Raw genomic sequence first — 198,585 nt, forward strand, 5'->3', positions numbered from 1 at the left:
CCTTCGCCAATGGCCGCTACTCGCTCTCCGACAACCGGGTTCTGCGCCGGGCGATGACCTATGCCCGCGCCTTCGACGCCGTGGTCTCGCTGGAGCCGCGCGACCGCTATCTCAGCGAAACCGGCGTGATGAACGAGGGGCTCTTCGCCAGTTGGCTCGGCCTTTCCGGCATTCCGCGCGAGGCCGAGATCATTCCGCTCGAGCGCGATCTGAGGCTCGCCGCGCTCACCGGCGCGCGCTACCACGCCGCTCTGATCTCGGTGCCCGAATCGGTCGAGGCCATTCGCGTCGCCCGCGAACGCGGGGCTTTCGTCTCCAGCGGCATCTCGATCAACAATCTGACGCTGAATGAAAACGACATCGGCGAATACCGCACCTTCTTCAAACTGACGCCGCCGCTGCGCCACGAGGAGGACCGGTTGCAGATGGTCGAGGCTCTGAAGAACGGGCTGATCGACATCATCGTCTCCTCACATGATCCGCAGGATGTCGACACCAAGCGCCTGCCGTTTTCCGACGCCGAGGACGGCGCGATCGGGCTTGAGACCATGCTGTCCGCCGCGCTCCGCCTGCATCATTCGGGTGAGGTGCCGCTGATGCGGCTGATCGACGCGATGTCGACCCGGCCGGCAAAGGTGTTCGATCTGGATGCCGGTACGCTTCAACCCGGCGCACGGGGCGATATCACGCTGATCGACCCGGAAGAGCCGTGGATCGTAACGCCGGACCGACTGGTCTCGCTTTCGAAGAACACCACGTTCGAGAATGCCCGCTTCTCCGGCCGCGCCGTCAGGACCTATGTCGCCGGAAAATGCGTCTACCAGGCCAGCTAGGAGAGGATAAGCATCGTGGGGGAATTATTCGCTTTCGACCTGACGCCCGTTGACGCACTGATCGTGATCGCGGTCGGCTATCTTCTTGGGTCCCTGCCCTTCGGCTATCTCATCACCCGCATGGCAGGCCTCGGCGACATCCGCAAGATGGGCTCCGGCAATATCGGCGCGACCAATGTTCTGCGCACCGGCAAACGGCATCTGGCCGCCCTCACTTTGCTCCTCGACGCGCTGAAGGCGACCTTCGCCGTCATCATCTGCGCCAGACTCTACGGAACGGATGCCGGACTTATCGCCGGCGCGGCGGCCTTTATCGGCCACCTCTTCCCGGTCTGGCTCGGCTTCAAGGGCGGCAAGGGGGTGGCGACCTATATCGGCGTGCTGCTCGGCATCGCTCCCGCCGCCGTCCTGATCTTCGCCTTCGTCTGGCTGCTGGTCGCCCGGTTGTCGCGCTATTCCTCGCTGTCGGCGCTTGTCGCCACACTTGTCATGCCGGTTGCTTTGTGGATAATGGATCAACCGCAGGCTTCATTGGTCATGGCCGTCCTCACCATTATTTCCTGGTGGCGGCACAAGGCCAATATCGAACGCCTGATCTCGGGCAAGGAAAGCAGGATCGGAGACAAGGGGTGACGGACAGTCTGGCTTCTCAAGGCGGCGCTTCGGCGCCGCGCCATAAAAGGGAAGCCGCCCGTTGAGCCGATCCGGCATTTCGCTCTCCGAGAGCCAGCGTATCGCCTGGCTCAGACTGATCAGAAGCGACAATGTCGGCCCGGCGACCTTTCGCGAACTCATCAATCATTGCGGCAGCGCCGAAAAAGCGCTCGACATGCTGCCGGAACTGGCAAAACGCGGCGGCGCTATGAAGCGGATCCGCGTTGCCAGCATTGCCGATGCCGAACGCGAGATGGAGGTGGCGGCCCGCCATGACGGTCGCTTCGTCGCCATCGGCGAGCCCGACTATCCGCCAGCCCTGCGCGCGATCGACGGCGCGCCGCCGCTTCTGGCCATGTGCGGCAGCGGCGAGACAGCGACCCGGCCGACGCTCGGCATTGTCGGCGCGCGCAACGCCTCGGTCGCCGGCGCAAAATTCGCGGCCATGGTCGCCGGCGCGGCGGCGGGCGCGGGCTACACGGTGGCTTCCGGCCTTGCCCGCGGCATCGATGCCGCAGCCCACCACGCCAGCCTGAAGCACGGCACGCTTGCCGCCCTTGCCGGCGGCCTTGACCGGATCTATCCGCCGGAAAATGCCGATCTCTACCGCAGGATCTGCACGGAAGGCGGCGTTGCCATCTCCGAGATGCCCTATGGCTGGGAGCCGCGCGCGCGAGACTTTCCCCGGCGCAACAGGCTGATTGCAGGTTCCGCGCTTGCCGTCGTGGTCGTCGAGGCGGCCATGCGCTCCGGCTCGCTGATCACCGCACGGCTGGCCAACGAGGCGGGGCGACTGGTGCTTGCCGTTCCCGGCTCGCCGCTCGACCCCCGCGCCCAGGGCAGCAACGGCCTGATCAAGCAGGGTGCCATGATCGTCTGCTCGCCGGAGGATGTTCTGGAGGCGCTTGCGCCGCTGTCAAATCTTGAGTTGCCGTTTTCTGGCGATGCCGGAGAGGAACCCGAACCGGAGGGCGAAGCGCCGGTCGAACCCGCCGAGGATGATCGCCTGCGCGTTGCCGAAGCGCTGGGGCCGAGTCCATGCGAGATCGACGATCTGATCCGGTTTACCGGCGTGAATGCGGCGACCGTCCAGTTGATCCTTCTGGAACTCGATCTCGCCGGCCGGCTGGCGCGGCATCCGGGCGGACGAATCTCGCTCACGTGATCGACTGTTCATTTTCGATCACATAGGTATGCTATTATCTACCCTGCGTTGAAACTAAATTACTGGTTTCTATCGGTCACGAAACTTCGTTATCAGCTGCGACTGCACTTCCCCCGCCTCGAGATAGGCCATGTCGATCAGGTAGCAGAGGATTTCCGTCCCCTCCTTGTCCGAAAGCCGGCGAAGCTGACCAAGTATTTGCCTGATATAGATAATCTCATCCTCCGTCAGTCTTCTATCATTATCGTTTCCGGATATATTCGCTGGCATTTAAACACCTATAAGCCTTGCAGTGCAGTCGCTTCGCCGTGACCTAGTCCCGTTCTGAACAATACCTCTCCAGAAACGGATTGCAATTGCTAAAGGTATTCTCCCTTGGTTGTCCTCGGTTGTAATTGTCTAAAATTCCTTCACGGGCCTTGACCGAAACACAAACCCTGTCCATTTCGACAGTCAAAAGCAGCCGGCACAAAGGTCGGGTTTGCACTGCCCCCCGTTTTCAGGGTAAAGGCAGAGCCGATCGAGCCTGCGAGAACGCGTGCGACGACAGGCCGTGGACTTCGAACACGCCTTCCCGCATCAGCGCCATCCCGGCACACGCTGACGGAAAATGCCGAGCGCGCAACCGCTTGCGGCCTTCCATACTGCGCTTGAAAGATCGGCAGAGGCCGCCAGGCTTCCCCGGTCGGTTGACCGCGCCGGGGAGGCAGCCGAAGATGCGCGCGAGAAGGCACAGACAGAATTGAGACGGAAGACATGGACGTAGTCGTTGTAGAGTCCCCCGCCAAGGCGAAGACCATCAACAAATATCTGGGCAAGGACTACAAGGTTCTGGCGTCTTTCGGCCATGTGCGTGACCTGCCGCCGAAGGATGGCTCGGTGCTGCCGGACGAGGACTTCGCCATGTCCTGGAAAGTCGACGCGGCCTCGGCCAAGCGGGTGAAGGACATCGCCGACGCGGTCAAGGACGCCGACGGCCTCATCCTCGCAACCGACCCGGACAGGGAAGGCGAAGCGATCTCCTGGCATGTGCTCGACCTGTTGAAAAAGAAGAAGGTGCTGAAGGACAAGCCGGTCAGGCGTGTCGTTTTCAACGCGATTACCAAGAAAGCCGTGCTCGACGCCATGGCCAATCCGCGCGACATCGACGAAGCGCTGGTGAACGCCTACCTGGCCCGCCGCGCGCTCGATTATCTCGTTGGCTTCAACCTGTCGCCGGTGCTCTGGCGCAAGCTGCCGGGCGCCCGCTCCGCCGGCCGCGTTCAATCGGTTGCGCTGCGCCTCGTTTGCGACCGCGAAAGCGAGATCGAGCGCTTCATCCCGGAAGAATACTGGAACATCGTCGCCGACCTGAAGACCGTGCGCGGCGACGCGTTCGAGGCACGGCTGGTGCAGGCCGACGGCAAGCGCGTCCAGAAGAACTCGATCAAGGACGGTGAGCATGCCGGCCGGATCAGGGAACTGCTCGAAGGCGCGACCTATTCGGTCGCAAGCGTCGAGGCAAAGCCGGTGCGCCGCAACCCCGGCCCGCCCTTTACCACCTCGACCCTGCAGCAAGCAGCCTCGTCACGCCTCAGCTTTTCTGCCTCGCGCACTATGCAGGTGGCGCAGCGACTTTATGAAGGCGTTGATGTGGGCGGCGAAACCGCCGGCCTTATTACCTATATGCGTACCGACGGCGTTTCCATGGCGCCCGAAGCCATCACCGGCGCGCGCGATGCGATCGGCGATCAGTTCGGCCAGCGCTACCTGCCGGAAAGCCCCCGGCATTATTCGGTGAAGGCCAAGAATGCACAGGAAGCGCACGAGGCCATCCGCCCGACCGACTTTACCCGCACGCCGCAATCGGTGAAAAAATTCCTCGATGCCGACCAGTTCCGCCTTTACGACCTGATCTGGAAGCGCGGCATTGCCAGCCAAATGGCCTCCGCCGAGATGGAACGCACCACGGCCGAGATTACCGCGACCAATGGCGGCGAGACCGCAGGTCTGCGCGCCGTCGGGACGGTGGTGAAGTTCGACGGCTTCCTCAAGGCCTATGCCGACAATCGTGAGGAAAAGCAGCCGACCGACGATGACGAGGATGATGGTCGCCTGCCGGAAATCAATGCGCAGGAGACGGTGGACAAGGACAAGATCCGCGCCACCCAGCACTTCACCGAGCCGCCGCCGCGCTATTCGGAAGCCTCGCTGATCAAGAAGCTGGAAGAGCTCGGCATCGGTCGTCCGTCGACCTATGCCTCGACGCTCGCCACGTTGCGCGACCGCGAATATATCGCCATCGAGAATCGCAAGCTGACGCCGGAGGCCAAGGGCCGGCTGGTGACGGCGTTCCTGGAAAACTTCTTCAACCGCTATGTGGAATATGATTTCACGGCGGATCTGGAAGAAAAGCTCGACAAGATTTCCGACGGTTCACTGGAATGGAAACAGGTTCTCCGCGATTTCTGGAAGGATTTCTTCGCCCAGATCGAAGACACCAAGGAACTGCGCGTCACCAATGTGCTTGACGCCCTGAACGAGGCGCTGGCGCCGCTGGTCTTCCCCAAGCGCGAGGACGGCTCTGATCCCCGCACCTGCCAGGTCTGCGGCACCGGCAAGCTTTCGCTGAAGCTCGGCAAATACGGCGCCTTCGTCGGCTGCTCCAATTATCCGGAATGCAACTTCACCCGTCAGCTCGGCGCTGACGCCGATGCCGAGGCCAATGGCATCAATCCGAACGAGCCGAACGAACTCGGCATTGACCCCGAAACCGGCGAGACCGTGACGCTGAGAACCGGCCGTTTCGGTCCCTATGTCCAGCGCGGAGAAGGCAAGGAAGCCAAGCGCACATCCCTGCCGAAGGGCTGGAAGCCGGAAGACATCGACCTGGAAAAGGCGCTGCAGCTTCTCTCGCTGCCCCGCGAGGTCGGCGCGCATCCGGAAGACGGCAAGATGATCTCCGCCGGCCTTGGACGCTATGGTCCCTTCGTTCTGCATGACGGCACCTATGCCAATGTCGAAAGCATCGAGGACGTGTTCTCCGTCGGCGTCAACCGCGCGGTCTCGATCATCGCCGACAAGCGCGCAAATGGCGGCCGCCGCCGTTCCGCGCCTGCCGCGCTGAAGTCGCTCGGCGAACATCCCGACGGCGGCGGCGAGGTGACTGTCAATGACGGCCGCTACGGGCCCTATGTCAAATGGGGCAAGATCAATGCCACGCTTCCCAAGGGCAAGGACCCGCAGTCTGTAACCTTGGAAGAGGCCGTTCCGCTGCTGACGGCGCGCATGGAAAAGACCGGCGCGAAGAAGCCTGCCAAAAAAGCCGCGGCGAAGAAGCCGGCTGCCAAGAAAGCGACAACCAAGTCGACGGCAGCAAAAAAGACAACCACGAAGAAAACAGCTTCTGCGAAGAAAAAGGCTGAGGCTGAAAGCGACAACAGTTGAGCCAGAAACCGCGTTCCCGCACGAAGGACACCGCCTCGCCGAAATCCGATGAACCGGTCATCCATGGCGCGGTGCCGCCGCGCGATGTTTTGTTGAAATTCATCGCCGATAACCCCGAGAGGGCATCGAAACGCGAAGTCGCGAAGGCTTTCGGCATCAAGGGCGCGGCGCGCGTCGAGTTGAAGGACCTGCTGCGCGACCTCGAGGACGAGGGACTGCTGCAGAAAAAGCGCAAGAGCCTCGTCCGTCCCGGAGCGCTGCCGCCCGTGACCGTGCTCGACATCACCACCCGCGACAAGGATGGCGAGCTGATCGGCCGCCCGGCCGAATGGCCGGAGGAGGAAGGTGCAGCACCCGCCGTCCTCATCCGCCAGTCCGGCGGCGGCAAGAACGGCAAGCGCAAGGTTCCCACAGCCGGGCTCAATGACCGGGTCGTCGCCAAAATCTTTCCGTCGAAGTCCGAGACCGGCCCGGCCTATACCGCCCGCATCATCAAGGTGATCGATAAGCGGCGCGCCGCAGCCCTTGGCGTCATCCGCATGTTCGATGACGGTTCGGCCCGGCTGATGCCGATCGACCGACGCGACAACGAGATCGCGATTGACGAAACCGCGCTCAACGGCGCGAAGGACGGAGACCTTGTCGAGGCCGACGTCAAGCGCTCGGGCCGCTATGGCCTGCCGCGCGGCGAAGTTCTGACGATCGTCGGCTCGCTGGCGTCGGAGAAAGCCGTCTCGATGATCGCGATCCATTCCCATGGCATTCCGCACATCTTCCCCAAGGATGTGATCGACGAGGCGGACGCGGCAAAGCCCGCGACGATGAAGAACCGCGAGGACTGGCGCGACGTGCCGCTCGTCACCATCGACCCGGCGGATGCCAAGGACCATGACGACGCGGTTTTCGCCGAGCCGGATGAGCGACCCGAAAACGAAGGCGGCGTCGTCGTCACCGTCGCGATCGCCGATGTCTCCTGGTATGTGCGCCACAAGTCGGCGCTCGATAGAGAGGCGCTGAAGCGCGGCAATTCGGTCTATTTCCCCGATCGCGTCGTACCGATGCTGCCGGAACGCATCTCCAACGACCTCTGCTCGCTGCGCGAGGGCGAGGACCGGCCCGCCATGGCCGTGCGCATGGTGTTCTCGAAGGATGGCCGCAAGGCCTCCCACACCTTCCATCGCATCATGATGAAGAGCGCGGCGAAGCTTTCCTACCAGCAGGCGCAGGCCGCCATCGACGGCAGGACGGACGAAAAGACCGGCCCGCTGCTGGAGCCCGTGCTGAAACCGTTGTGGGCCGCCTACGAGACGATGAGGCGCGGGCGCGACCGCCGCCAGCCGCTGGAACTCGACATGCCCGAGCGCCGCATCCTCCTGAAGGAGGATGGCACGGTGGACAAGGTGGTGGTGCCGCCGCGCCTCGATGCGCACAAGCTCATCGAAGAAATGATGATCCAGGCGAATGTGGCGGCTGCCGAGACGCTGGAGAAAAAGCGCCAGGCGCTGATCTACCGCACCCATGACGCGCCGTCGCTTTCCAAGCAGGAGAGCCTGCGGGAGTTTCTGGCGACGCTTTCCATTCCGCTCGCCAAGGGTGGCAATCTCAGGGCCAATTCCTTTAATGGCATTCTGGCAAAGGCCGAACAGTCGCCGCAGAAGGACCTGATCAACGAAATGGTGCTGCGCTCGCAGAGCCAGGCCGTCTATTCGCCGGAAAATGGCGGGCATTTCGGCCTCAATCTGATGAAATACGCGCATTTCACCTCGCCGATCCGCCGCTATGCCGACCTCATCGTCCACCGCGCACTGGTCGCCGCCCTCCATCTCGGCGAGGGCGGGCTGGAGCGCGAGGAGGAAGAGCAGCTCGACGATATCGCCGCCGAGATCTCCACCTTCGAGCGCCGCGCCATGGCCGCCGAGCGCGAGACCGTCGACCGCCTGATCGCCCACCATCTGGCCGGCCGTATCGGCGAGAGTTTCGACGGCCGCGTTGCCGGCGTCACCCGTTCGGGCCTGTTCATCGCTCTGCCGGAATATGGGGCCGATGGCTTCGTGCCGGTCTCCACCCTTGGCGGCGATTATTACGTGCATGACGAGGTGCGCCAGGCGCTGGTCGGCGAGCGATCCAATCTCGGCTATCAGCTTGGCGACAATGTCGAGGTGCAGCTTGTGGAGGCGATCCCGCTTGCGGGCGCGCTACGCTTCGAGATGCTGTCGTCGGGCCGCAAGCTTCCCGCCCCCACCCGGTCCTTCCACAAATCGAAGACCGGACGCCCGATGCGCGGCGGCGGCGCGGGACGGCGCAGCGGACGCGGTCAGCGCTGAGGCAGACGACGGGCTTTCCCGGACTTTTATAAGACGAACCCGGCGCCACCCACGCCCCGCTCGGCGAAGGCTTTCGCCTGACAGGCGGCGGCGGCTGGACCAACGGCAACGCCACGGTCTGCGCCGCGCGGTAAGGCGCCGGAACGGCTTTACGGCCTTTGCCGGCGGTTCGCCGGATGAACGACACAGCACCATGCGAGCCCTGGGTAAAGCCCCACCGCCATCAATCTTCACCCTTGAGGGGGAGATCGGGTGGCATTGACCATGCCGCGCTACCCGTCACAGTCACTCCCGCACCATTGCGTTTCGTCAGACTTTCAGGATAAATCGGGCGTCACGGAGGATGCCATGCCCGAACAGGCCGACGACAATCACCACCGCTATGGCGGCAAGCCGGACGACGAGCGCCGGCTCGCCCCCGCCATGCTGACAGGCCTGAAGGGCCGCTGCCCCGCCTGCGGCAAGGGCAAGCTGTTCTACAAATATCTGAAGACCGTGGACCATTGCGAGAACTGCGGCACGGAAATCCACCACCACCGCGCCGACGACCTGCCCGCCTATCTTGTCATCCTCGTCCTCGGCCATTTCATGGTCGGCGGCTATATGACCGGCGCGGAACTCTTCGACGTGCCCGATTGGGTGCACCTCGCCGTCTGGGTGCCGCTCACGGCGCTTACCGCCTTCGCCCTCATCCAACCCATGAAAGGCGTCGTCATCGGCCTGCAATGGGCGCTCAAGATGCACGGCTTCGACGGCAAGGGACGCGAAGAGGCGGTGGATTATTCCGAGCGGTGATTTACTGGTCTCTCCTCTTCAACGGAGAAGACGTATTCTTCAGAAAATCGTTATTTATTAAAATGATATTGCAAAAAATAATTATATAAGTATTTTAAATGAAGGTCAATATTGATTCGGGTAGCGAGAGTTGAAATGGCTATTCAGCGTGTAAGAGATCCTGTTCACAATTTAATACAGTTCGACACCACGAATAGTGAAATTGAGCGAGTTGCCTGGAAACTAATTCAGTCTAGACCTTTTCAGCGATTGCGACGAGTGAAACAACTAGGGTTTTCCGAGTTGGTCTACCCCGGCGCCACTCATACGCGCTTCGCGCATAGCATTGGAGTATTCCATACCGCGCGAAATTTGATGAATATAGTGCAAGAAAAAGCGCCTGAGAAACAAGAAACGTCTGAAAAAATAGCGCTTGTGGCAGCGCTCGTTCACGACGTTGGCCACGGTCCGTTTAGCCATGCTTTTGAAGCTGTCGGAGAGCGCCTAAACCTTAAGCTAGCAGATCACGAAGTAATGAGCGACGAACTCATACGAAACGGTGAAATCGCCGAGATTTTAAACAATGATATTATGAGCGGTTTCGCCTCGAACGTTGCGAATATGATAAAAAAAGAAGGGCGTATAACGCTTCATAACTCTGTCGTATCGAGCCAATTCGATGCTGACCGACTAGATTACATGCAAAGAGATAGACTAATGACTGGAAGTCAGCACTCGGTAATTGACCTCGCTTGGCTTCTAGCGAATTTGGACGTTGGCCAAGTAGCTGCAGGCATTGATGAAACAAAGGTTGGGTCTATTCCGACCTTTGTTATTGGACCGAAAGCGATACAGGCGGCAGAAGCGTATGTATTGGGTCTATTTCAGCTTTACCCGACCATATACTTCCATAAAGCGACACGAGGAGCAGAAAAGTTATTCTCTGAAATTCTTGTGCGCTTATTCTATCTCGTTCGAAATGGAGATATTCAGAACACCGGCCTCCCGAAAAACCATCCATTAGTCCGATTTGCTAATGACCCAGAAAGCATCGAAACCGCACTCTCTCTGGATGACGCCGTTGTGTGGGGAGCAATGCATCTTATGATTGACTCGGAAGACCCTGTTCTGTCTAGTTTTTCCGATCGCCTGTTGAACCGAAAACTCTTTAAATGCTTCGATATTCGGGCGGAAATTACTCATAGGTGCGATCCCCACAATTCACGCGATCCAGATAGTTTGGCAAAGATCGAAAAGTGTTGCGCATCTGCGGTGCTGAAGTTACAGGAATGGCAGAAAAACGAAGATAGGATTATGCCAAGGATTTTGACCGACCAGGCTGAGCGCAGACCTTACAAGACCAATGGTGTCGGCAATGGCCAAACCGAGCAAATCAATGTGCGAACTGATGGCGGCGAATTGATTGACATTAAGCAGAGGTCCGAAATCGTGAACTCTCTGAGTGTTTTTAAACTTAATCGAGTGTATTATGATGATTCGCAAAAGCACTATCTGGAAGAAATTCAGAAAATCGTTTACGGGGAGATCGACTGATGTCTGACTTCAAGATAGAAGAAGTGATTAATATTATTCAAGACGCAGGCGGAAAAATTGTAGGCAGAACACGTCTTCAAAAGATTGCTTATCTACTCACCGCAACTGGCCTAGATGGAAATTTCTCGTTTTCTTATAAGCATTACGGTCCTTTTAGCGAAACTCTTGCCTCTTCTGCCGAGATAGGTGCGTTAGTTGGAAAGCTAAACGAAGTCCAAAAACAGACTTCGTGGGGCGGGACTTACTCTATCTACACTGCTGATGAGAATGCCCAAGAAAAAGATCACTCCGCTCGATCCATGCTAGCCTCAATCGCATCTGATTCTAATTCAATTGAGCTTGAACTTGCAGCCACTGCAGTTTTTTTGGCTTACGAAGGCTATGAAGATGCTTGGGAAGAAACTGCTCAACGTAAACCGGAGAAAGCCTCTCCTGAGCATCTAGAAAACGCCAAAACGCTGTTGAAGAAATTGGCAACAGTCTCTGTACCTCGGCCGTTACCTACGACCCTGTTGAACTAGAACTTTATGTGCAGAGTTTTATAAACTAGGCCACCCCTGACCGCCCGAAAGCTTCATCAGCACGATCCCCGCAATAATCAGCGCCGCCGCGATCAGCCTTCCGGGCGTTGCCGCCTCGCCGAGGACGGCCACGCCTATGGCGAAGGCGCCGATGGCGCCGATGCCGGTCCAGATCGTGTAGGCCGTGCCGAGCGGGAGCGCGCGCATGGAGACCGACAGAAGCACGAAGCTGGCGGCAGCGGCGACGATGGTGATGAGCGTGGGCGTTATGAGGGTGAAGCCCGCGGACTTCTTCATCGAAAAGGCCCAGACGACTTCGAGAACACCGGCGATTGCGAGAATGAACCAGGCCATGGCACGGCCCTCCTTTTGATCAAGAGTGGCCGGGCCGTCCCGGATGGGTGACGATTGGCGCGGGTCGTCCCGCGCGGGTTCTATCTAGCTCCCGCACGCCCCGGGGTCAATCGGCGAGGCAGACCCTGTTCTTGCCGGCGCGCTTGGCCCTGTAGAGCGCGGCATCGGTGCGGGCGTAGAGTTCGGCCTGATCCTCGCAGAGCGCGGCGGAGGCAATGCCGGCGGAAAAGGAATAGGCAAATTCCGGATACTCGGAAAAGGGCCTCAGCGTCCCAACCGCCTCAAGCATGGCCTCGACGGCGCAAGCGGCCTCTGCCGGCGTCATGCGCGGCAGGACAAGGCCGAATTCCTCGCCGCCGAGCCGGCCGAAACAGTCGACGCGCCGGACCAGCGTCGATATCTTCTGGGCAAAGCCGATCAGCAACCGGTCGCCGAAGGCATGACCGAAGCGGTCGTTCACCTGCTTGAAATTGTCGACGTCGAAGATCGCGAAACAGCCCGCCGGGCTCCTGCCCGCCTCCGGCCCACGATCAAGCATGTCGGAAAGCCGCTCCATCAAAAAGCGACGGTTGGCGATGCCCGTCAGGTCGTCCGTCAGCGACGAGCGCAGCGCGATGTCGCGCTCCTGCCTCAGCGTGCGTCCCTGGGCGCGAAGCGGCGTGATGTCGCTTGCAAGACACAGCATCCAGCCGTCCTCGTCCACCGTCTCCGTCATCCACAGCCAGGTGTCGTCATGCACATCGGTCTCGAAGGCGCGGAACGGCACCTTGCCGCGACGCGACAACGTGCCCTTCAGCCAGAGTTCGAAATCGGAACTGGAAATCACCGTCCCGCGCCGTGCGTGGAAATTGCGGCGCATCAGATCCGGCCAGAGCGGATATTCCTCCGCCTCGAGAAAAAAGGTCTCCCGGTATTTCCGGTTGGCGAAGATGAGCCTGTCCTCTTCGTCGAAAACCGCGAAGAACACGTCGGTCAGATCCATGAAGCGAAGGATGCGTCTCAGTTTGCTTTCCATGAAAAAGCAACGTCCCATCTGGTCCTTGGTATGAGCGCACGGCACGGACAATGGCACGCCTCTGTCCCATCTATGGTTAACTTCGGCGAACGGGTCAACCGGAGGACCGGCTTGCTGTGTCAGCAAAAACGTTTTTGGCTCTACGGGAAATGCCGAGCCAGACCACATGCTTCAGTCCGCGCTTCTTTCGGTGGGCGCGCACCGTCTTCGCCTCGGTCTCGAACCCGCTCTTCTTCAGGCGCGCGGTGAAGCGGTCATCGGGGTGCGCCGACCAGATGGCGAGTACGCCGCCCTTTCTCAGGGCCCGTTTCGAGGCGGCAAGACCGGAAAGGCTGTAGAGCCGGTCATTGTCTCCCCGCGTCAGCCCGTCCGGTCCGTTATCGACATCCAGCAGGATCGCATCGAAGCCGTTCTGCGAGGCGGCGATCAGCGCGGTCACGTCGCCCTCATGGATCTCCACGCGGGGGTCATCGAGCGAGCCCTCAAAGACCTCGGCCATCGGCCCGCGCGCCCAGGCGATGACCGCCGGCACCAGTTCGGCGACCACGATACGGGCATCCCTGGGCAGGACCGCAAGGGCGGCGCGCAGCGTGAAGCCCATGCCGAGACCGCCGATCAGGACAGACGGCCGGTCCCGACCGGCGATCCTTTCGGCAGCAAGTTCCGCAAGCGCCTCCTCCGAGCCCGAGAGCCGGCTGTTCATCAGCTCGTTCGCGCCGAGCATGATGGAAAATTCTCCGCCGCGCTGCTTCAGTCGCAGCGTGCCCGCCTCGCCCGGAATTTCAGCCTCGTCGAGTTCGACCCATGGAATCATTGCCGGCTCCCTCACCAGAATGCAGTGGCTGCGCCTGGCGTGTTTAAGGGCAGAATCGCCCCTGCGGCAATAAAAGTTTGGCCGGACGGGCAAGGCAACCGGTTTTACGGCGACCCAGCCTTGACTTTTGCGCGAAGATTCGTAGTGTCCGCGCAGATTTTGCCGTGGCGCAGGCCCGGCGAGCCCAGCGAAGCGTCCGATGCGGGCGCTTCTTGATTTTTTAGGTAACAGTCCGGGCGTACCGGTTCCGCTTTCTCCAGGATGGAGGGCGGATTGCTCTTGAAGGCAGAAGAACATGGCAAAAGCAACAACGATCAAGATCAAGCTGCTGTCGACGGCAGACACCGGCTTTTTCTACGTCACCAAGAAGAACAGCCGCACGATGACGGAAAAGATGGTCAAGACCAAATACGATCCGATCGCGCGCAAGCACGTCGAATTCAAGGAAGCCAAGATCAAGTAAGATCCTTGTTTTTTCTGGATTTGTGAAAGCCCGGCCTCTCTGGACCGGGCTTTTTCTATGCGCCGGCCCGTTTCAGAAGACGGCGACGCAGACCAGCCATCAGGACAGCCAGGGCAAGGCTGACGACGCCCATCGCCGCGATCTGGCCCGGATAGAAGACGCCGGCATCGATCAGATAGCCGGTCAGCCCCGGGCCGACGGCGGTGGAGAACACGATCGCCGCGATCACCACGGCGCGGATGCTGCCGAGATGGCGCGCGCCGTAAAGCTCCGGCCAGAGCGAGCCGTTGAGCGTGCCCGACGCGCCCATCGAGCAGCCGATCAGCGGCATGAAGACGAAGGGCGTCCATGCTGCACCCGAAAAGCCGATGATCAGGCAGGCGGCGGCGATCGGCAGCAACATGAAGGGCATGACCGCGACCGATGAGAACCGGTCGACCAGAACGCCGGTTGCCAGCATCGCCGCCAGGCTCGAAATCGACATCAGGAAGAACGAGCCCGCAAACATTTCCAGCGTCCAGCCGCGCAGTTCCACCATATAGACCTGGTGGAAGAAGATCGTGGTGCCGATGAAGGGCGGGGCAAGGAAGACGGCGAGGATGGCCCAGAACAAGGGGTCGCGCAGCACCTCCCCGCGCGTCCAGTCGCGCGGGGCTGTCTGCACCTTGTGGCCCTTGGCTGCCGATTGCGGCTCCCGCTCCACCCGCATCAGGGCGACGATCAGCGGCAGGCCGACGGCGAGCGTCAGGGCGGCGGCGGCAACCCAGCTTCCGCGCCAGCCGACCAGGCCGGACACCGCCACGAAGATCAACGGAAAGCTGGCTTCCGCCGTCTGCAGGCCGAGCGAGGAGAAGGAGACCGCCCGCCCGCGCATGGCGTTGAACCAGCGGCCCATGGCGGTCACCGCGATATGGCTCATCATGCCCTGGCCGAAAAGCCGCAGCATATAGAGCGCAATGAACAGCAGGAAAATCCACTGGGAAAAAGCCATCAGCAGGCAGGCAAGCGCGAGAAGCGGCATCACGAGGAACACCACCTGCACCACGCTGCGATGGTCGACGATCCGGCCGAGACGCGTGAGCGTTGCCGCGCTCAGGAGCGTCGCGCCCATGTAGATGAGGCCGAAATCGCCGTGGCTCAGATCATATTCGGCGCGGATATCGCCGGCCGAAAGCGAGATGAAATAGGTTTGGCCGAAGGCGGTGAAGTAATTCATCAAGAACGCGCCGCCCACCCAGCGGGCGTTTTCGCGCAGGAATGCAAGGACGGTCATCAGGATATCCCGGTATGGAAGGGTCGGGCCGAACCGAAGGCATCGCCTTCCTCCCGGCCTGGCATACCGGGGCCCGCCGCCGGAAGGGCGGTAAGCTGAACAGGCGTCAGGTTAACGGGGCTTGACGCAGAGGTAAAGCGGCTGTCACTGCGCGCCGCCGTCCTCGGGCGGGTGCGGCGCGGACTTTTTCCCGCTGGCGGGTTCCGCCTTTGCCGCTGCCGCCTGCTTTTCCCGCGCCTTCTCCGCCTTGCGCTCGGCCTTCCTCAGGCGGCGCTCGCGCCGCGCATGGCTGAGCGCGACAAGCCTTGCCCTCGCACCCGCAGCCATCCGGCCGACGAAGATGCGGCCGCGATCGACCTCCCGCAGCTCCTGGGCATAGGCAACGGCAAGGGCGTTGCGATAGCTCTGCAGCCCCTCGCTGAAACTCGCCTCGAGCCGCCGCATCACCGAGACCCAGACAGGCGAGACCAGAAGCGAAATCGCCGTCATGGCGATGACCAGGCGGTAGAGGTCCTCGCCGAGCGCGCCGGCGGCAAGGCCGGCCGCGGCCAGCACAAAGGAAAATTCGCCGACCTGGGCCATGGAGAGCCCTGCGACAAGCGCCGTCTGGGCAGAGGAGCCGGTCCAGCGCAGCAACATCACGTTGAGCACGGATTTGGCGGCGACCACGCCGACGGCGGCCAGGAGCACGGTCAGAAGATTGTTCCAGATGAAGCCGAGATCGATCAGAAGGCCGATGGAGAGGAAGAAGATCACCAGAAGCACGCTCTGGATCGGCTCGACGACCGGAATGACGCGGCTTCGAAGCGTGGAATTGCCGACGCAAATGCCGGCAAGAAAGGCGCCATAGGCAGGCGAGAGCCCGGCCACGCCCGAAAGGGCCGCCGCCGAAAAGCAAAGCGCCAGCGCGCCGAGCGCCAGAAGCTCGACCTTGTCCTCCACCTTTTCCGCATAGGGGATCTTGAGTTTGCCATACCGGCCGAAATACCAGAGCAGGCCCGCCATGATGCCGACCGCGACAACCACGCGGATCGCCGTCGACGTCACGTCGAAGCCCTCGCCGCCAAAGCTGGAGACGAAGATCAGCATCGGCACCACGGCGATGTCCTGGGCAATCAGCACGCCGACGGCGATCCTGCCCGCATCGCCGCGCAGGACCCCCATCTCGTCCAGCATCTTCATCGCCACCACGGTCGACGACATGGCGATGACGAAGCTGAGGATCACGATTTCCCGCGTGGTCGCCTCAAGCAGAAAGCCGATGACGAGCGCCAGGACCGCAGCGCTCGCCAGCTGACCGGCCACCACCAGCAGTGCCTGACGAAGCGATACGACAAAGGCCTTGATCGACAGCTCCATGCCGATGAAGAACAAAAGAACGACCACGCCCATCTCGCCCAGGAAGGCAACGCTGTCGCTGTTGGCGATCAACCCTATCCCCGTCGGGCCAAGGAGAATGCCGGCGAGAATGAAGCCGACGAGCGGGGGCTGGCGCAGCCACAGGAAGCCGAGACCTGCAAGTGCCGCGACCGCGATGACAAGCGCAACGGCGGCGAAACTGCCGCCATGGGATGCGCCGTGGGTTACCGCCTCGTGTACGACCTGTTCCATCTCCGACCTCTGCCTTGGGCCCTAGGGCCGTGCTCTTATCCACAGAATAGGAAAAATTGCACAAAATGCTCAAGCAATCCCTACCCGCAAATGCTCAAGAAGACCGGAAACCCAGCCTCCGAAGAAAATTCCGGCGCTTGACGTTGCGCATTTCAACTGCCGGAAATCACTGTCAGTCTGGGAAAACCGGGGCGATGGGCCCGGTCGAAGGGAGGACGCTCTCGCAGCGCAGCAACGAATTCGCTTTGCCAACCGCGAAAACAGTCATATATTCGTAACCATAAATGGAGGAGACAAAATGAGTTTATCACGGTCCCTGCATACGATCCTGATCGGAGCCGCATTCGTTTTCGTAACGGCGATGCTCTTCATATAGTAAGGATCTGGCGCTCAGGCGCTTTCCCTGCCAAGGTCGCGCCGGTCGGAACCGGCCGCCATAGTTTTGCGTTGATATGGTCCTATATGCTGTATGCGCGCGATCGGTTCGCCACGACGGAAACTGGCTTGCGCATCCGGTTTGCTGCGCCGTCTGCCTTCGGGATGACGGTTAAGGACCTTTACTGGCACGGAGAAAACCATGTTTGAACACAAGACGTCCTCGAGCGACCTGCTTGATCGCCTGCGCTTTTCACAGAAAACGCCGGTGGAACGCGCCGGTTCGATGGTGCGCGGCGAGGTGGACGCGCTCGGCCGCACGGCGCGCGAACATCCCGCGGCAAGCGGCTCCGCGCTGGCCCTGGTCGGGCTTGTCGCCTTCGGCCTCGGCTTTCTTGCCGGCAGTGCCGGCAGCGAGGCCTCGGTTCCCCGCAAACGCCTGTTCAGGTCCAAACGCCGCCCCGGCAAGCCGCTCTACAACGGCCGCAATTCCTTCTTCTCCGGCCGCCGCTGAAGCGGAGCGGCGAAGCCGGACGGAAGTCGTCAGGTCAGACACAGGATCGGCGCATCAGCGCCAGTGCTCGTCGATCCACGCTGTGGGGCGGGCATATTTGTAGATGCGCTTCCACCGTTCTTCCAGCGGCCATTTGCCGATCGCCGCTTCATCGGGATCCGGCTTGCCGGTGAAGGCGACGATCTTCGTGCCCTCCGGCAAGGGGGGCGCGCGAAAGAAATTCAGCGGCCAGGTCGGCACCAGCGTGTGCTTGAAACTCACACACCATTCGCGCGGCCAGAACACCATCTTGTCGACCACGTCTGAAATATAGACCTGTTCGATCCCGTATTTCCTGCGGATCTCGCCGCCATTCATCTCGAAATCCTCGAAGATGTGGGTGTTTTTTCCAACATGCCAGCGGAACACCGAGGTATTGCCGATACCCTGGCCCATCTGCGTCCAGTTTTCGCAGGCGCAGAACGTTCCCGGCTTGAAGTCGAACATGGCGTCGAGTCCGCCGGTGATGACGATATCGAGGTCGAGAAACAGAACATCGCCTGAAAGGTCCGCAAGCGGCGCCTGCCAAAGCGAGAGTTTGCGCCACGGCGTATAGGCAATGTCATCGGCGATGCGGATATCGGGCAAGGGAAATGTCACGATATCGGCGTCTACGCCCTCGGCATCATCGGTGAAGCAGACAAGCCGCGTCGGCCGTTTCGTATGCCGCTTGATCATCGACCAGAGCCGGTTGACGTAAAGCGCGGGATATCGCGTTCCCCATTTCATGCATACAACGGTCTGCAACGGGCATCATCCTGTCAATGTCGGCGGGATGCGATCCAATCGGCAGGCATGCCTGCCCGGGTTCGCCGACGCCGAAAATTGTCACGTCATTTTGGATTTCTGTATTTGAGCAAAGCCGGAGCAAAGGCAACCGCCGCGGCGCGCTCACAATGTGGAAAACGACCGCTGGCCGGTCAGCCTGACAAACATCCTGTTGTGAAAAAAAGATTTTTTCGGTTACAAAATCAGCTTCGCGAACGAGCCGATGCCCGCCGCAACCCGCGCGACGAGCGCGCGCCCGCAAAGTTACACCGACAAACCGCTCGACGTCCAGAGGAAGCCGGACCGTTCTTTCTCCGACACTGGCGAACCCGAAAGACCTTCGATGATGGACCGCCCGCCCCGCATCCTGCAGCTTCTTCCCTCCCTTGGCGACGGAGGCGTCGAACGCGGCACTGTCGAAATGGCGGCATACCTTGCCGAAAAGGGCATCGAGAACTGGGCGGCCTGCGACGGCGGACAGCTTCTGGCCTCACTTGAAGCAACGGGAACGCACCATATCAACATGAAGGTCGGGCGCAAATCGCCCTTCGCGATCCGCGCCAATGCACGTCGCCTCGCACGACTGATCGATGAACATGAGATCGATATCGTTCACGCCCGCAGCCGCGCGCCGGCATGGGTCGGCTGGCTGGCTGCTGCGCGCGCCAAACGCAGGCCCCGCTTCATGACCACGTTTCACGGCGTCTACAGCCATGGCAACCGGTTCAAGCGCGCCTATGCCGGCGTGATGCTGAAGGGACCGCTGGTCGTTGCCAATTCAGCCTTCATCCGCGATCACATCATCAGCGTCTACGGCTATCCGGCGGAGCGGATCGTTCTCGCCCCCCGAGGCGTGGACACAGAAGTCTTCGATCCCGGCAAGGTGAGCGCGCATGCGATTGCCGAGACACGCGCGGAACTTGGCGTGGGCGATGGCCAGGCCCTGATCGCGATCGTCGGCCGCATCACGGACTGGAAGGGCCACCGCTACCTGGTCGAATCGCTTGCCTTTGCGGAGAACAAGGATTTCCGCCTCGCGATCGTCGGCTCGGGCAGCGCCAGCGTGATCGGCGAACTGGAAACGCTCATCGCCGAACTGGAGCTCGGCGACCGTGTCACGATTGCCGGCAGCCGGCGCGACATTCCCGCCGTCATGGCGGCTGCGGACATCGCCGTCTCGGCCTCCATCCGCCCCGAGGCGTTCGGCCGGGTGGCGATCGAGGCCGAAGTGATGGGGACACCGGTGATCGCCACCAATCACGGCGGGAGCCTTGAAACGGTGATCGACGGCAAGACCGGCTATTTGGTGCCGCCGGCCAATCCGAAAGCCTTAGCCGATGCGATCGACACCGCGCTCTCCGATCCGCAAGCGCTGAAGGCAATGGGCCGCGCCGCCCGCGCTCACGTGCTGGCGAATTTCACCGTCGAGACCATGCTGGAAAAGGAATTCTCGGCCTATGAGCGGCTGATGTCGGAAGACTGAGCAGTGCTCTATAGCGCCACGAGGCCTTCCTTCTTCACCTGCCGGATGGTCAGCATGGTGCGCACCGTGTCGACATGCATGTTTGTGGTCAGGACCTCGATCACGAAATCCTGAAACTGCATCAGGTTCTCCGCGACACAGTGAAGCAGGAAGTCGGTCTCGCCCGAGGTCATCCACGCCTGGCGGACAATCGGCCAGTCATCGGTCGCCCTGGAGAACGCTTTCAGTTCGGCTTCGGACTGATGCTTCAACCCCACCATGCAGAAGGCGACGAGATCGTAGCCGAGCCGCGGCGCGTTGAGCATGGCGTTATAGCCCTCGATAATGCCGGCCTCCTCGAGCCTGCGCACCCTTCTCAGACAGGGCGGCGCCGAGATGCCGACCCTTTCGGCGAGCTCGACATTGGTCATCCGACCGTCGCGCTGCAGTTCGCGCAGAATCTTCAGATCGACGGAATCGAGGTCGGCGCGCATGGAGTTCTCCCGGGGCGGATCGGTGACGCGTTTGGCTTGGAGTGCGCAATAATGTTACAACACTCCGCAGGATTCTTTCAACTGACCGAAATGGTCTGTTGGTAGGACTTCCATGGCCTTGAAACTGACGCCCGTCCAGCCATAAATGAACCGACACGCAGAAATGACCCGGCGCGCCCGCTCAAGGGCCGCGCTGAAAGGATGTGACATGCCCGACCATCATACAAAGGTTCTGATCATCGGTTCCGGCCCGGCCGGCTATACCGCCGCGATCTACGCCGCGCGCGCGATGATGAAGCCGATCCTGATCGCCGGCCTCGAACAGGGTGGCCAGCTGACCATCACCACCGATGTCGAGAACTATCCGGGTTTCGCCGATCCCATCCAGGGCCCTTGGCTGATGGAGCAGATGCTGGCCCAGGCCGAGAACGTGGGCACCGAGATCGTCAATGACGTGGTCTCCAATCTCGACCTTTCGAAACGTCCCTTCACCGCCACGACCGACAGCGGCGAGGTCTTCACCGCCGACACTGTGATATTGGCGACCGGCGCGAAGGCCAAGTGGCTGGGGCTCGAGAGCGAGCAGACATTCAACGGCGGCGGCGTTTCCGCCTGCGCCACCTGCGACGGCTTCTTTTACCGGGGCAAGGATGTCGTGGTTGTCGGCGGCGGCAATTCGGCCGTCGAAGAGGCGCTTTACCTGGCCAACATCGCAAAAACCGTGACAGTGGTGCACCGGCGCGACGAGTTCCGCGCGGAAAAGATCCTGCAGCAGCGCCTCTTCGCGCTCGAAAACGTCAAGGTGATCTGGAACCACGCGGTCGAGGAGATTGTCGGCACGTCCGCGGTTCCGCCGCTTCCGCCTTCGGTCACCGGCGTCAGGCTGAAAGACGTGAAGAGCGGCGAGAAAACCACGGTCGATGCCGACGGCGTGTTCATCGCCATCGGCCACGCGCCGCAGGTCGACCTGATCCGCGATCAGCTCAGGCTGAAGCCGAACGGTTACCTCTGGACCGAGCCGGGCACGACCAAGACCAGCATCGAGGGCGTCTACGGCGCCGGCGATGTCGCCGACGACAATTACCGTCAGGCCGTGACAGCGGCCGGCATGGGATGCATGGCCGCCCTTGAGGCGGAGCGCTTCCTGACCGGACAAAAAACCGGTACATTGGCGGCGGCGGAGTAGATTTTATGAAAAGCACGAGCATGCCTCTGGATTGGGACAAGCTGCGCATCTTCCATGCGGCAGCGGAGGCGGGCTCGTTCACCCATGCGGCCGACAAGCTGCACCTTTCCCAGTCGGCCATCAGCCGTCAGGTCTCGGCACTCGAACAGGATGTCGGCGTGAAGCTGTTCCACCGCCATGCGCGCGGCCTGATTCTGACCGAGCAGGGGGAACTTCTCTACCGCACCGCCCATGATGTTCTGCTGAAACTCGAGGGCGTGCGCTCGCGGCTGACGGAGACCAAGGAAAAGCCGTCCGGCAAGCTAAGGGTGACAACGACGGTGGGACTCGGTCAGGGTTGGCTTACTGACAAGGTCCAGGAATTCCTGCAGCTCTATCCCGACATGCAGATCCAGCTCATCCTCGACAATGAGGAACTGGATGTGAACATGCGCCATGCCGATTGCGCGATCCGCCTGCGCCAGCCGCAGCAGCCTGACCTGATCCAGCGCAAGCTGTTTACCGTGCACATGCATGTCTACGCCTCGCCGTCCTATATCAACCGTCACGGCGAGCCGCAGTCGATCGAAGATCTCGACAACCACCGCATCATCACATTCGGCGAGCCGGCGCCGGCCTATCTGCTTGACGTGAACTGGCTGGAAATCGCCGGCCGGTCGCCCGACAATCCGCGTCCGGCGCATCTGCAGATCAATTCGCTGACCTCGATCAAACGCGCGGCGCTGCTCGGCATCGGCATCGTCATGTTGCCGGATTATATCGTCGGACGCGATCCGGGCCTGCTCCAGCTCGTCACCCATGCGGATGTACCGAGCTTCGACACCTATTTCTGCTATCCGGACGAAATGAAGAATTCGGCCAAGCTGAAGGTGTTCCGTGATTTCATCGTCGCCAAATCGCGCAACTGGAGCTTCTGACGAAGCGTCTTTGCCCGGATATTTTTGTTTCCCCCTGCTTCGCGACACTCGAACTGCGCGCATTGCGCTGATCTTGTGCTGTCTCATCTCGAAGACAGTGGGCCGGCAGCCTCGATTTTCGACCAAAATCAGCCTTTATTTTAGGCATTTTCATATATTGCTTTTGATTGGTCAATTTTGGCTGCAAATTTCGTTTCCTGCATGGCTGCCATGCAGAAAATCGCATTGAAGAATGCCTAATTTAGGAGCATATCGCTCGCAGCTGATGCAGTTGGTGCCCAATTTCTCCCTGGTGCACCGCAGCAGCTGTTCCCCTCTGGAGGTTTTGAGAGACCTTCTAACTCAAAGGGCCCCGTTTTTTCGGTGGCCCTCTTTTTTTGCCCGCGATTCCCTGTTCTTTTTTTTCGCATTTCACGATGAAAACTGTTGCAACGCGCACAAAAAAGAACCATATGCTGAGTTAGCTGATGCATACGGCGACGACTCGTTGAGTCTCGCTGCAGCAGCTGTTCCCCTCTGGAGGTTTTACCTTCACACCTTACAAGGGCCCCGTTTGGAGGCCCTTTTTTTTGCCTTGCGTCAGGTCGGGGGAACCGGAAGCGCTCTTCGGCAATTCAAGGCGTATACCCTTTCTTGTACTTTGTGTTTTAGAACGGCAGGACCTTTTCGACGTGACGAACGCGGAAAGGCTTCCGGAGACCATTTCGGGACGACTGGAAAATTGCGCATGTGTCCGGCGTAGGCTACACATGACAGAGCTTCGAGGGCCCGAGACGGAAAGGAATTGAATGGCCAATCTTTTTGATCCCATCACGATCGGCGATGTCACTCTCGAAAACCGCATCATCATGGGCCCGCTGATGCGCAACCGCTCTCCTGATGCCATTCCGAACGCGCTGAATGTCGAATATTACCGACAGCGCGCCACGGCCGGTCTGATCATTTCCGAGGCGACCGCGATCACCGAGCAGGGCCAGGGCTATTCCCATGCGCCGGGCATCTACAGCGATGAAGCCGTCGAGGGCTGGCAGCATGTGACGAAGGCGGTCCATGAATCCGGCGGCAAGATTTTCTGCCAGCTCATGCATGTCGGCCGGATCTCGCACAAATCTCTGCAGCCTTTCGGTGATCCGCCGGTGGCCCCCTCGCCCATTCAGGCCCGCGCCAAGACCTTCGTCGTCTATTCCGACGGCACCAGCGATTTCATCGAGACCTCGATGCCACGCCAGCTCAAGCCCTACGAGATTTCCGGCATCATCGAGGACTACCGCCGCGCTGCCGCACGCGCCATGGAGGCCGGTTTCGACGGCGTGGAAATCCACGGCGCCAATGGCTATCTCGTCGACCAGTTCCTGCGCTCCGGCACCAACCAGCGCACCGATCTCTACGGCGGCCCGCTGGAAAACCGCGCGCGCTTCATGTTCGATGTCGTCGGCGCCATCGCGCGCGAGATCGGTCCCGGGCGCACAGCCATCCGTCTTTCACCCGTTGCGCCGTCGAACGACATTTTCGACGAAAGGCCGCAGCCGCTGTTCAATTATCTGGCAAGCCAGCTGAGCGCCTACGACCTTGCCTATGTCCATATTGTCGAGGGCGCGACCGGCGGCGATCGCGCCTACCAGCAGGGCCCCGAACCATTCAACTACGACGAAATGCGCGAGACCTACTATCGCACCGACGGCTCCGGCGCATGGATGGTCAACAACGGCTATGACCGGCAGCTTGCCATCGATGCGCTGGAAAAGGAGCGCGCCGACCTCATCTGCTTTGGCCGTCCCTTCGTCGCCAATCCCGACCTTGTGCGCCGGCTTCGGATCAATGCGCAGCTCAATGCGTTGGATCAGAGGACGCTGTTCGGCGGAGATGAGAAGGGCTACACCGATTATCCCGTGCTCGGCAGCTAAGGATCGTGCGCCCTGACGGGCGAGAGAACGGGGTTGCTTCGACATGCTGAAATTCCTGCGCGGTGAAATCCTGCTCTTGCAGGCCGTTCCGGCCGCCCTTGTCGCCTATCTTTTCGAGCATGCCGTGATGGAGGCGGGCCAGGTCTTCGCCCTGATGGCAGCCGCCGTGCTGATCGTTTCGATCGCCTCGGCTTCCATGCGCGTCGCCCATCATGCTGAAATCCTCGCCGCCAAGGCGGGCGAACCCTATGGCACGATGATCCTGACGCTGTCGGCCGTGCTGGTCGAGGTGCTGATCCTGGTGATCATGATGCAGCAGACCCAGCAGCCGACGCTGGTACGCGACACGATCTATTCCGCCGTCATGCTCGACATCAACGGCATTCTCGGCCTTGCGGCGCTCCTCGGCGGACTGAAGCACGGCGAGCAGCCCTATAATGATGATTCCGGCCGCACCTATTCGGTGATGATCCTGACGGCCATGGGCATCTCGATGATCGTGCCCGATTTCGTGCCGAAGGAAAGCTGGCACTATTATTCCGCCTTCACCATCGTCGCCATGCTGGCGCTCTATGCCGTTTTCCTGAAGATGCAGGTCGGCCAGCACAGCTATTTCTTCTCCTACCGCTACCCGAAAATGCGGGCGGGCGCGGAGCAGAGCGCAGCGGACGCGGAAGAGCATGGGCCGACGGCGCTTTCAGTCGGCGTGATTCTGGCCGGCGTGGCGGTGATCGGCCTCCTGGCAGAATTCATGTCCGCTTTCCTATCCGACGGTCTTGAAGGCACCGGCGCGCCGCTGGCGCTGACGGCCATCCTGGTCGCGGCCATTGCCGCCGGACCGGAAATCCTCACCGCGCTCCGCGCGGCGCTGAAAAACCGGATGCAGGCCGTCGTCAACATCGCGCTCGGCGCCTCGTTGTCGACGGTCATCCTCACCGTTCCGGTGGTCGAGGCAATCGCGCTTTTCACCGGACAGCCCTTCACCATGGCCATGACCCCGGTTCAGATCACCATGGTCGCGATCACACTGGTCGCCGCCGCCATCAACGTCAGTGACGGCGAGACCAACGCGATCGAGGGCATGACGCATTTCGTGCTGTTCGCCACCTTCATCATGCTCTCATTCCTGGGGCTTTAGAGCGCCGTGCGTCCATTTGGACGCACAAAGGACGCTCTAACCTATTGAATCTACCCATCAGGCGGCGCTGGTCTGCCTCGCGCCGTCTTCCGCCGGCAGCGTCACACCGAGATCTTCCAGGGCAATTGCGATCGCGTCGTCGAGCGGTGTGTGCGGTTCATGCCCCAGAAAGGCCACCAGCTTGTCGTTCTTCATGTGCATCGGCGTGCGCCATAGATAGCGGATTTCGAGGATTTCCCGCATCAGCGCGACGAAGGGCGCGAGCATGGGCACAAGGAACCACGGAAACGGCCGCACGGGCAGATCCGCCCTCCCCGACACGCGCCGGATGGCCTCGATCATAGCGGATCCGTCCTCGTCCCAATGCCCCTCGAAGTGAAAGTTGGCGTAAGACGGCAATTCTCTCGCGCGCGCATCGAGTGCTGCGAAAGTCTCGCCAAGGTCGGGCAGATAGGCCCATTGGTGGCCGATGCCGGGCGCGCTCAGCCGCGTGACGGAGCCGAGCGGCTTGCCGGCCTTCACCATCTGGCCAAACCAGCTGTTGGCCCCGCTGGTCCCGCCGAAAAAGTCCCCTGCCCTGACGAGAATGACCTGGGTGCCGTTCCAGGCCGCCTCACGCAGGCGCGCCTCCATCTCGATACGGAGACGCCCCTTGCGCGTCGTCGCGCTCTGCGGGCTGTCTTCCTTTGGCTCAGGCAGGGCGTCCGGCCCGAAATTATAGACCGTGCCCGGAAACAGGATGCGGGCGCGGTTGGCCTTGGCCGCGACGATCGTGTTGTCCAGCATCGGGAGCACGAGCTTCTGCCAGTTGCGGTAGCCCGGCGGATTGACCCCGTGGAAGATGAGGGTCGCGCCTTCGGCCGCCGCCATGACATCTTCAAGCTTCATGGCGTCACCGGCAACCCATTCATAGACCGGGAATTTGCGCGCCTGCTTTTCGGGATTGCGGTTCATGGCGCGGATGCGATAGCCGCGCCGGCTGAGCGCTCTGGCGACAGCGCCGCCGACGCCGCCACTTGCGCCGAGGACAAGGGCGAGCGGGCGCGTCACGAGCGCATTGCGGGGATAGGTCTCAGTCATCGGTTCGGTCCTTTGCCGTTCTCAACACTGAAGCCATGATCGGCGAAGTCTTCATCAAACGGAATTGTATAAAAACGTGTTTATGCTATGCATATTTGTATGGATAGAACGAGTTGGGATCATTACCGCACCTTGCTGGCGGTGCTCGATACGGGCACGCTTTCGGGCGCCGCGCGCCGGCTCGGACTGACCCAGCCGACGGTCGGCCGCCATATCGAGGCGCTGGAGGCGGAAGCCGGGCAGCAATTGTTCACCCGCTCGCAGCGCGGACTGGAGCCGACCGACACTGCGCGCGCCATGCGCCATCTTGCCGAGGGCATGGCGGCGTCCGCCGACGCAATCCGCCGTACGGCCTCGGAAAGCCGGAACAGCGTTGCCGGGACCGTCAGGATCAGCGCTTCCGATGTCATCGCGATCGAGGTTCTGCCCGAGATCCTCGCGCCGCTAATGGCAGCGCATCCCGCGCTCGATATCGAGGTTTCGGTCTCCGATGCGGTGGAGGATATTCTGGCGCGCAAGGCCGATATCGCGCTCAGGATGGTGGAGCCGAAGCAGGAGGCGCTGCTGGTGCGCAATATCGGCATGATCCCGATCGGCTGCTTCGCCCGCAAGGAGGTGATCGAGCGTTTCGGCGCTCCCGCCACGCTCGAAGAGGTCGAAAAGCGCCCCACCATCGGCTTCGATCACGAGCTGGTCTATATCCGCGAGGCGTTGGACGCCTTCGGCGACCTGAAGATGCCGGCATTCGACTTCCGCTCGGATAGCAATCTCGCCCAGCTTGCGGCGATCCGCGCAGGCTGCGGCTTCGGTTTCTGCCAGGCCCCGATAGGCCGGCGCGATCCCCGCCTTGAGGAGGTGCTTCAAGGACAGGTGCCGCTCAGCCTGCCCCTCTGGGTGGTGATGCATGAGGACCTGCGCCATTCGCCGCGCTGCCGGGCAGTCTTTGATGCGCTGGTGAAGGGGCTCAAGGCCTATATTGCATGAGGCTCAGCGCCCGTCGGCCGGCAGATAGCGATCGACGATCAGATGCCATTGCTCGCTTTCCAGCGTCGACAGGATGGCGATATTGATGGCTTCGCGCGCCGGATCGTTCTTGGGCAGGATCAGACCGTAATTCTGCTGCGAGAAGGAAAGGCCCGCCAGATAAAGTCCGGAAAAATCGCGAAGTCCCCATTGCAGCGCCGCCCGGTCATAGACAAAGGCGTCGATCTCGCCATGGGAAAGCGCTTTGAGCCCGGTCTCCAGATCCGGATAGTTCTCGGGAGCAACGTGGAGAATATCGAGTTCAGAGGCCGCCGAGGACCGGGGGACCGTACCGACCCTCAGGCCGCCGAGGTCGCCGACGCTCTCGATCGCGCTGGTGCTGATCGAGGAGGTCAGTCCGGCGGCAAGTTGCGCCGTCGTGATCGCCGCCAGGATCAAGGCCGCGAACATCCAGAACATGGCCAGCAACCGTCCGAGAAAGGTTACCGGCGCCTTGTCGCCATAGCCGACAGTGGTCATCGTCACCGTCGCCCACCAGAACCCGGAGAACACGCCGCGCGCCGGCCGCGGCTCGAATTGTTCGGGATTGGCCCGCCGCTCCAGAAGCCAGATCAGCGCGCCGATGATGAAGACGGGGCCGGTCAGCAGGCCGAGCATGTAGAGAAAGGCCGGCGAGGTCAGCAGTTCCAGCATGAAGCGCGGGCCGAGCCGATCGACGAGCCGGACCGCGACGCCGACGCTGCCGCTGTAATAGGGCTGTGTAAAGTCGATCACCGCCTCGTCGCGCGCATTGATCGGAACGGGGCCGATCGCCGCGCCAAGCGTTCCGTCCTCAACCCTTGCGACCATGTCGGCCGGATCGGTCTCAACGAGCCGGTAGTCGGTATCGAGGTTGCGGCTGAGCGCATTCATCAGGTCGACGCCGAGCCCGTACCAGGATCCGTCCCGGTCCTGCATCACGAAGGGCGGAACGGCATGCACGCCGACCGCCACGGGCGCCTGCGCGGCTGAGTCTGTCTGGTCTGCCGGCTGCTGCGCCCATGCGCCGCCTGTTGAAAAGCCAAGAATCAGCAAGGCCAAAAGGCAAGAAAGCGCTTGGGTGACGGACAGGCTGGATACGGAAAAGAAGCTCAGTTTCATGACATCCCGGCTCGATGGTGAACAACCACGGCTATAGCGCCAATGGCATTGCCTGTTAAGCGCGATCGGCACGAAAAAGGGCGCGCCGCCGGCGCGCCCCTTGATGCATTGAGCGACCGCCGCGCTTAACGGCAGGCGGCGCAGAAGCGCTGGATGCGGTTGCAGGCGTCTTCCAGCTCCGCTTCCGAGGTTGCGTAGGAGATGCGGAAGTTCGGGCCGAGGCCGAAGGCCGAACCGTGAACCACGGCGACGCCTTCGGATTCCAGAAGCTCGGTGACGAAATCCTCGTCCGTCTCCATCACCTTGCCGGTCGGCGCGGTCTTGCCCATCAGCGCGGCGCAGGAGGGGTAGACGTAGAACGCGCCTTCGGGAACCGGGCACTCGATGCCGGTCGCCTGGTTGAGCATGGAAACCACCAGGTCGCGGCGTTTCTCGAAGGCGGCCTTACGCTCGGGGATGAAGTCCTGCGTGCCGTTCAGCGCCTCGACGGAGGCCCATTGCGCGATCGAGCATGCGCCGGAGGTCTGCTGGCTCTGGATCGTCGTCATCGCCTTGATCAGCACTTCCGGACCTGCCGCATAGCCGATACGCCAGCCGGTCATCGCATAGGCTTTCGAAACGCCGTTCATGGTGAGCGTGCGGTCGTAGAGGCCGGACTCGACCTCTACCGGCGTGACGAATTTGAAATCGCCGTAGGTCAGATGCTCATACATGTCGTCGGTCAGCACCCAGACGTTTTCGTGGCGCATCAGCACGTCGGTGAGCGCCTTCAGCTCGTCATGGGTATAGGCGGCGCCCGACGGGTTTGACGGCGAGTTGAAGATGAACCACTTGGTCTTGGGCGTGATCGCCTTTTCGAGATCCTCGGCCTGCAGCTTGTAATTGTTTTCCTTCGTTGCGGAAACGAAGACCGGCGTGCCGCCGCAAAGCGCTACCATTTCCGGATAGGACACCCAGTAAGGGGCCGGGATGACGACTTCGTCGCCCGGGTTCAGCGTCGCCATGAAGGCGTTGAACAGGATCTGCTTGCCGCCCGTGCCGACGATCGTCTGCGACGGCTTGTAGTCGAGATTGTTCTCGCGCTTGAACTTGGCGGCGATGGCCTCGCGCAGCGGCTGGATGCCGGGCACGGGCGTGTACTTCGTCTCGCCGCGATTGATCGCCTCGATGGCGGCCTGCTTGATGTTGTCCGGCGTATCGAAGTCGGGTTCGCCGGCGCCGAGGCTGATGACATCGCGCCCTTTCGCTTTGAGGTCGCGTGCTTTCTGCGCCACGGCGATGGTGGCAGAGGGCTTCACACGAGAAAGAGCGTCAGCAAGAAGGGCCATTTTCAATGTCCTGATGTCTAGATTGAACCTTGGAAAGCCGCCGGATCGCGGCATTTTTTCCAAGTAGCTGGTCTAAGCCCAATTTGCCCGCCGTTTCAAGCGCTATCCTCGGTTCTTGCCCAATTCCGGGCCGGCTGTGCCCTTCTTGAAACGCAACATCGCGAGGTGACGCCGTGTCCCGCGCGTCGCGCCGCAAAACCGGCGGCGGTTAACCATGCCATGATTCCGCCTCAAAATGGGTCCCCTTCGACCGGTTTTCATCCAGAAGCTGTCGCAATTTCATGGCCTTGTGGCAGGCACCGAACGACCGGATGAAGGAGAAGGTCCATGTGGACGAAAACGGACATGCTGAAGGCGGCGAGAACGGCAAAGTGGAAGCGCGGACTTTCGGCGCTCGCTCTGCTCGGCACGCCCGCGCTGATGGCCATGACGCCCTTCCCGGCGGTGGCCCGCACCGGTCTCGACACCGCGCCCCTTGCAGCCGCCGATCCGGCATCCTCATTCTTTTCCGAATACCTGCCCTTCGCTGGCTCTTCCGGTACGGCCTATCACGACCTTCTCAGCCATGCACTTGCCCGTGACCTCCTGATCGGCGCGATGCTGGCGATCGCGATCGCCATGGTCGCGGGCGCATCCTTCCTGTGGCGGGAAAACGTCAATCACCTCCAGAAAGAGGCCGACCGAAAGAAACGCGGCGTCCTCGACATTTTTTGAAGAGACCGGCTTCCGCAACGTACCGAAAGCCGGATTTCCTTCCGGGCGTCATTGCATTTTCCCCTGGCGAAGCTCCTTCCAGCCCCTAAAACTTTTACCGTTTGATAAAATTTTGAATTCGCGCTAGCATTCCATCCAATAACCTTAAAAACGGGGAACATTGCGATGCGAAATCCGGAACCTGCCTTGAAGGGCGGGCGCCTTGCGCCCGACGACTATCACAAGAATTTTGCCGACCTGCACCCGCCGCTCGACCGGCACGAGGCGGCGGTCGAGGCCGATCGCTGCTATTTCTGCTACGACGCGCCCTGCATGACGGCCTGTCCGACAGCGATCGACATTCCGCTGTTCATCCGCCAGATCTCGACGGACAACCCGCTGGGCGCTGCGAAAACCATCTTCGACCAGAACATTTTCGGCGGTATGTGCGCGCGCGTCTGTCCCACCGAAACGCTGTGCGAGGAAGCCTGCGTGCGCAACACGGCAGAGAAGAAGCCGGTCGAGATCGGCCTTCTGCAGCGCTACGCCACCGATACGGCGATGGAAAAGAACACGCAGTTCTACACACGCGCCCACGAGACCGGCAAACGCGTCGCCGTGGTCGGCGCAGGACCCGCGGGTCTTGCCTGCGCCCATCGCCTCGCCATGGCCGGCCACGACGTGGTCGTGCTGGAGGCGAAGGACAAGGCTGGCGGCCTCAACGAATACGGCCTTGCCGCCTACAAGACCGTCGACGATTTCGCCCAGAAGGAGATCGCCTATCTGCTTGAAATCGGCGGGATCGAAATTCGTGGCGGGCAGATGCTCGGCCGCGATTTCACCCTCGGGGAACTCCGCCGCGACTATGACGCCGTCTTCCTCGGCATGGGCCTTGGGGGCGTTAATGAACTCGGCATCCCCGGCGAGGACCTCGGCGCCTGCGAGAACGCCGTCGATTTCATCGAGAACCTGCGCCAGGCCGACGACTTCTCGACTGTTTCCGTCGGCTCTCACGTCGTCGTTCTCGGCGGCGGCATGACGGCGATCGATGCCGCGGTGCAGTCGAAGCTGCTGGGCGCGGACGAGGTGACGCTCTGCTATCGACGCGGCGCGGATGCCATGGGCGCCTCGCAATTCGAGCAGGACCTTGCCGCCTCGCGCGGCGTCTTCATCCGCCACTACCTCGCGCCGAAGGAAATCATCGGCGAGGACGGTCACGTCTCCGGCGTGCTGTTCGAGCATACGGAAATCCGCGACGGAAAGCTCGTCGGCACGGGCGAGACCGGCGTGATTGCCGCCGACCACGTGCTGAAGGCCATCGGCCAGACCTTCGTCACCGAACATCTCGAAGGCCTGAAACTCGAGAACGGCCGCATCGCCGTTGATGCGGAGGGCCGGACGTCGCTGGCCGACGTCTGGGCAGGTGGCGACTGCATCAAGCGCGGCGAGGACCTGACCGTTACCTCGGTTCAGCAGGGCCGCGACGCCGCCATTTCCATCAATCTCGTTCTCGCCGGCGAAGCGCCGCTGGCAAGCGCCGTGGCTTAAGGAGAGCAAGGACATGGCTGATCTCAGAAACAATTTCGTCGGTATCAAATCGCCCAACCCGTTCTGGCTCGCCTCCGCGCCGCCGACGGACAAGGCCTATAATGTCGAGCGCGCCTTCCGTGAAGGCTGGGGCGGCGTCGTGTGGAAGACGCTCGGCGAGGAAGGCCCGCCGGTCGTCAACGTCAACGGCCCGCGTTATGGCGCGATCTGGGGCGCCGACCGCCGGCTTCTCGGGCTCAACAATATCGAGTTGATCACCGACCGCGATCTCTATCTGAACCTCCGCGAAATCAAGGAAGTGAAGATGCGCTGGCCGGACCGGGCCATCGTGGTTTCCATCATGGTGCCCTGCGACGAGGAGAGCTGGAAGGCGATCCTGCCGCTGGTCGAAGAGACAGGCGCCGACGGGATCGAGCTCAATTTCGGCTGTCCCCACGGCATGTCGGAGCGCGGCATGGGCGCCGCCGTCGGCCAGGTGCCGGAATATGTCGAAATGGTGGTGCGCTGGTGCAAGCAATATACCCGCATGCCGGTGATCACCAAGCTGACGCCGAACATCACGGACATTCGCCATTCCGCGCGCGCGGCCCATCGCGGCGGCACCGATGCAGTGTCGCTGATCAACACGATCAATTCCATCGTCTCGGTCGACCTCGACACTTTCGCGCCGATCCCGACGGTCGGCGGCAAGGGCACCCATGGCGGCTATTGCGGCCCGGCGGTCAAGCCGATCGCGCTCAACATGGTGGCCGAGATCGCCCGCGACCCGGAAACCGCCGGCCTGCCGATTTCCGGCATCGGCGGCATCACCACCTGGCGGGACGCGGCCGAATTCATGGTGCTCGGCGCCGGCAATGTGCAGGTCTGCACGGCGGCGATGACCTACGGATTCAAGATCGTCAAGGAAATGATCTCCGGCCTTTCGGCGTGGATGGACACGAAGGGCTTCGCCACGCTCGACGAGATTTCCGGCCGCGCCGTGCCGAATGTCACCGACTGGCAATACCTCAACCTCAATTCCATAACCAAGGCCCGCATCGACCAGGACGCCTGCATCAAATGCGGCCGCTGCCACATTGCCTGCGAGGACACCTCGCACCAGGCGATCACGGCCATGGTCGACGGCGAACGCCACTTCATGGTGAAGGAAGAAGACTGCGTCGGCTGCAATCTCTGCGTCAATGTCTGCCCCGTTGAAAACTGCATCGACATGGTGACGCTGGCACCCGGTGAAACGGACCGGCGCACCGGCAAGACGGTTTCCGCCGACTACGCCAACTGGACGTCTCACCCGAACAACCCGATGGCGACGAAGGCGGCCGAATAGGCACGCCTCAAACAATAACACATGAGAAAGCCATGGGGTCGCGCCGGCCCCATGGCTTTTTGTCTCTACCAATCATGTATTTTTAGAGATAAATCAAACAGAACAATCTAATATACTTATATTTCTCTTCGAATATTAAGTATATATATAGGATAAAACTCTTTTTACATTGATTTCGCCTCACAATGTCCTGCAGCATGCGAAGCAAGGCAGGAGACGGGAGCAGGCGAGAGAATGCTGAAGCCGGCAGCACAGCGACGAAAAAGATCTTACCGGTTGACGCCGAGCGACATTCTCGCTCTGGCCGTCGTCGCGCTCGTGCTCGGCTCGATGATCGTCGCCAATCGCCAGGCCGAATACAATTTCACCGAGAACCTGCGGCTGAAGACATCGGAGCGCATGGCGGTTTCCACGGCACGCCTTGAGGCGGATCTGGAAGAGAACCTCCGGCTGGTGGAGGGGATGGGCGTTGCGCTCTCGCTCGAGCCCGAAATCGATGCCGACCGCTTTGCGCGGCTGGCCGACAAGCTGGTCGAGGGCCACAACGCGATCGCAAGCATTGCGCTCGCCCGCGACCTCAAGATCACCATGGTCTATCCGCTCGAAGAAAACCGGGAGGCGATTGGACTGGATTACCGCGACCGTCCGGAACAGCTTGCCGCGATCGACAAGGCATTGCTCGCGCGCGGGGCGGTCGTTGACGGTCCGATCGTGCTGGTTCAGGGCGGCTCGGGGCTGCTCACCTACTATCCGCTCTATGACGGCGAGGACAGCGAGACCTGGGGCCTGCTCTCGGCAATCGTTTCACTCGAAGACCTGCTCGCCGACCGCACGATCACCGCGCGCCATCCCGACCTCGACCTTGCGCTTGCCAAGAACGGCCCTGACGGATCGCCGGCCGATATCCTTTTCGGGCGAGCGGCAATCTTCGAGGCCGATCCGGTCACGCAAGCGATCGAGCTTGCCAATACGCAATGGACGCTCGCCGCCGTACCGAAATCCGGCTGGAGCGAGCCGGTTTCTGAGGCGCTGCCCCGACAGATCATGATCGGCACGATCGGTCTCGTCATCATTGCAGCCGTTGTCGGCATCGCCTGGCTGATGCGCCTGCGCCAGCGAAACCTGGCAAAGCTCGGTCGGCTTTCCCGACGAATGCAGCTTGCCCTCGACGCCTCGAAGATCGGCGTCTGGGAGATGGATCTGGAGAGCGGCGAGGCCGTCTGGGACAGGCGGATGTACGCGCTTTACGGCAAATCGCCGGACTGCGGAAAAAGCCCCATGCAGATCTGGTTCGAAAGACTCCATCCCGACGATCTGAGAAAGGAAAAGACAAGGATGGAAATCACGATCGCCGAGGAAGCGGACTTCCGCAACACCTTCCGCATCGTGCTGGACGATGGAGAAACCCATCACATACAGGTCTTCGGCACGTTCTTCACGGACCCGGACGGCAAGGCGCGGATGATCGGCGTCAACTGGGACATAACCGAGGATGTCAGGCTTCACGAGAAGCTGAAAGGCGCCAATGTCGAGGCGCGCCAGAAGAATGCGGCGCTTGAAAAAGCGCAGAAGGTGCTGCGCCACAACGCGCTTCACGACGCGCTGACGGGCCTCGCCAACCGGCGCTATCTCGGCGAGGCCTTTGCCGGCGGCAAGGCCAGCGAGGCGATCGGGCCCGACGGACCGCCCTATGCCGTCCTGCACGTCGACCTCGACCGCTTCAAGGAGATTAACGACACGCTCGGCCATGCCGCGGGCGACGCGATGCTGCGCCACAGCGCCAACATGCTGCGCAGCATTGCCGGCGCCCACGACTTCCTTGCGCGCGTCGGCGGCGACGAGTTCACGCTGGTGACCGGCTGGGATGGCAATGTCGAACGGCTGACACGTCTGGCGCAGGAGATCATCCGCGCCCTTGGCCGGCCACTCCAATATGGCGAGCACCATGTGCGCGTCAGCGCCAGCGTCGGCATCGCCTGGATCGACAGCGAGACGACCACGATGCGCGATGCGCTCGTCAACGCCGGCATCGCGCTCTATGAGGCCAAGCGCATGGGCCGCAACCAGTTCGTGATCTTCGACGCCACGCTGCGCAATATCGCGATTACCAACAAGAAGGTGGCCGACGAATTGCTGGCCGCCCTTGAAGAGGACCAGTTCGAGGTGTTCTACCAGCCTCAGATTTCCGCGCGCACCGAGGAGATACAGGGCGTCGAGGCGCTGGTGCGCTGGCATCACCCGACCCGCGGCACGCTCGCCCCGAGCCATTTCATCGGCACCGCCGAGACGACCGGATCGATCGCCCGTATTGACGCCGTCGTGTTGGAGAAGGCCTGCGCGCAATTTCAGACCTGGCAGCAATCCGGTCTTGCCGTTCCCCATATCTCGGTCAACATCTCCGCCCAGCGACTGATTGACCCGCTTCTTCTTCAGGGCATCTCGGAAAGCAGGCTCAAGCCCGGCCAACTCTGCATCGAACTTCTCGAATCAATTTCCTTTGACGATCAGGACACCAGCCTGGAAAGCGCGGTGGCGGCGATCAAGGCGCTCGGGGTCGATGTCGAGATTGACGATTTCGGCACCGGCTACGCCTCGATCCTCAGCCTGCTCTCATTGTCGCCGAAACGGCTGAAGATCGACCGGCAACTCGTGCTGCCCATCACCACCGGCCAGAGCCAGCGCCGTCTGGTCGCCTCGATCGTCGAGATCGGCAAGGCGCTCGGCATTGAAGTGATCGCCGAAGGCGTCGAAACGGCCGAGCATGCGCGCATCCTGCGCGAACTCGGCGTCGATGCCTTCCAGGGCTATTTCTTCGCGCCGCCGCTTTCGGCCGACGCCCTGACGCGTTTCGCGCGCGACAGGAACTGGCTCGCGCAAATCTCGTAAGGCCTCAGGCGGCACCCTTGCCGGGAATAAGCCCATTGATGAACAAGGCCTCGAGATAACGCGCAGCATCCTCGAATCGTCCCTCCCCCGAAAGCCCCTCGCCCAGCACCGCGCGCACCTGCACGTCGAAATCCGCATAATGCTGGGTCGTCGCCCAGATCGAGAAGATCAGGTGGTAGGGATCGACCTTGCGCAGCTTTCCGGCGGCCTGCCAGGCGCGAATCACCTTGGCCTTCTCGTCGACAAGGTCCTTCAACTCGCCCTTGAGGAAGGATTCGGTATTGGGCGCGCCCTGCAGCACCTCATTGGCGAAAAGCCGGCTTTCGCGCGGATAGTCCCGCGCCATTTCAAGCTTGCGACGGATATAGGAGCGGATCTCGGCGGCCGGGTCCTTCTCGACGTCGAAGACCCGGAGCGGGTCGAGCCAGATGTCCATCACCCGGGCGACAAGGGCCGCGAATACGGCCTCTTTCGAGCGAAAATAATAGAGCACGTTGGGTTTTGACATGCCGGCGGCCTCGGCGATCTGATCGACGGTCGCCCCTCTGAAACCGTTCGCCGAGAACACATCCAGAGCGGCCTCGAGGATCAGCTCCTCCTTGGCCTCCTGTATGCGCGTCCGCCGCTGTGTTCGCCCCGCCCGTGGTGTCATTTCCACTTCCATCGCCCTTCATTCCGCACTGCAACCCGCAGCCAGTTTTGCACAAATTCGAATCTAGCCTAAACTTTAGGCTATTTTTTTGGAAAATGACGATTGAATTTGATGTTGATCACTTGAGCCTTGGCGCGGAAGTTGTAAAGTTTACCAAGCGGTCAAAAACGTGACCGATCCAAACAAGAAAGGCAATGCTCTCTTTCCGGCGGCTGGACCGGCGTTGGGCAAGGCCTCGGGAACAGAAACGGGGAACAGTCATGGCAGCCTTTGCAGGCGAGAACATGCGTATCAACGGCGACCGTCTTTGGGACGCGATCATGGAAATGGCCAGGATCGGACCCGGCGTCGCCGGCGGCAACAACCGCCAGACCTTGACGGATGAGGACGCGGAAGGCCGCGCGCTCTTTAAAGAATGGTGTGACGAAGCGGGCCTTTCGATGGGCGTCGACAAGATGGGCTCGATGTTCATGACCCGACCGGGCACCGATCCCGACGCACTGCCCGTCTATGTCGGCAGCCATCTCGACACCCAGCCGACCGGCGGCAAATATGACGGTGTGCTCGGCGTGCTGTCCGCGCTTGAACTGGTGCGCACGCTGAACGACCTTAATATCAAGACCAAGCACCCGATCGTGGTCACCAACTGGGCGAACGAGGAAGGCGCCCGCTTCGCGCCCGCCATGCTCGCCTCCGGCGTTTTCGCCGGCATGCACACGCTCGACTATGCCTATGGCCGCAAGGATCCAGAGGGCAAGGCCTATGGCGACGAGCTGAAGCGCATCGGCTGGCTGGGCGAGGAAGAGGTGGGCGCCCGCAAGATGCACGCCTATTACGAATACCACATCGAGCAAGGCCCGATCCTGGAAGCCGAAAAGAAGGAAATCGGCGTCGTCACCCACTGTCAGGGCCTCTGGTGGCTGGAATTTACGCTGACCGGCAAGGAAGCCCATACCGGCTCCACGCCGATGGCGATGCGCGTCAATGCCGGCCTTGCCATGGCCCGCATTCTGGAAATGGTGCAGAAAGTGGCGATGGATGCCCAGCCGAACGCTGTCGGCGGCGTCGGCCAGATGTTCTTCAAGCCCAATTCCCGCAATGTGCTGCCCGGCACCGTCACCTTCACCGTCGATATCCGCACGGTAGACCAGGACAAGCTCGACGGCATGCGCGCGGCGATCGAAAAACAGGCCGCCGAGATCTGCGAGGAGCTGGGCGTCGGCTGTTCGGTCGAGCCGGTCGGTCATTTCGATCCGGTCACCTTCGACCCCGAACTGGTGAAAAACGTTCGCGATGCCGCCGTCGAACTCGGATACGGTCACATGGACATCGTTTCCGGCGCAGGGCACGATGCCTGCTGGGCCGCCAAGGTCGCCCCCGCCACCATGGTGATGTGCCCCTGCGTCGACGGGCTGTCGCACAACGAGGCCGAGGACATTTCCAAGGAATGGGCCACCGCCGGCGCGGACGTGTTGCTCAGGGCAGTGTTGAAGACGGCGGAGATTGTGGAGTAGTGGCTTTCGCTCTATATTCTTGGGACGAAGGGATTATCCGATGTCCGACAAGGTTACAAATGAGCTTATATTTGAAACGCTCAAACGTATGCAGGAAGCGCTTGCCCTGCACACGCAGTATCACCTTGAAACCAAAGAGCGGCTCGGCTTCATTGAACAGCAATATGCCAGCATCTCACGACGCATCGATCGCATGGACGGGCGCATTGCACGCATCGAGAAGCGGCTCGACCTGGTCGACGGATAGCCGCCGCTCCTTTCTCACCACCGGCAACACGGCATGAAAAGCAAACCGAAGGACGCAACACCGGCTCTCCGATCGCGCGGCTTCATCGGCGCGAAACCGGCCTCGACCGTCAGCGGCGGGGCGGCGGTCGCGCCGCAGCCAGGCGAAGCGGCCAGAAGCCGGGGGAGTATCAGCCCCAATCTAGGCGCAGCACCTTCGGACATGAACGAGAACACCTACCCGCGGGGAAAATACCGGCTGAAATAGACACCATCAAAACGAGAAGCGGAAAACCGCCCGTTTGAAAATCAAGGGAACAGCAGAATGAGCACAGTTATCAAGGGCGGCACGATTGTCACCGCCGACCTGACCTATAAATCCGATGTAAAGATCGAGGACGGCAAGATCGTCGCGATCGGCCCCGATCTTTCCGGCGACGAGACGCTGGATGCCACCGGCTGTTTCGTCATGCCCGGCGGCATCGATCCGCATGTGCACCTGCAGATGCCGTTCATGGGCACTTATTCCTCGGATGACTTTGCCAGCGGTACGCGCGCGGCTGTTGCCGGCGGCACGACCATGGTCGTCGATTTCTGCCTGCCCGATCCCGGCCAGTCGCTGTTCGATGCAATCAAGCGCTGGGACAACAAGTCGACCAGTGCGGCCTGCGACTATTCCTTCCACATGGCGATTACCTGGTGGGACAAGCAGGTGTTTGACGAGATGGAAGCGGTCGTCAAGGAACACGGCATCAACACCTTCAAGCACTTCATGGCCTATAAGGGCGCGCTGATGGTGAATGACGACGAGATGTTCGCCTCCTTCCAGCGCTGTGCCGAACTTGGCGCCATGCCGCTGGTCCACGCCGAAAACGGCGATGTCGTTGCCAGCATGCAGGCAAAGCTGATGGCCGAAGGCAATAATGGCCCGGAAGGCCACGCTTATTCGCGCCCGCCGGAAGTGGAAGGCGAGGCCACCAACCGCGCCATCATGATCGCCGACATGGCCGGCGTGCCGCTTTACGTGGTCCATACCTCCTGCGAGCAAAGCCACGAGGCGATCCGCCGCGCCAAGCAGAAGGGTATGCGGGTCTATGGCGAGCCGCTGATCCAGCATCTGATGCTCGATGAAAGCGAATATTTCGACAAGGACTGGGACCATTCCGCCCGTCGGGTGATGTCGCCGCCCTTCCGCAACAAGCAGCACCAGGACTCGCTCTGGGCCGGCCTGCAATCGGGCACGCTCTCCTGCGTTGCGACCGACCACTGTGCCTTCACAACCGAGCAGAAGCGCTACGGCGTCAACGACTTCACCAAGATCCCGAACGGTACGGGCGGCCTGGAAGACCGTCTGCCGCTTCTTTGGACCTATGGCGTGACGACCGGCAGGCTGACGATGAACGAATTCGTTGCCGTCACCTCCACCAACATTGCCAAGATCCTCAACATGTATCCGAAGAAGGGCGCCGTTCTGGTCGGCGCGGATGCCGATCTCATCGTCTGGGATCCGACGCTGGAAAAGACGATCACCGCCGACACCCAGGTTTCCGCCATCGATTACAACGTGTTCGAGGGCAAGCATGTGAAGGGCCTGCCGCGCTTCACCCTGTCACGCGGCAAGGTCGTTCTCGAGGAATCGACGCTGAAGACCGAGGAGGGACACGGCAAATACGTCAAGCGCGAGCCCTACCCGGCCGTCAACAAGGCGCTCTCCACCTGGAAGGACCTCGTTGCCCCGCGCAGAATAGAGCGCGCCGGCATTCCGCCTTCGGGGGTCTGACGCATGGACTGGTCAAGCGTAGCGGCCTTTGCCGCGACCGAGTTTCTTTTGTGCCTGTCGCCGGGGCCTGCCGTGCTGCTGGTCGTGGGGCTATCCATGCGGCAGGGCTTCTGGCGCTCGCAGGCGGCAGCGACCGGCATTCTGGCGACCAATGCGCTTTATTTCGCGCTGTCGGCCGCCGGCGTCGCCTCGCTGATCCTGATGAGCGCAACGCTCTTCAATGTGGTGAAAATCATCGGTGCGGTCTATCTCGCCTGGCTCGGCATCAAGATGATCGCCCCGCTGTTGTCTCGCCGGAAAGGTGAAGGCGGTTCGGCCTTGGCTGGTGCGGCAAATCTCAAACGCGTGACACCCGAAGCGCCGTTCAGGCTGTTCTTCCGCGGCTTCAGCGTACAGGCGGCAAACCCGAAAAACCTCGCCTTCTTCGTCGCCATCCTGCCGCAATTCGTCAACCCGACGGGCGATGTAGCGATGCAGATGGTGGTCTTCGGCGGCATTTCGGTGATGCTCGAACTGCCGATCCTGCTCATCTATGCGCTCGCCTTCTCCGCCCTTGCCCGGGTGGTGACGGAACGCGCGGTGGCCTGGCTCGAGGCGTCCGCCGGCGGCATTCTGGTGATGTTGGGGGCAGCGCTTGCCCTGCAGAAGAGGGCGTGAGCGGATGAGCGACGACAACACCATCCGCATCGCCGTCGCGCTGATCATCAACGACAAGGGCGAGATGCTGACCGTGCGCAAGCGCGGCACGGCGGCCTTCATGCAGCCCGGCGGCAAGATTGACGAAGGCGAGACCCCGATCGCGGCCCTCATTCGTGAACTGGACGAGGAACTGGCGCTGAAGCTAGCGCCCGAAGTCTTCCGGCCGGAAGGGCACCACCGCGAAAGAGCGGCGAACGAACCCGGAATGATCGTCGAGGCGGAAGCCTTTTCGACCTTCGCCGCGCCGGAGGTCGCGCCGCAGGCGGAAATCGCAGAATGTCGGTGGCTGCCGCTTTTCGGGCCGGTCGGCGTGAAACGCGCCGCCTTGAGCGAACGCCACCTGTTTCCCATCGCGCGAAAACGATTTTCAGAACTGGAGAGCGCAGAATGAATGACAAGGCGCCCCTTTCCGTCGTCTCGGCGAAGGATCTCTGTCTCACCTTTACGACCAATGACGGTCCGGTCCACGCCCTGAAGGATGTCAATCTGGAGGTCAAGAAGGGCGATTTCGTCTCCTTCATCGGTCCGTCCGGCTGCGGCAAGACCACCTTTCTGCGGGTGATCGCCGACCTTGAGAAAAAAACCGCCGGCGAGATCACCGTCAACGGCACCACGCCGGAAAACGCCCGGCTTGACCGCGCCTATGGCTATGTGTTTCAGGCCGCCGCCCTTTATCCCTGGCGCACGATCGAGAAGAATGTCGCCCTGCCGCTCGAAATCATGGGCTATACCAAGGCCGACCAGACCCGCCGCATCGAACGGGTGCTGGAGCTGGTGGACCTTGCAGGCTTCGGGAAGAAATTCCCATGGCAGCTATCGGGCGGCATGCAGCAGCGCGCCTCGATTGCCCGCGCGCTCGCCTTCGATGCCGATCTTCTGCTGATGGACGAGCCCTTTGGCGCGCTCGACGAGATCGTCCGCGACCATCTGAACGAGCAATTGCTGAAGCTCTGGGCCGCGACCAACAAGACCATCTGCTTCGTCACGCACTCGATCCCCGAGGCCGTCTATCTATCGACCAAGATCGTGGTGATGAGCCCGCGCCCCGGCCGGGTGACCGATGTGATTGATTCGACGCTGCCGAAGGAACGCCCGCTCGACATTCGCGAAAGCCCGGAATTCCTGAAGATCGCCCATCGCGTGCGCGAGGGACTGAGAGCGGGGCATAGTTATGAGTGAGCGCCTGCCGCACCCTCACGCCGTCACCCCGGCCTTGAGCCGGGGTCCAGGGCGGCACGGCCTGAACGCGCGAACCGGTTCTGCTGCCGGACATCAAACGCTGCCTCCCGTTGTTTGGGCCTGGATCCCGGCTCAAGGCCGGGATGACGGAAGAGGTTGGGGAGTGGCTAAAGGAACCGGCGGCCTCTCTTCGATCTCCCCCCTTGAGGGGGAGATGCCCCGACAGGGGCAGAGGGGAGTGAACCGCAAGCCCGAAACACCGCGCCGATTGGGGAGGGGTTACCCCTCTCTGTCGCTTTCGCGACATCTCCCCCTCAAGGGGGGAGCTTGGTGGGTGGGCTTGGCTGTTTCTGCAGACAATAGCAGGCCGCATTTGAAAGACGAAAGCGAGAAAGGACACCGCCATGCTGCGTGAACGCGTCCTTCCGGTTGCCACCGTCGTCTTTGCCATCCTGGCCATCTGGTGCGTCTTCGTCGTGGTGATGAACCGGCAGTTTGTCGAGGATCAGGCGCGCCGCGCCGGACAGGAGATCACCTTCGGCGAAATCGTCTCGCAATCCTACACGCTGGAGCGGCCGGTGCTGCCCTCCCCGCACCAGGTCGCGGCGGAACTCTGGAACACCACGGTCGAAAAGAAGATCACCTCCAAGCGCAGCCTCGTCTATCACGCCTGGATCACGCTGTCCTCCACCCTGCTCGGCTTTGCCATCGGCTCCGGTTTCGGCATCATTCTCGCCATCGCCATCGTCCACAACCGCACGATGGAACGCTCGATGATGCCGTGGATCATCGCCAGCCAGACGATTCCGATCATCGCCATCGCGCCGATGCTGATCGTCGTCCTGAACGCGATCGGCATTACCGGGCTTTTGCCCAAGGCGCTGATCTCGACCTATCTGTCTTTCTTCCCCGTCGCCGTCGGCATGGTCTCGGGGCTGCGTTCGCCCGACGCGCTGCAACTCGACCTGATGCGCACCTATAATGCCAATGACCGGCAGATCCTGTGGAAGCTCAGACTGCCGTCGGCCATGCCCTATCTTTTCACGTCGCTGAAAATCGCGATCGCGATTTCGCTGGTTGGCGCGATCATCGCCGAACTGCCGACGGGCGCGGTGGCCGGTCTTGGCGCGCGGCTCCTGTCAGGCTCCTATTACGGGCAGACGGTGCAGATCTGGTCGGCGCTGTTCATGGCCGCGATCCTCGCCTCCATTCTGGTCGCCATTGTCGGGCTTGCGCAAACCGCGGTCCTCAAACGCATGGGGGTCAAGCCATGAATGACGGTTTCGTCTTGTTCGCGATCGCCTTCTGGCTCGGCGGCTGGGCCTTCAACGAGTGGCTGGTGCGGCAGAAATTCTCCAACCCCGTGCTCAATCGCCTTGCCTGGTTTGCCGTGCCCGTCATTTTCGGCGCCGCGATCATCATCATCTGGGAAGGCGTCGTCATCGCCTTCGACATTCCGCCGATCCTGCTGCCTGCCCCAAGCGATGTCTGGGTGCGTCTGATCAATTCGCTGCCGATCCTCTGGGCCGATTTCCAGCAAACCTTCCTGAAGGCGGTGCTGATCGGTTATGCAATCGGCTGCGGCTCTGGTTTCATCGTCGCCATCCTCATCGACCGTTCGCCATTCCTCAAGAACGGGCTGCTGCCGTTCGGCAATTTCGTTTCGGCGCTGCCGATCGTCGGCATCGCACCGATCATGGTGATGTGGTTCGGCTTCGACTGGCCATCAAAGGCCGCCGTTGTCGTGGTCGCGACCTTTTTCCCGATGCTGGTCAACACCATCCAGGGCCTGTCCGCCTCATCCAGCATGGAGCGTGACCTGATGCGCACCTATGCCGCCTCCTGGTCACAGACGCTGATCAAGCTCCGGCTCCCGGCGGCATGGCCGTTCATTTTCAATGCGTTGAAGATCAATTCCACGCTGGCGCTGATCGGCGCCATTGTGGCAGAATTTTTCGGCACACCCACGGTCGGCATGGGGTTCCGGATTTCCACGGAAGTGGGCCGGGCCAATATCGACATGGTCTGGGCCGAAATTGCGGTGGCGGCGCTTGCCGGCTCCGCCTTTTATGGCGTGGTGGCGCTCATTCAGCGCGTCGTCACGTTCTGGCATCCCTCCGTCCGGTCCGGGCGGTCGTGATGAATCAAATATCGAAACCAAGGGGAACGACAACATGAAATCGACACTTCTCGCGGCATTGACCGCCGGTGGTCTGGCGCTCGGCGCAGGTCAGGCCTTTTCCGCAGATGAAATCACGCTGCAGCTCAAGTGGGTGACCCAGGCCCAGTTCGCCGGCTATTACGTGGCCCTCGAAAAAGGCTTCTACGAAGAAGAAGGCCTCGACGTCACCATCAAGCCCGGCGGCCCGGATATCGCGCCCGCTCAGGTTCTGGCCGGCGGCGGCGCAGACGTCATCGTCGACTGGATGCCGTCGGCGCTCGCAACGCGCGAAAAGGGCGTGCCGCTCGTCAACATCGCCCAGCCGTTCAAGTCTTCCGGCATGATGCTGACGTGTCTCAAGGAAAACAACGTGATGAGCCCGGAAGATTTCCCCGGCAAGACGCTGGGCGTCTGGTTCTACGGCAATGAATATCCGTTCCTGTCGTGGATGGCCCATCTCGGCATCCCGACCGATGGCGGCGAGGACGGCGTGACCGTGCTGAAACAGGGCTTCAACGTTGACCCGCTCTTGCAGAAGCAGGCGGCCTGCATCTCCACCATGACCTATAACGAATACTGGCAGGTGATCGACGCCGGCATTTCCGAGGACCAGCTCAACACCTTCAAATATGAGGATGAGGGCGTGGCGACGCTGGAGGACGGCCTCTACGTGCTGGAAGACGATCTCGCCGATCCGAAATTCAAGGAAGACATGGTGAAGTTCGTTCGCGCCTCGATGAAGGGCTGGAAATGGGCCGAGGAAAACCCGGACGAAGCCGCCGAGATCGTGCTCGAATATGACGACACCGGCGCCCAGACCGAAAAGCACCAGAAGCGGATGATGGGCGAAGTGGCCAAGCTGACGGCCGGCTCCAATGGCGCGCTTGACCCGGCCGACTACGAGCGCACCGTCGAGGTTCTTCTCGGCGGCGGCTCCGACCCGGTCATCACCAAGAAGCCGGAAGGCGCCTATACGCTGGAAATCACCGACGCGGCGCTTTCCAACTAAATTTCAAACACTTGATTAAATACTGATGCGCGCGGTTCTGTTCGGGACCGCGCGTATTGCATTTTTGCACCAGTTTCGATATTAATCGAACCACCTGGTTCAATTTTGCAAGTTTTTGCATTAGACCGACTTGAAATTGGGGCCGGTTGTGACGAACTGCCCAGCGACATCATCCGGCATTCGCCCGTTCGCGTAGAACAGGCAGCAGGTGCCCGGTGCAAGACCGGTCGATCACCGCGCGCTCAGTTTGCGCAAGACGATCCGCAATAAAGTTGTGGCCTCCTCCCGGCCGATAGAGGAAAACCGTCATGCAGAAACATGTCCGTCTCGCCGTATTGTCTCCGATGCTTCTCGCGATGGCCTTTTCGCCGGCACTCGGCGCTGAAGCGAGTGCGCCCGCCGAGACAGGAACGAGCCTGCCCTCCATCATCGTCACCGATGTGAAAGTGATGCCGCTGACCGCAATCGTCCGGGCGACCGGCACGATTGAACCGGTCGAGGAAGTCTATGTCCAGCCGCTGGTCGAAGGCCTCTCGATCGAGACGATCAATGCTGAAATCGGCGACAGGGTTGAAGAAGGCGAGGTTCTGGCAACGCTTAGAACCGACGCGCTGCTCCTGCAGAAAAGCAGCCTTCAGGCAAGCAAGGCCAAGGCCGAGGCAAGTCTGGCCCAGCTCAACGCCCAGTTGACGGCAAGCGAGGCCGCCCAGACGGATGCCCGCCGTCAGTTCGAGCGCACCAAGCGCCTTGCCGACAATGGCTCGGTCTCCACCTCGGCGCTGGAACAGGCGGAAACGGCGGCACTGAGGGCCGATGCCTCGACGGCCGCCGCGCGCGAGGCCGTCAGCGTGGCGGAAGCCGATATCAACGTCCAGCAGGCGCAGATCGACGATATCGACCTTCGGTTGGAGCGCACCAACATCAAGGCGCCGGTCTCCGGCGTCATCTCCGGCAAGAATGCCCGCATCGGCGCGATTGCCACCGGCGCCTCGACGCCGATGTTCACCATGATCCGCGACGGCGCGATCGAACTGGTTGCCGAGGTCCCCGAGGAAAACATGATGAAGGTATCCGAGGGCCAACCGGCGAAGATCTCGCTGGTCGGCGATGCGCCCGCTCTCAGCGGCACCGTCCGGCTGGTTTCGCCCGTTGTCGACAACATCACCCGTCTTGGCGATGTGTTCATCTCCATTGATGAGCCCGGTCGCGCGCGTCCCGGCATGTATGCCAGCGCCGAGATCATTGTCGAGGAAGCCGAAAACCTGGCCCTGCCGATGACCGCCGTCAATATCGACCGTCAGGGTTCCACCGTGCGCCGGGTGAAGGACGGCACGGTCGAGATCGTGACGGTCAGGACCGGCATCCAGGACGGCGAAACGATCGAGATCGTTGATGGCCTTGCCGCGGGCGACCAGGTGGTGGCCAAGGCCGGCGCCTATGTGCGCGCCGGTGACCGGATCAACCCCGTGCCGGCCGCCGAAGCGCCGCTCAACTGAGGTCAGGACACATGAACTTTTCAGCCTGGGCCATTCGAAATCCGGTCGCGCCCCTTCTGCTTCTGGGCCTGCTCCTGTTCATGGGCCTGCAGTCGTTCCGCGACATGCCGATCACCCGTTTCCCGAATATCGACGTCCCCGTCGTCGCCGTCACCGTCACCCAGAGCGGCGCGGCGCCTGCGGAACTGGAAATGCAGGTGACGAAGAAGATCGAGGATGCGATCGCCAGCGTCTCCGGCGTCGATGAGTTGAACTCGACGGTGACCGACGGCGTTTCCACCACCTCGGTGCTGTTCCGCATGGAAGTGAAGCCCGACGAGGCGTTGCGCGACGTCAAGGACGCGATCGACAATATCCGCTCCGACCTGCCGGCCAATGCCGACGAGCCGGTCGTGCGCAAGATCGACGTCGAAGGCCAGGCGATCCAGACCTTTGCCGTCTCCTCGCCCAACATGTCGCTGGAGGAACTCTCCTGGTTTGTCGATGACACGATCGAGCGAGCGTTGCAGGGCATACGCGGCGTCGGCCGGGTTGATCGCTACGGCGGCGCGGATCGGGAGATCCAGGTCTCGCTCGATGAAAACAAGCTGGCGAGCTATGGCATCACCGCATCCGATGTGAACGCGCAGCTACGTCAGACCAACGCCGATACCGGCTCCGGCCGCGGTCAGGTGGCCGGCGCCGAACAGGCGATCCGCACGCTGGGCGACGCCCGCAGCGTTTCCGATCTCGCCAACACCATGATCGCGCTGGGCAATGGCCGGTTCGCGCGGCTTTCCGACCTCGGCACGGTGACGGACACCTATGAGGAGCCGCGCACCTTCGCCCGCCACGAAGGCAATCCGGTGGTCTCCTTCGGCGTGTTCCGCTCCAAGGGCGCCAGCGAAGTGACGGTCGCCGATGCGGTGGCCGAGGCGCTGGACGAGGTCCGCGCCGAACACCCGGATGTCTCCATCGACCTGATCGACGACGCCGTCTACTTCACCAAGGGCAATTACACCGCAGCCCTCGACACGCTTTACGAGGGCGCGATCCTCGCCATCATCGTCGTCTTCCTGTTCCTGCACAATTGGCGGGCGACGCTGATTGCCGCCGTGGCGCTTCCCTTCTCGGTGGTCCCGACCTTCTGGATCATGGATATGCTTGGCTTCTCGCTCAACCTCGTCAGCCTGATCTCGCTGACGCTGGCGACCGGTATTCTGGTCGATGACGCGATCGTGGAGGTGGAGAATATCGAGCGGCATATCGGCATGGGCAAGACGCCCTACCGCGCAGCGCTCGATGCCGCCGACGAGATCGGCCTTGCGGTGATCGCCACGTCCTTCACCATCATTGCCGTCTTCGCGCCGGTCTCCTTCATGCCGGGCATTCCGGGCCAATACTTCATCCAGTTCGGACTGACAGTGGCCTTTGCCGTGTTCTTCTCGCTCGTGGTTGCCCGCCTGATTACCCCCGTGATGGCCGCCTATATGCTCAAACCCGCAAAGCACAAGGCGAAGGAAGACAAAGAGAGCAATGACGGCCGCGCGATGCGCGGCTATACGGCCGCCGTACGCTGGACCACACGGTTCCGCTATGTGACACTGGTCGCCGCGCTCGGCGTCCTGGCCGTGTCGCTATTCTTTATGGCAAAGATCCCCGGCAGTTTCATGCCGCCGGAAGATGCCTCGCGCATCGTGCTCTCCGTCGAACTGCCGCCCAACGCGCAGCTTTCCGACACCGAGGAGATGACCCGGCTGGTCGCGAACCGGATCGAGGGTTTCGAGGGCGTGGAGAGCGTCACCGTGCTCGGCGGTTCGTCGCCGCTGGGCGACCTCGAATATCGCCGCGCGACCGTGACGGTGACGCTCGAAAACCTTGCGCACTCGCTGCCCGAGGCGATCGTCAACGATCTGATCGGCGGCATTCCGCTGATCGGCCAGTACCTGCCGAAGCTTGAGCCGCAGGGCCGCACCATCCCGCAATGGCAGATCGAGCAGGAGGTTCTGGCGGCGCTTTCGGACATTCCCGACCTTCGCATCACCAAGCTGAACGACCGGGGCCAGCGCGACATCCAGTTCAACTTCCTCTCCGACAATGAGGAAGACCTGCAGCAGGCGGTTGCCATTCTGGAATCCAAGCTGCGCGCCGATCCGATGCTGGACAAGGTCTCGTCCGAAGGCGCCCTCCCCCGGCCGGAACTGCAGATCCATCCGAAGAAGGAAATCGCGGCCCGGCTTGGCGTGACGCCGGCCCAGATCGCCAATACGGTTCGCGTCTCGACCGTCGGCGATATCGACGCCAACCTGCCGAAGATCTCGCTCGACAACCGGCTGATCCCGATCCGCGTTCGCACCGATCTGGAGCTGCGCCGTGACCTCTCGGCAATCCGCAACCTGAAGATCCAGACCGCGAGCGGCGAAATGGTGCCGCTTTCGGTGGTCGCCGACGTCAACTACACGGAAGGGGTCGCAACCGTTGACCGCTACGACCGCCACCGCGTGGTTACCATCGGCGCCAACCTGCCGCCGGGCGTGGCGCTCGATCCCGCGACCGCGCGCTTCCGCGAGATCGTCGAGAATACCGAGATCCCGTCCACGGTGACGCTGGCCGAGAGCGGCGATGCCAAGATCCTCGCCGAAATGCAGCAAAGCTTCATCAACGCCATGCTGCTCGGCCTGTTCCTGGTGCTGGCGGTGCTGATCCTGTTGTTCAAGGACGTGATCCAACCCTTTACCATCCTGTTCTCTCTGCCGCTGGCGCTTGGCGGGGTGGCAATCGCGCTGATCCTGACCGACGAGCCGGTATCGATGCCGGTGATGATCGGCCTGCTGATGCTGATGGGCATCGTCACCAAGAACGCCATCCTGCTCGTCGACTTCGCCAAGGAGGCGATCTGGCACGGCATGGAACGGCGCGCCGCTCTTGTCGAGGCCGGCCGCAAGCGTGCCCGCCCGATCATCATGACCTCGATCGCCATGTCGGCCGGCATGCTGCCGGCAGCCCTTGGCGTCGGCGAAGGCTCCGCCTTCCGCGCACCCATGGCAACGGCGGTGATCGGCGGCATCATCGTCTCCACCGTGCTGAGCCTCCTGGTCGTCCCGGCCTTCTTCATGATCATGGATGACATCGCCAGGCTTTTGAGGTGGGCGTTCAGCCGCTTCATCGGCCAGCGCGATCCGGACGATCATGTCTATACCACCGAGGAAGCGGGCCGGTTGAGCGAGGCCAACCGCGCCAAAATTGCCAAACTCGAAGAGCGGATCAACGAGATCGAGAACAACCGCGAAGGCTATGGCAGGCACGGCATGGCGTGAGCGTTGCGGATTGGCGAACGGAAACATTCCGCTAGCGGAAAACGCGAATTTCTTTAAATCGTTTCGTTCAAGGGCCGGCCTGAAACCGGCCCTTTTGCTTTTTGCCACGTGCGGCATCCGCGCGCGCCGCAAACGTCAAAATTTCCGGCCCTCAGTTGATTGAAATCAATACCCCGCGCCGCGTCTGCTTCTAGGTTTCATCCAGTCAGAAGGCCGGTCTCCTCCCTCCCAACCGATGAGACGGCCCTGGCCGCAGGACAGGCTGTGCGGATGGTCCGCATTGCCTGCGATAGTCAGACATTATGCGCGAGGAACCGGGTTTCCCTCTGACAAGGAAACGGGTTCCGGCGCAGCAACCGGCGACATTGCGGCGTGCACCGGTCGTGTTGCAGATCTGGACAGGCAAAAAGCCCGGTCGCCGCGGGGCCGGGACAGGAGACGGACAGTGAACAGGACCCTCTTGCTGAACGAGCGAAAGAAAACGCTTTTTGTCGAAACCAAGCTGACGGCCAACATGGATATGGCGACCATGAACAAGCTGATGGAATGCGCGACCTTCGCCAATTGCTATCCCCGTGACGTGGTCTTTCGCCAGGGCGATCCGGCGACCCATTTCTACAGCGTGCTTTCCGGCTATGTGCGCCTTTACCGGCAGAACAGCGAAGGCCGCGAAGCCGATATCCGCGTCTGCGGACCGGGCGACAGCTTTGCCGACGACCTGATCTTCGGCGGCGACACCTATGAATACCACGCCCAGGCCGCCGACAAGGCGATGCTGGCGCGCTACGACATCAACCGCGTGCGCAATGCGAGCCTTGCCGATGACGGCATGCTGGCGCGCGCCATTGCCGGCTCGCTTGCCGGCCAGCTTCAGGAAACCATGGACTGCATCGCCAATGACCGGCTCAACACCGCCGTTCAGCGCGTTGCCCTTTACCTTCTGGAACAGGCCGAGGGCCAGGAATCCCCTGCCTCCTTCCGCCTCTCCTTCCAGAAGAGCCTTCTTGCCGGCAAGCTGGGGCTTGCCCCGGAAGCGCTTTCCCGCGCCTTCGCGACGCTGAAGGGTCTCGGCGTCCACGTACACGGCCGCATCATCGAAATTGAGGATATGGACGCGCTGCGGGCTCTCTGATCTGCGCACCGGTCATGCGGCCGACCTGAAAACCGGCGGGGCCATTCCCGCCGGTTTTTCGTTCGTCCGGGTTGTCGTCAAAGACGGCATAAATCCGAGCAAAAAACGCGTGGCAAGCGCACGTCGTGTCGCATGGATCCTCGGGTCAAGCCCGAGGATGACGCAGTATGTGACGACAGTTTGGTCTATATTTCGGACCGGGGGAGAGACGACCGGGCTTTGAAATACTGACGCCCCCTTGGATGCGGATCTGACGCATCAATTGCTTTGCAGAAGGCGTCATCCTCAGGCTTGACCCGAGGATCTAGGCTCATGCGACTTGGGCACGCGAACAAGATCGGCGTTCAATGGCAGTCTCAAAGACCGCCATTTTCCTTGAGGAAGGCGACAATCGCCTCCACCCCGTCGCCGCGCTTCAGGTCGGTAAACACGGTCGGCGCGCCGGAGCGCATGCGTTCGGCGTCAGCAGCCATAACGTCGAGATTGACCTCGACGTAAGGGGCCAGATCCTTCTTGTTGATGATCAGAAGGTCCGAGCGGGTGATGCCCGGTCCCCCCTTGCGCGGGATTTCCTCGCCTTGGGCGACCGAAATCACGTAGATGGTGATGTCGGCAAGGTCCGGCGAGAAGGTGGCAGCCAGATTATCGCCGCCCGATTCGATGAAGATGATATCGAGATCGGGAATGCGGCTGTTGAGTTCAGCGATCGCCTGCAGGTTGATCGTCGCGTCCTCGCGGATGGCCGTATGCGGGCAGCCGCCGGTCTCCACGCCGACGATGCGGTCCGACGAAAGCGCCTGCATGCGCACCAGAGCTTCCGCGTCCTCGCGCGTATAGATGTCATTGGTCACCACGGCGACGGAGTAATCGCGGCCCATCGCCTTGCAGAGCTTTTCCGTCAGCGCCGTTTTGCCGGAGCCCACCGGACCGCCGATGCCAACGCGCAGGGGACCGTTTTCAGACTTCATGTCGAACCTCGTCAAATCAAAAAAATTAGCTGCGAAAAAGTCGCGAATGCTGGGTTTCATGGCGCAGCGCCGAGACATCCGCCCGGAAGGTGCATCCGCCGAGATCGTCAAGGCCGGAGACGGCCGCACGCGCCGCCGTTTCGAGGATCGTCTCTTCCAGCCCCGCCAGCACTTCAAGCCCTAAGACCTGGCCGCAGAGCGACAGCCTGATGGCGGCGGAGATCGACTGGGCGATCTGGGCATGAAGATAGCCCTGGCAGGCCGCTTCCAGACCGATGCCATGTGCTCCTGCGACGGCGCCAAAGGCAACCGGCAGCGCGATCTCGTCCGGCAGTTCGGCAAGCACGGGCGCAGGCCAGGCGGCGGCGGCGGTGACGAAGGCCGACCCGAGCGCCAGCGTCTCGGCATGGCGTTCGCGCGCGCCGGCAAGGGCGGCGGCAAGCGCTGCCGTCTCGCCAATGCGGGCGCTGTCACCCTCCGCACGATGGCTTTCGCACAGAAGCACGGCATCGTTCCAGAGGAAGCCCTGCGCGAGCCCCGAGGAAAGCCAGTCCTTCAGGCCCGCCGCGTCCCGCAGCAGACCGTCATGAGCGGCCCGTTCCAGCCCGCCGGAATAGGCAAAGCCGCCGAGCGGAAAGGCCGGCGACAGCCAGGACATCAGCCTGAGCAGCGACGTGCCCGAAACGTTGGCCGCCTCAATCGTGGTGGTGGTGATGGCCGTGATGGTCGTGATCTCCGTGATCATGATCGTGATGGTGGTCGTGATCGCCGTGATGGTGATCATGATCGCCATGGCTGTGATAGGCGCCGCGCACGGGCTGGAACGGTTCGACGACTTCGCTCACCGTCGCGCCAAGACCATTGAGCATCTGCCGGATGACATGGTCGCGCAGGATCAGGATACGATCGGTTTCGATCTGTGCCGGCAGATGCCGGTTGCCGAGATGCCAGGCAAGTTCGATGATATGGAGGCCGTCGCGGGCGCGAATCTCGTAAAGCTCCTCGGGTGCTGCGACGATCTCGATCAGCGAGCCGTCTTCCAGCACCAACCGGTCGCCGCTGGCAAACAGCACGGCTTCCTTGAGATCGAGCATCACCGAGCCGCCATCGGCAAGCTTCAGCGCCTTGCGCCGAAGGTGACGCCCGTCATGGGTCAGTTCGATACGGCCCGAGGCCGGGCCGCTGGCCGTGCCTGCCGGAATATAGGTTGTCACACGTTGCATTCTATCCCCTTGCACCACGCCTGAAACGATCCAGGGTGATCAGCATTCATAGCAAGATTGCACCGCTTGGCAAGCGCGTGCACTGCAGCAATCGCTCAGGCATGGCCGGCATGATGGGGATGTTCCGGGTCGTCGATCTTCTCCGTCTCGACATCGGCGGAGAGTTCCTGCTGCGCCCTGCCGGTCGGCTGACGGGTGAAGCCGGTCATCGGACCGGTCTGCTGGAAGTCGCGCTTGATTTCGACATCGGAGGTCAGATAGGCGGTGATCAGTTCCGCGATCGAGCGCAGCGCATGCATGTGGATGCGCTCGTAACCGTGCGAGGCATCGACGCCAAAGGCAACAAGGGCGGTGCGCACATCGGCGCCTGCTTCCACAGCACTTGCCGAATCCGAGCGATAGTAGCGGAAGACGTCCTTCTGGTAGCGGATATCGTTGAACTTGCAGACATCCACCAGCTTCTTGGTCAGGTGCCAGTCGAAAGGTCCGGTCTGGTCGGCCATGGCGATGGTGACGCCGAACTCGGAGGAGTTCTGTCCAGGCGCCGATGTGCCGTTGTCGACGGAGACAAGCGAGGCGACCTCCGGCGCGACAATTGACGAGGCCCCCACACCGACCTCCTCGGCGATGGTGAACAGCCAGTGGCTGGCGACCGGCGTCTCGACATTCGCATCCTGCATCGCCTTCAGCGCGGCCAGCATCAGCGCCACGCCGGCCTTGTTGTCAAGATGGCGGGAGATGATGAAGCCGTTGTCGAGGAATTCCGGCTGCGGATCGATGGCGACGATGTCGCCGATCTCGATGCCCAGCCTGTCGAGATCCTCCTCGTCGCGGCTCAGGGCATCAACGCGCAGTTCGACATAGTCCCACCCGACCGGCATTTCGTCGATTTCGTTGTTATAGGTGTGGCCGGAGGCCTTGAGCGGCAGGATGGTCCCGCGATAGGCGCCCTTTTCGGTGAAAAGCGTCGCCCGCGCGCCCTCGGCAAAGCGCGCCGACCAGGTACCGATCGGCACCAGTTCGAGCCGGCCATTGTCCTTCAGGAATTTCACCTGCGCGCCAAGCGTGTCGACATGGGAAACGACGGCGCGCGCGCCGCGGCTATCCACGCCCCTGCGCACGGCCCGAATGGCGCCCCTGCGGGTCAATTCAACGGAGAGGCCAAGCTTCTCAAGCTCTCCTGTGACGAAGCGGACGATCGGATCGGTGTAGCCTGTCGGCGAGGGGATCGCGAGCAGCGATTTCAGAATGTCGGACAGGTACTCGGAATCAATCGTCAGTCTTTGCATCACTCACTCGTTTTTCTGCGCTTCGCGGGCTGAAGCCCTGGCCCCTGCCGGCATGGACAGGGGGAACAGCAGATCGACAAACCGTTCGGCCGTCGGCTGCGGCTCGTGGTTGGCAAGCCCCGGGCGCTCGTTGGCCTCGATAAATGCGTAATCAGGGTTTTGGGGCGACTTGATCATCAAATCAATCCCCACGACCGGAATATTGATCGCGCGGGCTGCGGAAATCGCGGCATCCACAAGCTTCGGATGCACGATATCGGTCACGTCATGGATCGTGCCGCCGGTATGCAGATTGGCCGTGCGGCGGACCCGGATCTCCTCGCCTTCCTTCGGCACGTCGGCGAAGGTGTAGCCGGCGGCGCGGACCGTCCGTTCGGTTTCGGCATCAAGCGGTATGGAGGATTCGCCGCCGGTCGCGGCACTGCGACGCGCGCTCTGGGCCGAGATCAGTTGCTCGATCGACGAGCGCCCATCGCCGATGATATGGGCCGGACGGCGCACGGCGGCCGCCACGAGGCGATAATTGATGACGATGAGACGAAGGTCCTCGCCCTCGACCATTTCCTCGATCAGCACCGTATCGCAATAGGCCTTGGCGGCGTCGACCGCCTCGCGCACCTCTTCGGGCGTGGTGACGCCGACGGAAATGCCCCTGCCCTGCTCGCCGCGCGCCGGTTTGACGACGAGCGGTCCGGCCTCCTCAAGAAAGCCGGCAATGGCTTCGTCGCCGGCGTCGGACGTCATCTGGCGCGGCACCTTGACGCCCGCCTCCTCGACGAAGCGTCGGGTCACCGACTTGTCGTCACAGATCGACATTGCGACAGAGGTCGTCAGTTCCGTCAGGCTTTCGCGACAGTGGATCGAGCGGCCGCCGTAGGACAGTCGGAAAAAGCCGCCCTTGGCGTCGGTCACCTCCGCCGAAATGCCGCGCCGCCGCGCCTCGGCGACGATCAGCCGGGCATAGGGGTTCAGCGCCTCGTAGTCTTCCTGCTCCGGTCCGGTGAACAGTTTCTCGTTGATCTGGTTCTTGCGCTTGACGGTGAAGAACGGCACCCGCTTGAAGCCGAGCTTTTCGTAGAGCTTTATCGCCGGCACATTGTCATGCAGCACCGAGAGGTCGAGATGGGAAGCGCCGCGCGCGAGGAAATGCTCGGCCAGCCTGCGCACCAGCGCCTCGCCGATGCCGCGCTGGCGCGCCTGCGGATCGCTGGCCAGGCACCAGAGCGACGCGCCCTTTTCCGGATCGTTGAACACTCTGCCGTGGTCGATGCCGGTGACGGTGCCCAGGATATTGCCGGTATGCTCGTCCTCGGCGACGAAATAGACGATCGAGCGGGCATCGCGCTGACGCCAGAAGAAGTCCGGCCGCACCACGACCATGCCGCGCGCGGCATAGATACGGTTGATCGCCTGGGCATCGATTTCCGATGTCAGCCGGCGGATGAAGAAACCCTGCGGCGGCTTGGAGGGCGCGGCGCGATAGGTCGAAAGATCGAGCCGATAGGTGTGCGAGGGATCGAGGAACACCTCCTGCGGCGCGTTGGCCAGCACCACATGCGGATCGCGCACATAGATGGCGATATCGCGGTGGTCCGGCACCTCGGCCCGCAAGGTTTCGATCAGCAGCTTGGCGTCGGAAAAGGTCTGGCCGAAGACGATCCGGCCCCAGCCGCAATCGATCGAGACATCCGATTTCATCACGCCGCTGTCATCGCCGCTTTTGATCGGCGGCTTCATGCCCTGGGTCCGCATCTTCTTCAGGCGATGGGAATAGGCATCGCGGTTGCGGTGCTCCGGGTGATCCTTCGGACCCTTTTCCGAGCTCATCGGCTTTTCCTCAAATCTCGTGAGACTGCAACCACATTTCCAGAAGCGCCACCTGCCACAGTTCCGAACCGCGCAGCGGCGTGATGTGGCCGATCGGATCGATGAACAGGTCATCGAGATAGGATTTGTTGAACAGGCCGCGCTCGCTGGAGACCTGGCTCGTCAGTGTATCACGAACCATGTCGAGATACTCGCCCGAGATGTATTTGAGCTGCGGCACCGGGAAATAGCCCTTCTTGCGGTCGATCACCTCATGCGGCACGACGAGACGGGCGGCGTCCTTCAGCACGCCCTTGCCGCCGTCATTGAGCTTGAATTCCGGCGGGATGGTGGCCGCCAGTTCGGCAAGCTCGTGATCGAGGAACGGCACGCGCGCCTCAAGCCCCCAGGCCATGGTCATGTTGTCGACGCGCTTGACCGGGTCGTCCACCAGCATCACCTGGCTGTCGAGGCGAAGCGCGCGGTCAACCGGGCCTTCCGCGCCCGGCGCCATCAGGTGGCTCTCGACAAAGGCGCGGCTGACGTCTTCTTCCGCCAGCCATTCCGGTGAAAGGTGACGCGACAACTTGGCATGATCGCGGTCGAAGAAGCCCTTGGCATAATCGCCGACGACATCGTTGGAATTTTCAAGCGGCGGATACCAGTGGTAGCCGGCAAAGATCTCGTCCGCGCCCTGGCCGGACTGCACAACCTTGATGTGCTTGGACACTTCGCGCGACAGCAGGAAAAAGCCGATATTGTCGTAGGAGACCATCGGTTCCGACATGGCGTTGATCGTGTCCGGCAGCGCGCTCATCAGCTCCGAGGAGGGCACGAAGATCTTGTGGTGATCCGTGCCGAAGCGTTCGGCGACGAGATCGGAATAGCTGAACTCGTCGCCCTTCTCGCCATTGGCTTCCTCAAAGCCGATGGAGAAGGTCATCAGGTCCTTCTGGCCTTCCTCGGCCAGAAGCCCGGTGATGATCGAGGAATCGACGCCGCCGGACAAGAGCACGCCGACGGGCACGTCGGCCACCATGCGGCGACGAACGGCGGTGCGCAGCGCCTCCAGCACCCGGTCGCGCCATTCCTCGCGCGACAGGCCGGCGGTCGCGGGATCACGTTCATGCGGCGGCGCCCAGTAGCGGATGTCCTCGAAGGAGCCATCCGGCTCGTAGCAGCGAGTCGTCGCCGGCGGCAGCTTGCGCACGCCCTTCAGGATCGTGTGCGGCGGCGGCACAACGGCGTGGAAACTCATGTAATGATGCAGCGCCACCGGATCGACGGACTTGTCGACGCCCCCGCCGCGCAGAAGTGCGGGAAGTGTGGAGGCGAAGCGGATATTCTTGCCGCTTGTCGTGTAATAGAGCGGCTTGATGCCGAACCGGTCGCGCGCGAGCATGGCCTTGCCGCTGTCACGCTCGATGACGGCAAAGGCGAACATGCCATGGAAATGCTTGACGCAATCGCGGCCCCAGGCGTGATAGGCCTTGAGAATGACTTCCGTGTCGCCGGTGGAGAAGAAACGGTAGCCCTTTTCCTCCAGCGTCTTGCGCAGCTCCGGATAGTTGTAGATGCAGCCGTTGAACACGATCGTCAGACCGAGTTCAGGATCGGTCATCGGTTGGGCAGCCTTCTCGGAGAGGTCGATGATCTTCAGGCGGCGATGGCCGAAGGCATAATTGCCGCGGCCGAGAATGCCGCTGCCATCCGGCCCGCGCGGGGCAAGCGCCGCTGTAATGCGGGCGACGGCCTCGGCATCCGCAAGCGTTCCGTCAAATCTGATTTCTCCGGCAATACCACACATGTTCTGGCCGATCGCTCCTGTCCTTGGCGCCAGGCCTGAGAAGCAAGGGAGGTCTCCACAGAACAGGCGCATATTCGATTTTCTCGTCGCCGCCTGCGGTCAGGCCGCGCGGCGAAATTGCGTTACGGGCGGGAGCCCGCATTTCTGGGTTGCTAATTGATTACAACAGAAATCATTTGAGTTCAAATGATTTCTGTTGTAATTGACTGATCGCATGAAGGACGAGGATCTGACATCGAAAAACGCCGAAGCCGTGATGAAGGCCATCCGCCGTATCGCGCATGCGATCGACATCCGCTCGAAACGCATCGGTCGCGAGACGGGACTGACCATTCCGCAGATCGTCGTGCTGCAGGCCGTTGCCGACCAGGGCGCGCTGACCACGGCGGCAATCTCGAAACAGGCCGACCTCAGTCCGGCGACGACAGTCACCATTCTCGACAAGCTGGAGGCCAAGGGGCTGATCGAGCGCAAGCGCTCTTCGTCTGACCGGCGCAAGGTGCAGGCTGTGCTGACAGATGCGGGCTCGAAGACGCTCGCGGCCACGCCGTCGCTTTTTGCCGACGGCTTCGCCGCGGAATTTTCCGCCTTTGATCGCAACGAGCAGTTTTCCATCGTCACCTCGTTCAGACGCGTGGCCGATCTTCTCGATGTGGAAGAGACGACCAAGCCAGAGAGCGGGTTCTCCGAGCCCTGAGTCAAACACGGTCTCAGTGGCTTCGAAGAGCGTCGATAAGCTCGCCCTTGTCCATCTTCGAGCGGCCTTCGATGCCGATCTCCTGCGCGCGGTCGTAAAGCTCCTCGCGCGTCCATTCTTCGTAAGGCTCTGACTTGCCGCCCTTTTTCGACGGGTTCATGCGGCTGTTGGCCTTGGCGTTGGCAATACGCGCGGCCTTTTCCTTCGAGGCCCCGTCATCGCGCAGGGCCTGATAGGTTTCCTCGTCCTTGATCGATGGGCGCTGGTCTTGCGACGTTCTGGGCATTGTCCTGATCCTCCGTTCGAACCGTTTTCGAAACGCCGCAAACGGCCGGAAGGTTCCCGGAATTCAACGGATAGACGCCCCCGCGCCTAGAGCGCCGTGCGTCCTTTCGGACGCACAAAGGACGCTCTAACTTATTGAATCTACGCATCGTTCTTTTCGAAAATCGATTCCGATTTTCGAGCCGATGCGCTAGCGCTTCGATCGCGCCTCGGCGCCCTCGACGATGGCCCGGATGGTGTCGGCAACGCGGTACTGGAAGGCAAAGGAGCTGTCGGGATCAAAGCCCGGGTCCTCCTCCTGCCCCTTGACGGTCAACAGCCCATCGAGCGCGGCGCGGAACACCGCCCGGTTCTCGCCTTCAGGAAGGGCGGCGGCGAGCGCGATCAACACTTCCTGATGCGCGGCAATCTGCGCTTCGAGCCTTTCAAGACGTTCTTCCGACATGTTGTCCTCTCAAGCTTGTCCTTTTCATAAACAGGGCACAGGCGGCGTGATAAATCAATGGCGTCGGCGATGATGCGGATTGCGGGAACCGGAGAGCAGCCCGTGGCGTTTGAACCGAAATGCACCCTCGATTGCGGCAGGAGTTTTTCTTGGAACAAGCCGATACGGCCGAGCATGAATTCCGTTCCCTGACGGAAATTGTCGAACGCACCGTCGAAGAGACCGGAGGCGGCACCGTCTCCGTCGAACACTTGATGCGTTCTTTCGGCCACGCCTCTTTCATTCCGCTTCTCATCCTGCCGGCGCTGATCCTGATCACGCCGCTCAGCGGCGTGCCGGGGCTTTCCACCGTCTGCGGCCTGATCATCATGCTGATCGCGGGCCAGCGGCTTGTCGGCCACAGGCAGATCTGGCTGCCCGGCTGGATCCGCAGCAGGACGATGAAGAGCGCCAGACTTCATGCCGGGCTGGAAAAGATCCTGCCGTTTACCCGCTTCGTCGACCGCATCAGCCGCAAACGAATGACCTTCCTGTTCAGGCCGCCGCTGGTGCTGTTGCTGCCGCTTGCCTGCACGCTCTTCGGCGCGGTGATGCCGTTGATGGAGATCGTTCCGTTCTCGTCATCGCTGATCGGCGTGGCGGTGACGCTGATCGCCTTTTCGATGCTGACCCGCGACGGCCTGTTTGCGCTGCTGGCGCTTGCGCCCGTGGGGCTTGTCATCTGGGCTGTCACCAGCGTGTTGACATCGCTCTGACGGACCGCAGGAAGAAAGGTCAGACGGCCACCCAACTCTGGTCGACAACCGCTTCCATCGCCACATAGCTCGTCGTCCAGCTGACATAGGGCAGCTCGGAAATCTCTTCCGCCATGATCCGGCGGAAATGTTCCATGTCGCGCGAGCGGACCTTGATCTGGTAATCGAAGCCACCCGCGATCAGGTAGCATTCCTCGATTTCCGGGATCTGCCGCACCGCCTCGTTGAACTGCTGCAACGCCTTTTGCCGGGTGTCGCTGACCTTTACCGTGACATAGGTGACATGGGTAAGCCCGAGCTTGATCGGCGACAGCATGGCGCGGTACCCCCTGATCAGGCCCATATCCTCCATCTGGCGAACCCTGAGCGCGACGGGGGTCTTCGACAGGCCGACCTTGCGCGCCAGATCCGTCATGGAGATGCGCGCGTCGACGACCAGTTCCTCGAGGATTTTCCGGTTGATGGGATCGATTTCCATCGGCTGACCCTGGTTTTCATTGTTTTTTGTTACGAATGGCTAAATAAATAACGAAAACTGGTCGCATCGTCCACGCAATTGACGTTAGTCTGGCAAAAAACGAGGAGCAGAATTTGGCCGACAATCCCTTCCCAGCGCTCGGTTTTGAGCAGAAATTTGCCCCCGATGCCCCGCTTCTCAAAGCCTTGAGCGAACGGGCGGACATCACCCCGGACGAACGCAAGGCGATCAGCAAGCGGGCCGCCGATCTTGTCCGGCGCATCCGTTCGGAAAGCAAGCCGACGCTGATGGAGCATTTCCTGGCCGAATACGGGCTTTCAACGCGCGAAGGCGTGGCGCTGATGTGCCTGGCCGAAGCCATGCTGCGCGTGCCGGACAAGTTCACCATCGACGCGCTGATCGAGGACAAGATCGCGCCGTCGGAATGGAACAACCATCTTGGCACGGCCGCCTCCTCGCTCGTCAATGCCTCCACCTGGGCGCTGATGCTGACCGGCAAGGTGCTGGATGACCGCAACGACCCCGGCATTGCCAACACGCTGCACGGTCTTGTACGGCGCATGGGCGAGCCGGTGATCCGCACCGCCGTCCTGCGCGCAATGAAGGAGATGGGCCGGCAGTTCGTGCTCGGCGAAACCATCGAGGACGCATTGAAACGCGGCGACAGCCGCATGAAGCAGGGCTTCACCTATTCCTTCGACATGCTCGGCGAGGCGGCGATGACCGCTGACGACGCCGCGCGCTACGACCGCCACTACGCAAACGCGATCAAGGCGATCGGCAAGGCTGCGGTCCACGAGAAGATCGTCGACAACCCCGGCATCTCGATCAAGCTTTCCGCCCTTCATCCGCGTTATGAAGTGGCCAAGGAAGAGCGCGTGATGGACGAGCTGGTGCCGATCGTCAAGCGCCTTTCCGTACAGGCAAAGGACGCCGGCATCGCGCTGCATATCGATGCCGAGGAGCAAGCGCGCCTTGCGCTTTCCTTCAAGGTGATCGACGCGGTGATGGCCGATCCGGCGCTCGACGGCTGGGACGGTTTCGGCGTCGTCGTCCAGGCCTATGGAAAGCGCGCCGATGCCGCCCTTGATGCGCTTTATGACATGGCGACGCGCTATGACCGCAAGATCAATGTCCGCTTGGTGAAGGGCGCCTACTGGGACACGGAAATGAAGCTTGCCCAGGTCAACGGCATGCCGGATTTTCCGCTCTATTCCACCAAGGCGGCGACAGATGTGGCCTATCTCTGCCTGGCGCGGAAGCTGTTTTCGCTCGGCGACCGCATATTCCCGCAATTTGCCTCGCACAATGCCCATACGATTGCCGCCGTTCTGGAACTGGCCGATGGTCGACCTTACGAGTTTCAGCGGCTTCACGGCATGGGCGAGCGACTGCATGACATCGTCAAGAAGGAGACCGGTGGTCACTGCCGCATCTACGCCCCCGTCGGCGCCCATCGCGATCTGCTGGCCTATCTGGTGCGCCGCCTGCTGGAAAACGGCGCCAACTCCTCCTTCGTTCACCAGATCGTCGACACCAGCATTGCGCCGGAAACCGTCGCCAGCGATCCCTTCGAGGCCGTCAAGACAGCAAAGCCGCCGGCGGCGCTGAAGAAGCCGGCCGATATCTTCGGCGAGGGCCGGCTAGCGGCGAAGGGCTGGGACACGACGGCGGACGATGTGCTGGCTGCCATCGAGAAAGCGCGCGACGTCCCGCTTCCCGACGGCAAGCCGCTGACGGTTTCAGAACCGACCGGTACAACCAGAGCCGTTACCAACCCGGCAACGGGCGAGACAATCGGCACGGTGCTGGAGGCCGACGAGGCAACCGTTGCCCGCGCCTTCGATGACGCCGCCACCTGGGATGCGCCGGCATCCGAGCGCGCCGCCGTGCTGCGCAAGGCCGCCGATCTCTATGAGGCAAATTACGGCGTGTTGTTCGCGCTTCTGGCGCGCGAAGCCGGCAAGACCATCGCCGATGCCATCGGCGAGGTGCGCGAGGCCGTCGACTTCCTGCGCTACTATGCCCGCGAGGGCGAGAACACGGTGCGGGCGCCGCGCGGCATCATCGCCGCCATCAGCCCGTGGAACTTCCCGCTGGCGATCTTCACCGGCCAGATTTCGGCCGCCCTGATGGCCGGCAATGGCGTGCTCTGCAAGCCCGCGGAACAGACGCAGATGATCGCCCACAAGGCCGTCGAGCTCCTGCATGAGGCGGGCGTGCCGAACTCGGCCCTCCAGCTTCTGACCGGCGACGGCCCGACCGTTGGCGCGGCGCTGACAGCCGACAAACGCGTTTCCGGCGCTGTCTTCACCGGCTCGATCGATACGGCCAAGCTGATCGAGAAATCGATTGCCGAGAACCTTGCGCCCGGCACGCCGCTGATCGCCGAGACCGGCGGGCTCAACGCCATGATCGTCGACAGCACGGCGCTTCCCGAACAGGCCGTGCGCGACATCGTTGCCTCCGCCTTCCAGTCGGCCGGCCAGCGCTGCTCGGCGCTGCGTTGCCTCTACATTCAGGAAGACACTGCCGAGCATCTGATCGCGATGATCAAGGGCGCGATGGACGAGCTTGCCGTGGGCGATCCCTGGCTGTTTTCAACCGATGTCGGCCCGGTGATCGACGCCGAGGCCCGCGACGGCATCGCTGCTTATCTCAAGGAAAAATCCGGCCGTATCATCCATCAATTGAAAGCGCCGGAAATCGGCACGTTCATTGCGCCGACCATGCTCAGGGTCAATGGCATCGATGATCTGGAGCGCGAGATCTTCGGCCCGGTGCTGCATGTTGCGACCTACAAGGCGCGCGACCTGGAAAAGGTTGTCGAGAAGGTCAACGCCCGCGGCTACGGTCTCACCTTCGGCCTCCACACCCGCATTGATGACCGGGTGCAGGACGTGTCGGAAAGCATCCATGTCGGCAATATCTATGTGAACCGCAACCAGATCGGCGCGGTCGTCGGCTCGCAGCCCTTCGGCGGCGAGGGACTTTCCGGCACAGGTCCCAAGGCCGGCGGTCCCGACTATCTGCCGCGCTTCCTGACGCCCGAGTCCGGCCAGAGCGGGGGCGAGGACTGGACGGAGGATGCCGACATGAAACCGGTCGAGGCCATGCTGTCGGCGCTTGCCGAAGTAAAGCTCGGCGAGGAGCTGATGCCCGGCGTCACCGGCGAACTCAACCGGCTTGCCTTTTACAGCCGTCCGCCGCTTCTCTGCCTCGGTCCAGGCAAGGAAATCGCCGCAGCCCAGAAAGCCGCCGTCGAGGCGCTGGGCGGTCGCGCCGTTGCCGTCGACGGTCATGTCGATCCGGAGAGGCTGACGACGCTTGAGGGCTTTTCGGGTGCCTTGTGGTGGGGTGAAGAGCAGACAGCTCGCGCGTTTGCAAAGGCGCTTGCCAAACGCACCGGCCCGGTGCTGCCGCTGATCACCGCGATGCCGGACAAGGCGCATGCGGCCTTCGAACGCCACCTCTGCGTCGACACCACGGCATCGGGCGGGAATGCGAGCCTTCTGGCTGGGTGAGGGGTCAAAGGGCATGGGGAAGGCGCTAGCGCATCGGCTCGAAAATCGGAATCGATTTTCGAGCCGATGCGTAGATTCAATAAGTTAGAGCGTCCTTTGTGCGTCCTAAAGGACGCACGGCGCTCTAATCCAGTCAACCCCTCCTCACCCTCCGCGTCATCCTCGGGCTTGACCCGAGGATCCAGGCTGCTTTCCGCATGACAGCAGGGGCCTTATGACCTTTGGGGGCCGACAACGGCATCTGCAGACGCCTCTCGCGACCAAGATGATTGGGCCCTCGGGTCAAGCCCGAGGTTGACGCGCGTGGAGAGGGTGGAGATCAACGAACAGCAGCGACCGCGGCAACACTTCCAACGGTAGGCCCTCCCCTCAAGCGCGATACTTCTCCGGCGGCCAGTTGTCCGACGGCATAGGGGCGTTGGAAAGGTCCGTGATCAGCGCCGCGAGGCTTGCCGCCGTGTGCTCCAGCAACGCCCTGCCCTTTTCCGCCGTGGAGCGGCGCGCATCGCCGGTCACGCCGTCGGCATTGAGGTCCTGCGCCTTCCAGCCGAGGCCGCCGACGCGGCCGCCGCCGGGATTGGCGGAAAGCTGTGTCGTGCCCGCCTCGATCTCATCGACGGAAGAACGGAAATCGTCGAGATTTTCCATCACCACCAGGTCCGGGTGCAGGGCCAGCATCAGTGACGTTTCGATATCGCCGCCGTGAAAGCCGGTGCGGATTTCGTCGTCGGTAAAAAGCCCTTCCGGATAGCCGGCATCGAACCATGTGGCATAGGCGCCGAGAATGTTGTGGCGTACGCGCTGGTCGAGCGCGACGGCGGCAAGCAGCCCCGCCTGTCCGCCATGGCTGTTGAAAATCAGAATGCGCTTCAGCCCGGTGGAGCGCACCGCGCAATCAAGCACACGCGTCCAGGATTGCATCAGATCGGGCGCGGGATGGGCGAGCGAACCGGCATAATCGAGATGTTCCTGCGAGGCGCCGACCGGCTGCAGCGGCAGGACGACGGCTGGAACATCATCGCCAAGCTTTTTGAGCGCGGCCGAGACAATGCCGCTATTGATCAGGCAATCCGTGCCGACCGGCAGGTGCGGTCCATGCTGCTCCGTCGCGCCGACGGGCAGAACCGCCACCGTGTTCTCCGGCAGCGCCGCATGCTCCAGCGATGTCATTTCAAGCCAGTAGCGTTTCATCCCTGCTCTCCCGCAATCACCTTTTCATTGAATGTTGCAAGCCCCTCGGCAATACGCGCCAGATCGAGCCCGTTGACGGCCGAGACCTCCTCGATCAGTGCGAGCGGAATGCCCGCCGCGCCGTTCCAGGCGGCAGCTACCGAACCGGCGATCATCGCGATCGTATCGCTGTCATTGCCGCCATTGACGGCAGCGACGATTGCCATCCACGGGTCGCCGTCTGCGGCGGCAACAAGGCCGAAAGCATGCGGCACGGCTTCCGACATGGCAACGCCATTGCCGATGACCTCGATCAGTTCGGCCCGTGCGGTCTCGATATCCGCCTTGTAGCGAATGCCGATCTCGACCGCCATCTCGATGCGGCGGGCAACGCCTGCGCCGCCGACAATGCGGCCACTGCGATGCGCTTCCACCTCGCCAAGCCGTGCGCCCTCGAGCGCTGCATCGACAATCGTCATCGAACGCCCGGGCGAAAGCCCGACGGCAATCGCGCCCGCAACAGCGGAAGCGCCAGCGTAAGCGATCTGGGTGTTGTGTGTCGGCGCCGACATCAGGCAGGCGATGCGGACGGCCTCGGAGAGGTTTCCAGCCGCTGCGCACCCCGCCGTCGGCGCGCGCATGGCGCCGCCATTCGAGGTGCCGAACATGCAGGAATAGGCCTCGGGCGTGGCAACGGCTTCGGCGGGCGCGCCGGCGCGCATGGCCTCGACTGCAATGCGGGTCGTCGGCCCGGCAAAGCGCTGAAACATTTCCTCGTCATGTGACCAATCGATGAAGCCGGCAATCGCGTCGGCGGAAACCGGCGCACGCTCAAGCCCGATGATGCGCTTGGCCATGGCCAGCATCTGCGTCGCGTCATCCGTCAGCCGGCCCGGCGCCAGTCCTTTGGCGAAGGGGGATCTTTCCGGCGGCGTGCGAAACGTCGTCACCGGCCCGCCAAAAATACGGAAAATCTCGTCCGGGTGCATGCATTCTGTGGCAGCGCCCAGCGCATCGGCGACACAGGCGGCCGACAATACGGCCTCGATGGCTTTCGATCTGGTGGCCATTGTCTACAGTCTTTCCTTCATCTTGTCTTTCATCAGCGCTTCCGCGCCCGCGCCGTCGCAGCGTCCCGTTTCCAAGAAATGCGCGGCAGCGGCCGTGCCGAAGGTCAACGCCTTTTCGAATTTGCGTCCGCGCCGTGTCGCCGTGGCGAGGCCTGCGAGAAACACATCGCCGGCGCCTGTGGTGTTGCGCGGCGTCACCTTGTGCGCGCGAAGGCGGTGAACGGTTTCACCGTCAATCGCGACCAGACCCTCGGAGCCGAGCGTGACGACGGCCCTGCGGCTGCCATTGCCGGAGAGGAAACGGGCAAGCGCTTCGGCGGCTTCGGCAATCGGCCGGTCATTGCCGGTGCGCGCCATCCATGCCTCAAGCACCTGCCGGTTGGTGACCACGACCGAGGCGAAGGGCAGGATGTTTTCCATCGCCTGCCAGCCCCAGCGCTCGATCTCCGGCAGCTCCAGATCGATCATCCTCTCGATGCCGGTTTTCGCGGCGCGATCGAACATCCGCGCCACGGCTTCGGGATGGAAGAAATTGGAGACGACCGTATCGTCTGCCTGCAACGAAACGCTGTCGCCGATCACCGCCAGCGTTTCGACCGGAACGGGATCGATCAGGATCGCCTTCTCGCCGGTTCGGTCGACGATGATGGTGGCGGACGCCGTGACGCTGTCGGATTGCACGTCAACGGCCTCCGTGCTCATGTCGCGCTCGGCGAGCCACTGCATCAGGATCGCGCCCTCGCCGTCATCCCCGATCGTGGAGACCAGCCGCGCATCCTCGCCAAGCCGGCTCAGCGCCCAGGCGCAATTGAGCGGCGGACCGCCGGCGCGTTCTTCCTTTTGCTTGATGAAAGCCTTCTCGTCGTGGCCAGGCAGGTCGTCGACGGTCAGTATCCGGTCGAGCACCAGCGGGCCGAGGCAATAGATCGCGCCGCTCATGAGTGCGCGACCCTGGCGCCGGTGTCGGGATCGAAGAGCAGCGGCTCGGCCTCGTCGATGCGGATATGGGCGACTTCGCCGAATTGCGGCGGGCGTTCGCGCGTCGGCACGGCGATGCGGTGTTCGCCGAGCGCCACATGCACCAACCAGGAGCCGCCGATATATTCGCTGGAATGCACCTCGCCGGTGATCGTCAGCGGGCCGGCCTCATCGGCAAAGGATAGCCGGTCGGAGCGGAGCCCCAGCAGCACCGGCTTGCCGTTCTGCATCGCGATTGCGGCGGCGAGTGACCTTGATGGGGTGAAGGCCGTCCCGCCGATGCCGTAGCCCTCGCCAGTCTTTTCCACCGGCAGAAGGATCGCCGGCGGGCTGCCGACGAAGGTTGCCACGAAGGCGGATGCCGGATGCTCGTAGATCGTCTCGGGCGTATCATGCTGCAGCACGTAGCCATTGGCCATCACCGCCACGCGGTCGGCCATGCTCATCGCCTCTTCCTGGTCATGGGTGACCATGACAGTGGTGAGCCCGATACGCTCATGCAGTTCGCGAATATCGACGCGCACGCTTTTTCTCAAGACCGCATCGAGATTGGAAAGCGGCTCGTCGAGAAGCAGAAGCTTCGGCCGGATGACGAGCGCACGGGCGAGCGCCACGCGCTGCTGCTGGCCACCGGAAAGCGCATTCGGCATCCGGCCGGAAAGCCCGTCGAGCTTGACCAGATCGAGCGCCTCTTCCACACGGTCATCGGCCTCCTTGCCCTTGATGCCGCGCATATCGAGGCCGAAGCGGATATTGGCGTCGACCGTCATATGCGGAAACAGCGCATAGGACTGGAAGACGATGCCGATATCGCGCCTGTAGGTCGGGATGGCATCGAGCCCCTCGCCCGCCAGCGCCATCTCGCCCTCGGTCGCCTTTTCAAGGCCGGCGATGATCTTCAAGAGCGTGGTCTTGCCGCAGCCCGATGGGCCGAGCAGCGCCAGGAATTCGCCCTTGCGCACATTGAGGGACACGCTTTTCAGCGCCGGCTCGCCTCCGCCGCCGTAGTGCTTCATCACCTTCTGGATCACCAGGTGGTCGGGTGCGTGCTTCTCAGCCATGGGCGTCCTCCCGGAAAAGCCTTGCGAGCGCGGAAAGTCCGACGGTGATCGCCGCCGTCTGACCGGAGCCGGATTTGTGCAATTCGCCGGTCACCACATTGTCTCCGACCGAGCAGACCGCGCCGCCGCGCCGTCCGTAAAGGCTGCAAAGCGTCAGGATCGCGGCCGCCTCGCGGTCCGTGTTGAGAACGCCGGCGCGGCTCCAGTAATCGATGATCTGCTTGTGGTCTTCCTGCAGATAGCCGCCCGGACCCGGCTTGCCCCAGCCGCAATATTCGCTGTCGCCCGAGCGGGTGATGCCGATGTGATAGGGATGGCCGACTTGATCGGCCGCCGCCTTCATCGCGCCGACCACCTGCCAGTCGGCAACGGCCGGGTATTCAGCCCGAACATGAGCTTTCGTCATGCCCTCGTCGCGCACCGCGCCGGAGGAGATGACAATATCGCCGACGCCGACCTTCGGGCTCCACGCGCCGCAGCCGCCAATGCGGATAACGGTGGTGCAATCGGTGAAGTTGAAGAGATCCATCAGCGCCAGTTCCGCCTCGGGCGAGCCGGAGCCGCCGGAAACGATCGAGACCGGCGCGCCGTCATAACTACCCGTCACCGTGGTGAAGAGGCCCGTCTTGGCGGAGATCTCGGCATTGTCGAGGGCGGCGGCAAGCGAATCCTCCTCCGCGCCGTCGCCGACGACCAGCGGATCCTTGACGGCAAGCACGACGTAAGGGGCGATGCGGTCGCGTTTGAAGCCTGTCAGCAGCGGCACGCCGTCGCGCACGAAATGCGGCATGGTTTTGAGATAGCGGTATTCTTCGGGCATTGTTCTTTCTTTCTCAAAGACGGCGTGACCATTTGAACATGAATTCGCCGATCAGCGCGGCGACAAGGATGAAGGCGACGATCGCCGAACCGATGGCAAGCGTGATCGGGTCGATGCCCTGGCTTCGAAGCTGGGCGTAAAGCCGAACCGGAAAGGTGATCCAGCGCGCGCCGGCAATCAGCGAGGAGACGATCACGTCGTTGAAGGAGATCAGCACGGAGAAGGCAGCGGACGAGACAAGCCCCGGCATGGCAAGCGGAAGCGTGATGCGCCGGACAACGCGGCCGGATGACGCGCCGAGCGTGGCGGCGGCCTGTTCCAGCAGCGGATCGAGATCGGCGAAGGTGGAGACCATGATGCGCACGGAAAAGGGCATGGTGATCACCGCATGGGCGAGCACCAGCGCCGGCAGCGTGCCGGACATGCCGAGACGCGAATAGATCTGCAGAAGCGCAATCGCCCAGACGATCAGCGGCAGCACCAGCGGCGTCATCAGGATCGCCTCGACGATCCGCCCGCCGGCGGGCCTGTAGCGCACCAGGGCAAAGGCCGCCATGGCGCCGAAAAGGACGGCGATGAAACCTGCGAGGATCGCGACCAAAAGCGAGACCGACAGCGCGCTTTTATATTCCCGGCTTTCAAGGGCGGCGTCATACCAGCGCAAAGAATAGGCCTTTGGCGGAAAGCGGAAGAAACTCGCATCATCGAAGGAGGCAAAGATCAGCACCGCGATCGGCGCCAGCAGAAAGACGAAGGCGAGAACGGTCCAGACAAAGCGGGCCGAAACGGCGAACCCATAGGTTTTCATGCAGGCCTCCGTGCGAGCAGTTTCGAGGCAAGCGAGCCGATCGCAAGACCGAGCGCCAGGATCGCCAGCATGACGACGGCAATGGCCGAGGCAAACGGCCAGTCCAGCACCAGCGAGGCCTGCTGATAGGCCATGGTGCCGAAGGTGGCGATCTTGCCCTGGCCGAGGATCTGCGGCGTGACGAAGGAGGTGAGCGAGGCGCAGAACACCAGCACCGAGCCGGCAATGATGCCCGGCGCAATCAGCGGCAGGATAACGCGCCGCCAGACGATGAATGTCGGAGCGCCGAGCGTTTCGGCAGCGGCCTCCACATCCTTTGGCAGCCGCGAAAGCGCATTGACCAGCGGCAGCAGCATCAGCGGCAGGAACGCCTGCACCAGACCGATGATGACGCCCGGCACCGTGCCGAGGAACTTGACGCTGCGGGTGATCAGTCCGAGGTCCTTGAGGATGGAGTTGATCACCCCGAGCGGGCCCAGAAGATGCAGCATGCCGAGCGTTGGGAGCAGCGCGCCGGAGACGAGCGGCACCAGAATGAGCGCCAGCAGCAGGCCCTTGGCCCGGCCGGCGCTGACGGCGATCTGGCGCGCCATCGGCAGCGCGATGACAAGGGAAAGCACGGTTGCCGCTGCGCTCATCCAGATGGTGCGGAAGAAGACCTCGGCGAAGTATGTATCGGACACCAGCCTGGCGTAATTGGCCGCGGAAAAACCTTCCGCCATCAACAGCGAGCCCTCCCCCTGCACCCGGAAACTGGTGACGAACAGCCACAGGAAGGGAAGCAGGAAGACGATGCCCGACAGGACGAGTGCCGGCATCAGCAGCATGAGCGCGCGTTTGTTCATGAAAATCACCGGATTGCCGCGTCACCGAAATGCCGCCGCACCGGTTGCGGCGCGGCGGCAAGGGTCGTGGGCTTACTGTTCGAGCAGTTCCTTGTTCCAGCGCTGGGTCCAGTCGCTGCGCTCACCGATCACATAGGGCCAGTCAAGCTGCACCAGGCTTTCGACTTCTTCCGGCGTGTCGATCACGTCGGCGGAGGCTTCCTCGGAGAGTTCGACCATGGAGTTGGTCGGACCGAAGAAGATCTGCTCGGCGTAGTCGGTCTGGTTTGCAACGCCGAGGGCCTTTTCGGCGAACATCTTTGCAAGCTCCGGCTCGGGGCTGTCCTTGACCAGGCACAGCATGTCGCGCACCAGAACCGGGCCGGGATCGCTCGGGAAGGAGAAGCCGATATCGGGGTGCTCCTTCAGCGCCGACAGAACGTAACCGGAAATCATCGGGGCCATGGCCACTTCGCCGGCATCCATCATGGCGAAGATCTCGTCGAGATTGGTGTAGGTCATGGCGATCGGCTTCAGTCCCTGGAGCTTCTCGAAAGCGGCATCGGGATCATGCTCGTCGGCGCCCGCGAGACGCGCGGCAACGCCGATCAGGCCATCGCCTTCCGAACCCGGATACTGGGCAACGGCAATCATGCCGTTATATTCCGGGTCCCACATGTCTTCCCATTCCGGCGCTTCGGAAACGATGTTCTTGTTGTAGGCAATGCCGAGGCCGACCAGCGACATGGCGTAGCAGCCATTGTTCATGCCGTCCCAGATGGCCTTGTACATGTCGGTTTCCGGATCCGGCGGCAGCACGATGCCATCGGAAAGCGCCTGCGGAGCCTCGTACATGTTGAGGAAGGCGACATCCATGGTCGGATTGTCCTTTTCCGCATAGATGCGGGCCATGCGGTCGCCCGTGCCGCCGAGGACGAATTCGACGGACGCGCCGGTTTCCTCTTCGATCGGCTCGGCGACGTTTTCGCGCAGCAGGCGTTCGATATCGCCGCCCCAGACGCCGACAACGAGCGTGTGGCCGGAATAGTCGTCAGCGGCGAAGGCGCCGGCGGCGGGCAGGCCGATGGCGCCGGCAAGAAGGGCTGTGGTCAGTTTCTTCAGCATGATGTTCCAATTCCCCTTGTTTTGTCTGATTGGCTGAAACCCGGGTCGCGGACATGTCGGCCGCTTGCCGTGTGTCAAGAAGAGGTCCGCAGAAGACCGGCTCTCTCGAAACCAATTAAACGGCAGGAATTGACGTTTCATAAGACCCCTTGCCCCAATAGACTCTATTAGTTCCCACGAATGGCTTCGGGCGAAGTTTCACTTGATGGATGGGGTGTGAATTCGCTTATCTCTTTGGCAACCCGGCGCAACAATTTCCTGAACCACTGATTGCCGGGGGAGAGATGCGACCGTTCATGCCACAGCGTGTAAAAGCTCATCCGGGCCAGTTCCTCCGGCGCGCCGACAATCGAGAAGGCGCCCGACTGCGCCATCTGCTCGGCAAAGGGGCGGCTGCTGGTGAACACCAGATCGGTGCGTGCCAGCATATGCGGCACCAGCGTGAATTCGGCGACCGACATGGCGATCTCGCGCTTGGCGTCAAGCTGGGCAAGCTGCCCGTCGATGGGACTGATGGCCGGGCTCGTATGCGGCGTCGGCGAAAGATGATCGAGGTTCAGATATTCCTGAAGGTCGATGCGCGCGCGGCCTGCAAGCGGGTGTTCGTTGCGCATGACGAGAACGATGTCGGTCTCCAGCAGCGGCGCAAAACGCAGGTAATCGCGCGGCAGCGGCCAGTTGCCGATCACCAGATCGAGCTTGCCCTCCTCGAGTTCGGTAAATATCCGGGATTCCTCAGGGATTGTGCAGAAATCAAGCGGCATGTTGGGCGCTTCGCGGCGCACCAGTTCGCCAATGCGCGGCATGAAGAAGGTCCCGAGGCAATTGGCCGCGTAAACGCGGAAGCGGCGATTGTAGCTTGCCGGATCGAACGTATCCTCGGAGACGGCGAGCGCATCGATCTCGCGCAGAATGTTGGACACCTGGGCGCGGAGCGCAATGCCCTTGTCCGTCGGGATCAGCTTCACGCCCGAGCGCACCAGCAGCGGATCGCCGAGAATTTCGCGAAGCCGCTTCAGCGCGAGCGAAACGGAAGGCTGGCTCTGTCCGAGTATCGTGGCGGTTTTCGAGACGCTGCATTCATCAAGCAGCACGTCGAGAATGCGCATCAGGCGCAGGTCGAGTCCGTGGTCTCCGGCTGGTGTGGCCAAAACATGGGTTCCTTTCACAAGGCTCGCCGGATCGCCCCCACCACAGGCGGCCCGGTCGGCTTAACGTCGTCCCCGGTAAAAAATTTATGCAATTTTCATGCCGCCTGAACAAAGCGGCGGCCAAACGGAGTAAAGCATGGCAATCCTGATCAAGAACGGCCTCGTCATCAACCAGAAAACCGGCGCGCACAGCTTTGCGAGCGGCGATGTGCTGATCGATGGTGACCGGATAATAGGCAAAGGCGGTGATCTTTCGGCACGCGCCGCCGGCTTTCAGGATCTGCAGGTGATCGATGCGTCCGACAAGCTGGTCATGCCGGGCTTCATCGATGCGCACATGCATTCCAATGAAGGCTTCGAGATGGGCCGCTATGACAACCTGCCGCTCGAAATCTGGCTGTCGGAGGTCTACCCGCCCTTCGGATCGCCGGCGATGACATGGCGCGAGCATTATCTGCGCGCCATGCTGGTCGCGATCATCTCGCTGCGCTCAGGCGTCACCACGCTGCAGGACGATGTGATCAACATTACGGGCACACCCGAAGCCGTCGACGCGACGGCCACGGCCTTCCAGGACGCCGGACTGCGCGCCTGGATCACGGCCTCCATGTGGGACGAGAGCTATTGCAACAGCCTGCCCTTTGTCGGCGATCTCGTACCGGCTGAGATGAAAGCGCGGCTCGATGCCATGCCCGCGCCGGACTGGAAGGCGCAGATCGAACTCTTCGAGGAGCTTTCCGGCAAGTGGCACGGCAAGGACAATATGCGCATCATTCTCGGCCCCTGCGGGCCGCAGCGCTGCTCGGAGAAGCTGTTGCAGGAAGTTGCAGGGCTTTCCGAAGCGCGCGACCTGCCGGTCCATTGCCATGTGCTGGAAACCAAGACCCAGGCCGTGACCGGCGCGGAGAAATACGGCCGCACGCTGGTTCAGTTCCTGAAGGACATGGGGCTGATGACCCACCGCCTGACCATGAACCACGCGATCTGGCTGACCGATGAGGATATCGCGACGATGGGCGAGGCCCGCTGCTCGACGACGCATAACCCGCTGGCGAACCTGAAGCTCGGTTCCGGCGTCTCGCCGGTACGGCGGATGATGAATGCCGGCGTCAATGTCGCGCTCGGCTGTGATGGCGTGGCGTCGGCCGATACCGCCGATATCTTCGTCGCCTTCAAGGCGGCCGCCGGGCTGCACAAGATCGGCACGTTCGACTATAATGACTGGATTTCGGCGCATGAGGTCTATGACATGGCAACCACGTCTGCCGCGCGCTCCAGCCTCATGGAAAAAGAGGTCGGGACGCTGGAAGAAGGCATGCTCGCCGACGTCATCCTGATGGACAAGACCGATTGGGGCTTCATGCCGCTGCATGACCCGATCAAGAAGATCGCCTTCTCGGTCAATTCCGATGTCGTCACCCATTCGATCGTCGGCGGCAAGCTGGTGATGGAGGATCGCAAGCTCAAAACCGTCAACGAGAATGATCTGCGCGGCGAAATTGCCGAGGCCGCCGCGAAATTCGAGCGTGACCACTGCCCGGAAATGAGCAAGGGTGCGGCGGAAGTCCGGCCCTATCTCGACCAGATGTACGACACGGCGACAACGCGCGAAATCGGCCTTTATCCGCGTGTGAAAGTGTAAGGAAGGAACTCGCCCATGGCCTCCGTCGCCATCATCGGCGCCTCCGGCATGATCGGCGCCAGGCTTGCCCGTACACTGATTGCACGCGGCGCGCTCGGCCGTAAGCGGCTTGACGCGCTCATCCTTTCCGATATCCGCAAGGGCACGATCGAAGGGGATGGAACAGAATGGGTGACGGGGGATGCGGCGGAATTCGAGACGATCGGGCAGGTGGTGGCGTCCCGGCCGGACGTGATCTTTCACGTGGCCGCGACCGCCATGGGCCAGGCCGACAGCAATTTCGCCGTCGGCTATCACATCAATTTCGATACGGTGCGGGCGACCGTCGAGGCGATCCGGCTTGCCGGCGATGACTATTGCCCGCGCCTCGTCCATGCTTCGTCGATCGGGGTCTATGGCGCCCCCTTCCCGGCCCTCATCGATGATACGACAACGCCCCGGCCGGACAGTTCCTACGGCACGCAAAAGCTGATGAGCGAGGCGATCATCGCCGACTATTCCCGCATGGGCTTCTTGGACGGCATCTGCCTGCGCCTGGCCACAATCGCGGTCCGGCCCGGTAAGGCCACCCATGGCAATTCCGGCTTCTTTTCCAACATCATCCGCGAACCGCTGGAAGGTCGGCGGGCGCTCCTGCCGGCTTCGGACGATGTGCGTCACTGGCTGGCCTCGCCGGAAACGGCGGTGGCGCAGCTCATCCATGCGGCAATCCTCGACGGGCCGATCCCGGCTGAAGCGCGGGCGCTCGTCATGCCCGGCGTGTCTCTGACGGTCGAGGTGCTGCTTGCAGCGCTTGCCGAACGAGCGGGCGACGAGATGCTGTCGCTGATCGACCGCGCCGATCCGCCGGTCTTCGGACCGCAGGACTTCCCGGCCTGCTTCTCCGCCGAAACGGCTCGAAGACTCGGCTTTCCGCTGCTGGAGGAAAAGGCCGTGGATTTCATCGACGGCTTTTTGAGATCCCGCTTTCCGGCCTGAGGCTCAGTCCACCAGCGCCAGGCCATCCGCGCGCGGATCGGTTGCCGCTTCCATCAACCCGTTTTCGTGCAGCACCACGGCGCCGGCGTGCCCGGCGGCATCGGAAAAGGCCGGCAGCATCTCGACATCGTGTCCGGCCGCTTTCAAGGCCGCAACAAGGGCCGGATCAAAACGGTCCTCGAGCTTCAGCGTCGTGGTCTCCTCGCCCCAGGTGCGGCCCAAAAGCCAGCGCGGCGCGGTAACGGCCGCCTGCAGTTCCTCGCCGAACTGCACATGGCGCGAGAACACGGCGGCCTGCGTCTGCGGCTGCCCCTCGCCGCCCATCGTGCCATAGGCCATCACGCGGCCGTCCTTCAGATGCGCAAGCGCGGGGTTCAGCGTGTGAAAGGGGCGTTTTCCCGGCGCAAGCTGATTGGGACCGGGAGACAGCGAGAAGCCTGCGCCGCGGTTCTGGAAGAACACGCCGGTCTCGGGACAGGTCAACCCGGAGCCGAACTCCCAATAGACGCTCTGGATGAAGGAGACGACATTGCCGTATCGGTCCGCCGCCCCCATCCAGATCGTGTCGCCCTCCGCCGGCTCATAGGGCCAGGGCAGCGCCTGCTTCAAGTCGATCTTCGCGGCCAGCCGATCGAGCCTGTCATCGGCAAGCCAGTTCTGCGCGGGCTCTTCCATGAAATCCGGATCGCCCAGCCCTTCGTTGCGTTTGATGAAGGCCTGTTTGGTGGATTCGATCAGACCGTGGAGATGATCGAATCCTTCGCCCTCGGCAACGCCCAGCCGATCGAACAGCGCCAGGATCATCAGCGAGGCGATGCCTTGCGTCGGCGGGATCATGTTCATGAGCTGGCCATGCGATGTCTCGACGCGGAGCGGATCGACGATGCGGGCTTGATAGGCGCCAAAATCCGCAAGGCGCAGCGGCGATCCGGTCTCCTCAAGGAATGCGGCATGGGTGCGGGCGAGTTCGCCGGTATAATAGGACGATAATCCTTCCGCCACGAGCTTGCGCAACGTTGCGCCAAGCGGTGTCTGGCAGAGCCTGTCGCCCGCCTTGGGCGACGCGCCGTCCAGCAGGAAGGTCTCGGCAAAGCCGGGCACATCGCGCAACCCGTCGAGCTTGTCAGCCGTGCACTGCGCCTGGTTTCCGGTGACCGCAATGCCGTTTTCGGCATAATGGATTGCGGAAGAGAGCAGGTCTTCGAGCGGCAGGCGTTTTTCATCCGCCACCAGAGACAGCGCCTTTTCCCAGCCGCCGATCGTGCCCGGTACGGTGAGCGCTGCAAGGGCCCCGCGCGTCGGCATCGCTGCCGCGAACCCACGGCTTGCATACCAATCGGGCGTCGCAAGTGCGGCCGCCTGCCCGCAGGCGGAAATGCCGGTCACCTTCTCGCCCGGCCTGTGGATCAGCCAGAAGCCATCGCCACCGATCCCGTTCATGTGCGGATACGTAACCGCGATCGTCGCGGCGGCGGCGACCATCGCCTCCATTGCCGTGCCGCCGGCGCGCAGGATGTCGCGGCCGGCAAGCGCCGCAGCGCGGTGCGGCGCGGTGAAGGCTCCGTCAAAGCCTGTCGCGGAATGAAGCATGATACCCTCAGAGGAAGCGTTTGGCCGTCTCGATCAGCAGAAGGTCGCTGCCCGGAGCGGCGACCAGCGAGAGCCCGAGCGGCGAGCCCTGGCTTGCGGCGATCGGGATCGACAATTGCGGCAGGCCGCCATGGCCGGCGATTGCCAGCATGGCGAGCGCACGGTTGCGGAAGGTTTCGACGATGTCGTTGCCGGCGGTCAGAAGCGGCGCAGGCCCCGGCGAGGTCGGATAGACCATGATGGTTCCCGGCTGCAGCACGCGGTTGAGATGCGCGCGGAAGGCCTCGCGCCTGGCCCTGGCTTCCTCGAATTCCTCCGGCGTGATCTTCGACGCCATGGCGAAACGTTCGCGGATGCCGGGGCCGAAGTCCGGTTCGCGCTTTTCGATCCAGGCCCCGAAATGCTGCCAGATCTCGTAACCCTGGTGCGTGCGGAAGACCGGCAGCAGGGCCTTCAGGTCACCGCCCGGCAGAAGCGAGCTGTCATTGCGGTCACCCCTCGGCAGCGCCGCCTTCAGCGCAGCGGCTGCTTCGTCCTCGCACAGGCGCCAGACATCGGCCGGGTACACCAGCCGGACATCCGCGTCGACCTTCTGCTCTCCCGCGAAGATCTCGCCAAGTGTCTCAAGCGTCTCGAGATCGCGGGTGAGGAAGCCCGGCACATCGTAGCTTTCGGCTAGCGGCAACAGGCCGTCGCTCGGCACCAGCCCATGGGTCGGACGCCAGCCGAAAAGGCCACAGAATGAGGCCGGCAGGCGCACCGAGCCGCCCGTGTCCGATCCAAGCCCGATATCGGCAAGGCCGGAGGCAACGGCAGAGGCCGAGCCGGAAGAGGAACCGCCCGGAACGCGCGAGGGCGCGGCCGGATTTTCCGGCGTGCCGAAACGGGCATTCATCCCCATCAGGCTATAGGCGAGTTCGTCCATATGGACCTTGCCCGCCAGGGCTGCGCCGTTGTCGAGGAGGGTCTGAACCGCCGCCGCGTTGCGGACCGCGGGCGCCTGATCCTCCGCCCATTCCGGATTGCCGCCGCCGGTGACGGCGCCCTTGATGTCGAAATTATCCTTCACCGCGACCGTAAGGCCCGAAAGCAAGTCCGAGCCCGGCGTTTCCAAGGTGATCGGAGGTTCGAAACGTTCGACGAAGGGACCGATGGATTGCGTCATGAAGCCTGCCCGGAAATTTGAGGATCGATAGGTGGAGCATGCACGCAAGTCGCTGAAAACGCAACGCGAAGCTCACTATCCGAAAGCCGGGAAGACCATCCCGGCTCGGTATGTTGTCTAACGCCGTTGCACCATCATCCGTCATGCCGGCCTTGAGCCGGCATCCAGGGCGAGACAGCAAGGACTATCGCGCTTAGGGCGCTATGGCAAAAGGTGTTCTTGTGGCCCTGGACCCCGGCTCAAGGCCGGGGTGACGGAGAATGGGAGCAGGCTTTTTGCATCTGCAACGGGCTATGCCAGCAGACGAGCCGGAAGAGGCCCGGATCATCTGCTCCGATGCTACGCCAAATGCATCAATGCGTATTGCCCATCAGCGACACATGGGCGGCGGCGACTTTCCAGCCGTTGGCCGTGCGGATCCATGTCTGGCTCTGGCGTCCACGGACGGAAGCGCCCGGCCGCTGGAATTCGAGGTCGCAGACCGCGCAATCCCGGCCGAAGGCGGTGATCTGGCGGCGGATGACATCGCGCTGCGGCGAACCGCCCGAACGGCCCTTGCGGAAATCGCGGATTTCGGAAATGCCGTAGAGGTTTTCGCCGACGCCGTAGCGCAGCGTGTTCTCGCTGTCCCAGAACAGCGCATCCAGCGTATCGAGATCGTTCTCCATCAGCGCCTTCTCATAGAGGTCGCAGAGTTTGGTGACCTCTTCCAGAACGTCGGGAAGATTGACGGGTTGAACGGCGGCGTCTTTTTCCTGTGTCATGCGTCTGCTCGTAAAAGGCCGGCGACGATATCGTCCGAGGAACAGACGAAGCCGAAGCACTGGCGTGTGTTGTAAAGGGTGGCGTCCATGCAGAATTGCGGCGAGGTGGTTGCCGCGCAATCCTCCACCAGTATGCAGTCATAGCCGAGGAAATTGGCGTCCTGCAGCGTGCAAAGCACACATTGGTCGGCATTGACGCCGGCGAAGAGCACGGTGGTGACGCCGAGATTGCGCAAGACGCTGTCGAGTTCGGTATCCTGAAAGCCGGACATGCGGTATTTGTCGACGGAAATGTCGGTTTCCGCGATCTCGAGTTCGTCAACCACGGCCGCCGCCCAGCTATCCTTTTCCAGAACATGCGCGCCATTGGGCAGCGGATCGCCGATGCCGGTTTCCCGCCCCGTCGGCTGGTAAACATGGAGCGTGGAGGGCGGCAGGTTGGCCTTGTCCGCACGGTTGCCCCAGTTGAGCCAGACGACGGGCACTTCGGCGGACCGCAAGCCGGGCAGCAGTCGCTGCAACGGTTCGATCGGCGCGCGGGCGGGCGTGACATCGACGCCAATGCCGGCAAGCCAGCCATCGGGGTGGCAGAAATCATTCTGCATGTCGATGACGATGATGGCGGTGCGGTTCAGGTCGAGGACGATCTCACGGTCGCCGTCCTTCACGGAAAGCGAGCGCGGTTCAGGCTGCGGCCGGATCATGTCGACCCGACCTTTTGAAACCTGCCACCGGTTCAGCCGCGAGGGCCCGAGCGGCAGGGCATCGGCGTCTTTCCGCATCAGGCGGCCTTCCCGGTCAGCACCTTCAGATCTTCCGCATCCAGCGATACGCGCTCGCCGGAACGGATCAGTTCGGCAAAGTCCTGGTTCGGCGTCATCACCGTCAGCGTGTAGAGTTTCGACGAGCCGGTGTTCTTCACCACATGCTCAGACCCCGGACACAGCATCAGCGCGTCGCCCTTCCTGATCGGCATTTCCTCGCCGTCGCTGGAGGCGATGCCTTCGCCCTCGATCACATAGAAGAATTCGTGCGCGTGGCTGTGCTCGTTCGGCGGCGTCGCGCCGCCGACGGTGAAGATCTCGATGACGAAGATATTGTCGATCTCGTCCTTCTTCGGATCAAACAGGATCGCGAAATAATTGGTGTCGGTCGGCGCGATCTTGAACACTTCGGCCTTTTCGACCTGTTCGAATGCATAGGTGAGCATGGGACCCTCTGGAAATCCTGTCTGACAATAAGAGCCGGCATGAGCGGCGCGGAGCATTTAAAGGTGGTGGGAGACCTTAGAGTACCGCTCATGCCGGAACCGAAGGCTGAAACCGCCGCTACAGCTGGGGAAAAAACGCTTTGCGGTGGTCCATGACGCCTCCAGCACTGATGTCATGGTGCTGCAGTTTCTGTCGCTTTAAAAGCACTTATTTTCGCATATAATGTTGCCTCCAAGGCAACAAAGGAAGCGCCCCATGCTGCATGGACGCCTGCTCAACTATCTCGACGAGGTCGCCCGCAGCGGCTCGGTGCGCAAGACAGCCGAACGGCTCAATGTCTCCGCCTCCGCCATCTCGCGCCAGATCGCGGCCCTTGAGGAAGCGCTCGACACCCAGCTTTTCGATCGCAGCCGCCGACGCCTGACGCTGACGGCCGCGGGTGAAATCCTGATCGGCCATGTGCGCGAGACGCTGAAGGGCATGAACCGCGCCGAGGCGATGATGGAGGACCTGAAGGGGTTGCGCCGCGGGGTGGTGACGATCGCGCTGATGAGCGGCCTTGCCGCCAACCTGCTGCCGCGCGCCGTCGGCCGTTTTCAGCGCGCCAATCCGGGCGTCAGCGTGCGAATGATGTTGATGACCACGGGCGACGATATCCGCAATGCGGTGCGGGCCGGCGAGGCCGACATGGGCCTCGGCTTCGATTTTCCGGCGGATGCGGATATCAGTGTTCTTGAAATCGCCATCGGACGGCTCGGCCTTGCCGTCGCGCCGGACCATCCGCTGGCGCGTTCCACCAGCGTGCGCCTGTCCGAATGCGTCGGCTATCCGGTCGCCGGCGCCGACCCGACCACGGCGATCCGCCCGCATATCGAACAGGTCTTCTCCCGCGCCAATCTGCAGATGTCTTTTGCGGTGGAAGCCAATTCGATCGAGATGATGCGGCATCTTGCCATGAGCGAGGGCTACCTCACCTTCCTCACACCCTTCGATATCGCCTTCGAAAGCCGCATGGGCCGCCTCGTCTATGTGCCGGTGCGCGAGTTCCAGTCCGACACCCAGCAATTGATGCTGATCGGCGGCCGACGAAACATCACCGCGATTGCAAGCGTGTTTGTGGAGAATATCCGAACCGTGATGCGGGAAATGGCGGATTGAACTGCGGGTTGGCTGGTCAAAAGGGGCCATCTTTTTACGGCACTGACTTCCACAAATCACTGTCATGCCGGGCTTGAGCCGGCATCTAGACCACCGGTCGGCGAATTTGAACCGTCCGATGATCCAGCTCTTTGTTTTGCGCATCGGGTTATCGAAAACCGGATTCCACTTTTTCGCCCGATGCTCTTGGGCGGCACGAGAGGGGCAAATGATCACGTTGGAAGAGTCGAAAATGAGCCTTCCGTCAACTGGCCCTGAACCCCGGTACAGGCCGAGGTGACGGCAGCGTGGGTGGCCGGCCTCGATATTCAAAAGAGCTTCCCGGGCTACTCCCGCGCCTCGCCCGGTAGCATCTCAAGCGCATTGATCCACGGCGCCGCCGCCTCGCACCAGATCTGCCGTTTCGGCGGCAGGGCGGCGCGCTGGTCGATCAGGCCCCAGCGGAGCGCCCAGTCATTGGCCGCCTCCCCCTCGCCTCTGGAAAACACCGGTCCGCCGCAGGTTTCGCAAAAGGCCTGGGCGCGCTTGGCGCCGCTTTCGGCCATCTTCCAGTACTCCCTGAGAACACCGCTCAGGATCTCCACATCTTCGCGCGCAACCAGAACCGAGACACGGTAGGGCGAGCCGGAGAGCCTCTGGCACTGCTCGCAATGGCAGACGACCACGGCCTCGGGGTCGATGCTCGCCGCAAAGCGCACATTGCCGCAAAAGCAGCTACCGGTGACGTCCATGATCCATTCTCCGTTTTCCGCAGGGAGGCTGTTCATGCCATGGAGGCGCGGCCGGGTGCAACATGTCGAGGCTTGAAGAATCCTGATGGCAGCATCAGATTACGGAAAACAGAGAACAGGAGAGCGTTGATGAATATCGGCGAAGCCGCACGCCAGTCGGGGCTGCCGCCCAAGACAATCCGGTACTACGAGGAAATCGGTCTCGTCGTCGCTGATCGTGCGCCCAACGGATACCGGGATTATTCCGGCAACCATGTGCACCGGCTGAACTTCATCCACCGCTCGCGCGACCTCGGCTTCTCGGTCGAAGAGTGCCGGCTGCTGCTCTCGCTTTATGACGACAACGCCCGCGAAAGCGCCGAGGTCAAGGCGCTGGCGCTTTCCAAGATCACCGAGATCGACGCCAAGCTCGAAAGGCTCGCCAGCCTGAAGGCCACGCTGCAGCATCTGGCTGAAACCTGCCACGGCGACCATCGGCCGGATTGCCCGATCCTCGAGGAGCTATCCGGCGACAAGGATTGCTGCCCGCCGGCCTCAAGCCTCGAAACGGATCACCGCGTGGGCACGGGTTCCTCGCCGCGATAGTCGTAGAAACCCCGGCCGGATTTGCGGCCGAGCCAGCCGGCATCGACATATTTGACGAGCAGAGGGCACGGCCGGTACTTGTTGTCGGCCAACCCTTCATGCAGCAGTTGCATGCCGGCAAGGCAGGTGTCGAGGCCGATGAAATCGGCAAGTTCCAGCGGCCCCATCGGGTGGCGCGCGCCGAGCTTCATGGCGACGTCGATCGCATCGACCGACCCGACCCCCTCATAAAGCACATAGATCGCCTCGTTGATCATCGGCAGCAGGATGCGGTTGACGATGAAGGCGGGGAAATCCTCCGAGACCGTCGGCGTCTTGCCGAGCGAGCGAACGAAGTCCTTGGCCGTCTCGAAAGTCACTTCCTCCGTGGCAATGCCCCGCACCAGTTCGACCAGCTCCATCACCGGCACCGGGTTCATGAAATGCACGCCCATGAAGCGCTCGGGACGGTCGGTCGCAGCCGCAAGACGGGTGATGGAAAAGGCCGATGTATTGGTCGCCAGCAGGGCTTCCGGCTTCAAAATCGGGCAGATCTTCGCGTAGAGCGCGCGCTTGGCCGCCTCATCCTCGGTGATCGCCTCGATCGCCATGTCGACGGAGGCAAGGTCCTGAAGGTCGGTCGAGCCACTGATCAGCGCCAGCGCTTTCTTGCGCGCGTCATCGGTGAGCTTGCCGGAATTGACCTGGCGGGCAAGATTGCCGTTGATCGTCGCGAGAGCCCGTTCGATCTGCTCGCGCTCGCTGTCGATCAGGTGCACGTCATAACCAGCAACCGCGCAGACATGGGCCACCCCGCAGCCCATGGCGCCGGCGCCGACAACCCCTATGCGCTTTATGTTATCAGCCATTTCGCGCTCCCTTGCTCGTTTTCCGGGCGAACGGCAGGCCGCTCGCGAAAGTCCGTACCACTTGATAGTCCCTCGGGCCGCTCATTTCCAGTGCCAACCCCTCTGCGACGCCAAGTTCGGGATCGGTCGAAACATGTTCTTTTCCCTGTCGCCGGCGATGAAAAACCGCTAGAGGCTAGTTCAGAAATAACGAGGAAACGGCATAAAACGCATGTCTACGCGACGCATCGCCATTTTCGGCGCGACCGGGTCGATCGGGCTCAACACGCTCGACGTGATCGAACAGCTCGGCGGGCGCGACAGTTTCGAACTGACCGCGGTCACCGGCAACGCCAATGTCGAGGCGCTGGCGAAAAAGGCGATCGACCACGGCGCGCGAATGGCCGTGACCGCCGACGAGACGCGCTACAAGGCGCTGAAGGAAGCCTTGTCCGGCTCGGGCATCACGCCTGCCGCCGGGACAAGCGGGCTTTCCGAAGCCGCGCGGATGGACAATGACATGGTGATGGCCGCAATCGTCGGCACGGCGGGGCTCAAGCCGACGCTGGAGGCCGCCAAGGCCGGCGCCGACATTGCCCTTGCCAACAAGGAATGCCTCGTTTCCGCCGGTCCCCTGTTCATGGAGGCGATTGCCGCCGGCGGCGGCACAATGGTTCCCGTCGACAGCGAGCATTCCGCCGTCTTTCAGGTGTTCGAGGAAAACCAGCGCCGGGCGCTGGAACGCGTCATCATCACCGCATCCGGCGGCCCGTTCCGCACCAGGAGCCTTGAGGAAATGCGCCATGTCGATGCCGCCACGGCGCGCGCCCACCCCAACTGGTCGATGGGCCTGAAGATCTCGATCGACAGCGCCTCGATGTTCAACAAGGCGCTGGAAATGATCGAGGCCATGCACCTCTTCGCGCTGAAGCCGGAACAGGTGGAGGTGATCGTCCATCCGCAGTCGATCATCCATTCCATGGTGGGCTACGCCGATGGCTCGGTTCTGGCCCAGCTCGGTGCGCCGGACATGCGCACGGCGATCGGCTATGCGCTTTCTTATCCGAACCGTCCGGCGCTTTCGGTCGAACGGCTCGATTTCGCCAGGCTTGCACGGCTCGATTTCGAGGCGCCGGACGAGATCCGGTTCCCCGCCCTGCGCCTGGCGCGGGTCGCCATGGCGCGCGGCGGGCTTCAGGGCGCGGTCTTGAACGGCGCCAAGGAAGTGGCGCTGGAAGCCTTTATCGAAGGGCGCTGCGGCTTTCTCGAAATGGCGGAAATCACGGAAGCCGTGATGGACAGCCTCTCGCACCTGCCCGCCGCCGTCGATATTGACGATATCTATGCCGCCGATGCGGAAGCGCGCCTAAGGGCCGCAGGCCTTGTCAGGGCGTAACCCCTACCATTCGATGCGGCTGCCGTCATAGGCCAGGAATATACCGGTCTCGCCTTCGGCGATGCCGTTCAGTGCGGAGAGCATGTTTCCGGCGGCCTCTTCGGCCGCGACCCGACGATTGCTGCCGGCATAGGGCTCGGAAAGCGGCGTCGCCACCGTGCCAGGGTGAAGCGCGACAAGCGAAAGCAGGGGACTTCTGCGCCGCGCCTCGATCGCCGCGGTGCGCAGGATCTGGTTCAGCGCCGCCTTGGACGAACGGTAGGACATCCACCCGCCGATGTGGTTGTCACCGATCGAACCGACGCGCGCTGAAAGGCTGGCGAAGATGGCCCTCCGGTCACGTGCCATCAGCGGCAGAAAGTGCTTGAGCAGAAGCGCCGGACCGATGGCGTTGACGGAAAACTGCCGTGCCATGGCATCGGGATCAAGCGCGCGGATCGTCTTCTCCGGGCCGACGCCATCAATATGCAACGCGCCGGTCGCGCAGAGGATAAGATCGAACGAATGACCCGCAAACCGCTCCGCCGCCTGGGCCACGCAGGCCTCGTCGAAGATCTCGATCCCATCCTCGCGCCGCGATAGCGTTTCGAGGGCGCCGCAGCGCGGATCAGCCCCGATCGCGGCGCAAAAGGCGCTGCCGATACCGCCGGAAGCGCCGATGACGAGCGCGCGATAGCCCTCGGCAAGACTGGTCATGTCGGTTCCTGGTATCTGTCTCTCCCTTTCAGGAAGGAACTACGCCCGAATGCCGCTTGCGGATCAGCTGCCGAAGACCGCCCGCCAGACATCGACGGGGAATGCGCCTTCGCATCCTTCCGGTGCCGTATTGGTCATGGCGACGGCGACCGTGCCGGTTTCGGGATCTAAACACCAGCGATTGCCATAGATCCCGCCCCACGAGACTGCGCCATTCGGCAGGGGCGACTTGTCGAGCGCGGCATCTTCGGTAACGGCCCCGATAAAGCCGAATTTCACGCCCGGACGCACATTGAGATCGCCGATCTGGTTGCGGATCGCGGCGGCTGCCGTTTCCGGCTTCAGCACGCCGTCGCCGTTCTTGCGGACCATTTCGAGGAGCCGGATCACATCACCGGCGGTTCCCGCCATGCCGCCGCCGCCGCCCTGGAAGGCGCGGGCGTTGAAGATACGCTCGGGCGAGAATGTGTAGAGCCGGTCGGGGCCGAAGGTTACGCGTTCCGGCTCGCCCATGGGCAGGGGAACAGGATCGGCATTGAAATAGGAAACTGCGATGCGCGCGCGATCCGTCACATGGAAGGTGGTGTCGCGAATGCCAAGCGGCGAGAGGATATAGCGGTCAAGCGCCTCTTCCACGGAACATCCCTCCACTTCGGCAAGCACGGCGCCGAGAATGTCGATCGCGATCGAATATTCCCAGGCCGTTCCGGGCTTGTAGGCCAGCGGAACGGTGTTGTGGCGAGAGAAATTGTCCTCAAGCGTCAGTTCGGTGTTCTCGATGCCGACCGTGATGGAATCATGGACAGAAAGAATGCCCGCGCCGGGACGATAGGTGAGCCCGGCCGTATGCGTCAGAAGTTGACGAATGGTGATCTCGGCCTGCCGTCCGTCCGGTCCCGGCGGATGAAACCAGGGCAGAAGGTCGCTGACATGATCGTCAAGCGACAGTTTCCCGGCATCGATCATCGCCAGCGCGGCGGCGGCGACAAAGGGTTTGGTGACGGAGGCGTAGCGGAAGATCGTGTCGGGTGACACCGGCTTGCCAGCCTCGCGATCGGCAAAACCTGCGGCGCGCTCATAGACAGGCTCGCCGTTCCGCCACACCATGACCACGGTTCCGACGATGCGCGCGTCGTTGATCGCGCGGTCGATGGCCGCGTCAACGCGTTGCGAAAGTTCCATGAGAAGCCCTCCGGAGCAGAAACAGCATTGCCTGTTTGATCCGGAAAGCCGAGGCTCGAGTCAAGTGAATTCCCGATAACGGATCATTACGCGACGGCGCGCGCCAGCGCGCATTGCGACCAGAGCGAATGCAGCGCCGCCACCAGATGGTCCATATCCTCATCGGTATGGAGCGGCGTCGGGGTGAAGCGCAGGCGCTCGGTCTTGCGCGGCACGGTCGGATAATTGATCGGCTGCACATAGATGCCGAAATCATCGAGCAGGATGTCGGAAATCCATTTGCACTTCGAGGCATCGCCCACCATCACCGGCACAATATGGCTGTTGTTTTCCATATGCGGAATGCCCTGGGCATCAAGCTTGCGGCGAAGCGTAGCGACGCGCTCGCGGTGACGCTCGCGCTCGATCTGGCTCACTTTCAGATGCCGGATGGAGGCCACGGCGCCCGCGGCGAGCGACGGCGGCAACGCGGTGGTGAAGATGAAGCCGGAGGCGAAGGAACGGACGAAATCGACGACGGCCTGCGAGCCGGCGATATAACCGCCCATGACGCCATAGGCCTTGCCGAGCGTGCCTTCAATGATCGTCAGACGGTCCATCAGGCCCTCGCGCTCGGCAACGCCGCCGCCGCGCGGACCGTACATGCCGACGGCATGGACCTCGTCCAGATAAGTCATTGCGCCGTATTTGTCGGCGAGATCGCAGATCTCCCTGATGGGCGCGATGTCGCCGTCCATCGAATAGACCGATTCGAAGGCGATCAGCTTCGGCGCATCGGGATCGGCCGCCTTGAGCTTCGCTTCGAGATCGTTGAGGTCGTTGTGCTTGAAGATGACGCGGGCGCTCTTGCCGTGGCGGATACCCTCGATCATCGAGGCATGGTTCAGCGCATCTGAAAAGATGATCAGGCCGGGGATCTTCTGGCCGAGCGTGCCGAGCGTCGCCCAGTTGGAGACATATCCGGAGGTGAAGATCAGCGCCGCTTCCTTGCCGTGCAGGTCGGCGAGTTCTTCCTCAAGCTTGACGTGATAGTAATTGGTGCCGGAAATATTGCGGGTGCCGCCGGCCCCTGCCCCGCAAGCCTCGATCGCCTCCTGCATGGCGGCGATCACGGTGGGACACTGCCCCATGCCGAGATAGTCGTTCGAACACCAGACCGTGACAGGCGAAGCCGTTCCGTCCTTGAAACGCGATGCCCGGGGGAATTCGCCGCGATGCCGTTTCAGTTCGGCGAAGACGCGGTAACGGCCCTCTTCATGCAGTCCCGCCAATTCGCTTTTGAAAAATGCTTCGAAATCCATCGTTCAGGTGCTCCACCGCCAGGCCGTTTTGTTTTCCGCAAGGATTTGACGAAGTTTGCGCAACGTCAAGCCGCAAAAACCCAGATTTAAGAGGGGTGCGGCAATAGGCCCTTCGTTTGAATTATTCCAAACTGCTTCTACACGCAACCGCTGGAGACGATTCTTGATCAAGGTCAAGTGATCCGCTTAAAAAGCAAATCCTGAAATTGCCTTGCGGGAGCGGGAACAAATCCCTGACCGGACACATTATTTTCCTGCCCCGGGCATATCCGGCCTTCGCCGGCAGGCGCTTTTTTGCTTCCCGCGTAAGCGCTATTCGGATATGTATTTTCAGAAGCGGCCGGCTGAACGGCCGTGGTCAAGGAGAGCGGCGGCAGGCACGGGACCCCGGGGGAGCGTCCGGTCGTAGCGCGACCAATCGGTGATGAGGGAATCATGAACAAAGTAATTGCAGGACTTCTGATCAGTGTCTTTTCGCTTGCGGCAACGGCCTGCACGCCCACGCAGGAAGGTGCGGCCATCGGCGCCGGCAGCGGCGCTCTGATCGGCACGGCCATTGACGGCGGCGGCCTCGGCGGCGCCCTTCTCGGCGGCGCAATCGGCGCCGGCGCCGGCGCGCTTGTCGGCCGCGCTGTCGAAAACCAGCCGGGCAAGTGCTACTACCGCGACCGCTACGGCCGCGAATATGTGGATGACTGCCCGCGGTAAGACATCATGCGCGTGACCGTCTTCGATTTGCGGAGACGGTCATCGCTTCCCGAAAAGCCGCGCCTGCAGGCTGCGGCAATGCGGCTTCTTCCGCTATCCGGCCGACAATTGCGCTTCCGAAAGGTTCGGTTAACGCTGTTGCCGGCTTTTGGATTTTGACGGGATGCGCGGACTGCTCCCGTGCTAATATGCTGAAGTATAAATTCATTCAGCGGATCAGCGGCATCGTATAGAGTACACCATGGTCACCCGTTCCAACCGGCGAAATTCCGGCACCCGCGCCTCGTTCAAGGCCGGGCTTCTGCTGTCTGCGGCATTGCTCGCGACGGCGTTGTCGGGTGCCGGCGAGGCGCGCGCTTTTTCCCTTTTCGGCGTGCATCTGTGGGGCGAGCGCGAGGAAGAGGTCGAGAACGTTCAGGATCCGGTGCGCTATCATGTGACTTTCACGGTCACGGGCGGCGATGACGGGCTGGAGCGATTCCTGCGCAACCGGTCGCAACTCGTCACCGACGAGAGCCAGCCGGTCGACGGTGATCTTGGCCTGCTCGTCAAGGCGCGCGACGACCTGCAGATCCTCGTCGGTTCGCTCTTCGAACGAGCCTATTACGGCGGACTGGTGACTATCAGCATCGAGGGCCAGAACATCGAGGACATTGTCGGCCTTCCGAATTTCGATCGCGTGAACCCTGTGCCCGTCACGGTCAATATCGAGGCCGGGCCGCGCTTCACCTTCGCAAACATCGATATCAAGGGCGCACCGGTGGATTTCGATCCTTCACGGCTCGGTCTCGTCACCGGTACGCCGGCCTATTCGACGACCATTCTCTCGGCGGCCCAGGACATCGTCGCGAAACTCAAGGATGACGGTCACCCCTTTGCCAGGATCACCAAGCGGGAGGTCATCGCCAACCACGAGAACGCGACCATCAACGTGATGATCGACGCAGAGGCCGGACCGCAGGCCGACCTCGGGCCGATCGCGATCAAGGGCGCGGATGCGGTCGATCCGGATTTCATCCGCACCTATTCGCGACTGAAGGCCGGGCAAGCCTATTCGCCGCAGGAGCTCACCGATGCCGCCAACCGGCTGCGCACGCTGAAGACCTTCGATTCCGTCGTGATCAACACCGCCGATTCGCTTGACGAAAACGGCCAGTTGCCGACTACGATCACGGTCAAGGACGGCAAATTCCGCTATTTCGGCTTCGGCGCGACCGTCTCCTCCATCGACGGTCTTGGCCTCGAAGGCTATTGGGGCCACCGCAACCTGTTCGGCCATGCGGAAGGACTGAAGCTGGAAGCCGGCGTTTCGCGCATCGGCGTCAGCGACGGCCTGGATTCGCTCGACTATGCCGGCGGCATTACCTTCACCAGGCCCGGCCTGTTCCTCCCCTCCGGCATGTTCACCGCAAGCCTGGCCGCGGGCACGGAAAACCCCGATCCCTATAACGCAAAGACGGTTGCCGGTGCCGTCACCTACAGCTTCGAACAGAACGATTACAACACGATCACGCTCGGCTCCACCACCGAATACTCCCATATCGAGGATGCCTTCGGCACCGAAGACTACCTCACCTTCTCGCTGCCTGTCGGCTTTGATCGCGATACCCGCAATGATGCGCTCAATCCGACGGAGGGGATTTATCTGGTCACCACCGCCGAGCCGGCCTACGACTTCCTCAACGGCACGATTTACTCATCCTTCGACGCCGTCGGATCGACGTATTTTTCGGCCGGAGAGGATGACCGCTTCACGCTCGCCGCACGTCTCGGCGCGGGCACGATCGTCGGCGGCGACAGCCTGGAAGACATCCCGGCCAACCAGCGCTTTTATGCCGGCGGCGGCGGCAGCGTGCGCGGCTATGCCTACAAGTCGATCTCGCCGCGCAATGCCAATGGCGATGAGACCGGCGGACGTTCCTATGTCGAGGCGACACTGGAGGCGCGCATCGGCGTTACCGAGAACATTCAGGTCGTGCCCTTCATCGATGCCGCCGATGTGTCCGCCGACAATTTCCCCGATTTCAGCGATATCCGCGCCGGCGCCGGCATCGGCGTGCGCTACCTGACCGGCTTCGGTCCCATTCGCCTCGACGTCGCGCTTCCGCTCGACCGCTATCCCGGCGGCGACAGGTTCGGCATCTATGCGGGGATCGGCCAGAGCTTCTGATCCGTCGTTTCGGATGCCGCAGGCAGGTGTGCGGGTCGGCAACGCTATTCAGCGCTGTATTCGCCCCCTTCCATCGCGTATAGACTGCCCCAGATTATGAATGGGCATAGCAAGGATTCCGCCAGACGATGAGACTATTGACGGCAACGCTTCGAATTCTGACAAAGCTGGTCGCGGGCCTCATCGCCGGTGTGATCCTGATCGCGCTCGCCGCCGTCATCCTGGTGGGTTTTACCGGTTTCGGCGCGAATTTTGCCGTTCAACAGGTGACCAAGCGGATCGCCTCGCCTGATTTCGCCGTGCATGTGGGAAGGGTCAGCGCGCCGCTCACCGGCCACTTCACCGTCGAATCCGTCTCGGTTTCGGATATTAACGGGCCCTATGCGACGGTGGAGGATGTCGCGCTCGACTGGTCGCCGCTCGCCCTTTTCAACGGTCGTTTCAAGGCGGCGAGCCTCTCCGCGCAGTCAGTGACGCTTGAGCGTCTGCCGGTCGCCTCGGACGCCGCGCCCAAGGAGAAGAGTGAAGGCGGCGGCTTCTCGCTGCCGATCGGCGTCGAGATCGACCGCTTCGACTTTCCCCAGATCGATATCGCCGCTCCCGTACTCGGCGAGGACTACCCGCTTTCCGCCGCAGGCAGCGTCACCGCGCTTTCCGACGCGATCGCCGCGTCTCTGGACGCGAAACACCGGGCCCGGCCGGAAACCTATGTCAAGGCCGACCTCGAATATGCGCCTGCCGACAACCGGCTCGATCTCGAGGCGGAAGTAAACGAGCCCCAGGGCGGCATCGTCGCCACGCTGATGCAATTGCCCGGCGCGCCGGCGCTCAATATCGGCGTTGACGGCGACGGTCCGCTTTCCGACTGGCAGGGCAAGGTGACGGCCGAGCTCTCCGGCTCCGCACTCGGCGAAATCGATATCCGCCACCAGCTTGACGAGGCCGGCGAACGAACGGTGACGGTCACCGGCAGCGGCCAGTTCGCGCCGCTTGCGCCCGAGGCTTTCGCCAGCCTGGTCGAAGGGACAACCCAGCTCGACATCGCGGTCACCCTTTCGCCCTCAGGCCGGATCGCCATCTCGAAAGGCGATGTCACCACCGGCAGCTTCGCGCTTGCCGCCTCCGGCGCCTATGATCCGGAAGGCAATAACGACCTGAAGGCGACGCTGAACGGCACGGACGGAGCGGTGCCCTTCTCCTGGCCGCTCGGCGAAGACACGCTCGACCTTGCGATCGAAAACGCCACGCTGGCATTGACGGGCGCGGCCGACAACGCCGACCTCCAGACTTCCGTGACGCTCGACCGGTTGTCGATGCCACAGGTGAGCGCCGACGGCATTGCCCTTGTCGCCAGCGGAACGGACCTCGACCTCAAAGGCAGGGACGGTGCGCTCGAGACCGCGCTGACGGTCGAGGACATCTCGTTTGACAACGAGAACCTGAACCAGCTGGTCAAAGCGCCTATTTCGCTGTCCGCGCCCATCGCGCTCTCCGGTTCAACGCTCAAGGTCGCCGCCGCCGAGCTTGAAAGCGGCAGTATCGGCGGCACGATGTCGATTTCCTACGATCTGGACAGCCAGAAGGCTTCGGGCGATGCGCGCCTGTTCGTTCTCGCCGATGCCCTGCCTGCGCCGGCGTCGGACATGATCAGCGGCATGACCCGGATCGAAACCGTTTTTTCGGCAAATCTTGCGACCGCCGACTATACGTTTTCAGACCTCAAGATCGAAAACAGCCTCGTCAGCGCGACTGGCAACGTCGCCCTTTCCGGCGATACGATCGACGCCACGCTGAAGGCGGCTCTCTCCGAACTTGGCACGCTTGCCCCGCAGGTGGGCGGCGCGGCGGAGATTACCGCTTCGGTCAACGGCCCACTTTCCGCGCCGGATATCGAAGCGACGGCGAGCGCCGATAATCTGGTCCTTTCCGGCGAGACGCTGAAGGATTTCTCGCTTTCGCTGAAAGGCAAGGCCGATCCGGCCGCGCCTTCCGGTACGGTCTCGGCAAAGGGAACCTATGCCGATGCGCCGCTTTCGCTTGCGGCCAACGTCGCCTCATCGAACGGTCAGATCGAGATTTCGGGGATCGACGGCGCGGTCGGCGGCAACACGCTTTCCGGCGACCTGACGCTGAATGACAGCTTCCTGCCGGCCGGCGGCATCAATTTCGATTTTCCCGACCTGAAGCTTCTTGCCGGGCTCGCCGGCCAGGAGGCTTCCGGCGACATTTCCGGCCGGATCGCGCTCGACAATGCAGATAACAAGCTGGGCCTGTCGGTGAATGCCTCCGGCGACCGGCTTTCCGCCGCGACCGTCACGGCGCGCAACATCGAGGCCGACATGACCGTCTCCGACCTTGCCGAACTGAAGGCGAACGGCAAGATCACCGTCGGATCGGTCTCGGCCAGCGGCCAGAATGTCAGCGACATTTCCCTTTCGGCCCGCAATGAGGGCGTGACGACAAGCTTCGACCTTTCCGCCCGCTATGACGGCCAGCCGGTGAACGCGTCGGCAAAGGTGACGCGCGCGGAGACGATGGAAATCGAGATCACCAGGCTCGAGGGCTCGCCCATGTCGCTCGCGCTCAGTCTTGCCCAGCCGGCAAGGATCATGATCGCCGACGGCACGGCCAATATCGAAAACCTCGGCATCGGCATCGGCGGCGGCACGGTCAGCGCCCGCGGCAGCGTCGGCGAGCGTCTCAATCTCAATGTCGATATTTCCGGCATCAACGCCGCGATCGCCAATAATTTCGTTCCGAGCCTCGGCGCGCAGGGCACGATCTCGGGCACGGTGACGGCAAGCGGCTCTCTTGCAAGCCCTTCCGCCAATTACGACCTGACGTGGAGCAACGCCAATGTGGCGCAGAACGCGGCGATCGGCGGACAATCCTTCAACATCACCACCACCGGGCGCTACGAGGGCAATCGCGTCACCACCGACACGAGGCTGACCAATGCGCAGGGCCTTTCGGCCCGGGCGACCGGTTCAGTCGGTCTTTCCGGCAATATGCCGCTCGATATCGCCGTCAACGGACGGCTGCCGCTCGCGCTCGTCTCGGTCGTCGCCGCCAATGCGGGCTATGCGGTCTCGGGCAATGCCGACGTCAACATGACCGTCGGCGGCAGCGTGCAGGCGCCGTCCTACTCCGGCGGCATTGACGTCAATATCGACAGCGTGACCGATCTGAGGCGCAATCTGGCGATCAACAATATCCGCGGCCGCGTCTCGGCCTCCGGCGACAGGCTCGTCGTCGAAGACATCACCGGGCGTCTCGCCGCGGGCGGCACGGTCACGATCAGCGGCAGCATCGCGCTTTCCGGCGATTTCCAGGCCTCGCTGAGGCTTTCGGCGGACAATGCGGTCATCAATGACGGACGCCTCCTGACGACGACGGCGAACGGCGCGCTGAGCCTCGAGGGACCGCTTCTCGGCCAGCCAACGCTCTCCGGCCGGCTCGATCTCGGCCGGACGGCCATCGTTATCCCAGACCGGTTGCCGGCCTCCATCGCCGACATCAACATCGTGCACGAAAATGCCTCGGCCGCCGTTTTGAGGCAGGCCAGCGCGCTTTCCCCGCAGCAGGCGACCGATGCCCGCTCGTCCTTCAACCTCGACATCACCATCGCGGCCCCCAACGCGATCTTCGTAAGGGGGCGCGGCATCGACGCCGAGCTTGGCGGCACGATCCGCGTTTCCGGCACCACGGCCGACCCGGTCATCACCGGCGGCTTCGACCTCATCCGGGGTCGTCTGTCGATCCTCAACCGGCGTTTCGATTTCAACCGAGGCCGGATCACCTTCGGCGGCGCGCTGGTGCCGCTCATCGACCTGCAGGCGCAGACCAATGCCGGTTCGACCGCGATCACCATTTCTCTGTCCGGCGTCGCGAACGATCCGCAGGTCAGCCTTAGTTCCACGCCTGCCCTGCCCGATGACGAGATACTGGCCCAGCTTCTGTTCAACCAGTCCTCGTCGAACCTCTCGGCCCTGCAGATCGCCCAGCTTGCCGATGCGGTGATCCAGTTGACCGGCGGCACCAACCAGTCGCTGTTCGGCTCGATCCGTGACGTTCTCGGCATCGACAATCTCGACGTGACGACCGACTCGACAGGCAATACCGCCGTCAGCATCGGCAAGTATTTGAACAGCAACACCTATGTCGAAGTCGAGCAAAGCCGCGATACCGGCACGCGGGCGAGCGTCAACATCGATATTGGCCGCAATTTCATCGTCAAGGGATCGGCGGGTTCTCAAGGCGAAGCCAGCGGCGGCATCTTCTACGAGAAGGAATACTAGACCGCCTGCCGTCCCGGCAGTTGAAATGATGGCGATATCATGGCAATCGAAAGATGTGGCGGGCGCAGCGTGATTTTCCCTGTGCCGATACGCTAGCGCATCGACCCGAAAATCGGAATCGATTTTCGGAAAGCACGATGCGTAGATTCAATAGTTTAGAGCGTCCTTTGTTGGTCCGAATGGACGCACGGCGCTCTAAGGAGATGAGCGCTTGCCGACGCCAGAAGCTGCTTCGAAGAAAGCACCCTACCCTCCGCTGGGGAGCGTGCTCCGCCGTGAACGCACACTCGGGCTCACGCTTCTGACCTGTCTTCTCGTCCTCATCTTCGAGGACCGGATCTTCGCCAATCTCGGCAATCCCTTTCATCTCGTGCCGGTCATGGCCTGGCTGTTCTTCGTCATCCTCGCAACCGCGATCGGCGTCGTCCGCCATGCCGAAGCGCTTTCTGAGCGGCTCGGCGAACCCTTCGGCACGCTGGTGCTGACGCTTTCCATCACCGGCATTGAAGTGATGAGCATCACCGCCGTGATGTTGCATGGCGAGAACAACCCCGCCCTTGTGCGCGACACGCTGTTTTCCGTGGTCATGATCATCATGGGCGGCATGGTCGGCATCTCGCTTCTGCTCGGCGCGCTGCGCCACTGGGAGCTGACCTTCAACCTGCAGGGCGCCAATGCCTATCTGAGCGTGATCATTCCGCTTGCGGCCTTCAGCCTGATCCTGCCCGACCTGACGCTTTCGACCGCCGGGCCGACGCTGACAGGCCTGCAGAAGGTCATGGTCGGCGGCACGGCCGCTGGACTCTACATCATTTTCCTGCTGATCCAGACCGGACGGCATCGCGGTTACTTCTCGCAGCCGGTGGAAGAAGAGGGCGCGGAGGAAACGCACGCGGCATCCGACGCGCCGACGACGCTCCATGTCCTGCTCCTGTTCTGCTACATCATTCCGGTGGTCTTCCTTGTCGAACAGTTCGCGCGGCCCGTCGATTATGTGATCGAGACACTCGGGGCGCCGACGACGATCGGCGGCATTCTTATGGCGATCCTGGTAACGACGCCGGAGGGGATCGGCGGCGTGCGCGCGGCCATGAACCGGCGGCTTCAGTCCTCGGTCAACATTTTCCTTGGCTCGGTGCTTGCAACCATCGGCCTGACTGTTCCGATCATGCTGGCCATCTCAAGCCTGCTCGGTCTCGATCTCGAACTCGGCCTCGAGCCGGCCAATATGCTGCTTCTGATCGTCATCCTCGCCGTCAGCATCGTCACGTTTTCCAGCGGCCGCACGCATGTTCTTCAAGGGGCAGTGCATTTTCTGATTTTCATTGCATTTCTCATTCTAAGCTACAGCGGGTAGACGTCGGCAGAGGGAAAGGAACAGGCGCGATATGGCGAACACGGAAAGAGCACGGTTCTACGCGGCGGGCTTCGGCATTCTGGTCGGCTTCCTGCTTGCGCTGGCGGCGCCCTTCACCGGGCAACCCGGCGCATGGGCGCAGGAGGCGGATGCGCCGCGCGAGGTGCGCGTTGGCTACCGCGTCACGCCGCCTTTCGTCACGCGCGACGATGAAGGCCGCTTCACGGGCATGGCCGCCGAACTGTGGAAGGAGATCGCCGACGGGCTCAATATCGAGGCGACCTATGTCGAATATGCCACGGTCGCCGAGCTTCTCGCCGCCGTGCGGGCAAAAGAGCTCGATGTCGCCGTCGGCGCCATTTCCATCACCGAGGACCGGGCCGAAGTGGTCGATTTCACCCAGCCCTGGTTCGACTCCGGCCTCAGGGTCATGGTCGACGACCGTTCCTCTTCCTCGCTTATCAATGTCTGGAACGGGCTCGCCGAAGCCGGCTACCTGCGTTATTACGCCTGGCTTCTGGTATTCATCATTCTCGGCACGATCGGGCTCACCTTCTTCGACCGCCATTTCGACAAGAATTTTCCCCGCCGCTGGCGCGACGGCGTGGCGGAAAGTTTCTATGCGGTCATGCTGGTGGTCACGAAAGGATCGCTTCCCAGCCGCACAAAGCTGTTCGGCTGGATCGGCCGTCTGTTCGCCGCCTTCTGGCTCGTCATCGGCATCGCCGTCGTCGCCTATGTCACATCCTCCGTCACCAGCGTGATGACCAATATCGCGATCACCGGCAGCGTCACCGGTCCCGACGACCTGCCGGGCCGCACGGTCGGCGTCTTCCGCGGCTCCACCGCGGAGACCCTGGCCCGCAGGCAGGGTTATGATTTCGTCACCTATGGCGGGATCGAAGAGGCGGTCGACGCCTTGCGCAGCGCCGAAGTCGACGCGCTGGTCGCCGATGCGCCGGTGCTGGAATACTACAGGGCGCAGAATCCGGGGCTCGGTCTCGATGTCGTCGGGCGGCTGTTTGCGCCGGACAAGTTCGGATTCGCCCTGCCCTATGGCCAGGACACGCTGATCTATCCGGTCACCGTGCGTCTTCTCGCCCTGCAGGAAAGCGGTTATGTGCAGGAACTGAGCCAGCGATATTTCGGCGACGAGCGATAAGACGTCTCATTCTGCGTGGCGCGCGAGAATCGCTTCCAGCCTCGGCGCGCGGTAACCCGGAACCGCGTGGTTGGCGAAGCTCAGAAAGCCGCCGATGCGAAGCTCGACCTTTTGCGCGTGGTTACGGGCAATATCGGCAAGCCTGTGGTCGAGATAGGGGTTGGCAAACCGGTCAAGCGTTTCGTCGATATAGCGATCCGCCTCGCTGCTACGCCCCTCGGCAGCAAAGGCCGGCAGCACCTCGTCCATATAAAGGTTGAAGAGGTCCTTGCGGATCGTCTTGTCATCCATCAATTCGCGCACGAAGGCCTGCCCGCCCTCCGAACGCCTCCAGTTTTCGACAAGATAGGTGTGACCGAGATTGAGGATGAAAAGCTTCATCGTCTCGACGTCGCCGAGATCGCCGACAACCTTCAGCGCCGGATGGGCACAGGGAAGCGTCAACCCGACACAGGCTTCGATCGCCCACAATGCATAAGGTTCGGTCACCGCGCCTGCGGGCTCCAGCGGTTCCGACACGATCCGGTCGACAAGCGAGTTCACCCACAGAACCTTGGTCTCAAGCCAGCGCGCGTAATCGGCCGAGAGCCGTTCGGCGACCGGCAGGACATGCGCCTTGAGCGCCGCGCCGTTTTCGTGCAGCAGCTCGCAGGGCATGATCTGCAGAGGTCGGGCATTTTCCGCAAAGCGCGAAAACAGGAGATGGGCAAGCTTCGCCGGAAAGGACATGGCCTGGCTGAACGTCGGTCCACCGTCGGCCGGGCGTGGCAGAAACCCATGCTCGGTGGTGTTGGAGAGAATGATCTCCGCCTCGTCACGCAACACGCGCTCGACCTCCGGACGATCGAGATCCGTCGACAGGGCCTTGCTGACGCTGGTGACGGTGCGCACATCATCGATCCGCGTGCCCTGCAGGAGGCCACGGACCCGCACGTCAAAACCGGCCTTCACGGCAAGGGCTTTCAGCCTTTTCGCCCGACCGGGATCCCCCGACGTCTGCACCACCGTGATGGGGCCGAGCGCCCTTCCGTCCTTTAGCGCCTCTGAAATGAAGAGGTCCGCATGGGCCTGGAGAAATCGGCTGGTGCCGAACTGCACGATCGGAGTCGCCAGCATGGGAGAGCGCCTTTACTGTGCATCTCACAATAGAGAGCAGACATAATCTCCGTTAAATTCACCTTTGTCAAAAAGAGGCGGCAGGTTCTCCTTCGGGATGCGTCGTCTGGCACTGCCGACGATTGCGGCAGCGCCTCGGGATCAAAGGCGCGCAAGCCAGGTGGCAATTGCCGGGAAGGCGACGATCAGCGCCAGCGAGACCAGCATGGCGCCGACGAAGGGCAAGGCACCCCTGAAGATGTCCGAAACCTTCAGCGACCAGTCATTGATCGCCGATTTGATGATATAGACCGAAAGGCCGAATGGCGGCGTCAGCAGCCCGACCTCGACCGCCACCACGGTCAGCACGCCGAACCAGATCAGGTCGAACCCTGCGGCCTCCGCGACCGGCAGCGCGATCGGCAACAGGATCAGCATGATCGAGATGGAATCGATCAGGCAACCGAGCGCGATGATCAGCAACAGGTAGAGCAGCAGGAAGCCGTATGGGCCGAGAGGTCCGGACAGCATCGTCTCCGCCAGAAACCGCGGCACGCCCGAAAGCGCCAGCATGCGGCTGAAAAAGGTTGCCGCAAGGATCAGGAACAACACGGAAACGGTGATCTGTCCGGTCTCCACCAGGAGGTTCCAGAAGGATCGCGGCGTCAGCGAGCGGCGGAGAAGCGCGATCAAGAGGGCGCCGAGCGCACCGGCCGCCCCGGCCTCCGTCGGGTTGAGGAAACCGCCATAGAGCCCGCCAAGCACGAGCAGCATGAGGAAGATGATCGGCACCGCCTTGCGGGCAAGCGCCAGCCAGCCGATCTCCGCGTCGTGGGTTTCCGGCTTTTCCGGCGTGAAGACGAAATCCGGCTTCAGCCATGCCAGCAGGAAGATGGTGATCGAGAAGGCAACCGCCAGAAGAAGCCCCGGACCGACGCCGGCAAGAAACATCCGCCCGACCGATTCTTCGGCCAGAACCGCATAGACGATCATCAGCAGCGAGGGCGGGATAAGCATGCCGAGCACGGAGGAGCCGGCAACGACGCCGGTGGCGAATTTGGCCGTATAGCCGTGGCGCGTCATCTCCGGCACCGCGACCCGGCTGAAAACGGTGGCGGAGGCGATGGAAACGCCGGTGATCGCGGCAAATACGGCGTTGGCGAAGACCGTGGCGATGCCAAGCCCGGCGGTAATCCGGCCCATCAGCCGCTGGAACACGTCGAACGTATCCTTGCCGACTTTCGAGATCGTCACCAGGAGACCCATCAGCACGAAGAGCGGGACGATGGCGTAGAGATATTCCCTCAGCGAGTTGTTGGCAACGGCGCCGAGCATGCGCATCGAGACCGTTTCGCCGCGAATGGCGGCAACGCCGATGAAGGACACGAACAGCATGCTGACGCCGATCGGCATGCCGACATAGATCAGAACAAGCAGGCCGGCGATCGCCAGGCCTCCGATTTCGAGCGGACTCATGGATGATCTCCGGCGTTTCGGCAGGCGACAAGATCGCTCACCGCGCGGACGAGAAATTCGAGCGCGGCGACGCTGACGCCGAGGACGATGAAGGCGCGGAACGGCCACACCGGCAGGGTGGCAATGCCGGTCACCCCGATATATTCGCCGGACGCCCAGTCCTTCTGCAGAATCAGGAAACTCGACCAGGCGATCAGGCCGATCATCGCCGCACCGGTGAGATTGAAGACTGCCGAAAGGAGGCTGCCGGCCACCGGCCGCTTCAGCCTGAAGGCGGGAAAGAAGATCTCGGTCCGGGCGAGCCTGTCGGCGCGGATGGTGGTGGCAAGCTGCAACGAGACGATCATCACCAGCAGCAGCGCGCCGAGTTCGGAAACCAGCGGCAGCGACGAGCCCAGCAGGTTGCGCATGAAGATGTCGGCGGAGATGACCAGCATCAGCACCAGAATGAGCACGGTTCCAAGCGCCGCCAGACCATCGACAAGTATGTGCCAGGTCCGCCCGAGGACTTTCGGCGGGCGCCCGTCAGGATGACGGGCGCTTTCGGTGGTGGATGACATCGGGCCGCCCTACTGGTCCCAGTCGCGCATCGGCGTCTCGCCGCGCTCGCGCAGACCGTCCATATAGGCGTTTAGGAATTCGCGCGCCGGAAGGCCCTGGGCTTCCAGGTTATCGGCCCATTCGCCGGCAAGGTCCGGCAGCATGGCAACCCAGGCCTCACGTTCCTCCTCAGGCATTTCGACGAGGGTCACCGGCGGGTTCTGCTCGGCGCCGAGTTCCACCATCGCCTGAAGGGCAGCCTCATGGCCTTCCAGAAGCTGCGCGCCGTGGGCGGCGGTGTAATACTTGCCGGCCTCGATCATCGCGTCCTGAACTTCGGTCGGCAGCGTCTCCCAGACATCGCGGTTGATGGCGATCGCGCCGGAGAAGGACACGGCCGCATCGAAGCGGTTGAGATAGGGCGCGACCTCATAGAGCTTCGCCGGCTTCGCGCCGAGCGCAAGGGTCAGCACGCCGTCGGAAACGCCGGTCTGGATATCGGTGTAGAAGGTGGTCAGCGCGCCGTCCACGGCATTGGCGCCGGTTCCGCGCAGCCAGGTGCCGAGCACGCCGGGGGCTGAGATCTTCATGCCGTCGATATCGGCGATGCCCTCGATCGGCTCCTTGGTGTAGATGTCGTACATGTCGGTCCCGGTCAGTCCGAGAACCTTGAGGTTATATTGCTCCCACTCCTCGCGGAAGGCCTCGTTGTTTTCCATCAGGTCTTCCATCACCTCCAGCTGAAGCTGAGGATTGGCGGTGGAGAACGGCGCATAGCTCGTCGCCTGGCTGAGCGGCAGTTTCGCCGGTTCCAGCAGGGAGAAGACCCAGCCGATATCGGTGATACCTTCCTCGACGGAAGACAGCGTGGCATTCGCCTTGTAGAGCTGGCCGCCGAAGGCCTCGTTCCAATTGATCTTGTAATCGCCGGTCTCGGCGAGGATCTCGTCGGTCTTCGCCATAAAGTGGGTCTGGATCATGCCGACCCACGGGATCACCGTCGGATGGCTGGAGGCCACCGTCAGGTTGATGGTTTCCTGCGCGAACAGCGCCGAGGGCATCGCCACCATGGCGACGGTCGTCAGTCTCAGAAAATTACGCATGTTTTCTCCTCCCGAAAGATGCGTTCAGTCGATCACGAATGTCTGTGTGGAATAGTCGAGCCGGACCGAAACCCGGCCCTCATTGATCATCCAGGGGCGCACCCTGAAACGCCGCGCTCCGGCCTTGTGCATGGGGTCGTTGCGCGCGATCTCGGTTGCCGCTTCCGCGCTTTCGGCGCGGATGATCACCATGCCCTCGCCCGCCCAGCGCTCGCCGTCATCGGAAAAGAGCGGGCCCGCGGCATAGAGCACCCCGTCGCGTTCCAGCCCGACCTGGTAGGCGAGATGGGCCTCCATGTTCTCAAACACCGGGCCCATGCCGTTGGTCGCCTCGGTAAAGATGGCGAAGAGCTTCTTCTGCAGCATGGCCTTACTGGCTTCCATCACGGCTGCCGCCGGAACGGTCTCTGTCTCTTGCATGGCGGTCACCTTCTCCTTGTGGCCGTTGCGAAATGCGCCGATCAGCCGGCCTTGCGGCGGGCGATCTCGGCGCGGATCTCCGCGCCGTGCTGATCAAGCAGCGGCGGTGCGCCGATCTCGGTTTCGACGGCCTCGTCAAAGCTGTAGGGTGGGCGCACGGTCTTGGTCTTTCCCTTTTCGGGATGATCCATCTCGACGGCGATCTTCAGGTGCTGCGCCTGCGGATCATCGAGCGCTTCGTCGCTGTCGTAAGCCGGCGCATGGGGCACGCCGGCCTCAAGCAGCTTCTCACACCAGCTATCACGCGTTTCGGTCTTGAAGACGGGCGTCAGGATGTCGATGAGATCGTCCTGGTGCTGGATGCGCTCCAGCCGTTCGGCAAAGCGCGGATCATCGGCAAGCCCTTCCTGTCCGGTCGCCTGAAGCAGCCCTTCCCAGAACTTGGCGGGCGAGGACATGTGGATCGCCACCCATTTTCCGTCGGAACACTCGAATGTGTAGCTCTGCGAAACGGTCGGGCGCGAGAGCGGCCCCATGACTTCGCCGACGGCGAAGTAATGGGTGAAGCTGTCGAGGTTGAAATGGGTCATCGCCTCCAGCATCGAGATATCGATGCGGCGGCCCTTGCCGGTGCTCGTGCGCTCCAGAAGCGCGGCGAGAATGGCCATGGCGGCGTATTGCCCGGTGAGCGCATCGGCAATCGCCGGCCCGATGACCCGCGGATTGGTCGGCGGCGTCACCAGCCGCAGGAAGCCGCTGGCCGCCTGGGCCACAGTATCGAATGCCGGGCGGTCGCGCGCCGGACCCGACTGGCCGAAACCGGAGATCGCGCAATAGATCAGATCCGGCTTCACCTTGCGCAGATCCGCCTCGCCCACGCCGAGCCGCTCGGCAACGCCGGGTCGGAAGTTCTGGATGAACACATCGGCGGTGGAGACGAGATCAAGCAGGAAGGCCAGTTCGGCCGGGTCCTTGGTGTCGATCGCGATCGAGCGCTTGTTGCGGTTATAGGTCTGGTAGTGCGGCGAATAGAGGCCGCCCTTGAAGGCGCGGAAGGGATCGCCCGCGCCCGGCCTCTCGACCTTGATCACATCGGCGCCGAGATCGCCGAGATGCATGGCGGCAGCCGGCCCGGTGATATAGGTCCCGAGCTCGATAACCCTTATGTCCTTGAGGATCTTGACCATGCGGTTTCTCCCTATTCCGCGTTCTTGTTCTTGGGCTTCTCGCCGTCATATTCGATCGCGAGATCGGCCTTGTGCGACATGATGAAACCGATGGAACGCCGGCTCTCCTCCAGAAGATGCGCGGAAAGACCGGCTGTGCGGGCGAGAATGGGCACGGCCTTCAACGCGTCGACCGGCCAGCCGGCATCAAGGATCGTTGCCGGGATGGCGCCGGACACATTGATCGGCAGCGGACGGTTGACGATCTTGGGCGCGACATCCGCAAGCACACGAAGCGCTTCGATATGGCGGCCGGTAATCCCCTCCTCGTCGGCGATTGCGAGCAGCCTGTTGGCGCGCGGATCGCCGCCGGAATGCTGGGGATGGCCGAGGCCCGGCACCTTCCGGCGATCGGCCTTGAGCTGGGTCACGGCCTCCGTTGCCGCTTTTTCGATATCGCCGCCCATCTTGTCTGCAGCCTCGACAACGCAGACGAGAAAGCGGCCGGCCTGTTCCGAAGACCCGGCAACCACGCTGCCCATGCCGAGAATGCCGGCCGCCATCGCGCCCTGCCAGGCATCGGGTCCCGCGGCAAGCGTCATGCGCGCGGCCTGAACACTTGGAACCAGACCATGCTCGGCAATGGCGACAAGGCAGGAATCCATCATGCGGCGCTGGGCGGCATTCGGCTTTTCACCGGTGACGAGAAGCCAGAAATAGTCGCTGAAATCGATCTTGCCGATCAGGTCGTTGCACAGGTCATGACCGCGCACTGTGATGCTTTCGGCATCGGATTCAGCAATTGCGGTGAAGGCGCCGTCTTGTTTTCCAATTCGCACAACAAACTCCCTTTTCGGTATGCGAAATAATTTCCTCTTGCCGAAATCGTAGAGAGCAATTAGTCTAGCGTCAAGTTGAAAGCGCAATGCCCGGTCAGGAGGATCGGCAAGCCGCCTTCATCGGGAGGAAGATCAGGTCCCGTACGGAGGGAATGAGCCTTGTTTTCATTACGCGGCTCACTCACTCTGGCGCCTTAGGGATCTTGTTCTTGAGGAAAACTGACGTGGCTGAAATTCTGAAGATCGTCGAAGAGAGCGACAGGCCTGCCGAATTCGTGGAGGCGCTTGCCAAGGGGCTTGCGATCCTCGAATGCTTCGACGCCGCCCATTCCGAGATGACGCTGAGCGAGGTGGCGCGCCGCGTCGGCCTTTCGCCGGCAGCTGCCCGCCGCAGCCTGATCACGCTGCAGACGCTCGGCTATGTCGGCCAGACCAACAAGCATTTTCACCTGCGTCCCAAGGTGATGACGCTGAGTTCGGCCTTTTATTTCTCCGCCCATATCGACGAAGTGCTGCAGCCCAATCTGAGGGCGCTGGTCGAACAGTTCGGCGACGCGTCTTCTGTGGGCACGCTGGACGGCGACCATGTGATCTATGTCGCCCATGTCTCTGTGCAGCGGGCCCGCCGCGCCGCCGCCGTCATCGGCGCGCGCTATCCGGCAGGCGCCACCTCGCTCGGCCGCGTGCTTCTCGCCGGGCAGTCCGACGAGGCGCTGGAACATTACCTTCAGACGGCGAAACTCGAGGCGCTCACCTCCAAGACCGTGACCGATCCGGAGGTTCTGCGCCAAAAGATCATGGCCGTACGGGCCGATGGCTTCGCCACGACCGTCGACCAGCTCGACTACGGCATCACCGCGCTTGCGGTTCCGATCAGGAATTTCGAAGGCCGCACGATCGCGGCGCTCAACACCTCGGGCTACACCGGCATGGTGACGCCCGAAAGCATGATCGCGGAACGACTACCCGCGCTCAGGGAAGCGGCATCGCATATCGCGCATGCCATGAGCCGGTATCCGGTTCTGCAATCGACAATGGGAACCTGACCGAAGGACAGGATTTCCGCGCAGGTTCAAGGGAGGAGAAACCATGTGCAGGCTTTGTGACATTTCCAGGCGCCATCTGCCCTACCCGAACTTCGGGCCCACGGGCGGCGGCATGGGAGCAGCGGCCCACACCACGCCGGTTGCCGAAGGTGTTCCGGAAGCATGCGGCCGTGAAGGCCAGCGCACGCTGATCAAGAACGGCATTATCCTCTCCATGGACGACAGCGTCGGCGACTTCAAAAAAGGCGATATCCTGATCGAGGGAACGCGCATCATCGAAATTGCGGAAACCATTTCTGCGGACGACGCCATCGTCATTGATGCGTCCGGCAAGATCGTCATGCCCGGCTTCATCGACACGCATCATCATCAGTTCGAGACCGCGCTGCGCGGTCAGCTCGCAAACGCCATCCTCATCAATGACGGCCTGCCGGCGAACGCTCAGAACTATTACGAGAGCGTGCTGCAGTCCTTCTCCCTCGTCTACCGGCCGGAAGACGTCTACATCAACGAGCTTTTCGGCGCGCTGTCGCAGCTCGATGCCGGGGTGACGACGGTGATGGATGTCAGCCAGATCCATCACTCTCCGGCCCATTCGGATGCGGTGATCTCGGCGCTGAAGGATTCGGGCCGGCGCTCCGTCTTCGGCTATTTCGAGGGCTGGGGCGACGACGCGCAATATCCGGGCGACGCGGCGCGGCTGCGCGAACAGTATTTCTCATCGAACGACCAGCTCATGACCATGATCATGGGTGGCGAGATTTACCTGCCCTTCCATGAACAATCCTGGAAGGCCGGGCGCGACCTGGATCTCCCGATCGCGCTGCATGTGGTCGGCACGTTCGGCATGCAGCCGACCTTCGACGGGCTTGGCGCGGGCGGCGCGTTCGGCGAAGACAATATCTTCATCCACATGACCGGCATGTCGGACGACGGCTGGAAATATGCCCGCGACGCCGGCGCCCATATCTCGCTGTCCGTTCCGATCGAGATGCAGATGCGCCACGGCACGCCGCCGATCCAGAAGGCGCTCGACTATGGCATGAGCATTTCGCTCTCCACCGACGTCGAATGCACGATGACAGCGGACTTCTTCACCCAGATGCGCGCCATGGTGACCCTGCAGCGCATGTTCGCCAACGAGAAGGCGCTTGCCGGCGAGGAATACCCGGCGCTTCTGACGGCGCGACAGGCGATCCGCGCGGCAACGTTTGGCGGCGCGGAGGGCCTGAAGCTCGACCGCCGCACCGGCTCGCTGACGCCGGGCAAGGATGCCGACATCATCCTGCTCGACGCCGAGGCGCTCAATGTCGCGCCGCTCAACAACGTGCCCGGAACGGTCGTCACCCTGATGGAGCGCTCGAATGTCGACAGCGTGCTGGTGGCCGGCAAGGTGCGCAAATGGCAGGGCAAGCTCGTCGGCGCCGACATCGCCCATCTGCGCGGCGAACTGGAAAAAAGCCGCGACTACATTTTCGAAAAGGCTGGCATCGCCCGTTCGCTGTTCGGCGACTGAGGCCCGGCCGGAAACGAGGAAATGGCGCCCGCGATGACCCTTTATTGAGGGCGCGCGGGCGCGAGAGGACATCCGCAAGAGGAGAGAGCATTGGCAAAACTCGTTGCAACACTGGCGTCGACCCACCATCCCTTCTATCTGAAGGCCACGACAGCGCCGCCCGAACAACAAATGCCCGAGGCGCCGACATGGAAGCGCAAGATCGAGGCTTACCGGGAAACGCTGGCAAAGGCGGAGCCGGACGTGCTGGTGATGGTCGGCTCCGACCACTTCCACCAGATCTTCCTCGACAACTGCCCGCAATTCCTGATCGGCAAGGCGGAGCGCTATGACGCGACCTTCTACAATGAGGAACGCGAATTCGGCATTCCGAAATATGTGCTGGAAGGCGACGAGGCGATGTCGCGCTTCATGCACCAGCACCTGATGAACCAGAATTTCGATTTCGCCTTTTCAAACGAGCTGAAAATCGACCATTCCATCATCTGCCCGATCATCACCGTGCGGCCTGAGAACGACCTGCCGGTCGTGCCGATCTACACAAACATCTTCGCGCCGCCGCTGCACACCCCGAAGCGGTTCTATGAAGTCGGGCGCGCGATCCGCAAGGCGATCGACGACTACCCGTCCGACAAGCGCGTTGCCGCCATCGGCACCGGGCATCTGTCGCTCGAGCTCGGCGGCCCGCGCCAGTTCATGGAAACGGGGCCGGATCCGGTTTTCGACCGGCAGGCGATCGAATGGCTGAAGAGCGGCGATATCGACGCGATCCTCGAAAACGTCACCCATGAGAGCATGGCCCGGAGCGGCAATGCCACCCATGGCTTCCTGAACTTCATCCTGATGCTTGGCGTGGCCGGTCCGGAAGGGGCGGACTATGTCGACAATCTCGACCTGTTCCACACCATGGAAGCCTATTTCACCTGGTATCCGAAGGAGGAAGCGGCATGAGCAAATATTACGTCAATAAGTTTCTCTACACGGTCGACCGCGACCCGGAACTCTTGCAGCGCTATATCGACGAACCGCGCACCTTCGTCGCCACCTGGGAACAGTCGATCGGCCCGAAGCTTCTGGGCAATGAGGTCGAGGCCTCCACCGTCCACGCCCTGACCCATGAGGAGCGAGAGGCGCTGATCAACCATGATTATGTGGCGCTGTTCGAGATGGGCGCGCATTTCTTCCTCAACCTGACGATCTTCATCGGCATCTATGACGAGCCCTATATGAGCAGGACCGGCCCGCTGTCGTTCCAGCGCGAAATGGCCGCTAGATTGCAGCACTGGCGCGACAAGGACTATCCGTCGGTCGAGACCTGAAACGCCTCTTCCATCCTCCTGCATGACTTGCCGAGCGCATCCGCGATGCGTCCGGCCTTTTTGTTTGACAGGCTAGATCATCGGGCGATTAGCTGGCATCGTCCGATGATCTCGTTTCTCTTTTTGATGCATCGGGTTATCGAAAAACCGGATTCCACTTTTTCGCCCGATGCGCTATGCATTTCGAAGCGCCCGGCGTTGCCGTCACGCGTCAAACGTGGTCTGTGGGGCAAGGGAATGAGGCATTAGAGCGCCATGCGTCCATTCGGACGCACAAAGGACGCTCTAACCTATTGAATCTGCGCATCGTGCTTTCCGAAAACCGATTCCGATTTTTGGGCCGATGCGCTAGAAATCCGGGAGGACAGAATGGATCCGCTTCTTGCGCGCAAGCCACACTTCATCGAGCGCGACGCGGTCTGCGCGCTGATCGAAAGGCTCGCCGACAATCTCGTCAACATCAAGGACGAGACAGGCGAATTCCTGCTGCGGCTGGAGGACGGCCGGGTGATCGACACCAAGGGCTGGGCCGGCTGGGAATGGACCCACGGCATTGGCCTTTACGGCCTGTTGAAATACCGGGAGATGACCGGCAGCGCGCTGGCGCTCGACATCATCACCCGCTGGTTCTCCGAACGCCTGGCCGAGGGCACGCCGACGCGCAACGTCAATACGGTGGCGCCCTTCCTGACGCTCGCGCATCTTTATGAAGAGACGAAAAACCCGGTCTGGCGTCCCTATCTGGAAAGCTGGGCCGAATGGGTGATGCATGAGATGCCGCGCACCGATGACGGCGGCATTCAGCATATCGTCTACAATTCGGTCAACCACCAGCAGATGTGGGACGACACGCTGATGATGACCGTGCTGCCGCTCGCCAAGATCGGCCTGGTGCTTGACCGGCCCGACTATATCGAGGAGGCGAAATACCAGTTCCTGATACACACCCAGTACCTTGCCGACCGCAAGACCGGGCTCTGGTATCACGGCTGGACCTTTGACGGGAACCACAGCTTCGCCAATGCGCTCTGGGCGCGCGGCAACAGCTGGGTGACCATCGCCATTCCCGAATTCATCGACATGCTGAAACTGCCCGAGAGCGACCCTGTCGCCCGGCACCTGACGGCGACCTTGCGTCGCCAGGCGCGCATGCTGAAGCAGACACAGGCCGCTTCCGGCCTCTGGCACACGCTGATCGACGACCCCGACAGCTACGAGGAGGCCTCGGCCGCCGCAGGCTTTGCCTATGGTCTTCTGAAGGCGACCCGCATGCGCCTGATCGGCCCGGAATACCTCGAAACGGCGGAGCGCGCGGTCAAGGGCCTCGTCGACAATATCAGCGATGACGGCGAATTGCTGAACGTCTCCTTCGGCACCGCGATCGGCGCCGATCTCGACCATTATCGCGAGATCAAGCTCACCTCCATGCCCTACGGCCAGGCGATGGCGATGTTCTGCCTCAGCGAATATCTCTGGCAGTATCTTTAGTTGGAGATTCGCGCCCCTCTCCCGGGCGTCAGATCGGAGAGGGAGCCTCAGGCGCTTTCGGCGACGTAGCCGAGCGCCTGCGAAACGTCATGGGTCGCCGATTTCAAGAGCGCGACATAGTCGTCCTTGCGGGCCTCGTCGAAGCGAAAAAGCGGGAAGGCGATGCTGATTGCCGCAATCGACTTGCCGACATGGTTGAGCACCGGGGCGGCGATGCAGCGCACGCCGGCCTCGCTTTCCTCGATCTCCTCAGAATAACCGCAGGCGCGGATCATGCGGAGCTGTTCGCGCAGAACCGCCTTGTCAGTGACCGTGTTGGGGGCGGTCACCTCCATCTGCATTGCGGCCAGACGCTCCGCAATCTCCTCGTCGTCGCGGAAGGCAAGAAGCGCCTTGCCGAGCGAGGTCGAATGCAGCGGATTGCGTTTGCCGAGCGTGGAATTCATCGACAGGCTGTAGGTCGAATCATACTGATGGATATAGACGACGCGCTGCTCGCGCCCGTCGAGAATGCCGAGATTGATCGATTCGCCCGTCGCACGCGACAGTCGGCCCATCGCCTTGTCGGCGACGCGCAGTATGTCGGCCTGGCTCTTCATCGTCTGCGCGGCGAGGCTGAACAGGCGCGGCGTCAGCTCGTAGCGCTCGCTCTCTTCATCCTGCGCCACATAGCCGAGTTCCACCATCGTATGCAGCAGGCGGTGCGTCGTGCTTTTCGAGGTCATGGCGCAATGGGCAATCTCCGCCAGGGCAGCGCTGCGGTTTTCCGCCAGTGTCTCCAGAACCGCGAATACCTTTAGGACGGCGGCCACATTTTCCGTTTTCGGCCTGTTGTCTTTCACTGCAAGTCCTCCACCACCTGTCGCATCCGTCCAATGCCGCTCGTCGCAATGACGGGCAATGCCTTTTGTCAATTCGGGGACGCAGAGCTTTTAGTGTCTACCTGTCCCCCTGCCTAGCCTCAGAGACCGTGCAGCGACAAAATACCTCAACCTGCGGAAGAAGGCTCGCCTCCGAAGTCTCGCATGCGCCGGGCAGCGAGCCGGTGACCATCTTCCGCAGCCGGGTCGGGCCAGCCCGGCATGTCGGCTATCAGACGAAGAGCGCCTCCTCAGTGTTGATGCGCTGGCCGTCCGCATCGAAGAGATGCTGATCGCCCGGATCGAAACCGACGCGGACCGTCTCTCCGACGCGATGCCTTTCCATCTGATGGGTCTGGAAAATAAGCGTCTTGCCGGATGGAAGATCGACGTGAACGATGGTTTCGCTACCGAGATATTCGATGATGCGCACCCGCCCCTCTGTCTGGATCGCGCCGCTCTCCGGCTTGATCGCCTCAGGCCGCACGCAGACCGTGACGCGGCCATGGTCTTCGGAAAGCCCCGGCGGCAGCGGATGGGTTCCGAAATCATCGAGATCAAGCCTGCGTTCGGAGCCGGAGCCGGTAACCGTCGCCTCGATCATGTTGATCTTCGGCGAACCGATAAAGCCGGCGACGAAAAGGTTTGCGGGTCTCGTGTAGAGTTCTTCCGGTGTCCCGACCTGTTCGATCTTGCCGGCGCGCAGCACCACGATCCGGGTCGCAAGCGTCATCGCCTCCACCTGGTCATGGGTCACATAGATCATCGTCGTCTTCAGCCGCTCGTAAAGGCTTGCCAGTTCGACGCGCATCTGCACACGAAGCTCGGCATCGAGGTTCGACAGCGGCTCGTCGAAGAGGAAGAGCTGCGGTTCGCGCACGATCGAGCGACCGATCGCGACACGCTGTTTCTGTCCGCCGGAGAGCTGGCGCGGTTTTCTGGCCATAAGCGGCTCGATCTGCAGGATGCGCGCCGCCTCGTCGACGCGGCGATCGATCTCGGCGCGGTCCATCTTCAGGTTCTGCAGACCGAAGGCGAGGTTCTTCCTGACACTCATATGCGGATAGAGCGCATAGGACTGGAACACCATGGAAAGCTCGCGCTTGGAGGCGGGAAGGTCATTCACCACCTTGCCGTTGATGGCAATTGTGCCATCGGTAATCTCCTCAAGACCCGCGATCATGCGCAGGAGCGTCGACTTCCCGCAGCCCGAGGGGCCCACGAGGACGAGGAATTCGCCGTCATGGATTTCCAGGTTGAGGTCGTGCATCACCGACAGCGTGCCGTAGGACTTGCCGACTTTTCTGAGTTTGAGTTCAGCCATTTTGTTCAGCTCCCACTTACTTCATGCCCGATGTCGCGATGCCGCGAACGATGAGTTTCTGGAAGGCGATGAAGAAGATCACCACCGGCACCAGCGACAGCACCGACATGGCGAACATCTGCCCGAAGGCGGACTTGCCCTCCTGGTCGATGAACAGCCTGAGCGCCAGCGGCACGGTGTAGTTCTTGATGTCATTCAGATAGATCAGCGGCGCCAGGAAGTCCTCCCAGACCCAGATCATCGAGAAGATGGCCGATGTTGCCAGCGCCGGCAGCGACAGCGGCAGGATCACGGCCCAGTAAATCTTGAAGGCCGAACAGCCATCGATCTGCGCCGCCTCGTCAAGCTCGCGCGGGATCTGCCGGAAAAACTGCACCATCAGGAAAATGAAGAAGCCGTCGGACGCCAGGAAGCGCGGCACGATCAACGGCAGGTAGGTATCGACCCAGCCGAGCTTCAGAAACATCACATATTGGGGGATCAGAACGACGTGATAGGGGATCATCAGCGTCATCATCATCAGCCCGAAGAACAGCCGTTTTCCGGTGAATTCCAGCCGCGCGAAGGCATAGGCCGCGAAAGAGCAGGAAAACAGGTTGCCGAGCACCGACAGCACCGTGACGATGGTCGAGTTACGGTAGAAGACCGTAAAAGACACGGGCAGCGCCTCCCAGCCGCCGGTATAGTTGCTCCAGTTGAAGGTCGACGGCCAGAGGCCGAGACTTCCGAAGATCTCGTTTTCCGGCTTCAGCGAGGAGGCCAGCAACCAGAGCAGCGGATAAAGCATGATGAAGGAAAAGACGATCAGGAAGATGTGCTTGAACAGCCGCGCCCGCCGCGCCCGCTTGTTTTTCGCCAGCCGGTATTCATGCGCGACGCGAGCCGCCTCGTCGCGCTCGGCCTCCAGTTCCGTCTCGGCCAGCGCGGCCTCAGTCGCGTTCATTTTCATAATGCACCCAATATTTCGAGGTCGCGAAGGCAAGCGCGGTGAACAGGCCGATGATCACCAGCAGCACCCAGGCAAGCGCCGAGGCATAGCCCATGCGGAAGAACTTGAAGGCCTCGTTGAAGAGATAGACGGTGTAGACCAGAAGGCTGTCCGCCGGCCCGCCCGTGCCGTTCGAGATGATGAAGGCGGGCGAGAAGATCTTGAACGCCTCGATGATCTGCAGCACCAGATTGAAGAACACCACCGGCGCCAGCATCGGCAGGGTGATGGCGTAGAACTTGCGGAAGCGTGACGTCCCGTCGATATCCGCCGCCTCGTAGAGATCCTTCGGAATGCCGCGCAGCCCTGCCAGGAAGATCAGCATCGGCGCGCCGAACTGCCAGATCGCCAGCACGATCAGCGTATAGATCGAGGTTGAGGGATTGGTGATCCAGCCGATGCCCTGAATGCCGAAGACGGCCAGCACCTGGTTGACCACGCCGTCGATCGAGAACAGCTGCCGCCAGAGGATCGCGATTGCGATAGACGCGCCGAGCAGAGACGGCAGGTAGAAGATCGCGCGATAAAGCCCGATCGTCCTGAGCCCCTTGTCGAGCAACATGGCAACGCCGAGCGCCATGATCAGCCGGAGCGGAACGGCAAAGACGACATAATGGAAGGTGACTTCCAGTGTCTTCCAGAACCGCCGGTCGCGGGTAAACATGTAGATGTAATTGTCGAGCCCGGTCCAGCGCGGGTCGCCGACCATGTCATAGCGCGTGAATGACAGATAGAGCGAGACCAGGATCGGACCGATGGCGAGCAGGAAGAACCCGATCAGCCAGGGCGTCAGGAACATGTAGCCGGAAGCGTTGCGCGCTTTCGTATTCTTCATCGAACCACTCTTTCAGACGTGAAGAGCCGGTCCCCGACGCAAAGCGGGGACCGGTCCTTGATCAGCGGGCGCGATCGACGATCGCCTGGGCATCGTCAACGAACACTTCGGCCGCCTGCTGCGGTGCGATGTCGCCGAGCACCACATTGGTGGCCGCGCGGATGAAGGCATCGCGCACTTCGCCGGCCCCCTTCGGCTCGGGCGGCGGAAGCGGGCCGACCTTGTCCTGGATGGCATTGAAGTAATCCACGGAAACCTTCTCGGCCGGCGTGAAATCGGGCGCCAGCGCCGCTCGCACGTCCGGGTTGGCGGGGATGCCGCGCTCCAGGCCGAGGATCTTGGTTTCCTCCGGATTGTTGATCCAGTCGTTCATGTACATGATCGCGGCTTCGGGATCCTCGCTGTCGCGCGTCAGGCTCATGAACATCGACGGCTTGATGAACTGGCCGGGATCACCGCCTTCCTTGTGCGGCACCATGGCGGCGCCGACCGGGTCCTGCATCAGCGCCTGAACACCGACGATCTGGTTCGACCAGAAATTGGAGATCGCCGTATCGCCGGCGACGATGCCGACATCGGACATCGGCAGATTGGCATCGAGCGACTTATCTGCGGAACGAAGGACGCCGGCGTCCCTCAGATCGCGCCAGAACTGCCAGTAATCGGCGATGATATCCGGCGTGACGGTGACGTCGCCCTCGGGTCCGAAGAAACTGCTGCCGTTCTGACGGATCCAGACTTCGCAGACCTCGAGAACCACCGAGCAGTCGTCGGAGCCCTTGACCTTGCCGCCGGTCGCCTCGGTGATCGTCTTGCAGACATCGGCGAACTGATCCCAGGTCCAGTTGATCACGTCGGTATCGGCGACGCCGGCTTCCTCGAAGATCGTCTCGTTGTAGACGAAAACCTGGCTGTTGGAGCCGATGTTGAGGGCGTAAAGCTTGCCGTCGACCATGCCGCCCTGCAGCGGGCCCTTGTCGAAATTCGAGAGATCGAGACCGTTGCCGATGAAGGGGTCAAGCTCCTGCAGCGCGCCGCGACGCACATATTCGAACAGGAAACGGTAATCCATCTGCACCAGGTCGGCCATGTTGCGGCCGGCGGTCTGGGTGGCCATCTTGGTCCAGTAATCGCCCCAGCCGATGGTCTCGCCCGACACGGAAATGCCAGGATGGTTCTTTTCAAAGACCTCGATCACCTCAAAGGTGCGTCTGTCGCGCTCGGGATTGCCCCACCAGAAATGGCGAATGCTCCGGTCCTGGGCAAACGCCGGCATGGACGGCAGACCGGCGGCCAGCGCCAGTCCGCCCGTGGTGGTCAGAAATTTTCTACGTGAAACGGCCATAAACTCCTCCTTTTCATGGCAACGATGACCCGGCGAGAAAGGCGTCGGAACGCTGCGGGGTCAGACAGGATTTTCGGGTAAACGCGCGCTCACATACGCGCGCGTTCAAGTATAGCCGTCGCATCCTCCACAAAGCGCGCGGCTCCGTCTTCGGGCGAAACATAGCCCAGGACGACATCTGTGCCCGTCCGCATGAAGCTGTCCCTGACCTCTCCGACCCCCTTCGGCGCAGGGTTGGGAACGGGACCGACCTTGCCCTGAATGCCGGCGTAGTAGTCGACGACCTTGGCTTCGGTATCGGAGAGCACCGGCATCAGTGCATCGCGCCCCATGGCGCTCGGCGGAATGCCGCGATCGATACCCAGCACCTGGATGGCATCCGGGCTCGACACCCAGTCATTGATATAGGCCAGCACCGCATCGATATTCTCGGCATCGCGGGAAATCGAGAGATACATCGACGGCAGGATATATTGCCCATATGCCATTCCGGCGCGACGCGGCACCATTGCCAGACCGACGGGGTCCTGCATCAGGCTCTGAACGGCCACGGCCTGATTGGCGTAACGGAAGGTGGTCGCCGTGGTGCCGCTGACGATGCCGAGATCGCTCATCGGCTTGTCGACACGCACCGTCGCATCCGGGCCTTCGATAATGCCCGCCTTGCGCATATCGGTCCAGAACCGCCAATAGGACCCGACGTCCTCGGCCGTCACCTGAAGCTCGCCGTCCTTCGAATAGAGATCATGGCCATTTTCGCGGCCCCAGACCTCGAAATTCTCGATATAAAGCGACAAATCCTCGCTGCCGGTGACGGCTCCTCCGGTCGCATCCGTAATCTTCTGGCAGGCATCGGCGAATGTATCCGTCGTCCAGCCGAACCTGTCGAACGCGACCCCCGCCTCGTCAAAAACACGCTGGTTATAGGGAATAACCTGGCTCGTCGCGCCGATATTGATGCCATAAAGCATCCCGTCGACCATGCCGCTATCGAGCGCGCCTTCGTCATAGAAGCTCACATCGAAGCCATTTCCGAGGTAGTCATCAAGCGGGACGAGCGCGCCGCGCTGAACATATTCGTGCAGGTAGATATAAGGCATCTGCACAATGTCAGCCATGTTCCGGCCGGCCGTCTGCGTCGCCATCTTGGCCCAGTAATCCCCCCAGCCGATGGTTTCGCCGGACACCGCAATATCGGGGTGGGCCTGCTGAAACCAGTCGATATAGGCGAAGGTGCGCCTGTCGCGCTCCGGATTGCCCCACCAGAAGTGGCGAATGTTCTTTTGCTGCGCCCAGGCCGGAGCAGCCGGCAAGCTGGCGCCAAGCGCCAAGCCACCCGAAACCGTCAAGAAAGTCCTGCGAGAAACAATCATAACCCCTCCCTTTTGGAACGCACGGCAAACGCCGTCCCGTCGTTCAGACGACCCGCATCGTTCCTCCCGGCGGGCCTAGTCCGACGTCATCCGCTCCAGCTTGGCCGCAAATTCAAACATGCGAACCATTTTTTTTGAAACGTCATTCCGTTTTAAATTTACACCACAGGAATTGACCGAATGCAAGTCGAAAACTCGCCCGCCCGGGGTTTGCGCGCATGTCACAAATTGCCGGCCCCTGCGTTTGCCGCCGTCGCGCCGACAGAAGCGGCGCTCGGAAAAAAGATCAACCGGGAAGGATGAAACGGAAGCGGTGCGCGCCGCAAGCGAGGCGAAGATGACGCCCCGCAAACGGCGCATCGTCGACGACCACGGCGCCAAGTCCCTCGGGCAGCTCGACATCCGCCGTGACGGAGGGCGGCAGGACCAGTTCCCATGCGCCGCTCTCTCCGTCGATCCGCCAGCGGCTTTCCACCGTGCCCGTGCGCGCCTCGTAGGCTGCCGTCACGTGACCGATGCGGCGATCGAAAACCGGACGCGCCATGACGTGGGCGTAGCCCGGTCCCGCCTCGCTCCAGTCGATGCCGGCAAGGCGCGACCAGATCCACTCGCCGACCGCGCCATAGGCGTAATGGTTGAAGGAGTTCATGTTCGGGCTCTGGAAGCCGCCTTCCGGCGTCCAGCCGTCCCAGCGCTCCCAGATCGTCGTCGCGCCGTGACGAATCGAAAAACCCCAGGAGGGGTAAGTTTCCTGCAGCAAGAGATCGACCGCGCGCGCCGGCCCGATATGATCGGCAACCACCGGGCAGACATGGCGCACGCCGAGAAAGCCGGTCTGCAGATGCCAGTCCGCCGCCTCGAAAAGCGCCCTGAGACGAGAGGCCGCCGCCCCGCGCAAGGCCTCGGGCAAAATGGCGAAATCGAGCGCCAGGAGATAGGCGGTCTGCGTATCGGAAATGAGCCTGCCATCGCGCCAATAGGCATCGACAAAGGCCTTTCGAAGCCTTTCGCCGAGCTTCTGCCATCGCCACCTGTCCCGCCCTGTCGCGCCTGCAATCTTCTCCATCAGGTCGGCGAGATGCACCCAGTAGGCGCTCGCCACCAGGAAGGGATCGGTCTTCGGGCCGACGTTCAGCCAATCGCCGTAATTGTTGTTGTTGCGGTTGATGCGCAGGCCGTCCGGATTGGCGGCCTCGATATAGTCCATCCATGCTACGAAACGATCATAATTTCCGACAAGGAGATCCCGGTCGCCATAGCGCATGAAATGATGCCAGGCCATGATGATTGGCGCATCGCCCCAGCCGGGCGCGCCGGGCTGGGGGGTCAGCCGATAGGGATTGAGCGGCTTGGTCGGCGCGACATCGGGAAAGGCCCCTTCCGGCGACTGTCCGTCAGCAAGATCCACCATCCATTTGTTGAGGAAGGCCTCGACATCCATGTTGTAACCGGCCGTGCGCCAGAAAACCTGTGCATCCGCCGACCAGCCATAGCGCTCGTCGCGCTGCGGGCAATCGGTGGGAACGGACAGGAAATTGCCGCGCTGACCCCAGACGATGTTCGACAGAAGCCGATTGACCAGCGCGTTGCCGGTCTCGATCTTTCCGCGGACCGGCGTATCCGTCTGGATAGCGATCGCGGTGAGCTGAGGTTCGCTCTCCGCCGCGCCCTCGATGGCAAGCCCCGCATACTGAAAGCCCCGGAAGGTGAAGCGCGGCTTGAATACCTCCTCGCCCGCCCCCCTGGCGATGTAGATATCCTCGTTCACCGCGTAGCGCATATTGTCGAGATAGAGCCCGCCGTCATCGCGAAGACGCTCGGCAAAGCGCAAGCGGAAGACGGTGCCCGCCGGAGCCCTGACTTTAAGTTCGGCGTAACCGGCAAGGTTCTGAGAGAAGTCGTAGATCCGGAGGCCGTCCTTCTCATGCAGCAAACGCCCTTCGAACCGTGCGACCTCACGGGTGGGCTGCACACGCTGGGCGTCGAGCGCCGGCGGGCCGGGTTCGGGAATGAAGGCCTCGACCGGCTGCCAGGACGCGGCATCGAAGCCCGCCTCGTGCCAGCCGTCGATCTCGAGGCGCGCATCATAGGCTTCGCCGGCCAGGAAATCGCTGTAGAGGATCGGCCCCTGCGTTGTCTGCCAGCTGCCATCGCTGACGATCTTCTCGACACGCCCGTCGGCATATTCGAGATGAATCTGGCACTTGAAGGCAGGACGGCCGCCATAGTGATTGCCGGCGCGGCGCTGGTTGTGGCCGATGCGGCCGGAATACCAGCCCTCGCCGAGGATCGCGCCGATCACATTTTCGCCGGCTGCGAACAGGCCCGTGACATCGAAGGTCTGATATTCGACGCGGGTGTGGTAATCCGTCCAGCCCGGCGCCATCACATGGTCGCCGATGCGAGCGCCGTTGATGCAAAACTCGTAAAGGCCGAGCGCGGTGACATAGGCAAAGGCGCGCACCGGCTTCTCGACGAGCGCCATTTCGCGGCGCAGATAGTCGGCAGGCCGCGCCTGAAAACGGTTGTCATAGCGGTTGCCCTGCGGGACGTCGCGGCCGGCCGGCAGAACGAAATAGCGGGCGATCCACTGAGCCTGCCAGTCCTCCGGGCGAAGCCCTGTGAAAAACCGGACCGGCGGCGCGAAACCCGAGCCCTGCCCGTCTTCATCCCAAAGCGCGACCGACCACCAGATGGCGCGGTCGGAGGCGGGCGGCACGCTGTCCCAGGTCACACCCCGCCAACTGACCTCGCGCCTGCCGCTGTCGAAAAGGTCGCCTCTGCCCTCTGCTACGTTTTCCGGATCGGTCCCGGCGACAACCCGGAAAGCGCTCTGCGCCTTCGCATCCCCGCTCACGCCCCAGGAAAAACGCGGCACTTCACCATTCAGCCCGCTCGCCTCGTCAAGGGCCGCAACGCGCAGGTTCAAGGGCTTCAGCATCGCTCCGCTCCCCGGATTTTGTAAATGAATTCAAAGCTGCAGGGCACGATTTCGGGCATTGCGCACATGCTTGTCCATCGCGTCGATGGCGGCGATCCGGTCGCGCTCCTGAATGGCATCGATCACCGCCAGATGGTCGGCAAAGGCTTCCGGCAGCACGGTTTCGTTGAGCCGGATCCGGTCAAGCTTGATCAGGCGCATGCGGATGGCATTTATGTTGTAGGCATTGCGCAACAGCTCGTTGTCGGTGGCGGAGATCAACAGGTTGTGGAAGCCGGTATCGATCTCCTGTCCGCGCGCCAGAAGTTCAGCCGTCGGCGCCTTTTTCACCGCCTCGACGATATCCGTATGCAGTTTGCGCTGGCTCTCGAGCACGGCGTCGGACATTTCCCTGACCGCATGGATCACCGCCTCGCGCTCGAGCGCCGCGCGCATCTGGAACGTGTTTCGAATCATCGACAGATCGATCGCCGGGATCAAGATGCCGCGCTGCGGCAGCACGCTGACGAGCCCCTCGGCCTGAAGCCGTGGCAAAAGCTCGCGCAGCGCGCCGATGGAGAGGTTCAGCATGTCCACCAGCGCGCGCTGGGAGACCATCTGGCCGGGCCTTAACTGCCCGTTCATCAGCGCATCCTGAAAAAGGTCGTAGGCCGCGTCTTTGACGCCCGCATGGCTCGCCTCGGCCGTCCCTTGTTTCACCACGCCTGCACCTCCCTCTTCCGCATCACCCGGCCCTTCAATCGGCCTCAGCCGGCGACCGGCTCATCCTTCACCGCTTCGCGAACCGTCCCCATGACGGAGGATCCGGCCGGAGAAAGCGGCGGCACCGTGCGCATGAATGCATCATCGCCGCGCATCTCCGCAACCAGTGACTTCAGAACCGGCGTTCCGCCATGTGCATCCACAGCCTCGATCCGGGCCTTTGCCCGGGCGCGCAGCGCGTCCGTGACCGGCCCCTGATAGAGCTGGACTGTATCAGCGGGATAGGGATTTGTCATACCACCGATCATACCAGCGCCGCCGGCCGCCACCATTTCCGGGAGGATTCGGTCATCGCCGGTGAAGATCGACAATTGCGGAAAGGCCTCGATCAACTTCAGCCCATCGGCGAGGTTGCCGGTGGAATCCTTGATGCCGATGATGCGCTCACCGAACCGTTCCAGCATCACCTCCACCAGCGGCACATCGAATTTGACGCCGGAAAAGTGCGGGAAGTTATAGAGCACGATCTCGATATCCGGCGATCCGGCCCGCTTGATCATCGCCTCATAGAAGTCGGCAACCGCTTCGTTCGAGGACGGCGTGTAATAATAGGGCGGGATCACCAGCGCCGCGCGCGCGCCGACCTCGGCGATCACAGCAAGCATTTCGCCCGCCTCGTCGACGGCGGAGGCGACGACGCCCGGGATATGGCGCTTCAAGTCCATGCCGGCATCGGCGAGCGCACGCAGGGCTTTGGCCTTCTGGCGTGTCGAAAACGAAGCCCCCTCGCCCGTCGTGCCGAATTCGGAGACGAAGGAACAGCCTCCGGCAAGCACGAATTCCATATGCGACTTGAGGCGTTGCACGTCGATTTCGAAATCAGGCGTCACCGGCGTGATGCACGCTCCCACGACGCCCCTTAGATCACTGTCCGCCAGCATGATGTTCCTTTCCGGATATTGATCGGATGTTTTATCCTATAACTGATACAATCAGTATTTACATCAGTGATCGAAACCCGTAAAGTCCATTTTGCCCGCCGGGACATTTTGGTACATGAGGGGCCCGGCAGACCTGACGTTTAGGGAGGAATGATTTTGAAGAAGTCACTTATCGCCAAGGCTCTCCTGTGCTCCGTGTTCATTGCGACGCCCGCTCTGGCCCAGGATCCGATCGAACTGAAGATGACCGTGCCGAGCGTGCCGACCGACCTGCACACCAAGGCGCTGCATGTCTTCAAGGACGAAATCGAGAAGGAAATGCCCGGCGCGTTCGACGTGCAGATCTATGATTCGGGCTCGCTGTTCGGCCAGGGGGCGGACCTCGACGCGCTTCAGCGCGGCAATGCCGAAATGACCTATGTTTCCTATCAGCTGATCGCCGACGCGCTGCCGCAATATGGCCTCTTGACCGCCGGCTACCTGTTCCAGAGCCCGCAACATTACCGCGCCTTCCTGGCAAGCGATATCGGGACGGAGTTCAAGCAGACCGTTTCCGACGAGATGGACATCCAGCTGCTCGACGCCTGCTATCTGGGCACCCGCCAGTTGAACCTGCGCAACGAAATGGACATCCAGACCCCGGATGATCTTGCCGGCGTGAAGCTGCGCATGCCAAGTTCCGATGCATGGCTGTTCCTCGGCAAGGCGCTTGGCGCCAACCCGACGCCGCTGCCCTTCGGCGAAGTCTATCTCGGTCTCCAGACCGGTACGATCGACGCCCAGGACAACCCGCTGCCGACCGTCGAGGCCGCCAAGTTCTACGAGGTCACCGACCAGATCACGCTGACCTCGCATCTCGTCGACGCCATCAACTTCTCCGTCTCCAACATCTTCTGGGATGAGCTGGACGACGCGCAGAAGGAAGCCGTCACCAAGGCCGCCAAGGCGGCATGCGACTGGAACAATGCCGAGCGCGTGAAGGTCGAGCAGGACCTCGTCGCCTTCTTCGAGGGCGAGGGCCTGGTGGTCACCACGCCGGATGTCAACGCCTTCCGCACCCATGTCCAGGAGGCCTACATGAACTCGCCGCGCGCAGCCGACTGGCCCCAGGGCTGGATCGAAAAAATCAACCAGCTGGCCGAGTGATCCGCCATGCCGGCCCGAGACAATGCCAATGCCCTGCGCAAGTGGGGCATTTTTCTAAAGGCGGTCGCGGACACGATCGGCGCCCTGTTCTTTCTGTCGGCCTTTGTCGGCTTCATCATCCAGATCTTCTACCGCTACGTGATGAACCGGCCGCTTCTGTGGACCGAGGAATTCACCATGATCGCCTTCGTCTGGGCGGTCTTCTGGGCGGCGGCCTTTTGCGTTCCGATCCGCGAGCACGTCTCCTTCGACGTTGTCTATGACATTGTTCCCGAGCGCACGCGGCGGATTTTCACCATGTTTTCGATGGTGATGCTGATTGCCGCATTTGCCCTCCTGATACCCTATACCTGGGACTATCTGGACTTTCTGACACGCAAGAAGAGCTCGGTTCTGCGCATCCCGATGAACTATGTTTACGGCTGCTACCTGCTCTTTCTGTTCGGCTTTACCGTCCAGGCATTCTGGCGGCTCGCGCGACTTTTCGGAGCCAAGTGGACCGAAGAGATCTGACGGGGGACTTTTGACATGGCATTTCTTTCCGAGCATGCGCTGATCGTCATGCTGGTCATCATGGTGACGATCACGATTACCGGTCTGCCCTTCGGCATCTCGATGATCGTCGCCAGCATCTTCTATCTGTTCCTGGCCGGTCGCGATGTCGGCCTTGCCGCCGAGAACGTGCTGAACGGCGTGTTCGGCAATTTCGTCGCCCTCGCCGTGCCGCTCTTCATCTTCGCCGCCAATGTGATGAACGAGGGCAAGATCTCCGACAGGCTGCTGGACTTCGCCCTCGCCGTCGTCGGCCGACTTCCAGGCGGCCTGGCGCAGGTCAACATCTTCACCAGCCTGATCTTTTCCGGCATGAGCGGATCGGCGATCTCGGACGCCGCCGGCGTCGGCAAGATCATCACCGAGATGATGATGAAGGAGGGCCGCTACCCGCGTGGTTTTGCCGGCGCGCTGACGGCCGCCTCCGCCGTCGTCGGCCCGATCTTCCCGCCGTCGATCCCGATGGTCTTCTACGCGCTGATCTCGTCAACCTCCGTCGGCGTGCTTTTCCTCGGCGGCGTCGTGCCGGCAATCCTGATGTGCACCGTCATGGCGGTCGCCGTCGGCATCATGGCCAAGGTCCGCGGCTTCCCGATCGAAGAGGCTGTGCCGTTCCGCGCCTTGCCGCTGATCATCATCCGCGCTTTCCCGGCATTGTTGATGCCAATCATCCTCTTGGGCGGTATCTATTCGGGCATCTTCACACCAACCGAGGCTGCTGCCGTTTCGGCGCTTTATGCTCTGCTGCTCGCCGTCTTCGCCTACAGAGTGCTTGGCCTGCGCTCCTTCTGGAACGTGGTCGTCTCCAGCATGAAGACCACGGCCGTGGTCACCATGGTGCTCTGCGGCGCCTTCATCTTCAACTACGTAATTACCGTCGAGCGCGTCCCCCAGGCCGTTTTCCACCTGTTCGAAAGCTTTCAGCTGGAGACTTGGCAGTTCCTGATCCTGCTCAACATCCTCTATCTCCTGCTCGGCTGCATCCTCGACGTTTCGACGATCATGCTGGTGGTGACCCCGCTCTTCATCCCGACGGCGGCAGCGCTCGGCATCGATCTCAATCATCTGGGCATCGTTTTGGTCTTCAACATGATGATCGGGCTGATCACCCCGCCCTATGGCATCCTTCTGTTCATCATCAAGGCGCTGAACGGGATACCATTGTCGGAGATGATCCGGGAGACCTGGTTCTTTATGGCGATCCTGATCACCATGCTGCTCGCGCTCACCTTCATCCCGAGCCTCAGCCTTTGGCTGCCGCGCGCGGCGGGCATGCTCTGAGCGCGAGAGATCGACAGAAAAGGCAAAAGGCCGGCTCGATGGTCAGACCGGGCCCAGACTACAGACAAAGCCCGTTGCAGCTGCACGAAGCCTGCTCCCCATTCTCCGTCACCCCGGCCCTGAGCCGGGGTCCAGGGCCACAAAAATGCCTTTTGCCACAGCGTTTTAGGCGCGATGGTCTGCGCAATTTAGCCATGGATGCCGGCTCAAGGCCGGCATGACGGATGAGGGTGGAGCATATTTTTCAACAAACAGAGGCCGGCTGAATGATGAACCGACCTTTCTCATCCTCCAGAGCGAACGAAAGCCTTACCGCTCGACGAGCTCGATCAGGATACCGTCGGGATCGCGGCAGAAAGCGACCTTGCCGAGGATGTCGCGGTTATAGGCCTGGCGCGGGGCCTCGACCATTTCCACGCCGGCAGCCTCAAGCTTCCCGTAAAGCGCCTCGACATCGTCAAAGCAGAAGGTCAGATGACGAAGGCCCGCACGCCCCGCCGCAACGTCTTCGGCCATCAGCGCGCCGGTTGCCGGCCCCATGATCTCCAGCATTCCGTTGCCAGCGTCGAGAAAGCAGAGCTGATGGCCTGCCCGTGCCCGATCAATCGGCTCGCCATCGGAGCGCTCGTCGCCAGAGCGGCGGACGACCAGCTTGAGGCCAAGCAGATCAACATAGAAATTCAGACTTTTATCGATGTTGCTGACGGTCATGCCGACATGCTCGAAACCCTTCAACATGGATCTTCAAAACTCCTCATTCTTCCGCTTCGCCGGATGAGAAGCGGCCAAGCTCATCGGCCCGCAGGAGTTCATCCGTGACATTGTTGATATGGCGTTCCATCGCATGGCGCGCGGCCTCGCCATTGCGCATCTTCAAGGCCGCGACGATGGCGTAGTGGTCGCCGATCCACAAGGCGCGCACCTTCGGCGCATGGATATGGCGATGCACGCGCTGCCACATGCGCGACGTGTCCCGCTGGTCCCAGAGCGCCTGGATCATCGACAGGATAATGGCATTTCCGGTCATGTTGGCGATCGTCAGATGGAACTCGCGATCGCCCTTTTCGTTCAGGAACACCTCGTCGGTCTCGAGCTGCATGCGCTCGATGCACTCCTCGAGCTCCATGATGTCGTAGCGCGTGGCGCGCTCGGCGGCGAGCGCGGCAGCGCTCGCTTCCAGAGCCAGACGGGCCTCGAGCAACTCGAACGGCCCCGGCCCGACATCGGTGTTGAGCGCATCGAAAGAGAGCGCGTTGACATGAGCCGGCAGGACGATGATGCCGGCGCGGCCGCGCACCTCGACAATGCCGCGCATTTCAAGCGCGATGACGGCCTCGCGCACCACGGTGCGGGAAACCTCCAGCTGCTCGGCAAGCTCGCGTTCGGATGGCAGGCGCCAGTCCGGCCGATCCTGATTCTCCTCGATCATTCGCGCGATCCGGCGCGCGACGACCTGATAGAGCCGTTTGGCCGCCAGCAGGCGCACCTTGCGGCCGCCGCCTGCCCCTTCGTCTTCGCCCTTCCGCTTTTCCGCCATGGCCCTGCTATCCCAGCTCAGGCAGCCACGACCTGTAAAGCGGATGATCCGCGGCGATTGGCATCGGCGTCGGCATGCCGGTCCGGTCGGAATGATAGGCGGCCGTCACAAGCTCCAGCGAGTTGCGCGCATCCTGCAGCGTGACCGGCGGCGCGCCGCCTTCCAAAAGCGCGTGATGGAAGAGTTCGAACTGACGCGTATAGCCGTCCTCCGTCTTCTCCATCTCGGCAAGCGCGGCATCCACCACCTTCTGCTGCGCCTCGTCCTTGGCGATGAAGCGCCAGGGATCGCGGCCCATCGTATAAGGCTCGAGGATGCTCTCGACTGTGACATTCTCGAAGCAGAAACGCAGCCGTGAAATCTCCTCGTGCGAGTTGAGCGTCATCGACAGAGCGGCAAGCGAGCCGTTCTTCATCCTGACGGCGAGCGCCATCGTGTCCTCGGTCTCGATCGGATTGTTGAGCGTCGCGCCATAGGCGAACACCGCGTCGCAGGGACCGTGGATATAATTGAGCATGTCATGGGCATGGATCGCGTGGCCCAGAAGGCCGCCGCCAAGCTCGGTCTTCCACTTGCCGCGCCAGTCGACGGCAAAATAGTCCGGCGAACGCCACCAATGGGTCTCGATCGTGGTCAGGAAGGCGCGACCGGTGATCCCGAGCTCGGTCAGGCGCTTCAGCTTCTGCAGCCCCATGCCGTAGCGATACTGAAAGATCGGCATGATCGTCTTGCCGGTTGCCCTGACGATCTCCGCCATGGCATCCACATCGGCGACCGAGCCGAACAGGGGCTTTTCGCAGATGACATGCTTGCCGGCCTCAAGCGCCCGCCGAGAAAGGTCGAAATGGCTGTGCGGCGGGGTGCAGATGTCGATGATGTCGATATCGTCGCGCGCAAACAGCGTCTCGACATCCTGGACATATTCCGGAATGCCGTATTCATCGCAGAGCCGGCGGCCGCGCTCCTCGTCCAGCGAGCATAGCACCGGCACCTCGAACAGGTCCGCATTCCATTTGAAGCCGGTCAGATGACGCGCTGCAATGCCTGCGCCGATCACGGCGACGCGAAATTTCCTTGTCATTCGATTCACTCCTGGACCCGCTCAGCGCGGCGAAATATCGTCGGCCTTCGCCTGCGCCTCGAGCGACAGGCGGCAGACCTCGAACACATGATCATGGGTCATCGCGGTCTCAGTTCGATCCCGCACATCGGCGACGAACTGGTCGAAATACTCAATCGGCTCTTCCGAGCAGTCGAAATATTCGACGCCTGCCTTATTGGCGAGGAAGAGGTGATCCTTGCCCTCCCGGCCGGCGATGTCGATATATTTGCGCAGTTCGATATAGCCATCAGTCCCCAGAATGGTCAGCCTTCCGTCACCCCAGGTCGGCAGCCCGTCAGGCGTGAACCAGTCGACGCGAACATAGCCTGAAGCGCGGTCGCTGCGCAGCAGCACCTCGCCGAAATCCTGAAACGCGGGGAATTCCGCCGTGCCGAAATTGCCGATGCTGGAAGCGAAGACCTCGCCCTTTTGCGATCCGGTAAAGAACAGGAACTGGTCGATCTGATGGGAAGCGATGTCAACGATAATGCCGCCGAAGCGCTCCGGCTTGAAGAACCAGTCGGGGCGCGTCTCGAACTGCTTGCGGTGCGGGCCCATGCCGATCGTCTGCACGACCGTGCCGATGGCGCCATCCTTGACCAGCTTGCCGGCCTTGACGGCGGAACGCACGCAATGGCGCTCGGAAAAGCAGATGGAAAAGATCCGGCCGGTTCTGGCTACCGCTTCCTTCACGGCCTCCAGTTGTTCCGGCGTCGTCACGCCCGGCTTGTCGACCATAACATCCTTGCCGGCCTCCATGGCGCGGATCGCGAGAGCAGCCCGGTCAGCCGGAACCGCCGCGATACAGATGACGTCGATCTGCGGATCTGCGAAGATCGCATCCCGGTCCATAACCGGGGTCTCGGGATAGGTTTCCCGCATCGTCTCGATCAGCGCCGGCACCGTGGTCCGGTCGCAATAGCCGGCAAATTCGGCGCCTGCCGCAATCAGCCCTTTTATCTGTCCGAAAATATGCCCGTGGTCGTTGCCCACGGCCGCAAACCTTACCATCCGTTCTATCCTCCTCTCAGCCGGACAGCCACGCGAACCAGACCGGTTCAACACGCGGCGCGCCCGTACTTTGGACAGACCAGATAAGAATCCCGTCCTTCTGTCAAGACGGGATTCTTCGGAAACATCAAACAGAATGCCTTGAAATACGGCATTTACAGACCCGGAAGGTCTTCAGCCGCAGAAGCAGAGAAGAAGAAGACGCGAAACTGGTCCAACCAAACCTGTCGCGCCTCCCTCTTTGCGGCCTATCGGTGAAAAGCAAGGAGGACGGCAACGAGGCAGCATCAGCGCGACGCCGTCTCCGTAGCCTCCGCATCCGTCTCTCCGATATCGATGCCGAAGCCGTCTATCGGGTATCCGTAGAGCGTGAACTGCGACAGACCCAGCGCCGAACGCAAGCTGGCATTGACCAGATGGCATTGCAGAAGCGCGATGTCGAGGTCCCGTTCGCTGTCCCTGCGGGCGATCAACGCGTCATAATAGTCCTCCTCAGCATTGAGGAGATCGGTCAGGTTGCGGGTTCCAAGGTCAAAATACTGGCTTCGATAAAGCGCCCTTGTTTCATCGAGAAGCTGCGTCTGGGTCTTGGAGGAGGCAATCAGCTCGCGCGCATTGGTCATTTCGGTCCCGGCGTCGAGCGCTTCCAGCGTCGCGTTCCTGTGGACCTTGTCGAGATTGGCCTTGGCGGCTGCCACGGCTTCCTCTGCGGCCTGCCGGCCCGCTTCGATGGCGCCGCCCTGAAACAGGGTCGGCAGAACATTGAAATTCACCCCGACGCGGAACCCTTCATCATAAAGCGGCTGGCGGCCATAGGCTTCAGCGGCAATGCCGGGCAGGCGCGCCTTCTGCGCATCCTCGTATTCAAGCGTCGCCAGAGCGACCTTCAGTTTCGCGAGCGCGATTTCCGGCAGGGTTTCGGCAATCGCGGTCGACGGCGTGCAGGCCCCGAGCGCGCCCAGCAGATCCGTCTTCAGACCCACCGCAGCGGGGCCCGAATATTCGCGAAGCTGGTTGGCCGCCCTGTCGCGCTCCGATTTCATCTCGAGAAGATCATGGCGCGCCTTTTCGACGCTGTTGGCCGCCGCCAGAACGTCGGACTGGGTGGTCGCGCCCGCCGTCGCGCGCTGTTCGATCAGATCGTTGAGCTCGCTCAGCCGCTTCACCCGCTCCTCATCGATTTCGACATTGTCGCGGTAGCGGCTGAATTCGGCATAGGCCTCAAGGACATCCATCAGCACCGTATCGGCATCGCTCTGAAAGCTCAGCACGGCTTCCTGAGCAGCGATATCGGCCCTTGCAACCTTGCGATCGGTCCTGCCGAAATCGAACAGCATCTGGTTTGCCGAAAGAAGAAAGGACGGACCGTCGGCATCGCCCACGCCGCCCGTAACGCCGCCGCTCACGGAGGGAAGATAACCGCCCTTGGCCACCTTGATATTGCCGGTCGCCTCGCGAATGGTCGCCGCGCCCTCCAGCATTTCCGGGCTCTGGTAGAGCGCGATCTTCACCAGCCCGTCGAGGTCTTCACCGGCCGCCGTCATATCCGCAGGCTTCTCCACCTCCGGCCGCTCTTCACGGATGGAGCCGGTCCTGTCTTCAAACGAGACTGACGGTTGTCCGCTTCCAGCTGTCGAACACCCGGCAAGAGCGGTCGACAGGCCCAGAAGAAGCGCGAGCGACAACCCCCGTGCGGCGATCGCCGCACAGTGCATTTTCCGATTTTTCACTGCATTTCCACATCATGATGCCTTGGGTCGTCCCCAAGGCATGCGTCTCAAATCTGCCATTCTGCCCCCGAGCGGAACGCAGGCACAGATTGCTGCGGGAAAGCTTCGAATCATTACCTAGGGTAACATAGACGAGCGGATTCAACCGCACAACTCAGTTGCGGCTGACCATCAGTTCGCGGCACTGAGGCCTGCGCCAGACGGTCTCGTCGACCTGCTGCGCATTGCCGAACAGCACCTTGTACTGGCAGACGAGTTCGCCATCGTCGGCGGTAACGAATTTGAGGTTGTAGTCCCAGGTCGCCTTGTTGCCGCGGCGCGTCACCTTGATCGGTTCGCCCAGAAGCGAGGCGACCTTGTTCTGGCTGACGCCGATCTCCACCTGGCGGACGAGATCAACAGTTACCGGCTTGCCGTTCCTGATGAAATAGGCGTCAAGCTCCGTCAGCGACGGCGCAACGCTGTCAAACCGCATCTTCGGGTTATGCACGTTCAGCATTCCGGCGAAGGCGGATCCCGTGGTGATGAGGCCAGCCAGAACCGCGATGGAAATCGTCTTCAGCATTTCAGTCTCCTTGTGTTTTCGACTAATGTTGATGCCTGCCCTCAAGGCAGCCAGTCAGCGCTCGCGAAGGGCTTCCCGACCCCGGTTGAGCGGTTTGATGAGATAGTCCCAGATGGTTTTCTCGCCCGTCCTGATATCGACGGTCGCAATCATGCCGGGGGTGATGGGAAAGCGTTTGCCGGAAGCGTTCTCGAGCGCGTCCGAGGCGGTGCGGATATAGACCCGGTAATAGAGGTTCTCCGGATTGATCTCGTCGCGGATCGTGTCCGGCGAGATCGTCTCGACGGAGCCCTCAAGCCCGCCATAGACCGAGTAGTCATAGGCCGTGATCTTTACCAGCGCTTCTTGTCCGGGATGGATGAAGGCGATGTCGCGCGGCGAAATCCGCGCCTCGATCAGCAACTGGTCATTGAGCGGGACGATGGTCATCACCGCGCCGTTCGGCGAGACGACGCCGCCGATTGTGGTGACCGCGACATCCTTGATGATCCCGTGGACCGGGGAGACAATCGTCGTGTGATCAATCGTGTCCTCGAGCCCGTTGAGCGTCGAGAGCAGAGACTGGACCTGAGCCTGCGCCTCGGCCAGCTTCTCGCCGCTTTCGATCACGTATCCGGCGCGCATGTCGTCCATCTTCAACTTGATATCGCCGCGATCGCGCTTCAGCCGGATCAGTTCGACCTTGCTCGCCGCCCCAGTCTTCACCAGCGGCGTCGTCAGCCTAAGCTGTTCGTCGATCAGCGCCATATCCGCTTCCATATCAGCGAGCGATTCCCGGTAGCTGCCCTGGCGGGCGGCAAACAGCGCCTCTTCCGATGCTCTCAGTTCGGGATAGTCGTCGAGCGCCTCGGGAAAGTTCACGGCCTCGGCGCCGGTAACCTCAGCCTGCAGGCGGGCGGCCTGCGCCAGAGAAGCGCGGTAGCGCGCGGCGGTCTCGTCATATTCGGCCTGCGCGCGGGTCGGATCGAGCCGCGCCAGCACCTGCCCCTTGTCGACGATATCGCCCGCGCTGACATCGAGCTCCGCAAGAATGCCACCGTCGAAGGACTGGATCATCTGCTCGTGCGACAGCGGCACGACCGTTCCCGGCCCCGAGGAAACCTCCTCGACCGAAAAGAAATAGGCCCAGGCGAAGAATGCGACGAGGATCAGCGTCAGCACAAGCACCACCCGGCTTGCGCCGCTGGCGTTCATTTCATCGCCGGCAACAAGATCATCATAGGCGTTCGAGGTCATTTACCGCCCTCCTTGCGCCTGTTCGCGGCAGTCGCCTCGCCCTTGCGCAGGCGCGCAAGGATGTCGTCGCGCGCGCCGTCCATGATGATCCGGCCATTGGACACCACGATCAGCCGGTCGACGAGGGCCAGCACCGACGGCTTGTGCGTCGCGATCACCAGCGTGGTGCTCGCGCCGAGCGCGCCGAGAGCCGAAAGCACTTTCTGCTCGGCCGTCTCATCCAGCGCCGAGGTCGGCTCGTCGAGCAGAACCACGGAGGGTTCGCGCAGCAGAAGACGCGAAAGAATGATGGCCTGCGCCTGCCCGCCGGACAGGCCGTGACCGCCTTCCTGTATCTGCCGATCGAGGCCCTCGGGCGTGGCGCGAACAAATTCCCAGGCGCCGGTGCGTTCGAGGGCCTCAATCAGCTCCTCGTCGCGGGCATTGGGCGCGCCGAGGCATAGGTTTTCGCGAATCGTGCCGTAGAAAAGCCGGGCGTTCTGGCCGGCAAGGCCGATATGGCGGCGCAGATCGGCAGGATCGACATGGCCGATGTTGACCCCGTCGACCAGCACGGTTCCCGAGCGCGCTTCCATCAGCCCCGAAAGCCCCTGCAGCAGGGTCGACTTGCCGGCGCCGTTGCGGCCGATAATGCCGACCTTCGAGCCCGCCGCGATCTTCAACGAGTCGACGGTCAGAACCGGCTCCTTCTCGTAGGAGAAGACCGCATTCTTGAGGTGAAACGCGCCCTCGATGATGGGCTTGTGGATGCGCTTGGCGTTCTCGGGATGATCGACGGGGAGCATCATGATCTTGTCGAGGCTTTCGCCCGCGATCCTCGCCTGCTGCCAGCGATTGAGGATCTGCGTCACGCTGGCGAGCGGCGCCAGCATGCGGGTCGAAAGCATGGCGGCGGCAACCAGCGCGCCCGTCGTCATATCGCCGAACATCACCGCCGGCGCGCCGGCGGCGACCACCGCGATATAGACCATGCCCTGCACCGTCTGCGTCCAGTTGCCAAGCGTGCCGACGAGATCGCGCAGCTTCATGCCGTTGTCGGCGTTGACCGCGTTGTAGTGGTTCCAGTGGTTCTGGAACCTCTCCTCGGCCTGCAACAACTTGATGTCGTCCAGCCCCTGCACCGCCTCGACCAGCATGGCATTGCGCAGCGCGGATTCGCGCATATTGGCCTTGGCGAGCCGGTGCAGCTTCTTCTGCGCCAGGATGCCGGGCGCAATCAGGAGCACAACGGCCACGGCCGGCACCCAGACCAGACTGCCGGCGACCCACCAGAAAATCGCACAGAACAGCAGAAAGAAGGGAATGTCCGCGATCGCCGAAACCGCCGATGAGGTCATCATCTCGCGCACATGCTCGAGCTCGCGCAATTGCGCGATGAAAGTGCCCGTCGCCCGCGGGCGGGCCGTATTCTTGACCCGCAAGGCATGTCCGAACACCTTGTCGGAGATGCGCAGATCGGCTCGCTTTCCGATCACATCGGTGATCTTCATGCGCATCTGGCGCATGATGAAGGCGAAGAGCACCGCCATGAGCGCGCCGCCGCCAAGAACGAAGAGCGTCGGAAAGGACTGGGCCGGGACGACCCGGTCATAGACTTGCATGGAAAAGATGACGCTTGCCAGCGCAAGGACATTGGCCGCAAGCGAAGCCAGCATGATCGAGACATAGGGCCTCAGATCGGACAGGACGATCGAACGCAGCCAGTGTTTCCTGTAAGGCTCGATATAGGCGTCGATCCGCCCGTCCGGCATGCCACCCGCCGGGCGGATGACAGCAACCAGGTCGATGCGGTCCGCAACCTCGCTGACGGCGACATCAGAGCCAAGGCCGCCGTCGCCGGAAAAGGTCAGCGCGAACCGGTCCGCATTGCGCCTGACCGCAACCGCGACCTGACCATCCTTGAAAACCAGAATGACCGGCAGACGCATCTGCGTGATCTTGCGCACATCGGTATCGACGAACCTCACCGCCAGACCCGCCTGGCGAGCAAGCTTGCCAAGCCGTCTCTTTGCATCGCCATCGCCGTCCCAGGCATCGGCAAGCCTGAGTTGCTCCGGCGAACAGTCGATCCGGTAGTGACCGGCGACCGTCAGCAGCGCCTCGATCCACCGGGCCGAAACGGCTCCGACGTCTTCGGCAGCCGCGCCTTCCGGTGTGCGATCGTTCTTGATGTGCATGTTCATGGCGGCGGAACTTCATCATTGCTTTGCTGCAGCCGGAGACGGGACCTCGTTCCGGCTGCGTTTTTTTTCGGAACGGGCTCAGCCGACCATCATCGCGTGGTCTTCAAGCTCATTGAGATCGATGCTGGCCGTGCCCTGATCGCTGAAGCTCTGTGCTTCACTCGCCGAGTTGCTATTCGCGTGCTTTTCCTCGGGCAGGTAAGCCTCGAGGCTTTCGCCGTTGTCCTCATAGACAAGGTCGGCCACGTTGATTTCGTCATCGACGGCCGGATGTTCGCCGCTGGCGTCATCGTCCTCGGCCGGGGCTTCATCGATCGACGCAAGGCCCAGCGTCTCGGCGTGGAAAACGCCTTGACCCGCTGCCTCACCGCTGTCTTCCGCGCTGTCGGTCTCGATTGCCATGCGTGCGGCAGACGCAGTGGCGCCGGCCTCCTGAACATCGATCTTCAGCAAGGCTTCGCTGGTGTCACCGCTGTCATCGGTGAGCACATAGCGGAAATCTTCCTCGCCCATACCCGTGTCGGGCCCAGCCGTGTAGGTCCAGTCGCCGGTCTCGAAGTCGAAGACGAGCCTGCCGCCCTGGTCGGTTTCCACGTTGAGGATCGCCCCGTCCTCGACCTGGTTGCCGTTGTGGTCGATAATACGGCCCTGGTCATAGGTGTAGGTCTCGCCATCGACATCAATCGAGAGGATGCGGCCGCCATCGATACCGAGAAGATCGTCATCCGCCGTACCGGCGACGCCGTCGGCGCCGTTCAGCACATTGCCGGCAACATCCACTTCCTTCAGGACGTCAAGCAGTTCGTCCACGAGATCGTCGAAGTTGGCCACCTGGACGACATGATTGTCGCCGTCGGCCTCATCGACATCCTGCAGCCGGGGCACCGTGACGCCCTGGCCGATGCCGACCGTCTGCACGTCGATTTTGTTGTCTGCAACGAAATCATTCCATGCTGCCTGGGTGGCGCTCTCCAGCGAATGGTCGACAACCCATTTGCCGTTTTCCCAACGCTGTTGCGTCTGTTCGGTCGGCTCACCGTCGCTCATGAAGAAGACGCGGTTGTCGTAGCCATCGAGAGGCGTATACGCTTCCATCGTCTTTTGAACGGCGGCCGTGTAGTCGGTGCCCGCGTTGTAAGGACGGCTGTTGTACCAGGCGTCCACCTGAGCCGCGAAATCGGCATAGTTTGTAAACGATACGGTCGACCGCGCGTCGGACGAGAACGCAACAAGCTGGATCTGCACATCGCCGGTCGTGCCCTCGAAGAAGGTCTGGCCCGCAACCTTCACGGCATCCAGCATCGTCCGCGCTTCGTTGTAGTCAACGCTTCCGCTGAAATCGAGAACGAAGGCGATGTTGAAGTTCTCGTCGCTCATGAAGTCATCGCCGGCAAGCTGCAGGCTGATATCGTCCTCGTGCGCAAGCGGCGCATTACGCTCAAATGCCTCGGTATCCGCGCCGCCCGAGCCGAGATTTCCGACCTTGTCGGTATAGCTTTCGTCGGCAACGGTGACAGTCAGGTCGCCCCCGGCCTTTTGAGGCGTTACCCTCGCGGTCCAGGTATGATCGTCAACCTGCTGCAGGTTCGACAGCGTGCCGTTGTTGACGCTGATATCGGACGCGTCAAACCCGTCGACATCTTCGGAGAAAGTGAAGGTGACGTCACCGCCGAGGCCATTATCGTCGATGTCGATATCGACCACGACGGACGGGCCGTCGACGTCGAAGTCTTCGGCATCCGAGCCTTCCGTGCCCACATTGCCGGCCGCATCCGTATAGGAGCCGTCAGTGACGGTGGCCGTCACTTCACCATTGCCGGTCGGGGTGATGGTTGCGGTCCAGACCTGATTGCCGTCGGCATCTTCCGACCATGCGCCGTCCGTGCCGAGATCGGCATTGTCGAGAACAAGATCGGCGGCCGGGTCGAAGCTTGCGCGATCGGTATCCGGCGAGAAGGTCAGAACCAGCGTGCCGTCCTGGCCGTTGTCGGTGATCTCGACGCCGACATCAGGCGCGGTGCGGTCGAAGGCCGCGCTGTCGGAACCCTGCGTGCCGGGATTGCCGGCAAGGTCGGTGTAGGAACCATTGCCGACGGCAACCGTGACATCGCCGGTCGCTTCCGGGGTGACGGTGGCGGTCCAGGTGTTGGCGTCAACCTGCGTCAGGTTCGACAGCGTGCCGTTGCCAACGCTAACATCGCTGCCATCGAAGCCGGCGACTTCCTCGGAGAAGGTGAAGGTCACGGAACCGGTCTGGCCGTCATTGACGATATCGACCACGACGGACGGGCCGTCGACGTCGAAGTTTTCGGCATCCGAGCCTTCCGAGCCCGCATTGCCGGCCGCATCCGTATAGGAGCCGTCAGTGACGGTGGCCGTCACTTCGCCATTGCCGGTCGGGGTGATGGTCGCGGTCCAGACCTGATTGCCGTTGGCATCTTCCGACCATGTGCCGTCCGCGCCGAGATCGGCATTTTCCAGCGCGAGATCGGCGGCCGGATCAAAGCTTGCGCGATCGGTATCCGGCGAGAAGGTCAGAACCAGCGTGCCGTCCTGGCCGTTATCGGTGATCTCGACGCCGACGTCAGGCGCGGTGCGGTCGAAGGCCTCGCTGTCGGAGCCGGGCGTGCCCGGATTGCCGGCAAGGTCGGTATAGGAACCATTGCCGACGGATACCGTAACATCGCCGGTCGCTTCCGGGGTGACGGTGGCGGTCCAGGTGTTGGGGCCGGTCTGCGTCAGGTTCGACAGCGTGCCATTTTCAACCGCGATATCGGCGGCTTCGAAGCCGGCGACTTCCTCGGAGAAGGTGAAGGTCACGGAACCGGTCTGGCCGTCATTGACGATATCGACCACGACGGACGGGCCGTCGACGTCGAAGTCTTCGGCATCCGAGCCTTCCGAGCCCGCATTGCCGGCCGTATCCGTATAGGAGCCGTCGGTGACGGTGGCCGTCACTTCGCCATTGCCGGTCGGGGTGATCGTGGCCGTCCAGACCTGGTTGCCGGCAGCATCTTCCGACCATGCGCCGTCCGTGCCGAGATCGGCATTTTCCAGCGCGAGATCGGCGGCCGGATCAAAGCTTGCGCGATCGGTATCCGGCGAGAAGGTCAGAACCAGCGTGCCGTCCTGGCCGTTGTCGGTGATGACGACGCCGACGTCAGGCGCGGTGCGGTCGAAGGCCGCGCTGTCGGAACCCTGCGTGCCGAGGTTGCCGGCAAGGTCGGTATAGGAACCATTGCCGACGGATACCGTGACATCGCCGGTCGCTTCCGGGGTGACGGTGGCGGTCCAGGTGTTGGCGTCAACCTGCGTCAGGTTCGACAGCGTGCCGTTGCCAACGCTAACATCGCTACCATCGAAGCCGGCGACTTCCTCGGAGAAGGTGAAGGTCACGGAACCGGTCTGGCCGTCATTGACGATATCGACCACGACGGACGGGCCGTCGACGTCGAAGTTTTCGGCATCCGAGCCTTCCGAGCCCGCATTGCCGGCCGCATCCGTATAGGAGCCGTCAGTGACGGTGGCCGTCACTTCGCCATTGCCGGTCGGGGTGATGGTCGCGGTCCAGACCTGATTGCCGGCGGCATCTTCCGACCATGTGCCGTCCGCGCCGAGATCGGCATTTTCCAGCGCGAGATCGGCGGCCGGATCAAAGCTTGCGCGATCGGTATCCGGCGAGAAGGTCAAAACCAGCCTGCCGTCCTGGCCGTTATCGGTGATCTCGACGCCGACGTCAGGCGCGGTGCGGTCGAAGGCCGCGCTGTCGGAACCCTGCGTGCCGGGGTTGCCGGCAAGGTCGGTATAGGAACCATTGCCGACGGCAACCGTGACATCGCCGGTCGCTTCCGGGGTGACGGTGGCGGTCCAGGTGTTGGCGTCAACCTGCGTCAGGTTCGACAGCGTGCCATTTTCAACCGCGATATCGGCGGCTTCGAAGCCGGCGACTTCCTCGGAGAAGGTGAAGGTCACGGAACCGGTCTGGCCGTCATTGACGATATCGACCACGACGGACGGGCCGTCGACGTCGAAGGTCTCGGTGTCGGTGCCTTCCGAACCTTCATTGCCGGCGGTGTCGGTGTAGGAACCGTCGGTGACGGTGGCGGTCACTTCGCCATTGCCGGTCGGCGTGATCGTTGCCGTCCAGACCTGGTTGCCGTCGGCATCTTCCGACCACGTGCCGTCCGTGCCGAGATCGGCATTGTCCAGCTCAAGATCGTCGGCCGGGTTGAAGCTGTCGCGATCGGTATCCGGCGAGAAGGTCAGAACCAGCGTGCCGTCCTGGCCGTTATCGGTGATGACGACGCCAACGTCAGGCGCGGTGAGGTCGAAGGTTGCCGATTCCGTGTCGGAAATCGGGTTGCCGTCACCGTCGACAACAGGATTGCCGTTCTCGTCTGTGACGGTCCCAACGACATCGACATCGCCCTCGCTGATCCCGTCGCGCGGGATATCGTGCGACCAGCTGCCGTCGTCATTGACCGGGATCGGCTCGGACACGACGGTTTCACCGTTCTCATCCGGATAGGAGATGACGACGTAGTCGCCGGAACTGTGGCCACTGACAGTGACAAGGCCAGAGGCGGGGTTGTCGGCGACCGTTTCAACGTCGAGGACCGGGAATTCGGCAACGGAGGCCGCCGCCTCTTCACCCGCGCCGCCCGAGAAGGCAAGACCGCCGGCAGAGGCAGCCCCCAGCCCGCCCAGAGCGCCAAAGGGGAAGGGAGAGACGCTGTTCGCGCCGATCTCGGCGAAGGCGAAATCGCTCCACGGACCGGAATACTGGCCCCACCAGGCGATGCCGTCATCGTCAACGAGAACCAGTTCGTTGCGCTCGTCGTCGAAGTCGACGAAGAAGTCGCCGATGACAATCGTCTCGCCGGCAACCGTAACGATGACGAGGTCATCGCCGTTCTGCGTGAACGAAGCGACACTTTCCGGAGCGATCGGAAGTTTTACAACAGACGCCTCGTCAAGCTGAAGGTTAAGAACGGACTGACGATGCTGAGAGCCATCACTCTTGTCGACAATGATTGCGTCCATAAGGCTGCTCCTTGAATTAGGCCAAATGATAGCGCTATCACACCTGTTGGGTGCAATTACGCTGAGGTTTTAGGCGCGTGGTTATTTTTATGGAGACCCGGTGTGGCGTCTTATGACCTGCCACTTTGGCGGGGTGACTAATTCAAACTCGCGCTTCAGGCAAGTGGCCTATGCCTCTTTTTATGAACGCCAGATGAATTATTTATGAAATTGCAAGCCAGTGATTTTTAACGAAGAAAACGCAAATTTTTGCGCGAATATCGCCAGATAGCCCGCAATACGGGCGTTTTCAGACACCATAAGTCAACCGATTGATTGAGAGAGCACGCCCGAAAATCAGGCGTTGCGCCTGGGCACAGCTTCACCTGCGACAAAACGCCTCACATGCGAGATGCGTAATTTTTAAACACTCTCTTAGGTTGCGTATTTTTCATGCTTTTGTGGCAAGGATGTCAGCAAAAACGCACATAGAGACTCTTCCGCACGCTTGGCGAACTAGAAAAGGACAGTTAAAACGTGCCTTTCCGCTTACTTTCCGGATCGGTCGCCGTCTTCTCGCCTTTGTCGGCAAGTCGACCGGGCGACCCCCGATTCGCGAGCGGTCACTCCGCACCCGCCGCGGCCTGATAAGGCGTACTGCTTTGCGCAAGCTTCCGGGCGCGGGCAATCCGCACAGAGGGGGCCGGATGCGCGGCGGTAAAGGTCTCACCCCTCAGCCCTGCCCGCTCATGGGCCTGCATGGTCGCCAGGAAACGGGCGAGTGCCGCCGGATCATATCCGGCCTTCGCCAGCAGGCGTATCGCCAGGGCGTCGGCCTGAAGCTCCTGCTGCTGAGAAAAGGCTGAGACGCGCGCACTGCTTTTCGCAAGAAGCGCGCGAACAGCGTCGCTGTTGCCGATTGCCTCGCGGATATCCGCGCTGGAAACCGCGGCATCAACTCCGAACTGCACCCGCGCCTCTGCGTCGCCCGAGAGGATATGCGCCATTTCATGGGCGACCACGGCGGCGATTTCGCTGTCATCGCCGGTCAGCGTCAAGAGTTTGCGCGTCAGGTAGATATAGCCTCCTGGAGCGAAATAGGCATTGGCAACGGCGGAGTTGAGAACAAGCACGGTGACATGCATGCCGCCGGAGGCTTTCGACAGCCGGTCGCCGATCATGGCCAATTGCTGTGACCTGGCCGCATTCGTGTAAAGGCCGCCGGATTCGGCAACCAGTCGATTGCGGACGGCCGCCGCATTGCCCGACGCGATCTCTGCCGAAGGCGATCCGCTCATACCCGGCTGGCAACTGACGAGGCCAAGCGAAAGGAACAGTCCGGCCAGGCACGGGGCCGAGACATTTTCCCAAATGTGGCGCCGAAAAAGCATCATGCGAGCGTGCTGCGGTTCAGGCGGGTGAGATCGCGGGTTATCTCCTCCGATGCCGTCTTCAGCACGGCGGAATAGCGTTCGTTCGCCTCTCGCTGCGAGGCAAAGGCCGAGCGGAAATAGGTCAGGCCGAGGCTCGCCACCACACGGCCGCTATCATTGAAAACCGGCACCGCGATCGTGTCGGAATTGCGTGGCTCGACATGGGCCGCGCGCGTCGCATAGCCGCGCTTCCTCGTCATCGCCACCAGCCGGTTGATCTTGTCGGGATGCCGCGCCAACTCGTTTTCCGGATCGTCCGACATCCGCAGCATGCGTAGAATAAGCTCCAGCTCCTCATCAGGCGTGAAGGCGAGATAGGCGAGGCCCAGTCCGCGCGTGATCAGCGGCAAGCGCATGTTGACGGTCTTGTGAAAAGGGGAGACCGAGCTGTCGGGCACGGTGCTCATGCGCACCACCACGGCATCCCGATCAAGAAGCGCGATGGAAACGGGCCACTGGTGCTTGCGCGTGACGGCGACGGCCCAGGGCCGCCCAGCCTCCACCACCATCGGCTCCTTGTGATAACCGGAACTCAGCGAGGCGACGAGCGCGCTCAACTGGTAGCCGCCGACGCGCGGATCGTTCTCGACATAGCCGGCCTGTTCAAGCGTGCGCAGGATGCGGACCAGGGTCGGCTTGGGAAGCCCGGTGCGCTCATGCAGATGGGCAATGGAGGTGTATGGCTGCAGGTTCATTTCCTGCAACACACGCAGCCCCCGTTCGATCGATCGGATGCTCACAATTCCTCCTTCCCAAGACCGGCATTTCGCCTGCCGGAACAGATCGGGTTTGCAAGTTGAGAGCGCAAGTTGTCAAGCCCTATACCCGTCTTGTTCGAAGGAAGGAGACTTGCATGGCAACGGCGAACAATCGCGAGGAGGTGCGCGCCCTGATATCAACCATCGATGACGCGGTCGTCGACGGGCTGATGAAGGGGGCGGTCGATCTTCACGTTCATTCCGGACCGTCGACGATGGCCCGTCAGCTCGATCATTTCCAGGCGGTGGAACAGGCCGCGGCCGCCGGCATGCGCGGGATCATGTTCAAGGATCATCACTATTCCGTCGCGCCCTTTCTGCCGATCATGGAGCGCGTGCTCGGCCATCTGAATGTGGCAATGTTTGGCGGGCTGGTGTTGAACAACACGACCGGCGGCCTCAACCCCTTCGTCGTCGATGCCCAGCTTAACCAGGGCGCAAAGCTGGTCTGGATGCCGACGGCGCAATCGGCCAATCACATCCGCAGCTCCCATCGCAAGACAAGGCTTGCCTCCAATGTTCGGCTGAAGGCGTCTCCCGGCATCACAGTCGTCGACGCCTATGGCGAAATCCTCGACCCGGTGAAGGAGATCCTTGATTCGATCGCCGCCTTCGATGCCATCCTGTCCTCCGGCCACCTGCATGTGTGGGAAATCTGGAAACTGTTCACAGAGGCGCGCAAGCGCGGCGTCAAGCGCCTTCTCGTCAATCACCCCATGTACGGGCTGCACTTCACCTATGAGGACATCGCCGAAATGGCCGCGTTCGGCGCGGTGATCGAACAATCGGCATGCCTCTATGTGGATTCGCGCTTCAACGTGTTCTCCCCGCAGGAGCTGAAGGAACATGTCCTTGCCGCCGGCGTCGAACATTCCTCCATCGGCTCGGACCTGGGGCAGGTCGACAACCCCTCGCCCGTGGAAGGGCTGCGCCAGGCGATCAAGCTTCTGCTTGCACTCGGCTTCACCGAGGACGAGGTGCGCCTGATGGTGCGTGACAACCCGGCGAAACTGGTCGGCCTCGACCCTGCCTGAGGACAGCATTGTCTGACCGATGATTCGATTGATCACGCCACCCTTTCGTGTCGCGGACGGGTGCCGGAAGACGACCGATCAAAACCAAGAAATCTCGCGCACGCCAAGGAGACCGCCATGAAACTTGCAACCATCAACCATCAGGGAAAGCCTGTTCTTGCCATCAGAAAGGGCGATGCGACCGTTCTTCTGGAAGAGCTTTACGAAAGCGCCGGGCTTGGGTCCGCGCCTGCGGACATGAACGGCTTCATCAAAGGCGGCGCGGCGGAAATCGCCCGGGCGCGTGAAGCGCTCAAGAAGGGAGAAGCGACCCCGCTTGACGAGGCTTCGCTCGATTGGCTGCCGCCGCAGCCCCGGCCCTCCAAGATCCTCGGCGTCGCCTTCAACAATATGGGCATCCGCAAGTCCGCCCATCGCGATCCGGGCGTGCCGAACTTTTTCCTGAAGGCGCCCTCCTGCCTGACCGGCCACAACAAGCCGATCATCATGGAAGACTATTACGGCGAGACCATCCCCGAACTGGAACTTGCCGCCGTCATCGGCAAACGCTGCAGCAGGATATCGGTCGAGGAGGCGAAGGACGCGATCTTCGGCTTCACCATCATCAATGACGTCACCTCCCACGGCATGAAGTTCGGCATGGATTCGATCGCGACGACGCGCGAGCCCGATCTTCTCAGGCCCCATCATCTTGCCTGGCGCAACCGGCATGGCGAGGACGACCGCGATGTCTATTTCGTCTACCACACCCGCTCCAAGGCCTCCGATACATTCGGGCCGATGGGCCCCTTCATCACCACGACCGACGAAGTTGAAAACCCGGACGCGCTTGAGGTGAAGGGCTGGCTCAACGGAGAGCCCTTCGCCGTCGACAGCACGGCAAGCTACCGCTTCAAGGTCGCCGAGGTCATCGCGGAAGCCAGCCGCTTCTTCACCCTGGAACCCGGCGATGTCTTCTGCTTCGGCACATCGGCGAAGGGCGTCGGCAATTTTCCGAATGGCCACCGCTCGGTAAACATGCACAAACTGTCCGGTACAATCGATATCGAGATCGAAGGGCTCGGCAGATTGTCCAACCCGGTTGTCCATAACTGGGAAGACTGACGAGCGGAGGAGACCGGGCATTGAGCGGCGGCTCAACGGCCATAAGGGGGGAAGCGGACACAATGCGTGTAGTGGAATTCAACGGCGCGGGCGGACCGGACGTGCTCGACATCGTCGAACGCCCCATCCCCGCGCCCGGAGCGGGCGAAGTTCGGATCCGGGTTTACGCGGCAGGCGTGAACCGGCCGGATATCCAGCAAAGGCGAGGGCTCTATCCTCCGCCCCCGGACGCCTCCCCGATCCCCGGCCTTGATGTCTCGGGCATTGTCGACGCGGTTGGCCCGGCCGTGACAGGGCTCTGTGCCGGCGATGCCGTCTGCGCGCTGACCAATGGGGGCGGTTACGCCGAATATTGCGTCGTGCCTGCGCTCCAATGCATGCCGGTTCCGCGCGGGCTGAGCTTTGTCGAAGCCGCATCGCTGCCGGAAGTCTATTTTACCGCCTGGAACAACATCATCTGGCTTGGACGGCTTGGCGAAGGCGAGAGCCTGCTTGTGCAGGGCGGCACCAGCGGGGTTGGCATGGCCGCAATCCAGATCGCCCGCAAGCTGCGCAACGCCGAGGTTTTCGCGACAGCCGGGACAGACGAGAAGTTGTCCGTTTGTCTTCAGACGGGCGCGCACCATGCCGTCAGCTACAAGGGTGCCTGGGACGACGAACTGAGGGCGCTCACCGACGGGTTCGACGTGATCCTCGATGCGCAGGCCGGACCTTACACGCAACGGCAACTCGACCTTCTGAGACCGGACGGGCGGCTTGTCTTCATCGCCAGTCATCTCGGCGAGACGGCCGAGGTCAATGTCCGCCAGATCGTCCGGCGCAGACTGACGCTGACCGGCTCGACCCTTCGCCCGCGCCCGCCCGCCTACAAGGGCCGGATCGCCGCCGAGCTCGTTCGCGATGTCTGGCCGCTTCTGGAAACGGGTGAAATGACAACCCGCATCCATCAGGTCTTCGCCTTTGGCGACGTCAGGTCCGCCCATCGGTTGATGGATGAAAACAGGCAGATTGGCAAAGTGGTTCTGGCCGTCAATGCCGAATGCGCTGAAACCATCGGGCGTGCCCGCAACAAGGAAAAACACTGATGCTGATCGTTGACCACGCCCGTGATCTCGCTGCCCACGAAGGCCAATTGCTCGGCCGCTCGGCCTGGATGACCGTGACGCAGGAAGCGATCGACGATTATGCCCGGCTGACGGGCGATGATCACTGGATCCATGTGGATGTGGAGCGCGCCGCGCGCGAGATGCCCGGCGGCAAGACCATTGCCCACGGCCTTTTCATCATATCGCTACAGCCGGCGCTCCAGCGCGAGATCTATCAGATCAGGGCGCGCGGCCGTGGCTTGAACTACGGCTACGACCGGATGCGCTTCATCGCGCCCGTTCCGGTGGAAAGCCGTATCCGGCTCGCCCTGACGCTTGTCGCCGCCGAGCCGCATGCGCTGGGAACGCGGATCGTCAACGACGCCGTGATCGAGCTGGAGGGCTCCCAAAAGCCCGCCATCGCCACCCGCCATATCGTGCTCATCGAAAACGAGCCGGGAGATAACCGATGAACGAGGCCTCTCGGCCGGCCGCGAACCAGGAAGGCGGACTCGTTGCCGCTATCCTGCGCCACGGGCTTGAGCATCCGGACGCGCCGGCGCTGACCTGCAATGGCGAGACGATGAGCCGGGCAGAACTCCGCAGCGCCGTGCTGGCCGCGGCGGGCGCGATCGCGCAACATTGTGACGGCGCGGTCGGGCGGATCGCGGTTCTTGGAACGGCCGGCCTGGGGCTTACGGCAGCCTATCTTGGCATCATCGCGGCCGGCGGTTGCGCCGTGCCCCTGCCCGCCTCGGCACACCGCGAGGCGCTTGCCGGCATGCTGAAAGACTGCGACCCCGCGTTGATTTTCGTGCAGGACGGCTATGGGGACCTGCTGCCGGCCGATCTGGCCGCGCGCATCGTCCAGCTTGAGGCGCCCCCGGCAGGCGGCGTGCCGCAGAATTTTCTTGCCGGAACAGAGCCGTTCAGCGCTCCGGTGGTTCCTTTGCCCGAAGCGCCGTTCAACATCATCTACTCCTCCGGCACCACTGGCCGGGCCAAGGGCATCGTTCACGCTCACGCCATGCGGTACCGGCAGGCGGCGCGGACGCTTTTCGGGCTTGGCCCCGAAAGCACGATGCTTCTGGCGACGCCGCTTTATTCCAACACCACGCTGATGCCCTTGCTTTCGGCGCTGTTCCACGCAAGCCATGTCGTGCTGATGCCAAAATTCGATGCTGAAGCCTATCTGGCGCTTGCGGAGCAATATCGCGCTACCCACACCATGCTGGTGCCGGTCCAGTATCAGCGCATTCTGGCGGCGGAAGGTTTCGGCAGGCGCGACCTGTCGTCCTTCAAGGTCAAGCAATGCACCGGCGCGCCGCTTCCGGCCGCTGCTAAACGCGCCATCATCGAACAATGGCCGGGCGACTTCTTCGAGGTCTACGGCCTGACGGAAGGTGGTTGCACCTGTATTCTTGATGCCGCGCGCCACCCCGAAAAGGCGCATACCGTGGGCAAGCCGGCAGCGGGCAACATCATCCGCATCATCGACGACGACGGCAAGGACGTTGCGCCCGGCGAGCGCGGCGAGGTTGTCGGCCGCTCGGCGATGATGATGTCGGGCTATTTTCGCAATGAGGAGGCAAACCGCGCCTTCTACTGGCGCGATACCGAGGGCCGGCTTTTTCACCGCACCGGCGATATCGGCATGTTCGACGAGGACGGATTTCTCGTCCTGCTGGACCGCAAGAAGGACATGATCATCTCGGGCGGATTCAATATCTACGCCTCTGACCTGGAGGAAAAACTGCTCGCCCATCCCGATGTCATCGAGGCCGCCGTGATTGCGGTCCCGAGTGAGAAATGGGGCGAGACGCCGTTTGGCTTCGTGGCCGTAAAGCCGGACGCGAGGATCGAACCGGAGGCGCTGCGCGACTGGGTCAATGCCCGGCTGGGGCGCATGCAGAAAATCTCGGCGGTCGAGTTCCGCGAAACGCTTCCGCGCAACAGCGGCGGCAAGGTGCTGAAGCAGGAACTGCGCCAACCCTTCTGGGAGAAGACGGCATGAGCGAACAGGCCCCTCCCTTAAGCGGACGCATCGCCGTGGTCACGGGTGCGACAAGCGGCATCGGCCGCGCCTCGGCGATCCGGCTCGCCGACCTCGGCGCCACCATCGTCGCCGGCTATCACCGCCGAAGCGCGGCTGCCGAAGACCTTGTCGCATCGCTTCCCGGCGGAAATCACATAGCCTTACGGATCGCGCTTGAGGCAAGCGACAGCATCGCCGAGGCCGCACGGGCGGTCGAAGAGAGATTCGGCCGGGTGGACATTCTGGTCAATAATGGCGGCGCGACGGAAGCCGTGCCGGCCAATGATCTCGACGGCCTGACTGACGACATCTTCGACAGGATCACGCAGGTCAACCTGCGCGGCCCCTTTGCCATGATCCGCGCCTTTCGCCCGCTTCTCGCGCGCGGGCGGGATGCCGTTGTGGTCAACATCTCCTCGATCGCCGCGCGCACCGGCGTTGGCTCCAATCTTGCCTATTGCGCGGCGAAGGCCGGGCTCGATGCATTGACGATCGGGCTTGCGAAAGCGCTTGCGCCGGATATCAGGGTGTTTTCCATATCACCCGCCGGCGTTGATACCGATTTCGTGCCGGGACGTCCGCGCGCGCGGCTGGAGGCGGCGGCCACGCAGACTCCGCTTGCCAAGATCACCAGCGCCGACGATGTGGCGCGCGCCGTCATTGCCTGCGTCACGCTCATGACCAGCTCGACGGGCATCGTCATCCCGGTTGACGAAGGGCGGCACCTTTAGGGCCCTGCCCCGAAGCGTCCCCTATTCTGCCCGGGGCCTGCAGGGCACCTGTCCGAGCGCGATCATCATCATCACTGCCTCGCCGTCCTGGTTGGTCATCGTCACCTCGGTCTTGATGATGCCGAATTCCGGTCGCCGCTGGTGCGGCTCCGTCGCAATCACCTTGCGCGTCGTGATCAGCCTGTCGCCCGGACGCACCGGCCGACGCCAGCGCAATTGCTCGATGCCGAGGCCGACCATCGGCGTTTCGCCATAGCCGCCCGCTTCCACGAAGAGCCGCATGGAAAGCGCCGCGACCTGCCATCCGCTGGCGATGAGGCCGCCGAAGCGCCCTTCCGCAGCCTTTTCGGGATCGACATGCATGGGCTGCGGATCATACTCGCGGGCATAGCGGATGATCTCATCCTCAGACAAGGTGATAGTTCTGCTTGTCCATGTCTCGCCAATGGCAAAGTCTTCGAAATAGCGCCGCATCGTTTCTCCGGTCTCCGGTCGTGTTTCCCGGTGGTTTTAGCGCCAGGTCGTCCTTTCGGCAAAATGGCGGGGCACGCGTTCCGCAATGCGAAACGAACGACCGGGTGGATTGCGGCGCGCCGGCTGCCGGATAGAGTTGCAACGCTTCGCGGAGGAGAAAGGCGGCAGGATGGACGCTCTGGAGTTCTACATCGACGGGACATGGCGACGACCGGTGACCCCCAGCACGATACCGATCATCAACCCCGCCATCGAGCGGGAAATCGGCAGTGTCAATCTGGGCAGCGCCGATGATGTCGACGCGGCGGTCAGGGCAGCGCGGCGCGCCTTTGCGCCGTGGTCGCAGACCGACCGCGCGGAACGGCTTGCAATTCTCGGCCGCATCGTCGAGGGATTCCGGGCGCGCCTGCCCGAGCTTGCCCGGCTGATGACCATGGAAATGGGCGTGCCGATAACCTTCTCGATCGAACGTCAGGCCACGGTCGCGCTCTTCCACTTCGAGGAGGTTATCCGGGTCCTGCGCGACTACCCGTTCGACCGCCGGGAAGAGACCGGCATTGTCCGCAGGGAACCGATCGGCGTCTGCGGTCTGATCACGCCCTGGAACTGGCCGCTCAATCAGATCGCCTCCAAGGTCGCCCCGGCAATTGCGACCGGCTGCACCATGGTGCTGAAGCCCAGCGAGATCGCCCCGCTCAGCGCCACGGCGCTTGCCGAAATCATCGATGACGCCGGACTGCCCGCCGGCGTCTTCAATCTCGTCCACGGCGACGGACCGACCGTCGGAGAGGCAATCGCCCGCCACCCGGATGTCGACATGGTCTCGATCACCGGCTCGACCAATGCCGGCATCCGCGTCGCCGAGCTGGCCGCGAAAACGATCAAGCGCGTCGCGCAGGAGCTTGGCGGCAAATCGGCCAACATCATCCTGCCGGACGCCGATATTCCGGCAGCGGTGAAGGCGGGCGTGCATGCCTGCAACACCAATGGCGGACAGAACTGCCAGTCGCCGACCCGCATGCTGGTGCCGCGCCGGCATCGCGCTGAGGCCATCGCCGCCGCCTGCGAAGCAATATCAACCATCAGGCTCGGCGATCCGATGGACCCCAAAACGACGATGGGGCCGCTCGTGAGCCAGGCCCAGTTCGACAAGGTTCAGGCGCTGATCGCCTCCGGCATCGAGGAAGGCGCGACGCTTGTGGCCGGCGGGCCCGGGCGACCGGCCGAATGCAATGCCGGCTATTTCGTCCGGCCGACCGTGTTCGCCGATGTCACGCCGGCGATGCGCATCGCGCGCGAGGAGATCTTCGGGCCTGTGCTTTCGATAATGTTTTATGACAGCGAGGACGAAGCCGTCGAGATTGCCAATGACACGCCTTTCGGCCTTGCCGGTTTCGTCCAATCGAAAGACCTTGACCATGCACGTGTGGTTGCCAACCGAATCCGCGCCGGCCGCGTCTATCTCAACGGCGCGCCGTTTGACCGCAGCCTGCCGTTCGGCGGATATAAACAGTCGGGCAATGGCCGCGAGTTCGGCCTGTTCGGTTTCGAGGAATATCTGGAGGTCAAGGCGATCCTTGGCTATCCGGCCGCCTGAGGGGGCGGCCATTCACAATGCGAGGGAGGGGATCCATGCAGCCAGACACCAACAAACGCCTGATGGCGATGCTCGACCGCGAGGAGCTCTACGACCTTGCACGCCGCGAGCGGTTTGCCCGCGACCAGCGCCGCTTCGAGGTGATGCGGGACTGCTTTCACGACGACGCCTATGTGCGCACCAGCTGGTATGACGGCCATGGCGGGGACGCCTATGTCGAGGCCACGCGCAAGTTCATGGAAAAGGTCGGCAACGGCAAGCACTGGGTGTTTCCGGCCTTTGCCCAGGTGAAAGGCGACAGGGCCACAATCGAGAGCCCGGCCATGATCTTCAACCGGGCGACGCTCGGCGATGTCCAGATCGATTTTCACGTCTTCTGCCGCTACTTCTCCCGCGCGTTTCGTCAGGACGGAACCTGGAAACTCTCAAGCTTCGAGGTGCTGTTCGAACGGGATATCCTGCGCGCGGTCAATCCGGACGAGACGCCGCCCATCGACTGGGACAAACTGCGGGCGTTCAGGCCATCCTATTGTTTCCTCTCCTATCTTCAGGCGAGCCGCGGCATCGACGTCAACCAGAACCTCCTCGGCGACGACCGACCGGATGAACTCGCCGCCTTCCATGAAGGCGAAGAGCAATGGCTCGCGGGCCTGGGTTGATTGCCGTCGCTTGGAAAGGTCTTGAGGGTCGCCCGGAGCTTCTTTGCCGACAGGCTGCGACCGACGCCGAAGCTGAAAGCGGTGCGGGTCTTGCGAAAACCTTATTCCGCCAAGCGAAACGCAGACCCTTTGAAATATGTACAACCCGGCATTGGCCTTAGATTCGCAGACAGAGGAGACTTGCCGGCATGCCGGATCGTCGGGAAGGCGAGGCACACCGGAGACCATGCGCATTTCAACATCGGCTGAGGAAGATCTTATCAGCCCTGGACCGGCCGGGATAGTCAGGGCGGGATAGTCAGGCAGGGCGAATACGCTGCCGAAAGCCGTTAAACACAGAGGAGGACATTCAATGAAAAAACTTGCAAGCATCGCGCTCGGCGCCATTTGCCTTTTCGCCGGAGGGGCGATTGCAAAGGATGACGCCGTCACCCTGCCGAAAACGCTGGTATGGACGAGCTTCGACACCGGCAGCCTCGGCTACAACCAATCGATTGCCGTCGGCAAGGCGCTGGAGGATGCCTATGGCATCTCGCTTCGGGTGTTGCCGGCCAGCACGGATCTCTCGCGCATTGCGCCAGCCCGGGAAGGCCGCGTGCCCTTCGCGCTTGCCGGAAGCGACGCCTTCTATGCCTTTGAAGGCGTCCTGAGCTATGCAACGCCCGATCTCGGCCCCCAGAAGCTGACGGCCGTGATCCTTGCCGGCGCGGATAACGGCGTCGCCATGGGCGTCGCCGACAATCAGGATATAAACAGCATCGCGGACCTGAAGGGCAAAAAGGTGGGCTGGGTGGTCAGTTCGCCGTCGCTGCAGTCCAATGTCCGGGCGTTCCTCGCCTTCGGCGGCCTGACCGTCGATGATGTCGAGCTTGTCGATCAGCCGAGCTATGGCGGCGCATGGCAGGCTTTCACCAATGGCCAGATCGACGCGATGACGGCAGTCACCAGCGGCAGCGGCGTGCTTGAGCAGGCCGCCGCCTCGCCGCAGGGCCTGAAATGGCTGGCGCTGCCCTTTTCCGATACCGAAGGCTGGAACCGCCTCCAGGCCGTCAACCCGCATTTCGGTCAACGCAAGGCGACCGTCGGCATCGATATCGACGCGGAGCATCCGCTGGAATGCGCGGGCGTCCCCTACCCGGCGCTGATCACCTACACCGCCTCGCCCGATCTCGTCTACAATGTGACCAAGGCGATCGACCTGCAGGCGCCGGTCTACAGCAAGATGCAGTCCGGCACATCGGGCTGGGCGGCGAAGTCCGAAGTCTTCGACTGGGTCGTGCCGTTCAACGACGCCGCAATCAGGTATTACAAGGAGGTTGGCTTGTGGTCGGAAGAAGACCAGAAGCACAATGACGACCTTGTTGCCCGCGCGAAGGTTCTCCAGGAAGCCTGGGCCAAGATGGACGGAGAGCGCGGCGATGATTTCGCCGAAAAATGGATGAAGGTGCGCGCCGATATGCTCGAAGCCGCCGGTTTCCCGGCCTATTTCCGGTAAACCGACATGCCTGCAATCGACAACACGCACGGTGGCGAGGCGGTTTCCGCCCGCCGCCCATCCGCGATGACCTCGCTCGTCCTGCGTACCTTGACGGTCCTGCTTCTGCTTCTCGGCATAAACCAGACCTTCAACCTCGGTTCGCGCTTTCACCTGACCCTGTTGGAAAACCAGTATTTCTATGCCGTTCTGGCGCTTGCGATCCCGATGGTGTTTCTTCTCATGCCCGGCGTGCGCGCGACAAGCGGAAAGACGCCCGGCATTGTCGACTGGGCGCTTGCGGCCATCACCTTCGTGACGCTCGGCTATTTCATCTTCAACGCCTATGACATCGTCCTATTCGGCTGGGAAATGTCGCCGCCGACCGCCGCCGTCTACGCCAGCGCCATACTCTGGCTGGTGATGCTGGATGCCGGACGACGCGCGGGTGGCCTGATCCTCGGCATGATCGTCCTGTTCTTCTCCACCTATCCCCTGTTTGCCGACAAGCTGCCCGGTCCGATCTCGGCTTTCAGCTCGCCGTTCAGATATGTGGCGGCCTATCATGCAATGAGCCTCGAAAGCATTCTCGGCATACCGCTCAAGGCCTTCGCCAACCTCGTCTTCGGCTTCGTCGTCTTCGGCGCGGCGCTTGAGCATACCGGCGCCGGACGCTTCTTCATCAACCTCGCCTTCGCGCTTCTCGGTCATGTGCGCGGCGGCCCGGCGAAGGTCGCGATCCTGTCCAGCGGCCTGATGGGCTCTCTGAGCGGCAGCGTGGTCACCAATGTGCTGACCACCGGCGTGATGACCATTCCGGCCATGCGCAAGGTCGGCATGAAGGGCACGGTCGCAGCAGGCATAGAGACCTGCGCCTCGACCGGCGGCGTGCTGATGCCGCCGGTGATGGGCGCGGCCGCTTTCGTCATGGCGGATTTTCTTCAGGTGCCTTACGCGACGATTGCCCTTGCCGCCGCCATTCCCGCCGCGCTCTATTTCTTCGGCCTGTTCATCCAGATCGATGCGCGCGCCGCGCGCGAGGGCCTCAGCGGCCTTCCCGCCGAGGAACTCCCGGACCTCAAGCAGACGCTCAAGGAGGGCTGGCACCATGTCTTCGCCTTCGCGCTGCTGACGGTCATGCTGCTCGTGCTCAAGAAGGAACAATATGCGCCGTTTTATGCAACCGCGGTGCTGCTTGCCGTCAACCAGATCGTCTCGAAGACCGATCGCTGGGGCAAAAAGGAATTGTTGCATTTCATCGACAGTCTGGGTCGCCTGTTCGCCACGCTCGCGGCAACGCTGGCCGCCGTCGGCATGATCGTCGGCGGGTTGTCGATGACCGGGCTTGCCGGAACGCTGGTCAACGACCTCTTGAGCATTGCCGGGGATTCGCCCCTGCTTCTGCTCATCATGGGCGCGCTGACCAGCCTTGTCCTCGGCACGGGCATGACGGCGACGGCCTGTTACATCTTTCTCGCCGTGATGCTAGCCCCGGCGCTGATCCAGGTAGGGCTCAACCCGATGGCCTCGCACCTTTTCATCTTCTACTGGGGCATGTTGTCCTTCATCACGCCGCCGGTCGCTCTGGGCGCGTTTGCCGCCGCATCGGTCGCCAACACGCCGCCGATGCGCACCGGGCTCGAGGCGATGAAGATCGGCAGCATCGTCTATTTCATCCCGTTCTTTTTCGTGTTCGACCCGGCGCTTATCGGCGAAGCGGACTGGCAGAACATTCTCCTTTCCTCGGGGCTTGCGCTTTTCGGCGTGTGGATGTTCGCGAGCGGGGTCCAGGGCTACATCATGGGCATCGGTCCGGTCTTTTCCGACCGTCCCTATGTCTGGGTGCTGCGGCTTCCGCTGTTGATCGGCGCGATACTGATCGCGCTTCCGGGCGAGGCTGTCCCCGGCTTCGGCGATCTGGAGTTGCTGGCTCTGGGGCTGGCGATCATGGCGCCCGTCATCATCGCCGCCTTTATCCTCAACCGGCGCGGACTCGGCAGGGCCAGGCCCGCCTGAGCGGGCCAAAGGGCTTCACGCGCACGCAACGCTCACAGCTCTCCTTTTTCGCACATCATCCTCGGGATTGACCCGAGGATCTGGCCACCGCTCAGCACGAGCGGCGTTGGCGTTTCGTAAAATATTGTATTAAATACATTTTTCGTCCGATATGCTTGTCGCGGCGATGCGTCTATAGAGGCGCGAGACAGGCCCGAGCATGAAGAGTGAGGATGACACGAGCTGCGTCAACAAGCTCAGCAGTGCAGGTAATCTCCGGACCCCTTGCACTGTTTTTCGGCATGACCTGATGCCGCCATCATGGCGCCTCGTGTATGGACCCGGCTAAAGTGACCTGTCCATCCCAGTGTCCTGAAACGCGAATGCGCCCGGGGAAAACTCCGCCGGGCGCATCGAGACATTCTTGAACGAGGATCGGACGGAAGGTTCAGTCTTCCACCGGCTCCGGATCTTTGTTCTTCCGCTTCCTCGGCCCGAGATAGATGATCGACAGGACGGAGAGCGCCAGAAGAACGAGCGCGATCGGATGCTGCACCACGACCCAGGGATCACCCCGGCTGATCAGGATCGACTGGACCAGTTTGGATTCGAGCTCCGGCGTCAGCACATAGCCGATGATGAAGGCGACGACGGAGAAGCCGAACTGCTGCATGAAATAACCCATCACGCCGAAAGCCAGCATGATGTAGATGCCGAACATGCCGCCCGTCGTCACATAGGCGCCGGTGGTGCAGAGCAGCAGTGCCGTCGGGTAGACCACGGAATTGGGCGCGGCGATCGCCAGCGACCATATGCGCATGCCGATCTGGCCGACGCCGAGATTGCAGAAATTGGCGATCAGCATGGCGCCGAACAGGCCGTAGATCAGTCGCCCCTGCTCCTCGAACAGCAGCGGACCGGGCTGCACGCCGTGGATGATGAAGGCGCTGACCAGGAGGGCGGCAGCGATATTGCCCGGAATGCCGAGCGTCAGAAGCGGAATGAGATTTGCGCCGACGACGGCCGAATTTGCCGCCTCCGAAGCCGCGATGCCGCGCGGATCGCCCTTGCCGAAGCTTTCCGGATCCCTGGCCTGCTGCTTGGTGACCGAATAGGACAGGAAGCCGGCCGTTGCCGAGCCGAGCCCCGGAATGGCGCCGATGACCGTGCCGATCGCCCAGGCGCGGATCGCCACATATTTGTTGGCCAAGAGCTCGCTCAGCGTCACGCCCTTGTCCTCGGGGTTGTCGGAACGCACGCGGATCGGCGTTGCCGTGCTCGTGGCCCGTGTGGTGGCGGCAATCTGGCGGAAGATCTCCGATACGGCGAGAAGTCCGATCGACATCGCCGTCAGCGGCAGGCCGTCATAAAGATCGAGCATGCCGAAGGTGAAGCGCGGCGTGCCCATGGCCGGGTCAATGCCCACCGAGGCGAACAGAAAACCGAGCGCGGCCGCCATCAACCCCTTGACCATCGAGGAACCGACGAGGCCGGTAATGACCGTGAAGGCAAGGATCATCAAGGCGGTGATCTCGATCGGCCCCATGCGCAGCGCCACGAGCGCGAGCGGCGCCGAGATCGTGATCAGCACGATGTCGCTCGAAAGATCACCGAAGACGGAATAGTAAAGCGCGTATTTCATCGCCTTCATCGGCTTGCCGTTTTTGGCCATGGGATGGCCGTCAAGCGCGGTTGCCGCTGACTCGGGCGTGCCGGGCGTGTTGATCAGGATCGCCGGGATCGCGCCGCCCACCGTTCCGCCCTTGTTGACGCTGATGAGAAAGGCGAGCGCCGTCAGCGTATCGAGCGTGTAGGTGAGCGGAATGGCGATCGCCAGCGCCATCAGCAGCGTCATGCCGGGGATCGCTCCAACGATCTGGCCGACGGCTACGCCGAGAATGATGTAGAGAAGGTTGGTGAGGGTGATGGCGTCGGTCAGTCCACCGATGATTGTGGCAAAGTCAGGCATAGCATTGCTTTCAGAGGGGAAGCGATGGCAATGGACGTCCCATCACGATCACGAAAACGAACCACGTTCCTGCCGGAACCAGCACAATTGTCGTGGCGAGCCACTGATAGCGGCGCTCGAACATGAAGGCGCAGACGGCCGCCATCAGCAGAACGGCCGACGGCAGGAAGCCCACGCGCGGCATGGCGAGCGCGGCGACAAGAACCACAGCAGCAAGCCCGGCGAGACGCGCAAACTCGTACCAACTGAAATTCGCAGGCTGTGCCTTGGCGAAAAACTGGATGAGGCCGAGAAGGATGAACAGCCAGGCTGCGATCTTCGGAAACAGCGAGGGGTCTATCGGCCCCGGCTGGCTCGTGACCTGATACGGGATCAGGAAAAAAAGGAGAAAGCCACCAAAGAGAATGCTGGCTCCCCCGAGCATGCGCTCAAGATACATTGAACAGCGCCCCTCATCGCTAGCGCATCGGCCCGAAAACCGGAATCGATTTTCGGAAAGCACGATGCGTAGATTCAATAGGTTAGAGCGTCCTTTGTGTGTCCGAATGGACGCACGGCGCTCCTGGTTACTTGCCGAGATACGCCTTGTAGAACTGGGCGCTTTTCGCGATCTTGTCAGTGGTTCCCTTGGGACCCAGGTTCAGCGGCTCGTTCTCAAGACGCATCATCAGTTCATTGTAGCCATCGGAATTGACGGCCTCGTCCAGCGCCTCTTCCAGGCAGGTCTTGATCGCCGGATCAACGCCCTTGGGCACCATGAAGATCGTCTGTCCCTCGATCGTTGCGTCAAGCCCGCCCTCGATCAGGGTCGGGGAGTCCGGTGCATAGGGCGTGCGGGCATCGGTCAGCGACGCGAGCTGGTTCATCGCCCCGGCCTTGATCTGCTGGACATGCTGGGTGCCCTGGGTCGTCGCATCCACGTGGCCGCCAAGCGCAGACTGCAGCGCATCCGCCGCCCCCTTGCTCGGAACCGCAATCAGGTTGACGTCGTAATGCTTGGCCAGTTGATCGACCAGGATCTCCTGGCTCTTGCCGCCGACCGAAATCGTCGCGCCATTATTGTCTTTTGCAAAGGCGATGAATTCGTCCAGCGTCTGGTAGGGGCGGTCGACGAGCGAGACCAGACCGTAGTTGATCTGCATCGCCGTCCCCAGATAGTCGAAGCTTTCATAGGTATAGGGAGTGTCCGAATTCTCGTAGGGATTGAGGGCAACCGTGCCCGTGGCCGCCACGCCGACGGAATAGCCGTCGGGCTTCATGTTCATGAGCGTCGCCGACATCACGCCGCCGCCGGCGCCCGGCTTGTTGTCGACGATCACGGTCCAGCCCTGCTGCGTCTCCAGTTCGGCGGCGATCGCCCTCGCGATGGCGTCCGTGCCGCCGCCCGCGCCATAGCCGACAAGCATCTGGACCGGCTTGGCCGGAAAGCCTTCAGGGCAGGTCGCGGCGGCAGTGGCAAGCGGTGATACCGCGATCGAAAGTCCGATGACGGTCGTTCCAAGAATGATATCTGCTGTGTTCATGTTTTCCTCCAAAATACGCGAACCGTACCGTCTCCCCCGTAGCAGTTCGCTCTTCTCCCGATAGCTTGCCTAGCAACCACAACATGCAATGGAAATGCCGGGTGGCCTCCGTTCCGCCTGACGAAATATCGGCATCACCGCGCCAGAAACGCCTCCATTTCCGCAAGCATGGCATCACGGCCGTGCTCGGGCCGGTCGAAAAGGATGTAATGGGTGGTGTCGCCGGGCTCCCAGCAGAAAACCTCTTCCGCATTGATCAGGTCGGCCGTCAGCGCGTCCATATCGTCCTTCTGGCTGAGCGTGTCGAACTCCGGTCGGACGATCATCACCTTCGCATAAACCTGATTGGCGTTGACGAGCTTATGGCCGATGCCCATCAGGAAAAGGTCCTCCAGCATGCCGTTGGGGCTGCGATAGGTTGGCGGATCGCGATCTTTCGCCGTCGGGTCGCCGTCGATCAGGGCCTGTTCGAAGGCCTTGACGATCGCCGGATCACGCCAGGCGGCCTTGTCCGCGATCGGTATCTGCCGGTCCCAGTCGCGGGTCAGCATGTCGACCGCGTTGAAGGTGTAGTTGCCGAATTGCGGACGGTTGAAATGGCCCGGTCGGGCCGGATCCTCCCACTGCGAGCCATGGCAGAATTTCGGGTGCCCGCCGGCCGCGCCGTAGACCATGTTGTAGAGAACAAGGTGGCTTGCCTTTTCCGGCCACAGAGCGGCGAAGGCCATGACGCAGGTGCCGCCGACGCCCCAGCCAAACAGGCCGACCGAGGAATAGCCAGATGCGTCGCGAAGGTGATCGACCGCCGCCTCCAGATCACGGACGATCTCGAGCGTGCGCACAAGCGGCTTCGTCGGCGTCGGCGGAAGGTCCATCTCCGCCGGACGCTCGGACCGGCCGAAGCCGCGCGCGTCGACGATGTAGCAGCGATGGCCGCGCACGGCGAGATCGGCGGCGAGCGAACCGTGAGGGACATCGAGATCATATTCCGAAAGCCCGGGGATACGCGTCCCGTGCATCAGGATCATCGGTCGTGCCTCGACGTCCGCCGCTTCGTCGAACACCTCGCGGATCGCTATCCGCACGCCGTCGCGCGTCTCCACGAAAAAATCCCTGCGCCTGATTGTCCCCGACATGCCTTCTCCTCCGCAAAACTGGGTGCCAGCCTATCTATGGGAACCGGCCCCCGCGCCGCATCTTTCATGACATGCCGTTTCGCCAGCCGGAAACAGCCGGTTGCCGAAAAACGCCAAGTCGCCGGTTTTCAAAAAGTCAGGCGGGGGCCGGACCGGTCGACTGGCGCTCGATGATACGGCAGGGAACATGCAGGCGCAGCGGACAATCCGGAAAATCCTGATTGGTAATGCGCTGGTGCAGGACCCGCGTCGCCATCCTGCCGATATCGACGCCGGGCACCTTCACCGTCGTCAGTTGCGGCAGGATCTGCTGGGCGGCGGAATAGTCGCCGAAGCCGACCACGGATGCATCGCGCGGGATGCGATAGCCGCGCGCCAGAAGTTCAGAAATCACCGTCAGCGCCAGGCCGTCATGGGCGCAGAAGAAAGCGGTGGGCTTTTCGATCGTCGCTGCCAACCGGTCGAAGGCCTCGCCGAAGTCACGTCCCTCTTCCGGAATGAGATCGTGCAGAACGACGCCCGGCTCGCGCTCGCAGACCTCGCGCAACCCGTAGAGCCGCTCCATGCGTCCCCGATAGCGCGGATCGCCATGAACGTAGACGATCCGGCGATGGCCAAGCTTCAGAAGAAAACGTCCGACGGCGGAACCGGCCTCGTGGTCGGTGGCGCCAACCTGGTCGACAGGCTCCAGCGGTTCCAGCCAGCTGTTGCGCACGATCGGAATGTCGGCATGGTGCAGCCGCTTGAGGTTCTCCTGGCTGTGCAGCCCGACAATCAGGAGGCCGCTGCATTCCTCTGCCATCGCCTTCAGTTCTATCCCGTTGCGGGTGCTGCGGATGCGCAACGCGTAACCCAGGATCTGGGCCTCGCGCTGCACGCCGTTCTGGATCTGCATATGCAGCTCGGTATTGGCCACGTCATTGTCGTCGAAAACGACGCCGAGAAGCTTGGATGACGCCGGTGCCTTGCGGTAGCCAAGCCGGTCGGCGGTCTCCGCCACCTTCAGGCGGGTCGCCTCGCTGACACCGCTCTTGCCTGAGAGCGCGCGCGAGACGGCGAATTTCGAGAGGCCCGTCTCCTCTGCAATCGTCTGAATGGTTACCCGCGCCACATCGCACCTTTCTGACAGTTCCCCATGCATTGGTGCCGAATTCGACACCGCGGCTCAAGCCGAGAAAATGTCTCCTGCAAAAAAGTTAACCTAACGCTTTACATAACAAAACTTCTATTTCAAGCTATTTGTTAGTCGGCGGAGGATAACGAGACGCCGATATGAGGAGGAGAACATTCATGAGGAATTTGAGCCGCAGAGCCTTTCTCGCGGCAGGGACGGCGTTTGCCGGTCTCCTGGCGCTGCCCGCCTGGGCTGACATGACATACCACTCACCCAACCTTGAAGCCGCCGTTCAGGCCGGCGATCTGCCGCCCGTGGCTGAGCGCCTTCCGGAAAACCCGCTGGTAATCACGCCCCGCGATCAGCCGGGCACGCAGGGCGGCACATGGAACCATGCGCTGGTCGGCGGCGGATCGCTGTCCATGCTGGTGCGCTACCAGGGCTATGAGCCGACGGTGCGCTTCACGCCCGACTGGTCCGGCGTCACGCCCAATGTCGCCGAATCCTTTGAAGTCAACGAGGATTCCACCGAATACACCTTTACCCTGCGCAAGGGCATGAAGTGGTCGGACGGCGAGCCCTACACCACCGAGGATGTAAAGTTCTGGTATGAGGATGTGTTCCAGAACCCGGAGCTCACCATCGGCGACCAGGCCTTCTGGTATTCCGCCGACGGCTCGGTTGCCGAGTTGGACGTGGTCGACGACCAGACCTTCAAGGTCAAGTTCGCCCAGCCGAACGGTTTCTTCGCCCAGCAGCTCGCCTGGGCGCAGCAGGACCAGATCACCCGCACCCCGAAGCACTATCTCAAGCAGTTCCACATCAAGTACAATCCGGATGCCAACGCACTCGCCAAGGAGCGCGGCTATGAAAGCTGGGTGGCATTGTTCCAGCGCGAATGCGGCGTGCAGCAGGACAATGATTTCTTCCAGAATTCCAACCGCCCGACGCTGAATGCCTGGAAGTTCACGATCGCGCCGGGCGAGGACACGGAACGCGCCGTCGCCGTGCGCAATCCCTATTACTGGAAGGTCGACACCGAAGGCACGCAACTGCCCTATTTCGACGAGATCAACTACCAGATGGTCGGCGACCCGGAAGTGCTTCTTCTGAAGACGCTTCAGGGCGAGATCGACATGATGGATCAGTATATCGCGACGCCCGCCAACAAGCCGGTGCTCTACGATGCGCAGGAAAGCGGCGATTTCCACTTCTACACGCTGAAGGAAACCGCCGCCAATGTGATGGTGTTCCAGCTCAACCTGAACCACACCGATCCGGTCAAGAACGCGCTCTACAACAATCGCGATTTCCGCGTGGCGCTGTCCCACGCGATCGATCGCCAGTCGATGATCGAGGCGGTCTTCGTCGGCCAGGGCGCGCCGGCCCAGCCCTCGATCGTGGAAGGCGATCCGCTTTATGTCGAGCGGCTCGCCAAGCAGTACACGGAATACGATCCGGAAAAGGCGAATGCGATCCTGGACGAGATCCTGCCGAACAAGGACAGCGAAGGCTTCCGGCTCGATTCCGAGGGCCGGCGCGTGACGATCATCTTCGAGATCGATCAGGTGCGCACCACCTTCCTCGACATGTTCCAGCTTGCGATACCGAACTTCCGCGATGTCGGCATCGATGCGCAGATCCGGACCATGGACCGCTCGCTCTGGGAAACCCGCGTCCGTCATGGCCGCGAGTTTGACGCCACGGCCCACCAGTTCGGCGCAAACAGCGGCGTCGCGGCCATGCTCGATCCGCGCTATTTCGTGCCGTTCAACACCAATGCGCTCTATGCCCAGGGCTGGGCCCTGCACTTCAACCAGCCGGACAATGATGCGGCCATCGAGCCACCGGAAGAGGTGAAGGCGCAGCAGGCGCTTTACAAGAAACTGCTGGCCACCGGCGATCAGGACAAGCAGCACGAAATCATGCTGGAAATCCTGAACAACGCCGCCGACCAGTTCTTGGTCTTCGGCGTCAGCCTGCCGCCGGACGGTTACGGCGTCGTCAAGAACGACATGGTCAACACCATGCCGGTCATGCCGAATTCGTTCGGCTGGCCGACGCCCGGACCGTCGGCGCCGGAGCAGTTCTTCAAGAACTGATCGGCAGAAACCTCTGTCGCCTTCGACCGACCAAGGCCGGCCCGTTCCTCCACGGGCCGGCGCCGGCCCCGCATTACCGGAGCATTGCCGGCGAAAACCGGATCACCGGCAATGCTCTAACTATTTGTTTTTACGCGCGTCCGGACGGAAAACCGGTATCCACTTTTCCTGGACGCGCTCCAGCGGAACCCGACACATGAAGCCCATCGACCCGATCGCAGCCGCCAATCTCAGAACGCCGGACTGGTATAAGACCGCCACCCGCTGGACCCAGCTCACGCTGGTCGAGAACGACCCGGTCAAGTTCGATCCGGACTTCTGGATCGACGTGTTCCAGCGCACCCGTTCCAACGCGGTCTGCCTGTCCGCCGGCGGCTATATCGGCTTTTATCCGTCCAAGGTTCCGCTGCATTATGTCAGCAAATATCTCGGCGACACCGATCCGTTCGGCCGCCTCGTCGATGGCGCGCGCTCGCTCGGCATGCATGTCATGGCCCGCGTCGATCCGCACGCCATCCATCAGGATGCCGCCGAGGCCCATCCCGAATGGATCGCTGTCGACAAGGACGGCAATCCCCGCCACCACTGGGCTTTTCCCGATGTGTGGGTCACCTGCGCCTATGGCGATTACAACAATACGTTCATGCCCAAGATCGTGAAGGAAATCACCCGCGACTACGATATCGACGCGATCTTCGCCAATCGCTGGCAGGGCCATGGCGTGTGCTATTGCGAGGGCTGCAGGACGCGCTTCAAGGGCGCAACCGGCTTCGATCTGCCGATGACCAGCGATGTCAACGATCGCGCATGGCGGGCATGGTCCGGCTGGCGTCGCGAGGTGCTGACTCGGATGGTCATCGCCTGGGATAATGACGTCAAGGCGATCCGGCCGCATGCCAGCTTCATTCCCAATATGGGCGGCGAATCGCTGATGGAATTCGATATCGGCCTGATCGAGAAGCACTGCCCGTTCCTGGTCGTCGACCATCAGGGCCGGCGCGGGCTGGAGCCGATCTGGTTGGCCGGCCGCAACGCCAAGCGGATGCGCGCCACCTTCCGCGACCGCCCCGTTGTGCTGATCACCTCGATCGGCCCCGAGGAGGAATATCGCTGGAAGGATTCCGTTACCACCGGGGCGGAAATCGAAAGCTGGATCGCGAATGGCGTCACCCACGGCATGCTGCCCTGGTTCACGAAATTCAACGGCGTGGTGCCGGACGAACGCTGGGTCGCCCCCGTCGCCGCCGGCTTCGAAAAGCACGAGAAACTCCAGGCGATGCTCGAGGCAACGACGCCGACCGCAGAGATCGCGATCATCGACCCGACGACGACGCTGAAGAACTGGGCGCGCGACGAACGCCGACAGGCCGAGGGTGATGATCTCGGCTTCTATCACGCCCTGATCGAGGCGAAGCTGCCCTTCGAATTCCTCTCCGACGAGGCGATGACGGCGGAAAGCCTGGACCGCTTCAAGCTGGTCATTCTCGCCAATGCTTCCAACCTTTCCGATGCCCAATGCGCGCTTTTGCGCGACTATGCCGCGCGCGGCGGCAGCCTGATCGCGGCCCACGAAACGGCGATGCGCGATGAAAGCGGCAATGCGCGCGACGCATTCGCGCTTGGCGACGTCTTCGGCGTGAAGCGGAATGCGCTTGCGCGCGGGCCGGTCAAGAACAGCTATATCGTTCTTTCCGGCGACCATCCGGTCAATCAGGGCTATGAGGGCGCGGGGCGGATCATCGGCGGAACCATGCTTGCCGAGGTCGAAACCGTTGCGGGGGCGGAGACACCGTTCCTCAGCATTCCGGACTTTCCGGATCTGCCGATGGAGGAAGTCTATCCCCGCGAGGAGCCGCGCGGCGCGGCGGTTGTCACCCGAGAAACGAAGGCCGGAGGCAGGACGGTCTATATTCCGTGGAATATCGGCGGCATCTTCTGGGAGGTGCTGACCGCTGACCACCAGCGCCTGATCGAAAACGCCGTGCGCTGGGCGATGGGCGGCACGCCGCGCGTCAGCGTTTCCGGGCACTCGGTGTTGGATATCGCCGTGCGCGAGAGCGGCGACACGCTTGCCGTTTTGCTCTTCAACCTCACCAATCCGATGATGTTCAAGGGGCCGACGCGATCGATCTACCCCGTTGGTCCGCACACGGTCTCGATCGCGATCCCCGAGGGTCGGTCCGTGAGGGACGCGCAATTGCTGATCGCCGGCAAGACGGCCGAATACCGGACAACAGGCGACACGGTGGAGGTCGATGTTCCCGGAATCGAACTTCTGGAAACGGTCGAGGTTCGCTGGTCATGATAGTGTCTGAAACCACAAGGACAGCTCGGACGGGAGGACGCTGATGCTGCGCTATATCATCATGCGGATCATATACATGATCCCCACCCTGTTCGGCATTTCCATCATTGCCTTCGTCATCATCCAGCTTCCGCCGGGCGACTATGTCACCTCGCTGATCGCCTCGATGAGCGACAGCGGCCAGGCCTTCGATCCGACGGAGATCGCGCGTTTGAGGGAAATCTACGGCTTCGACGATCCCATCTATGTCCAGTACTATAAGTGGATTTCCGGCATTCTCCTCCATGGCGATTTCGGCCAGTCCTTCGAGTGGAAGCGGCCGGTCAGCGAGTTGATCTGGGAGCGCATGGGCGCGACGCTCGCCGTCTCGGTCGCCTCGCTGCTGTTCGTCTGGGCGGTGTCGCTGCCGATCGGCATCTATTCGGCGGTGAAGCGCCATTCGCTCGGCGACCACGTGTTCACCTTCTTCGGCTTTCTCGGTCTGGCGATCCCGAACTTCATCCTGGCGCTGACGCTGATGTATTTTTCCTACAAGGTGCTCGGCCAGAGCGTCGGCGGGCTGTTTTCGCCGGAATACGCCCATGCGAAATGGTCCTGGGGCAAGCTTTTCGATCTTCTGGCGCATCTGTGGATCCCGGTGGTCGTGATCGGCACGGCGGGCACCGCCTCGCTGATCCGGATCCTGCGCGCCAACCTGACGGACGAGCTCAACAAGCCCTATTACATCACCGCGCGCGCCAAGGGCCTGCATCCGACCAAGGCGCTGATCAAATATCCGGTGCGCATCGCCCTCAATCCCTTCGTTTCGGCGATCGGTTGGGTGCTGCCTAACCTGATCTCGGGCGTCACCATCACCGCGATCGTGCTGAACCTGCCGACGGCCGGCCCGCTGCTGCTGCGCGCGCTGATCTCGCAGGACATGTATCTCGCCGGCTCCTTCATTCTCCTCATGGGCGTTCTCACGCTGATCGGCATGCTGGTTTCCGACATCCTGCTCGCCATGCTCGATCCCCGGATAAGGTTTGACCAATGAGCGACAACATTTTCCAGGAAACTGCGCTGCACGAGCCGACACATCATCATGGGCTCGATCGTCCCGCGATCACGCCGCTGAAGAAGGGCGTCACCAGCGATACCGACGCGGCGGCCGGCCAGTGGACACTGATCTGGCACAAATTCGCCAAGGACAGGCTCGCGATCGTCGCCGGTTTCGTCATTCTGACCCTCTACCTGATCGGCATCTTCGCCGAGTTCCTTGCGCCCAACCTGGCCCAGGCGGCCCGGCCGCAATATTCCTACGCCCCGCCACAGACGATTTCCTTCTTCGTCGAGGACGAGAACGGCGAGAGAAAGTTCCTGCCGCATGTGAAGGGCTACAGCGTCACCATCGACCAGGCGTCGCTGCGCCGCTCCTTCGTGGTCGATGACAGCAAGGTGGTGCCGATCGGCTTTTTCGTGCGCGGGCCGGAATACAAGATGTGGGGGCTTTTTCCCTCCGATCTGCATCTCGTCGGGCCGAGGAAGGCGAACGACCCGTTCTACCTGCTCGGCGCCGACAAGCTCGGCCGCGACCTTTTCAGCCGGGTGATCTACGGAACGCGGGTATCGATGTCGATCGGCCTGATCGGGGTGTGCATCAGCCTGATCCTCGGCGTCGTCATGGGGGCGCTGTCCGGCTATTACGGCGGCTGGGTGGATCTCCTGATTCAGCGGATCATCGAGATCATCTCGGCGATGCCGACGATCCCGCTCTGGCTCGGGCTTGCGGCCGCCATTCCGGTGTCGCTCGCCCCTCTGAAGGTCTATTTCCTGATCACGCTGATCGTGTCGCTGCTTGGCTGGACTTCGCTTGCCCGCGAGGTGCGCGGCCGCTTCTTCGCGCTCAGAGGTGATGATTTCGTCACCGCCGCGCGGCTCGACGGGTCCAACGAGCGACGGATCATTTTCCGCCACATCCTGCCGTCGCTGACGAGCCATATCCTTGCCGTCGTCACGCTGGCGCTGCCGACCATGATCGTCGCGGAGACCGCGCTCTCCTTCCTCGGCGTCGGGCTGAAGCCGCCGGTCGTCTCCTGGGGCGTGTTGCTGCAGGATGCGCAGAACATCCGCACCATCTCGACAGCTCCGTGGCTCCTGATCTGGCCCGCCGGCGCGGTCGTGATCGCGGTGCTCTCCTTCAACTTCCTCGGCGACGGCCTGCGCGATGCCGCCGATCCCTACGATAGCTGAGGCGAGGACCATGACCACACCCCAGACCATCGTTCACGATCACGCGGGCTTCGGCGACGCGGTGCTATCGGTGAAGAACCTCTCCATCGATTTTCACCTGCGCCAGCACATTCTGCATGCCGTGCGCGACGTGACCTTCGATCTCCATCGCGGCAAGACGCTGGCGCTGGTCGGCGAGAGCGGCTCCGGCAAATCGGTGACGGCGCGGGCTCTGCTGAAGATCGTCGACAGGGCGGCGCGCATCACCAGCGGCACGATCGTGCTCGATACCGACGGCAAGCCTGTCGATATCCATGCGCTGCCGGACGAGGGCAAAGAAATTCGCGCGATCCGGGGCGGCCGCATCTCGCTGATCTTCCAGGAGCCGATGAGCTCGCTCTCGCCGGTGCATACGATCGGCGACCAGATCATCGAGGCGCTGCGGCTGCACCGCAACATGAGCAAGGCGGAGGCGCGGGCGGAGACGATCAGCCTGTTGTCGCAGGTGGAAATCCCGAACCCCGAGGCGATGATCGATCGCTACACCTTCGAGTTCTCCGGCGGCATGCGCCAGCGGGCCATGATCGCCATGTCGCTCGCCTGCGATCCCGATATCCTGATCGCCGACGAGCCGACCACCGCGCTTGATGTCACCACACAGGCGGAAATCCTCGATCTGATCAAACGCCTGCAGGTGGAGCGTGGCATGGCGATGCTGCTGATCACCCACGATCTCGGCGTCGTCGCCGAGGTCGCCGACGAGGTCGCGGTGATGCGCTTCGGCGTGATCGTCGAGCGCGGGCCGGTGGACGAAATCTTCTACAACGCGAAGCATCCCTATACCCGCCAGCTTCTGTCCTCGACCGTGCGTCTGGAAAAGCCGCGCGTGGCGGACGAAACCCGCGAGGCGGCGAAGGACGACGTCGTGCTGTCGGTGCGCAACCTCACCAAAGTGTTCGGTGCCGGCGCGGGCAAGAAGGGGTTTATCCTGAAGGCCGTGGACGACGTTTCCTTTGACCTGAAGCGGGGCGAGAACCTCGGCATCGTCGGCGAAAGCGGCTCGGGCAAAACCACGATGGGGCGGCTGATCCTGCGCGTGCTCGACCCGACCTCCGGCTCGGTCGTCTACCGCCCCGGCGATGGCGCCGAGACCGAGGTGACGACGCTCGACAAGCAGGGGCTACGCAGCTTTCACAGCCAGGTCCGGCTCGTCTTTCAGGACCCGTTCGCCTCGCTCAATCCGCGCATGACGGTCCGGCAGGTGGTTGCCGACCCGCTCGTCGTGCAGGGCAAGCTATCGGGCCGGGAGATCGAGCAGAAGGTCGGCGACCTGCTCGAACTCGTCGGCCTCGACCGTTCCGCCATGGAGCGCTACCCGCATGCGTTTTCGGGCGGCCAGCGGCAGCGCATCGGCATTGCCCGGGCGCTAGCGCTGGATCCGAAGGTGATCATCGCCGACGAGGCGACCTCGGCGCTCGACGTCTCGATCCGGGCGCAGATCCTCGACCTTCTGCTCGACCTGCAGAAGCGCCTCGACCTCTCCTACATCTTCATCGCCCACGACATTTCGGTGGTTCGCTATTTCTGCGACCGGGTGGCCGTGATGCACCGGGGCAGGCTGGTGGAACTCGGTAGCGCCGAGCAGATCTGCACCGCGCCGGAGGAGGACTACACCAAGAGCCTGATTTCCGCCGTGCCGAACCCGGACCCGCGCAACAAGCGCATGCTGCACCGAACCAGATTTATTGCCTGAGGAGTTTTCAATGCCGAAATTTGCCGCCAATCTCTCGTTTCTCTACGCCGACCTGCCGTTTCTCGACCGGATCGCGGCGGCCGCAAAGGACGGTTTTCCGGCCGTCGAATATGTCGGCCCCTATGATTTTCCGGAGGAAGAGGTTGCCGCCGCGCTGAAGGCCGCCAACGTCAAACAGGCGCTGTTCAACTTGCCGGCCGGCGACTGGGCCGGCGGTGAGCGCGGCATCGGCTGCCTGCCGGACCGGGTGGAAGAGTTCAAGGCGGGCGTGGACAAGGCGATTTCCTACGCCAGGGCGCTCACTTGCCCCAAGGTGAACTGCCTCGCCGGTATCGCGCCGAAGGGGATTGCAGCCGAAAAGCTCGAGCAGACTCTGGTCGAAAACCTGAAATATGCCGCGCCGCGCCTCGCCGATGCCGGCGTCAAGCTGCTGCTCGAACCGATCAACCTGCGCGACATTCCGGGCTTCTTCGTTTCGACCACGGACCACGCCGAGCGGATTCTCGAGGCCGTCGGCTCGGACAACCTGTTCATCCAGTACGACATCTATCACACCCAGATCATGCAGGGCGACCTTGCCGAAACCTATAGGCGGCTCAAGGCGAAGATCGCCCATGTGCAGCTAGCCGACAATCCCGGTCGTCACGAGCCGGGCACGGGCGAGATCAATTACCCCTATCTTTTCAACATGCTAGACGCGGAAGGCTATGACGGCTTCATCGGCTGCGAATACAAGCCTTCGGCCGGCACAAGCGAAGGTCTCGGCTGGATGAAGCCCTGGCTTTAAGGAGGATCACATGAAAATCGGATTTATCGGCCTCGGCCTGATGGGACGCCCGATGGCGGCGCACCTGCTCGACGCCGGCCACGAGTTGTTCGTCAACCGGGTGAAACCGGTCTCGGAATTCCTTGTCGAAAAGGGTGCGCAGGCCTGCGACACGCCGAAGGCGGTTGCTGCAGCCGCCGAGATCATCATCACCATCGTGCCGGACACGCCGGACGTCGACGCCGTCCTGTTTGGCGAGAACGGCGTGGCGGACGGTCTTTCAGAAGGCAAGATGGTCATCGACATGAGTTCGATCTCCCCGGTCGAGACCAAGGCCTTCGCAGAAAAGATCGCGGAGAAGGGCTGCGGCTATCTCGATGCGCCGGTCTCCGGCGGCGAGGTTGGCGCGAAGAACGCGGCGCTGACGATCATGGTCGGCGGTTCGGATGCCGATTTCGAGCGCGGCAAGCCGCTGTTCGAGGCCATGGGCAAGACCATCACCCATGTCGGCCCTGTCGGCGACGGCCAGACCGCCAAGGTCGCCAACCAGATCATCGTCGGGCTGACGATCGAGGCGGTGGCGGAAGGCCTGCTGTTCGCCAAGAAGGCGGGCGCCGACCCGGCCAAGGTGCGTGAGGCGCTGATGGGCGGCTTCGCCGGCTCGACGATCATGAAGGTCCACGGCGAACGGATGATCGAGTGCACTTTCGATCCGGGCTTCCGCATCCGCCTGCACCGCAAGGACATGGCGCTCGCCGTCAACGCCGCCCGTGATATCGGCCTCGCTTTGCCGAATGCGGCTGCGACCGAGCAGTTGATGAACGCCGCAATTGCCCGCGGCGACGGAGACAAGGACCATTCGGCGCTGATCCGGACGCTGGAGGCGCTGGCGGGGCTGTGAAACCTGTCTCGTCCGGTCGGAGGGTCAGTCGCGTTGAGCAACGAACCACGCGCCAATTCTGGGTCTCAGAAACTAGCCTTTCCGCCCACTCGGCGTCATCCTCGGGCTTGCCCCGAGGCCCTAACCACGCTTCTGCCCGACGGGCGTCGCGGGGGAAATTGTGACCGGACACAGGGGCTGTCCGCCGGCGCCTGTCGCGGCACAGGTGTTTGGATCCTCGGGTCAAGCCCGAGGATGACGCAAGTCGGGGTGGCGGGAGCCGAAACGAAACAGCGGGCTCTTTCTATAATGTGTGTGAGGACATCATGACGAAAATACCGATGCAGACGCCGTTCGGGGCGGTCTATTTCCGCAAGTCGAACCCGCCGCGCGAGGACTGGGAACGCGACTACGGCGTCGCGGCAGAGGACGGGCTGAATGTCTTCCGCCACTGGTTCATGTGGAGCGCGATCGAGCGGCGGCCCGGCTTCTACGACTGGGAGGAATATGACCGGCAGATGGACCTCGCCGCCGAAAACGGCATCAAGACCATCATCGCCGAGCTGACCCACACCGTGCCCGACTGGGCGTATCGCAAGTTCGCCCACGCCCGCCAGATGCGCGCCGATGGCAGCGCGCTTCCAGCGATCATGGGCGTTTCAGCGGCGACCGGCGGCTTTGCGCAAAATGGCGGCGGCGCGGGATCGCTGACGATGAACTGCCCGGAGGTGAAGGAAGCTGCGGGCGCTTTCCTCTCAGCCCTTGCGGAGCGCTACAAAGGCCATCCGGGGCTTCTCGGCTATGACGTCTGGAACGAGTGCAACTACTCGCCGGCGGTCGATTACAACCCGCACACTAAGGCCGTGTTTCGTGAGTGGCTCCGGGAAAAATACGGCGATCTCGATACGCTGGCAAAGGCCTGGTATCGCTTCTCCTACGCAGAATGGGACGATATCGAGCCGCCGCGCCAGATCGCGCCCTATCCGGAATGCCTCGACTGGCTCGCCTTCAAACGAGAGAATTACTACGGCCAGATGCAGTTCCGCATCGAAACGATCCGCGCCGTCGACAGCGATTGCCTGATCGCCGCCCATGGCGTCGCCGGCGCCATCCCCGACATGGCCGCGCGCGGGTCGGATGACTGGCTCGCCGCCTCGAAGGTCGAGGTTTACGGCTATACCTTCGTGCATGCGCGCAAGGGCAACCAGTCCTGGCGCAGCTTCTACGCCGCCGACCTCAACCGCGCGGCCGCCCGCGGCAAACCCTTCTGGCATGCCGAGCGCCAGGGCGGGCCGTTGTGGATGCAGCCGCAGGTCGTCGGCCGCGACAAGGAGGATGGCCGCGTCGCCGAGCCCGAGGATATCCGGGTGTGGTCGCTGACCTCGTTTGCGGGCGGCGCGCGCGGCATGCTGAACCTGCGCTATCGGCCGCTTCTCGACGGCCCGCTGTTCGGCGCCTTCGGCTCCTACGGCATGGATGGTTCGCGCACGCCCCGCTCCGACATGGCCTCAAAGATCGCCAAATGGACCAATGCGCCGGAACAGAGGCCGCTTCTGGCGGCAAAGCCGGTGAAGGGCGAGATCGGCATTCTGGTCGCCCCGGAGGCGCAGGCCTGGGATTATCTCCTGAGCCGTGAGGGCAATTACGAGACCTACAGGGAGGCCATGTGGGGTGCTTATCGCGGCTTCTTCGACAATGGCATCCAGGCCGACTGGGTCCATATCGAAGATATCGACGCCTATGACGCGCTCTACTTCCCCTACCCCATCATGCTGACAAGCGAGAACGCCGCAAAACTCGCCGACTGGGTGAAGGCCGGCGGCACGCTGGTGTCGGAAGCCTGCCCGGGCTATTTCGGCGATCGCGGCAAGGTCGGCACGGTGCAGCCCAATAACGGGCTCGATGCCGTCTTCGGCGTCAGCGAGGACGAGGTCGAGTTCATGCCGGATATCGGCGATCGCATCCGCTTCACGCTCGATGGCGTCTCGACCACCGGTGGCGGCTTCCTGCAGTCCTACACCGTGACGGAGGGCCGTGAACTGGCGCGCTTTGACGACGGCCGGATCGCAATCGTCGAGAACGCGTTCGGCAAGGGCCGCACGCTTCTCGTCGGAACCCACCCCTCGGTCGGCTACTACCGCGACCAGTCGGAGGCGGGAAAGCGCTATTTCGCCCGCTGCTTCGCCTTTACCGGCAAGACGCGGCATACGCTTTGCACCAATCCGGCCCTGCAGGTGCGCCTGCACGAAAGCGACACGGGGCGCTATCTCTGGATCGTCAACGCCACCCGCCGGCATCAGACCGCGACGTTGACGGATGGCGCCGGCAACCCCCTTAGCAGCGCCGCGATCTTCTGGAGCGGCGACCAGGCCTCGCTGACGGACGGCCGGCTCGCCGTACCGCCGCGCGACGCGCTGATCGTGCGGCTTGCGTAGCGCAGTGCCAGGCCGGGGCGCGGGGCTCGTTAACGCCGGCCAATCAGGTTGACGAGGATGGGAAGCGTCACCATCAGCATGACGATGCGGTAGACATGGTGGGTGGCGACATAGACGGGGTCGTAATGCATTTCGAGCGCCATTGACGCCATGGCCTCCACCCCGCCCGGCGCGAAGGCGACCCAGACCTGGCCGAAGGGCATGGCGAGGATATGCGCGGTGAAAGCGCTCGCCAATGCCGATATGCTGACGGCGACGAAGGAAACGAGAAGCCCGTAGACGGCAAAGCGCCTGAATTCAGCAAGGGTGAAGCCGACGAAGCGGGTGCCGATCAGCGCTCCGGCGATGACGAAGGCGAGGTCCATGATCAGCCATGGCGGGCGTCCGGCGACAAGATCAAGCCCGTGAAAGGCGCCGCTGAGCACAAGTCCGCACAGGAGAAAGGCCGAAGGCAGCCGGTAGCGCGCCGCCGCGTGCCCCAGACCATAGGCGCCGGCAATCAAGGCCAGGGAAAACCAGAGCGGAAGCGAGACCCCAGGGGCGACGGGACCGCCCGCCCCGTGTCCGGCGGCGCCGACCATCAGCGGCAACAAGACGGTGATCAGCAGAACGCGCATGCTCTGCAGCATCATGACCGCCCTGAGGTCGATATCCTTGCCGTCAGTGAGCGAAATCACATAGGAAAGCGCGCCGGGAGACGTGGCCAGCAGCGCCGTCTGCGCGGAAACCCTGAGCAGTCGCTTCAGCAGGAAACCCGCAACGCCCATGATCGCGACGACGGATAGGGTCAGGATCGCAATGCTCAAGGGAAAGCGGGCGATATCGGCAAAGAGATGCGAGGTGACGCCCGAGCCGAGACTGATGCCGATGACGGCGAAGCCGAGATTGCGCAGGATGGTCGGAATGCCGAGCTTCAGGCCGAGCACGGCCGCCGCCGAGGTTGCGATCGTGCTGCCGAGAAGCTGGGGCGCCGGCAATCCGAGCAGCGTCCCTGCCACGGCGCCGGCTGAGGCAACCCCCAGCGTTGCAAGCGCAACGCCTGTCTTCATTCATCGTCTTCCTGCACCATGTTCCGGCGGCTGCGCCAGTGCAGAAGCAGAGGAACGCTGACCACCAGAGCCGCGAGCATATAGAGCACGACGCTGTTGGACGAATGAACCAGAATGCCGTAATCCCCGCCCGAGATCGACAGCGCGCGACGGAGATTGTCCTCGAACAGGCTTCCGAGCACGAAGCCGAGAATGACCGGCGCCAGCGAGAAGTGCAGCTTGCGCAGAACCCATCCGAGGATGCCGAGGCCGATGATCATGTAGAGGTCAAAGGGGTTGCCGACCACGGAATAGATGCCGATGAAGGCGAGGACCGCGATCAGCGGCGTCAGGTAGCGCTGCGGAATGGTCAGGATGCGCACGAAAAGCCCGACCAGCGGCAGGTTGATGATCAGCAGCGCGACATTGCCGATATACATCGACGCAATGAGGCCCCAGGTGATTTCCGGCCGCTGGGAGAACATCATCGGCCCCGGCGTGACGTTGAACAGCATCAGCGCCCCGAGCAGAATGGCCGTCGTGCCGGATCCCGGAATGCCGAGCGTGAGCATCGGGACCATGGCGCCGCCTGCCGCCGCGTTGTTGGCTGCCTCCGGCGCGGCCAGTCCGCGCGGATCGCCGGTGCCGAGCCGCTCGGAATTGCGGGCAATCCGCTTTTCCGTTCCGTAGGCCACCGCCGAGGCGACGGAAGCGCCGGTGCCCGGCAGGATGCCGATGAAGAAACCGATGATGGACGAGCGCAGGATCGTCCACTTGGTATAGGCAAGATCAGCCCAGGAGACATAGCTCTTGTCGAGCGCCAGGGCCTTGAGGCTTCCCGAGGCCTGCCGCTCGACAAGGTGGAAGAGTTCCGCCATGCCGAAGAGACCGATGACGATGACGAGGAAGTCGATGCCGGCCAGGATATCCGGCACGCCGAAGGTAAAGCGCGGGACGCCGGTATTGGCATCGATGCCGATCGACGACAGCATGAGGCCGATCAGGGCGGCGGCGAAGGTCTTCACCGGGTTGGACCCGACAAGCGATGTGAGCGCCGCAAAGGCGAACACCATCAGCGCGACATAGTCCGAGGGCGAAAAGGTGACGGCATAGGATGCCAGCGCCGGGCCGAACAGCGACAGAAGCACGACGGCAAAGGTTCCGCCGACGAAGGACGCCACCGCCGACAGCGACAAGGCCCGGCCCGCCTCGCCTTTGAGCGCCATCGGGTGGCCGTCAAGCGTCGTCAGCACCGCCCCCGCATCGCCCGGAACATTGAGCAGGATCGAGGAGATGCGCCCGCCATATTCCGCGCCGTAATAGATGCCGGCGAGCAGGATGATCGCCGATTCCGGCGGAAAGCCGAGGCTGTAGGAAATCGGCAGCAGGATTGCCACGCCGTTGATGGGGCCGATGCCGGGCAGCGCGCCGATCAGCGTGCCGGCGAAGGCGCCGAGCAATACCAGCATGAGATTGAAGGGATCGAGCGCGACGGCAAAACCCGACGCCAGTCCCGAAATGACGCTGTCCATGAAAAGTCCTCACGTGAAGGATGGAAGAATGCCTTCGGGCAAATTCAGATCGAGCAACACCGTACCGACCAGATAGCCGAGCGTTGCCGTGACGAGGCCGAAAACGAACGCCGGCACAAACCTCGTGCCGAGCATGCGCGCCATGGCCGTGCAGAAGAGAAGCGTTGCGATGATGAAGCCTGCCGGCTCGAACAGCCATGCATAGGCGACCATCAGAACGGCGCTGGCGGCCACCCGGACAAGGGTGTGCCTGTCGTTGCCGAAGTTGTCGACGTCCGGCTTGGCGATGATGAAGAGAAAGCTCGGCGCAGCCAGAACCGACAGGATCTGCGGCCAGGATTCCGGGCCGAGCGGATCATATTGAAACGGCGCCTTGATCACCGTGAAGGCGATTGTGCCGTAGGCAAGGGTGACGAGCAGCAAGATGCCCGCAAAGATACGATCGGCCATGAAGCGGCCCTCTCCCAATGGCGGAAAACGAAACCGGCGGAGAAGCGCCGCGTCGGCGCTCCTCCGGGTCAATCAGGACATTTTATTCGATCAGGCCGGCTTCCCGGGCAATGTCGCGCATGCGGCCGATGCGCTCCTTGATCGATGCGTCCATCTCGGCGCCAGCCATATTGAGCGGCATCAGGCCCTTTTCTTCCTGGATCTTGGCGAATTCAGGCGTCTGGTAGGCCGCCTCGAATGCATTCACCCAGGTGTCGTAGGCGGCCTCGGGCACATCGCCGCCCATGTAGAAGCCGCGCAGGATGATCCATTCGGCATCATAGCCGAGTTCCTTTGCCGTCGGAAACTCGGCAAACGGGCCGTCCAGGCGTTCGTCCGACATGACGGCGAGAATGCGCATGTCGCCGGAACCAAGATGCGGCACCATTTCGCCGACATCGCCCATATAGACCTCGATGCTTCCGCCGAGCAGGGCCGCGATGGATTCGCCGCCGCCATCGAAGGCGACATAGCGCATCGTCTTCGGATCGACGTCGACGGACCGCAGCAGCAGGGCCGCTTTCATCCAGTCCTGGGAGCCGACCGAACCGCCCGCTCCGAAAACCACCGAACCGGCATTGTCCTTGACCGCGGCGATCACATCGTCAAGCGTTTCGAACTTGCTGTCGGCACGCACCACGACCGCGCCGAAATCCGCGCCGGCGGTGGCGACGAAGCGCACGTCGTTTTCGGTCCACTGGCCGAACTTGCCGGTGGCGATGTTCAACAGGGAACCGGAGGAAAACGCGACGATGGCGTTCGGGTCATCCGTGCGGGTCGTGTTGAAAAGGTTGAAAGCCACGGCGCCGATGCCGCCCGGCATGAAGGTGACCTGGATCGGCCGATCGAACTGATCGGCCAGGCCCTGCTGGGCAATGCGGCAGGTCAGGTCGAAACCGCCGCCGGGCTGGGCTGGCGCGATGCATTCGGGTTTGTCGACCTCGGCAGCCTGAGCGAGCGAACCAAAGCACAAAGCGGCGGCAAGCGCCGAAGCGCATGTGAAAAGTTTCATGTTGTCCTCCCAATCGGTCGTGCCCTCGAGCGAGGGGTCCTCCTGCGACCGTGAAGACGACATTAAGCCATCAAGCTGACCTGTGCTTGACCCCAGGCTGACATCAGGCTGACACGCGGAAAATCGCCCGAGACATGCGCATTTCGGCTTTGTGCGCCGACCGGTTTCACACTAGATTTGCGCCATGCGCGTATTGCTGGTCGAAGACAATGATGAACTGGCGGCCGCCATTTGCGACCGTTTCCGCAGCGACGGCCACGCGATCGACCGCGAGGCCGACGGCAGACTTGCGGCCGAGCTTCTGTCGCACAAGCAGTTCGATATCGTCATCCTCGACATCAACCTGCCCGGCGCGAGCGGTTACGACGTTCTGCGCGATATGCGCGCGCGCAAGGACCACACGGCGGTGCTGGTGCTGACGGCGCGCTCCGAGATCGATGACCGCGTGGTCGGCCTTGATGCCGGCGCGGACGACTACATGGTCAAGCCGGCGGATTTCCGTGAGCTTGCCGCCCGCTGCAGGGCGCTCGCACGCCGTGGCAGCGGCGACGCCAGCAACCTGTTCGTTGCCGGCGATTTCACCTTCGACCGCGGCGCGCGGCGCGCCTCGATGGGCGGCACCGATCTCGAGTTGCGCCAGCGCGAAATCCAGCTTCTGGAAGCCCTGATCAGCAATCTGGGCCGCGTTCTCTCCAAGGAAGACGTCGCCGACCGGATCTACTCATTCGAAGAAGCGCCGAGCCTCAACGCCCTTGAGCAGACCGTGGCGCGCCTGCGCAAGAAGCTGGAGGCGACCCCGGTCAACATCAAGACGATCCGCGGGCTTGGATACATCGCCAATGTTCGCGAAAGCTGAAACGCGACGCCCTTATTCGCTTCGCCGCCGGCTTCTGTTCGGCATGACCGCCCTTCTGCTCGTGATCATGGCCAGCATTTCCGGGGTTCTCTGGAGCTATGCGCGAAGCGCGGCCAACCGCTCCTACGATTTTCTGCTGACGGCGGCCGCGCTTTCCGTTCTCGAGCGGATGACGAGCACGCCGGACGGCATAAGGGTCGATATCCCCTCCTCGGCACTGGAGATGATGGGGCTGGCCGAGGAAGACCGGGTCTTCTACCGCGTCTTTCGCGAGGGCGGCGAGACGCTGACCGGCGAAGGCGACCTGCCATTGCCGGAAAATTTCGCCAATGACGGCAAGGCCCGCTATTTTGACGCGCGCTATGACGGCGAGAATTTCCGCTTCCTGACAAAGGGGCGAATCCTGCTGCTCAACGATGTGCCGACATGGTTCTATGTCCAGATCGGCCAGACGCGGCGGGCGCGCGACAGCCTGCAGATGAGCATGATCACCAACGGTCTGGCCGGCCTCCTCGTGCTCGCCATCGTCGGTATCGGTTTCGCCTGGTTCGGCATCGACCGCGCCATGCGTCCGCTCGCCAGCATCGAGGCAGACATGCGCAGCCGCGACCCGAACGACCTGACGCCACTCAGCGCGCAGCCGCCGCGCGAAATGGCGCGCCTGATCGAGGCGATCAACAATTTCATGAACAGGCTGGAAACCAGCCGGGAGCATTCCCAGGGCTTTATCGCCGATGTCGCGCATCAGATGCGCACCTCGCTGGCGGCCCTGCATGCGCAGCTTTCCATTGCCGTAGACATGTGCGACACGGAAAACCTGCGCAAGCGCCTGACCATTGCCGAGACCCAGGCCTGGCGGACAATCCGCTTGACCAATCAGCTTCTTTCCCATGCAATGGTTCTTCACCGTGCCAACAACCTGCCCCGGGAGGAGGTTGACCTGACGCAGGTGGTGCGCAACGTGGTGGAGGATGTCTTGCGCGAAACACCGGATATCGACGTCGAGTTCTCGTTTTCGCGTGATGCCATCGACGGGCGGAGCGACGTCATCATGGCTGACCGCGTCGCCGTCCGCGAGGCGTTGCGCAACATCATCGACAATGCCATCAAGCATGGCGGAACGAACGACCGGATCGATATCGCGCTGGAACCGGCGCGCATATCCGGCAGGGATGCGATCCGTATCGCGATCGAGGATGGCGGTCCCGGTATTCCCGAAGCCGAGCGGACCAAGGTGCTGCAGCGCTTCTATTCGCTCAACAAGACCAATGCCGGGTCCGGCCTGGGCTTGAGCATTGTCGAGGCGGTCGCCGAAAGCCATGGCGGGCGCGTCGCGCTTGCGACAAGCCGCAGGGGCGGCCTGCGCGTCACGCTCGACCTGCCGGTCGCGTAGGGGGAGACGATGCGCGGGTTTCTCACCTTTCTGGTCGTCCTGCTCAGCGCCCCCATGATCGCGCCGGGCGCCGCCGGCCAGCAGCAGGTGGTGATCAGGGTCTACAGCGCCACCGACAGCAACGCCTTTCGCAGCATCATTGCGGATTTCGAGGCGCGCAACCCCGGCATCTCGATCGAATACACCGAGTTCAACACGCTGGAACTCTACGAGGAGCTCAGCGCCCACCGGAATGTCGAGACGCTGGGGGTCGACGTCATCATCTCCTCGGCGACCGATCTGCAGATCAAGCTCGTGAACGCGGGAATGGCGCAGGCCTTTTTTCCGGAGCGATATTTCGCGGACGCGCAATGGCGCCACGAGCTCTACGGATTTACCTTCGAGCCCGTCGTCGTCGCCTATAACAAGGAGGCCTTCGCCAACCGCCCGCTACCGCGAACGCGCTCCGAGCTGGCCACCATGATGCGTGACGACCCCGCCTTTTTCGACCGCCGGGTCGGCACCTATGACATCCGCCTGTCGGGGGTTGGCTACCTCTTTGCCAGCCAGGATGCCGAACGCGGCTACCAGTTTTCCCGCATCGCCGAGAGCTTCGGACGGGCCGAGGCGAAGACCTATTGCTGCACCTCTCTGGTGATCGACGCCGTGGATCGCGGCGAGCTCGTCTTCGGCTACAACCTGATCGGCTCCTATGCGCTGGACGCCCTCAAGGATCATGACAATCTCGGCATCTACCTGCTCGACGACTATACGCTGGTCATGTCGCGCTCCGCCTTCGTGCCGAAAGCCTCGCGCCACAAGATCGAGGCCGAGCGCTTCGTCTCCTACCTGCTCTCGCCGCAGGGGCAGCGGCAACTGGCCCTGCACTCCGGCCTCATTCCGCTCGATCCGGGAGCGCGCGAACTTGTGCCGGGGCTCGGCGATCTTTTCGGAGGACAGCGCACGCTGATCCCGATCCGCTTCGGGCCCGGCCTGCTGGCCCATCTCGACCACCTCAAACAGGACATGTTCTGGAAAGACTGGGAAACCGCCATGGACGTCTCCCCCGGGACCGACGAGATGAGCAATGCCACGAATCGATGACCAGAACCCGTATGACCGGCGGCGGCGATCAATCAGCGGCCGGTGTTCTCTTGAGCGTCAGCGAAATCAATCGGAACCCGCATGCGGCGGAAAAGGGGCGTACGCAACATCTTTCTGTCTTGAGCAGGCTACTTTTCCCACGGAAGCCTGTGGGGCCGGACACCGAAGGCGGATTTGAAGCGATTAAGATATCGAAAGTACTTCTTGAGCTTGGGTTCGAGAAAACTGATTTTCTCATTCGCCGTCCGCAACTCTTCATCCAATGAACGGATCTGGCGCTCACGCTCCTGAAGCTCCGCCTCCATTGAACGGATCTGATCGGCGCCGGCTTTGAGTTCCCTAGCCATGACGTCCAGCCGCCGCTCATTTTCTCGAATCAGAGCGGTTTTCTCCTGCAGCTCTTCATCCATGGCGACGATCCTGCGGCTCCGGCCCGAAAGTTCGCTCTCCAGTGAGCGAATTTGCAGGCTTTTTTCGTCGACCTTTCCGCCCAGTTCTCGTATGCGTCCGTCGCTCTTCTGGAGGTCGGACTTCAGCTTGAAGATCGTCTCATGCAGGCTGTCTGATTCCGTGCGAAGATTGCGGCTCTCCGCAACCGATCGAGCCGTTTCCTCCTCCATGGACCGCATGGTCCGGCAGAACGATGAATAGGCCTCGCGTTCATGTTCATCCAACTCGGCCCCACCGTATCCAGCTTCCCGCATGGCAAAGCCGTTGAACATGTCAAACAAAACCCTGTCCGGCTCGCTGAATTCCTCTCGCCAGCCTCCAATCTTGCCGGACCTGACAAAGTTCGGTGCAGCACGCTGGAACATCTCGATCTGAGGAAAAGGCTCTGTGCTGGCTTTGATTCCGATGATCCCGGCTAGAGTAGCCGCGAATTCGGGCACATCGTTTCGAAATTCCTCAAACCGAAATCGGAACAGTTTGGGGGCTTGAAATTCCTGCCACATCATCGTGTGATTGCCCCACGACCCGAAAGGAACCTGGCCGGATATGACGTCCTGAAGGGATATATCGGCCAGCTGCGCTTCATTCTTGGCAACGATATCCCGCAAATAGTGAAAGTAAGACACTATTGAATCCCGGCCGTCCCGAAGGATGTGAATAAAAATATCCTCAGGTTTCATATCCTGATTCGGACAGTCATGCGTTTTTATGAGATTGATTTCACTGTCCGAACGCAGAGATTCGATATTTATTGTTTCCCGGCTGCCTTCTTGATGACCGACGAGTTCACCCAGTTCATCGTTATTGCCGATATCCCCCTGGTCTCCGTGGATCGAAAGGCTCCTGAGGTTGAAATAATGCCTGAAGACAGACCGCGTCAGAGTGTTTCCACTCCTGGGGTAGGAGACCAGCCAAATTATCATTTTTTCCTCCTAAGGGCGGTTCGGCGTTTTACGCTGTTCTCTCACACACATGGACGTTTGCTCTGGCCGAGGCAAGCCTTGCAGCTATCCCAGCGTTCCGCCCAACACCGAAAAGGCTTTCATCCTCACACCAGAATCCAGATGTCGGCAATCGTGGCAGGAGCGCTGTGATTTCCGTGCAGGATGCGAACCCGCAACAACGGGCGACAGCAGAAAGGTTCAGACAGGCAGACTGAACACGCCTGACACGGACCGCGCGTCACAAGATATCCGTCGCGGATGATGGCTCAAGAGAACTGAGACGATCGCCATCGCCCAGAGCCGGCGCGCCCTGGCCTCCTTGTTCGGCGATGTGAAACAAATGCCTCATCGCAGCCCGAATACCGAATGGTCGTTCATTTTCGCGATAAACGATTCCAACTCCTCCAGATCGCGCGGGAGCCACTCATGCGTCCTTCGCCAGGCGGCAAGTGGACGTGCATCACTGCCCCAGTCATACGTCGAACTCGCCTTTCGCCGTCCGTGACGAAGGTAATGAAGGAAGGGATTTCGTTGCGCCTCCTTATCCTCATCGTTGCTCAGTCGATAATGCAGAGGATCGAAGAACGGATTGGGCCAAAAATCCTGCTTGGCCCCTTCAAGAACATAATGAAACTCCGGATCGCTGAACTGCGCATCAGAAGTGATGTAGCGAGCGCGATACCACTCTCGGTAGAACAGGGACGATTTGCGAATCTCCTCGGCTTCGGCCTGAACGCGCGCGCCATCATCAAGGGTCGACAACACACCGAACATGGACTTGTAGTATTCTTCGACATCACTTTGCTTCGGCGTATGTCGCGACGAGATCAGATAACTCTCATGGTGACAGCGGATGGCCTGTTGTTGCGACAAGCCGCCTCCGACATATGTTGCGATGATACTGTTGGAGTGCGCGAAGACCCGCCCCTTGCTTCTCTGCGTAAACATGAAATTGTGATCTGCCGCGATCTTGAAATCCAGATCATATTGCTCGTCTGCCAGCAATTGCCGACGCGTCAGCGTCGACTGATGGCAGGGGATTCCGCCCCACCAGTGGGGTTTCATCGTCCCTTCCTGGAGAATTTGCCAAGTCTGTTCAAAATCATTCGCCTTGTGAAGCTCCGAAACAGAAGAATCATTCACATAGACGTGGTGGCCGACGATGAAATCGGGCAACTCAGCATCGCGGCTCCATTCGCTCCCGTCCGCGAAGACATTCGCCATCGCCTCTTCCAACGATGAAGGCAGGTAGAAGAAATCCCCCGCGTTCATGAAAATGATGTAGTCTCCAGTGGCGAGACGAGCCGCTTTGTTCATCGCATCATAAACCCCTTTGTCAGGTTCAGACACAAAGATGTCGATCGAGTCGCGATAACTCTCAATCAACTCGAGAGTGCCGTCGGTCGATCCGCCGTCGACGACCACGATTTCACGCGGGGCGTAGGTCTGGCCAAGGATCGTTTCCAGCGTTGCGGCGACGTCACGCCTGCAATTGTATGTGACCATCGCAATAGAGACACGAGGGAGGCTGCACCGGGAAATCCGCTCCGGGGGATAATCCGCCTCACCCGGCCCGCGAACATAGTCGCCAAGTTCCTGATAAATGGCAGTGCCCGGCGGCTCCGGGGAAAACACAATCTTGCGCAAACGATGCTCAACATCCCACGACCAGGCACGGTAGCCATTCACGACGCTTTGATAAGCAGCCCTTCCGAGTTGCTCGGAGCGCGACAGGTCCAGAGGAACGGGGTTGTCTATGTCATAGAGCAACCCGTTCACACCGTGGGTAATATATTCGTTCATCGTCGGCTGATCAGGCGCGACGACACATCTGCCCGCCGCCATGGCCTCGAGAAAAGACATGCCAATGCCTTCAAACTCTCGTGGCGCAATATAGATGGACGATTCATCGACGAGGCGCCTGTACTCGCCGGGATCCTCAAACCATCGCGAAACCGTCAATGCATGAGCCTTCTTCTCGGCATCGACATCGATTTCCGCTGAAAGCGTGGGATCGCCGGCCAAGTGAAGGTGAAAACGAATATCGCTTGTCTCAGAAAACAGCTTTTTGACGACGTCCCAGGATGGTCGGTTCGCCCGCTGCCAGAAGAAAACCTGCCTCTTGTCATCGTGCTTGTCGGGCGCCGGGCGGGGCTCCGGAAAATACTGGAAACGATAGGAATTGACCCCAAGCCGAGCAATTCTCTGGTGAAGCGTGGAGCTGAAACTGATAACGCGAATGTCGTCACGATTGGCGAAACCCAGCCAGTAACTGTCGGGAAGATTGCGGCAGCCATCAAACATCGGCGTGAAAACAAGCCGGCCGCGCAAAGGCAAGTCGGCTATTGCACGAGCGACATGCTCGAGTTGGTGAACCCATATCAAATCGAAATCAGCCTTGATCAGACCATCAAAGTCAAAGGCCGAGGTCATATCCTCGCCGACATGGTGATCATAACGCTGAAAAAAACTGCTATGCTCTTGCAGAAAATCCAGCAGGAACGCAGCCGAATTGGTTTTCCGGTGGAAATCGTAACCAATATAGCAAATCTTCATCCGCAGCGCTCCGAACTATTGCTTGTTTCTTGAAAGCTGGTTGAGAAGCGCGAAAATGATCCCCTCATAACGGGCCTCACGTGCGCGAATGTCAGCGGATGAAGCAATCGACGCATCAAAATGATGCGGCGCATCACGATCCGGAACAATGATGGCATGCCTTCGAGCGACGGGCAGAATGAGCGGCGGGTGCCCGATATCGCAAAGCCAAAACTGTAATTCCTTCACAAGGCTGACCTCCAGCATCATCTCGTAATCTGGATTTTCCGGCAAAGTGATCATCATCGGGAGCTCAACAACGGCCCCCTTGCGCAACTCGAAGCCCGCCGTCTGGATGCGAAACTCATCCAGGAAATCGCCCTTCTTCGGCGTCTGAAAACTACCGATATTGCGATACAGACGGGCGCCGATCGTCAACGCGCGCTCCCCCTCGTAAAGCGCGACCGGCGCGCCTTTTCCCATAATGAGCCTGAGGGCCAGAACCGTACGCCCTGAGTGGTCGAAATAGCTAAAAGAATTACAGCTTTCCAAAGCATACTGGAAATTTTCGGGTGAGAATTGCTCTTCATGCATCATATCTGGGACGTCACTCTCAGGTTTTGGTTCGAATCGGAGGAGGGAATATTTGTGATAGATTGGAAAACCAATTTTATTCTATATAAATTATTGGCTTGGTTCTCTATCGGCATCTGACAACTCGAAATATGGGCCATGGGCGGTGGTTTAGATTGCACCAGCCGCATTCTACCCTTTTATAGTGCATATTCATCGCTGTTTCCATCCTACATGGAAACGCCGATGCAACTGCAATTTGACAGGTCAACGGAAGCGAAAAGCCTCCCCCCTGCTGCGCAAGAGTGCGGTTTTCGCGGCCCATGGCTACAGGCTTGCATCGACGTCAGCCTGGATACGCCGCAAGCGGTCCCATTCACCGAAAAATCCGGCCATGGCAGGCGAGGCGCGTTCGCCTTCCGCTTTATGAATAAGTTGTCTTAGTTCCTCGGCCATCCGATCCCAATCAAAACGGCTTGCGTGCTCTATTCCTCTTTCTTTCAGCGAAACTTGGTTCGAGGGATTGCCGACCACACGAAGTGCGTCAATAAGCTCGGCAGGATCTCTGCCTGAAACAAACAGAGCAGCATCACCCGCGACTTCTTCGAGTGAGCCGTGCGGCGTCGTTATGACAGGACAGCCACAGGACATCGCTTCAACCACCGGCAAGCCAAAACCTTCATACAGGGAAGGGTAAACAAGCGCCCGCGCTCCTGAATAGGCACAGGCCAGTTCATCGTCGCTGAGCTCGAGGCGTTTTGCCGTAATGCCCGCCCTCAGACCGGCCGCGAAGTGCGGCTGAATCTCAGGCTCCCCGCCAACGCATAATATCTGCAACGCGGGAAAGCTCTCAATTGAAGACCCGCCGGGCGTACGTCCCTCTTCTTTCAGGGCTTCAAACAGGAGACCGGCGTTCTTGTAGCCATGAATCTGTTCGCGAGACCCAACCAGAATGCAGTAGTTCTCGGCGATTTCATATTTATCCCGAAAGCGAAGAATATCTTGCCGGGACCGCTCATAGAAAACATCCGAATCAACGCCACAATGAGCAACACTCACGCGCTCAGGAGATATTTCCGGGTATAGGCGCAACAAATCACGCCGTGTATTATTCGATACGCAAAGATAGTATTGCGCGAAGCAGATTGCCGTTTCTTTTTCCTGCCACCCCCTCTGAGACAAATCAAAGTCGAAAACCTCAGGTATCATGTCGTGGACGATCAAGACCGTCGGAACCCGCGTAGGTGTCGTAAAATAGGTCGAAACAAAAACGTCCGCTTTGTATTTTTCCGCGAACTCCTGAATCAACAAAGAATCGGCGGCCGTACTTGTGAAGGTATGGGAAGGAAAGTCAACGTAGGTAATCCCTGATATCAGCGGACACCGCCCACGATCCAGTACCGTGATATCAAACTCCGGAAAGGCTGCGAGACGCGGCAATAGTGCCCGCCAGACCCGCGCGATACCGGTATCGGCAACCTGGAAGAAAACGCCATCAACTAAGAGATTCATCGAAGTGGGCCCCCGCTTATAGAAATTCAGGCCGATTGCCGGCTACGCGGCGAGCCCGGCCAGTCCATGCGCGCCTGTGCAGAGAAAGAACGCATGTATTTTTGCACCAGATCGTAATCTGATTTCGCAGGATCGAGGGGACAATCGGAACCGACCTCTCGGGCGAACGCCTTACGGGACATCTGGAAATAGGGTGAAATCAAATCTCCGGCATGCCGCTTGCGCGCCCGGTTCACCTCATCGACACCCGGCGTATCAACCGCAGTCGAAATGCCTTCAGGGTTGCAATAATAGACGACGTGCGGCGTGTTCACCTTGAGAAAGGTCTTCTTCATTTTCAGGCAACGCAACCAGAAGTCATAATCGCCGGCAGATCGATAGTTGGCGTCGAAATAACCGACCTCGTCGTGCAAGCGCTTGCGCCACATCGGCGCATTATGCAGGCAGTTGAACTCGAGCATATTGTTGGGTGTCGCGATCGGCAGATTACTTTTGAAGCCACAGGCCGCCACCATGTCGAAATCAAATGAATGATCCAAGCTGTAATACAGATCTTGATAGACGGCATCGACGGTCTTATTTTCGTCAAGCGTCCTCGACTGAATCTCGAACGATTCATTTCCACGCAAATCATCAAGATTTGTATTTGTCAGATATTCTCCACGCGCAATAGAAGCGGCATAGTTCCAAGCGTCATATATCCCGATATTGAATTCGAACCGCTTGTAAACGATATTGGGGTATATTTCCATATAGCTTCGTATTAGCTCCTCCTCCTTTTCCGGGGAGCAAGCGTCAACGATGATGAGTTCAGACTGGTCGAATATCGTCTGCGAAACGATATTCTCAAGGAATTTCTGTATGTATTTTCGACCTTTATACATACTCGCGATTGCCGACACGCGAATATTTCCGGAGTGCACGAAATTGCGACCCGCAAGCGCTGCGGGCTGAGCCATGCTCGGCGCACTGAGGCGCGGCGCCAGTTGCTCCGTTCTCGTTTTCCAGATTTCAGGCGTAAGAAACCGGTCGGTCCCCATGAGCCAGTATTTTCTCAAGCTCCCGTTTGACGCTTCACGCAGTTCAACCCTCTCCGCGATGAGCTTTTGAAGCACCGAAATCCGGTTCATCGGCTCCTGCTGGAGCAAAGGCTTGCAGCGGTCATAATCACGCGGCCGCGCAACGCCGGACTCGGTCAAAATGGAGACGACGTCGCGAATAAATCGGCCATCTTGGGCATCGCCGTCATCATGCTCGCCAGCCTGTGCGAAACGCTTCTCTTGAGCCTCGACAGAACTCGAAACGGCAAGAATGATATCTGAAATGCTCGCGCCATTCCGAAGTGCATTTGCAAAGACCAGCTTGCCGTCCTCGTCCGCCTTCCTAAACAGGAAAGCTCTATAGATCAGGTCAACAATAAGGTCGGCGTCTGCTCCGGCATGCGCTGCGTTGAGATGAGAATAGTCGTCTTTGCTCCTGGCCTCTTGTCGCTGCCTGGCCTCCTCACTGGAAGCGATGCTGTCGACAAGCGCCTCCAGTTTCATTCCGCCGCGTATCGCCTGTCGATACGCCGACAACCCATCCTCGTCCGCCTTACGTCCCAGAAAGTGACGAAACAGAAGGTCAACGACCTCATCAATTCGATTTGCACCTTTTTGGTCTTGTTCAGCCATGCCACTCATTCCGATTCCACCTGCGCATCAATCGCAGGTTTAGGAAGCCTTAACAAGTAGCCGGCCCGACCTGAGCACACTCCAGTTGATGATCGTAGGGCCAGAAAACGAAGCTTTAGAGCTTCGTCGGCGTTGTCTCGCGCACCTTTTTCTGTCTGAGTGCTGCCGGTCCTGAGGACGCTCCCGTCATCCTGCTGTTGCACGGTTTTCCGTCTGCGAGGCATATGCTCCGCGACCTGATCCCCGATCTGGCAGACCGGTATCGCGTGATCGCGCCCGACCAGCCCGGTTTCGGCAAGACGAAAGCCCCGTAACGCGGCGCTTTTCCCGACAGCTTTGACAATCTGGCGCAGGCTGTTCAGGGATTATTGCCGCATGCGATCAAGATAGCCGAGCGTCGCGGCCATCAGTCGGGCCTGCAACGCCGCTGCGTCTGTTTCGCCATAAAGCCCCGCCGAGTCTATCATGCCCCGGCAGAGCGCGGTGATGTCACGGGCCAATATTTCAGGCTGCCGGAATCCTTCGGAGCGAAGACATTCGGCCGCGACCCCGGCAATCTCAATCTTCAGTTCTCGCGTTTCGGCATCGATTGGAAGCATGGTTTCCGCATATTCCAAAGCGCGTGAAAGTTCTGGCCGATCAAGCTGATGGCTGAGTGCAGCCGACAGCATTGCCGTGATCGCTTCCTCGAAGGTCAATTTCTCTGCCGACGACAAAACGTCACGCATGCCCCTGAGCATTTCGGCGCGTTTCCGGCGCAGGATTTCGGCGACAACCGCCTCCTTCGAGGGAAAGTACTGATAGACCGAGCCGACACTGACGCCCGCCTTCTCAGCCAGAATATTGGTGTTCAACCCGGCCAGACCGTCTCTTTCCAAAATGCGAGCCGCCGCTTCGAGAATGGCGTCGACAACGGCGAGTGACCGGCTCTGGCGGGGAATTTTCCGGGGCCAAACGGATGCTGGGGCTGGCATGGCAAACGCGAGTCCAAAATACGAGCAATCGCTCATATTATGATGACGGCAACGCAGTGTTCAAGGATGAATCTCATGCATAAGTTTACGATCTTCATGCTTCTGACAGCGACGCCCGCCTGGCTTCGCCTCTCACGCCCGGAGCGCAACAGAATTGCCGGAGAAACGCTGACCGGCGCACTGGCTGGGCTTGACGTCACGCACCAGCATTTCGACGCAGAGGCATTTTGCGGTGTCTGCAGCGATGTCGCCGTGTTCGAGACCGATGATCTTGGCGCCTATTATTGCGTAATCGAGCGCCTCAGAGACACGGCGATCTTTCGCGAGCCATATTTCGAGGTCGTCCAGATCATACCCGCGATCGGCGACGGCTTCCGCCAGTTCGAAGATCGCGAGGCCCCCTATGCAGCTTGACGGAAAAAAGGTTCTGATAACGGGGGGCAGCCAAGGCATTGGCCTGGCGCTTGCTATGCAGTGCGCCGAGGCCGGAAGCCATGTCGTGATTTGCGCACGCGACAGGCAACGTCTGGAAGACATTGCCGGATCGAGCCCCGGGCAGATTGATATCATCCAGGCCGACCTCAGCCTTCCCGGCGATGTGCAACGGCTCGTGGCCGAGATCGGGACACATCACGCCGACCTCTCGGTGCTGGTCAACAATGCCGGGGTGCAACATTATGCCGATTTCTTTACGGACCAACCCGATCGTGAGCCCAATGCCATCGCGCATGAAATGACGGTGAACTTCAACGCCGCCGCGCAACTCTGTCTGGCCCTTATCCCGATCCTGCGCAGACAGGAGGAATCCGCCATCGTCAATGTTTCTTCCGGACTCGGGTTGGCGCCCAAGAAATCGGCACCGGTTTATTGTGCCTCCAAGGCAGCCATTCGCAGTTTCACGAAGGCGCTTCGCTATCAGGCCGAAGACGCGGGATCCAATATGCTGGTCACGGATGTGATCATGGCGCTCGTCGAAACGAAGATGACGCAAGGCAGGGGCGCGGGCAAGATATCCCCTGAGCAGGCAGCGGCGGCCATTATCCAGGGCATAAACACGGAACGACGCGAAATATGGGTCGGCAAAACCAGATTGTTGCGGGCCATTCAACGAGTGTCGCCGTCTGCCGCGGAAAGGTTGATGCGCAACGGATAGCGCCAAGAGCGTGAGAAGCCATGTCTCCCGCCATGAGCGATAGGCATGGCCCGAGACACAAATTCGACAAACCACGTTGACCCGGAATATACCGATCGGTATATTCCGGGTATGGCACATCAAAACACCACCAGAACGGCTCTGCTTGAAAAAAGCCTCCGCCTCTTTGCCGCCCAAGGCTATGAAGGTGTCGGGGTGCAGCAGATCTGCAATGATGCCGGCGTTGGAAAGCCGACGCTCTACCACTATTTCGGCTCCAAGCTCGGGCTGCTCGAGACCCTGCTGGAAGAGCGCCTTGCGCCTTTGCACGCAGCGCTGGAGCCGGTGTCTGACACTGAGGCGTTCGACCGGACGCTTGTCGCCCTGGCGCAGAGGACATTTGATTTTGCCCGGGAGGAGCCCCTGCTCTATCGCTTCTATCTGACGCTCTGGTTCGCGCCGATCGACAGCGAGGCGCGTCAGGCAGCGCAGCAGCATCACCAGCGCCATTTCGAAGCGATCGATGCCCGTTTTCGCACCCAGGAACTGGCAGCCGGAGCCCCGACGGGCCGGCACAGAATGTTGGCCGCATCCTTTCTCGGCATGCTCAACAACCATATCGGCATCGCGCTCAACAGTTTCGCGACGTTGAACGCCCGCTCGGCCAGCGAAACGGTTGGCATGTTCCTGGATGGCGCACTGTCGCCGGCCGTTTCTTCCGATGGAGAATAGCAAGAATATGTACCAATCAGTATACAGGCGCGATATCGCGTTGCCCGCCTGGATCGAACATGCCGTGTTCTGGCACCTTTATCCGCTCGGTTTCGTCGGCGCAGACATTCGTCCGGCAGCGCCGCCCTTGCCGGCGCATCGGCTCGACCATCTGCTGAACTGGCTCGACTATGCGGTCGAACTCGGCGCCTCCGCCCTGTTGCTCGGACCGATCTTTGCGTCCGCCACCCATGGCTACGACACCACCGACCATTTCCGCATCGATCCACGGCTCGGCGATGAGGCGGATTTTGACAGGCTGGTGGCTGAGGCGCAGGCACGCGGCCTGCGGGTCGTTCTCGACGGCGTGTTCAATCATGTCGGGCGCAGCCACCCTTTTGTCCGCGACGCGCTGGAGCACGGCGGATCATCACCGAAAGCGTCATGGTTTCGCTACACGCCGGAGGGCGAACTTGCCACCTTCGAGGGGCACCATGGTCTCGTTGCGCTCAACGGTGAAAATCCTGAGGTCGAGGACTATGTCCGCACGGTCATGACCCACTGGCTCGACCGTGGCATCGCCGGCTGGCGGCTGGACGCGGCCTATGCGATGGCGCCGGATTTCTGGGGGCGGGTGCTGCCGGGCGTTCGCGATCACCACCCGGATGCTTTCATCTTCGCCGAGATGATCCATGGCGACTATGCCGGTTTCGTCCAGGCGAGCGGCGTCGACAGCGTGACCCAATACGAACTCTGGAAAGCCATCTGGAGCGCGCTCAACGATAAAAACTTCTTTGAACTGAGCTGGGCGCTCGATCGCCACAACGGATTTCTCGACCATTTCATTCCGCAGACATTCGTCGGCAATCATGACGTCACGCGGCTGGCGAGCCGTCTCGATGATGTGGCCACGCTGGAACATGCACTCGCCGTGCTCGCGGTGGTCGGCGGCATCCCCTCGGTCTATGCCGGAGACGAGCAGGCCTTTCATGGCATCAAGACAGAAGGCGAAGGCGGAGACGATGCTGTCCGCCCGGCCTTTCCCGAGCGCCCGCAGGACCTCTGGCCGGATGGCTGGCCGATCTATCACCGCCATCAGGAGTTGATTGGCCTCAGACGCCGCCATCCCTGGCTGGTGCGGGCGCGCTCGAAAACCGTTCTTCTCGAAAACACCCGCCTCGTTCTCGAACTGGCGGATGCCGGGCGACGGCTTTTCTTCGCGCTCAATCTCGGCGGCCCGACCTCGTTTTCCGTGCCGGACGCAAGAGGCGTTCTGGCCGGGCGCGATGCGCATCTTTGCGGAGCCGGCCACGACGCACGACTTCATCTGGCCGAAAAGGGTTGGGCCGTCCTGTCCACCGCGCTTTGCTGACGCGATTGTCGCGGGCGGTTTTCCTGGCAACGATCGAATAAGAAGGAGGCGTGATGCCATGCAGCGCATGAGGATGACGGCGTGGATCGCCTTCGCGATCGCCGTTTGCATTTACGGGGCGATGACCGTCTGGACCCTGCCGGCCATCAGCCAGGCGGCCGGCGGGCTCATGCCCTTCGATATGCGGCCGGGCGGCTATTCCCGCGGCGAGGCGCAGGCGTTTCTCGCGGCCCTTTCGCCGCAAGGTCGCGCGATCTATCTCGGCCCGCAACAGCGCCTCGATCTCGTCTATCCCGCCGCGCTCGCCCTCACGCTTGGCATTGCGCTTTATCTGCTGGCGCCTTTCAACCGGTTCTGGAAGGGGCTGCTCGCTATGATCCCAGTGCTTGGCATGGTCTTCGATTATCTCGAAAACGCAGCCGTCAGGGCCATGCTTCTGGTGGGTCCTTCCGGGCTTCAGCCGGGACAGGTCGAGACCGCCAGCCTTCTGACAACGGCCAAGGTCATCTTCGATAGCGCCGGCTACGGCCTTGTTCTCGTTTTCCTGATCCTCTGGGCGCTGCGGCGGTGGCGCAGGGTATCTGCGCCCCAGGCATGAAAGAACACGCTCGCGCCCGCCGGTTTTAGCCGGGAATGCCTTTCGGGTTGTCTCGCGCGGTGTCATCCGCCTCCTGCGCCTTGCGGAAGGCCGCCGGGGTTTTGCCCGTTACGCGCCGGAACGAGGTGTAGAAAGCGGACTTGGAGTTGAAGCCGACATCATAGGCGACCTCGAGAACCGAACGTGTCTCGGAAGACAGCAGGTTCTTTGCCTCGCCGATGCGAAAGCCGTTGACGAATGCGTAGAAGGACTGGCCAAGCGTTTCGCTCAGTGTCTGCGAGATATAGTTGGGCGCAACGCCGATATGCTGCGATAGCGACCAGAGCGAGAGATTGGCGTCCCGGTAAAGCCGTTCCTCCCGCATCGCGGCGACGAGCTTGTCCGCGATCCGCTGCTGCATCGCGCGCGACAGCGCGCTTTTTTCATATTTGCCGCTTTCGACGGTCTGCGTTGGCGCCTCATCCGGCGGCAGCAGTCCCGGTCGCTGGCGCAACCCCCACACGCCGAGCACCATCACGATCAGCACAGACCAGAGGCGGTCGACAACCACCGGCACCACGGCCCATCCGAGCGGATCGAAAAGAGCGGCATCGATGAGGTTGAGCAGGGCATAAAGGGCCACAATGCCCATCAGCCAGTTGATCCAGTAGAGTTCCAGCCGCTCGGTGCTGGCATGAAGATCGCAGAGTCGCTTGCGATAGGCGGTCAGCCGCCGGTACATCAGCACGACATAGACCAGCCACAGCATAAATGTCACCGGGCCGAGCAATCGCCAGATGCCAAGAAGAACGGAAAGCGCCACCGGCAACGGCATTCCGGTTTCGGCGGCGGAAAACAGGCCGTTGCGAACTGCCACCGGAAGCAGGGCCATAGCAATACCGGCGACGGCGGCCAGGGCGGGCAGGATGAAATGTCTGCCCGACGGTCGGTCGTGCGGAGCGTCCGGCTCCCGCGTCAGCGCCAGCACGTAGAAATAGAAGAGCGGCGCCAGCAAGGTGCTTGCCGGCGCGAAAAGCCCCCACACCAGTGAGGAATAGACATGCCCCGCGAGCGTGGTCTCGTCAAAGCGCAGAGGCAAGGGCGAAATAATGAAGAGCAGAACGAACAAGCAGCCGAGCAACCGGGCGCTTGCATGAAACCGCGTCTGCCCGAAGGCCAGAAACGCCGAATAGAGCGCGACGACCGGTAGGGCGGTATCGGCGATGATTTTGAACTGGTCGATCAAGGTCGGTGCCGGCGTGTGTTTCGTGTGTTGAGCGCTCTGTTTAGCCGTCCATTCCACTCACCGCAAACTCCGGCCGTTTGCGGAGGAAAGCCAGATGAAAGAGGCGGTTCGAGCCTGTCCAATGTCCTCGCCTGCCGGTCAGGACGACGCGACGGCGCCTGCGTCATAGCGCATCCGCGATTGAAGCGATCACGGATCTGGACACTTGAAGCAAACCCTCCTGCAATACAGAAATATCCTCGTCGTCGCCGTGCTGGCGCTGGCATTGTGCCTTTCGCAGAAAACGGTCGAAAGTTACGGCGATAACCTGCAGATCGCGCTTCCGGTCGCCGCATTCGGCTGCCGGATCGCAACCGGCGGCGGCGGAGACTATGCAGCGCGGTTTGTGGCGATGCTCGGCACGGTTCACCTCACAAAATGGGGGCTTGGCGACGCCCCGATCAACATCCGCCCCTCGGGAAGCCTTCACGGTTTTCCGTCCGGCCACATGGCGGCGGCAAGCTTCGGGGCGAGCAGCCTTGTCAATACCTGTATCCAAAGGTCGCCGGTGGTGAAAACCATTGTCATCCTGGCGGCATTCTTTGTCGGCGGCTCGCGCATCGAATCGGATTCGCATAATCTCTGGCAGGTTCTTGCCGGGGCGCTCTGGGCGCTGCTGTTCGAACGCAGCGTCAGGACAACCGCCGGCCGGCTCCGGCGACTGGCGCGCAAGCGAAAGGGCGTCAGAATGGCCGCAGGCACAAGCAAGGAGAACACCAGCCGATGAGATTTGCGGAATATGCAGAAAAGCTGATGGGCATGAACGACAGCACATGGCAGCGCCATGCCAATCTGTGGAGCGGCTGGAGCCGACTGACGGTCCTTCCGGCGATTGCGCTTGCCGCCTGGAGCCGGGTGCTGATCGGCCCCTGGGCCATCCTTCCGGCGATTGCGGCCATTGCCTGGGTCTGGCTGAACCCGAGGCTTTTTTCGCCGCCCGCCCGCAAGGACAATTGGATGACGCGCGGTATTTTCGGCGAACGGGTCTGGCTCAACCGGAAAAGCGTGCCCATTCCCGCCGGTCACGAACGCGCCGGCAATGTACTGAACGCGCTTTCGGCCGTGTCAGGCCTGGTTTTCATAACCGGTCTGATCTGGCTCGATGCGTGGGCGACGCTATCCGGCATGGCGCTGACCATGCTGCTCAAGCTTTGGTTCCTCGACCGCATGGCCTGGCTCTACAGCGATATCGAAAAGGTCAATGCCGACTATGCCGCATGGTCGTCTCGTCACACGCTTGCGTGAACATGGACAGGAAAACAGCGTGACCTGCTCCATAGGCAGAAAGGCGTGGTCCCCTGCGCATCAGCCGGACGGCCTGACACTGAAACCCACCCTTATCATTCGCGGGTCAGCAAGTGCCAATGAAGCATAAGAATGCACACCGAATCAATTTCCTGCATTTCACGCGAAATTAGATTATTATATCAATGACTTACAGAGCACCCCACAAGCCACGGGCATAAGCATGCAAATATGAAGCATAAACGTGCACACCCTTGAAAAGCCCGCCAGATCATCCCCATGAAAAAAGGCCCGCTAAGAGCGGACCTTCTCGCATTCGATATTCGCAAACTGTCTTGATCAGTCTTCCTGGTTGAGGAGCTCCAGTAGTCTGTCCGGCTCAAACAGTTCCTGGTAATCCGGAGCAGTAAACGGCGAAAAATCTCTCGGCGTCCCATGCATCTCAGCGAACGCGTCAACAAAGTGATCCAGTGAAATCCGAGCCTCACCAGCCCGTTTGCATCGGATGAAGGCAGCGATGATCAACTCGATAACGAGTCCCCAGCGATTTCCGCAAGCGTGGGAAAGACGTTGAAAGAAATCGGCGTTGGACAGAGGGTCGAAATCGATTTCGGCCTTCTTCGCGTATGCGTAGGCAAGTCCATTCAGCTCCTCGAGGTCAGCCTTGGGGTCAATCGGGCGAAAACGAACTGGCCGCAACAGGTGTCTCAGTTGTCGGCGCTCTTCTGGGCCGACCCGTTCAACATGCTGGGATAGGCCGTCCACCCCGGACAGGATCAGGATCATTGGCCAGCGAGGTTCCTTCATCAATGCCTTGAAGTTATCGAGCATGGTACGGTTCTTGGCACCGCCGGTATCGGTGAAAGCATGCTGTGCCTCGTCGTAATGGATACCGATGACGCCGTTTCGTTTGGCCTGTTTGAGGACCATTTCCCAGATCTGACGAGCTTGCTTCTCCTTTCCAGCGGCAGGATAGTCAAGCGCTTCCAATGTCGAACTGCCCAGGTCCGTCAACGAGTTCCGCGCCCACAGCCGGAGCTGGATAAACCGAGCCGGCCGACCGTCTGGCATCGGTGTGGCGCTGTCATTGAACGCCCTGATCAGGTGATCGATTTCACGCGACTTTCCCATTCGCGATTTTCCGGTAACGAGAAGACCGCGCGCTTCAAATGGTTTGCCGGACATTGCTTTCGCATAATAGTCCTCGAGACAACTGTTGAATTGCGTCCGCAGTTCCTGCGCTCGCGGAAACGGATAATGTACCTCTTTCAGCCGATTGGCGATACTGACCGTTTCCATATCGATGAATGTGTTCATGATCTCACTCCAGATCTTTGATCTGATTAGGGCGGCCGAGCAGCCCGCCATTCCGCTTTTCCGATCTCTTCTTCCGCTGCGTCTCGGGCTCTGATGCCGGGACCTGTGCTTCCTCCGTCGTATCGACGTGGTCAGATGCCGAAGCTTTAGTTTTCTCCGTCGAAACATCTGGGATGGCCGTCTCGTCAACGACCTGTCCAGCACCCTCGATTTTGTAGGTATTGGCCGAGTTGCCCGTGCTGATGTCCGTGATGGCATCGGGCGCCACGCCGAGATCAAGCCTGTCACGCGATGTGCTCGGAATGATTTTTGCTCCGGCGATAACCGCTTTCGCCTTTGCCTCGGCTTCTTCCATCGTCACATAGCTTCGCGGAAGTTTCTTTTCGACAGCGATTGTTTGCATGAGATCATGACGTGCTCTGCGCACCTGCATGATCCGGTCTTCATGAACTTCAATTGCCTGTTCACTTTCTTTTCGCCATTCGGCCATCACATCAAGGATTTGAACCAGCGTCAGGTCAGCAAACGCTGTGATTTGAAGGTAAACTTCAACAACAGTTCTGATCTTTGGCAGTACAACGGTCGCGGTGTTCATATCGTCCGGATCGACGAACACCGAAACTTTTCCATGAATTCGGTGCTCATCCCTGAGGCGCTGAAGCTCATCAGAATTGAACCAGATACCGGAGAAAGTCCTCACCCCCTCATCCTGCGGCTTGACCTTTTCTTCCCATCCCAATTGGATACGCCGACGGTTGGGATCGATCGGCGCGAAACAACCACGTTCCCGATTGATCTGATGGAAAACCTCAATTGGCTGCCTTCCCCACATGCCTGCGCCGTAATGCCGGGTAGACGGATACTCGTCGATGAAATATCGCGTCAAAATCCCGTAGAGCTGCTCCACGTTCAGCACGCCATAACTCGTCGCATCATATCCGGGTAGCTCTCCGGCCTTGCGGCCGGTGTATCCAGGAACGGTCTTCAGAACAGTGGACTCCAGCGTCCCAAACATCCGCTCCACGTAAGGCTTATCTGTTGATGCATAAGTGCGAGCGATCGTACTTGTGGCGCCCACTCCGACAAGTGACTTGATGACTTCCTGATTCCTCAGTCCGGTACCGTTGTCGGATTTGACATTCCCGAGACCAATGGCCGGCATCGGCTCCCCAGTGCATCCGTAGCGCTGGGCCTCCTTTTTCTTGTCACGCGTGGCCATCCGCAGGAGTGCCATCGTCGCGTCGGAACCCTGGTTTTCTGCAATCACCCACGCCAACGGCATGCGCGAAGCTACATCGATCGCACATAGAAGCTGCCATCGCTTTTTGATCTCCTCGTCTGTTTCTCTGAGAACAGCGCGGCGATCCGACGACAGCGTCGCCCACAGACCGATCTTCTTCGCAGTGGTGACGAGCGAAATCTTGCATTCATCGATCTCCACATACTCGCCGATCATAAGTGCCCGGATATCCGTGCTGCCGCGCCCTCTCTTATTGCGTGCGTGGCGCTCACCCATCGTGGCCACCTCGTATGCCGTCGGGCTGACCAGCATTTCGCAATGCGCTTTCACGGTCGCTGCCGCCGGTGTCACCAGCGGCGGTAACTCATTGCTCAGCCTCAGCGTATTCTTCTCTAAAATGAGAGTTTCCAGGCGATCACGAACATTGGCCAGAGAGGTCTTTTTGAGATCGAGGCCGCCCTCTTCCCACGCCTGCGTCATGAGTTCGCAGATTTCGTAAGTCAGGCGTGGCTCGCGATTGCCCTTGCGATCTTCACGGCACACCAGGGCCGCCAGCGGGTCGACGTCGGGCGGAAGATTCTGGTAGATTTTCAGATATTTCTGAAGTGTTCGCCCGTTGTACATAATCCAATGAGCAGCACAGCCGCCACGTTGCGCCTGGAGACGGATATTCTCGTCGAAATAAAGTTGGGCGACTTCCATGATCTGCCATCGATATTCGAGCTTTTCCAACATCCTGATGGACAGCTCCAGCCTTGGCTTCCCGTACTTCTTTTGCAGGCTTTCACGTAGGTGCTCCATGCCCTTGCACAGAGCATGATGATACTGAGCTACTTTCCTTTGCCGCGGAGAAAGCGATTCAACAGTTTCGAACCCCTCAAGTCGTGCTCGTACATCCGCAGATGAAGGATGCGCGCCGGGAACCAGCCTGGTTCCAGGCGCTTTCAATGCTGCGACGAAGGTGGAAAATGGAATTAGCCGCTCCTCCCCGCTTTCAATATCGACGGCAGAATAGCCGCCGTTGGACCGAGCCTTCACCTGGAACGTCCGTTTGTGAACGGAAATCTCAGTTCCGGCGGGCATCGTGTATTGAGGCGTGAGCGTCATGCTACGACCTCCAGACGCGAATTCTCCCAAAATACGTTATCGAGGTTCGCAGACAGTTTCCGTTTAGCGACAAGACGATAGCAGGAACGGAAGACGCGGTCCCTTTCGAGGGGCACACGAGGGAATAGATCCGACATGAGCCACAGCGTCGTCAGATCACGGGCCACATCAAGTACGATTTCATCAGCCTCAGGATCCGGGTCGAAAACGAAGTGATGCATCCTGAACAAATTCTCACGCCGCTGCCGTGTGAAATTGCTAGGCGGTGTGGACGGATTGCCGCAGTTTGAAGAAATGGGATTCCCCGGCTGAGCGTTGTCTGATTCATGGGATGTCGACTGATTGGAGGTCGACATGAGCACGAAGATGACAGAGGACGAC

Annotated in this window: 166 protein-coding genes and 2 pseudogenes (1 of these 168 only partly in view); 82 read left to right on the plus strand and 86 right to left on the minus strand. The window is 61.7% G+C overall.

Annotated elements, in window-relative coordinates; all coding sequences use genetic code 11:
* The 8 genes from FF124_RS08345 to FF124_RS08385 all read left to right on the plus strand — a co-directional run.
* Positions 1-833, plus strand: partial view of a dihydroorotase gene (locus FF124_RS08345; RefSeq protein WP_138748035.1) — the 3' portion only. 457 nt of this gene lie to the left of the window's left edge; the window shows 833 of its 1,290 coding nt (coding positions 458-1,290); its start codon lies off the left edge, out of view; its stop codon occupies positions 831-833.
* A 12-nt stretch (positions 834-845) separates the two neighbouring features.
* Complete coding sequence (gene plsY / locus FF124_RS08350) at positions 846-1,466, plus strand: glycerol-3-phosphate 1-O-acyltransferase PlsY (protein WP_425462518.1); 621 nt, start codon at positions 846-848, stop codon at positions 1,464-1,466.
* Positions 1,467-1,527: 61 nt separating this feature from the next.
* On the plus strand, positions 1,528-2,652 hold the full coding sequence (dprA, locus tag FF124_RS08355) for a DNA-processing protein DprA (RefSeq protein ID WP_138748037.1): 1,125 nt from the start codon (positions 1,528-1,530) through the stop codon (positions 2,650-2,652).
* 756 nt (positions 2,653-3,408) lie between these two features.
* Positions 3,409-6,078 (plus strand): type I DNA topoisomerase, encoded by a 2,670-nt coding sequence (gene topA, locus FF124_RS08365; protein ID WP_138748039.1) that lies wholly within the window; start codon positions 3,409-3,411, stop codon positions 6,076-6,078.
* Positions 6,075-8,402 carry a ribonuclease R gene (gene rnr, locus FF124_RS08370; protein WP_138748040.1) on the plus strand — a complete coding sequence of 776 codons (2,328 nt, stop codon included), beginning with the start codon at positions 6,075-6,077 and terminating at the stop codon, positions 8,400-8,402. Before topA ends, rnr begins: the two co-directional genes overlap by 4 nt.
* 348 nt (positions 8,403-8,750) lie before the next feature.
* Positions 8,751-9,197, plus strand: a complete 447-nt coding sequence (locus FF124_RS08375; protein ID WP_138748041.1) for a DUF983 domain-containing protein — start codon at positions 8,751-8,753, stop codon at positions 9,195-9,197.
* 135 nt (positions 9,198-9,332) lie between these two features.
* Complete coding sequence (locus tag FF124_RS08380) at positions 9,333-10,730, plus strand: HD domain-containing protein (RefSeq protein ID WP_138748042.1); 1,398 nt, start codon at positions 9,333-9,335, stop codon at positions 10,728-10,730.
* Positions 10,730-11,251: a hypothetical protein gene (locus tag FF124_RS08385; RefSeq protein WP_138748043.1), complete on the plus strand. Its 522-nt coding sequence runs from the start codon at positions 10,730-10,732 to the stop codon at positions 11,249-11,251. Before FF124_RS08380 ends, FF124_RS08385 begins: the two co-directional genes overlap by 1 nt.
* Positions 11,252-11,269: 18 nt before the next feature.
* On the opposite strand, the gene FF124_RS08390 is transcribed toward FF124_RS08385, so the two are convergent.
* The 3 genes from FF124_RS08390 to FF124_RS08400 all read right to left on the minus strand — a co-directional run bounded on the left by FF124_RS08390 (position 11,270) and on the right by FF124_RS08400 (position 13,434).
* The gene (locus FF124_RS08390; RefSeq protein ID WP_138748044.1) at positions 11,270-11,605 is read right to left on the minus strand and encodes a DMT family transporter; all 336 of its coding nucleotides are present in this window, start codon (positions 11,603-11,605) and stop codon (positions 11,270-11,272) included.
* A 106-nt stretch (positions 11,606-11,711) separates the two neighbouring features.
* Positions 11,712-12,620: a GGDEF domain-containing protein gene (locus tag FF124_RS08395; RefSeq protein WP_138748045.1), complete on the minus strand. Its 909-nt coding sequence runs from the start codon at positions 12,618-12,620 to the stop codon at positions 11,712-11,714.
* A 94-nt stretch (positions 12,621-12,714) separates the two neighbouring features.
* Positions 12,715-13,434, minus strand: a complete 720-nt coding sequence (locus tag FF124_RS08400; RefSeq protein ID WP_138748046.1) for a spermidine synthase — start codon at positions 13,432-13,434, stop codon at positions 12,715-12,717.
* A 295-nt stretch (positions 13,435-13,729) separates the two neighbouring features.
* Between FF124_RS08400 and rpmG the strand changes: the two genes are divergently transcribed.
* On the plus strand, positions 13,730-13,897 hold the full coding sequence (rpmG, locus tag FF124_RS08405) for a 50S ribosomal protein L33 (protein ID WP_018066542.1): 168 nt from the start codon (positions 13,730-13,732) through the stop codon (positions 13,895-13,897).
* Between the two features lie 55 nt (positions 13,898-13,952).
* Here rpmG and FF124_RS08410 read toward each other — a convergent pair whose 3' ends face one another.
* Positions 13,953-15,170 carry an MFS transporter gene (locus FF124_RS08410; RefSeq protein WP_138748047.1) on the minus strand — a complete coding sequence of 406 codons (1,218 nt, stop codon included), beginning with the start codon at positions 15,168-15,170 and terminating at the stop codon, positions 13,953-13,955.
* 144 nt (positions 15,171-15,314) lie between these two features.
* Positions 15,315-16,781 carry a cation:proton antiporter gene (locus FF124_RS08415; RefSeq protein WP_138748048.1) on the minus strand — a complete coding sequence of 489 codons (1,467 nt, stop codon included), beginning with the start codon at positions 16,779-16,781 and terminating at the stop codon, positions 15,315-15,317.
* Positions 16,782-17,358: 577 nt separating this feature from the next.
* On the opposite strand from FF124_RS08415, the gene FF124_RS08420 reads away from it, so the two are divergent.
* Positions 17,359-17,670 carry a hypothetical protein gene (locus tag FF124_RS08420; protein WP_138748049.1) on the plus strand — a complete coding sequence of 104 codons (312 nt, stop codon included), beginning with the start codon at positions 17,359-17,361 and terminating at the stop codon, positions 17,668-17,670.
* Between the two features lie 54 nt (positions 17,671-17,724).
* Here the strand turns inward: FF124_RS08420 and FF124_RS08425 are convergent, their stop codons facing one another.
* Positions 17,725-18,456: a hypothetical protein gene (locus FF124_RS08425; RefSeq protein ID WP_246072304.1), complete on the minus strand. Its 732-nt coding sequence runs from the start codon at positions 18,454-18,456 to the stop codon at positions 17,725-17,727.
* 244 nt (positions 18,457-18,700) lie between these two features.
* Here FF124_RS08425 and FF124_RS08430 point away from each other — a divergent pair, with 244 nt between their 5' ends.
* Positions 18,701-19,960, plus strand: a complete 1,260-nt coding sequence (locus FF124_RS08430; RefSeq protein WP_138748050.1) for a glycosyltransferase family 4 protein — start codon at positions 18,701-18,703, stop codon at positions 19,958-19,960.
* Between the two features lie 8 nt (positions 19,961-19,968).
* Here the strand turns inward: FF124_RS08430 and FF124_RS08435 are convergent, their stop codons facing one another.
* The gene (locus FF124_RS08435; RefSeq protein ID WP_138748051.1) at positions 19,969-20,433 is read right to left on the minus strand and encodes an Lrp/AsnC family transcriptional regulator; all 465 of its coding nucleotides are present in this window, start codon (positions 20,431-20,433) and stop codon (positions 19,969-19,971) included.
* A gap of 208 nt (positions 20,434-20,641) precedes the next feature.
* Between FF124_RS08435 and trxB the strand changes: the two genes are divergently transcribed.
* From trxB to FF124_RS08455, 4 genes are all read left to right on the plus strand, one after another.
* The gene (trxB, locus tag FF124_RS08440; protein WP_138748052.1) at positions 20,642-21,619 is read left to right on the plus strand and encodes a thioredoxin-disulfide reductase; all 978 of its coding nucleotides are present in this window, start codon (positions 20,642-20,644) and stop codon (positions 21,617-21,619) included.
* 20 nt (positions 21,620-21,639) lie between these two features.
* Positions 21,640-22,536: a LysR family transcriptional regulator VtlR gene (locus FF124_RS08445; RefSeq protein ID WP_024709085.1), complete on the plus strand. Its 897-nt coding sequence runs from the start codon at positions 21,640-21,642 to the stop codon at positions 22,534-22,536.
* Positions 22,537-23,324: 788 nt separating this feature from the next.
* A complete protein-coding gene (locus tag FF124_RS08450; RefSeq protein WP_138748053.1) occupies positions 23,325-24,440 on the plus strand; it encodes an alkene reductase in 1,116 nt (371 codons plus the stop codon).
* Between the two features lie 43 nt (positions 24,441-24,483).
* Positions 24,484-25,578 carry a calcium:cation antiporter gene (locus tag FF124_RS08455; protein ID WP_138748054.1) on the plus strand — a complete coding sequence of 365 codons (1,095 nt, stop codon included), beginning with the start codon at positions 24,484-24,486 and terminating at the stop codon, positions 25,576-25,578.
* Between the two features lie 57 nt (positions 25,579-25,635).
* Here the strand turns inward: FF124_RS08455 and FF124_RS08460 are convergent, their stop codons facing one another.
* A complete protein-coding gene (locus FF124_RS08460; protein ID WP_138748055.1) occupies positions 25,636-26,658 on the minus strand; it encodes an NAD(P)H-binding protein in 1,023 nt (340 codons plus the stop codon).
* Positions 26,659-26,757: 99 nt separating this feature from the next.
* Here FF124_RS08460 and FF124_RS08465 point away from each other — a divergent pair, with 99 nt between their 5' ends.
* The gene (locus FF124_RS08465; RefSeq protein ID WP_138748056.1) at positions 26,758-27,642 is read left to right on the plus strand and encodes a LysR family transcriptional regulator; all 885 of its coding nucleotides are present in this window, start codon (positions 26,758-26,760) and stop codon (positions 27,640-27,642) included.
* Between the two features lie 3 nt (positions 27,643-27,645).
* Here the strand turns inward: FF124_RS08465 and FF124_RS08470 are convergent, their stop codons facing one another.
* On the minus strand, positions 27,646-28,782 hold the full coding sequence (locus FF124_RS08470; RefSeq protein WP_138748057.1) for a transporter substrate-binding domain-containing protein: 1,137 nt from the start codon (positions 28,780-28,782) through the stop codon (positions 27,646-27,648).
* 125 nt (positions 28,783-28,907) lie between these two features.
* A complete protein-coding gene (locus FF124_RS08475; protein ID WP_138748058.1) occupies positions 28,908-30,110 on the minus strand; it encodes a pyridoxal phosphate-dependent aminotransferase in 1,203 nt (400 codons plus the stop codon).
* A gap of 327 nt (positions 30,111-30,437) precedes the next feature.
* Here FF124_RS08475 and FF124_RS08480 point away from each other — a divergent pair, with 327 nt between their 5' ends.
* The 4 genes from FF124_RS08480 to FF124_RS08495 all read left to right on the plus strand — a co-directional run bounded on the left by FF124_RS08480 (position 30,438) and on the right by FF124_RS08495 (position 36,564).
* On the plus strand, positions 30,438-30,824 hold the full coding sequence (locus FF124_RS08480) for a hypothetical protein (RefSeq protein WP_138748059.1): 387 nt from the start codon (positions 30,438-30,440) through the stop codon (positions 30,822-30,824).
* Between the two features lie 165 nt (positions 30,825-30,989).
* Complete coding sequence (locus tag FF124_RS08485; RefSeq protein ID WP_138748060.1) at positions 30,990-32,351, plus strand: NAD(P)-dependent oxidoreductase; 1,362 nt, start codon at positions 30,990-30,992, stop codon at positions 32,349-32,351.
* A 13-nt stretch (positions 32,352-32,364) separates the two neighbouring features.
* Positions 32,365-33,678 (plus strand): NAD-dependent dihydropyrimidine dehydrogenase subunit PreA, encoded by a 1,314-nt coding sequence (gene preA, locus FF124_RS08490; RefSeq protein WP_138748061.1) that lies wholly within the window; start codon positions 32,365-32,367, stop codon positions 33,676-33,678.
* Positions 33,679-33,954: 276 nt separating this feature from the next.
* Positions 33,955-36,564, plus strand: a complete 2,610-nt coding sequence (locus tag FF124_RS08495; protein WP_187326871.1) for a bifunctional diguanylate cyclase/phosphodiesterase — start codon at positions 33,955-33,957, stop codon at positions 36,562-36,564.
* 4 nt (positions 36,565-36,568) lie between these two features.
* Here the strand turns inward: FF124_RS08495 and FF124_RS08500 are convergent, their stop codons facing one another.
* Positions 36,569-37,216: a TetR family transcriptional regulator C-terminal domain-containing protein gene (locus FF124_RS08500; protein ID WP_138748199.1), complete on the minus strand. Its 648-nt coding sequence runs from the start codon at positions 37,214-37,216 to the stop codon at positions 36,569-36,571.
* A 260-nt stretch (positions 37,217-37,476) separates the two neighbouring features.
* Here FF124_RS08500 and FF124_RS08505 point away from each other — a divergent pair, with 260 nt between their 5' ends.
* The 12 genes from FF124_RS08505 (at position 37,477) to FF124_RS08560 (ending at position 51,707) form a co-directional block, all read left to right on the plus strand.
* Positions 37,477-38,730, plus strand: coding sequence for a Zn-dependent hydrolase (locus tag FF124_RS08505; protein WP_138748063.1), 1,254 nt, complete (start codon positions 37,477-37,479; stop codon positions 38,728-38,730).
* Positions 38,731-38,770: 40 nt separating this feature from the next.
* A complete protein-coding gene (locus FF124_RS08510; protein ID WP_138748064.1) occupies positions 38,771-38,977 on the plus strand; it encodes a hypothetical protein in 207 nt (68 codons plus the stop codon).
* A 303-nt stretch (positions 38,978-39,280) separates the two neighbouring features.
* Positions 39,281-40,735, plus strand: coding sequence for a dihydropyrimidinase (gene hydA, locus FF124_RS08515; RefSeq protein WP_138748065.1), 1,455 nt, complete (start codon positions 39,281-39,283; stop codon positions 40,733-40,735).
* Positions 40,736-40,738: 3 nt separating this feature from the next.
* Positions 40,739-41,392 (plus strand): LysE family translocator, encoded by a 654-nt coding sequence (locus tag FF124_RS08520; protein ID WP_138748066.1) that lies wholly within the window; start codon positions 40,739-40,741, stop codon positions 41,390-41,392.
* A gap of 4 nt (positions 41,393-41,396) precedes the next feature.
* On the plus strand, positions 41,397-41,825 hold the full coding sequence (locus FF124_RS08525) for an NUDIX hydrolase (RefSeq protein WP_138748067.1): 429 nt from the start codon (positions 41,397-41,399) through the stop codon (positions 41,823-41,825).
* Positions 41,822-42,613, plus strand: coding sequence for an ABC transporter ATP-binding protein (locus FF124_RS08530; RefSeq protein WP_138748068.1), 792 nt, complete (start codon positions 41,822-41,824; stop codon positions 42,611-42,613). Before FF124_RS08525 ends, FF124_RS08530 begins: the two co-directional genes overlap by 4 nt.
* 404 nt (positions 42,614-43,017) lie before the next feature.
* The gene (locus FF124_RS08535) at positions 43,018-43,887 is read left to right on the plus strand and encodes an ABC transporter permease (RefSeq protein ID WP_138748069.1); all 870 of its coding nucleotides are present in this window, start codon (positions 43,018-43,020) and stop codon (positions 43,885-43,887) included.
* Positions 43,884-44,753, plus strand: a complete 870-nt coding sequence (locus FF124_RS08540) for an ABC transporter permease (RefSeq protein WP_138748070.1) — start codon at positions 43,884-43,886, stop codon at positions 44,751-44,753. The genes FF124_RS08535 and FF124_RS08540 overlap by 4 nt, the downstream gene beginning before the upstream one ends.
* Before the next feature lie 34 nt (positions 44,754-44,787).
* Entirely contained in the window at positions 44,788-45,783 is a 996-nt protein-coding gene (locus tag FF124_RS08545; RefSeq protein ID WP_138748071.1) for an ABC transporter substrate-binding protein, read from the plus strand.
* Between the two features lie 308 nt (positions 45,784-46,091).
* Positions 46,092-47,279 carry an efflux RND transporter periplasmic adaptor subunit gene (locus tag FF124_RS08550; protein WP_138748072.1) on the plus strand — a complete coding sequence of 396 codons (1,188 nt, stop codon included), beginning with the start codon at positions 46,092-46,094 and terminating at the stop codon, positions 47,277-47,279.
* Between the two features lie 11 nt (positions 47,280-47,290).
* A complete protein-coding gene (locus FF124_RS08555; protein WP_138748073.1) occupies positions 47,291-50,575 on the plus strand; it encodes an efflux RND transporter permease subunit in 3,285 nt (1,094 codons plus the stop codon).
* A gap of 445 nt (positions 50,576-51,020) precedes the next feature.
* A complete protein-coding gene (locus FF124_RS08560) occupies positions 51,021-51,707 on the plus strand; it encodes a Crp/Fnr family transcriptional regulator (RefSeq protein ID WP_246072306.1) in 687 nt (228 codons plus the stop codon).
* A gap of 356 nt (positions 51,708-52,063) precedes the next feature.
* On the opposite strand, the gene ureG is transcribed toward FF124_RS08560, so the two are convergent.
* From ureG to FF124_RS08590, 6 genes are all read right to left on the minus strand, one after another.
* Positions 52,064-52,675, minus strand: coding sequence for an urease accessory protein UreG (gene ureG / locus FF124_RS08565; RefSeq protein ID WP_138748074.1), 612 nt, complete (start codon positions 52,673-52,675; stop codon positions 52,064-52,066).
* Positions 52,676-52,700: 25 nt separating this feature from the next.
* Positions 52,701-53,333, minus strand: coding sequence for an urease accessory protein UreF (locus FF124_RS08570; protein WP_138748201.1), 633 nt, complete (start codon positions 53,331-53,333; stop codon positions 52,701-52,703).
* A gap of 37 nt (positions 53,334-53,370) precedes the next feature.
* Positions 53,371-53,898, minus strand: a complete 528-nt coding sequence (gene ureE, locus FF124_RS08575) for an urease accessory protein UreE (RefSeq protein WP_138748075.1) — start codon at positions 53,896-53,898, stop codon at positions 53,371-53,373.
* A gap of 95 nt (positions 53,899-53,993) precedes the next feature.
* Positions 53,994-55,187, minus strand: coding sequence for an osmoprotectant NAGGN system M42 family peptidase (locus tag FF124_RS08580; RefSeq protein ID WP_138748076.1), 1,194 nt, complete (start codon positions 55,185-55,187; stop codon positions 53,994-53,996).
* 3 nt (positions 55,188-55,190) lie between these two features.
* Positions 55,191-57,014 (minus strand): N-acetylglutaminylglutamine synthetase, encoded by a 1,824-nt coding sequence (gene ngg / locus FF124_RS08585; protein WP_138748077.1) that lies wholly within the window; start codon positions 57,012-57,014, stop codon positions 55,191-55,193.
* Between the two features lie 10 nt (positions 57,015-57,024).
* The gene (locus FF124_RS08590; protein ID WP_138748078.1) at positions 57,025-58,800 is read right to left on the minus strand and encodes an N-acetylglutaminylglutamine amidotransferase; all 1,776 of its coding nucleotides are present in this window, start codon (positions 58,798-58,800) and stop codon (positions 57,025-57,027) included.
* 202 nt (positions 58,801-59,002) lie between these two features.
* On the opposite strand from FF124_RS08590, the gene FF124_RS08595 reads away from it, so the two are divergent.
* A complete protein-coding gene (locus tag FF124_RS08595; protein ID WP_246072308.1) occupies positions 59,003-59,497 on the plus strand; it encodes a MarR family winged helix-turn-helix transcriptional regulator in 495 nt (164 codons plus the stop codon).
* 13 nt (positions 59,498-59,510) lie between these two features.
* Here the strand turns inward: FF124_RS08595 and FF124_RS08600 are convergent, their stop codons facing one another.
* Together FF124_RS08600 and FF124_RS08605 are read right to left on the minus strand one after the other, a co-directional pair.
* Positions 59,511-59,783, minus strand: coding sequence for a DUF7218 family protein (locus FF124_RS08600; protein WP_138748079.1), 273 nt, complete (start codon positions 59,781-59,783; stop codon positions 59,511-59,513).
* Between the two features lie 189 nt (positions 59,784-59,972).
* Positions 59,973-60,227 (minus strand): hypothetical protein, encoded by a 255-nt coding sequence (locus FF124_RS08605; protein ID WP_024706403.1) that lies wholly within the window; start codon positions 60,225-60,227, stop codon positions 59,973-59,975.
* Between the two features lie 149 nt (positions 60,228-60,376).
* Between FF124_RS08605 and FF124_RS08610 the strand changes: the two genes are divergently transcribed.
* Positions 60,377-60,982, plus strand: coding sequence for an exopolysaccharide biosynthesis protein (locus FF124_RS08610; protein ID WP_246072310.1), 606 nt, complete (start codon positions 60,377-60,379; stop codon positions 60,980-60,982).
* A 19-nt stretch (positions 60,983-61,001) separates the two neighbouring features.
* On the opposite strand, the gene FF124_RS08615 is transcribed toward FF124_RS08610, so the two are convergent.
* The gene (locus FF124_RS08615) at positions 61,002-61,460 is read right to left on the minus strand and encodes an Lrp/AsnC family transcriptional regulator (protein WP_024706401.1); all 459 of its coding nucleotides are present in this window, start codon (positions 61,458-61,460) and stop codon (positions 61,002-61,004) included.
* A gap of 113 nt (positions 61,461-61,573) precedes the next feature.
* Between FF124_RS08615 and putA the strand changes: the two genes are divergently transcribed.
* Positions 61,574-64,984: a bifunctional proline dehydrogenase/L-glutamate gamma-semialdehyde dehydrogenase PutA gene (gene putA, locus FF124_RS08620; protein ID WP_138748081.1), complete on the plus strand. Its 3,411-nt coding sequence runs from the start codon at positions 61,574-61,576 to the stop codon at positions 64,982-64,984.
* Between the two features lie 369 nt (positions 64,985-65,353).
* Here the strand turns inward: putA and FF124_RS08625 are convergent, their stop codons facing one another.
* From FF124_RS08625 to FF124_RS08665, 9 genes are all read right to left on the minus strand, one after another.
* Positions 65,354-66,175, minus strand: coding sequence for a creatininase family protein (locus FF124_RS08625; RefSeq protein WP_138748082.1), 822 nt, complete (start codon positions 66,173-66,175; stop codon positions 65,354-65,356).
* Entirely contained in the window at positions 66,172-67,224 is a 1,053-nt protein-coding gene (locus tag FF124_RS08630; RefSeq protein WP_138748083.1) for an ADP-ribosylglycohydrolase family protein, read from the minus strand. Before FF124_RS08630 ends, FF124_RS08625 begins: the two co-directional genes overlap by 4 nt.
* A 3-nt stretch (positions 67,225-67,227) precedes the next feature.
* Positions 67,228-68,163: a carbohydrate kinase family protein gene (locus tag FF124_RS08635; protein ID WP_138748084.1), complete on the minus strand. Its 936-nt coding sequence runs from the start codon at positions 68,161-68,163 to the stop codon at positions 67,228-67,230.
* Complete coding sequence (locus FF124_RS08640) at positions 68,160-69,263, minus strand: ABC transporter ATP-binding protein (RefSeq protein ID WP_138748085.1); 1,104 nt, start codon at positions 69,261-69,263, stop codon at positions 68,160-68,162. The genes FF124_RS08635 and FF124_RS08640 overlap by 4 nt, the downstream gene beginning before the upstream one ends.
* Positions 69,256-70,083, minus strand: a complete 828-nt coding sequence (locus tag FF124_RS08645; protein ID WP_138748086.1) for a nucleoside phosphorylase — start codon at positions 70,081-70,083, stop codon at positions 69,256-69,258. The genes FF124_RS08640 and FF124_RS08645 overlap by 8 nt, the downstream gene beginning before the upstream one ends.
* 13 nt (positions 70,084-70,096) lie before the next feature.
* Positions 70,097-70,891, minus strand: coding sequence for an ABC transporter permease (locus FF124_RS08650; protein ID WP_138748087.1), 795 nt, complete (start codon positions 70,889-70,891; stop codon positions 70,097-70,099).
* Positions 70,888-71,736, minus strand: coding sequence for an ABC transporter permease (locus FF124_RS08655; protein WP_138748088.1), 849 nt, complete (start codon positions 71,734-71,736; stop codon positions 70,888-70,890). The genes FF124_RS08650 and FF124_RS08655 overlap by 4 nt, the downstream gene beginning before the upstream one ends.
* 72 nt (positions 71,737-71,808) lie before the next feature.
* Positions 71,809-72,840: an extracellular solute-binding protein gene (locus FF124_RS08660; protein WP_187326872.1), complete on the minus strand. Its 1,032-nt coding sequence runs from the start codon at positions 72,838-72,840 to the stop codon at positions 71,809-71,811.
* A 167-nt stretch (positions 72,841-73,007) separates the two neighbouring features.
* Entirely contained in the window at positions 73,008-73,991 is a 984-nt protein-coding gene (locus FF124_RS08665; protein WP_246072312.1) for a LysR family transcriptional regulator, read from the minus strand.
* Positions 73,992-74,127: 136 nt separating this feature from the next.
* Between FF124_RS08665 and FF124_RS08670 the strand changes: the two genes are divergently transcribed.
* Positions 74,128-75,633, plus strand: coding sequence for an amidohydrolase family protein (locus FF124_RS08670; protein WP_138748090.1), 1,506 nt, complete (start codon positions 74,128-74,130; stop codon positions 75,631-75,633).
* Between the two features lie 15 nt (positions 75,634-75,648).
* The gene (locus tag FF124_RS08675; RefSeq protein ID WP_138748091.1) at positions 75,649-76,611 is read left to right on the plus strand and encodes an NAD-dependent epimerase/dehydratase family protein; all 963 of its coding nucleotides are present in this window, start codon (positions 75,649-75,651) and stop codon (positions 76,609-76,611) included.
* 3 nt (positions 76,612-76,614) lie between these two features.
* Here the strand turns inward: FF124_RS08675 and FF124_RS08680 are convergent, their stop codons facing one another.
* The 5 genes from FF124_RS08680 to FF124_RS08700 form a co-directional block, all read right to left on the minus strand.
* Complete coding sequence (locus tag FF124_RS08680; protein ID WP_138748092.1) at positions 76,615-78,201, minus strand: gamma-glutamyltransferase family protein; 1,587 nt, start codon at positions 78,199-78,201, stop codon at positions 76,615-76,617.
* 7 nt (positions 78,202-78,208) lie between these two features.
* Complete coding sequence (locus FF124_RS08685) at positions 78,209-79,366, minus strand: amidase (RefSeq protein ID WP_138748093.1); 1,158 nt, start codon at positions 79,364-79,366, stop codon at positions 78,209-78,211.
* Positions 79,367-79,719: 353 nt separating this feature from the next.
* Positions 79,720-80,130 carry an oxalurate catabolism protein HpxZ gene (gene hpxZ, locus FF124_RS08690; RefSeq protein ID WP_138748094.1) on the minus strand — a complete coding sequence of 137 codons (411 nt, stop codon included), beginning with the start codon at positions 80,128-80,130 and terminating at the stop codon, positions 79,720-79,722.
* A complete protein-coding gene (locus FF124_RS08695) occupies positions 80,127-80,912 on the minus strand; it encodes a cysteine hydrolase family protein (protein ID WP_138748095.1) in 786 nt (261 codons plus the stop codon). The genes hpxZ and FF124_RS08695 overlap by 4 nt, the downstream gene beginning before the upstream one ends.
* Positions 80,912-81,340 (minus strand): cupin domain-containing protein, encoded by a 429-nt coding sequence (locus FF124_RS08700; RefSeq protein ID WP_138748096.1) that lies wholly within the window; start codon positions 81,338-81,340, stop codon positions 80,912-80,914. Before FF124_RS08700 ends, FF124_RS08695 begins: the two co-directional genes overlap by 1 nt.
* Before the next feature lie 256 nt (positions 81,341-81,596).
* Here FF124_RS08700 and FF124_RS08705 point away from each other — a divergent pair, with 256 nt between their 5' ends.
* Positions 81,597-82,499, plus strand: coding sequence for a LysR family transcriptional regulator (locus FF124_RS08705; protein WP_138748097.1), 903 nt, complete (start codon positions 81,597-81,599; stop codon positions 82,497-82,499).
* A 326-nt stretch (positions 82,500-82,825) separates the two neighbouring features.
* Here FF124_RS08705 and FF124_RS08710 read toward each other — a convergent pair whose 3' ends face one another.
* Complete coding sequence (locus FF124_RS08710) at positions 82,826-83,230, minus strand: GFA family protein (protein WP_138748098.1); 405 nt, start codon at positions 83,228-83,230, stop codon at positions 82,826-82,828.
* A gap of 129 nt (positions 83,231-83,359) precedes the next feature.
* On the opposite strand from FF124_RS08710, the gene cueR reads away from it, so the two are divergent.
* Entirely contained in the window at positions 83,360-83,815 is a 456-nt protein-coding gene (gene cueR / locus FF124_RS08715) for a Cu(I)-responsive transcriptional regulator (RefSeq protein WP_138748099.1), read from the plus strand.
* On the opposite strand, the gene FF124_RS08720 is transcribed toward cueR, so the two are convergent.
* On the minus strand, positions 83,782-84,663 hold the full coding sequence (locus tag FF124_RS08720) for a 3-hydroxybutyryl-CoA dehydrogenase (RefSeq protein WP_138748100.1): 882 nt from the start codon (positions 84,661-84,663) through the stop codon (positions 83,782-83,784). The two genes, cueR and FF124_RS08720, sit on opposite strands and share 34 nt — an antisense overlap.
* A gap of 211 nt (positions 84,664-84,874) precedes the next feature.
* On the opposite strand from FF124_RS08720, the gene dxr reads away from it, so the two are divergent.
* On the plus strand, positions 84,875-86,038 hold the full coding sequence (dxr, locus tag FF124_RS08725) for a 1-deoxy-D-xylulose-5-phosphate reductoisomerase (protein ID WP_138748101.1): 1,164 nt from the start codon (positions 84,875-84,877) through the stop codon (positions 86,036-86,038).
* A 3-nt stretch (positions 86,039-86,041) separates the two neighbouring features.
* Here dxr and FF124_RS08730 read toward each other — a convergent pair whose 3' ends face one another.
* The 3 genes from FF124_RS08730 to hemA all read right to left on the minus strand — a co-directional run bounded on the left by FF124_RS08730 (position 86,042) and on the right by hemA (position 89,217).
* On the minus strand, positions 86,042-86,734 hold the full coding sequence (locus FF124_RS08730) for an SDR family NAD(P)-dependent oxidoreductase (protein ID WP_138748102.1): 693 nt from the start codon (positions 86,732-86,734) through the stop codon (positions 86,042-86,044).
* Between the two features lie 63 nt (positions 86,735-86,797).
* Positions 86,798-87,916 (minus strand): serine hydrolase domain-containing protein, encoded by a 1,119-nt coding sequence (locus FF124_RS08735; RefSeq protein WP_138748103.1) that lies wholly within the window; start codon positions 87,914-87,916, stop codon positions 86,798-86,800.
* A gap of 86 nt (positions 87,917-88,002) precedes the next feature.
* A complete protein-coding gene (gene hemA / locus FF124_RS08740; RefSeq protein WP_138748104.1) occupies positions 88,003-89,217 on the minus strand; it encodes a 5-aminolevulinate synthase in 1,215 nt (404 codons plus the stop codon).
* A gap of 435 nt (positions 89,218-89,652) precedes the next feature.
* Here hemA and FF124_RS08745 point away from each other — a divergent pair, with 435 nt between their 5' ends.
* The 5 genes from FF124_RS08745 to FF124_RS08765 all read left to right on the plus strand — a co-directional run bounded on the left by FF124_RS08745 (position 89,653) and on the right by FF124_RS08765 (position 98,912).
* Positions 89,653-89,925, plus strand: coding sequence for a YMGG-like glycine zipper-containing protein (locus FF124_RS08745; protein WP_138748105.1), 273 nt, complete (start codon positions 89,653-89,655; stop codon positions 89,923-89,925).
* A gap of 241 nt (positions 89,926-90,166) precedes the next feature.
* Positions 90,167-92,095, plus strand: a complete 1,929-nt coding sequence (locus FF124_RS08750; protein WP_138748106.1) for an autotransporter assembly complex protein TamA — start codon at positions 90,167-90,169, stop codon at positions 92,093-92,095.
* 128 nt (positions 92,096-92,223) lie between these two features.
* Positions 92,224-96,393, plus strand: coding sequence for a translocation/assembly module TamB domain-containing protein (locus FF124_RS08755; protein ID WP_138748107.1), 4,170 nt, complete (start codon positions 92,224-92,226; stop codon positions 96,391-96,393).
* Positions 96,394-96,604: 211 nt separating this feature from the next.
* Positions 96,605-97,750: a calcium:cation antiporter gene (locus FF124_RS08760; protein ID WP_246072314.1), complete on the plus strand. Its 1,146-nt coding sequence runs from the start codon at positions 96,605-96,607 to the stop codon at positions 97,748-97,750.
* Between the two features lie 31 nt (positions 97,751-97,781).
* Positions 97,782-98,912: a transporter substrate-binding domain-containing protein gene (locus FF124_RS08765; protein WP_138748108.1), complete on the plus strand. Its 1,131-nt coding sequence runs from the start codon at positions 97,782-97,784 to the stop codon at positions 98,910-98,912.
* 6 nt (positions 98,913-98,918) lie between these two features.
* On the opposite strand, the gene FF124_RS08770 is transcribed toward FF124_RS08765, so the two are convergent.
* From FF124_RS08770 to FF124_RS08800, 7 genes are all read right to left on the minus strand, one after another.
* The gene (locus FF124_RS08770; protein ID WP_138748109.1) at positions 98,919-100,028 is read right to left on the minus strand and encodes a mannitol dehydrogenase family protein; all 1,110 of its coding nucleotides are present in this window, start codon (positions 100,026-100,028) and stop codon (positions 98,919-98,921) included.
* A 141-nt stretch (positions 100,029-100,169) separates the two neighbouring features.
* Entirely contained in the window at positions 100,170-101,483 is a 1,314-nt protein-coding gene (locus FF124_RS08775) for a TRAP transporter large permease (RefSeq protein ID WP_138748110.1), read from the minus strand.
* The gene (locus FF124_RS08780) at positions 101,480-102,043 is read right to left on the minus strand and encodes a TRAP transporter small permease subunit (RefSeq protein WP_138748111.1); all 564 of its coding nucleotides are present in this window, start codon (positions 102,041-102,043) and stop codon (positions 101,480-101,482) included. The genes FF124_RS08775 and FF124_RS08780 overlap by 4 nt, the downstream gene beginning before the upstream one ends.
* Positions 102,044-102,052: 9 nt before the next feature.
* Positions 102,053-103,126: a C4-dicarboxylate TRAP transporter substrate-binding protein gene (locus FF124_RS08785; protein WP_138748112.1), complete on the minus strand. Its 1,074-nt coding sequence runs from the start codon at positions 103,124-103,126 to the stop codon at positions 102,053-102,055.
* 24 nt (positions 103,127-103,150) lie between these two features.
* Complete coding sequence (locus FF124_RS08790) at positions 103,151-103,546, minus strand: YciI family protein (protein ID WP_246072316.1); 396 nt, start codon at positions 103,544-103,546, stop codon at positions 103,151-103,153.
* 41 nt (positions 103,547-103,587) lie between these two features.
* Positions 103,588-104,733, minus strand: a complete 1,146-nt coding sequence (locus FF124_RS08795; RefSeq protein WP_138748113.1) for a CaiB/BaiF CoA transferase family protein — start codon at positions 104,731-104,733, stop codon at positions 103,588-103,590.
* A gap of 11 nt (positions 104,734-104,744) precedes the next feature.
* A complete protein-coding gene (locus tag FF124_RS08800; RefSeq protein ID WP_138748114.1) occupies positions 104,745-105,551 on the minus strand; it encodes a citryl-CoA lyase in 807 nt (268 codons plus the stop codon).
* A 224-nt stretch (positions 105,552-105,775) separates the two neighbouring features.
* On the opposite strand from FF124_RS08800, the gene FF124_RS08805 reads away from it, so the two are divergent.
* The 5 genes from FF124_RS08805 to bglB all read left to right on the plus strand — a co-directional run bounded on the left by FF124_RS08805 (position 105,776) and on the right by bglB (position 110,920).
* Entirely contained in the window at positions 105,776-106,597 is an 822-nt protein-coding gene (locus FF124_RS08805) for an IclR family transcriptional regulator domain-containing protein (RefSeq protein WP_246072319.1), read from the plus strand.
* A gap of 43 nt (positions 106,598-106,640) precedes the next feature.
* On the plus strand, positions 106,641-108,113 hold the full coding sequence (locus tag FF124_RS08810) for an amidohydrolase family protein (protein WP_138748115.1): 1,473 nt from the start codon (positions 106,641-106,643) through the stop codon (positions 108,111-108,113).
* A 90-nt stretch (positions 108,114-108,203) separates the two neighbouring features.
* Positions 108,204-109,064 carry a DODA-type extradiol aromatic ring-opening family dioxygenase gene (locus FF124_RS08815; protein WP_138748116.1) on the plus strand — a complete coding sequence of 287 codons (861 nt, stop codon included), beginning with the start codon at positions 108,204-108,206 and terminating at the stop codon, positions 109,062-109,064.
* Positions 109,061-109,432 carry a hypothetical protein gene (locus tag FF124_RS08820; RefSeq protein ID WP_138748117.1) on the plus strand — a complete coding sequence of 124 codons (372 nt, stop codon included), beginning with the start codon at positions 109,061-109,063 and terminating at the stop codon, positions 109,430-109,432. The genes FF124_RS08815 and FF124_RS08820 overlap by 4 nt, the downstream gene beginning before the upstream one ends.
* A gap of 369 nt (positions 109,433-109,801) precedes the next feature.
* Positions 109,802-110,920: a beta-galactosidase BglB gene (gene bglB / locus FF124_RS08825; RefSeq protein ID WP_138748118.1), complete on the plus strand. Its 1,119-nt coding sequence runs from the start codon at positions 109,802-109,804 to the stop codon at positions 110,918-110,920.
* 47 nt (positions 110,921-110,967) lie between these two features.
* On the opposite strand, the gene FF124_RS08830 is transcribed toward bglB, so the two are convergent.
* The 9 genes from FF124_RS08830 to FF124_RS08870 all read right to left on the minus strand — a co-directional run bounded on the left by FF124_RS08830 (position 110,968) and on the right by FF124_RS08870 (position 122,229).
* Positions 110,968-111,762 (minus strand): IclR family transcriptional regulator domain-containing protein, encoded by a 795-nt coding sequence (locus FF124_RS08830; RefSeq protein WP_138748119.1) that lies wholly within the window; start codon positions 111,760-111,762, stop codon positions 110,968-110,970.
* A gap of 250 nt (positions 111,763-112,012) precedes the next feature.
* Positions 112,013-113,104 carry an ABC transporter ATP-binding protein gene (locus FF124_RS08835; RefSeq protein ID WP_138748120.1) on the minus strand — a complete coding sequence of 364 codons (1,092 nt, stop codon included), beginning with the start codon at positions 113,102-113,104 and terminating at the stop codon, positions 112,013-112,015.
* 16 nt (positions 113,105-113,120) lie between these two features.
* Entirely contained in the window at positions 113,121-113,891 is a 771-nt protein-coding gene (locus tag FF124_RS08840; RefSeq protein WP_246072336.1) for a carbohydrate ABC transporter permease, read from the minus strand.
* A 142-nt stretch (positions 113,892-114,033) separates the two neighbouring features.
* Positions 114,034-114,927: a carbohydrate ABC transporter permease gene (locus FF124_RS08845; protein ID WP_024706933.1), complete on the minus strand. Its 894-nt coding sequence runs from the start codon at positions 114,925-114,927 to the stop codon at positions 114,034-114,036.
* Positions 114,928-114,988: 61 nt separating this feature from the next.
* Entirely contained in the window at positions 114,989-116,272 is a 1,284-nt protein-coding gene (locus FF124_RS08850) for an ABC transporter substrate-binding protein (protein ID WP_138748122.1), read from the minus strand.
* An 89-nt stretch (positions 116,273-116,361) separates the two neighbouring features.
* Positions 116,362-117,621: an ABC transporter substrate-binding protein gene (locus tag FF124_RS08855; RefSeq protein WP_246072321.1), complete on the minus strand. Its 1,260-nt coding sequence runs from the start codon at positions 117,619-117,621 to the stop codon at positions 116,362-116,364.
* 310 nt (positions 117,622-117,931) lie between these two features.
* The gene (locus FF124_RS08860) at positions 117,932-120,586 is read right to left on the minus strand and encodes an alpha-L-rhamnosidase (RefSeq protein ID WP_138748124.1); all 2,655 of its coding nucleotides are present in this window, start codon (positions 120,584-120,586) and stop codon (positions 117,932-117,934) included.
* A gap of 30 nt (positions 120,587-120,616) precedes the next feature.
* Positions 120,617-121,288, minus strand: a complete 672-nt coding sequence (locus tag FF124_RS08865; RefSeq protein WP_246072323.1) for a GntR family transcriptional regulator — start codon at positions 121,286-121,288, stop codon at positions 120,617-120,619.
* 44 nt (positions 121,289-121,332) lie between these two features.
* Positions 121,333-122,229, minus strand: coding sequence for a dihydrodipicolinate synthase family protein (locus FF124_RS08870; protein WP_138748125.1), 897 nt, complete (start codon positions 122,227-122,229; stop codon positions 121,333-121,335).
* A gap of 156 nt (positions 122,230-122,385) precedes the next feature.
* Here FF124_RS08870 and FF124_RS08875 point away from each other — a divergent pair, with 156 nt between their 5' ends.
* From FF124_RS08875 to FF124_RS08885, 3 genes are read left to right on the plus strand one after another with little or no spacing between them, the layout of a single operon-like run.
* Positions 122,386-123,375, plus strand: coding sequence for a sialic acid TRAP transporter substrate-binding protein SiaP (locus FF124_RS08875; protein WP_246072325.1), 990 nt, complete (start codon positions 122,386-122,388; stop codon positions 123,373-123,375).
* A gap of 6 nt (positions 123,376-123,381) precedes the next feature.
* A complete protein-coding gene (locus FF124_RS08880) occupies positions 123,382-123,888 on the plus strand; it encodes a TRAP transporter small permease (protein WP_138748127.1) in 507 nt (168 codons plus the stop codon).
* Positions 123,889-123,903: 15 nt separating this feature from the next.
* Complete coding sequence (locus FF124_RS08885; protein WP_138748128.1) at positions 123,904-125,208, plus strand: TRAP transporter large permease; 1,305 nt, start codon at positions 123,904-123,906, stop codon at positions 125,206-125,208.
* 309 nt (positions 125,209-125,517) lie between these two features.
* Here the strand turns inward: FF124_RS08885 and FF124_RS08890 are convergent, their stop codons facing one another.
* From FF124_RS08890 to FF124_RS08940, 11 genes are all read right to left on the minus strand, one after another.
* Complete coding sequence (locus FF124_RS08890) at positions 125,518-125,946, minus strand: VOC family protein (protein ID WP_138748129.1); 429 nt, start codon at positions 125,944-125,946, stop codon at positions 125,518-125,520.
* A 16-nt stretch (positions 125,947-125,962) separates the two neighbouring features.
* The gene (locus FF124_RS08895; protein WP_138748130.1) at positions 125,963-126,745 is read right to left on the minus strand and encodes a FadR/GntR family transcriptional regulator; all 783 of its coding nucleotides are present in this window, start codon (positions 126,743-126,745) and stop codon (positions 125,963-125,965) included.
* A 7-nt stretch (positions 126,746-126,752) separates the two neighbouring features.
* Positions 126,753-127,826 carry a Gfo/Idh/MocA family protein gene (locus FF124_RS08900; RefSeq protein ID WP_138748131.1) on the minus strand — a complete coding sequence of 358 codons (1,074 nt, stop codon included), beginning with the start codon at positions 127,824-127,826 and terminating at the stop codon, positions 126,753-126,755.
* Between the two features lie 21 nt (positions 127,827-127,847).
* Positions 127,848-128,858, minus strand: a complete 1,011-nt coding sequence (locus FF124_RS08905) for a Gfo/Idh/MocA family protein (protein ID WP_138748132.1) — start codon at positions 128,856-128,858, stop codon at positions 127,848-127,850.
* A gap of 287 nt (positions 128,859-129,145) precedes the next feature.
* A complete protein-coding gene (locus FF124_RS08910) occupies positions 129,146-130,588 on the minus strand; it encodes a TolC family protein (RefSeq protein ID WP_138748133.1) in 1,443 nt (480 codons plus the stop codon).
* A gap of 154 nt (positions 130,589-130,742) precedes the next feature.
* Entirely contained in the window at positions 130,743-131,153 is a 411-nt protein-coding gene (gene bamE / locus FF124_RS08915; protein WP_138748134.1) for an outer membrane protein assembly factor BamE domain-containing protein, read from the minus strand.
* A gap of 54 nt (positions 131,154-131,207) precedes the next feature.
* Positions 131,208-132,389, minus strand: a complete 1,182-nt coding sequence (locus tag FF124_RS08920; RefSeq protein WP_138748135.1) for an HlyD family type I secretion periplasmic adaptor subunit — start codon at positions 132,387-132,389, stop codon at positions 131,208-131,210.
* Entirely contained in the window at positions 132,386-134,572 is a 2,187-nt protein-coding gene (locus FF124_RS08925; RefSeq protein ID WP_187326873.1) for a type I secretion system permease/ATPase, read from the minus strand. Before FF124_RS08925 ends, FF124_RS08920 begins: the two co-directional genes overlap by 4 nt.
* A gap of 78 nt (positions 134,573-134,650) precedes the next feature.
* The gene (locus tag FF124_RS08930; protein ID WP_138748136.1) at positions 134,651-139,615 is read right to left on the minus strand and encodes an Ig-like domain-containing protein; all 4,965 of its coding nucleotides are present in this window, start codon (positions 139,613-139,615) and stop codon (positions 134,651-134,653) included.
* 602 nt (positions 139,616-140,217) lie between these two features.
* Positions 140,218-140,892 (minus strand): M48 family metalloprotease, encoded by a 675-nt coding sequence (locus FF124_RS08935; RefSeq protein WP_187326874.1) that lies wholly within the window; start codon positions 140,890-140,892, stop codon positions 140,218-140,220.
* A 92-nt stretch (positions 140,893-140,984) separates the two neighbouring features.
* The gene (locus tag FF124_RS08940) at positions 140,985-141,767 is read right to left on the minus strand and encodes an IclR family transcriptional regulator domain-containing protein (protein ID WP_138748138.1); all 783 of its coding nucleotides are present in this window, start codon (positions 141,765-141,767) and stop codon (positions 140,985-140,987) included.
* A 113-nt stretch (positions 141,768-141,880) separates the two neighbouring features.
* On the opposite strand from FF124_RS08940, the gene FF124_RS08945 reads away from it, so the two are divergent.
* The 6 genes from FF124_RS08945 (at position 141,881) to FF124_RS08970 (ending at position 147,774) form a co-directional block, all read left to right on the plus strand.
* Positions 141,881-142,819, plus strand: a complete 939-nt coding sequence (locus tag FF124_RS08945) for a DUF6282 family protein (RefSeq protein ID WP_187326875.1) — start codon at positions 141,881-141,883, stop codon at positions 142,817-142,819.
* Positions 142,820-142,936: 117 nt separating this feature from the next.
* A complete protein-coding gene (locus FF124_RS08950) occupies positions 142,937-143,923 on the plus strand; it encodes a fumarylacetoacetate hydrolase family protein (RefSeq protein WP_138748140.1) in 987 nt (328 codons plus the stop codon).
* Positions 143,924-143,985: 62 nt separating this feature from the next.
* Positions 143,986-145,008, plus strand: coding sequence for an NAD(P)H-quinone oxidoreductase (locus tag FF124_RS08955; protein WP_138748141.1), 1,023 nt, complete (start codon positions 143,986-143,988; stop codon positions 145,006-145,008).
* Positions 145,008-145,481 (plus strand): MaoC family dehydratase, encoded by a 474-nt coding sequence (locus tag FF124_RS08960; protein ID WP_138748142.1) that lies wholly within the window; start codon positions 145,008-145,010, stop codon positions 145,479-145,481. Before FF124_RS08955 ends, FF124_RS08960 begins: the two co-directional genes overlap by 1 nt.
* On the plus strand, positions 145,478-147,022 hold the full coding sequence (locus FF124_RS08965; protein ID WP_138748143.1) for a class I adenylate-forming enzyme family protein: 1,545 nt from the start codon (positions 145,478-145,480) through the stop codon (positions 147,020-147,022). The genes FF124_RS08960 and FF124_RS08965 overlap by 4 nt, the downstream gene beginning before the upstream one ends.
* Positions 147,019-147,774, plus strand: a complete 756-nt coding sequence (locus FF124_RS08970) for an SDR family NAD(P)-dependent oxidoreductase (protein ID WP_138748144.1) — start codon at positions 147,019-147,021, stop codon at positions 147,772-147,774. The genes FF124_RS08965 and FF124_RS08970 overlap by 4 nt, the downstream gene beginning before the upstream one ends.
* 21 nt (positions 147,775-147,795) lie before the next feature.
* Here FF124_RS08970 and FF124_RS08975 read toward each other — a convergent pair whose 3' ends face one another.
* On the minus strand, positions 147,796-148,248 hold the full coding sequence (locus FF124_RS08975; protein ID WP_138748145.1) for a MaoC family dehydratase: 453 nt from the start codon (positions 148,246-148,248) through the stop codon (positions 147,796-147,798).
* A 169-nt stretch (positions 148,249-148,417) separates the two neighbouring features.
* Between FF124_RS08975 and FF124_RS08980 the strand changes: the two genes are divergently transcribed.
* The 4 genes from FF124_RS08980 (at position 148,418) to FF124_RS08995 (ending at position 153,994) form a co-directional block, all read left to right on the plus strand.
* Entirely contained in the window at positions 148,418-149,845 is a 1,428-nt protein-coding gene (locus tag FF124_RS08980; protein ID WP_138748146.1) for an aldehyde dehydrogenase family protein, read from the plus strand.
* Positions 149,846-149,880: 35 nt separating this feature from the next.
* Entirely contained in the window at positions 149,881-150,504 is a 624-nt protein-coding gene (locus tag FF124_RS08985) for a nuclear transport factor 2 family protein (RefSeq protein WP_138748147.1), read from the plus strand.
* A gap of 352 nt (positions 150,505-150,856) precedes the next feature.
* On the plus strand, positions 150,857-151,999 hold the full coding sequence (locus FF124_RS08990) for a TAXI family TRAP transporter solute-binding subunit (RefSeq protein ID WP_138748148.1): 1,143 nt from the start codon (positions 150,857-150,859) through the stop codon (positions 151,997-151,999).
* A gap of 6 nt (positions 152,000-152,005) precedes the next feature.
* Positions 152,006-153,994 carry a TRAP transporter permease gene (locus tag FF124_RS08995; protein ID WP_138748149.1) on the plus strand — a complete coding sequence of 663 codons (1,989 nt, stop codon included), beginning with the start codon at positions 152,006-152,008 and terminating at the stop codon, positions 153,992-153,994.
* A 427-nt stretch (positions 153,995-154,421) separates the two neighbouring features.
* On the opposite strand, the gene FF124_RS09000 is transcribed toward FF124_RS08995, so the two are convergent.
* The 5 genes from FF124_RS09000 to FF124_RS09020 all read right to left on the minus strand — a co-directional run bounded on the left by FF124_RS09000 (position 154,422) and on the right by FF124_RS09020 (position 159,712).
* Positions 154,422-155,942 (minus strand): tripartite tricarboxylate transporter permease, encoded by a 1,521-nt coding sequence (locus FF124_RS09000; protein WP_138748150.1) that lies wholly within the window; start codon positions 155,940-155,942, stop codon positions 154,422-154,424.
* Between the two features lie 10 nt (positions 155,943-155,952).
* Positions 155,953-156,459, minus strand: coding sequence for a tripartite tricarboxylate transporter TctB family protein (locus FF124_RS09005; protein ID WP_187326876.1), 507 nt, complete (start codon positions 156,457-156,459; stop codon positions 155,953-155,955).
* A 49-nt stretch (positions 156,460-156,508) separates the two neighbouring features.
* Complete coding sequence (locus FF124_RS09010) at positions 156,509-157,465, minus strand: tripartite tricarboxylate transporter substrate binding protein (protein ID WP_138748152.1); 957 nt, start codon at positions 157,463-157,465, stop codon at positions 156,509-156,511.
* A 134-nt stretch (positions 157,466-157,599) separates the two neighbouring features.
* The gene (locus tag FF124_RS09015; protein WP_138748153.1) at positions 157,600-158,601 is read right to left on the minus strand and encodes an alpha/beta hydrolase; all 1,002 of its coding nucleotides are present in this window, start codon (positions 158,599-158,601) and stop codon (positions 157,600-157,602) included.
* Between the two features lie 136 nt (positions 158,602-158,737).
* The gene (locus tag FF124_RS09020; RefSeq protein WP_246072327.1) at positions 158,738-159,712 is read right to left on the minus strand and encodes a LacI family DNA-binding transcriptional regulator; all 975 of its coding nucleotides are present in this window, start codon (positions 159,710-159,712) and stop codon (positions 158,738-158,740) included.
* A 179-nt stretch (positions 159,713-159,891) separates the two neighbouring features.
* On the opposite strand from FF124_RS09020, the gene FF124_RS09025 reads away from it, so the two are divergent.
* The 8 genes from FF124_RS09025 (at position 159,892) to FF124_RS09060 (ending at position 172,164) form a co-directional block, all read left to right on the plus strand.
* The gene (locus FF124_RS09025) at positions 159,892-161,817 is read left to right on the plus strand and encodes an ABC transporter substrate-binding protein (protein WP_138748155.1); all 1,926 of its coding nucleotides are present in this window, start codon (positions 159,892-159,894) and stop codon (positions 161,815-161,817) included.
* Between the two features lie 196 nt (positions 161,818-162,013).
* Positions 162,014-164,122: a family 10 glycosylhydrolase gene (locus tag FF124_RS09030; RefSeq protein WP_138748156.1), complete on the plus strand. Its 2,109-nt coding sequence runs from the start codon at positions 162,014-162,016 to the stop codon at positions 164,120-164,122.
* Between the two features lie 43 nt (positions 164,123-164,165).
* Positions 164,166-165,155 carry an ABC transporter permease gene (locus FF124_RS09035; RefSeq protein ID WP_138748157.1) on the plus strand — a complete coding sequence of 330 codons (990 nt, stop codon included), beginning with the start codon at positions 164,166-164,168 and terminating at the stop codon, positions 165,153-165,155.
* Entirely contained in the window at positions 165,152-166,351 is a 1,200-nt protein-coding gene (locus tag FF124_RS09040) for an ABC transporter permease (RefSeq protein WP_138748158.1), read from the plus strand. Before FF124_RS09035 ends, FF124_RS09040 begins: the two co-directional genes overlap by 4 nt.
* A gap of 10 nt (positions 166,352-166,361) precedes the next feature.
* Positions 166,362-168,083 (plus strand): ABC transporter ATP-binding protein, encoded by a 1,722-nt coding sequence (locus FF124_RS09045; protein ID WP_138748159.1) that lies wholly within the window; start codon positions 166,362-166,364, stop codon positions 168,081-168,083.
* Between the two features lie 10 nt (positions 168,084-168,093).
* Positions 168,094-168,870, plus strand: coding sequence for a hydroxypyruvate isomerase (hyi, locus tag FF124_RS09050; RefSeq protein ID WP_138748160.1), 777 nt, complete (start codon positions 168,094-168,096; stop codon positions 168,868-168,870).
* A 10-nt stretch (positions 168,871-168,880) separates the two neighbouring features.
* On the plus strand, positions 168,881-169,750 hold the full coding sequence (locus FF124_RS09055) for a 2-hydroxy-3-oxopropionate reductase (protein WP_138748161.1): 870 nt from the start codon (positions 168,881-168,883) through the stop codon (positions 169,748-169,750).
* A 305-nt stretch (positions 169,751-170,055) separates the two neighbouring features.
* Positions 170,056-172,164, plus strand: coding sequence for a beta-galactosidase (locus FF124_RS09060; protein WP_187326877.1), 2,109 nt, complete (start codon positions 170,056-170,058; stop codon positions 172,162-172,164).
* 29 nt (positions 172,165-172,193) lie between these two features.
* On the opposite strand, the gene FF124_RS09065 is transcribed toward FF124_RS09060, so the two are convergent.
* From FF124_RS09065 to FF124_RS09080, 4 genes are all read right to left on the minus strand, one after another.
* Positions 172,194-173,213, minus strand: a complete 1,020-nt coding sequence (locus FF124_RS09065) for an AbrB family transcriptional regulator (protein ID WP_138748162.1) — start codon at positions 173,211-173,213, stop codon at positions 172,194-172,196.
* Complete coding sequence (locus FF124_RS09070) at positions 173,210-174,724, minus strand: tripartite tricarboxylate transporter permease (RefSeq protein ID WP_138748163.1); 1,515 nt, start codon at positions 174,722-174,724, stop codon at positions 173,210-173,212. Before FF124_RS09070 ends, FF124_RS09065 begins: the two co-directional genes overlap by 4 nt.
* A gap of 9 nt (positions 174,725-174,733) precedes the next feature.
* Entirely contained in the window at positions 174,734-175,174 is a 441-nt protein-coding gene (locus FF124_RS09075; RefSeq protein ID WP_138748164.1) for a tripartite tricarboxylate transporter TctB family protein, read from the minus strand.
* Between the two features lie 82 nt (positions 175,175-175,256).
* Positions 175,257-176,225 carry a Bug family tripartite tricarboxylate transporter substrate binding protein gene (locus FF124_RS09080; protein WP_138748165.1) on the minus strand — a complete coding sequence of 323 codons (969 nt, stop codon included), beginning with the start codon at positions 176,223-176,225 and terminating at the stop codon, positions 175,257-175,259.
* A gap of 184 nt (positions 176,226-176,409) precedes the next feature.
* On the opposite strand from FF124_RS09080, the gene FF124_RS09085 reads away from it, so the two are divergent.
* The 3 genes from FF124_RS09085 to FF124_RS09095 are packed head-to-tail and all read left to right on the plus strand — an operon-like array spanning position 176,410 to position 179,557.
* Entirely contained in the window at positions 176,410-177,081 is a 672-nt protein-coding gene (locus FF124_RS09085) for a response regulator transcription factor (protein ID WP_138748166.1), read from the plus strand.
* Positions 177,065-178,474, plus strand: coding sequence for a sensor histidine kinase (locus tag FF124_RS09090; protein WP_138748167.1), 1,410 nt, complete (start codon positions 177,065-177,067; stop codon positions 178,472-178,474). The genes FF124_RS09085 and FF124_RS09090 overlap by 17 nt, the downstream gene beginning before the upstream one ends.
* Positions 178,475-178,483: 9 nt before the next feature.
* A complete protein-coding gene (locus FF124_RS09095) occupies positions 178,484-179,557 on the plus strand; it encodes an ABC transporter substrate-binding protein (protein ID WP_138748168.1) in 1,074 nt (357 codons plus the stop codon).
* A gap of 128 nt (positions 179,558-179,685) precedes the next feature.
* On the opposite strand, the gene FF124_RS09100 is transcribed toward FF124_RS09095, so the two are convergent.
* The 5 genes from FF124_RS09100 to FF124_RS09120 form a co-directional block, all read right to left on the minus strand.
* The gene (locus FF124_RS09100) at positions 179,686-180,930 is read right to left on the minus strand and encodes a sulfotransferase domain-containing protein (RefSeq protein ID WP_138748169.1); all 1,245 of its coding nucleotides are present in this window, start codon (positions 180,928-180,930) and stop codon (positions 179,686-179,688) included.
* 366 nt (positions 180,931-181,296) lie between these two features.
* Entirely contained in the window at positions 181,297-183,507 is a 2,211-nt protein-coding gene (locus FF124_RS09105; protein ID WP_138748170.1) for a glycosyltransferase, read from the minus strand.
* Between the two features lie 15 nt (positions 183,508-183,522).
* Positions 183,523-184,083: a hypothetical protein gene (locus tag FF124_RS09110; RefSeq protein WP_138748171.1), complete on the minus strand. Its 561-nt coding sequence runs from the start codon at positions 184,081-184,083 to the stop codon at positions 183,523-183,525.
* Positions 184,084-184,386: 303 nt separating this feature from the next.
* Positions 184,387-185,571: a glycosyltransferase family 4 protein gene (locus tag FF124_RS09115; protein ID WP_138748172.1), complete on the minus strand. Its 1,185-nt coding sequence runs from the start codon at positions 185,569-185,571 to the stop codon at positions 184,387-184,389.
* 26 nt (positions 185,572-185,597) lie between these two features.
* Positions 185,598-187,244: a glycosyltransferase gene (locus FF124_RS09120; RefSeq protein ID WP_187326878.1), complete on the minus strand. Its 1,647-nt coding sequence runs from the start codon at positions 187,242-187,244 to the stop codon at positions 185,598-185,600.
* Positions 187,245-187,399: 155 nt separating this feature from the next.
* Here FF124_RS09120 and FF124_RS09125 point away from each other — a divergent pair.
* Positions 187,400-187,555, plus strand: a pseudogene (locus tag FF124_RS09125) (alpha/beta fold hydrolase); the annotation flags it as partial.
* 54 nt (positions 187,556-187,609) lie between these two features.
* On the opposite strand, the gene FF124_RS09130 reads toward FF124_RS09125, so the two are convergent.
* Positions 187,610-188,254 (minus strand): TetR/AcrR family transcriptional regulator, encoded by a 645-nt coding sequence (locus FF124_RS09130; RefSeq protein WP_138748174.1) that lies wholly within the window; start codon positions 188,252-188,254, stop codon positions 187,610-187,612.
* A gap of 39 nt (positions 188,255-188,293) precedes the next feature.
* Between FF124_RS09130 and FF124_RS09135 the strand changes: the two genes are divergently transcribed.
* From FF124_RS09135 to FF124_RS09155, 5 genes are all read left to right on the plus strand, one after another.
* Positions 188,294-188,632, plus strand: a complete 339-nt coding sequence (locus FF124_RS09135; protein ID WP_210237453.1) for a darcynin family protein — start codon at positions 188,294-188,296, stop codon at positions 188,630-188,632.
* Positions 188,622-189,371 carry an SDR family oxidoreductase gene (locus FF124_RS09140; RefSeq protein ID WP_138748176.1) on the plus strand — a complete coding sequence of 250 codons (750 nt, stop codon included), beginning with the start codon at positions 188,622-188,624 and terminating at the stop codon, positions 189,369-189,371. Before FF124_RS09135 ends, FF124_RS09140 begins: the two co-directional genes overlap by 11 nt.
* 111 nt (positions 189,372-189,482) lie before the next feature.
* Positions 189,483-190,082 (plus strand): TetR/AcrR family transcriptional regulator, encoded by a 600-nt coding sequence (locus tag FF124_RS09145; RefSeq protein WP_187326879.1) that lies wholly within the window; start codon positions 189,483-189,485, stop codon positions 190,080-190,082.
* A 7-nt stretch (positions 190,083-190,089) separates the two neighbouring features.
* Entirely contained in the window at positions 190,090-191,433 is a 1,344-nt protein-coding gene (locus FF124_RS09150; protein ID WP_246072330.1) for an alpha-amylase family protein, read from the plus strand.
* 58 nt (positions 191,434-191,491) lie between these two features.
* A complete protein-coding gene (locus FF124_RS09155; protein WP_138748178.1) occupies positions 191,492-192,031 on the plus strand; it encodes a hypothetical protein in 540 nt (179 codons plus the stop codon).
* 25 nt (positions 192,032-192,056) lie between these two features.
* On the opposite strand, the gene FF124_RS09160 is transcribed toward FF124_RS09155, so the two are convergent.
* A complete protein-coding gene (locus FF124_RS09160; RefSeq protein WP_138748179.1) occupies positions 192,057-193,256 on the minus strand; it encodes a helix-turn-helix domain-containing protein in 1,200 nt (399 codons plus the stop codon).
* 205 nt (positions 193,257-193,461) lie between these two features.
* Here FF124_RS09160 and FF124_RS09165 point away from each other — a divergent pair, with 205 nt between their 5' ends.
* Together FF124_RS09165 and FF124_RS09170 are read left to right on the plus strand one after the other, a co-directional pair.
* Complete coding sequence (locus FF124_RS09165; protein WP_138748180.1) at positions 193,462-194,022, plus strand: phosphatase PAP2 family protein; 561 nt, start codon at positions 193,462-193,464, stop codon at positions 194,020-194,022.
* Entirely contained in the window at positions 194,019-194,540 is a 522-nt protein-coding gene (locus tag FF124_RS09170; RefSeq protein WP_138748181.1) for a DUF6653 family protein, read from the plus strand. Before FF124_RS09165 ends, FF124_RS09170 begins: the two co-directional genes overlap by 4 nt.
* Positions 194,541-194,879: 339 nt before the next feature.
* Here the strand turns inward: FF124_RS09170 and FF124_RS09175 are convergent, their stop codons facing one another.
* The 3 genes and pseudogenes from FF124_RS09175 to FF124_RS20665 form a co-directional block, all read right to left on the minus strand.
* A complete protein-coding gene (locus FF124_RS09175; RefSeq protein WP_138748182.1) occupies positions 194,880-195,857 on the minus strand; it encodes an AAA family ATPase in 978 nt (325 codons plus the stop codon).
* 4 nt (positions 195,858-195,861) lie between these two features.
* The gene (locus FF124_RS09180; protein ID WP_138748183.1) at positions 195,862-198,204 is read right to left on the minus strand and encodes a DDE-type integrase/transposase/recombinase; all 2,343 of its coding nucleotides are present in this window, start codon (positions 198,202-198,204) and stop codon (positions 195,862-195,864) included.
* Positions 198,201-198,585 (minus strand): annotated as a pseudogene (locus FF124_RS20665) (hypothetical protein); the annotation flags it as partial. The pseudogene FF124_RS20665 and the gene FF124_RS09180, both read right to left, overlap by 4 nt.

It is taken from the genome of Martelella lutilitoris, from assembly GCF_005924265.1.
Classification (GTDB): domain Bacteria; phylum Pseudomonadota; class Alphaproteobacteria; order Rhizobiales; family Rhizobiaceae; genus Martelella; species Martelella lutilitoris.

Bases quoted from the DNA above. Each gene is read 5' to 3' on its own strand.
- topA (WP_138748039.1), top strand. From the start codon at position 3,409: ATGGACGTAGTCGTTGTAGAGTCCCCCGCCAAGGCGAAGACCATCAAC.
- FF124_RS08375 (WP_138748041.1), top strand. From the start codon at position 8,751: ATGCCCGAACAGGCCGACGACAATCACCACCGCTATGGCGGCAAGCCG.
- FF124_RS08380 (WP_138748042.1), top strand. From the start codon at position 9,333: ATGGCTATTCAGCGTGTAAGAGATCCTGTTCACAATTTAATACAGTTC.
- FF124_RS08385 (WP_138748043.1), top strand. From the start codon at position 10,730: ATGTCTGACTTCAAGATAGAAGAAGTGATTAATATTATTCAAGACGCA.
- FF124_RS08390 (WP_138748044.1), bottom strand. From the start codon at position 11,605: ATGGCCTGGTTCATTCTCGCAATCGCCGGTGTTCTCGAAGTCGTCTGG.
- FF124_RS08395 (WP_138748045.1), bottom strand. From the start codon at position 12,620: ATGGAAAGCAAACTGAGACGCATCCTTCGCTTCATGGATCTGACCGAC.
- FF124_RS08400 (WP_138748046.1), bottom strand. From the start codon at position 13,434: ATGATTCCATGGGTCGAACTCGACGAGGCTGAAATTCCGGGCGAGGCG.
- rpmG (WP_018066542.1), top strand. From the start codon at position 13,730: ATGGCAAAAGCAACAACGATCAAGATCAAGCTGCTGTCGACGGCAGAC.
- FF124_RS08410 (WP_138748047.1), bottom strand. From the start codon at position 15,170: ATGACCGTCCTTGCATTCCTGCGCGAAAACGCCCGCTGGGTGGGCGGC.
- FF124_RS08415 (WP_138748048.1), bottom strand. From the start codon at position 16,781: ATGGAACAGGTCGTACACGAGGCGGTAACCCACGGCGCATCCCATGGC.
- FF124_RS08420 (WP_138748049.1), top strand. From the start codon at position 17,359: ATGTTTGAACACAAGACGTCCTCGAGCGACCTGCTTGATCGCCTGCGC.
- FF124_RS08430 (WP_138748050.1), top strand. From the start codon at position 18,701: ATGCCCGCCGCAACCCGCGCGACGAGCGCGCGCCCGCAAAGTTACACC.
- FF124_RS08435 (WP_138748051.1), bottom strand. From the start codon at position 20,433: ATGCGCGCCGACCTCGATTCCGTCGATCTGAAGATTCTGCGCGAACTG.
- trxB (WP_138748052.1), top strand. From the start codon at position 20,642: ATGCCCGACCATCATACAAAGGTTCTGATCATCGGTTCCGGCCCGGCC.
- FF124_RS08445 (WP_024709085.1), top strand. From the start codon at position 21,640: ATGCCTCTGGATTGGGACAAGCTGCGCATCTTCCATGCGGCAGCGGAG.
- FF124_RS08450 (WP_138748053.1), top strand. From the start codon at position 23,325: ATGGCCAATCTTTTTGATCCCATCACGATCGGCGATGTCACTCTCGAA.
- FF124_RS08455 (WP_138748054.1), top strand. From the start codon at position 24,484: ATGCTGAAATTCCTGCGCGGTGAAATCCTGCTCTTGCAGGCCGTTCCG.
- FF124_RS08460 (WP_138748055.1), bottom strand. From the start codon at position 26,658: ATGACTGAGACCTATCCCCGCAATGCGCTCGTGACGCGCCCGCTCGCC.
- FF124_RS08465 (WP_138748056.1), top strand. From the start codon at position 26,758: ATGGATAGAACGAGTTGGGATCATTACCGCACCTTGCTGGCGGTGCTC.
- FF124_RS08470 (WP_138748057.1), bottom strand. From the start codon at position 28,782: ATGAAACTGAGCTTCTTTTCCGTATCCAGCCTGTCCGTCACCCAAGCG.
- FF124_RS08475 (WP_138748058.1), bottom strand. From the start codon at position 30,110: ATGGCCCTTCTTGCTGACGCTCTTTCTCGTGTGAAGCCCTCTGCCACC.
- FF124_RS08480 (WP_138748059.1), top strand. From the start codon at position 30,438: ATGTGGACGAAAACGGACATGCTGAAGGCGGCGAGAACGGCAAAGTGG.
- FF124_RS08485 (WP_138748060.1), top strand. From the start codon at position 30,990: ATGCGAAATCCGGAACCTGCCTTGAAGGGCGGGCGCCTTGCGCCCGAC.
- preA (WP_138748061.1), top strand. From the start codon at position 32,365: ATGGCTGATCTCAGAAACAATTTCGTCGGTATCAAATCGCCCAACCCG.
- FF124_RS08500 (WP_138748199.1), bottom strand. From the start codon at position 37,216: ATGACACCACGGGCGGGGCGAACACAGCGGCGGACGCGCATACAGGAG.
- FF124_RS08505 (WP_138748063.1), top strand. From the start codon at position 37,477: ATGGCAGCCTTTGCAGGCGAGAACATGCGTATCAACGGCGACCGTCTT.
- FF124_RS08510 (WP_138748064.1), top strand. From the start codon at position 38,771: ATGTCCGACAAGGTTACAAATGAGCTTATATTTGAAACGCTCAAACGT.
- hydA (WP_138748065.1), top strand. From the start codon at position 39,281: ATGAGCACAGTTATCAAGGGCGGCACGATTGTCACCGCCGACCTGACC.
- FF124_RS08520 (WP_138748066.1), top strand. From the start codon at position 40,739: ATGGACTGGTCAAGCGTAGCGGCCTTTGCCGCGACCGAGTTTCTTTTG.
- FF124_RS08525 (WP_138748067.1), top strand. From the start codon at position 41,397: ATGAGCGACGACAACACCATCCGCATCGCCGTCGCGCTGATCATCAAC.
- FF124_RS08530 (WP_138748068.1), top strand. From the start codon at position 41,822: ATGAATGACAAGGCGCCCCTTTCCGTCGTCTCGGCGAAGGATCTCTGT.
- FF124_RS08535 (WP_138748069.1), top strand. From the start codon at position 43,018: ATGCTGCGTGAACGCGTCCTTCCGGTTGCCACCGTCGTCTTTGCCATC.
- FF124_RS08540 (WP_138748070.1), top strand. From the start codon at position 43,884: ATGAATGACGGTTTCGTCTTGTTCGCGATCGCCTTCTGGCTCGGCGGC.
- FF124_RS08545 (WP_138748071.1), top strand. From the start codon at position 44,788: ATGAAATCGACACTTCTCGCGGCATTGACCGCCGGTGGTCTGGCGCTC.
- FF124_RS08550 (WP_138748072.1), top strand. From the start codon at position 46,092: ATGCAGAAACATGTCCGTCTCGCCGTATTGTCTCCGATGCTTCTCGCG.
- FF124_RS08555 (WP_138748073.1), top strand. From the start codon at position 47,291: ATGAACTTTTCAGCCTGGGCCATTCGAAATCCGGTCGCGCCCCTTCTG.
- ureG (WP_138748074.1), bottom strand. From the start codon at position 52,675: ATGAAGTCTGAAAACGGTCCCCTGCGCGTTGGCATCGGCGGTCCGGTG.
- FF124_RS08570 (WP_138748201.1), bottom strand. From the start codon at position 53,333: ATGTCCTGGCTGTCGCCGGCCTTTCCGCTCGGCGGCTTTGCCTATTCC.
- ureE (WP_138748075.1), bottom strand. From the start codon at position 53,898: ATGCAACGTGTGACAACCTATATTCCGGCAGGCACGGCCAGCGGCCCG.
- FF124_RS08580 (WP_138748076.1), bottom strand. From the start codon at position 55,187: ATGCAAAGACTGACGATTGATTCCGAGTACCTGTCCGACATTCTGAAA.
- ngg (WP_138748077.1), bottom strand. From the start codon at position 57,014: ATGAGCTCGGAAAAGGGTCCGAAGGATCACCCGGAGCACCGCAACCGC.
- FF124_RS08590 (WP_138748078.1), bottom strand. From the start codon at position 58,800: ATGTGTGGTATTGCCGGAGAAATCAGATTTGACGGAACGCTTGCGGAT.
- FF124_RS08600 (WP_138748079.1), bottom strand. From the start codon at position 59,783: ATGCCCAGAACGTCGCAAGACCAGCGCCCATCGATCAAGGACGAGGAA.
- FF124_RS08605 (WP_024706403.1), bottom strand. From the start codon at position 60,227: ATGTCGGAAGAACGTCTTGAAAGGCTCGAAGCGCAGATTGCCGCGCAT.
- FF124_RS08615 (WP_024706401.1), bottom strand. From the start codon at position 61,460: ATGGAAATCGATCCCATCAACCGGAAAATCCTCGAGGAACTGGTCGTC.
- FF124_RS08625 (WP_138748082.1), bottom strand. From the start codon at position 66,175: ATGAAACGCTACTGGCTTGAAATGACATCGCTGGAGCATGCGGCGCTG.
- FF124_RS08630 (WP_138748083.1), bottom strand. From the start codon at position 67,224: ATGGCCACCAGATCGAAAGCCATCGAGGCCGTATTGTCGGCCGCCTGT.
- FF124_RS08635 (WP_138748084.1), bottom strand. From the start codon at position 68,163: ATGAGCGGCGCGATCTATTGCCTCGGCCCGCTGGTGCTCGACCGGATA.
- FF124_RS08640 (WP_138748085.1), bottom strand. From the start codon at position 69,263: ATGGCTGAGAAGCACGCACCCGACCACCTGGTGATCCAGAAGGTGATG.
- FF124_RS08645 (WP_138748086.1), bottom strand. From the start codon at position 70,083: ATGCCCGAAGAATACCGCTATCTCAAAACCATGCCGCATTTCGTGCGC.
- FF124_RS08650 (WP_138748087.1), bottom strand. From the start codon at position 70,891: ATGAAAACCTATGGGTTCGCCGTTTCGGCCCGCTTTGTCTGGACCGTT.
- FF124_RS08655 (WP_138748088.1), bottom strand. From the start codon at position 71,736: ATGAACAAACGCGCGCTCATGCTGCTGATGCCGGCACTCGTCCTGTCG.
- FF124_RS08660 (WP_187326872.1), bottom strand. From the start codon at position 72,840: ATGCTGAAGAAACTGACCACAGCCCTTCTTGCCGGCGCCATCGGCCTG.
- FF124_RS08670 (WP_138748090.1), top strand. From the start codon at position 74,128: ATGGCAATCCTGATCAAGAACGGCCTCGTCATCAACCAGAAAACCGGC.
- FF124_RS08675 (WP_138748091.1), top strand. From the start codon at position 75,649: ATGGCCTCCGTCGCCATCATCGGCGCCTCCGGCATGATCGGCGCCAGG.
- FF124_RS08680 (WP_138748092.1), bottom strand. From the start codon at position 78,201: ATGCTTCATTCCGCGACAGGCTTTGACGGAGCCTTCACCGCGCCGCAC.
- FF124_RS08685 (WP_138748093.1), bottom strand. From the start codon at position 79,366: ATGACGCAATCCATCGGTCCCTTCGTCGAACGTTTCGAACCTCCGATC.
- hpxZ (WP_138748094.1), bottom strand. From the start codon at position 80,130: ATGACACAGGAAAAAGACGCCGCCGTTCAACCCGTCAATCTTCCCGAC.
- FF124_RS08695 (WP_138748095.1), bottom strand. From the start codon at position 80,912: ATGCGGAAAGACGCCGATGCCCTGCCGCTCGGGCCCTCGCGGCTGAAC.
- FF124_RS08700 (WP_138748096.1), bottom strand. From the start codon at position 81,340: ATGCTCACCTATGCATTCGAACAGGTCGAAAAGGCCGAAGTGTTCAAG.
- FF124_RS08705 (WP_138748097.1), top strand. From the start codon at position 81,597: ATGCTGCATGGACGCCTGCTCAACTATCTCGACGAGGTCGCCCGCAGC.
- FF124_RS08710 (WP_138748098.1), bottom strand. From the start codon at position 83,230: ATGGACGTCACCGGTAGCTGCTTTTGCGGCAATGTGCGCTTTGCGGCG.
- cueR (WP_138748099.1), top strand. From the start codon at position 83,360: ATGAATATCGGCGAAGCCGCACGCCAGTCGGGGCTGCCGCCCAAGACA.
- FF124_RS08720 (WP_138748100.1), bottom strand. From the start codon at position 84,663: ATGGCTGATAACATAAAGCGCATAGGGGTTGTCGGCGCCGGCGCCATG.
- dxr (WP_138748101.1), top strand. From the start codon at position 84,875: ATGTCTACGCGACGCATCGCCATTTTCGGCGCGACCGGGTCGATCGGG.
- FF124_RS08730 (WP_138748102.1), bottom strand. From the start codon at position 86,734: ATGACCAGTCTTGCCGAGGGCTATCGCGCGCTCGTCATCGGCGCTTCC.
- FF124_RS08735 (WP_138748103.1), bottom strand. From the start codon at position 87,916: ATGGAACTTTCGCAACGCGTTGACGCGGCCATCGACCGCGCGATCAAC.
- hemA (WP_138748104.1), bottom strand. From the start codon at position 89,217: ATGGATTTCGAAGCATTTTTCAAAAGCGAATTGGCGGGACTGCATGAA.
- FF124_RS08745 (WP_138748105.1), top strand. From the start codon at position 89,653: ATGAACAAAGTAATTGCAGGACTTCTGATCAGTGTCTTTTCGCTTGCG.
- FF124_RS08750 (WP_138748106.1), top strand. From the start codon at position 90,167: ATGGTCACCCGTTCCAACCGGCGAAATTCCGGCACCCGCGCCTCGTTC.
- FF124_RS08755 (WP_138748107.1), top strand. From the start codon at position 92,224: ATGAGACTATTGACGGCAACGCTTCGAATTCTGACAAAGCTGGTCGCG.
- FF124_RS08765 (WP_138748108.1), top strand. From the start codon at position 97,782: ATGGCGAACACGGAAAGAGCACGGTTCTACGCGGCGGGCTTCGGCATT.
- FF124_RS08770 (WP_138748109.1), bottom strand. From the start codon at position 100,028: ATGCTGGCGACTCCGATCGTGCAGTTCGGCACCAGCCGATTTCTCCAG.
- FF124_RS08775 (WP_138748110.1), bottom strand. From the start codon at position 101,483: ATGAGTCCGCTCGAAATCGGAGGCCTGGCGATCGCCGGCCTGCTTGTT.
- FF124_RS08780 (WP_138748111.1), bottom strand. From the start codon at position 102,043: ATGTCATCCACCACCGAAAGCGCCCGTCATCCTGACGGGCGCCCGCCG.
- FF124_RS08785 (WP_138748112.1), bottom strand. From the start codon at position 103,126: ATGCGTAATTTTCTGAGACTGACGACCGTCGCCATGGTGGCGATGCCC.
- FF124_RS08790 (WP_246072316.1), bottom strand. From the start codon at position 103,546: ATGCAAGAGACAGAGACCGTTCCGGCGGCAGCCGTGATGGAAGCCAGT.
- FF124_RS08795 (WP_138748113.1), bottom strand. From the start codon at position 104,733: ATGGTCAAGATCCTCAAGGACATAAGGGTTATCGAGCTCGGGACCTAT.
- FF124_RS08810 (WP_138748115.1), top strand. From the start codon at position 106,641: ATGTGCAGGCTTTGTGACATTTCCAGGCGCCATCTGCCCTACCCGAAC.
- FF124_RS08820 (WP_138748117.1), top strand. From the start codon at position 109,061: ATGAGCAAATATTACGTCAATAAGTTTCTCTACACGGTCGACCGCGAC.
- bglB (WP_138748118.1), top strand. From the start codon at position 109,802: ATGGATCCGCTTCTTGCGCGCAAGCCACACTTCATCGAGCGCGACGCG.
- FF124_RS08835 (WP_138748120.1), bottom strand. From the start codon at position 113,104: ATGGCTGAACTCAAACTCAGAAAAGTCGGCAAGTCCTACGGCACGCTG.
- FF124_RS08840 (WP_246072336.1), bottom strand. From the start codon at position 113,891: ATGCTTTATCCGCTGCTCTGGTTGCTGGCCTCCTCGCTGAAGCCGGAA.
- FF124_RS08845 (WP_024706933.1), bottom strand. From the start codon at position 114,927: ATGAAGAATACGAAAGCGCGCAACGCTTCCGGCTACATGTTCCTGACG.
- FF124_RS08850 (WP_138748122.1), bottom strand. From the start codon at position 116,272: ATGGCCGTTTCACGTAGAAAATTTCTGACCACCACGGGCGGACTGGCG.
- FF124_RS08860 (WP_138748124.1), bottom strand. From the start codon at position 120,586: ATGCTGAAGCCCTTGAACCTGCGCGTTGCGGCCCTTGACGAGGCGAGC.
- FF124_RS08870 (WP_138748125.1), bottom strand. From the start codon at position 122,229: ATGCTGGCGGACAGTGATCTAAGGGGCGTCGTGGGAGCGTGCATCACG.
- FF124_RS08880 (WP_138748127.1), top strand. From the start codon at position 123,382: ATGCCGGCCCGAGACAATGCCAATGCCCTGCGCAAGTGGGGCATTTTT.
- FF124_RS08885 (WP_138748128.1), top strand. From the start codon at position 123,904: ATGGCATTTCTTTCCGAGCATGCGCTGATCGTCATGCTGGTCATCATG.
- FF124_RS08890 (WP_138748129.1), bottom strand. From the start codon at position 125,946: ATGTTGAAGGGTTTCGAGCATGTCGGCATGACCGTCAGCAACATCGAT.
- FF124_RS08895 (WP_138748130.1), bottom strand. From the start codon at position 126,745: ATGGCGGAAAAGCGGAAGGGCGAAGACGAAGGGGCAGGCGGCGGCCGC.
- FF124_RS08900 (WP_138748131.1), bottom strand. From the start codon at position 127,826: ATGACAAGGAAATTTCGCGTCGCCGTGATCGGCGCAGGCATTGCAGCG.
- FF124_RS08905 (WP_138748132.1), bottom strand. From the start codon at position 128,858: ATGGTAAGGTTTGCGGCCGTGGGCAACGACCACGGGCATATTTTCGGA.
- bamE (WP_138748134.1), bottom strand. From the start codon at position 131,153: ATGCTGAAGACGATTTCCATCGCGGTTCTGGCTGGCCTCATCACCACG.
- FF124_RS08920 (WP_138748135.1), bottom strand. From the start codon at position 132,389: ATGACCTCGAACGCCTATGATGATCTTGTTGCCGGCGATGAAATGAAC.
- FF124_RS08925 (WP_187326873.1), bottom strand. From the start codon at position 134,572: ATGAACATGCACATCAAGAACGATCGCACACCGGAAGGCGCGGCTGCC.
- FF124_RS08930 (WP_138748136.1), bottom strand. From the start codon at position 139,615: ATGGACGCAATCATTGTCGACAAGAGTGATGGCTCTCAGCATCGTCAG.
- FF124_RS08935 (WP_187326874.1), bottom strand. From the start codon at position 140,892: ATGAGCGGATCGCCTTCGGCAGAGATCGCGTCGGGCAATGCGGCGGCC.
- FF124_RS08945 (WP_187326875.1), top strand. From the start codon at position 141,881: ATGGCAACGGCGAACAATCGCGAGGAGGTGCGCGCCCTGATATCAACC.
- FF124_RS08950 (WP_138748140.1), top strand. From the start codon at position 142,937: ATGAAACTTGCAACCATCAACCATCAGGGAAAGCCTGTTCTTGCCATC.
- FF124_RS08955 (WP_138748141.1), top strand. From the start codon at position 143,986: ATGCGTGTAGTGGAATTCAACGGCGCGGGCGGACCGGACGTGCTCGAC.
- FF124_RS08960 (WP_138748142.1), top strand. From the start codon at position 145,008: ATGCTGATCGTTGACCACGCCCGTGATCTCGCTGCCCACGAAGGCCAA.
- FF124_RS08965 (WP_138748143.1), top strand. From the start codon at position 145,478: ATGAACGAGGCCTCTCGGCCGGCCGCGAACCAGGAAGGCGGACTCGTT.
- FF124_RS08970 (WP_138748144.1), top strand. From the start codon at position 147,019: ATGAGCGAACAGGCCCCTCCCTTAAGCGGACGCATCGCCGTGGTCACG.
- FF124_RS08975 (WP_138748145.1), bottom strand. From the start codon at position 148,248: ATGCGGCGCTATTTCGAAGACTTTGCCATTGGCGAGACATGGACAAGC.
- FF124_RS08980 (WP_138748146.1), top strand. From the start codon at position 148,418: ATGGACGCTCTGGAGTTCTACATCGACGGGACATGGCGACGACCGGTG.
- FF124_RS08985 (WP_138748147.1), top strand. From the start codon at position 149,881: ATGCAGCCAGACACCAACAAACGCCTGATGGCGATGCTCGACCGCGAG.
- FF124_RS08990 (WP_138748148.1), top strand. From the start codon at position 150,857: ATGAAAAAACTTGCAAGCATCGCGCTCGGCGCCATTTGCCTTTTCGCC.
- FF124_RS08995 (WP_138748149.1), top strand. From the start codon at position 152,006: ATGCCTGCAATCGACAACACGCACGGTGGCGAGGCGGTTTCCGCCCGC.
- FF124_RS09000 (WP_138748150.1), bottom strand. From the start codon at position 155,942: ATGCCTGACTTTGCCACAATCATCGGTGGACTGACCGACGCCATCACC.
- FF124_RS09010 (WP_138748152.1), bottom strand. From the start codon at position 157,465: ATGAACACAGCAGATATCATTCTTGGAACGACCGTCATCGGACTTTCG.
- FF124_RS09015 (WP_138748153.1), bottom strand. From the start codon at position 158,601: ATGTCGGGGACAATCAGGCGCAGGGATTTTTTCGTGGAGACGCGCGAC.
- FF124_RS09025 (WP_138748155.1), top strand. From the start codon at position 159,892: ATGAGGAATTTGAGCCGCAGAGCCTTTCTCGCGGCAGGGACGGCGTTT.
- FF124_RS09030 (WP_138748156.1), top strand. From the start codon at position 162,014: ATGAAGCCCATCGACCCGATCGCAGCCGCCAATCTCAGAACGCCGGAC.
- FF124_RS09035 (WP_138748157.1), top strand. From the start codon at position 164,166: ATGCTGCGCTATATCATCATGCGGATCATATACATGATCCCCACCCTG.
- FF124_RS09040 (WP_138748158.1), top strand. From the start codon at position 165,152: ATGAGCGACAACATTTTCCAGGAAACTGCGCTGCACGAGCCGACACAT.
- FF124_RS09045 (WP_138748159.1), top strand. From the start codon at position 166,362: ATGACCACACCCCAGACCATCGTTCACGATCACGCGGGCTTCGGCGAC.
- hyi (WP_138748160.1), top strand. From the start codon at position 168,094: ATGCCGAAATTTGCCGCCAATCTCTCGTTTCTCTACGCCGACCTGCCG.
- FF124_RS09055 (WP_138748161.1), top strand. From the start codon at position 168,881: ATGAAAATCGGATTTATCGGCCTCGGCCTGATGGGACGCCCGATGGCG.
- FF124_RS09060 (WP_187326877.1), top strand. From the start codon at position 170,056: ATGACGAAAATACCGATGCAGACGCCGTTCGGGGCGGTCTATTTCCGC.
- FF124_RS09065 (WP_138748162.1), bottom strand. From the start codon at position 173,213: ATGAAGACAGGCGTTGCGCTTGCAACGCTGGGGGTTGCCTCAGCCGGC.
- FF124_RS09070 (WP_138748163.1), bottom strand. From the start codon at position 174,724: ATGGACAGCGTCATTTCGGGACTGGCGTCGGGTTTTGCCGTCGCGCTC.
- FF124_RS09075 (WP_138748164.1), bottom strand. From the start codon at position 175,174: ATGGCCGATCGTATCTTTGCGGGCATCTTGCTGCTCGTCACCCTTGCC.
- FF124_RS09080 (WP_138748165.1), bottom strand. From the start codon at position 176,225: ATGAAACTTTTCACATGCGCTTCGGCGCTTGCCGCCGCTTTGTGCTTT.
- FF124_RS09085 (WP_138748166.1), top strand. From the start codon at position 176,410: ATGCGCGTATTGCTGGTCGAAGACAATGATGAACTGGCGGCCGCCATT.
- FF124_RS09090 (WP_138748167.1), top strand. From the start codon at position 177,065: ATGTTCGCGAAAGCTGAAACGCGACGCCCTTATTCGCTTCGCCGCCGG.
- FF124_RS09095 (WP_138748168.1), top strand. From the start codon at position 178,484: ATGCGCGGGTTTCTCACCTTTCTGGTCGTCCTGCTCAGCGCCCCCATG.
- FF124_RS09100 (WP_138748169.1), bottom strand. From the start codon at position 180,930: ATGATAATTTGGCTGGTCTCCTACCCCAGGAGTGGAAACACTCTGACG.
- FF124_RS09105 (WP_138748170.1), bottom strand. From the start codon at position 183,507: ATGAAGATTTGCTATATTGGTTACGATTTCCACCGGAAAACCAATTCG.
- FF124_RS09110 (WP_138748171.1), bottom strand. From the start codon at position 184,083: ATGATGCATGAAGAGCAATTCTCACCCGAAAATTTCCAGTATGCTTTG.
- FF124_RS09115 (WP_138748172.1), bottom strand. From the start codon at position 185,571: ATGAATCTCTTAGTTGATGGCGTTTTCTTCCAGGTTGCCGATACCGGT.
- FF124_RS09120 (WP_187326878.1), bottom strand. From the start codon at position 187,244: ATGGCTGAACAAGACCAAAAAGGTGCAAATCGAATTGATGAGGTCGTT.
- FF124_RS09130 (WP_138748174.1), bottom strand. From the start codon at position 188,254: ATGAGCGATTGCTCGTATTTTGGACTCGCGTTTGCCATGCCAGCCCCA.
- FF124_RS09135 (WP_210237453.1), top strand. From the start codon at position 188,294: ATGCATAAGTTTACGATCTTCATGCTTCTGACAGCGACGCCCGCCTGG.
- FF124_RS09140 (WP_138748176.1), top strand. From the start codon at position 188,622: ATGCAGCTTGACGGAAAAAAGGTTCTGATAACGGGGGGCAGCCAAGGC.
- FF124_RS09145 (WP_187326879.1), top strand. From the start codon at position 189,483: ATGGCACATCAAAACACCACCAGAACGGCTCTGCTTGAAAAAAGCCTC.
- FF124_RS09150 (WP_246072330.1), top strand. From the start codon at position 190,090: ATGTACCAATCAGTATACAGGCGCGATATCGCGTTGCCCGCCTGGATC.
- FF124_RS09155 (WP_138748178.1), top strand. From the start codon at position 191,492: ATGCAGCGCATGAGGATGACGGCGTGGATCGCCTTCGCGATCGCCGTT.
- FF124_RS09170 (WP_138748181.1), top strand. From the start codon at position 194,019: ATGAGATTTGCGGAATATGCAGAAAAGCTGATGGGCATGAACGACAGC.
- FF124_RS09175 (WP_138748182.1), bottom strand. From the start codon at position 195,857: ATGAACACATTCATCGATATGGAAACGGTCAGTATCGCCAATCGGCTG.
- FF124_RS09180 (WP_138748183.1), bottom strand. From the start codon at position 198,204: ATGACGCTCACGCCTCAATACACGATGCCCGCCGGAACTGAGATTTCC.